Source organism: Paenibacillus hebaui, from assembly GCF_051934385.1.
Lineage (GTDB): Bacteria > Bacillota > Bacilli > Paenibacillales > Paenibacillaceae > Paenibacillus.
Genome location: NZ_CP196836.1, coordinates 519042 through 749727, shown reverse-complemented (window position 1 = coordinate 749727; position 230686 = coordinate 519042). Strand labels below are relative to the sequence as shown.

The 230686-nt window shown below is 46.8% G+C and carries 191 protein-coding genes, 5 pseudogenes and 2 riboswitches (2 of these 198 only partly in view); of the genes and pseudogenes, 60 read left to right on the top strand and 136 right to left on the bottom strand.

What is annotated here, in order from left to right; genetic code table 11:
• The 3 genes from ACR32F_RS03365 to ACR32F_RS03355 form a co-directional block, all read right to left on the bottom strand.
• Window positions 1–210, bottom strand: the 5' end (the start) of a protein-coding gene (locus tag ACR32F_RS03365; RefSeq protein ID WP_440116148.1) for an ABC transporter substrate-binding protein. 1074 nt of this gene lie to the left of the window's left edge; the window shows 210 of its 1284 coding nt (coding positions 1–210); it begins with the start codon at window positions 208–210; the stop codon falls past the left edge of the window.
• Window positions 211–431: 221 nt separating this feature from the next.
• On the bottom strand, window positions 432–1985 hold the full coding sequence (locus ACR32F_RS03360; protein ID WP_440116146.1) for a response regulator transcription factor: 1554 nt from the start codon (window positions 1983–1985) through the stop codon (window positions 432–434).
• A complete protein-coding gene (locus ACR32F_RS03355; protein WP_440116144.1) occupies window positions 1960–3747 on the bottom strand; it encodes a sensor histidine kinase in 1788 nt (595 codons plus the stop codon). The genes ACR32F_RS03360 and ACR32F_RS03355 overlap by 26 nt, the downstream gene beginning before the upstream one ends.
• Before the next feature lie 349 nt (window positions 3748–4096).
• On the opposite strand from ACR32F_RS03355, the gene ACR32F_RS03350 reads away from it, so the two are divergent.
• Window positions 4097–4249 carry a hypothetical protein gene (locus ACR32F_RS03350; RefSeq protein ID WP_440116142.1) on the top strand — a complete coding sequence of 51 codons (153 nt, stop codon included), beginning with the start codon at window positions 4097–4099 and terminating at the stop codon, window positions 4247–4249.
• A 187-nt stretch (window positions 4250–4436) separates the two neighbouring features.
• Window positions 4437–4715: a hypothetical protein gene (locus ACR32F_RS03345; protein WP_440116140.1), complete on the top strand. Its 279-nt coding sequence runs from the start codon at window positions 4437–4439 to the stop codon at window positions 4713–4715.
• Between the two features lie 398 nt (window positions 4716–5113).
• Here the strand turns inward: ACR32F_RS03345 and ACR32F_RS03340 are convergent, their stop codons facing one another.
• The 7 genes from ACR32F_RS03340 to ACR32F_RS03310 form a co-directional block, all read right to left on the bottom strand.
• A complete protein-coding gene (locus ACR32F_RS03340; protein ID WP_440116138.1) occupies window positions 5114–6436 on the bottom strand; it encodes a stalk domain-containing protein in 1323 nt (440 codons plus the stop codon).
• Window positions 6437–6643: 207 nt separating this feature from the next.
• Complete coding sequence (locus ACR32F_RS03335; RefSeq protein WP_440116136.1) at window positions 6644–6934, bottom strand: hypothetical protein; 291 nt, start codon at window positions 6932–6934, stop codon at window positions 6644–6646.
• A gap of 24 nt (window positions 6935–6958) precedes the next feature.
• Window positions 6959–7822: an inositol monophosphatase family protein gene (locus tag ACR32F_RS03330; RefSeq protein ID WP_440116134.1), complete on the bottom strand. Its 864-nt coding sequence runs from the start codon at window positions 7820–7822 to the stop codon at window positions 6959–6961.
• Window positions 7823–7929: 107 nt separating this feature from the next.
• Window positions 7930–8931: a UV DNA damage repair endonuclease UvsE gene (gene uvsE / locus ACR32F_RS03325; protein ID WP_440116132.1), complete on the bottom strand. Its 1002-nt coding sequence runs from the start codon at window positions 8929–8931 to the stop codon at window positions 7930–7932.
• 157 nt (window positions 8932–9088) lie between these two features.
• Window positions 9089–9412, bottom strand: a complete 324-nt coding sequence (locus ACR32F_RS03320) for a hypothetical protein (RefSeq protein ID WP_440116130.1) — start codon at window positions 9410–9412, stop codon at window positions 9089–9091.
• A 43-nt stretch (window positions 9413–9455) separates the two neighbouring features.
• Window positions 9456–10556: a D-alanine--D-alanine ligase gene (locus ACR32F_RS03315; RefSeq protein ID WP_440116128.1), complete on the bottom strand. Its 1101-nt coding sequence runs from the start codon at window positions 10554–10556 to the stop codon at window positions 9456–9458.
• 132 nt (window positions 10557–10688) lie between these two features.
• Window positions 10689–11708, bottom strand: coding sequence for an amidase domain-containing protein (locus ACR32F_RS03310; protein ID WP_440116126.1), 1020 nt, complete (start codon window positions 11706–11708; stop codon window positions 10689–10691).
• 359 nt (window positions 11709–12067) lie between these two features.
• On the opposite strand from ACR32F_RS03310, the gene acnA reads away from it, so the two are divergent.
• Window positions 12068–14782 (top strand): aconitate hydratase AcnA, encoded by a 2715-nt coding sequence (acnA, locus tag ACR32F_RS03305; protein WP_440116124.1) that lies wholly within the window; start codon window positions 12068–12070, stop codon window positions 14780–14782.
• Between the two features lie 109 nt (window positions 14783–14891).
• Here acnA and ACR32F_RS03300 read toward each other — a convergent pair whose 3' ends face one another.
• The 7 genes from ACR32F_RS03300 to ACR32F_RS03270 all read right to left on the bottom strand — a co-directional run bounded on the left by ACR32F_RS03300 (window position 14892) and on the right by ACR32F_RS03270 (window position 19292).
• Window positions 14892–15206, bottom strand: coding sequence for a hypothetical protein (locus ACR32F_RS03300; protein ID WP_440116122.1), 315 nt, complete (start codon window positions 15204–15206; stop codon window positions 14892–14894).
• A 35-nt stretch (window positions 15207–15241) separates the two neighbouring features.
• Window positions 15242–15640 (bottom strand): hypothetical protein, encoded by a 399-nt coding sequence (locus ACR32F_RS03295; RefSeq protein ID WP_440116120.1) that lies wholly within the window; start codon window positions 15638–15640, stop codon window positions 15242–15244.
• A gap of 114 nt (window positions 15641–15754) precedes the next feature.
• On the bottom strand, window positions 15755–15961 hold the full coding sequence (locus tag ACR32F_RS03290) for a hypothetical protein (RefSeq protein ID WP_440116118.1): 207 nt from the start codon (window positions 15959–15961) through the stop codon (window positions 15755–15757).
• Between the two features lie 34 nt (window positions 15962–15995).
• A complete protein-coding gene (locus ACR32F_RS03285) occupies window positions 15996–16526 on the bottom strand; it encodes a VanZ family protein (RefSeq protein WP_440116116.1) in 531 nt (176 codons plus the stop codon).
• A 25-nt stretch (window positions 16527–16551) separates the two neighbouring features.
• Complete coding sequence (locus ACR32F_RS03280) at window positions 16552–17415, bottom strand: M15 family metallopeptidase (RefSeq protein ID WP_440116114.1); 864 nt, start codon at window positions 17413–17415, stop codon at window positions 16552–16554.
• 100 nt (window positions 17416–17515) lie between these two features.
• Window positions 17516–18604 (bottom strand): ATP-binding protein, encoded by a 1089-nt coding sequence (locus tag ACR32F_RS03275; RefSeq protein ID WP_440116112.1) that lies wholly within the window; start codon window positions 18602–18604, stop codon window positions 17516–17518.
• Entirely contained in the window at window positions 18597–19292 is a 696-nt protein-coding gene (locus tag ACR32F_RS03270) for a response regulator transcription factor (RefSeq protein ID WP_440116110.1), read from the bottom strand. Before ACR32F_RS03270 ends, ACR32F_RS03275 begins: the two co-directional genes overlap by 8 nt.
• Before the next feature lie 143 nt (window positions 19293–19435).
• On the opposite strand from ACR32F_RS03270, the gene ACR32F_RS03265 reads away from it, so the two are divergent.
• From ACR32F_RS03265 to ACR32F_RS03250, 4 genes are all read left to right on the top strand, one after another.
• A complete protein-coding gene (locus ACR32F_RS03265; protein ID WP_440116108.1) occupies window positions 19436–20386 on the top strand; it encodes a helix-turn-helix transcriptional regulator in 951 nt (316 codons plus the stop codon).
• 73 nt (window positions 20387–20459) lie between these two features.
• Window positions 20460–21278, top strand: a complete 819-nt coding sequence (locus ACR32F_RS03260) for a zinc ribbon domain-containing protein (RefSeq protein ID WP_440116106.1) — start codon at window positions 20460–20462, stop codon at window positions 21276–21278.
• A gap of 614 nt (window positions 21279–21892) precedes the next feature.
• Window positions 21893–22060: a hypothetical protein gene (locus ACR32F_RS03255; RefSeq protein WP_440116104.1), complete on the top strand. Its 168-nt coding sequence runs from the start codon at window positions 21893–21895 to the stop codon at window positions 22058–22060.
• A 202-nt stretch (window positions 22061–22262) separates the two neighbouring features.
• The gene (locus tag ACR32F_RS03250; protein ID WP_440116102.1) at window positions 22263–22958 is read left to right on the top strand and encodes an aspartate/glutamate racemase family protein; all 696 of its coding nucleotides are present in this window, start codon (window positions 22263–22265) and stop codon (window positions 22956–22958) included.
• A 571-nt stretch (window positions 22959–23529) separates the two neighbouring features.
• On the opposite strand, the gene thiC is transcribed toward ACR32F_RS03250, so the two are convergent.
• Window positions 23530–25335, bottom strand: a complete 1806-nt coding sequence (gene thiC / locus ACR32F_RS03245; protein ID WP_440116100.1) for a phosphomethylpyrimidine synthase ThiC — start codon at window positions 25333–25335, stop codon at window positions 23530–23532.
• Between the two features lie 348 nt (window positions 25336–25683).
• Window positions 25684–25797, bottom strand: a riboswitch (TPP riboswitch).
• A 118-nt stretch (window positions 25798–25915) separates the two neighbouring features.
• Window positions 25916–26659, bottom strand: coding sequence for an IclR family transcriptional regulator (locus ACR32F_RS03240; protein WP_440116098.1), 744 nt, complete (start codon window positions 26657–26659; stop codon window positions 25916–25918).
• Between the two features lie 361 nt (window positions 26660–27020).
• Here ACR32F_RS03240 and ACR32F_RS03235 point away from each other — a divergent pair, with 361 nt between their 5' ends.
• From ACR32F_RS03235 to ACR32F_RS03225, 3 genes and pseudogenes are all read left to right on the top strand, one after another.
• The gene (locus ACR32F_RS03235; protein WP_440116096.1) at window positions 27021–28046 is read left to right on the top strand and encodes an alpha/beta hydrolase; all 1026 of its coding nucleotides are present in this window, start codon (window positions 27021–27023) and stop codon (window positions 28044–28046) included.
• Between the two features lie 190 nt (window positions 28047–28236).
• Entirely contained in the window at window positions 28237–29562 is a 1326-nt protein-coding gene (locus tag ACR32F_RS03230; RefSeq protein WP_440116094.1) for a Fe-Mn family superoxide dismutase, read from the top strand.
• A 17-nt stretch (window positions 29563–29579) separates the two neighbouring features.
• A pseudogene (locus tag ACR32F_RS03225) lies at window positions 29580–29732 on the top strand (hypothetical protein); the annotation flags it as partial.
• Between the two features lie 88 nt (window positions 29733–29820).
• Here the strand turns inward: ACR32F_RS03225 and ACR32F_RS03220 are convergent.
• From ACR32F_RS03220 to ACR32F_RS03180, 9 genes are all read right to left on the bottom strand, one after another.
• Entirely contained in the window at window positions 29821–30657 is an 837-nt protein-coding gene (locus ACR32F_RS03220; RefSeq protein ID WP_440116092.1) for an alpha/beta fold hydrolase, read from the bottom strand.
• Window positions 30658–30966: 309 nt separating this feature from the next.
• Complete coding sequence (locus ACR32F_RS03215) at window positions 30967–31191, bottom strand: hypothetical protein (RefSeq protein ID WP_440116090.1); 225 nt, start codon at window positions 31189–31191, stop codon at window positions 30967–30969.
• 70 nt (window positions 31192–31261) lie between these two features.
• Window positions 31262–32122 carry a lipoate--protein ligase family protein gene (locus ACR32F_RS03210; protein WP_440116088.1) on the bottom strand — a complete coding sequence of 287 codons (861 nt, stop codon included), beginning with the start codon at window positions 32120–32122 and terminating at the stop codon, window positions 31262–31264.
• Between the two features lie 195 nt (window positions 32123–32317).
• Window positions 32318–32911: a GTP cyclohydrolase I FolE gene (gene folE / locus ACR32F_RS03205; protein WP_440116086.1), complete on the bottom strand. Its 594-nt coding sequence runs from the start codon at window positions 32909–32911 to the stop codon at window positions 32318–32320.
• A 54-nt stretch (window positions 32912–32965) separates the two neighbouring features.
• Window positions 32966–33229 (bottom strand): YneF family protein, encoded by a 264-nt coding sequence (locus ACR32F_RS03200; RefSeq protein WP_440116084.1) that lies wholly within the window; start codon window positions 33227–33229, stop codon window positions 32966–32968.
• A 222-nt stretch (window positions 33230–33451) separates the two neighbouring features.
• Entirely contained in the window at window positions 33452–34483 is a 1032-nt protein-coding gene (locus ACR32F_RS03195; protein WP_440116082.1) for an HD domain-containing phosphohydrolase, read from the bottom strand.
• A 15-nt stretch (window positions 34484–34498) separates the two neighbouring features.
• A complete protein-coding gene (queG, locus tag ACR32F_RS03190; protein WP_440116080.1) occupies window positions 34499–36382 on the bottom strand; it encodes a tRNA epoxyqueuosine(34) reductase QueG in 1884 nt (627 codons plus the stop codon).
• A 174-nt stretch (window positions 36383–36556) separates the two neighbouring features.
• The gene (lepB, locus tag ACR32F_RS03185; protein ID WP_440116078.1) at window positions 36557–37162 is read right to left on the bottom strand and encodes a signal peptidase I; all 606 of its coding nucleotides are present in this window, start codon (window positions 37160–37162) and stop codon (window positions 36557–36559) included.
• Between the two features lie 319 nt (window positions 37163–37481).
• Window positions 37482–37907, bottom strand: coding sequence for a GNAT family N-acetyltransferase (locus ACR32F_RS03180; RefSeq protein ID WP_440116076.1), 426 nt, complete (start codon window positions 37905–37907; stop codon window positions 37482–37484).
• Between the two features lie 537 nt (window positions 37908–38444).
• Between ACR32F_RS03180 and ACR32F_RS03175 the strand changes: the two genes are divergently transcribed.
• Entirely contained in the window at window positions 38445–39056 is a 612-nt protein-coding gene (locus ACR32F_RS03175; protein WP_145326472.1) for a superoxide dismutase, read from the top strand.
• Window positions 39057–39161: 105 nt separating this feature from the next.
• Here the strand turns inward: ACR32F_RS03175 and mutY are convergent, their stop codons facing one another.
• A complete protein-coding gene (mutY, locus tag ACR32F_RS03170; RefSeq protein WP_440116073.1) occupies window positions 39162–40520 on the bottom strand; it encodes an A/G-specific adenine glycosylase in 1359 nt (452 codons plus the stop codon).
• Between the two features lie 51 nt (window positions 40521–40571).
• The gene (acpS, locus tag ACR32F_RS03165; RefSeq protein ID WP_440116071.1) at window positions 40572–40997 is read right to left on the bottom strand and encodes a holo-ACP synthase; all 426 of its coding nucleotides are present in this window, start codon (window positions 40995–40997) and stop codon (window positions 40572–40574) included.
• Between the two features lie 188 nt (window positions 40998–41185).
• Between acpS and ACR32F_RS03160 the strand changes: the two genes are divergently transcribed.
• Entirely contained in the window at window positions 41186–42001 is an 816-nt protein-coding gene (locus ACR32F_RS03160) for an alpha/beta hydrolase family protein (protein ID WP_440116069.1), read from the top strand.
• Window positions 42002–42103: 102 nt separating this feature from the next.
• Here ACR32F_RS03160 and nadE read toward each other — a convergent pair whose 3' ends face one another.
• From nadE to ACR32F_RS03145, 3 genes are all read right to left on the bottom strand, one after another.
• Window positions 42104–42913: an ammonia-dependent NAD(+) synthetase gene (nadE, locus tag ACR32F_RS03155; protein ID WP_440116067.1), complete on the bottom strand. Its 810-nt coding sequence runs from the start codon at window positions 42911–42913 to the stop codon at window positions 42104–42106.
• A gap of 136 nt (window positions 42914–43049) precedes the next feature.
• A complete protein-coding gene (locus tag ACR32F_RS03150; protein WP_440116065.1) occupies window positions 43050–43484 on the bottom strand; it encodes a BrxA/BrxB family bacilliredoxin in 435 nt (144 codons plus the stop codon).
• 168 nt (window positions 43485–43652) lie between these two features.
• A complete protein-coding gene (locus ACR32F_RS03145) occupies window positions 43653–45347 on the bottom strand; it encodes a two-component system sensor histidine kinase NtrB (protein ID WP_440116063.1) in 1695 nt (564 codons plus the stop codon).
• Window positions 45348–45647: 300 nt separating this feature from the next.
• On the opposite strand from ACR32F_RS03145, the gene ACR32F_RS03140 reads away from it, so the two are divergent.
• A complete protein-coding gene (locus ACR32F_RS03140; RefSeq protein ID WP_440116061.1) occupies window positions 45648–46925 on the top strand; it encodes an NAD(P)/FAD-dependent oxidoreductase in 1278 nt (425 codons plus the stop codon).
• A 107-nt stretch (window positions 46926–47032) separates the two neighbouring features.
• Here ACR32F_RS03140 and ACR32F_RS03135 read toward each other — a convergent pair whose 3' ends face one another.
• From ACR32F_RS03135 to ACR32F_RS03110, 6 genes are all read right to left on the bottom strand, one after another.
• A complete protein-coding gene (locus tag ACR32F_RS03135; protein WP_440116059.1) occupies window positions 47033–47416 on the bottom strand; it encodes a hypothetical protein in 384 nt (127 codons plus the stop codon).
• 114 nt (window positions 47417–47530) lie between these two features.
• On the bottom strand, window positions 47531–48781 hold the full coding sequence (locus ACR32F_RS03130; RefSeq protein ID WP_440116057.1) for an ABC transporter permease: 1251 nt from the start codon (window positions 48779–48781) through the stop codon (window positions 47531–47533).
• 23 nt (window positions 48782–48804) lie between these two features.
• Window positions 48805–49542, bottom strand: coding sequence for an ABC transporter ATP-binding protein (locus tag ACR32F_RS03125; RefSeq protein ID WP_440116055.1), 738 nt, complete (start codon window positions 49540–49542; stop codon window positions 48805–48807).
• Between the two features lie 153 nt (window positions 49543–49695).
• Window positions 49696–50112 carry a type II toxin-antitoxin system death-on-curing family toxin gene (locus ACR32F_RS03120; protein ID WP_440116053.1) on the bottom strand — a complete coding sequence of 139 codons (417 nt, stop codon included), beginning with the start codon at window positions 50110–50112 and terminating at the stop codon, window positions 49696–49698.
• Entirely contained in the window at window positions 50109–50372 is a 264-nt protein-coding gene (locus tag ACR32F_RS03115) for an AbrB/MazE/SpoVT family DNA-binding domain-containing protein (RefSeq protein ID WP_440116051.1), read from the bottom strand. Before ACR32F_RS03115 ends, ACR32F_RS03120 begins: the two co-directional genes overlap by 4 nt.
• 216 nt (window positions 50373–50588) lie before the next feature.
• The gene (locus tag ACR32F_RS03110; protein WP_440116049.1) at window positions 50589–51920 is read right to left on the bottom strand and encodes an MFS transporter; all 1332 of its coding nucleotides are present in this window, start codon (window positions 51918–51920) and stop codon (window positions 50589–50591) included.
• A 538-nt stretch (window positions 51921–52458) separates the two neighbouring features.
• Here ACR32F_RS03110 and ACR32F_RS03105 point away from each other — a divergent pair.
• Entirely contained in the window at window positions 52459–52920 is a 462-nt protein-coding gene (locus ACR32F_RS03105) for a MarR family winged helix-turn-helix transcriptional regulator (RefSeq protein ID WP_440116047.1), read from the top strand.
• 139 nt (window positions 52921–53059) lie between these two features.
• Here the strand turns inward: ACR32F_RS03105 and ACR32F_RS03100 are convergent, their stop codons facing one another.
• The 4 genes from ACR32F_RS03100 to ACR32F_RS03085 all read right to left on the bottom strand — a co-directional run bounded on the left by ACR32F_RS03100 (window position 53060) and on the right by ACR32F_RS03085 (window position 56511).
• A complete protein-coding gene (locus tag ACR32F_RS03100) occupies window positions 53060–53524 on the bottom strand; it encodes a hypothetical protein (RefSeq protein ID WP_440116045.1) in 465 nt (154 codons plus the stop codon).
• Between the two features lie 140 nt (window positions 53525–53664).
• Window positions 53665–55173 carry an MDR family MFS transporter gene (locus tag ACR32F_RS03095; RefSeq protein WP_440119664.1) on the bottom strand — a complete coding sequence of 503 codons (1509 nt, stop codon included), beginning with the start codon at window positions 55171–55173 and terminating at the stop codon, window positions 53665–53667.
• A gap of 272 nt (window positions 55174–55445) precedes the next feature.
• Entirely contained in the window at window positions 55446–55988 is a 543-nt protein-coding gene (locus ACR32F_RS03090; protein WP_440116043.1) for a GNAT family N-acetyltransferase, read from the bottom strand.
• A gap of 226 nt (window positions 55989–56214) precedes the next feature.
• A complete protein-coding gene (locus tag ACR32F_RS03085; RefSeq protein WP_440116041.1) occupies window positions 56215–56511 on the bottom strand; it encodes a hypothetical protein in 297 nt (98 codons plus the stop codon).
• A 186-nt stretch (window positions 56512–56697) separates the two neighbouring features.
• Between ACR32F_RS03085 and ACR32F_RS03080 the strand changes: the two genes are divergently transcribed.
• Complete coding sequence (locus ACR32F_RS03080) at window positions 56698–57177, top strand: GAF domain-containing protein (protein WP_440116039.1); 480 nt, start codon at window positions 56698–56700, stop codon at window positions 57175–57177.
• A 168-nt stretch (window positions 57178–57345) separates the two neighbouring features.
• Here ACR32F_RS03080 and ACR32F_RS03075 read toward each other — a convergent pair whose 3' ends face one another.
• From ACR32F_RS03075 to ACR32F_RS03045, 7 genes are all read right to left on the bottom strand, one after another.
• Window positions 57346–58164: a MerR family transcriptional regulator gene (locus tag ACR32F_RS03075; RefSeq protein WP_440116037.1), complete on the bottom strand. Its 819-nt coding sequence runs from the start codon at window positions 58162–58164 to the stop codon at window positions 57346–57348.
• Between the two features lie 590 nt (window positions 58165–58754).
• Window positions 58755–60179, bottom strand: a complete 1425-nt coding sequence (locus tag ACR32F_RS03070) for an aldehyde dehydrogenase family protein (protein ID WP_440116035.1) — start codon at window positions 60177–60179, stop codon at window positions 58755–58757.
• A 177-nt stretch (window positions 60180–60356) separates the two neighbouring features.
• Complete coding sequence (locus ACR32F_RS03065) at window positions 60357–60530, bottom strand: universal stress protein (RefSeq protein WP_440116033.1); 174 nt, start codon at window positions 60528–60530, stop codon at window positions 60357–60359.
• Between the two features lie 18 nt (window positions 60531–60548).
• Window positions 60549–61769: an MFS transporter gene (locus tag ACR32F_RS03060; protein WP_440116031.1), complete on the bottom strand. Its 1221-nt coding sequence runs from the start codon at window positions 61767–61769 to the stop codon at window positions 60549–60551.
• A gap of 183 nt (window positions 61770–61952) precedes the next feature.
• On the bottom strand, window positions 61953–62408 hold the full coding sequence (locus ACR32F_RS03055) for a MerR family transcriptional regulator (RefSeq protein WP_440116029.1): 456 nt from the start codon (window positions 62406–62408) through the stop codon (window positions 61953–61955).
• Window positions 62409–62608: 200 nt separating this feature from the next.
• Window positions 62609–62968 (bottom strand): SdpI family protein, encoded by a 360-nt coding sequence (locus ACR32F_RS03050; RefSeq protein ID WP_440116027.1) that lies wholly within the window; start codon window positions 62966–62968, stop codon window positions 62609–62611.
• A gap of 263 nt (window positions 62969–63231) precedes the next feature.
• On the bottom strand, window positions 63232–65631 hold the full coding sequence (locus tag ACR32F_RS03045; protein WP_440116025.1) for a heavy metal translocating P-type ATPase: 2400 nt from the start codon (window positions 65629–65631) through the stop codon (window positions 63232–63234).
• 261 nt (window positions 65632–65892) lie between these two features.
• On the opposite strand from ACR32F_RS03045, the gene ACR32F_RS03040 reads away from it, so the two are divergent.
• Window positions 65893–66264: an ArsR/SmtB family transcription factor gene (locus tag ACR32F_RS03040; RefSeq protein WP_440116023.1), complete on the top strand. Its 372-nt coding sequence runs from the start codon at window positions 65893–65895 to the stop codon at window positions 66262–66264.
• A gap of 137 nt (window positions 66265–66401) precedes the next feature.
• Here the strand turns inward: ACR32F_RS03040 and ACR32F_RS03035 are convergent, their stop codons facing one another.
• The 8 genes from ACR32F_RS03035 to ACR32F_RS03000 form a co-directional block, all read right to left on the bottom strand.
• On the bottom strand, window positions 66402–67562 hold the full coding sequence (locus ACR32F_RS03035; RefSeq protein WP_440116021.1) for an AI-2E family transporter: 1161 nt from the start codon (window positions 67560–67562) through the stop codon (window positions 66402–66404).
• Window positions 67563–67970: 408 nt separating this feature from the next.
• Complete coding sequence (locus ACR32F_RS03030; RefSeq protein ID WP_440116019.1) at window positions 67971–69005, bottom strand: LLM class flavin-dependent oxidoreductase; 1035 nt, start codon at window positions 69003–69005, stop codon at window positions 67971–67973.
• A 159-nt stretch (window positions 69006–69164) separates the two neighbouring features.
• Entirely contained in the window at window positions 69165–69476 is a 312-nt protein-coding gene (locus ACR32F_RS03025) for an ArsR/SmtB family transcription factor (RefSeq protein WP_440116017.1), read from the bottom strand.
• Window positions 69477–69624: 148 nt separating this feature from the next.
• Window positions 69625–70302 carry an NAD(P)H-dependent oxidoreductase gene (locus ACR32F_RS03020; RefSeq protein WP_440116015.1) on the bottom strand — a complete coding sequence of 226 codons (678 nt, stop codon included), beginning with the start codon at window positions 70300–70302 and terminating at the stop codon, window positions 69625–69627.
• A gap of 314 nt (window positions 70303–70616) precedes the next feature.
• Entirely contained in the window at window positions 70617–72362 is a 1746-nt protein-coding gene (locus tag ACR32F_RS03015; protein ID WP_440116013.1) for a methyl-accepting chemotaxis protein, read from the bottom strand.
• 422 nt (window positions 72363–72784) lie between these two features.
• The gene (locus tag ACR32F_RS03010) at window positions 72785–74041 is read right to left on the bottom strand and encodes a hypothetical protein (protein WP_440116011.1); all 1257 of its coding nucleotides are present in this window, start codon (window positions 74039–74041) and stop codon (window positions 72785–72787) included.
• On the bottom strand, window positions 74038–74619 hold the full coding sequence (locus ACR32F_RS03005) for an RNA polymerase sigma factor (protein ID WP_440116009.1): 582 nt from the start codon (window positions 74617–74619) through the stop codon (window positions 74038–74040). Before ACR32F_RS03005 ends, ACR32F_RS03010 begins: the two co-directional genes overlap by 4 nt.
• Before the next feature lie 167 nt (window positions 74620–74786).
• Entirely contained in the window at window positions 74787–75521 is a 735-nt protein-coding gene (locus tag ACR32F_RS03000) for a class I SAM-dependent methyltransferase (RefSeq protein ID WP_440116007.1), read from the bottom strand.
• A 162-nt stretch (window positions 75522–75683) separates the two neighbouring features.
• Between ACR32F_RS03000 and ACR32F_RS02995 the strand changes: the two genes are divergently transcribed.
• Both ACR32F_RS02995 and ACR32F_RS02990 read left to right on the top strand, forming a co-directional pair.
• Window positions 75684–77039, top strand: coding sequence for an MATE family efflux transporter (locus tag ACR32F_RS02995; protein WP_440116005.1), 1356 nt, complete (start codon window positions 75684–75686; stop codon window positions 77037–77039).
• 485 nt (window positions 77040–77524) lie between these two features.
• Window positions 77525–78016: a hypothetical protein gene (locus ACR32F_RS02990; RefSeq protein WP_440116003.1), complete on the top strand. Its 492-nt coding sequence runs from the start codon at window positions 77525–77527 to the stop codon at window positions 78014–78016.
• 39 nt (window positions 78017–78055) lie between these two features.
• Here the strand turns inward: ACR32F_RS02990 and ACR32F_RS02985 are convergent, their stop codons facing one another.
• The 3 genes from ACR32F_RS02985 to ACR32F_RS02975 form a co-directional block, all read right to left on the bottom strand.
• On the bottom strand, window positions 78056–79522 hold the full coding sequence (locus ACR32F_RS02985; protein WP_440116001.1) for a hypothetical protein: 1467 nt from the start codon (window positions 79520–79522) through the stop codon (window positions 78056–78058).
• A gap of 1 nt (window position 79523) precedes the next feature.
• Window positions 79524–81260, bottom strand: a complete 1737-nt coding sequence (locus ACR32F_RS02980; protein ID WP_440115999.1) for a DEAD/DEAH box helicase — start codon at window positions 81258–81260, stop codon at window positions 79524–79526.
• Between the two features lie 296 nt (window positions 81261–81556).
• On the bottom strand, window positions 81557–82762 hold the full coding sequence (locus ACR32F_RS02975) for a TraB/GumN family protein (RefSeq protein WP_440115998.1): 1206 nt from the start codon (window positions 82760–82762) through the stop codon (window positions 81557–81559).
• A gap of 1857 nt (window positions 82763–84619) precedes the next feature.
• Here ACR32F_RS02975 and ACR32F_RS02970 point away from each other — a divergent pair.
• Both ACR32F_RS02970 and ACR32F_RS02965 read left to right on the top strand, forming a co-directional pair.
• Entirely contained in the window at window positions 84620–85018 is a 399-nt protein-coding gene (locus ACR32F_RS02970; protein ID WP_076329996.1) for a CopG family transcriptional regulator, read from the top strand.
• Window positions 85019–85068: 50 nt separating this feature from the next.
• A complete protein-coding gene (locus ACR32F_RS02965) occupies window positions 85069–86784 on the top strand; it encodes an ABC transporter ATP-binding protein (RefSeq protein WP_440115996.1) in 1716 nt (571 codons plus the stop codon).
• A gap of 329 nt (window positions 86785–87113) precedes the next feature.
• Here ACR32F_RS02965 and ACR32F_RS02960 read toward each other — a convergent pair whose 3' ends face one another.
• Window positions 87114–92306 (bottom strand): amino acid adenylation domain-containing protein, encoded by a 5193-nt coding sequence (locus ACR32F_RS02960; RefSeq protein WP_440115994.1) that lies wholly within the window; start codon window positions 92304–92306, stop codon window positions 87114–87116.
• 54 nt (window positions 92307–92360) lie between these two features.
• On the opposite strand from ACR32F_RS02960, the pseudogene ACR32F_RS02955 reads away from it, so the two are divergent.
• A pseudogene (locus ACR32F_RS02955) lies at window positions 92361–92936 on the top strand (IS110 family transposase); the annotation flags it as partial.
• Window positions 92937–93407: 471 nt separating this feature from the next.
• Here ACR32F_RS02955 and ACR32F_RS02950 read toward each other — a convergent pair.
• The 5 genes from ACR32F_RS02950 to ACR32F_RS02930 form a co-directional block, all read right to left on the bottom strand.
• Window positions 93408–94706, bottom strand: coding sequence for an ABC transporter permease (locus tag ACR32F_RS02950; protein WP_440115992.1), 1299 nt, complete (start codon window positions 94704–94706; stop codon window positions 93408–93410).
• On the bottom strand, window positions 94699–95601 hold the full coding sequence (locus ACR32F_RS02945; protein WP_440119663.1) for an ABC transporter ATP-binding protein: 903 nt from the start codon (window positions 95599–95601) through the stop codon (window positions 94699–94701). The genes ACR32F_RS02950 and ACR32F_RS02945 overlap by 8 nt, the downstream gene beginning before the upstream one ends.
• A gap of 20 nt (window positions 95602–95621) precedes the next feature.
• On the bottom strand, window positions 95622–96518 hold the full coding sequence (locus ACR32F_RS02940; RefSeq protein WP_440115990.1) for an ATP-binding cassette domain-containing protein: 897 nt from the start codon (window positions 96516–96518) through the stop codon (window positions 95622–95624).
• A gap of 15 nt (window positions 96519–96533) precedes the next feature.
• Window positions 96534–96923, bottom strand: coding sequence for a GntR family transcriptional regulator (locus ACR32F_RS02935; protein ID WP_440115988.1), 390 nt, complete (start codon window positions 96921–96923; stop codon window positions 96534–96536).
• Window positions 96924–97019: 96 nt separating this feature from the next.
• On the bottom strand, window positions 97020–97733 hold the full coding sequence (locus ACR32F_RS02930; protein WP_440115986.1) for a hypothetical protein: 714 nt from the start codon (window positions 97731–97733) through the stop codon (window positions 97020–97022).
• Between the two features lie 458 nt (window positions 97734–98191).
• Here ACR32F_RS02930 and ACR32F_RS02925 point away from each other — a divergent pair, with 458 nt between their 5' ends.
• Complete coding sequence (locus ACR32F_RS02925) at window positions 98192–98512, top strand: hypothetical protein (protein ID WP_440115984.1); 321 nt, start codon at window positions 98192–98194, stop codon at window positions 98510–98512.
• 103 nt (window positions 98513–98615) lie between these two features.
• Here ACR32F_RS02925 and ACR32F_RS02920 read toward each other — a convergent pair whose 3' ends face one another.
• From ACR32F_RS02920 to ACR32F_RS02880, 9 genes are all read right to left on the bottom strand, one after another.
• Window positions 98616–98987: a hypothetical protein gene (locus ACR32F_RS02920; RefSeq protein ID WP_440115983.1), complete on the bottom strand. Its 372-nt coding sequence runs from the start codon at window positions 98985–98987 to the stop codon at window positions 98616–98618.
• A 15-nt stretch (window positions 98988–99002) separates the two neighbouring features.
• Window positions 99003–99467, bottom strand: a complete 465-nt coding sequence (locus ACR32F_RS02915; protein WP_440115981.1) for a DUF420 domain-containing protein — start codon at window positions 99465–99467, stop codon at window positions 99003–99005.
• A gap of 37 nt (window positions 99468–99504) precedes the next feature.
• Window positions 99505–100428, bottom strand: a complete 924-nt coding sequence (ctaG, locus tag ACR32F_RS02910; RefSeq protein WP_440115979.1) for a cytochrome c oxidase assembly factor CtaG — start codon at window positions 100426–100428, stop codon at window positions 99505–99507.
• Between the two features lie 106 nt (window positions 100429–100534).
• On the bottom strand, window positions 100535–100855 hold the full coding sequence (locus ACR32F_RS02905) for a cytochrome C oxidase subunit IV family protein (protein ID WP_440115977.1): 321 nt from the start codon (window positions 100853–100855) through the stop codon (window positions 100535–100537).
• Between the two features lie 3 nt (window positions 100856–100858).
• Window positions 100859–101485, bottom strand: a complete 627-nt coding sequence (locus ACR32F_RS02900; protein WP_440115975.1) for a cytochrome (ubi)quinol oxidase subunit III — start codon at window positions 101483–101485, stop codon at window positions 100859–100861.
• The gene (ctaD, locus tag ACR32F_RS02895) at window positions 101482–103332 is read right to left on the bottom strand and encodes a cytochrome c oxidase subunit I (RefSeq protein WP_440119662.1); all 1851 of its coding nucleotides are present in this window, start codon (window positions 103330–103332) and stop codon (window positions 101482–101484) included. The genes ACR32F_RS02900 and ctaD overlap by 4 nt, the downstream gene beginning before the upstream one ends.
• Before the next feature lie 71 nt (window positions 103333–103403).
• Window positions 103404–104456, bottom strand: coding sequence for a cytochrome c oxidase subunit II (gene coxB, locus ACR32F_RS02890; protein ID WP_440115973.1), 1053 nt, complete (start codon window positions 104454–104456; stop codon window positions 103404–103406).
• Between the two features lie 589 nt (window positions 104457–105045).
• Window positions 105046–105807, bottom strand: coding sequence for a type I methionyl aminopeptidase (gene map, locus ACR32F_RS02885; RefSeq protein ID WP_440115971.1), 762 nt, complete (start codon window positions 105805–105807; stop codon window positions 105046–105048).
• A 231-nt stretch (window positions 105808–106038) separates the two neighbouring features.
• Window positions 106039–106227 (bottom strand): hypothetical protein, encoded by a 189-nt coding sequence (locus ACR32F_RS02880; RefSeq protein ID WP_017690840.1) that lies wholly within the window; start codon window positions 106225–106227, stop codon window positions 106039–106041.
• A 398-nt stretch (window positions 106228–106625) separates the two neighbouring features.
• Here ACR32F_RS02880 and ACR32F_RS02875 point away from each other — a divergent pair, with 398 nt between their 5' ends.
• Both ACR32F_RS02875 and ACR32F_RS02870 read left to right on the top strand, forming a co-directional pair.
• The gene (locus ACR32F_RS02875; RefSeq protein ID WP_440115968.1) at window positions 106626–106901 is read left to right on the top strand and encodes a transposase; all 276 of its coding nucleotides are present in this window, start codon (window positions 106626–106628) and stop codon (window positions 106899–106901) included.
• Window positions 106902–107092: 191 nt separating this feature from the next.
• On the top strand, window positions 107093–107431 hold the full coding sequence (locus ACR32F_RS02870; RefSeq protein ID WP_440115966.1) for a DUF4870 domain-containing protein: 339 nt from the start codon (window positions 107093–107095) through the stop codon (window positions 107429–107431).
• Window positions 107432–107695: 264 nt separating this feature from the next.
• On the opposite strand, the gene ACR32F_RS02865 is transcribed toward ACR32F_RS02870, so the two are convergent.
• Window positions 107696–109057, bottom strand: a complete 1362-nt coding sequence (locus ACR32F_RS02865) for a nucleobase:cation symporter-2 family protein (RefSeq protein ID WP_440115964.1) — start codon at window positions 109055–109057, stop codon at window positions 107696–107698.
• A 1-nt stretch (window position 109058) separates the two neighbouring features.
• On the bottom strand, window positions 109059–109646 hold the full coding sequence (locus tag ACR32F_RS02860) for a xanthine phosphoribosyltransferase (RefSeq protein ID WP_440115962.1): 588 nt from the start codon (window positions 109644–109646) through the stop codon (window positions 109059–109061).
• 302 nt (window positions 109647–109948) lie between these two features.
• A riboswitch (purine riboswitch) is annotated at window positions 109949–110048 on the bottom strand.
• Window positions 110049–110324: 276 nt separating this feature from the next.
• Between ACR32F_RS02860 and mscL the strand changes: the two genes are divergently transcribed.
• Window positions 110325–110819: a large conductance mechanosensitive channel protein MscL gene (gene mscL / locus ACR32F_RS02855; RefSeq protein WP_440115960.1), complete on the top strand. Its 495-nt coding sequence runs from the start codon at window positions 110325–110327 to the stop codon at window positions 110817–110819.
• A gap of 224 nt (window positions 110820–111043) precedes the next feature.
• On the opposite strand, the gene ACR32F_RS02850 is transcribed toward mscL, so the two are convergent.
• Window positions 111044–111346 (bottom strand): hypothetical protein, encoded by a 303-nt coding sequence (locus tag ACR32F_RS02850; RefSeq protein WP_440115958.1) that lies wholly within the window; start codon window positions 111344–111346, stop codon window positions 111044–111046.
• Window positions 111347–111425: 79 nt separating this feature from the next.
• Between ACR32F_RS02850 and ACR32F_RS02845 the strand changes: the two genes are divergently transcribed.
• Window positions 111426–112151, top strand: coding sequence for an NUDIX hydrolase (locus tag ACR32F_RS02845; RefSeq protein WP_440115956.1), 726 nt, complete (start codon window positions 111426–111428; stop codon window positions 112149–112151).
• 210 nt (window positions 112152–112361) lie between these two features.
• Here ACR32F_RS02845 and ACR32F_RS02840 read toward each other — a convergent pair whose 3' ends face one another.
• Together ACR32F_RS02840 and ACR32F_RS02835 are read right to left on the bottom strand one after the other, a co-directional pair.
• Window positions 112362–113168, bottom strand: a complete 807-nt coding sequence (locus ACR32F_RS02840) for a TrmB family transcriptional regulator (protein WP_440115954.1) — start codon at window positions 113166–113168, stop codon at window positions 112362–112364.
• A 69-nt stretch (window positions 113169–113237) separates the two neighbouring features.
• Window positions 113238–114032 (bottom strand): zinc ribbon domain-containing protein, encoded by a 795-nt coding sequence (locus tag ACR32F_RS02835; RefSeq protein WP_440115952.1) that lies wholly within the window; start codon window positions 114030–114032, stop codon window positions 113238–113240.
• Window positions 114033–114484: 452 nt separating this feature from the next.
• Between ACR32F_RS02835 and ACR32F_RS02830 the strand changes: the two genes are divergently transcribed.
• Together ACR32F_RS02830 and ACR32F_RS02825 are read left to right on the top strand one after the other, a co-directional pair.
• Window positions 114485–117055, top strand: coding sequence for a UvrD-helicase domain-containing protein (locus ACR32F_RS02830; protein ID WP_440119660.1), 2571 nt, complete (start codon window positions 114485–114487; stop codon window positions 117053–117055).
• Window positions 117056–117495: 440 nt separating this feature from the next.
• Window positions 117496–117864, top strand: coding sequence for a hypothetical protein (locus ACR32F_RS02825; protein WP_440115950.1), 369 nt, complete (start codon window positions 117496–117498; stop codon window positions 117862–117864).
• A 99-nt stretch (window positions 117865–117963) separates the two neighbouring features.
• Here ACR32F_RS02825 and ACR32F_RS02820 read toward each other — a convergent pair whose 3' ends face one another.
• Both ACR32F_RS02820 and ACR32F_RS02815 read right to left on the bottom strand, forming a co-directional pair.
• Entirely contained in the window at window positions 117964–119034 is a 1071-nt protein-coding gene (locus ACR32F_RS02820; protein ID WP_440115948.1) for a Gfo/Idh/MocA family protein, read from the bottom strand.
• A gap of 38 nt (window positions 119035–119072) precedes the next feature.
• On the bottom strand, window positions 119073–119549 hold the full coding sequence (locus tag ACR32F_RS02815; RefSeq protein ID WP_440115946.1) for a GNAT family N-acetyltransferase: 477 nt from the start codon (window positions 119547–119549) through the stop codon (window positions 119073–119075).
• A gap of 294 nt (window positions 119550–119843) precedes the next feature.
• On the opposite strand from ACR32F_RS02815, the gene ACR32F_RS02810 reads away from it, so the two are divergent.
• Window positions 119844–120917: a copper amine oxidase N-terminal domain-containing protein gene (locus ACR32F_RS02810; RefSeq protein WP_440115944.1), complete on the top strand. Its 1074-nt coding sequence runs from the start codon at window positions 119844–119846 to the stop codon at window positions 120915–120917.
• Between the two features lie 210 nt (window positions 120918–121127).
• Here the strand turns inward: ACR32F_RS02810 and ACR32F_RS02805 are convergent, their stop codons facing one another.
• The 11 genes from ACR32F_RS02805 to ACR32F_RS02755 form a co-directional block, all read right to left on the bottom strand.
• On the bottom strand, window positions 121128–121538 hold the full coding sequence (locus tag ACR32F_RS02805) for a RidA family protein (protein WP_440115942.1): 411 nt from the start codon (window positions 121536–121538) through the stop codon (window positions 121128–121130).
• A gap of 217 nt (window positions 121539–121755) precedes the next feature.
• Window positions 121756–122724 carry a M15 family metallopeptidase gene (locus ACR32F_RS02800; protein WP_440115940.1) on the bottom strand — a complete coding sequence of 323 codons (969 nt, stop codon included), beginning with the start codon at window positions 122722–122724 and terminating at the stop codon, window positions 121756–121758.
• 528 nt (window positions 122725–123252) lie between these two features.
• Window positions 123253–124071, bottom strand: coding sequence for a hypothetical protein (locus ACR32F_RS02795; protein ID WP_440115938.1), 819 nt, complete (start codon window positions 124069–124071; stop codon window positions 123253–123255).
• A gap of 52 nt (window positions 124072–124123) precedes the next feature.
• A complete protein-coding gene (locus ACR32F_RS02790; RefSeq protein WP_440115936.1) occupies window positions 124124–127327 on the bottom strand; it encodes a DEAD/DEAH box helicase in 3204 nt (1067 codons plus the stop codon).
• 202 nt (window positions 127328–127529) lie between these two features.
• Entirely contained in the window at window positions 127530–127964 is a 435-nt protein-coding gene (locus ACR32F_RS02785) for a chemotaxis protein CheW (protein ID WP_440115934.1), read from the bottom strand.
• Window positions 127965–128474: 510 nt separating this feature from the next.
• Complete coding sequence (locus ACR32F_RS02780; protein ID WP_440115932.1) at window positions 128475–129422, bottom strand: aminopeptidase; 948 nt, start codon at window positions 129420–129422, stop codon at window positions 128475–128477.
• A gap of 102 nt (window positions 129423–129524) precedes the next feature.
• On the bottom strand, window positions 129525–131498 hold the full coding sequence (locus ACR32F_RS02775; RefSeq protein ID WP_440115930.1) for an alpha/beta fold hydrolase: 1974 nt from the start codon (window positions 131496–131498) through the stop codon (window positions 129525–129527).
• Window positions 131499–131558: 60 nt separating this feature from the next.
• Window positions 131559–132125 (bottom strand): TetR/AcrR family transcriptional regulator, encoded by a 567-nt coding sequence (locus ACR32F_RS02770; RefSeq protein WP_440115928.1) that lies wholly within the window; start codon window positions 132123–132125, stop codon window positions 131559–131561.
• 497 nt (window positions 132126–132622) lie between these two features.
• On the bottom strand, window positions 132623–133921 hold the full coding sequence (locus ACR32F_RS02765) for an ABC transporter substrate-binding protein (protein ID WP_440115926.1): 1299 nt from the start codon (window positions 133919–133921) through the stop codon (window positions 132623–132625).
• A 789-nt stretch (window positions 133922–134710) separates the two neighbouring features.
• Entirely contained in the window at window positions 134711–135547 is an 837-nt protein-coding gene (locus tag ACR32F_RS02760) for a carbohydrate ABC transporter permease (protein ID WP_440115924.1), read from the bottom strand.
• Window positions 135548–136429 carry a carbohydrate ABC transporter permease gene (locus ACR32F_RS02755; protein WP_440115922.1) on the bottom strand — a complete coding sequence of 294 codons (882 nt, stop codon included), beginning with the start codon at window positions 136427–136429 and terminating at the stop codon, window positions 135548–135550.
• A gap of 143 nt (window positions 136430–136572) precedes the next feature.
• On the opposite strand from ACR32F_RS02755, the gene ACR32F_RS02750 reads away from it, so the two are divergent.
• Together ACR32F_RS02750 and ACR32F_RS02745 are read left to right on the top strand one after the other, a co-directional pair.
• Entirely contained in the window at window positions 136573–138402 is a 1830-nt protein-coding gene (locus tag ACR32F_RS02750) for a histidine kinase (RefSeq protein ID WP_440115920.1), read from the top strand.
• A 5-nt stretch (window positions 138403–138407) separates the two neighbouring features.
• Window positions 138408–140060: a response regulator transcription factor gene (locus ACR32F_RS02745; RefSeq protein ID WP_440115918.1), complete on the top strand. Its 1653-nt coding sequence runs from the start codon at window positions 138408–138410 to the stop codon at window positions 140058–140060.
• 101 nt (window positions 140061–140161) lie between these two features.
• On the opposite strand, the gene ACR32F_RS02740 is transcribed toward ACR32F_RS02745, so the two are convergent.
• Together ACR32F_RS02740 and ACR32F_RS02735 are read right to left on the bottom strand one after the other, a co-directional pair.
• Entirely contained in the window at window positions 140162–140338 is a 177-nt protein-coding gene (locus ACR32F_RS02740) for a Spo0E family sporulation regulatory protein-aspartic acid phosphatase (protein WP_440115916.1), read from the bottom strand.
• A gap of 176 nt (window positions 140339–140514) precedes the next feature.
• Complete coding sequence (locus ACR32F_RS02735; protein ID WP_440115914.1) at window positions 140515–141888, bottom strand: transcriptional regulator; 1374 nt, start codon at window positions 141886–141888, stop codon at window positions 140515–140517.
• Window positions 141889–142145: 257 nt separating this feature from the next.
• Here ACR32F_RS02735 and ACR32F_RS02730 point away from each other — a divergent pair, with 257 nt between their 5' ends.
• Complete coding sequence (locus ACR32F_RS02730; RefSeq protein WP_440115912.1) at window positions 142146–142496, top strand: helix-turn-helix domain-containing protein; 351 nt, start codon at window positions 142146–142148, stop codon at window positions 142494–142496.
• Window positions 142497–142703: 207 nt separating this feature from the next.
• Here ACR32F_RS02730 and ACR32F_RS02725 read toward each other — a convergent pair whose 3' ends face one another.
• Window positions 142704–144026 carry an IS4 family transposase gene (locus tag ACR32F_RS02725; protein WP_440115910.1) on the bottom strand — a complete coding sequence of 441 codons (1323 nt, stop codon included), beginning with the start codon at window positions 144024–144026 and terminating at the stop codon, window positions 142704–142706.
• Window positions 144027–144235: 209 nt separating this feature from the next.
• Window positions 144236–144451, bottom strand: a complete 216-nt coding sequence (locus ACR32F_RS02720; protein WP_440115908.1) for a hypothetical protein — start codon at window positions 144449–144451, stop codon at window positions 144236–144238.
• A 408-nt stretch (window positions 144452–144859) separates the two neighbouring features.
• Between ACR32F_RS02720 and ACR32F_RS02715 the strand changes: the two are divergent.
• The 6 genes and pseudogenes from ACR32F_RS02715 to ACR32F_RS02690 form a co-directional block, all read left to right on the top strand.
• Window positions 144860–145764, top strand: a pseudogene (locus ACR32F_RS02715) (IS4 family transposase); the annotation flags it as partial.
• Window positions 145765–146277 (top strand): annotated as a pseudogene (locus ACR32F_RS02710) (tyrosine-type recombinase/integrase); the annotation flags it as partial.
• 34 nt (window positions 146278–146311) lie between these two features.
• Window positions 146312–146602: a hypothetical protein gene (locus ACR32F_RS02705; RefSeq protein ID WP_440115906.1), complete on the top strand. Its 291-nt coding sequence runs from the start codon at window positions 146312–146314 to the stop codon at window positions 146600–146602.
• Window positions 146603–146929: 327 nt separating this feature from the next.
• Window positions 146930–147298 (top strand): GntR family transcriptional regulator, encoded by a 369-nt coding sequence (locus ACR32F_RS02700; RefSeq protein ID WP_427052130.1) that lies wholly within the window; start codon window positions 146930–146932, stop codon window positions 147296–147298.
• Window positions 147299–147997: an ABC transporter ATP-binding protein gene (locus ACR32F_RS02695; protein WP_440115903.1), complete on the top strand. Its 699-nt coding sequence runs from the start codon at window positions 147299–147301 to the stop codon at window positions 147995–147997. It abuts the gene before it with no gap.
• Window positions 147994–148785, top strand: a complete 792-nt coding sequence (locus ACR32F_RS02690; RefSeq protein ID WP_440115901.1) for a hypothetical protein — start codon at window positions 147994–147996, stop codon at window positions 148783–148785. Before ACR32F_RS02695 ends, ACR32F_RS02690 begins: the two co-directional genes overlap by 4 nt.
• A gap of 192 nt (window positions 148786–148977) precedes the next feature.
• Here ACR32F_RS02690 and ACR32F_RS02685 read toward each other — a convergent pair whose 3' ends face one another.
• The 5 genes from ACR32F_RS02685 to ACR32F_RS02665 are packed head-to-tail and all read right to left on the bottom strand — an operon-like array spanning window position 148978 to window position 175287.
• Window positions 148978–150255, bottom strand: a complete 1278-nt coding sequence (locus ACR32F_RS02685) for an MFS transporter (protein ID WP_440115899.1) — start codon at window positions 150253–150255, stop codon at window positions 148978–148980.
• Window positions 150256–150291: 36 nt separating this feature from the next.
• A complete protein-coding gene (locus ACR32F_RS02680) occupies window positions 150292–157860 on the bottom strand; it encodes an amino acid adenylation domain-containing protein (protein ID WP_440115897.1) in 7569 nt (2522 codons plus the stop codon).
• Window positions 157861–157907: 47 nt separating this feature from the next.
• Window positions 157908–166970 carry an amino acid adenylation domain-containing protein gene (locus ACR32F_RS02675; protein WP_440115895.1) on the bottom strand — a complete coding sequence of 3021 codons (9063 nt, stop codon included), beginning with the start codon at window positions 166968–166970 and terminating at the stop codon, window positions 157908–157910.
• A 44-nt stretch (window positions 166971–167014) separates the two neighbouring features.
• On the bottom strand, window positions 167015–173941 hold the full coding sequence (locus tag ACR32F_RS02670) for an amino acid adenylation domain-containing protein (RefSeq protein WP_440115893.1): 6927 nt from the start codon (window positions 173939–173941) through the stop codon (window positions 167015–167017).
• Window positions 173942–173967: 26 nt separating this feature from the next.
• Entirely contained in the window at window positions 173968–175287 is a 1320-nt protein-coding gene (locus ACR32F_RS02665) for a cytochrome P450 (RefSeq protein WP_440115891.1), read from the bottom strand.
• Window positions 175288–175470: 183 nt separating this feature from the next.
• Between ACR32F_RS02665 and ACR32F_RS02660 the strand changes: the two genes are divergently transcribed.
• The 5 genes from ACR32F_RS02660 (at window position 175471) to ACR32F_RS02640 (ending at window position 178865) form a co-directional block, all read left to right on the top strand.
• Window positions 175471–175650: a hypothetical protein gene (locus tag ACR32F_RS02660; protein WP_440115889.1), complete on the top strand. Its 180-nt coding sequence runs from the start codon at window positions 175471–175473 to the stop codon at window positions 175648–175650.
• A gap of 189 nt (window positions 175651–175839) precedes the next feature.
• A complete protein-coding gene (locus ACR32F_RS02655; protein ID WP_440115887.1) occupies window positions 175840–176577 on the top strand; it encodes an ABC transporter ATP-binding protein in 738 nt (245 codons plus the stop codon).
• Complete coding sequence (locus ACR32F_RS02650; RefSeq protein WP_440115885.1) at window positions 176574–177248, top strand: ABC transporter permease; 675 nt, start codon at window positions 176574–176576, stop codon at window positions 177246–177248. Before ACR32F_RS02655 ends, ACR32F_RS02650 begins: the two co-directional genes overlap by 4 nt.
• A 29-nt stretch (window positions 177249–177277) precedes the next feature.
• Entirely contained in the window at window positions 177278–178168 is an 891-nt protein-coding gene (locus ACR32F_RS02645) for a DUF4097 family beta strand repeat-containing protein (protein ID WP_440115883.1), read from the top strand.
• 19 nt (window positions 178169–178187) lie between these two features.
• Entirely contained in the window at window positions 178188–178865 is a 678-nt protein-coding gene (locus ACR32F_RS02640) for an ABC transporter permease (RefSeq protein WP_440115881.1), read from the top strand.
• 140 nt (window positions 178866–179005) lie between these two features.
• On the opposite strand, the gene ACR32F_RS02635 is transcribed toward ACR32F_RS02640, so the two are convergent.
• Complete coding sequence (locus tag ACR32F_RS02635; protein ID WP_440115879.1) at window positions 179006–179449, bottom strand: zeta toxin family protein; 444 nt, start codon at window positions 179447–179449, stop codon at window positions 179006–179008.
• 151 nt (window positions 179450–179600) lie between these two features.
• A complete protein-coding gene (locus ACR32F_RS02630) occupies window positions 179601–179765 on the bottom strand; it encodes a hypothetical protein (RefSeq protein WP_440115877.1) in 165 nt (54 codons plus the stop codon).
• 497 nt (window positions 179766–180262) lie between these two features.
• Between ACR32F_RS02630 and ACR32F_RS02625 the strand changes: the two are divergent.
• Window positions 180263–180495 (top strand): annotated as a pseudogene (locus ACR32F_RS02625) (helix-turn-helix domain-containing protein); the annotation flags it as partial.
• Here the strand turns inward: ACR32F_RS02625 and ACR32F_RS02620 are convergent.
• The gene (locus ACR32F_RS02620; RefSeq protein WP_440119659.1) at window positions 180400–181278 is read right to left on the bottom strand and encodes an arsenic resistance protein; all 879 of its coding nucleotides are present in this window, start codon (window positions 181276–181278) and stop codon (window positions 180400–180402) included. The pseudogene ACR32F_RS02625 and the gene ACR32F_RS02620 sit on opposite strands and share 96 nt — an antisense overlap.
• 227 nt (window positions 181279–181505) lie before the next feature.
• On the opposite strand from ACR32F_RS02620, the gene ACR32F_RS02615 reads away from it, so the two are divergent.
• Window positions 181506–182264, top strand: a complete 759-nt coding sequence (locus ACR32F_RS02615) for a tryptophan-rich sensory protein (protein ID WP_440115875.1) — start codon at window positions 181506–181508, stop codon at window positions 182262–182264.
• Between the two features lie 103 nt (window positions 182265–182367).
• Here the strand turns inward: ACR32F_RS02615 and ACR32F_RS02610 are convergent, their stop codons facing one another.
• The 4 genes from ACR32F_RS02610 to ACR32F_RS02595 form a co-directional block, all read right to left on the bottom strand.
• Window positions 182368–182742 carry a RidA family protein gene (locus tag ACR32F_RS02610; protein ID WP_440115873.1) on the bottom strand — a complete coding sequence of 125 codons (375 nt, stop codon included), beginning with the start codon at window positions 182740–182742 and terminating at the stop codon, window positions 182368–182370.
• Between the two features lie 150 nt (window positions 182743–182892).
• On the bottom strand, window positions 182893–183573 hold the full coding sequence (locus ACR32F_RS02605) for an oxidoreductase (protein ID WP_440115871.1): 681 nt from the start codon (window positions 183571–183573) through the stop codon (window positions 182893–182895).
• 108 nt (window positions 183574–183681) lie between these two features.
• On the bottom strand, window positions 183682–184956 hold the full coding sequence (locus ACR32F_RS02600; RefSeq protein ID WP_440115869.1) for an MFS transporter: 1275 nt from the start codon (window positions 184954–184956) through the stop codon (window positions 183682–183684).
• A 91-nt stretch (window positions 184957–185047) separates the two neighbouring features.
• Window positions 185048–186463 carry a sensor histidine kinase gene (locus ACR32F_RS02595; protein WP_440115867.1) on the bottom strand — a complete coding sequence of 472 codons (1416 nt, stop codon included), beginning with the start codon at window positions 186461–186463 and terminating at the stop codon, window positions 185048–185050.
• Between the two features lie 429 nt (window positions 186464–186892).
• Here ACR32F_RS02595 and ACR32F_RS02590 point away from each other — a divergent pair, with 429 nt between their 5' ends.
• Window positions 186893–187546, top strand: a complete 654-nt coding sequence (locus tag ACR32F_RS02590) for a phosphatase PAP2 family protein (RefSeq protein ID WP_440115865.1) — start codon at window positions 186893–186895, stop codon at window positions 187544–187546.
• Here the strand turns inward: ACR32F_RS02590 and ACR32F_RS02585 are convergent.
• From ACR32F_RS02585 to ACR32F_RS02560, 6 genes are all read right to left on the bottom strand, one after another.
• Window positions 187539–189062, bottom strand: coding sequence for an HD-GYP domain-containing protein (locus ACR32F_RS02585; protein WP_440115863.1), 1524 nt, complete (start codon window positions 189060–189062; stop codon window positions 187539–187541). The two genes, ACR32F_RS02590 and ACR32F_RS02585, sit on opposite strands and share 8 nt — an antisense overlap.
• 236 nt (window positions 189063–189298) lie before the next feature.
• Window positions 189299–189925, bottom strand: coding sequence for an anti-sigma factor (locus ACR32F_RS02580; protein WP_440119657.1), 627 nt, complete (start codon window positions 189923–189925; stop codon window positions 189299–189301).
• Window positions 189926–189935: 10 nt separating this feature from the next.
• Window positions 189936–190103, bottom strand: coding sequence for a hypothetical protein (locus ACR32F_RS02575; protein ID WP_440120085.1), 168 nt, complete (start codon window positions 190101–190103; stop codon window positions 189936–189938).
• Window positions 190104–190196: 93 nt separating this feature from the next.
• Window positions 190197–190805, bottom strand: a complete 609-nt coding sequence (locus ACR32F_RS02570) for an RNA polymerase sigma factor (RefSeq protein WP_440115861.1) — start codon at window positions 190803–190805, stop codon at window positions 190197–190199.
• A 602-nt stretch (window positions 190806–191407) separates the two neighbouring features.
• Complete coding sequence (locus ACR32F_RS02565; protein ID WP_440115859.1) at window positions 191408–191725, bottom strand: hypothetical protein; 318 nt, start codon at window positions 191723–191725, stop codon at window positions 191408–191410.
• A gap of 210 nt (window positions 191726–191935) precedes the next feature.
• Window positions 191936–192040 carry a sporulation protein YjcZ gene (locus ACR32F_RS02560; RefSeq protein WP_192262833.1) on the bottom strand — a complete coding sequence of 35 codons (105 nt, stop codon included), beginning with the start codon at window positions 192038–192040 and terminating at the stop codon, window positions 191936–191938.
• A 404-nt stretch (window positions 192041–192444) separates the two neighbouring features.
• On the opposite strand from ACR32F_RS02560, the gene ACR32F_RS02555 reads away from it, so the two are divergent.
• From ACR32F_RS02555 to ACR32F_RS02545, 3 genes are all read left to right on the top strand, one after another.
• Window positions 192445–192819, top strand: coding sequence for a helix-turn-helix domain-containing protein (locus ACR32F_RS02555; protein ID WP_440115856.1), 375 nt, complete (start codon window positions 192445–192447; stop codon window positions 192817–192819).
• A 73-nt stretch (window positions 192820–192892) separates the two neighbouring features.
• A complete protein-coding gene (locus ACR32F_RS02550; protein WP_440115854.1) occupies window positions 192893–194017 on the top strand; it encodes a hypothetical protein in 1125 nt (374 codons plus the stop codon).
• A 343-nt stretch (window positions 194018–194360) separates the two neighbouring features.
• On the top strand, window positions 194361–194882 hold the full coding sequence (locus ACR32F_RS02545; protein WP_440119656.1) for a stalk domain-containing protein: 522 nt from the start codon (window positions 194361–194363) through the stop codon (window positions 194880–194882).
• Window positions 194883–194989: 107 nt separating this feature from the next.
• Here ACR32F_RS02545 and ACR32F_RS02540 read toward each other — a convergent pair whose 3' ends face one another.
• On the bottom strand, window positions 194990–195316 hold the full coding sequence (locus ACR32F_RS02540) for an MTH1187 family thiamine-binding protein (RefSeq protein WP_440115852.1): 327 nt from the start codon (window positions 195314–195316) through the stop codon (window positions 194990–194992).
• Between the two features lie 776 nt (window positions 195317–196092).
• Between ACR32F_RS02540 and ACR32F_RS02535 the strand changes: the two genes are divergently transcribed.
• The 4 genes from ACR32F_RS02535 to ACR32F_RS02520 all read left to right on the top strand — a co-directional run bounded on the left by ACR32F_RS02535 (window position 196093) and on the right by ACR32F_RS02520 (window position 201859).
• Window positions 196093–198426 carry a ribonucleoside-diphosphate reductase subunit alpha gene (locus tag ACR32F_RS02535; protein ID WP_440115850.1) on the top strand — a complete coding sequence of 778 codons (2334 nt, stop codon included), beginning with the start codon at window positions 196093–196095 and terminating at the stop codon, window positions 198424–198426.
• A 193-nt stretch (window positions 198427–198619) separates the two neighbouring features.
• Entirely contained in the window at window positions 198620–199651 is a 1032-nt protein-coding gene (locus ACR32F_RS02530; protein WP_440115848.1) for a ribonucleotide-diphosphate reductase subunit beta, read from the top strand.
• A 183-nt stretch (window positions 199652–199834) separates the two neighbouring features.
• Window positions 199835–200809 carry an SMI1/KNR4 family protein gene (locus ACR32F_RS02525; RefSeq protein WP_440115846.1) on the top strand — a complete coding sequence of 325 codons (975 nt, stop codon included), beginning with the start codon at window positions 199835–199837 and terminating at the stop codon, window positions 200807–200809.
• 15 nt (window positions 200810–200824) lie between these two features.
• Complete coding sequence (locus ACR32F_RS02520) at window positions 200825–201859, top strand: phosphotransferase family protein (RefSeq protein WP_440115844.1); 1035 nt, start codon at window positions 200825–200827, stop codon at window positions 201857–201859.
• Window positions 201860–201990: 131 nt separating this feature from the next.
• On the opposite strand, the gene ACR32F_RS02515 is transcribed toward ACR32F_RS02520, so the two are convergent.
• The 7 genes from ACR32F_RS02515 to fosB all read right to left on the bottom strand — a co-directional run bounded on the left by ACR32F_RS02515 (window position 201991) and on the right by fosB (window position 208766).
• Window positions 201991–203241 carry an MFS transporter gene (locus ACR32F_RS02515; protein ID WP_440115842.1) on the bottom strand — a complete coding sequence of 417 codons (1251 nt, stop codon included), beginning with the start codon at window positions 203239–203241 and terminating at the stop codon, window positions 201991–201993.
• Window positions 203219–203821 carry a non-canonical purine NTP pyrophosphatase gene (locus tag ACR32F_RS02510; RefSeq protein ID WP_440115840.1) on the bottom strand — a complete coding sequence of 201 codons (603 nt, stop codon included), beginning with the start codon at window positions 203819–203821 and terminating at the stop codon, window positions 203219–203221. The genes ACR32F_RS02515 and ACR32F_RS02510 overlap by 23 nt, the downstream gene beginning before the upstream one ends.
• Before the next feature lie 13 nt (window positions 203822–203834).
• Window positions 203835–204503 carry a ribulose-phosphate 3-epimerase gene (locus ACR32F_RS02505; protein ID WP_440115838.1) on the bottom strand — a complete coding sequence of 223 codons (669 nt, stop codon included), beginning with the start codon at window positions 204501–204503 and terminating at the stop codon, window positions 203835–203837.
• Entirely contained in the window at window positions 204500–205384 is an 885-nt protein-coding gene (locus ACR32F_RS02500; protein ID WP_440115836.1) for a ribose-phosphate diphosphokinase, read from the bottom strand. The genes ACR32F_RS02505 and ACR32F_RS02500 overlap by 4 nt, the downstream gene beginning before the upstream one ends.
• Window positions 205377–205883 (bottom strand): phosphoribosyltransferase family protein, encoded by a 507-nt coding sequence (locus ACR32F_RS02495; protein WP_440115834.1) that lies wholly within the window; start codon window positions 205881–205883, stop codon window positions 205377–205379. Before ACR32F_RS02495 ends, ACR32F_RS02500 begins: the two co-directional genes overlap by 8 nt.
• Window positions 205884–206403: 520 nt before the next feature.
• A complete protein-coding gene (locus tag ACR32F_RS02490; protein WP_440115832.1) occupies window positions 206404–208215 on the bottom strand; it encodes a S9 family peptidase in 1812 nt (603 codons plus the stop codon).
• Window positions 208216–208346: 131 nt separating this feature from the next.
• Window positions 208347–208766, bottom strand: coding sequence for a metallothiol transferase FosB (fosB, locus tag ACR32F_RS02485; RefSeq protein WP_440115830.1), 420 nt, complete (start codon window positions 208764–208766; stop codon window positions 208347–208349).
• 156 nt (window positions 208767–208922) lie between these two features.
• Between fosB and ACR32F_RS02480 the strand changes: the two genes are divergently transcribed.
• From ACR32F_RS02480 to ACR32F_RS02465, 4 genes are all read left to right on the top strand, one after another.
• Window positions 208923–209822 carry a glucose 1-dehydrogenase gene (locus ACR32F_RS02480; RefSeq protein ID WP_440115828.1) on the top strand — a complete coding sequence of 300 codons (900 nt, stop codon included), beginning with the start codon at window positions 208923–208925 and terminating at the stop codon, window positions 209820–209822.
• A gap of 245 nt (window positions 209823–210067) precedes the next feature.
• Window positions 210068–211678: a gamma-glutamyltransferase family protein gene (locus ACR32F_RS02475; RefSeq protein ID WP_440115826.1), complete on the top strand. Its 1611-nt coding sequence runs from the start codon at window positions 210068–210070 to the stop codon at window positions 211676–211678.
• A gap of 438 nt (window positions 211679–212116) precedes the next feature.
• Window positions 212117–213124 carry a BMP family lipoprotein gene (locus ACR32F_RS02470; RefSeq protein ID WP_440115824.1) on the top strand — a complete coding sequence of 336 codons (1008 nt, stop codon included), beginning with the start codon at window positions 212117–212119 and terminating at the stop codon, window positions 213122–213124.
• 26 nt (window positions 213125–213150) lie between these two features.
• Entirely contained in the window at window positions 213151–214803 is a 1653-nt protein-coding gene (locus ACR32F_RS02465) for a methyl-accepting chemotaxis protein (protein WP_440115822.1), read from the top strand.
• Between the two features lie 244 nt (window positions 214804–215047).
• On the opposite strand, the gene ACR32F_RS02460 is transcribed toward ACR32F_RS02465, so the two are convergent.
• The 4 genes from ACR32F_RS02460 to ACR32F_RS02445 form a co-directional block, all read right to left on the bottom strand.
• The gene (locus tag ACR32F_RS02460; RefSeq protein WP_440115820.1) at window positions 215048–216715 is read right to left on the bottom strand and encodes an NAD(P)H-hydrate dehydratase; all 1668 of its coding nucleotides are present in this window, start codon (window positions 216713–216715) and stop codon (window positions 215048–215050) included.
• A 138-nt stretch (window positions 216716–216853) separates the two neighbouring features.
• Complete coding sequence (locus tag ACR32F_RS02455) at window positions 216854–217486, bottom strand: NAD(P)-dependent oxidoreductase (RefSeq protein WP_440115818.1); 633 nt, start codon at window positions 217484–217486, stop codon at window positions 216854–216856.
• A gap of 156 nt (window positions 217487–217642) precedes the next feature.
• A complete protein-coding gene (locus tag ACR32F_RS02450; protein ID WP_440115816.1) occupies window positions 217643–218071 on the bottom strand; it encodes a GNAT family N-acetyltransferase in 429 nt (142 codons plus the stop codon).
• A 28-nt stretch (window positions 218072–218099) separates the two neighbouring features.
• On the bottom strand, window positions 218100–218918 hold the full coding sequence (locus ACR32F_RS02445; protein ID WP_440115814.1) for an imm11 family protein: 819 nt from the start codon (window positions 218916–218918) through the stop codon (window positions 218100–218102).
• Between the two features lie 442 nt (window positions 218919–219360).
• On the opposite strand from ACR32F_RS02445, the gene ACR32F_RS02440 reads away from it, so the two are divergent.
• The gene (locus ACR32F_RS02440) at window positions 219361–220260 is read left to right on the top strand and encodes a hypothetical protein (protein WP_440115812.1); all 900 of its coding nucleotides are present in this window, start codon (window positions 219361–219363) and stop codon (window positions 220258–220260) included.
• 223 nt (window positions 220261–220483) lie between these two features.
• On the opposite strand, the gene ACR32F_RS02435 is transcribed toward ACR32F_RS02440, so the two are convergent.
• The 6 genes from ACR32F_RS02435 to ACR32F_RS02410 all read right to left on the bottom strand — a co-directional run bounded on the left by ACR32F_RS02435 (window position 220484) and on the right by ACR32F_RS02410 (window position 227586).
• The gene (locus tag ACR32F_RS02435) at window positions 220484–220723 is read right to left on the bottom strand and encodes a YezD family protein (RefSeq protein WP_440115810.1); all 240 of its coding nucleotides are present in this window, start codon (window positions 220721–220723) and stop codon (window positions 220484–220486) included.
• A 223-nt stretch (window positions 220724–220946) separates the two neighbouring features.
• Window positions 220947–221822, bottom strand: a complete 876-nt coding sequence (gene cysW / locus ACR32F_RS02430) for a sulfate ABC transporter permease subunit CysW (RefSeq protein ID WP_440115808.1) — start codon at window positions 221820–221822, stop codon at window positions 220947–220949.
• Between the two features lie 126 nt (window positions 221823–221948).
• Window positions 221949–222785 carry a sulfate ABC transporter permease subunit CysT gene (cysT, locus tag ACR32F_RS02425; RefSeq protein WP_440115806.1) on the bottom strand — a complete coding sequence of 279 codons (837 nt, stop codon included), beginning with the start codon at window positions 222783–222785 and terminating at the stop codon, window positions 221949–221951.
• Between the two features lie 82 nt (window positions 222786–222867).
• Entirely contained in the window at window positions 222868–223947 is a 1080-nt protein-coding gene (locus tag ACR32F_RS02420; RefSeq protein ID WP_440115804.1) for a sulfate ABC transporter substrate-binding protein, read from the bottom strand.
• A gap of 444 nt (window positions 223948–224391) precedes the next feature.
• Entirely contained in the window at window positions 224392–226137 is a 1746-nt protein-coding gene (locus tag ACR32F_RS02415; RefSeq protein ID WP_440119655.1) for a rhamnogalacturonan lyase, read from the bottom strand.
• A gap of 393 nt (window positions 226138–226530) precedes the next feature.
• The gene (locus ACR32F_RS02410; protein WP_440115802.1) at window positions 226531–227586 is read right to left on the bottom strand and encodes a lactonase family protein; all 1056 of its coding nucleotides are present in this window, start codon (window positions 227584–227586) and stop codon (window positions 226531–226533) included.
• Window positions 227587–227821: 235 nt separating this feature from the next.
• On the opposite strand from ACR32F_RS02410, the gene ACR32F_RS02405 reads away from it, so the two are divergent.
• Together ACR32F_RS02405 and ACR32F_RS02400 are read left to right on the top strand one after the other, a co-directional pair.
• Window positions 227822–228679, top strand: coding sequence for an AraC family transcriptional regulator (locus ACR32F_RS02405; RefSeq protein ID WP_440115800.1), 858 nt, complete (start codon window positions 227822–227824; stop codon window positions 228677–228679).
• A 147-nt stretch (window positions 228680–228826) separates the two neighbouring features.
• The gene (locus ACR32F_RS02400; RefSeq protein WP_440115798.1) at window positions 228827–229510 is read left to right on the top strand and encodes an S-layer homology domain-containing protein; all 684 of its coding nucleotides are present in this window, start codon (window positions 228827–228829) and stop codon (window positions 229508–229510) included.
• A 178-nt stretch (window positions 229511–229688) separates the two neighbouring features.
• Here the strand turns inward: ACR32F_RS02400 and ACR32F_RS02395 are convergent, their stop codons facing one another.
• Together ACR32F_RS02395 and ACR32F_RS02390 are read right to left on the bottom strand one after the other, a co-directional pair.
• A complete protein-coding gene (locus ACR32F_RS02395; protein WP_440115796.1) occupies window positions 229689–230315 on the bottom strand; it encodes a nitroreductase family protein in 627 nt (208 codons plus the stop codon).
• Window positions 230316–230550: 235 nt separating this feature from the next.
• A protein-coding gene (locus ACR32F_RS02390) for an RrF2 family transcriptional regulator (protein WP_440115794.1) crosses the window boundary here: on the bottom strand, window positions 230551–230686 show its 3' end. Its footprint extends 362 nt past the window's final position; 136 of the gene's 498 nt are visible here — the last part of the coding sequence; its start codon lies off the right edge, out of view; the stop codon is at window positions 230551–230553.

Sequence of the window (230686 nt, the reverse complement as noted above, 5' to 3'; positions counted from 1 at the left end):
TTCCACATCAATTTTGACATTCGGGTTTTTCGTTTTGTACAGGTCGATAACCTTCTGTGTATATTCATGCCGTGCATCCGAGCCCCACCAAGCGATCCGCAGGGTAACCGATCCATCCGAAGACCCCTGTTCGCTTCCTCCACCTGAGCTACATGCCGCTGTAAAAACGAGCAATGCAGCCATCATCAGGAATATCGCCTTTTTCACCATGCCAATCTCCCCTTTTATCTTGATATGGTTGTGTGAACGAGTTATCTCCTCGTTTCTGATAACGCTTTCACAATCTTGTTAATGTCATTTTCGCAAATGTACGACCAGAGTTGAATACACAAAACCGTCTTGTTGGTTCAAAAAACAGAGGAGGACAACAGTACACCTCACGGCGCTGTTTGTCCTCCTCTTACATCAACCACAGGAGCGTTTGCCAATTGTTAGTTGCTTCTTTTTCGGAATTCCGTAGGTGTCATACCAGTCCACTTTTTGAATACCTGACTGAAATATTGCGAGTTACCTCCGAATCCGAACAATTCAGCCAGCTCAAATACTTTCACATCTCCACCTCTGCGAATATGATCACACGCTCGTTCAATGCGCAGACGATTCACATAGTTGGAGAAGTTCTCTCCAGTCACTTTTTTGAAAATTTTCCCTAGATAGTCCGGATTCATATACAACATCTGATAGGCGACCCCGTTGAGCGAAAGATCCGCTTCACCATAATTCTGATCCACAATATCCATCATCTTCTCCACGGCTGAGGACTGACGACTAATATGGTTTTTGTAATAACCGGAGGTCAACCGGGCTGCACTGCTTGCGACAAAAGATTTCAGACCGGACAGCGTATCAATATGGGATAATTCAGCCATACGTTGAGTAAACTCCGTCGCCTCTTCCGGCGGACAGACATGAATCATGGCAGAGTACAACTGCACCACATAGGAACGGGTAACCCCGATTTCCAGCTGCTGACCGGATAATACATCGAACAGGCGATCAATCTCTGCAGCGGCTTCCTCTGTATTGCCCGATTTGATCAACTGACATAGCCGCTCTGCATCCTGTTCCACATGCAACCCGTCGCATTCTCCGGCCAGAACCAGATCATTCTTGGTAATCAGCTTACCCTCACCGATAAAAAAGCGGTGGTTCAGATATTGCAGTGCCTCACGAAACAACCGCCGGGACTGGATCATTCGATCTGCATCACTCAGCGCAGCGGTCACTTCCAATTTATATAGTCTCGTAAACGCACCCCGGACTTCCTCAATGCTCTCCTTCAGTCCAGCAGGATCAGCAGAGTCCGCGAGCAAAATCAGAAGTTTACCTTCAATGGTTGTGCTTAACAGGACGTGAGGCAGCAGATCGCTGGCGATATTTTTGATCGCAAATAAATGACTGTAATCATGTTCATCCGCAATCCGGAACAACAGTAGCCGAACTTCGTTCTCCTCAAGCTCCAGTTCAAAAAGCTCCTGATAATACTCCAGATCAACTGGCCCATAGGTTCGGTTCGTCATAAACTCCAGCAGAAATTGCTCCTTCACATGGGGAAGAACCCGTTGCAGCCGCTGTTTCATCTCTCCAGCCACATGTTCCCTCACCTGGACATCCTGTTGCTCCTGAAGCAGTTCTGACAGCGCATCATGAATCTGGTTCTCATTGCAGGGCTTTAGCAAATAATGCTTCACTCCGTATTGCATGGCCCGCCGAGCATATTCGAACTCCTTGTACCCGGACAACATAATAAATTTCAGTCCAGGGTAAGCTTCAGATGCCTTTTCGATCAGTCCGAGACCATCCAGACCCGGCATGGAAATATCGGTAATGATGATATCCGGTCTCGATTGCCCGATTTTGTCCAATGCTTCAATCCCGTTCCTCGCCGTACCCACCAGTTCCGTTCCTGCTGCGGCCCAATCGACCACTTGCGAGATCCCCTCCAGAATCACACGTTCATCATCTACGAGCATCACTTTGTACATCGTCATCGTCCTCTCTGATCCAAGGTATTCTGATCGATACTACGGTTCCTGATCCGGGTTTGCTGCTCAGTATCATCTCCCCTTCGTCACCAAAGGTAAGTCTGATCCGTTCCTGAATGTTGGATAATCCAATTCCCTGTCCCCTTGTCTGCACGCGTCCTTCGTGCAATCGCTCCAGAAACTCAGGAGTCATACCCGGCCCATCATCCTCCACTTCAATGATCACCTGATCGCCATCCGCTCTCGCCCGAATTCGAATCCGGCAAGGATCAATACTGGGTTCAAGTGCATAATGGATGGCATTCTCAACTAGAGGCTGCAACGTCAATTTCGGAATTCGGGCAGTTCCTACCTCAGGGGCAATGTCCATGTCAAAATCAAGTCTTTCCTCAAAACGAGTGCGCTGAATCGTCACATAACTGCGAACAATATCCAGCTCCCTTTCCAACGTAATCCACTTCTCGGACATATTCACTGAGCTGCGCAGCAGAAACCCAAGAGCCTCCACCATTTCGGAGATCTGACGCTGCTTCTGCACTTTAGCCAGCCAGTTGATGGATTCGAGCGTATTATATAGAAAATGCGGGTTGATCTGCGCCTGAAGCGCTTTCAATTCCGTCTCGCGAATGACGAGTTGCTTCGCATAATTCTCATCGATCAATTCACGTATGCGTTGAAGCATCATCTTGAACGTGCGGTGCAGCAGCCCAACCTCATTCTGCGGAGACAGCGGGACATTGCCGAGTGCGGCTTCCTCCAGCTTGTCCAGATCCCCTTTTTCGATGTTACGCATTTTCTTGATCAACTGGGCGATCGGGTGTGTAATACTGCGGGAAAATTTCGCTCCAAAGATAAGCGCGGCTAGAAAAATCATAATGAAGATAACCGTTACCAACTGTTTGACAAACTGGATCTGTTTAAACATCTGGTCAAAGGGTGTCGTGTACAAATAGATCCAATCCGTATAGGAAGAATGGGCACGAGCGACAAAATGCCTGCCCTGCTCAAACATGGCAATCCCATAAGGCTGGGTTCGCTTCAGCTCAGACTCAATTTCGGACTTACTGACAGATGATGCTGTTGGATAGATCACTTCTTTTCCATCCGTAATCACTAATTGTGAGTCTTCTGCCGGATCTTGCATCTGATCCTGCACAATTCGATCCAGTCGCACACGGATAATCAGTGTCCCGAGCTTTTCCAGTGTGAACGCTCCGCCAGTGAATGATTTCACCTGTCTTACCGACAACAACCTTGCCTGACGATCCCCTCCTGAATACCATGCATTGGACCCCGAATAGTCCTGGCCTAGCGTGATCAGTTCCGATTGCATCGTTTGAGAGATACCCTCCCGGTTGCCGGCAGCCATAATATTATTATCATTATCAATGAACAGCATGGAATAGACGTATTTCTCCGATCCGGCATATGCGACAAGACGATTCGTAATTTTTTTACGAAGTCCATTTTTCGCGTAACCCGTATCAGCCTGTTCCAACTGAAGCAGGTATTGCTGTAGTGGCTCATCAGACATCACTTTGAAGGATAGATTGGAAATCTCCCGCAGTTGATTCTCGATGCCCACTGAAGACATATTCAGCACCTGCGAGGATTTCTCATAGATCTGACGGTCATAGATACTGAACACGTATCTCAGAACAGATACGTAGAACGTAAAGCTGATCAACATCAAAAGCCCGATAAGAAGAATGGTTTTATGATGAATCGGCAATGTCGTGAAAGCGCTCTTAATTTTACTCATCCAAAACGCTCCTTTGGCTTTCGAAGGGTGCTGTCATCCTATCTGTTTTTGCTCTACTGTAAGTTATTTTCATATTTACACATCCATGGGCAGATGACAAGTCATATTTATGCAACATTATAGGTCATTATCGATGGGTTTACACAATGCTCAGTTCCAAAACAGATAAAAAAGTTCTGTTTCGTCTAATACAGTTACTATAACTCCAACCGCTCTAAATAATGGTGATGTAGGAAGTCAAAATCTTATTTCAAATGTTATTAAAAAGGCAATCACTTCTGCTCATCGCTACGGTGGAGACTACCTAGGTAAATTACTCTCAAAACTTAGTCCTTGTGCAGGTAATTTTGTGATCAATTATTCCAGTAAAATTGCCGATGTACTCGATTCTATTACGAATTGGCAAGAAAATATTCTTGCTACTGCGCTGGTTAGTATCGGAATCCCGCCAGCAGAAGCTTATGAAATTGCAACATACATTGTTTGGTTAGCAGGGCTTTAAAATAAAAGTATTTTGAAAATACTTATACCTCAATCAGACTTTATTACTTGTATTTTATCAAAATCACATTTTTTGCATGAACTTGAGGTAGTTGATAAAATATACTTTACTTCTTAAGAAGTAAAGTATATTTTATTTTTATGGCAATTAAAGTAATTTAGACGCTAATAATCCCAAAGGAGGAATTATGAATTCTACCCATATACTTATTCTCGTTATTTTGCTACTTTTTCTTTTTGTATCACTAAATGAAATCATTAAGTTTATAGCTCGCAAAGATAATGAATCCCCCCCACCAGTAAACGTAAGACTTTGGCTTATCCCTTTGTTATCTCTATTGATCATTGTGCCTGTTGCTTTTTTCACAGCAATATACAGTTTGTTTTTTTATACTTTTGGTGGAATGAATAATTCGTTATATTTTGAACAGATTGGTGATGGGATTATATTTTCTGTATTATTTTAATTGGATTTATATTCTTCGAAACAATCATTCATCCTATTATCATTGCTGCCTTGAACTATGGTGTACAAAGACGGGTTTCAGTTTATACCAGAAATTCTGTCACAATAATAATAGACAGTATCATTATTTATTTTTTGGCCTCTATCTTTGAAGGGGTGTATATCCAGGATTTCTGGTCCGCTCTATCCATTTCAGTTTTATATCATATAATTGAATGGATCTTCATCTGGATTCACCATCTGTACAAAAAACGAAAAAGTAGTACGACATTGTAATTTCATTTAGTCAAATACGCAAGAATGCCAACACCTTCCTGCGAATAAAGGAAGGTGTTGGCATTCTAATTGTAACATCGTTTCGTATTTCCAAACCTTATTTAATAAATACGTATATACGTTTTACGGATTTACAAAAACAGTTTTTAGCTTGGCTACATATTGCACATCAAAGCCAAGACCTTCGGCTACCATGGCAAGAGGTACATACGTTTTGGACTCTTTGCCAACCTTGTTCAGGAATGCAGGTGTATCCACCGTTACGGATGCGCCGTTAACTTGGACAGCCTTGGCACCAATCTTCACGGCAACCTTCCGGTCTCCGTATGTAATGGTTGCGGTTGAGGTTTTGTTATCCCAAACGGTTGTTGCACCGACTGCGTTTACGATATCCTGGATCGCTACAAAGTTTTTGCCGCTACGGATAATCGGTTTGTACGGTGTATTCAGCGCTTTGCCGCTGACCATAATGTTCATCGGTTGTCCTGTCTCAGGAGCCGTGAGCTTGGTGTAATCGCCCCAGATCGTTTTTGCAAATACTTCGGCAATTGCTGCGTATCCGAGCTGATTCGGATGAAAGTCACGGTCTTTAATCATATGAGTCATTGTGCCTTCACCACCGATGAACTCCTTGGCTACATGAACCACTTGTACATCAATACCTTGGGCGGAGAATTTTGCAGCAATTGCATCAATGGTAGACGTAAATCCCTGAGATGCTTCCATGAGTTTGACATATAGAGCCTTGCCAGCCACTTCTGGCATCGGTTGGTATTGATCCGCGATGACAATCTTGGCTGTTGGGTTAATCTCATGAATGTCATTGATGACTGCGATAATATTCGTCGTATAGTTATCTAGCAATTCTTTCACTTTCTCTTGCAGCTGTTGGTCATTCAATTTATCCGCTGTACCGAGCAACTCGGCTACATCGTTACCACCGATGGTGATCGCAACGAAATTAGCGTCAGCCACACCTTCACGAATGGCAGTAATATTGGCTCCAATCTGTGCTGCTCTTGAATCAGGCAGACTCGGTTGAATGGCTTCGGAAGTGATTGTTTTGCCTTCTTTGATCGCCTCTGTGAAGTTTTTCAATCCACTACTCTTCAAGCCGCCTATCCCGTAGTTGTCTACCTGAGTGCGTCCATGAAGCAAACCCTGCTCCCTCAACCGTTCTACATAACCATACGGCAGTTCCTTCATGTTAGGCTCGTAACCTACAGTAATGGAATCCCCCAATGTGACAATACGGAATTCCTTAGTTACCGCTACCGTATCTTTCTGTGCAGGCAGCGATGCTTTGGTTGTACCCGTAGGCAATACGCTGGTGCTGTTATCCGCCGCGTGCGCAGGCAGTGCAGATGATGCAAAGAACAACATACCCGCAAGCATGCTGACTGTTAATCCTGCTGCTGTATTTTCCCATATCCGTTTACGCTTCATTCCTGGTAACACTCCTCTTCTCGAATCTATAAAATAAATGGTTGTATATTACACGGATCACACTGATGACAGAAGTTTGTGTTACTTTATTCTATCATTATTGAAGGGGCGCTGTCGCCCGTACCCCATGTGCACACTAAATAACAGACTCCCCGGCAGGGAAGTCTGCTATCCGTTTAACTCTGCGATGATGTTCACTAATTACGATTACGATTTCGGTTTCTCCGAATCTCCGGAATTCGAATCATTCGTATCACTGCCTGGTTTGTTCCCGACTGACCGCTCCAGATACCGATCATAGCGATCATCTACCTCGCGTGCCATGTCCCGGTACTTTAACGTTTCCTCAACAATCGGGTCACGTTCCGTCTGGATTCGCACCTCGTATTTGGGAGGAATCAGCTGACGTTCACGCTGATCAGCGTCGCCGGACTCCTCCATGTCCCCTTCAGTCAGCATATCGCTCAAACGTCGTTCCAGTTCTTTGGATTCATCCATTGTTGTTCGCTCCTTTAATTAAACTCACTCCATACCGGTTGCTTTCGCTTCCTTCAGCACACCCGTCAGTGCATCGTGGATCTTGCCGTTGCTGGCAACGATATGACTTACAGACAGTTGGTAAGGCGTTCCGATCGTATCGGTAACCTTGCCGCCGGATTCTTCAACCAGCAGTGCGCCTGCGGCCAGATCCCATGGTTTCAGTCCAATTTCGGTGTATGCGCTCAGACGGCCTGCGGCAACATACGCCAGATGCAGGGCAGCAGAACCACCTGCCCGCAGATTGCGTACTTGCGGTGCAAGTGCTTGAACAGCAGCCATGTTGATTGGCAGGGCAAAGGTCGTATCCGGCGGGAAGCCAACTGCGATCAGGCTCTCGGTCAAAATCTGCTCACCGGATACAACCATCCGGTTTCCGTGGACATAGGCGCCTTTTCCTTTTTCCGCAACAAACATCTCGTCCCGGGAAGGATCGTAGATCACACCCACAATCACTTCACCTTTATGAGCCAAAGCGATGGACACCGAATAAAACGGGAATCCGTGTACAAAGTTTGTCGTTCCGTCCACCGGGTCCACAATCCAGAGATACTCTTCATCCTGTGCCTCTTTCAGTGCCTTGGCTGAAGCTTCTGGTCCCGGTTCCACGCCTTCTTCACCCAGAATTGCATGTTGGGGAAAATGCGTGAGAATCAGGCGGCGGATCATCTGTTCCGCTCCTTTGTCCACTTCGGTCACGAGATCCTGGGGCGAATATTTGGTTCCAGGGTCACTCACAGTGCCAAGGCGGGTCTTAATCCACTCTCCAGCTTTGGACGCTGCATTAATGGCGACGGCAGTATAGCTTTTGCTTGTCACGACATAAGGTATCTTTTCCTTCTCATTCAAAGCGTTCACTCTACTTTCTATATCAATCTACGAAAAGTTGAAATACTTGTTAAAAGTATACGTCTCAAGGGCCTCAAAGTTTCTCACTGCCCAGGCCCCTTTTGACGCTACGAATGAATGATGACCGTCGACTCGTCCACCCACTCCACACCCTCTTCGTGATAGAAGGCCAGTTTCTGCATCAACTGCACTAATGCTTCATCCTTGCGCTTGGCCTCAATCATCACATCAAGGGCAGGCGTATATGCTGCAATATGGCGTAAAAATGTAAGCAACGGTTCCACTTCTACGCCGTCGGCATGACCGCGCAGGTCCTTCTCACTCTTGGGACTCGATACGTGAATTTTGGGCGGCAAAGGTTTGTCTGCCGGTGAATCCGCCTGAGCAAGCGAGGACTCCCATGTCTTCAAAATATCAGGCCACAGGTCCCACGGCTGCTCACCTTCATTGTTCACCCACTGATGATGGATATCCAACACCATCGGCAATCCCAAGCGCTGACATACCGCAAATGTCTCGGGCGCATTGAACGTTTTGTCATCATTTTCGAGCGTCAGACGTTCCTGAATATCCCGGTCCAGCTTCAGAAAGTTATCTTCAAAACGAAGTGCCGCCGAAGGCTTGTCCCCATATGCCCCACCAATATGTATATTGTTCTTGGCAGTGGCATTCAGACCCATCGCATCCAGCATCCGAACATGATGACGAAGGTCGCGCATCGAGTTGCGCAGTACTTCCTCACGAGGCGTACTGAGTACCGTAAAATGATCCGGGTGGAAAGAAACACGCATCTTGTCCTCTTTCACAAAATTCCCAATGGCGGCAAATTCCTGCTTGAGCGCAGGAAACGGGTCCCAATCACTTAGATCCTCATGTGTTGCCAGCGGAATTAACTTGGATGAGAAACGATATACATGAATATGGCTGCCTTTGTTGTGTCTGAGCAAACGTAATGTATTATGCAGATTCTCGGCCGCAATCCGTTCCAGCTTGCGAATCGCCGCTTCCCTGTCATCGATTTTCTTGAAACTGGACATAGTCATGGTCCGGGAAGGTGAAGCATTCTCCACAAGCACGGACATCGCCACGTAGCCAAAACGTACAAGCATGAATTTCTTCCTCTCTATTTAGGGCGGCATTCCTGCATGGCATGTAAAACCATCAGGTCTTACCGTCACTGTATATAACCAAGTTTTACCCTAAAAGAGTGACCATAATCGTTAATGGGACAAATCGGTACATCCGTTCCGGTTCATGTATAATACGTTACCCCTCTGCCTGTTCCCCAAAAAACATCTCGTCCGCAAGCAAGGTCTGAACGCGCGACTCTTCTTCGGTCAGCTTGCGAATCAATTGCATCTCCACCTCGGTTACTTCTTGACCCTGGAAGTTGATTTCCGCAATGGAAACCATGATCTTCACGATGGCTACCGCCACGTTATCTGGAGTATAAGCGATCACTTTCTGCCCCGTGGGAAATACCCGAAGGCCTTGTTTGACCATTTTGCCACGGCCGTATTCAAGCAGTTCGAACAGTTCTTGCTCGTTCTTGAATTTGCATACGGAATTGAATTCAGTCTGAAATCCCATGAATATCCCTCCTTTATATCGTCTATATTTTGCGTTTAGGCGTTTAGGCCTGTACGCCGTTCTCGTAGTTCAGTGCCTGCTTGCGGTTGTAACGTTCCAATGCCAGCTCAATCATGCGATCCAGCAGCTCGGCATACGATACGCCTGTCTCACGCCACAAGAGCGGATACATGCTGTATGGAGTGAAACCCGGCATAGTGTTTACCTCATTAATAAGCAGTGCACCATCCGACTTGCGGATGAAAAAATCTGCGCGGGAAATGCCATTGCCTTCAATCGCACGGAACGCCTGCAATGCTGCCTCACGAATTCGATCTGCCGCCTCTGGATCAAGCGGAGCAGGAATCAGCATCTGTGATTGCCCATCGATGTATTTGGCAGCATAGTCATAATAATCTCCGGAGGATACGATCTCGCCCGGTACGGAAGCCATCGGCTCATCATTTCCCAGTACACTGACTTCAACCTCACGTGCTTCAACGAACTCCTCAATGACCACTTTGGTATCATAGCGCAGTGCGAACTCTATGGCTGTCTTCAACTCATCACGGTTCCGCGCTTTGGAGATCCCTACACTGGAGCCTAGATTCGCCGGTTTGATAAAACAAGGGTAACCGAGCTGATCTTCCACCTGTACGATCATTTCGTGTTCGGACTGCTTCCACTGTGTAGCATTAAAATACGTAAAGGCACATTGGTCGATTCCAGCCTGTGCGAACAACTTCTTCATGACCACTTTGTCCATGCCACCTGCCGAAGCCAGTACACCTGCTCCAACGTAAGGCATATCTGCCATCTCAAACATGCCCTGAATCGTGCCATCCTCACCAAACGTACCGTGCAGCAGCGGGAACATAACGTCCATCGCTTCCGCCCCGCCGTATAAGCGGCCAAACAGCGCGTTCAGCGCATCCTGGGTACCGCCCGCCGACTGCTCCAATTTCAAATCTTCAATCTTCGCAAATGGCGCATGCATGACAGATCCTTTTTTCCACGTCCCCTGCTTGGAGATATAAAAAGGAACCAGTTCATACTTCTCATAATCAAATGCGTTTGTTACAGCAAACGCCGTTTGCAGCGACACCTCATGCTCGCCTGACTTCCCGCCGTAAACGACGCCTACTGTTAATTTATCCATACTCATGTGTAACCTCCGATTATCTGTGCATAGTGCTGTCATGTCTGCATGCTCAGCACCATTTTTATTCTGCTGTCTGAACTTATTTTACACGTAACTGGACGTCTACGTCACCGAATCCCGTAAAATTTCTCACCATCAAAATTCATCGGCAATGTGAAAAAGCCGGTACACCGTCTGCTCAGTCCAAGCGTAAGAATCCCGGTAATCCCAATAGCGATGACGGCTGCTGACCGTATGTGCGTTCACAAGCGGCATGCCTCCCGCATCAAATGCGGTCACAACAGTACTGTGCTGGAACCTGCCATCGCCATCCCAATCGTAGAGTATGACATCCCCAAGCATCAGCTGCTCAGGCCGATCCACTTCTATTGCAGTCAGCCCCCAGCTACTGCCGGATAAATAACGTTCCAGGCTATTGGAGACTGCCCAGCTGTAACTCCACATTTCGGAGCCATTCACATAGCCTTTGTACCACCAGCCTGCTTCTCTTCTACCAGTATAGTGGATGGGCGCTTCCCCTGCAAAGAGACATTGGGACACATAATTGGTGCAGTCCACCTCGAATTCCTCAAATGCCGGATTGCCCGCATTCCACCACCGGTCCGCGTAGGCAACAGCCAAATCCCTGCGATACAATTGCTGCCGTGAGCTTCTGCCCTGTCCCAGTACTTCACGGTTAAGCAAGGGCCGGTTAATCGCCTGTACAAAATCAGCATGTTGAAAAGGACGTCCTTCCCCTACTGGACGACGTTCTGGAACTTCACGTTCCACCCGCGCAATAGTCCAGACGCCACCCTGCCTAAGAAAGGTCAGGCGTTCCCGTTCTATCCGGTCTTCCCGATGGGTCAGGCCACTCTTCTCATAGAACAGCTTGCTGTACAATTGCACATCTACCACCGATTCTTCCGCCCCATCCAATAGTGTCCGTACAAGCTTGGCACTGGTCTCGCTGCGAAGAGGCACGGCACGCCGCTTACGGTACCATTCGTCCAATCTGGCCATCCGCTCTCCCCGTTCCAGCACAAATTCCGGATCGGTAACGATCCGTTCGCTTGTCTGTGGACGGTAGTCGATCTCACAGCGATTATACTGGTTCACGTAGGTATATAATGCACTCTTCCAATCGCGTTCCAAGCCTGTGTCCCCCTTTGGCATGAGTTCTGTCTGGAATAATCCATGCGTATAAACTCTTACTATTTATATGAGAGAATTTTCAGTTGTATGTGTCTGCTTCTGTTTTGAAGCGGCATAACCGGGGATAATGCCTACAGGTAAGGTCAAGGCTGTACCCTTTTCGAGAAAACGCCTTCATAGTGCCAATCGCTTGACTGGGCAGGCAAAAAGCCCTTTACGTACGGAGCCCAAAACGTTATACTTAATACTAAAGTTACGATTATGAAATTACGTTTCACCTAATGAAACCAACGAACGAGGACACGGAATGATGAAGGCTTGTTCTTCACCTAAATGAACGTTTTCTTCATCTCACCGACACATTTTAAGGAGGTACATGTATGTCAGCAAAGAACCATTTCTCCGCCGCCCGCACTCTTGAGGTCGGTGGCAAGTCTTACCGCTACTACAGTCTCGATGCTCTTCAGGAAGGCGGCTACGGCGACCTTTCCAAGCTTCCCTTCTCTATTAAAGTGCTGCTCGAAGCAGCCGTTCGTCAATTTGACGGACGCGCCATTACCGAAGAACATGTGAAACAACTGACCGGCTGGGCAGATGGCCGTGATAATAACAAGGAAATTCCATTCATTCCTGCACGTATCGTTCTGCAGGATTTCACGGGTGTGCCGGTTGTCGTTGACCTTGCAGCGATGCGTGATACTGTGAAAAAAGCGGGTGGCGATCCAAAACAGATCAATCCGCTCGTACCGGTCGATCTCGTTATTGACCACTCCGTTATGGTTGATGCATTCGGAACGAACGATGCACTCGATTACAATATCAAAGTTGAATTCGAACGTAACGAAGAGCGTTACCGCTTCTTGCGCTGGGCGCAAACGGCATTTAACAATTTCCGTGCAGTGCCTCCATCCACAGGGATCGTTCACCAGGTTAACCTGGAGTATCTGGCTTCCGTGGCTGCAACCAAAACCATTGACGGCGAAACCGTTGTATTCCCGGATTCCCTCGTAGGGACGGATTCCCACACGACCATGATCAACGGACTCGGTGTTGTTGGCTGGGGTGTTGGCGGAATCGAGGCCGAAGCAGGCATGCTGGGCCAACCGCTTTACTTTGTTACACCAGACGTTATTGGTTTCAAATTGACAGGCAGCCTGAGCGAAGGGGCAACAGCAACGGATCTTGCACTCACCGTTACCCAAATGCTGCGTAAAAAAGGCGTTGTCGGCAAATTTGTTGAGTTCTACGGACCAGGACTTTCTAATATCAGTCTGGCTGACCGTGCAACGGTAGCCAATATGGCACCGGAATACGGCGCAACGATTGGTTTCTTCCCTGTTGATAGTGAAACGTTGAACTATATGCGCAATACCGGCCGTTCGGACGAACAGGTAGATCTGGTTGAAGCTTATTACAAAGCTCAGAACATGTTCCGTACCGCCGATACGGTTGACCCTGAATTCACAGACCTGATTGAACTTGATCTGGCTTCCGTTGTACCAAGTCTTGCCGGACCAAAACGTCCACAGGATCGCATCGAGCTTACTCAAATGAAAGAAAGCTTCAACAGCATCATCCGTACACCTGTCGATAAAGGCGGATACGGACTGAGTGATGAGAAAATCGAAGAGATCGTACCTATCAAACACACTGACGGCTCCACCAGTGAACTAAAAGCAGGCGCGGTTGTCATTGCGGCTATTACAAGCTGCACAAATACATCCAACCCAAGTGTAATGCTCGGAGCGGGTCTGCTGGCGAAAAAAGCGGTTGAACGTGGTCTGACTAGACCAGGCTATGTAAAAAGCAGCTTGACTCCAGGCTCTCTCGTTGTTACCGAGTATCTGGAAAAATCGGGATTGAACGTATACCTCGACAAGCTCGGATTCAACGTTGCCGGATATGGTTGCGCCACTTGTATCGGCAACTCTGGTCCGTTGCCAGACGAAGTGAGCGAAGCGATTGCCGAGAACGATATGACGGTAGCCGCTGTACTGTCCGGTAACCGTAACTTTGAAGGCCGTGTGCATGCACAGGTCAAAGCAAACTACCTGGCTTCTCCACCACTCGTTGTGGCGTATGCACTCGCAGGTACAGTTAATATTGATTTTGCTACCGATCCAATCGGATATGATACAAACAATGAGCCTGTATTCCTGAAAGACCTCTGGCCTAGCTCCGAGGAAATCAAGGATGCCATCGCTCGCTCGTTGAATGCACAGATGTTCCGCAACAAATACGAGAACGTATTTACAGCTAACGAACGTTGGAATACGATTCCTGTACCTGAAGGTGAATTGTACGAGTGGGATCCGAACTCCACGTACATTCAGAATCCACCGTTCTTCCAGGAGCTTGGCGACAAGTTGACTGATATTGCAGATATTCGTTCTGCACGCGTAATGGCATTGCTTGCTGATTCCGTAACAACGGATCACATCTCGCCAGCGGGTAATATCGCACCTTCCAGCCCGGCTGGACTGTACCTGAAAGAACATGGCGTAGAACGCAAAGACTTCAACTCCTACGGCTCACGTCGTGGTAACCATGAAGTCATGATGCGTGGTACGTTTGCCAACATCCGTATTCGTAACCAAGTGGCTCCGGGCACCGAGGGTGGTATTACGAAATACCTGCCAACCGATGAAGAAATGTCCATCTACGATGCTTCCATGAAGTATCAAGATGAAGGACAGAACCTGATTGTTATCGCAGGTAAAGAATACGGTACAGGAAGCTCTCGTGACTGGGCGGCAAAAGGAACATTCCTGCTCGGCGTCAAAGCTGTTATCGCGGAAAGCTTCGAGCGGATTCACCGCAGTAACCTGGTAGGCATGGGCGTAATGCCATTGCAATTCCAGGAAGGTCACGGCTGGTCCAGCCTAGGTCTGAACGGACGCGAAACGTATGACATTACTGGTCTCAGCAATGACGTGAAGCCAGGACAAGAGTTGAAAGTAACGGTGACTCGTGAAGACGGTACACAGTTCGACTTCCCTGTCATCGCTCGTCTGGACAGCATGGTTGACGTGGACTACTACCATAACGGTGGTATCCTGCAAACCGTATTGCGTCAAATGATGAAAAAAGCTTAATTACATTCATATTTAATGTAATTAAGTTATACAGAAAAGCTCCCCATCACGTGTGCTTTGCACGGTGATGGGGAGCTTTTTGATTTTGCTTTTCATAATCGGGATACGTTTAAAAATCAATCTTCAATCCAACTTCCGAATCATCAGATGGTGAAGGAATGCGATATATACCCCTGCAGTTTAATTTCTCAACGTTAATCCAGTCCATAAAATCATCTCCCCCGTAACAACGAACAAAAACACCATATTCTGTATTGCCCTCATGATCAATAGACTCCATATATTGTGTGAACAGGTGTTTTCCCTCTATACTCTGCAAAAAATCAGAAAATTCAATTCTCCACTTTTCCATCTGATCTGCATATTGATCGGGGACATAATAATAGAACTCATCAATGCTATAGACAACTATTTTCATTATCATCTTGCAGACCCCCTACAGCTTAATTTGATCGCGGTTCAGAGTTTCAATATCTCCATACCTTCTTTCAGTTGTTCCGACACAGCCGTATAATATTCGATGCCGTCCACAAGTTCGCGTTCGGTCTTATGTATTAAATAGTAGGAATATTTCTGCATTAACTCATGCTCGTTCAACTCAATCGGTAGGTGAATGATTTCAATTTCATTCGAGTTAAAATGGAATCGATACCCTCTCTCCGATCTTCCAACATTCATTACCGTTTTGATGACCAGTAACTCATCACGGGTAAACGTTCTTATCCATTCAGATCTTTTCTGTTCTAAACTACGCACTACTTCTTCATCTTGGTGATCGCTCTCAGCTTCTGCAATTTCACTTTCAATTTCTATGATCGCTTTCATTCTTCCTGTGAGTTGTTTAGCCAATAGATACAATATATGTACTCCTTGTTAGGATGTGGGTTCATAGGGGCATCATCTCTACTCTACCTTATTAACAATCCCATTCGCAAACCTTACCACTCCTTGTTGCTTGAAACCAACTTCTTTCTAGTGTCCAACATGGTGTGAAGCCTGATCCAGCCATTGCAGTGTACCCAAGATCAGAAACAAACACGACATGATCATCAGCGAGTACCCAATCCATCTCGATATCGTCCGATCCGTCCCTCGATTATACGAAGAATGTGTTACATAGCGTGGACGAACAATAAATATAATACCTGTGCCAATCATTAAAGCAGCCAAGAAAATCAAATGCTCCCCTCCTTACACGCGAGTCTGATTTGAATTATACTCCTTTTTTCACAGTGCCAGCCGTTCCTCCAAGAATCATTCGCTTCATGCTCATAAGTATGGTATACAGAACATAACCGATCATGCCACCAAAGGTGTTCAGCATTAGGTCATCCACGTCAAATATGCCCATGCCCGTCAATAGCTGTGTCACTTCAAAAGCAAAACTCAAGAGCAAGGAAAGTACGAGTACTTTTGCCCCTGACAACAGCTTGTTTCCCATAAGCACTGGAATGAAGATGCCCAATGGGATAAAAGCCATGATATTGCCGAGCAGATGAATCGCGGTACCTGGATGATGTAACGACAGGCTATGCCAGTCTCTTGAAATTTCCTGAAAAGGCGTCAGGTTAACGGTACGTGTATGAATCAAATCCGGTTGTTGTACAAACGCCATGAGTTGAACCCTCACGATGTCCCACTCCATCATATGCCACTTGAACAAAATCAGCTTGGTTAACAGATACAGATAAACGCTCAATGCCGCGACCCATAACATCCTGATGTTATACTCCTTAGGTTTCATAATGACCTCCATTTATTTCTTGTTGTTATTCCTCCACCGTCACGATGACTCCCTTCATGTTGTCTCCCGATATCTCGTATCGGTCATGTTCAGGTATGTTAATGGTCTTATCTTTGGATGCATCATAATAGCGCACATCATAGTGCATGTCCCCGACTTCAGCGGATATACCCTTCTTATGTTGCAACAGTTCCAAATATTCCTCCAGCACCAGATCATTGTTATACATGACAGCACTATGCGGCAGTCCCACATATCGGAAATGCCATGGTTCGAATTGAATTCCAGTAATGTTCACTTTATCCTTCGGGTAACGCAAAATGAATCCGTATTTCCATGCATTCTTCTCCAACCAAGCTCCTTCTGGCGCTTCACTCATGGTAGTCAGGGTAGAGCCTACATCTATGGACAAGCCCAGATTATGTTCACTGTAACCCGCAGGAAGCGCATAATCCGAACCCATTTCCTCGTATAATTGTTGCTGTTTTTCAAAGTCCCGATAACCACTGCTAATGAGAAAATATCGCACATCATCTTCCCCGGCTGCTTCAATCATCTTCTGGAACTTTTCCCCTACCAACCGTGACAACAATATATTCTGATCCAGCAATCCGTATCCACGGGCCAGTTCATGTTGTTCAGCCAGATTCACAATATCGGTTTGAATCCCCTCCGGATGAACAGGATATTCCGAATTAACGAGCAATAAATTACCTTTATGTACTTGATTCTTCATATCCAAGCTGATTGTTTCGTTGTATCCCGCTGGAATTTCAACCGTATCCTGAATTTTCACATTCGCTTCTTTCTGCTGTTGAAGCCATGCAGGTGACTTAATCAAAAAATATCCCAATACAATGATACATATCAAAAATCCCCACTTTTTCATTCCATGTTCCTCCTAGTACCTCGTATGATTCAAGGATAGAGAAAACTAGTTAAAAAAAAGTAGGGCAATTCTAAAGTTTTTCTTAAGTTAACATATGACTTCATTCTAAAGCAGGCAGACGAACTTCAAAAACGGTCCGTACCACATCACTTTGGGCCGAAATAGACCCATCATGCTGCTCCACAATATTTTTGGCGATAAACAGGCCCAGACCTGTTCCACCTTCCTGAGGTGTCCTGGCACGATCCCCGGTATAGTACATATCGAAGATATGAGGCAGATCATCTGGATGAATATGTCCGCCATAGTTCATGACCTGAATGATAACCTCTCCTGCATCACAATGCCCGTTGATATCCACATAGAGACCATCCTTACCGTGACGGGCCGCATTGATTAACAGGTTCTCAAACACACGCGCAAGCAGCTCACCATCGCCAGAAATGGTTAGTTCGGAATCGACATCAAGGCGGGTGACAAGATGGTTCTTTTCAAAAACGGGGTACAACTCTTCGTTCATCTGCCTCAGCAGTTCACTAAGATCAAGTTTCTTTTTCTCAATCGGCAACATGCCATAGTTCATTCTGGTAATCTCAAACAAGTCATCAATCAGTTTCTCCAAACGCTGGGATTTGGTAAACGCAATGGATGTAAAGTGCCTGACCTGCTCCTCTGTGAGTTGATCATCTTTCATCAACAGATCCAGATAACCTAGGACGGAGGTTAAAGGGGTACGCAGATCATGCGCCAGGTTTACCACCAGCTGATCCTTGCTGTTTTCCGCAAAATCTCCTCGTTCTACCGCTTCCTTGAGCTTCAGATTGGCCAGATTGATATCCTCTGCAATCGCACCCAGCTCGTCCTTCGTCGAAATCTGTACACGATGCTGAAAGTCACCACTTGCGAGATGCCGGATACCGGTGGAGATATCTTTGAAATAGGTAACATAAGGCTTGGTAAACCAGAAGAAAAACAGGATGGCAAGTGGAATAAACAAGATGAGGAAAAAGTAGATATCTCCAATACTTCTCATTAAATGACGATATTGCACGATCGGATCTTCTGCACGCACACTCATGTAATAGTATTGCATCAGTTTATATACACCAAAGGTAATCGCGCCGGATGCAGACATACTTAAACCAAGCAACAGAATCATGGTCGTTCGAAAACTTCTACGTTTATTCATTAAACGTGTACCCCACACCCCAGATGGTTTTGATAAACTTGTTCTTGTCCACATCTTCCCCAAGCTTCTTGCGCAGGGTCCGAATATGAACCATAACGGTATTACCGCTCTCATAATAAGCCTCTCCCCACACCTGTTCGAAGAGACTCTCCGCACTGAACACTTGTTTGGGATGACTCGCGAGCAGATACAGGATGTCAAATTCCTTCGGTGTTAGTTCTACCGGCTTGCCGTATAGGGTGACGCTATGCTGATCTGGAGATATGATAAGCCCGCCTTTCTCCAGAATGGAGCGCTGGACCGATGCAGACTGGCTGAATTGAAGGGAACGGCGCAGTTGTGAATTCACCCGGGCAACCAGTTCCATCGGGTTAAATGGCTTGGTCATGTAATCGTCCGCGCCCATCACAAGCCCGGTGATTTTATCCATGTCCGAGGTTTTGGCACTCAGAAAAATGATAGGCAGATGGTATTGCTCCCGAATCTTGCGGGTCACCTCATACCCATCCATACCCGGCATCATAATATCCAGAATGGCCAAATCTATCGCTTGGGTCTGAACGGCTTGAACCGCCGCCTTCCCATCATATGCCTTGATGATGTGATATCCTTCTTTTTGCAAGTGCAACGCAACCAGATCAGCGATCTCAACTTCATCATCTGCGATCAAAATCGTAATACGCTTCATTGCTTATTCCTCTCCTATATGTGATGCTCAACAATATAACACATCTGAGTCCAATTTATAACTGAGCCATTTGCATAAATCCAAAGAGCGAATTTTTCCAATAAATAAGATATAGATCGAAATGATTGAAAGGAATCTAATATATGAAACTGGATCGTTTATTAGCCATCGTTGTACTGTTGATCAATCATGGCCGGATACAGGCCAAGGATCTGGCGGATACGTTTGAAGTATCCATCCGTACCATTTACCGGGATATAGACACGCTGGGACAAGCGGGTATTCCTGTCGTCACCTATCAGGGCGCAAGCGGTGGGATTGGCCTTGCAGAGGGCTATCGGCTTGACCGCAACATTCTGACCGACAAAGATCTGGCTTCCATTGTCACAGCGCTGCGCAGTGTCTCCACCTCCCATGCCAATGTGGCTCTTGATCTATTAATGGAGAAACTCAGCAGCATCGTTCCCAAAGCCAAGAATGGCGATTTCCAGGCCAATACCAACCGCTTCATTGTTGATTATTCGATGTGGATACATCCCGAATCTCTGCAAATTAAACTGCAAACCATCGAACAGGGGCTGGATCAGCTACGTCCAATCACGTTTACCTATTGCAATGCCGAGGGTACCCAGACCCATCGAACGACCGATCCGCACACCCTAGTACTCAAAAAACATTCCTGGTACCTGTACGCCTTCTGCCATGAACGCAATCAGTTCCGCATGTTCAAGCTCGTGCGCATGCAAGATGTCGCTCTTGCTCAAGGGAACTTCGAACGCAAGCCGATCACCGCACAGGATAGACCCTGGCAGCAGGAATGGGTGAGTCCAGACAATAAGGCTGCACTCACGCTGAGATTCCACCCACGTGTCCGTCATGTCGCGGAAGAGTGGTTCGGTGTCGAGAATGTCATCCCTGATGGGGTTGGATATTATATTAGCCAGGTTGCGTTTCCAGAGGACAACTGGTTGTACGGATTCATTCTGGGCTTTGGCGCGGATGCTGAAGTACTGGAACCTCTGCATATTCGTGAAGAAATTTGCCGTATTGCTGAACAAATTGTGCAAAATTATAAAGCTCCGCCTCAAACCTGACAGACAGTTGTCTAGTTCCCTTCGTTATACTTTAACTATATTCAAGCTGCACATAACGAGGAGGATTTTATTAATGAACGTCACTGTATGCCAAAGCTGCGGAATGCCGCTAACTGCCCCTGCCCAATTCGGAACGGAAGCAGATGGAAGTACAACTCGCGAATACTGTATCCATTGTTACCAAGAAGGCAAATTCGAGCAGCCCAATCTTACGTTGGAGGGCATGCTTGAAAAGTGCACTGCCATTCTCCACCAAGAAGGTATGGACGAGGAATCAGCAAGGGCGATGCTGCGCAACCAGCTTCCTTTTTTGAAAAGATGGCGCACGACTACAGCTGATCAAAATGCAGAGTCTCTGGCGGAGAGCTCAGCTTCTTTCGCTAATCCGGGTCAGGTAACTCAAGATAAAGCGTTCTCTGCCCAGCCCGTTCGGTATGTGACGCTTCCAGGAAAACGCCTTGCAGGTATTTCTGCAAGAACGACCAACGCCATGGAGATCAGCGGCAAAGGCTGCATTCAGGGCCTCTGGAACAGCTACTTCGCCTCGGATCACCTGCCAGCTCCCGAAGCCGTCCGTTATGGCTGTTACACGGATTATACAGATGGAATAAACGGCGAATACACCATACTGGTGGGCCATGAGGTGAGTCCGAACGAATCATTGCCTGCGGGTATCCATTCCGTTGAGCTGCCACCTGCAACGTATGCAGTATTCACCTCCAGAAAGGGGCCGATGGCCGAAGTCGTTGGCGAAGCCTGGGGTGTGGTTTGGGCCTGGAATAATCAGAGCGATCGTACATTTACCGGAGATTTCGAACTCTATGACGAGCGAAGCCTGGACCCTGAGAACGTACAAGTGGATCTGTATATCGCTGTTCGCCATGAAATATAAGAAAAAGTAATTATGATTCATTCATGCTGGTTCCCGCTTCCACTTTCCATATGCCCCGTTTTTTGCATGATTGCAATCTTGGACGCTTTTTGAGCAAGCTTTAGCCAAATTGGTCTGTTTTGATCTATATCTGGCTGATTGAAGATGTCTCCTTGACTTATGCAAAATAAGGTTAGGCTGCCAGGTTTTCTGGCGGCTTTTTGGCGTTTCTAATTGTTCCATTCGTCGAAAATTTCCCTGTTATGAACCCGACAACCCGACCATGGTACCAAGTTAGCTAGCATGTACCCTACCTATTCAACCATACAATATGTCTTATTTTCGGTACCATTGAATACCTTAAAATTAGGACTATTCACTTAATAACCGATTCCATCCTCCCACACCAAACCTCACATATGCAGTCCTTTACTCCTGAATTTCCCTAAAAACGTTTACATCTCCTGAAAACGGGGTAAAATCACTACAATCCAATTGGAATTACGCCATACCTTGCCTATTTCGTCTAACAAGTCACTTGTACCTATTTGCGTAACAAGGACGATGATCTGTCCAATACATATCATTCAAAAATCATATATGCATATCGAAAATGCATTAAAGGAGGAACCAAGATGATCCGCATGCCTATTCAGCAAATGATCCCGTACAATCACCAATATCCGCGCAACACGGCGACCACTGCTCCCAAAAAGGAGAATGAGAACACTCAAGGTCTATCCTTTCATGAAATTTTACAGCAAAAAATGGCGAAAAAGAATGCTTCCCCTGCGTTGCGATAAATGAAATGAGAAGCGAGTCCAGACCTGTTTGCGTGGTGTTCACCGTTCTTCCGCAATGATGTGGATGAGCGGTTATTCGCGTTTTTATTTTAATTCTTGTTACATCAGCATCTTACATATGTACAGTCTATTGTCATATCTCTATAATGGGTTAAATATCTACGGCACTGTATTGAGACATATTTCATTTCAGGAGGAAAGTATGATGATCACCATCGGCTGTTTTCACGCTCACTATTCCAACATTGCACTGATTGAAGAAGCACTTGCTCCTTATGAGGTTGAACTTGTACACTATGTCGATCCGGGTCTGGATCGCCTCAAACATGATGCTGATTTCACCGAGGAAGTTACGCATGAGAAAGTATCACAGACGTTACAATGGATCGCGCACTGTCATGCGGATGCCATCCTTGTCACCTGTACCCTGTTTGCAGCGGTACTTGAACAGGAATCACAGCAAGTTTCAATCCCTGTAATCGGCATTGATGATCCGTTGATGCAGGAGATGCGGCAGAATCCTGGTAAATACATACTGGCGTTTACGAACCCCGCAACCGTTGAAGGAACGATGGCGCGGGTGAATCAGGCTTTGCAGCAGCAAGATGAAGAGCCTGGACAGCAACCAGAGGCAGCAACCGCAGGGATCGAAGAGGTATTGATCCCAGGGACATTTGAGCTAATTATGCGAGGCGATAAGGAAGGCTATCTAGCGGCGGTGAGCGCAGGATTACAGCAGGTTGCTGGGCAGTTCCCTAATAAAACGGTAATAGCCGCTCAGTTATCTATGGCCCCAGCAGCGGCGCGTGTCACCGCAGACACAGGTATTGCGATTTATAGTCCGCTGACATCACTTGCGGCGTATTTGGAGAAGAATTTGGGCATAACTCGGCGGTAGTGGCGGCTTTGAAGAGATGCAGCACGATCACAAAATGCATATAGACAACACTAAATAGGTCCCCTTTTACAAAATAAAAATGCTCTCGAATAAGAGCATTTCAAATGGTATAATCGTTTTGTACTGCCAATTTGTGGTGGGAAATAGGCTTGCCTCCAGTGGGGGGGGGTGATCCTATGAACTTCTCTTTCAACGACGTAATCGTGTTCGCAATGTTAATTATTGCGCTCCTGACATACATCGATCGTAAAAAGAAGTGACCCGCCACAGGTTGACGGCCTGACGGGTCACTTCATCTGAACTTGCTGCACTCGGAGGAATACCTACCGCAAATGCTGTGCAGGAGTAGCCATTGGCCTGGCTACTCTTATTTGTTTTTTACTTATATTCATTTTATTAAACATCTGTGAGACATTCAACCTAAAGCTGATAAAAATATGTTGTATGGATACTTGTCTTTTAGATAAAGCACATACAATACACCACTAAGCAAAACGGTTCTTCTCCACGATCACAGAGAGGAACGGCTTTTGCACTATTTCAGGCAGCCCAGATTGCGCTTTAATAACGCTTACGATCGCGTCCGATATTCCTCGGCCTTTTCCTGCATGCCCGCAGTTACAGCCTCAGTCTCAGACAATCCTTTGTCCGCGGCAAAAGCACGTATATCCTGCGTAATCCGCATACTGCAGAACTTCGGCCCGCACATGGAGCAAAAATGGGCTTCTTTGGCCCCTTCTGCTGGCAACGTCTCATCATGGTAGGAAAGCGCACGTTCCGGGTCCAACGACAGGTTAAACTGGTCCCGCCAGCGGAACTCGAAGCGCGCTTTGGACAGGGCATCATCCCGGCGCTGCGCGCGTGGATGGCCTTTCGCCAGATCAGCGGCATGAGCAGCGATTTTGTAGGCGATGACGCCTTCGCGCACATCATCCTTGTTGGGCAGGCCCAGATGTTCTTTTGGCGTAACGTAACAAAGCATGGACGTACCGAACCAACCAATCATTGCCGCCCCAATGGCTGAGGTAATGTGATCGTATCCCGGTGCAATATCGGTTGTCAGCGGCCCCAGCGTATAGAACGGCGCCTCTTTGCAAATCTCCATTTGCAGATCGACATTCTCCTTAATCTTGTGCATCGGTACATGCCCAGGACCTTCGATCATGACCTGTACATCATGCTTCCACGCAATCTGCGTGAGTTCCCCGAGTGTAGCCAATTCTGCCATCTGAGCTTCGTCATTGGCATCGTAGATGCTCCCTGGACGCAGTCCATCTCCGAGAGAGAACGCTACGTCATACCTTTTCATAATCTCGCAGATTTCTTCAAAATGGGTGTACAAAAAATTCTCCTGATGATGCGCAAGGCACCATGCTGCCATAATGGACCCGCCGCGTGACACAATGCCCGTCATCCGTTTGGCTGTCATGGGGATGTAACGCAGTAGTACGCCTGCATGGATTGTAAAGTAGTCTACACCCTGCTCCGCCTGCTCAATGAGCGTATCACGATACAACTCCCAGGTCAGCGCCTCGGCTTCGCCATTCACCTTCTCCAGCGCCTGATAGAGCGGCACCGTGCCGATCGGTACAGGCGAATTGCGAATAATCCATTCTCGGGTGGTATGGATGTCCTTGCCTGTGGAAAGATCCATCACCGTATCCGACCCCCAGCGTACGGCCCAGGTCATCTTCTCCACCTCTTCCTCAATGGAGGAAGATACAGCAGAGTTACCGATGTTAGCGTTGATCTTTACGTGAAAATGACGCCCAATCAGCATCGGCTCACTCTCAGGGTGATTGATGTTTGACGGTAAGATCGCTCGACCACTTGCGATCTCCTGCCGCACAAATTCCGGTTCCACACTCTCGCGAATAGCGGCGAACTCCATCTCTGGCGTAATGATCCCCTGCCGGGCATAGTGCATCTGGGTTACACAGCGTCCTGCTTGTCCCCGTAACGGCTTGCCACGCAAGCCTGGATACTCCTCGGCTCCCGCTTTTCTTCCTCCCGGTTTCAGTCCGTTGTCTTCCGGTTTAACCGTTCGTCCCTGGTATGCTTCAACGTCTCCTCGCTCCGTAATCCAGCGGGTACGGAGCGCCGGCAACCCTACCCGAATATCGGCATGAAATTCGGGATCGGTCATCGGTCCGCTCGTATCGTAGACACGCAGCGGCGCATTATGCTCCACCCCTTGGGGAGTATTCGTGTCATGAAGGGCAATCTCACGCTCTGGTACAGCGATATCCGGTCGTGAGCCCTGAATGTATACTTTGCGGCTGCCCGGGAAGGGCTGAACCCGTCCGGCCGCCCCGGTTTCCTTTTCCAACTGCTGATCCTGCTTGTCTTGTCCTATGGTTTGTTCTCCTGTACTCATCGTTCTTTTCTCCTCCTCATTATTGATCGCTTGGTTTGGTTTGCTTGCTTACGCCCCGTCCCAAATCATGCACAACCCAGAAAAGAAAGAGCGATTATACGTCAGAAGATAAGGACATCTCATTACAGGTAACATCGGCAGTTGAGGCAAACTTTATCTATCCAGCTCTGGTAACTCCACCCGTCACTTTGTCCAAAAGCAAAGCAGCTGACATCCGCTTCCGCCTGTTTCCTGTATATAAAAAAGCCGGTTCCCGAAGGAACCGGCTTATGTCCATCACCACTAATGCACCTTATCCAGGCTCCATAGCGGAGTCCATTCATAAGTCACATTATGTGGTGTTCGTGGTCGTATCGCCGATTACTTCCCTACGCTGGTATGATCCAGATCAGGTGCAAAGGGTCCGGAATCTCATGCGATTCCGTCTCAGTCCGGACAATTCGGACTCCCCCAGTAACGTTAACAAGTTGCGACTTGTATGCCGCAGTTCATATTAGATTAAACTGGCCCCCCTGGGCCATCCATTACAGAGTAGCTCAACCGGACCAGAAAAACAACCTTTATATGCCAAATTTAAAGATTAGGATAACATAAGCCCCATTTGCGTGGCTGCTTCCTTCAGCACAGGTGCGTATTCATGCAACGTCTCCTGAGACAACCGGCTAACAGGGCCGGACACTGACAAGGCCGCAGCAATGTTGCCTTTTCGGTCCATGATGGGTACAGAAACCGCAGCAGCTCCCGGCTCACGCTCCTCATAACTTGTCGCATATCCATTCTCCCTAATGTCCTTCATCTGCGCCAAAAACATTTCGGGATCAATGAATACCGGCCACTCCGACCCATTCATCAGCTCTTCCCGATCCTCTTCGGTGGCAAATGCCATGAGCACCTTGCTCGATGCACCCACCGATAGTGGGAGTCGGACACCAACCGGAGCCACGCGGCGAATTGCCTGATCACTCTGCACCGCCTGAATCCGAATCCGCTCACCGCCATCACGCAGGTATAAACTCACCGTCTCGCCCAGTCGATCCCTCAACCGCTCCATCGCAGGAAGAAGCAGAATGGCCGGGTCATCGCTACGTGACATATGGGCAGACAGCTCCCAAATCCGTATGCCAAGTCGATACTTCTCGGTCGCTGCATCCCGGATGACAAATCCTCTATCCTCCAGTGTAGCCATCAGACGATGCACTGTACTTTTATGCAGACCGATCTGACTGGCGATTTCAGTCAGTCCCAGATCACTGCGTGTTGTAAAACATAATAATATATCCAGCGCCCGTTCTACAGCCCGGACGGTTAACTTACGGTCTTCCATGGCATAATGCCCTCCTCATGTTTCATCACATGAAACTTGGTTACATAAATTATATGAGAAACGGTCTCATCTGTAAACCAAAAAGCGCCAATAGGGAATATATGAATGTGTAATTATTTTTCTTTTTATAAGTCTAAATCCCCTGTAATTTGCACCCTTAGGAAATGTTAGCCATATATCTTTAGAACTATATAACAATTGCGTAACAAATGCCTCCAATCAATTGACTTTGATCATATTGGAACATACGATAAAGATATATTAAGTTAAGATTTTGCTCATGAGCCTTTTGCATATATACCTTTTATCCGCTCTGTGCGTCTCGTTGTTATCTTCATTGATTTTAAAAGGAGGGGCAATCATGTATCCGACATCCCAGAGCGAAGCCCCGCTGCAAACGAAATTGACCGATATGCCTTCTTCGTTATCACCGAGGCTGATCCGGTTCAAACATATTGTCGTGGCGTTGTTGCTCTCCGTTGTATTTTTTCTGCTCTTTTGTTTTATTGCACTACACGGTTATATTGCGTGGGTACTATCCAATCCAACCGTAGCGCCTGTCTTCTCCAACCCCATGCAGGCCAAGAACATCAAGTACGAAGACATCACGTTCCCGGCAGCAGATGGCAGCCGAACGATGCAGGGATGGTATATTCCAGCTGATAAGAATGCGAACAAAACGATCATCTTCAGTCATGGGTACGGCGCAAATCGCGAGGAAACATGGGTGCCGATGTATGATCTGGCGCACTACGCTCACCAGCAAGGCTTCAACGTGGTCATGTTTGATTACGGATTCGCCTCACAGGTGAACAAAGCTGTAGCTACAGGCGGAAAAGCAGAATCCCAGCAATTACTCGGAGCCATCCAACTGGCTAAACAGCGCGGAGCCGAGGAAATTGTGGTTTGGGGCTTCTCCATGGGGGCCGGAACGGCTTTACAGACTGGACTTGTGACCGAGGACGTGGACGCGATGATTCTGGACAGCTCATTCCTGCTCGAACCGGATACGCTGTACCACAACATTCATAATCAGATTGATCTCCCGCGTCAGCCCACACTGCAGATTATGAACCTGTTGTTCCCGATTCTGAATGGAACCGGATTACAGCAGATTCCTTATCAAGAGGTGAAAAAGAAAGATTATCCGTTCCCGATTTTCTTCATCCATGGTACCGAGGATGAAAAGGCCCCTTATCCGATTGCTGAACTACTCGCCGCCAACCAGACCAATCCTTACTCGGAAGAATGGATTGTGGAAGGTGCACATCATGAGCTGATCTTCAGGGAGCATCCGAAGGAATACCTGCGTCGTGTCTCACTGTTCCTCAGTCATGTGACGAAGACAAGCAGCGATGTTGTGGAAGATACCCCTACCGGAGAATAGTCATGCTCCGGCATTCAAGAGCCCCTTTGGGGCTCTTTTTTTGTGTACACATAGGACAACATGGCGGAAGAATATACTTTTGGGACGCAATCAAAGACTGCTTTAGCTTGTATATCTCATGTTGAGCGAACCCGGGCGACCTAAGGCTACCATTTGAATTGGAATTCATCTGAATGGAGGTTCACCTTATATGAACTGGTATGGATATGGACATCTGCTACCTCTGCGGATCCTGGAGGAGATACGCTTCTGGAAGGAGCAGGAGAAAGAACATACAATCGTCATTCGTGCACTGGTCCCTGATCTTGAGCCCTCTTATGTCAAGCTACTTGAGGAATGGGAGGCTACCTTTGAGCATAGTGAGAGAGTGGCGAATCAGCTACTGAAACAGCTACTGCCGGGAACCCACCCTCCTGCTCCCTATATGATCCGCTGTATTGAACAGCTGGTCTCTGCTGCATGCTCGCAATCGCGGGAGTTTATCAGACAGCTGTACGTCCTGCTGGAGCAAAGTGCTGCGGTGCAATCCCTGCCTCTGGCTGAAGTCGTCATTCTGCATTTCATACGCGAATCCGAATATTTCCTTGGTGTGCTCAATACCCTGTGTCAGCCTGGAGTGATGCGGGACTCGGCGTCTGATCAGCCTTTCTCACTGGAGAAGCTCCTTCAAACATCAGAACATATCGTCATCCCTAGCTCCAATGAATCCTCAAACTCTGTATTAGAATGGTCAGATCGCGAAGCTGTGGAAGGCCCTCCTCCCACTGTTGTAAAAGCGAACACGCCCTCTCCTTCGGCACAGATGCAGTCATCAGCCGCCGTTCAATCACCTTCTGCAGGCGTGACAGATGGTCCCTCAACCTCCGCTACAGCACCGATCAAGGAGAAACCTGTGCCCATTGGTGGACATACACTTCCGCCCCTACCCTATGCCTACAACGCGCTGGAACCACATATTGACGAGATGACGATGCGTATACACCATGACAAACACCATCAATCCTACGTGGATGGACTGAATATAGCGGAGAAAAAACTGGCGGAATCACGGAAAAAGAATAATTTCGAACTCGTCAAACATTGGGAACGGGAACTCGCCTTTAATGGTGCAGGCCATTACCTGCATACGATCTTCTGGACGATTATGAATCCCAAGGGTGGCGGCAAACCTTCGGGCATGCTCGCAGAACAGATCAAGCGAGATTTCGGAAGCTATGAAGCGTTCAAAAATCAATTCACCGAGGCCGCGAACAAAGTGGAAGGCAGTGGTTGGGCCATGCTTGTCTGGAGCCCTCGGGCGCATAGATTGGAAATTTTGCAGGCGGAGAAACACCAGAACCTGTCCCAATCCGATATCGTCCCACTTCTTCCACTCGATGTATGGGAGCATGCCTACTACCTGAAACACCAGAACGAACGCAAAAAATATATCGAGGACTGGTGGAATGTTCTGTACTGGCCTGCCGTTGCGGAACGCTATGAAACTGCACGCAAGCTGTTGTGGCCGCCCTATTGAGAATTGAACATTCGGATGCCTTGCGTGTACTTGATTCCAACCTGTTCTGGATTAACCCGGATTGCGGCCTGAAAACCCGTGGGCGTGAAGAAACGGTCGCCTCCTTGCGAAACATGGTAGATGCAACCAGGATTGCCCGTGAACAATATGATTCAGTCGAAGTTCTTTAATAGTTGAAAAAGCAGGACACCCTACTTCTGAAAGGTTGTCCTGCTTTTTTGCGTTTCATTTGGTTTTATAAGCAATCTTAATTAATGCTTAGTCCTGCAAAAACTCGATCAACGCTGCATTAAAGGCTTCAGGATGTGTCGCATTAAAGCCATGCGGTCCACCCTCTACAACAACAAGGCGACTGCCAGGGATGGCTTCATGTGTACGTTGTCCACTGACTTCAAGCGGCACAACGGCATCGGAATCACCATGAATAACCAGCGTCGGAATATCGAATTTCTCCAGGTCCTGACGGAAATCGGTAAGAGCAAAGGCAGCGATGCAATCCAGAGTACCCTTTGGTGATGCCAGAACAGCGATATCCCGGTTATATTGACGGAACGGTTCGCTCACCAGATCTGTACGATCTCCTGCTGCGAAAAAGTTAATCGTAAATCCATCCAAAAAGGCTATACGATCTCCCTTAACCCCATTTTGGAATTCTGCAATCGTTGCATCATCCAATCCTCCCTGTGGGTTGTCCTCGGACTTATACAGGTAAGGAGGCACAGCACCTGCAAATACAGCTTTGGAAACCCGTTCTGTTCCATATGTTCCGATATAGCGAGCCACTTCGCCGCCTCCCATGGAGAAACCGACCAGTGTGGCATCACGCAAATCGAGGTGTAAAATCAATTTATGTAAATCAGAAGCAAATGTATCATAGTCATAACCATTCCAAGGTTGGGAAGACTGACCAAAACCACGACGGTCATACGTGATAACGCGGTAGCCCGCTTCAATCAGGGCAGGTACTTGCTTCTCCCAGGATCGTCCACTCAATGGCCAGCCATGAATAAGGATGATGGGTTTCCCCTCGCCATGATCTTCGTAATACAGTTCAATGGGTTGAGCATTCTCTTCGCCTACGTTTACTTTAGCCATGGAAAATCCCTCCGTTAGTTATGTTGGTTGGTACTATTCAAATGCTACATATGCAATCTATTATTGTCAATCGCACCCAAGAATCAAATAAAATCGTTCAATGTTAATTGGAAGCATCGATTATTTTAAACAAAACATAATCTAACATCTATTCAGCAAAAAAATAGAGACTCATGAGCGCCTATCCTCCATTCAACTGAAACGCTAAATAACTGAAAGATATCTCTTTCAATTAAACTACAAAAAAAGCAAGCCTCTTGATTCAAGAAGACTTGCTTGTATTGAGATACTCTATGGGTACAACCACCACTAAGAAGCACAACCCTCACACGCAACATAATTGTCGCCAACCTGTTTGCTAATGGCGATCAAATCGCCCAGCTTGATATCGTTCTCCTCTGTAAACTCCAGATCGGCAATACGTGCAACGATAAGCGCTGCGGCCTCTTCCTTGCTTGTTGCCATTTGGCTGAACTCAGACTTTTCGCCTGTAGATACAACCTCATATACGTACGTATATCTCAATGTTTCCATCCTAACACTCTCCTTCCGAAATCACATCATATCATCTCTATTACCCAAATCCAAGTCCAAGCTTGTGATACTAATCGTAGCGCAGCTTCATCTGCTCGGCCGTTCGTCTGACGGCTTCCCGATCTACAGTCAACACTCGACTTGTCTCCGCCAGAGGATAGCGGTTACGCAGCGTGCGTACCCATGAAGCGGTATACGCTGCCGTAGAAGGGACCCCTGCCAGTTCCTGCAAGCTCGCCATCGTTCCGGGGCGAACATCGGGATACCCTTCACTGGTGCCGCCTGCTGCGTTCTGATAGAACTTGCTTACGTCTGCTGCGAGTTGATCTCCTTGTCCTTCCACGATGATAAAGGCAGTGATGATATACGCCTTGGCCTGTCTTCGCTGGGCAATACCACAGAATTTCAGTCCACGCACACTGACATCGTAATCTCCCGGACAGAATGCACCTTCAATCTCACCCGTCTGAGCCTGACTCGACCATGGCGTTAACGATTCAGCGATCAGTGAGGCCATCTCTCGAAAATCATCATGAATATTAATTGCACGTCCGGGATTGGGTAAAATCAACGACACATTGACTACCCCCGGATTCAGGGGAACAGCAGCACCACCAGAAGGTCGGACACAGACCGCTGTCCCTTGGCTTCTAATCTGTTCCATCGCTTCAACCGCCTGTGGCAGCTTCCGATCACGCAGACCCGCTACAAAGGCAGCTGGATGCCGCCAAATATGCGCGACAGGCAGATGCCCCTCCCCTACTCGGCGGCACATCACTTCTTCCCAGGCGAATGCTTCAAGCACACTGCTCCCGTGCTTCAGCAGCGGTGTTTCCCAGATCTGCAGGCGTAAAGAAAGATCATTCTTATTCTTTATCTGGCGTTGCTCTCCCGGAAGTTCGGGTTGATCTGAATTGGACGATACACTCATATAAGATAGCCTCCGACTGAACTAATCTGGATGATTTCATGTCGTTACAAAGTAGACATCATCAGGTATTGCATATGTATCATCTGGTGTAATTGAAAATGCGATATATAAATAAGCCGGTTCCCCAGGGAACACGGCTTATCTATAACAATTCCGAATGCGCCTGGCTTGTCCAACGAATGGACTTGTCAGATCTTAATCTTTCACGAGTGACAGGAACTCGGCACGTTGTGCCGGATTGTCACGGAAAGAACCACGTACAGCAGACGTTACCGTCTTACTGCCCGGTTTCTTCACGCCGCGGGAACACATGCACAAATGCTCGCCTTCCACAACGACCATGACACCATTCGGCTCTACTGCTTCAGTCAGAATATCGGCAATCTGTGAAGTAATGCGCTCCTGAACCTGTAGGCGGCGGGTAACCGCTTCAACAAGACGGGCCATTTTGCTCAAACCAACGATCTTGCCACTGGGGACATAACCGATGTGTACCTTGCCGAAGAAAGGCGCCATATGATGTTCACACTGGCTATAATAGACAATGTCTTTCACAATGACCAATTCTTCATGATTCTCGTTAAAAGTAACCCCGAGCACCTCGCGCGGGTCTACTTCATACCCACCAAAAATTTCTTCATACATCCGGGTTACGCGTGCAGGCGTTTCAAGCAGCCCTTCCCGCGTTGTATCCTCACCGATCAAGTTCAAGATCTGCCCAATGTGATACTCAATCTTCTCCCGATTGTCGGTTACTTTCGTATTAACATAATCTTTAACGCCAGCCACTGCCGAACGCCTCCTTTCGAACCACATGCTGTAAGCAGCTACCACACACTGCTATTATTTTCGGCGGCCCGAGTTTTTACGCGCAGGATGTTGTTGCGGCTGCGGCTGTTTCACGCCCGGCTGCTGGTTCTTCATCATCTGCTGAGCACGCTGCATTTGCTTGCCATTGAGGTTATAACCCATCTGCTTCGCCATTTTCTGAAGCATGTCCGGATTACTTTGCATTTTCTCGAGCTGTTTACGCAGGTAGAACACCCCGATGAAAAATCCTCCAACCAGACCAACAATTAATGTAATAATCGGTATTGCTATCTCCATCTCTTAGACACCTCTGTATGCAATCTAAAAAGCCTGATGTTCCGTGTCATCACATGAAGTTATACGTGCAGGATGTAAACATGCCACGGACCGGATTTCCTGAAAGTATCATAGCATTTCCGCACGCCTTGAGCAAACGGATTTTCCAGCTACTAGCTGAATTTGTTCTCCCGTAAACGGATAGAAAACGTTCAATAAACATTCTCGGAAGCATCCGTTTGGCTACATCAGGACCGCCTCTATGAAAACGGTTGTATGCTGAGCCAGATCGATTTCAACCACATCCAGAGAATAACGCGTACTGCCACGTGCCACCCTGATTACCGGTCTACCTGGCAAACCCCGATGCTGACGCACAATGACTCCAGTCTCTTTGGTAGACAATCGGACTGCAGTTCCATTCGGGTACACAGACACACTGCGATTGAATTCAATTAGAATATCACGGTCCAGCTTCGTGCCGGACATCGCCATCATCTCTTCGCAAGCTTCATGAGGCAGGAGACTTCGATCCGATAACCCATTGATCAGATTATCATACATGTTAGCCGCACCAACGATTCTGGCGAACAGATGGATGTCCTTTCCCTTCATCCCTCTGGGCAACCCGGTACCGTCCATATGCTCATGATGCTGCAGAGCCGTATGTGCAACGAGCAGATTGAACTCCCGTTTCGACTTGATCAGCTCGAATCCTTTCCACGTGTGGTGCAAGGAAGCATTCGCTGCCGAACCACTGCCGGGCGCTTCGCCAACTTTGCCGATATCATGCAGCAAAGCTCCGATTGCGAGATCCTTGAGCTGCACATAGTTAAGCCCCAGATTCAATCCAATAACCGACGAAAGTAAGCATACATTCATTGCATGAACATACTGAGCATTATCTTTTGTCCGAATATCGGTCAGCTGTACAAGCAGTTCACGCCCGTTCAACACATCGTTTAGCAGCTTGTCGATGCTGATTGCGACCTTCTTTGGGCTCCAATCCTTCCCGGAACGAACAGCTTCAAGCGTCATGCTCATTTCATTAATAACGGCCTTTTTTGTGGCTTCATCCAGAATATCTTCTGTATCCACATCTTTATACGCTTCATCCTGGATGTACAGCATGGTCACGCCAATACGCTTCAGCGTATTAACCATAAAGACGGTGAGCTGGACTCCGGCAGACAGCAATACCGTACCGTTACTGGAATATACTGTTTTGCCCAGAAGCTCCCCCGCTTCCACACTCTCCACGTTTACATACTTCATGAACGTCCCCCGCTCTTACGATTGCTGCTCCAATGTGAGCAATTGCTCTTTGGTTTGCAGACCGCCTACATAACCCACCAGGGTTCCGTCTTTACCGCTGATGCGGTGACAGGGAATAATGATCGGAATTGGATTCTTGCTAATGGCATCCAGAACTGCCCGAACTGCTTTGGGCCTGCCGATGATTTCCGCAACCTGTTGGTGTGATGAGACCTCTTCATAAGATATATCGGACAGGACTTGCCATACTTGTAGCTGGAATGGTGTTCCAAGCAAATCCAGCTTCAGTTCAAATGCTTTGCGTTCTCCTGCAAAATACTGCTTCAACTGCTGTGCAGCTTCACGCAGCTTCTCTTCATTTTTCTCATATCGATATTCGCCAATCCAGGTACGTGCCCATTGTTGCAGATGCGCTTCGCGCACATGAAACGCCCCAAAATCAATATGACAAAGCCCTTTATCCGTAGCACATAACGTAAGTGTACCGATCGGTGTTAGTACCTCATCATAATACACTGGCGTGCCATGAAGGCCGGTTACAGCCGAAGGTTTCCACGCTGCGGCTTCCAGTTTGGCAGGATGTGCTGACTGCTCACCACCCTGTTCAGACGCCATTTCCACTTTCAGATCCTGCTGTAAAGACTGTAATGAATTGTGCTGGTTATTTTGTTCCTCTGGCTGCTGATTGCTCACTTGTTGCCCAGTCTGTGGCTTATCGGGTAAGGTTTCGGAAGAACTCAGTTTTTCCTTGGCCTTCTGCAGCATGCTTAGTACGTTCCCATCTTGTTCGTTAGCGGCAGCTTCCCCAATTGCTCTCATTGCGTCTTCTCCTCCAATTCTGCTAAGCGCCCAGGCTGCGGTTCCCCGCAACTCGGGACGCGGATCACGCTTCAGTACCTCCGTCAGCTTCGGTACAGCGCTTTTGTCTTTGAAATTGCCCAGCCCAATTACGGCGTTGCGTTGAATCGGCTTCTTGCCCCGCCAGGCAGCGGAACTTTGGCCGAAACGCTCCTTGAATTCACGGTTACCAATATCCAGTAATGGCAGCAGTAAAGGCTTGACAATCTCAGGATCGGGATGAAATTCGGGATGATGATCCCAGTTTTTTCCTCGATTCTTCGGACAGACAATCTGACACGTATCACAACCGTACAGACGGTTTCCAATTTTCAGCATAAACTCTTCATCAACGAACCCTTTTGTCTGGGTCACAAACGAAATGCAGCGCTGTGCATTCAGTTGTCCCGGCCCCACCAGTGCTCCTGTCGGACAGGCATCAATACACTTCGTACATTCACCACAGTCCTCGGTCACCGGTGTATCCGGCTGAAACGGAATATTCGTCACCAGTTCGCCGAGAAAGATCCACGAACCGAATTTGGGCGATATAATGGCACAGTTCTTGGCGCTAAAACCAATCCCTGCGCGCTGGGAGACGGCACGATCCACCAATGCTCCCGTATCTACCATACTTTCGATCATGGCTTCAGGTACGCGTTCACGTATAAAATTCACCAGCTTGTCCATCGCTGTACGCAAAACCTGGTGATAATCCTGACCCCACGCGGAACGGGCAAAAATCCCCCGATAAGCCCCTGGCTCCGACTTCGGCGGGTTCACCATCTTCGATGGGTACGCCACAGCTATCGCAATAAGTGAAGCCGGTTCACCATCCTTCAACTCGGGACGAACCCTTTTCTCAAGATCAGACTCTTCAAATCCGGACTCATACCCGTTAGCCCGATGCTGTTCCAGTATGGATTTTAGCGTTACAAACGGCTCTGCCGAAGCAAATCCGATATCATCAATGCCCAGCCCGGGGCCCGCTGCCTTGATCTCCTGTTTTAGCTTTTCCCATACGGAGGCTGCCTGTACTGCACCGGTCTGTACGCTCGTCATGACTCTTCCCTCTCTTCTTCCAACTCATATTCCGCAAATAGTGAACGCCCGCCTCAACGGGGAGGACAGGCGCTGATATCGATATACCAACCTGGTATACCGTATTTAGGATGATACTGAGTTCTATATGGTTTAACGCAAAATGTAATGTGAAGTTGTTGTCCTGCAATAATTTTACAGTTTCTTAATCTCCGAGAAAGGCCAGAAAATAAATTCCGCTCTGCCTACAATTTCACTGGATGTGACACTTCCAAACACGCGGCTATCCTTGCTCTTGCCTTCATGACGGTTATCCCCCATCACGAAGTAATGATCAGGTTCCAGCGTAATCGGTCCAAAGTCAGGGTCCTGAACCTCGATGTCCGTATACGTCTCCGCTTGTTGCAATCCGTTCACATATAGATGGTGATCCCGTACTTCAATCGTATCTCCCGGAAGTCCCACAACTCGTTTGACCAGAAAATCCTTCTTCTCCACGCCTTCGCTTGGATCACGAAGCACGATGACATCCGATCGGGATGGAGTTCCAAAGTCATACACAATTTTATTCACAAACAGACGGTCCCGCTCGACCAGCGTCGGCTGCATGGACTGCCCCTTGACCATCGACAGATTGAATACAAACAAATTCAGCAACATCATAATCACAAAAGCGACAACAATGGTTTTCATCCAATCCCACAGCTCAGCCATCCAGGATTTCCCCGGATGATCAGGTACTGCTGGACCGTTTCGTTCCTCGGAAGTCACATGCTCCGTTGAAGGTATGTTGGAGTTCAAAGGGACACCTCATTTATCAATTTTGTACCAAAGAAGGCGGTCATACTCCCTTTAATTCTACTTCATTTGCAAGAGTGAAACAATTGGTTATGAGCACCAATACGTCTGGAAGGATGAACATCTCCAAGATCACTACAGTTAGCTGATAGATCAATGCGTTGCAGGATAGCTGTTCAAAGGATACGAAAATAACAGGGGAATAATCGTGGGTAGCATGCATATAAATAGAAAGGCACATCTCTCACGTTGTTACACGTTGAAGAGATATGCCTAATATGAAATGAACATCTTTTTTTTATTTCTTTTTTAAACACACAAACTAAGCTTTAGACAAAATACTAAGATTCTGGAAAGCGCTCATAATCTGATTGGCACCGTAACCCATAGCTTCATACAAAGGCATGGCTACTTTGTTGTGCTCATCACCCGCCACCCATACTTGGCTGACTTTACGCTGCTGGAAACGATGTCCCATGGCCTCGACAAGTTTTTTGCCGACTCCGCGGCGACGATAGTCTGGATGGATAGCGATACGGTAGATGCAACCCTGGTTGTGATCAATCGTACCGATCAAAGCGCCGACGAGGTCTCCCTCTTCTTCCGCAACCATGATCAGGTCAGAATCCCATGACAATTGACGGGCAAACGGGCCCATCGTGTTCTCATAACACTCTTCCGATAGTGCAACCTGGAGAAGCTCCGTCATCTGGCTTGCATCACTCAACTGAAAGGAACGAACGTGCATGTCTTAAATCTCCCTTTTCGTTAGCTTAGATGAGGTTTTACAAAAAGGATTTCCCTTTTTACCAAAAACCCAATGTTCATATAATGACAAAAAACGAGGAAATACTGCTTCTTCGTCAATTAAACCATACTTTTCTCCATAAAACACGCATTTTCTTTTGAAAGCGCTTAATTGTAACCGTTTACATTCCGAATATTAATCTTTTTCTCTATTAGTCGGTTTAAATCACATAAATATATTCAATATGGGTAAAATATGTTTGTTAACTCTAGCGCATGAAAGTATCAATGTCTCGGGGGACTTAATAAACAAAAATGTTGCTTAATTAGCCCGAATGCGGTTTAATAATAGTGACAAGGGTATTATTACATATGTACCTTTAGTAATTTGCATAATTCCTAAGAGCGACTTCCAATGAGCAAGATCTGGATCGAAATGATTCTACTCGACTGAATTTTGTACCCGGAAGCGATTCGATGCGAATGATGCAAAATGCTAATCTAAAAAAATTTAAAAAATCTCAGGAGGTATTTCACTATGGCTTTTCAATTACCGGCACTTCCTTACGCTAACGATGCACTGGAACCACATATCGATGCAAAAACGATGGAAATTCACCACGATCGCCATCACAATACTTATGTAACCAACTTGAACGCAGCTCTGGAAAGCGCTCCTGAACTGCAAGAAAAAAGCTTGGAAGACCTGATTGCTAACCTTGATAGCGTACCTGAAGGCATCCGCACAGCGGTTCGCAACAATGGTGGCGGACATGCTAACCACAGCTTGTTCTGGGAAATCATCGGACCTAACGGCGGCGGCGCTCCTACGGGCGACATCGCAGCAGCAATCGATAGCGAACTGGGTGGCTTCGACAAATTCAAAGAAGATTTTGCCAAAGCAGCTACAACTCGTTTCGGTTCTGGTTGGGCTTGGCTCGTAGTAGGTAAAGATGGTAAATTGTCCATCACTAGCACACCTAACCAAGACAGCCCTCTCTTCGAAGGTCTGACTCCGGTTCTGGGTCTGGATGTATGGGAGCACGCTTACTACCTGAACTACCAAAACAAACGTCCTGACTACATCGCCGCTTTCTGGAATGTAATCAACTGGGATGAAGTGAACAAACGCTACGCATCCGCGAAATAAGGCGGTTTGTATAAAAGAAGAGCCTAATTCGGTCATCGCGACCGGATCAGGCTCTTTTTGCTGTATCAAGCTTTATAGAGAGAGCAACTTCAAATAACATTACGCTCAATCCTTAACTTCGTCATAAGCGCCAGCAAAATAACTGCTGATCAGCTTCAGGAAGATATTTGGGAATGCCATTTTGTCCATATCTTCCGGTCCGATCCAGCGATATATCAGGCCATCGCCTTTACCTGTCAGCATGAGCGGTGTGCTTGAGTTATCCGCCTGTGCCGATTCACCCAGCAGGTTCATATCGTCCAGCTCGTTCGAAAGTTGGAGAGTACCCGAACTAGACTGCTCCGAGTGATTCGTTACCGACTCAGTTGTAGCTGGTGCTGAGGTGGATTTATCCTGTGCAGTCGCCTGTGCGTCGTAGGCGGCTCTGGCTTCCGCCGCGATCAGCGGAAGCTCAAGGCCCTGAGCCTGCTCGGTGCACTTGTACACCTGCAGGCTCCACACAATATGGCTGAACACATGCTCCGCATGAGTAGCCAGCCCTTCCGGGCGGGCAGCGAAGCCTTCCGCCCATAGACTGCCGGCCAGCAAAGCCATGGCCGGCTCATCCGCCAGGGGCCCCGCCGCCTTGCCTGCTGCGGCGGGCGCCCCCAGCACATGCGGCAGCTCCCACATGCGGGCCAACAGGCCCGTCGCTGGGCGCTGCCGCACAAGCACTTGGCCGCGATGAGCACCGCGGCCCTGCACAATCGCGACCAGCCGCTGCTCAGGGCGCGGCGGCTTCGCTTTGGTCTTGACCGGCAGCGTGAGCTCCCGTCCGGCGATGCGGCCGGAACATTGCTCCATGACCGGGCAAGTCAGGCAGTGCGGCGCTTTCGGCGTGCACACCAGCGCGCCAAGCTCCATCAGCGCCTGATTAAAATCACGCGCCCGCCCTTCCGGAATGAGCTCTCCTGCGAGCTCTTCCATCAACACACGGGTGCTGCCCTTCATAATGTCCTCATCGATGAGGAAGTATCGGGACAGGACCCGCATGACATTGCCATCCACCGCAGGCTGCGGCTGGTTGAAGGCAATGCTGAGAATGGCCCCGGCAGTATACGGGCCCACCCCTTTTAATGCAAAGACCGATGGCTTGTCCTGCGGCATCTCTCCTCCATGCAGTTCCATGACTTGTTTGGCAGCCGCCTGAAGGTTGCGAGCACGGGAATAATAACCAAGCCCCTCCCAATTTTTCAGGACATCTTCTTCCGGTGCTTCTGCCAGCGCCCGAACGGTTGGAAAATTCGCAATAAAGCGGTTGAAGTACGGGATCACCGTATCCACCCGGGTCTGCTGAAGCATAATTTCGGATACCCACGTAAAATAAGGATTATTATGGCGTCGCCATGGCAAATCCCTTCGATTAACCATATACCAATCCAGCAGATTCACACTGAAATGTCGTTTCTGTTCCATTAAACCCATATGTCCGTCCTCTCCTGTTACCTTGCTTGCGTTTTTGCTTACTGTTATTTCTTAATCCTGCCGTTCTGGCCCGTCGATCTGCTTCTCCATCTGCTCCACTATGGCAAAGGCCGCAGCCAGCTCCGTCTGATGCGTAATGCTCAAATGAATGTCATACTGCTTGTCGTACGGCAATCGAAGCCTTTCCCAAGCCTGGCTGGACAGTGTCGCTACAGGGCGTCCTTTGCCATCAGGCAGCACTTCAATATCCGTAAAACCGATAATTCCACCAATGCCGCAGCCAAACGCCTTCGACACCGCTTCCTTCGCTGCGAATCGCCCGGATACAAACTCCGTCATCCGCTTCCCCCGATGAATCGCAATCTCCCGCTCTGCAGGTGTTAAAATTCGGTTCATAAATGCTTCAACGTGGCGACCAGACAGCAGCTTGCGCATTCGTCCAATTTCCAGCACGTCGTTTCCGATTCCATATATCATCAACGCTTCACCCGCTTAACTTTTTATGCTGTAAACGATCTTTATCTGGTTCTATCATCCGTAACTCATCCGAACACGTATTCTATTGTAGCAGGAGGGGCGCACAGAAGCGAGTACCACCTATCCCTATACACAATCCCAATTATGGTAAACTGTTATATATCAATTCAGTAAAGGATGTGTCAACGATGTCCACAGCATTTGAACTGGCTACTGGCAGAGATGCCGTCATCCGCGGAGATATTTTCCCTGCACAGCAAACAGCTCAAGGAGTTATCATACTGGCTCACGGCTACAAGGGCTTCAAAGACTGGGGAATGTTCCCTTACGCTGCAACGCAGCTAAGCACGAATCATCACGTCCTGACTTTTAATTTTTCTCATAACGGCGTTGGAGAAGACCTAGAGCAATTTTCCGAACTCGAAAAATTCGCAGTGAACACGTACAGTCAGGAGCTGGCTGACTTGGTAAACGTGCTTGATTATGTGCCCACACAATCCGAACTCGGCGGACTACCTGTATATCTTATTGGACACAGCCGCGGTGCAGGTGTAAGTCTTGTCTATGCATTGGATCACTCCGATCAAATCTCTGGCGTAATATCCTGGAATGGTGTAACCAACCTGGATCTCTTCACCGCAGAACAAAAAGAAGAGATGCGTACGCATGGCCGCAGCCATGTAATTAATGGACGAACAGGACAGCAAATGCCGCTCGATGTGTGCATCATTGACGACCTGGAACAACATCGTGAACGTTATGCGATTATAGATCGGTTGTCCTCCTCTCCCCTGCGCGTTGCGCTCATTCAGGGAACAGAGGATGGCAAACGTCTGCGTGACGGTTCAGCTGCACTTGTACAGGCTCGTCCGGATATCCCGTGGCATCAGATCCCTGGAGGTAACCACACTTATAATACCGTTCACCCATTCACAGGTACGACTCCACAGCTGGAGCAGGTGATCACCGAAACACTTCGTCAGCTTGAGGCATGGAGCAAGTAACACGAAGCCATAAAGGTACAGCAAAAAGAGTCGCTGCCTGATGCAGTGACTCTTTACTGTTCACATGCTTAACTATTTTTCATAGCTTGCCTGCATTTCATATTAAATGCCAGGAATGGCATTACGTTTGTGATGTGTACGTTTATAGAACGCTTCGAGACGCTCTTGTGCAGCTGGGTCGATCTGTTTGCCTTCAAGGTAGTCGCTGTTCGCTTCATACGAAATGCCCAGTTCTTCCTCATCGGTCTGACCTTCCCACAATCCTGCGGATGGAGCTTTGTCCAAAATAGCCTGTGGCACCTTAAGATAGGCAGCAAGCTGGCGTACCTGACGTTTGTTCAGGGTGCTCAGTGGCGTGATATCAACAGCGCCATCGCCCCATTTGGTATAGAAGCCGGTGATCGCTTCGGACGCGTGATCCGTACCTACAACCAGCAGGTTTTCTTCAAAAGAAAGAGCATATTGCATCACCATGCGGGTTCTCGCTTTAACATTGCCTTTGCCTTGGTGAGTCATATGACGTGGGCTGCCCAAGGATTTGAAGCCTTGCTCCACTTCCAGTGCGATCTCGTTAACCGCATCTTCGATGTTCGTTTCCACGACATGCTTCAGGTCATATGCCTTCGCTACAGCGTAGCTGTGGTCGATATCCGATTGTTCACCATAAGGTTGGAACACGCCCAGCGTTTTGTACTCCTGCTTGTTCTCCGCTGTAAGCTCGTCCGTTGCTTGTTTGCAAAGGGCCGCAGCCACTGCACTGTCAATACCGCCACTGATCGCGATCAGCAAGCCTTTGGCACCAGCATTTTTCACATACGTCTTCAGAAAGTCAACGCGCTTGCGCACTTCCTCTGCTTCATTAATGCTTGGTTTAACCTTCAATTCAGCGATGATCTGTTGTTGCAAACTCATCGTTCACACACCCCGTTTCTAAATAAATGAGATTTGATGTCCATCTTGAAAGGTCCGAATGGTTCAATAACCTGATCTACCCAAAATGAAACGCCCCGGCATCGGTCATCCGAAGGGCGGGGCGCTCTTGAGCTAATTAACGGCAGTAACGGTCAAAAGCACTCGTGAGCTCAGCCGCAATTTCCTCTGCAGAACGGTCTTCCACTTGATGACGCTCGATAAAGTGAACGAGTTCTCCGTCTTTCATCAACGCGATAGACGGTGAAGATGGAGGATACGGTGCAAAGAATTCACGTGCTTTCGCTGTAGCTTCCTTGTCCTGACCGGCAAATACCGTGTACAGGTGATCCGGTGTAATGTCGTTCTGCAGCGCCTGGGATACACCCGGACGGCATTGACCTGCGGCACATCCGCAAACGGAGTTAATGACGACCAGAGCCGTTCCTTTTGCATCCGGCAGACTTGCTTCTACTTCTTCAGGGGTGCGCAATTCCTGTATTCCCAAACGAGTCAACTCATCCCGCATCGGTTGAACCATATCTTTCATGTATTGATCAAATGACATCGACATTCGGTTTCACTCCTTAAACATGTATGTTCTATTATTTCAAAAAATTAAGTCTTTTGTGCTATTCCTATTATACATCCCTAAGCAATGAAAGCAAGGATCAGACACCGCCTGCGGAAAGGCTTCTTCCTCTATATTATGTCTCATTCCTTGGCAAAACATGCTTAGGGCTCAACGCTGAAATGCCACTTTGAAAGTCGTTCCCTGACCCTCCTCCGATTCGACGGTGATGGTTCCATTATGTCGCTCCACAATGCTAAGGCACATGGATAATCCAAGCCCCGTCCCCTTTGCTTTGGTGGTATAAAACGGTTCAAAGAGCTTCTCCTTCTTCACTGACGGAATGCCTGAGCCAGTATCACGCACACACAATTCCACCTTATCATCTACCATACGGGTCTCCAGCGTAAGCACACCCTTCTCATTCATGGCTTCCATTCCGTTGCGGGCCAGATTAAGTACCACTTGCTTGATTTCTTTTGAGTTCAGATGCAACTTCGGCACATTATGCGCCAGCATGAGCTCAATGCTCTGACCACGCAGATTCGCATCAGCCCATAACAAGGGACTTAGTTCATGGATGATATCATGCAACTGGGATTCTTCTTTCTCGGCAATCCGATCCTGTGCGAGAGAAAGGAAATCATTAATTATGCTGTTGGCCCGATCTAGCTCTTCCAGAACGATCCGGTCATAGTGATCCAGGGACTCTGGACTCTTTTCCTGCATTAATTGAAGAAAACCACGCACAACTGCCATCGGATTCCGAACCTCATGCGTAATGCTTGCGGCCATCTGCCCTACCAGACTAAGACGATCCACATTGTCGAGCTCGCTTCGCAGCATCTCAAGTTCCGTGATATCCTGAATAATCAACATCGCTCCTGTGACCTCTCTCGGTAATTCCTTTGAAAAAGAATAGATAGGTATCGTCCGGGATTGAAATACGTGTGAACCATAACGTACCGTCAAACCGCTCACTTCCCCATGAACAGTAGCCCTTCGAATACTGCTCTCCATCTTGTCCGCCTGAGCTTGTTCCACAAACTGACTGGCAGGGTGTCCGATTAAATCAGGTGCTGTTGTGCAGGGCAGTTGATCCCGCGCCGTTTGCTCCATGGTATCGTTGACAAACTGCACTGTTCCTTGCTTATCTACGGTAGCGATGGATAAAGGAACCGCATTCAAAATTTGATTAAGTTTCTCCGTTTCAGCTATGTATCTGTGGTGAACTTCGGACAGGTGTTGCTCAAGGCCGCGGTGATGCTGCATCTGGTCAATCCAGAGCATACTAAGACTTCCGGCAATGACAGCACCAATGGTATATCCCGAGGCTATCAGTACCCACTGTACTATTGAGAACGTTGAATGAATTTCCATAGATGGCACGTACAGTACACTGGCCACAACCAGTTCAGCCGTGACCAAGGCGATAACCGTCACCATTTTTCGTGAGCGTGTATAATGCTTGAATCGTTGAGCCGACAACCATACAATAGGATAGAGAAGAATGCCTGTTTGAAGGAGAAAGCCGTACAGATTATAGGGATGCGCAACTAGAAAATAGAAGAGTACTTGGAGAAGAGACAGCGTTAGGGCTATACGGATCCTGCAATACAATATGACGAGTGTCAAAGGTACAATACCCAAAGAAATGGGGACAGTCTCCGGACTCGCATAGTGAGCAAAAAGCAAACACAGCAACATGCTTACCACACTCGTTGCGGCAAGACTGGTCTGCATTATTCCAGTACGTTCCATCTTGGAAAAAGCTTGCCTTGAGCGTCCCAGATGGAATAAAGGGATTAGAAATACCGCAACTCCTGCCAGCAGTACCTGTAAAAGAATGTCCTTCAACGCAACCACAATGCCATCTCCTCCTCTGCCTGCACATTCCCTCATGTATTTCTGATTAAAACATAGGCGACAGTATATTACAATATATCCCTCAAGCCAGCAGAATAGAACGAATGATTCAGCATAAATGGTCAAAAATATGTACCATTAAGCCATAATCCTGCATAATTCGATAAGAATTGCCTATGCGCACTATATATAGAATGATGAAGAGACTTGCATCTATATATGGTTATTTAAACATTAATGCTCGGGTTAAATACCCAAAAATGATACAGATCAAATCCATGAAAAAGAGGGTAATAATATATGTATGATGTCATTGTAATTGGCGGTGGATCAGCGGGACTGATGGCCTGTGTTGCTGCTGCTGAACATGGAGCCTCGGTGCTTCTGTTGGATAAAGGAGATCAACTCGGCCGCAAACTCGGGATTTCCGGCGGCGGTCGCTGCAACGTGACCAATGCGAAGGAAACGGATGAACTCATCCGACACATTCCGGGTAATGGACGCTTTTTATATAGTTCATTTCAGAATTTGGACAATCAGGGAATTATGCGTTTTTTTGAAAATCTCGGCATTGCCCTCAAAGAAGAAGATAACGGCAGAATGTTTCCGGTAACCGATAAAGCCAAAACGGTCGTTGATGCTTTGGTGGGCAAAATCGTCTCCCTTGGGGTCGAGATACGTACCAAAGAGCCCGTGAAGGAAATCATCCAGAATGGACAACAGGTGCAGGGCGTAAAGCTGGCTTCCGGCAAAACTGTGCTTGCACGCTCTATCATTATCGCTACCGGGGGCAAATCGGTACCCCAAACCGGATCAACCGGAGATGGCTATCCATGGGCTGAAGCAGCCGGACATACGATCACAGAGCTATATCCAACCGAAGTACCAATTGTATCTGGCGAGAGTTGGATTCAATCCAAAGAACTGCAAGGCTTGTCCTTGCGGGATGTCGGATTATCTGTGCTGGATGCCAAAGGCAAACCCGTTATCTCCCATCGCGGGGATATGATCTTCACCCATTTTGGTGTATCAGGACCCATTGCGCTGCGTTGCAGCCAGTTCATTCGCAAGGTCCAGATGAAATCCGGAAACCCACAGGTCATGATGAGTATTGATCTGTTCCCAAATCTGTCTGCTGGTGAACTGGAAACACAGGTTCAGCAGGTACTGGAGCAAGAATCCCGGAAGGCAGTCAAAAATATTCTGAAAACATGGGTTCCTGAGCGTATGATTCCATTGTTGATGAAGAGAGCGGAGATCAGCGAGGACCTCACGTTCCATCATTTTCCGAAAGGCATGTTAACTACATTAGTGGGATTGATGAAGGCCTTCACCTTCCGCGTAGACGGAACAAGATCCCTCAAGGAAGCCTTTGTAACTGGCGGAGGAATCCACTTAAAGGAGATATACCCAAAAACGATGGAATCCAAGCTACTGCCAGGATTATTCTTTTGCGGTGAAGTTCTGGACATTCATGGTTATACCGGAGGGTATAATATTACGGCTGCATTCTCCACGGGGTACACGGCTGGTATGCATGCGGCGGAGTACAAAAAAGGATTCATTAGACTGGAATAATACAAAAAGGGGTGTCCCACGTCATGCTCATGACGTATGGGACACTCCTTTTTGAGTTTCATGCAGTTTCTCTGTAACCTACAGCATAATGGTAACGTGTCTAGCTTCTATGCTTTGACACTACCGGAAAATCCATCGACCGAATCATCGAATGTCGGGTCTTCGTCCCGGTTATGCATTCCTTGCTCGGTATTGCCCTCCTGGCCTCCGCTCGCATAACCCTCATTCCAGTCTTCATTTACCATATGAGCCGGAATTGAGATATTCTGAAACTGATCCAGCCCTTCCATTGGAGATGCGAATAGCGCACTACCCCCGTGAGACTGTACAATTTCTACAGCCGACTGCGTGTCCTGACGATCTGTGGGAACGTACAATTCCAGTGGACCTGACTGATATGGCTTATAGCCCAATTCCTCCAAGGTTTCCTTTGCAGCTAACAGAGCAGTACCGTCTGAGAAATGCACCTGAAGTTCACTATTATCCATCATGGATCTCTTCCTCCTGTGCTAAAGCTAATTCCTTACCTTCAAATGATAAGAATCTCTTATATAGCATGGTCAGTTACATCGCCTGCTATGCTACTACGCAAGGAAGAATTTAGTTCAATTGGAGCGGAGCAGCCGAAACCAGCCTATGATAGACAGAATAATCAGCCCCGTGGCTACTACAGCTACAGCTGTAATCACGCCTTCAACCCAGCCCAGCCAGGCGACTCCCAATGAATAACCGATCAGAATGCCCAACGGAATGAACAGCATACGAACCATAGTCAGACTTGCACGATTCAATGCCTCTGCATCGTAAGATACAAGCTGAACGTAGTCCGAAGTTGCGAATACATCCCATGAACGATAGAACAGCACAGATAACATCATGATTAGCAGGCCACACACAATGACATTGACCGGAAAAGGCGGCAGTGCAACAGCAACAATGGAAAGTCCTCCAAGCTGCAAATACAATTTCAACGTGGATGAGTTACGAAAAAACGCTTTGAATGCCGTCTCTGCTGTTCGATTAGAGATGGAACGATTGCGCAGCAGTTTACGCGGTTTACGAAAGATCATTGTTCGTGTACGCGGCGCTTTTGGCTTGGTCACGACTCGACTCAGCAAAAGTGCTGTGAATTGTAACCTTGCTCGCAAATCCTCTCTCACATCCCCTTCAAAGGTTCCCTTCATCATCAGTCTCATCTGGCCGACTGTAATCAGCAGAATGATCGTGAATCCGATCCCTGCAAGCAGTGTCCAGATCTGTGCATGAATCCCTGACGTTACATGAATCGTATATATGCCCATTGCAACCACGAGAGGAATCATTCGAATCCAGCGTCTCCACCCGGTATACCGAACCTTTATCATATGCAGAACAAGGGCTTGAAATGAAGCAACTGCACCGAACCAGACAGCTAGTAGCGCAATATGAATGATCGACATTTCATAGACACGGAACCATAGTGGTGCAGTGAGTGCTATAATGGCAATCATTTTGCCCAGATGTTGCAAACAAGCCCGATAAATCCCCTGGCTCATCAATGTCCGCATCCACAGTGGCCGCGATTTGAGGAACAGCACATCTGCTTCCTCCACAAAGATCAGCACTCCGCCTGTAAGGATCACGAGATCGATTATGCCTGTCAGCGTGGACATTGATAATCCAGTCGCCCATAAGGGCAACGGTTTGGTCCACAAACTCGCATACCATCCGACCAGGTACAGCAGACCTGGAACAAGCAGATAGACCCAAACGGTCCAATCAACTACCAGTTTCAGGTTTTTCAGTTGCATATTGAAATGTTCCTTGCGCCTGCGTCTGTATAAGCCTTGAGGTGTATAGTGTCTGGAAGTTTCCATTTCTTTGCCTCCCTCCTCTCTGATCAGGATGTCAGTGTATCAAAGCAATCAAATAACGAGGCTTCCGGCATTTCCGCAGCTGCACGGATCTCATCCAATGTTCCTTCGGCCGTAGAACGCCCGGAATGGATGAGTATGAAACGATCACAGATTCGCTCAGCGGTATCCAATACGTGCGTAGACATCAGTACACCTGCACCACGTTGACGCTCCTCGTCCAGCAGTTTCAAGAAATCCTTGGTTGCACGCGGGTCCAGTCCGATGAAAGGCTCGTCCACAATATATACATCCGGTGAAGAGAGAAAACCGATCATGAGCATCATTTTCTGGCGCATGCCCTTCGAGAAGCTGGCTGGAAGATCATTGCGCACATGGCCCATGCCGAAACGAACCAACAGTTCCTCCGCTCGAACTACAAAAACCTCTTCTTCCATTTCATATGCAGCGGCTGCCAGATCAAGATGTTCCCACAACGTCATGTATTCGTAAAAGACGGGCTGCTCCGGGATATAGGCATATCGCCCATCTCCTCCAATGGTCACATCATACTTGGCATGCTCAAGCAGACCGAGCAGCGTTTTGATGGTAGTACTTTTGCCAGCCCCATTCGGTCCGATAATACCTACCAGTTCCCCCTGCGCCACATGAATTTGGATGTTACGTATCGTCGATTGTCCCACCTCGTAACCCGCCTCTGTGATATGTACATCCAATATGGACCCTTTCATGTCCGTGCTTTCACCTTCATGCTTCGTCTCCATGTATCTCACTCCTGTTCTGATCCGGTACTTGTTTGGTTGTATTTATTCATTGTAATCGAGTTGGTAATGAATTGTTTGATCATTTTGAGCATTTCTAAATTGGGTGGACAAAATAAAAAAAAGCAATAAATCATAGTAATTCATGACCTATTGCTAAGTTCTGTTCTCTTGGTTCTCAGAAACACAGTATGTACGAATAATTGAGACTAGTTCTTCAAATGTATATTTGTGATTCACCATATCAACAGTAAAATCCTCAGCGAAGGATTGCTCCATTTTTAGATAAAGATTGTTAAAACGCAGAAAGATAACTAATGCGGTGAAAGCAGTTCTTTTATTGGCGTTATGGAAAGGATAGTTCTGTCCCAGAGATTCAAATATAGCTGCAGACTTTTCATATATATATGGATAGGCATCCTCCCCAAAAGCAGATGATTGTGCTCTCAAAACAGCAGACTCAAGCAGACCAGAATCCTTTACTCCAATCTGCTCCCCAGGACTGTAGCGCTTGATCATAGCGACGTTGATCGCAATAACTTCTTGAATGCTCAAGTATCGAGTCTCTCTCATCTGTCTTTGAGACCTTTCAAGGTTTGATCATACTCATCTATGACATCAGCCAGTGTATCCATAAAATCACTACTGAGTCCGTTAGGCAAATTAACTTTTATCGACTTTTTAATAACAATCTCTCCATTGGACTGGTCTACCTCAATATGAACTATATCTCCTTGCTCAAGGCCAATTTGTTTGAAGGCGTCCGTCATTGTTAAACCAAGACTATTACCGAATTTGGTTACTTTTCGTTCCATTTCACTCACCCTATTCATTCATTATCCCTCCTTAATTATATTATTCAACTGTTATAACAATTATACTAGAACTTATGTTCAATGTATATCTAACTTATTGTCCCATTGAAACAAAAGCAGCAGGGGTTTCGGAGCCCCTGCTGCTTTATATTTACAGTGGAAAGCTCATATATAGTTGCTTCGTCCCCTGTCCGCTAATACGCTGGCGGGACAAGGCATATGTGTCTCCCCCTTTCAGTCGCCCGCAATCATTGTCTTGGCTGCCATTGCGGCATTCAGATCGGCTTTTTTCCCTTTGCGTTTCATCAAATAAATCAACCCAAGCAGGGTCAGCAAAATGCCTGAACAGACAAAAGCCGGGACTACACCGAATGAAGTAACCATAAATCCGCCTACCACCGGGCCCATGATATTACTGGCTGTCATCACGCTGCCTACCGTTCCAAATACCCTGCCTGTCATCGCCTCAGGTGTCTGTTCCTGCAACAGGATCTGGAAGGGCACCACTGCAAACCCGATTCCGACTCCCGCCAAGGCAAACGCGGATATAAGCAGCAGGTGCGCACCAAGCCCGGCAGACGGCCAGACCACAACAATCACTCCGGCTGCACCAATGACCAGACCCGTGAGCGTGGTTCCCAGACCCATTTTCAAAATATGCCCTGCCTTCTTCCACTTGCGCACACTCATCGCAGCAATTAATGTGCCTGCACCACTGGCCGCAACGCACCACCCCAGCAGATCACTTGAAATACCGGGAAGCTGTCTGAATAGCACCACGGTCTGTGAATCGGCAAATTGCAGAAAGAGTATTGCTGAAGCAAGCAAGATCAGAGACGTTCCTACGTGAGGGAGAGATGAGAGCATGCGGATGCCCTCCAGCGTTTCTTTCCAAAAAGAGTCTTTTGGTCGGGTGTGAACATCCCCAGCTGTCTCTTCCTCTTCTTCAGTACCGTTCTGAATCACGGATTGGATCACCCGAGTTCCAGGAATCCACAATAAAATGATGCCGGAGATCAGAAAAGACGCTGAGTCCAGAATAAAACACCAAGTGATACCAAAAGCAGCTACCAGCAGCCCGCCAAGAGCTGGTCCAATAATTTTGGACATCTGTTCAATCACTGAGCTGATGGATACAGCTTGCGCAAGCTGCTCATGGGGTACAAGCTCCTTCAGTTTTCCGTTCTTGGCAGGAGAGAACATCACATCGAACAAAGATTTGAGGACAAGCAGTACATAGACGTGCCAGATCTGGTCGGCAAAAATCAATGCACCAACGATGATGATCCGCGCACCATCAGCAGCAATCATTAGCCATTTGCGGTTCACCCGATCCGCGAGCGCTCCTGCAAACGGACCCGTCAACAGCATGGGTAGTGCTGCGGACAACATGACAAACGTAATCTCCCATGGCGTTGCATTCCAGCGAATACCTACGAGTGTCAGGATTGCCAGCAGATGCAGCCAGTCACCCAGATTGGAGATGGCCTGTGCCACCATCAGGGTTACAAAAGAGCGGTTATTCTTCAGCGGTCGTTGTGTCTCAAACGTTATTTCACTTGTCATCCTAATTCTCCTCCAGTGCCTTCCGAATTCATCATATGAACTCATTATAGAGAACAGGCCTTGATTCAACCTCCTGCCAGAGGAGGAGAAAAACGACATCTAAAGGATGAATTTCCTGCATGTATATTCCTGTATGCCTGTTTCCTGCGATTCAACGTTTAGCGTGGAAAGATCATATCCATTGCCGCTGTAGATTAATGATCAAATTTTAAATGCTAAAAATGCAGATCTTGTGACATATCGCATGTTTTTCAGTGAAACAGACGTTTACAATAAATACATGGCGACAACATGAATCGTCCAACATAACTAACCAACACATATAAGTTGAAATACTCTTTTACATGAACAGCATAACGGAGAGAACAGAAAAAACCTGAAAAAGCGAAGCGTTCACCTTTATCACCGGATTTTACCTTTGAAGAGTAATCAAAAAATCTGGGGATAACAGTGATTGGAAGGTTGTTCTGTCATCGTAGTGGTAGGTTGTAACTTTATCATTTCAACTTATAAACTAATCTGAAAAGGCGGGATCAGCATGCTGGAATTACAAGAAATCGGAACCGAACGTTCACTTCATCTGTACCGCACCTTGGCCCAGACATTCAAGAGCGTGAATGAACACGCTGTATCCGGAAGTAAAGTACATGGCTTCAACCCCACAGCATACGGGGTGCTCGAAGTGTTATATATGAAGGGAGCACAGCCCATTCAACAGGTTGGTGCACAGCTTCTGCTGCAAAGCGGTAATGTCACCTATGTGATTGACAAGCTGGAGCAAAAAGGGCTTTTACACCGGAAACATTGTCCTCAAGACAGACGCATTATCTTTGTAGAGCTGACTGAGGAAGGCCAACGTACCATGGATGATATCTACCCAGGCTATGCGCACAAAATTGATCGTGCGGTCAGCGGGCTAAGCGAGGATGACAAGCAACTTCTGTCTGATCTGTTGGAAAGGCTTGCACTCGGTGCAGATCGTTTATCATCTAACAGCTAAATCATGTTGCACGGAAGCTAAAACAAAAAAATAACCGGATTCGCCTGACAACGGCGATTCCGGTTAATTGTGTTCTTGTATATAGTCCCTCCATCCAGTATGAGTTAGCTATGTTTCCTCCATACGATCTGCTCCACTTTTATCCACGCCCCCTCCTCAATAGCCGGTTCAGCCCGAGTTGCCACAACAGAAAGACGAAAGCCGTTATAATCAGGTATGGATAAGGGCCTGTATACTCGAAAGCAGCCCACTTGAATACAAAGATGGAAAACAGCAGCCCACTACCTAATCCCAGAAGGAAATAAGTTACGATGACTAAGATTACCTTTGCTACTGGCCCATTTATTTTTTGGGAAGCAATCACCTTGTCCGCAAATATCGATAGAGGCAGGATGAGAAACAGAAGAACAGCCATGCTGATCAGAATGCTTATGCTCAATGTATACCCGAAGGGATAATAATATGTATGTTCAGCTCGTTCCTCCAAAGGAACATAATCCATGATGCCGACAATCAGGGAAAGCGAAATGCTGGTCAATAGGGCTGCCAGAAATTTGATTGAAAAAGGTACATACCAGAAGGATAATTTCGATAGCTCTTTCACCTCAAGTTGCCCCCCTTTGTAAGGAATTCCCTTTATATAATATATCAAAAAAAAGCAGCCGAGGAGCAGCTGCCTTGATTCAATTTTATTTTTCCACTTTCGTTACGATGTAAAATTCTCTCGTATACATTTGATTACGTCTACTTCCCCGCAGTTTGTACCTGCGGCGGAGCATCTGCGTTTTCTGGGACGATTAACCGTTTGCGTAAGGCCAGTGTGGTGATCCAGGAAATAATCGCAATAACAAACATAATGACGAATAAGGAGTGCAGGCTTCCCTCCAGCACGTTACGTAGAAGCGCCCATTTGTCATCCGATAGAGCAGCCTCCGTATGTGGAGCAAGCAGTTGGTTCAGATCGCCTTCCGAGATCCCTGCTTCCGCCAGATGCTGTTCCGTAGACAATGTCGATATTCGATAGTTCAACCATGTGCCGAAGGCTGCGGCACCAATCGTCTGTCCCAATGTACGCATGAAGGTGTGCAGTGCTGTAGAGGAACCGCGCTCCTTGTACCCGACTGACGACTGCGCAATAATGGTGAATATCGTAAAAGCAAACCCGAAGCCAAGACCGTAAATAAAGGTCAGTATATACAGCACAGCCTGCGGGGAGGTTCCACCAACCAGGAAGAGCCCGCCCGATCCAATCGCGATCCCGGTTAATCCGATAACCGCTGTTAAGCCTGACCCAATCTTCATTAACAGACGGCCGGCAAGAACACTGCCGATTAGCCAGCCAACCGACATCGGCGCAAGCAGCAATCCAGATTCAGTCGCATTACCGCCCCGAACCCCCTGCACCCAAAGTGGCAAATAACTGGTTAGGCCAATCATCAAAGTACTGGTCAGCAGTCCGGCGATATTCGCCACACGGATGTCCCGAATACGGAACAGATGGAGAGGTACCATCGGGGCCTGAGCACTTTTTTCGACCACAAAAAATAAAATCATAAACACTACAGCCACAATACTCAATCCCACAATAACAGGAGAACTCCACGCATAATATTGTCCACCTGCCGACAATACAAAGAGCAGTGCGGTAATGCCCACCGTAAAGGTCAATGCACCCATATAGTCAATTTTGGCGGTACGTGGAGACATCTCTTCCTTCAAATAACGAAATACAAACCACATCGCCAGCAATCCGAACGGTACATTGAATCCGAAGATCCACTGCCAGCCCAGATTGTCTACAAAATACCCGCCAAGCAGCGGTCCCACCAGAGATGAAATCCCCCACACCGAGCTGATCCAGCCCTGTATCTTACCCCGTTCTTCAATACTGTAGATATCACCGATTATGGTAAACGTAACAGGTACAACCGCACCTGCACCAATCCCCTGAATCGCACGAAAAATAATCAATTGTTCCATATTCTGCGACAAGCAGCACAGGAGTGAACCCAGCAAAAATAAGGCACAGCCAATCAGGAATACTGGTTTTCGCCCATACAAGTCACTGATTTTGCCAAAAATCGGTGTGCTCACAGCCATCGTCAGCAAATATGCAGTGAAGATCCAGCTGAGCAACTGTACGCTCCCCAGTTCACTGACAATGATCGGCCCCGCCGGGCCAATCACCGTACCCTCAATCGCTGACAAAAAAGTCGCCAGTAACAAACCCGCCAAGATGAAACTGCGTTTCAAACCTCCGGTTGTATTCACACGAACCCTTCTCTCTTTGTTCTCTATATAATTGGTACGTTAATCTACACCTCTACTACGAACAAGAACAAGCTTCCTATCGCTGTTATCCCCAGATTTTTTCTTCTCCTCTCTAAAGGAGAAATCCGGTGATAGCGTATGCTTCCGATGTAGCTTTCTTTTCAGAAAGCTTTGAGGTGAACGCTTCGCTTCTCCAGCTTTGTTCTTTTTCTTCGTTTAAGTGTACATTTAAAAACAATTATATATTGTCTCTTTTATTTACCTTTCTTGCGAAGAAACTCATCGTAGAGCAGCGAGTACATCACCATATCCTTATATCCGGTGGAGGTATGCTGGACCTGACGTAGCAGCCCTTCCCGCGTGAAACCGCGGTTCGTCAGAAACTCTCCAGAAGCCAGATTGCGCGGATCAACCAGTGCTTCGATCCGATTGAGCCCCATGGTCTCATACCCGAAGGGCAGCAATGCAGAGAAAGCCTCCGTCATATAACCATGTCGCCAATAGTCACGTCCCAGTTCATAACCGATCTCCCCCCGGAATGCACCTTCAAGCTGCCATGTGTTATACCCACAGCTGCCGATAAGCCGGCCTGTCTCTTTAAGTTCAATCCCCCAGCGAATCGCGTCCTCTTCTCCTGCCATATGATTGAGAAGTCCAATCATATCGGCGGCCTCGCTTGTCCCAATCATGGGCGCCAGATTCATATAACGGGTGACCTCGCGGTCTGACCAGCATGCGAACATCTGACCCGCATCCCGGCGGCGCATTTTGCGCAGACGAAGCCGCGCAGTCTCCATTTCGGGAATTCTCCCCTTGCATTTATACATGTAATGACACTCCGATCCGATCTATCTCCGCAGACCATAAGATTCATTAGTCATCTAATCATAACCTGCGCCGAATGGCAACTATTCAGTCACATTTACATATCAAAAAACCGGGCCACTTTCGCTCCCGGTCTTGTTGTACGTATGGATCCATTCAAGTTGAGTGAATTACACATCATGCCTGTCCGTATGACATTCATGCTGTGGACGTTTTCTTGCCCTTCGCCAGCAATTCCTCGCTAACCCGACCTAGTACTGTCGTGATTTCCTTGAATTCTTCAATGCCAGTCCCGGTTAGGCTCCATTGGTCACCGTGGGCGGTCAGGAAGTTCTCCTGCGTCAGGTGTTCAAGCTCCTGCTTGATCTCCCGCTCTCCAACACGATATCCTCGTTCTTCCAATAGGGGCAATGCCTCGCTAACGTCCAAATCCTGATTTTGCGCTAAATATAGAAGATGAATTCGTACAAAAAGATTCTGTACCTCTGCATGCATAAGCCAAGCTCCTTCCCGGGTTATAGCCCTCCGTGGTTGCTAAGTATTTACCCCATGCAAGAAGCTGAGAAACAGGAGGATTCTTCTGGCATTTCTTTTCCTTTCCAAAATCCTTCCCTTGACTAACCGCATACTCTGCACTATCTTGAAAATAAGTACCATTTTTGCTCGGGAGGGTGATTCACCATGTTTCAAGCTGTTTCCTATGAAGGAACACGAAGCGAGCAGCACACCGCCGTCCTGGGACAGTTAAGTGCTCTGATCCGCGATGAACCTAGCGCCATTGCCAATCTGGCAAACGCTGCGGCGCTGCTCAATGTATTTATGACCGACACCAATTGGGTCGGCTTCTATCTGTATGATGGAAAAGAACTGGTACTCGGACCATTCCAGGGACTGCCTGCCTGCATCCGTATTCCACTCGGACGTGGCGTATGCGGCACATCTGCTGCGGAAAGACGTACGATGGTTGTTGACGATGTGCATGCCTTCCCAGGCCATATTGCCTGTGATGCTGCATCCAATAGTGAAATCGTCGTACCGATTATCAAAAATGGAGAATTGTACGGGGTGCTCGACATCGACAGCCCGACCAAAAGCCGTTTTGACGATGAAGACCGCGTCTTCCTGGAAAAAGCGGTAAGCCTGCTCACAGAGCAGCTGTAACCGGCCATACTCCCTGAAGACACGAAAGATAAGGTGATTGAGAGTTCATCGACACATACAACGATGAATTCCCGATAACAAAGAGCGCAGGCCTCGATAGAGGTTTGCGCTCTTTGTTATGAACTTTTTTCACACCCATGTTCTGCTCGCCCATGATAATCTATGCAGCTAGGATAAATCCTGTTCCGCTTTGATCATCATCCCGTCACGCAGAAACTCGGCCAACTTCGGGTGATAACCATCATACATTTGGCGAAAATTTTTATGCTCCACATACAGATTGGCCAAATCCCGATAGATCTCAGCGGTGGGTGTATAGTATCCCTTGATCCATTCCAGATGTCTGCCAATAATCTGCTGCACTTCAGCGCTTGCCGGTTCTAATCCGTCCTCGATCGCCCGTTGCAGATCCAAATGAACATGATCAATCTTCTCCTGTGAATCGAGGAAATCTTCCTTCGATTTCAATTCCTGACCCTCAGACTGCTCAGTTTGCTGTGATGCGTCGGGATTCTCCTTCTTATCTAATCCTGCTTCTGTCTGAACCCCAACCGAATTATTCATTACAGCGTGGTCAGAGGCCGACTCGGGCAAAAGTTGGTGACGCCCCTTATTCACAAAACCGATATACAGCTCATGTTCTTCAAGTTCCTGCTCCCCCTGAAGATGAGAGATGGTTTTATCCAGCGTCCGAATCAATCCATGCAAATGGAGTGCCTTCTCCAACATCTCAATTCGATGCTGCTGCATGATCCGAATCATATCCCGTGGAGTATCCCTAAGCATCGGCGCGATCTCCGCCTCCTCCATGCCCACTTCCTTACAGAATAGAATCTGCTGCAGTCTAAGCAATTCTTCTTTCTCATAATAGACATCCTCGTCAAGACCTACGAAAGCCGGATTTAGCAGACCTGTCTCCGCATACTGGCCCAGCTCACTCAGACTTACGCCTGACATTCCAGATACGTCAGCCATTGAATATGCCATTTGAATACACCTCCTGCCTTGCCTTCAACTTCTGTGTTCAGGCTTATTTCATACTGCATTTTATTTATATAGGGAGAGATTATAAGACTTTGGGTACATCATCTTCGGTGATATGAACGACGTCTAGTTAGTAGATTTGCGGTATGTTAAGTATTTATACCCTTCTCATCAGATGTGAACCCCTAGTCAGCGAAGAATGGCTATGTATTTTTCAAACTCGTTTCTATGATCTCCTATAAGAAAAAGGGGGCTGTTCCATAAGTCATCAGCATGACGGGGAACAGCCCTTGTTGTTGGCAATTTAGTCTAATGTATTGAGCACACGCTATTCGCTCTAATTTGAATGGGTCTGAGTTTTAACGAATCACAGAGACATTATTTCGTCGGTTTGATCGATTTTCAGGTTCTGACGCCATTTTATGACAGAATAACGTGACTGAAGTTCGTTAAACGTTGCATTCCTTGAGTTTCCGCCATGTAAGACGCGGTAGATTCGTTAGTGCTTGGAGAGAGGAGAAATCCCTTTCGAGACAGCTCCTCCATTTGTTCTATGTTCATACGGAATATCAGATCATGAGAAGGGCTGGGGCTTAATTTTTATTAAACATGACAAACTTCAACTCCGTCATTTCCTCCACCGCATATTTAACACCTTCACGCCCGATACCGCTCTGTTTCACACCGCCATATGGCATATGATCCACACGGAACGTAGGGATATCGTTAATCATCACACCGCCTGCTTCGATATGATCAACTGCATGCAGAGCGGTATGAATATCGTTCGTAAACACACCGGCCTGAAGTCCATAGATGGAATCATTGACCTGTTCGATGCCCTCTTCCACAGAATCCACGATATGGATGACAACGATGGGGGCAAATACTTCCTGGCAGGATACTTTGGCATTACGCGGAACGTTAACCAGTACCGTTGGCCGCAGAACACCTCCCTCAGATTCACCGCCAACAGCGACTTCAGCTCCAGCCTGTTTGGCTTCTTCAATCCAGTCGAGCGTACGCTGAACATCTTTGGATGTAATGAGTGCAGATACCACTGTATCCGGGTTGAGCGGGTCTCCAACCACCACTTGGTTCGCCATTTCAGCGAAGCGTCGAATGAACTCATCCGCAATGGCGCTGTGTACATAGATCCGCTGCAGCGAAATACATACCTGTCCCTGATAGGTAAAAGCGCCGTTCACACATCTGGGAATCACTTTATCCAGATCTGCATCCTGATCCACAATCACCGCCGCATTCGATCCAAGCTCCAGCGTCACCCGTTTCAGTCCAGCTTTACTGCGAATGCTTGTGCCTACAGCCGGGCTGCCTGTAAATGTAATGTGGGCCACACGAGGGTGCTCCACAAGCACATCACCAATCGTTTTGCCATCACCGCTCACCACGTTGAGGGCACCATCCGGCAATCCGGCTTCCTTAAACAGATTAGCGATGTAATAGGAAGACAACGGTGTCTGCTCCGCGGGTTTGAGAACGATTGTATTGCCCGCTGCTATCGCTGGACCTACCTTGTGAGCCACCAGGTTCATTGGAAAATTAAACGGCGTAATTGCTCCGATCACACCCAAAGGTTGTCGCATCGTGTATCCTATGCGTCCTTCTCCCCCTTTGGCTGCATCCATAGGAACCGTCTCTCCTGTAAGTCTCTTCGCTTCCTCAGCGGCAAAACGATACGTTTCCACCGTACGGTCAACCTCTGCGAGCGCCGCAGTAATTGGCTTCGCTGCTTCAAGAGCTATAATTCGCGCTGCTTCTTCCTTCCGTTCTTCAAGCAATGAAGACAGCTTGTACAGAATATCTGCACGCTGATGTGCAGGCATCTGGCGCATCTCCTTGCCAGCCTGAACCGCAGCCGCAACGGCGGTGTTGGCTTCCTCTGCTGAAGCGGTAGATACTTCTGCCAGCGCCTCTCCGGAGTACGGGGCCTGAAGTACTTTATAGTCTACTGATTCAGTGGGCTTGCCACCGATAAACAGATGTTGTTTTTTCATATGCTGCATCCTCCATTCCATGATTACTGCAAATATATGATGGTATACTACCTTATCTATTTATACACTACTTTTACCCTATCAACCCATTAGAATAAGCGTGAGGCCCATCCTCAGGCGTACCTAATGGTCCTGTGGCTGTCTTTATCGGTTAGACTTCGTTCGGGTTTCACAGCTCTATTTCACTGTAAGGACAGGACATTCTGCATGTTTCAGCGAAACGAAAGGATTGACATGCACAATGATCAGGCTCGTGGGTTGTTTCAAACTTTCAGTCAACATCAGAGCTTGTTCCAAAGCCTTATGCGCGTGATCCGATCCATCAACAGCAACCAATATACGTTTCAGCATTACAATTCCTCCTGTTCATTAATGTTGTGTAATCGCAGCATCGATATCTCGCAGATGACTGCGGCGCACCTGCAGCACCACGACACCAATAAGAACCATCAATGCGCCAAAATAAAACGGAGTTTCTGGCAAAAACCACTCGGATAATTTACCTGCAAGCCATGGAGCAAGTGCACCCCCAAGGAAACGGACAAAGCTGTATGCAGCGGAAGCCACAGAACGTTCCACCGGTGCAGCTTCCATAACAGCCGTTGTAATCAATGTGTTATTAATACCAAGGAAGATCCCTGCCACAATGACAGCCACAATAACGGTAGTGGATGATCCCATGACGGTACCTACAGCCATCACAACGAGATCGATCGCGAACATGGTAAGCATGACACTCATGGACGGTACCGATCCGAATCGACGTTGCAGTCTTGGGGCTACAAATACGGACGTAATCGCCAGCATCAGGCCCCATCCGAAGAACACATAACCCAATCCGTGCTCATCCAGATTCATCACATAAGGTGAATACGCCATTAATGTAAAGAAACCAAAGTTATAGAGAAAGGCGGTGATCGCCAATGTTTTCAGTGATGGATAGCTCAGCGCCTTGAACGGATCGGACAAGGAACTGCGTGTTTTCGGTTTGGCTATTTTGGGCAGCATAAACGTGATACTGATAAAAGCAATCGTCATTAGAACAGCCACTCCATAGAATGGGCCACGCCATGAGATAGAACCAAGCTCACCACCAAGCAGTGGACCTACGGCAATACCAAGACCAAGCGCTGCTTCGTACAAAATAATGGCTTTGGCTGTCCCTGAAGTGGACAGACCTACAATTGCCGATAACGCGGTTGCGATGAACAGGGCATTGCCCAGTCCCCAACCGCCGCGGTAACCAACCAGTGCCCCTACCGTGTCCGAGGTTCCGCCCAGAAAGGAGAATATAATGATAAGCAAAATCCCGCTGAGTAGCGTCCACTTGACACCAATCCGGCTGGATACAACACCGGTGATCAGCATGGCAACCCCGGTTACAGCGTTATAACTGGTAAATAGCAGGGATACCTGGCTTTTGGATGCATGCAGTTGATCCGCTATCGCAGGCAAAATCGGGTCAACCAGACCCAGGCCCATAAAGGAAATGATACATGCAAAGGCTACAGCCCATACCGCTCTGGGTTGGGACAGCAGACCTCCACGTGATGATGGCAATTCGTCAGGTAATGAGGGTTCTCTTTTCATACGTAATACCTCCTGGTTGTTCATTGATCTGTGAAATATGTTGTGAAAATGATGAAAGTTTCATCTTACCTTTCAGAAATAAAGGGAACAAAACGGCACAAAATGACACCGCATTAACCGGTGCATGTACATTAACGTTGATATGTTTAGTTAAAGTGTGTTTCTATTAATCCGCCTGATCTTCTATCCATCTTCAGTATCCTGTGGAATCTCATGTCCCTGTAATCTCCGAATACCGCTCTGGACACGTTCGCGCAACTCCTCAAGTTCACGCTGTACGGCATGAATGCTCTGAAGCTTCTGCTCGATCAGTTGCAATTGACCGGCCAGCGTTATTTCTATCGTGCTTAGCTTCTCGATTCGATCTCTGACCTCCGTAGTCTGTTGATAGTCAAAACGCTGTTCGTTCAATGCATCCGCCGTTGCCACATACGTATGCAACTCCTGGAGGGAAAAACCAAGCACTTCCTTGGCACGAACCACCTTTTTCAGATAATCCATGTCTTCCCGAGTGTATAACCGCGTACCGCCATCCGTCCGCTGAGGTGAAGGCATGACACCAATCTCCTCGTAATACCGAATGGTACGCTTCGTTAATCCACATTCTTTGGCTACATCGTCAATTTTGTATAAGCTCATTTCCTTCACCTCACTTTAGGTTTTATATGCATATAATGTTATGTATATAATTGTATATATTTATAACGTTAACGTCAACGTTAGATTTTATACTTGAAGTCTTAGCGAGTTTAACATCCTCTTCGATTCTCTATCTTCAACAAAAAAAGACCCGCTTCACACGCGGGTCTTCCTCTCTACACCTATTCACTAATCTTACCTTAAGCGTTCCGCTCATTCTGTTGCTGCTGTGCACGCTGCATTTGCTTCAAACGGCCTTCGACCCTGGTAAACAGCCTGAACGTATAGAATCCTACAGCGACAAGACTTAGAACCAAAGCTCGTACATCCGTAAGCCAGAAACCAATAATGCCAAATATCGTGATAATCACACCAAACTGCATCATCAGATTGGCACTATAACGTTGCGCTTCGTCCCATAACTCGGGATTGCTCATTGCGCGCGGGGTACGATAACCATATATGCCATTAATCATTTTCGGCGGTTTTTTATACACCATTAATCCCAGAATGAAATAGCACACTCCGCATATGATCCCAACCACTGCTCCTGCCAACATGCTCTCCCCTTCTCCTCGGTCTTCCATAGACCTGCTTACACTGACACTCCGATGACAGAATAACCTTCCGATCACTGTTACCCCCAGATTTTTTGATTACCTGTAAAATGGTAAAATCCGGGGATAAAGGCGAACGCTTCGCTTCTTCAGGTTATTTCTGCCCTCTCCGTTCTCGTGTAAATGGTCTAGTTAGACTTATCTACGTAAAAATATAAAAACGGCTCTACGTATATACGAAGAGCCGTCTGGATCGTTTCGGAAACTTAGATTTCCTTCACTCGCAGTACACGCATGGCGTTCAGGACAGCCAGCACCGTGACACCCACATCAGAGAATACCGCTTCCCACATCGTTGCAATACCGAACACACCCAGCAGCAGGAAGATCGCTTTGACGCCCAGTGCAAACCCGATATTTTGCCATACAATCCTGCGTGTACGCTTCGCGATACGGATCGCACTTGCCAGTCTGGAAGGCTCATCCGTCATGATGACCACATCTGCCGCTTCGATGGCAGCATCCGAGCCGAGTCCCCCCATCGCTACACCTACATCCGCACGCGCCAGCACAGGTGTATCGTTGATGCCGTCACCAACAAACACCATTTTCTCCTTCGGCGACTTGGCCGCTTCCAGCTGCTCCAGCCGTTCGACTTTGTCCTGTGGCAGCAGTTCAGCATATACTTCATCCACACCAAGCTCGCGCCCTACCGCTTCACCAACTGCTTTGGCATCGCCTGTCAGCATGACTGTTTTGCGAATACCAAGCTTCTTGAGCGCCTGAATGGCTGCTGCTGCGTCATCCTTCACTTCATCGGCAATGATCAGATGACCGACATACGCGCCTGCTTCAGCAACATGCACTACGGTTCCCACGGTTTGTGGGGTTGTGTAGGAAATGTCTGCCTGCTCCATTAGTTTGGCATTACCGGCAAGCACTTCACGTCCATCCACGATGACCTTGATGCCATGTCCGGCAACTTCATCATAACCGTCCACACCCTGAGTACGGATATCCCGAGCCCAGGCTGCGCGAATCGATTCAGCAATGGGATGATTAGAATGGGCCTCGACAATTGCAGCAAGCTCCATCAATTCATCTTCTGTACGTCCGTTTTCTGGACGAATGGCTGTTACTTTAAATACACCTTTGGTTAGTGTACCCGTTTTGTCGAAAACAACGACTTTGACATCGTTTAATGCTTCCAGGTAGTTACTGCCTTTAATGAGAATACCGTTACGGGAAGCAGCACCGATGCCGCCGAAGAATCCAAGCGGGATGGATACCACTAGAGCACACGGACAAGAGATAACCAGGAATACCAGTGCACGATAGATCCAATCGGTGAAGGTTGCACCACTGAGCACCAGCGGTGGGACGAGCGCGATTAACGCGGCAAGAATTACAACAACCGGCGTGTAGTATCGGGCGAATTTACTAATAAAATGCTCCGTCTTGGCTTTGCGACTACTTGCATTCTGTACGAGGTCCAGAATTTTCGATACGGTCGATTCACCAAACGTTTTGGTTACTTCGATTGTCAGCATCCCGTTTTTGTTCACAAAACCACTCAGGACATCACTGCCGGGTTCCAGTTCACGAGGTACCGATTCACCGGTCAGAGCGGATGTATCCACCATCGAGCGACCTGCTTTGACGATTCCATCCAGCGGTACTCGCTCACCCGCTTTGACCACGATGCGATCACCGATCCGCACTTCTTCGGGAGAAACACGCTTGGTCTCTTCGCCAGAGCCGACAAGAATGTTGGCATAGTCTGGTCGGATATCCATAAGCGATTGAATCGATTTGCGTGAGCGATTAACCGCCATGCCTTGAAACAGCTCACCGAGCTGATAAAAGAGCATGACCGCGACTCCTTCCGGGTACTCACCGATGGCAAAAGCACCAATGGTCGCAACGGACATCAGGAAGTACTCATCAAATACTTGACCGCGAATAATGTTTTTAAACGCTTGGAGCACGATGTCTCCCCCGGCAATCAGATAAGCAACCACATACAGGGCAAGCTGCGCCCAACCTTCGAGTGGTGACCAGATGGCTGCTGCCATCAGAATGGAGCCTGCCGCCAGGCGTGCCAGTAACACTTTCGTCTGCCCAGCACCATGTTCATGCGAGTGTCCAGCATGTGCATCATGATCGTGTCCGTGTGAATCGCCGTGATCATGTCCTGTGTGACTTTCATGATCATGAGAGTGACCTTGGACGCCATGTTGATGACCGCGCTCGTGATCATGAGTTCCTTGCAAATGACCATGATCATGGGAGTGAGCAGCATGGTCGTGGCGTTGCCCACTTGTATCATGCCCATGCCCATCAGCCGTGCCGGCATGTGTGTGTGCATGGCTGTTCAAGTGGTTGCTCGACTCTGCCGAGGTACGGCTACCGAGTGAAGGTCTGCCTTTTTCCGAGATGCGAATATGTGGCTCCAGCCGAAGCACTTTGCGCTTTGCTTCTTCCACCACCTGCTCATCCATATCGGATGTGGTGTGCATCGATAAGGTTTTAGTTACAAAATTAACAGAGCAATCGCTAATGCCTTTAATCTTTTTGACGCCATTCTCAATCTTTAATGCGCAGTTCGCGCAGTCCAGTCCATCCAGCAGCAGTTCCCTTTTCACCTGTTCCTGTCCGGTTCCCATGTGAATTCTCCCCTTTGCAGTACGAAAAACGAAATGGTTATCCGTAATGATTCATATTAACAATCAATATATGAGCACTCATTCATATGTTTAGATACCCCTATTATATGCACGCTCAAACAGGAGTGTCAACAATTCCTGTTGATTTTTTATACAGAATATGCTAATAGTAATCATTTCGCTTTAGACGTTTTTTGGATATAATAGGCTTATCGAAGAATAATTAATCAAAGGTTCAGTTCATACAGGTGGTGATAGGAAATGGAACAACCGGTTAAAGCGCCAGCTGAATGCGACGCGGCTTGCTCCGGGACGGAGGCTGACGTACACTCGATTCGTACATCCCTCATGGATCGGGAGACTTCTTCCGAGATGGCGGACTGGTTCAAAGCATTCAGTGACCCGACACGGCTACGTATTATTGATGCACTGTTGCAGAAGGAATTATGTGTGCACGATCTGACGGTGCTGCTCGATATGGGACAGTCGGCCATTTCGCACCAGCTGCGGTCACTCCGCAACATGCGGATTGTCAAGCGGCGCAAAGAAGGCAAGACCGTTTATTATTCTCTGGATGATGCTCATATTGAGCAGATCTTCCTGCAAACGCTCCAGCATATTAAACACGGCTAGGCATCAGCCAAGCCTGTTCACGAAACAGAACCCCCGCCTCGCGGCTACTAGCCGATGGACGGGGGTTTCTGTTTGGGAAGGGCACCGTTTTGTCAGAAAGAAATCATCTTAGAGGGCCAGAGGCTTGCCCACTTTAGTTACAATAGATTGTTGTTCTTTGGATCATACAAACCGGATCTGTCCTTGAACCAGTTGAAAATATGCGACGCACATACTTTCAGCACCGCGTATCCCGGAACGGCCAGCAGAATACCCACTACACCGAACAGATTACCTGAAGTCAGAATGACAAAGATAATGGTGATTGGATGAATCTTAAGCGTTTTGCCCATGATCTGAGGTGAGATGAATTTACCCTCAATCAATTGCACGATCGTCCACACCGCTACCATTTTCAGCAGCATCACCGGAGAAGTGACCAGAGCCACAATCAACGCAGGTGTAATGGCAATCGCAGGCCCCAGATACGGTACAACGCTGGTGAACGACGCGATAATCGCGAGAATCAGTGCATAGTCCAGACCAATAATCATATAACCGATGTAGAGCAGAATGCCGATGCAGAAACTGACGATAATCTGCCCACGAATGAATGAACTGATCTGGTGATTGATATCCTCCAGCACATGCATTGCACCTGTACGGCTCTTGAGTGGCAGGAATGACAGAATTTTGGCCGGAAGTTTCTTGCCGTCTTTCAGCAGATAGAACAGAATGAACGGAACCGTTACAATGGACAGCACCGTCTCGGTGAAAGCTCCGAGAAATCCGCCGAGCTTGTTCCAGGTAGAGTTCAGAATTTCAGTAGCTTTCTGGGAGATTGTACCCCACCAGTCCTGTGCATTCATATTCATCGTTTCCTGGAACTGACCGAACAGCTTGCTGCCCGTAAGCTCCTCAAACTGCTGTTTTACTGTCTCACTGTACGTTGGGAAATTTTCAATCAGCCCCGTAATCTGGTTACGCACGACCGGAATGACCGCCAGCACTACGACTGTCAAAATGCCTCCGATGGCGAGGTATAAGATTAGAATGGACCAGCCACGTTTGATCTTCCACCGTCCCATTACATCGACAACCGGATTCAGCAGGTAATAAAGTATGCCTGACAGAATAATGGGGAGCACAATCGTCTTGATGAGGACCGCGAGCGGATGAAGAACAAAGGATACTTTGGTCAGAACCATCACGTTCAGTCCTACCAACAGCAGGATCAGCAGAAATAAGACAAACTTGTTGTTCAGAAAAAACCGCTTAAACCGATCCGGCCAAACGCGGGATTGCTCAGGTTGCTCCATAGGCGTGTCTTCCTCTCTTATGTATCTAAAGTTCCTTGTACAAGCCAACATATGTATAACACTCTGGGTTTATACGTATGTTGTTATTTAACCGTTTCAATATAGACCGGTAAATTCATTTTACCCCAAAAAGAGATTTCTGCCCCATACGCAAAAATTGCAAAATATCCCTATAAAAACGACCGACATCAGACGTGATTTAATTGCTGATCTTATTAGGGATCATGGAGATCATGGCGAACCCAAGAATATCCTGTTTTGGTCATTACCCGCGTTACGCGCTTCCTAGTGTAATCCCCCCTTTTGTTAGCATTATACCAAAAAAAAAGACCGCCTCATCGGAGACGATCCTTAATATAAACAATCGGTTATATATCAGCTATCGCTTATATTACTTTTTAATTCTGGTTAGGCTCTGCCTGCCAGTTTTGCAATCAGTTCGTAAGAATGCAGACGTGCCTGGTGATCATAGATCATGGACGTAATAATAAGCTCATCAGCTTGCGTCTGAGCAATAAACGATTCCAGTTGACCACGCACGGTCTCAGGAGAACCGTTCACTGCCGCTTTCAGCGTCTGCTCGACACCCGCTTTCTCGCGGTCAGTCCATTTACCTTCCATCTCGGCAGGTGGCTGTACCAGTCCTGTGGTCCCACGAATAATGTTCAGGAACTGCTGCTGCATCGTAGTACCGAGCCACGCCGCTTCTTCATCGGTGTCCGCGACAACAGCATTCACCCCCACGATGACATGAGGCTCCTTCAAATGATCGGATGGTTGGAAGCTGCTCCGATACGTTTCCAGTGCAATTCTGGTGTAATCCGGTGAGAAGTGACTGGCAAAAGCAAACGGCAATCCCAGCTGCCCAGCTAGACGGGCACTGAAATCACTGGAACCGAGCAGATAAATCGGGATGTTCAAGCCTTCACCCGGTACAGCACGAACGGGTGCATGATACGATGTAGCAGAAGCATCGAAGTATGCTCTAAGCTCAGCCAGCAATTCCGGGAAATCTTCGCCACTGTTCAGATCTTTGCGTAGCGCCAGAGCTGTACGGCGGTCACTGCCCGGCGCCCGGCCCAATCCCAGATCAATACGGCCTGGATACAGGGATTCCAACGTACCGAATTGCTCGGCAATGACGAGTGGTGCATGGTTAGGCAGCATGATACCCCCTGAACCGAGTCGAATGGTCTTGGTTCCACCTGCAAGGTAACCGATGACAACCGATGTAGCAGAAGAAGCAATACCCGGCATATTATGGTGCTCAGCTACCCAGTAACGGTGATATCCCCAGCGCTCCGCATGTTGTGCCAGATCCAAACTGTTGCGCAGTGCAATGGCAGGTGTAGCACCTACAACGACAGGAGCCAGATCCAGAATGGAAAGCTTAACGTCGTTAATATGTTGTTTATGAGATGAAGCATTATTTTCAGTAGTCATTATGGGTAGATATCTCCTCTATAAATTATATTTTTGTATATCCAGATATATAGATGTAAAATGGCGAAGAATGGATGTGATACAGCATCGTTTAGCCGTTTACATCCGGACGGAATACCCGCGTGCACTTGCATTCTTGCTTCCGTCCCGGCGTCCGGCTTATAATTCGTGCTGCACGTACTCGGCAAACTGACGAATGGTTTCTTCGTTGCGGCGATAATACGTCCACTGTCCCCTGCGCTCAGAGAGCAGCAGCCCGGCTTTGAGCATAGTCAACAGATAGCTGGATATGACGGACTGAGCCAGTCCGGCTTTCAACTGAATCGTGCCAACACAGATTCCGCTCTTTCCTGCATCCGGATGCTGGGATAGTTCCAGCGGTGGAAAGTGTTGCTCCGGGTTTTTGAGCCACAACAGAATTTGTCTACGTGTCTCGTTAGATAATGCTTTGAATATGAGTATAGGTTCCATGGGTAAGATTATACCCCCTTTCTCCTATTTTGCAAACCAAACAGACTGATTCAACGGTAGAATCGGCCTGCCAAATTATACGCATTTATAAAACAAACCCCTGAGACCTCCTTGACAGGAGATACCAGAGGCTCATTAGGATCATTTTTTACTCAATCCACTGTGTAATTTTCTCTATAGGCTGACGGGATTTCTCACGTTGCGGATCTTCTGCGCGGTAACCAAAGGCTGCCATGACGGAAATATCCCATGCTCCATCCTCCAGCAAACCTTCCTCTTCCAGAATACGATGTACAGCCTCATAGCTGAATCCTTCAATCGGGCAGGAATCAATACCAATCAGCGCTGCCGCGGTCATCATGTTGCCGAGAGCGATATAGGTCTGCTTGGATGCCCAGTCGAACAATGTTCGCGGGTTCTCAAGCATGCGTTGGTTCTTTTGAAAATTCCCATAAGCCGCACTTGTCAACTCAAATACGTCATCCGGCATTCCCTTAATCTCCTTCAGCATATATTCCGCATGGGGGGAATTAAAACTGGCATCCGACCGCGCCAGGATGATAACAAAATGGCTAGCTGTCGCCAATTGTTTTTGTGCCCCGGAAGACACTTCGGACAGACGCGTGCGGAAGTCCGGGTTCTGCACAATCAAAAATTTCCATGGTTCCAATCCGATCGAACTTGGGGATAACCTTCCTGTTTCCAAAATAAATTTGAAATCCTCATCTGTAATTTTGCGTGAGTCATCAAATATCTTTGTCGCATGCCGGAAACGAAAGGCATTTAAAATATCTTCTTTTTTCATTACCTGTGTTGGAACTCCCATGGTTCTCCACGTCCTTCTTATTTGTATTTGTATTGTATTATTGTATGTTGAATCCTCTGATGTCTAAAGTGTTTTCTTCTGACTAAGTATTATATTAGAGTCTATACTCCCAAATTAAAAGTACGCACATTTTTGTTTCTTAATTTGTAAAAGTAAGTAATGTGTTGGAACAGGGAAAAAGCCGCCCAGGGACCGAATCCCTTAAGCGGCCTAATTATGGACCATTGAATATTAGCTGTACCTGTTCCCTAATTCATTTTCACAAATGATCTGATATCTTCTTTATCTATCCGGGATTTGTCTCTCCCGAACTTTTACACTTTGAAATCCTGAACCAGTTTATCTAAGCTTACTGCGCTCTTCTTCACCTGATCAGACTGTTGAACTACTTCCATAGATTGTGCAGTGGAGGCGACCATATGACCTGCTATATCCTGGCTGGATGCTGCAGATTGTTCACTCGCTGAAGCAATTTCATGGATGGACCCCACAATGGTCTTAATATTAGCTGTTACTTGTTGTGAGGTTGCATTGAGATCTTTAACTGCATTGGCATGTTCAAGAGAATCCATATAATATTGCTCTGCTGTGTTTTCCAATAATTTATAATCTCTGCCTACCTGGTCAAACATAAAGGATAGCAGCTCCTTGGAGTTGGAAGACAGATGGGTTACAGACTGCGTGACCTCCTCGGTCACACGCTGGATCTGATCGGCCGCCTGTCTCGAATCATCTGCCAACTTGCGTATTTCGCTCGCCACAACAGCGAATCCTCTGCCTGCTTCACCGGCCCGAGCAGCCTCAATGGATGCATTTAAAGCAAGTAAATTGGTCTGTGCGGTAACATCCAAAATGGACTGGGAAAGGATACCGATCTGATCCACAGCAGTTGCCCGCTCCAGTGCTTCAGTCATCTTTTTACTCGTACTCTGATACATGTCCATAGCTGCCTGACTCGACTCTTGGGCCTCTTGCTTCAATTTCTCTGCCTTGTTGCTGGTCACATAGGCAGACTCCGCCTGTTTAAACGTTTGTGCCGAAATGTATTCAGCACCCTCCTGCATCTCACTCGCCGACTGGTTCATATTTTCGGTATGGGCTGATGCCTCTTCCATCGCGGCTGAGAGCTCTTCAACCGTCGCAGATACTTCCCGAATCCGTTCGTTCAGACCTGCCATATTCTGATTCGTCAGATCGCTAATCTGGTTGATATGTCGAGATTCCTGAATGACACCCCTAATCACGTTGGAAGTGGAGTCGGTCATGTTGCGGATCGCTCGTGCGATGACACTGATCTCATTGTTCCCCTGTATTAGAGATGGATCTATGGATGCCGTTAAATTACCTTTCGTTACCTCTTCGCAATAAAGGGTTATGGCTTTCATTCGTTGACGGATGCTGCGAATCATTACATACGATATAACAATAAGAGCGGCGAGTGACAGAAGGAGGACTGTACCCAGTATCATTGCTCTTTGCATAATCACTTCCTGCGTATGAGCATAAAGTTTGGCTGACTCTTCTTCGTTGTAATCACTCAACAAGCTCACCGTTTCAACAATGGCTGTGCTGCTCTTGTTAATCCGTCCCCTCTCATCGCTGTCATAGGTTCCCGTCGTCTTTTTGACATCCATGATCTGTTCAATATCCTGATAATATGTATCCATCTTGGCTGTTAAATCTACGAGTATTTCTTTCTCTCTTGTATCCAGCGTTCTAGCGGCAAACTCATCCAGACCGTCTGTAACACTCTTCTTGCCTTTTTGAACCTGCTCATACTGCTTTTCTGTGAATTCTGCGTTATCGAGGACCTTGGTGTAATTGGCACGCATATTATAGAAATTGCTCTTCACTTCAAGAACGTTGGTTTGATGCTGAAAGCGGTCATTATAGAGAACGCCTTGTCCCAACTTGGCCTCATTCATGCTGAATATTCCGATCAGAAAGACTGTCACTAAGCCAATCAGACTAATGCTAATCATCATAATCATCGTTGTTGTCAGCTTCAGATTCTTCAATGTGTTTCCTTTCCGATATTTTTGCTTAGGCTCGCTTCTCATTCTAATTCCCCCGGTTTTCATGTTAGATTAAGCATTCTGGTTCTTAGTGGATCTGTATATTTATATATCGTACGTGGTCATACTATTTGTTAGCGTTCCAGAAAGATTCCCTCAACTCTATTGAACTCCTAAAAGCAGCTCTGATCATTCACCATTCTTGAAAACAAATAACGTGTTCAAAGGAGTTCCTTCATCCACTGGAAAAAGGCGAAAAAAGCCGCTTCGGGAACAAATCCCTTAAGCAGCTTATCGGCAAACCGTTGATTATAGCTCCACTAGCCCTGAATCTTCTCATCCAGACTCGCTGTTCCGTTATAGCGGCAGGCCACCCACACAAGACGTGAACTCACCAAATATTTCATCGTTATGCTCCTTATGCTCATTCCATCTATTAAGAAGATTATAACCTATGGAATCAAGTCTTAAAGATCACCTATCGCAACCCTATTAATTCTAACAGCTTCGTCATATTGAATCTCGATAACACCATTTCCATTCCCCAATTCAAAAGTAACAACTCCCGGTTTATTCGGATTTCGATGTAGCTTGTATTCTTGCAGATTAATTTGAAACATTTGCTCGATGATAGGTTCAACTTTTTTTCGAAGAGTGGATTCCTCGATGTCTAGCAGTTTATCAGAGTAATCCTGAAAGTCCTCACCATCTTTAGGCCCTGTCATGTCTGATGTGAAGTTTCGTACCGAATACTTACTCCTGAACATACCCCCAATGCTTGTAACAAGATATTGATCCCCAAACGTCAAATCCGTTCTCTCCTCCAGATGTTTGTCATCCCTGGTAACATTGATCCCTGTCAAAGCAGGTGCTGGTTCGCCTGATAATGCCCCTATCGATTCTTTTGCGTCAGCTAGTAATTCCTTGGATATTCTCTCAGGTTCGACATAACCCGAAATCAAAACAGCCTTGTCTCGCGTCCATTCAATATTGCCACTGCCCTTTTCATTCTGCAACGTCAAGGTCGTAAACCATACCGGTTTCTCTTGACTCTGCTTCATTTTCACATATCGTCTGGCTGAGATCGGCTTCAGTGTAGGATCACTGCCGATGCTTTGCAGAAGTGTCGGAACCTGACGAAGGAACCGATGCTCCAGCTCATTAGCTTTCATCTCCCGCCTCATCTCCACCTCTCGCAGATTACCCGTCGCTGCATCAAGCCATATTTTCGCGTATTCACCTTCCATTTCATTCCCGGCTTCCACATAAATTCTGTCTGAGATTGGCAAGTTCTGCACTTTGGTTATGAGCAGCTGTTTGCCAAGATAATCCCTCATGGTGACTGCAACTGTTTTCTTCATCTGGTTCGACAGAAGCTTCATACCGACATCATCTGAAGTTTGGAGCACTGCTGCCGGATATACCCTCTCGAGCACAGATTCCGCAATCTGTCCGTTCCAGAGAAGTACCGCTGATGCGATGGCTGCAACAGCCGTGCCAGCAATAACGGTTCGTCGTGAAGAGAACCCTCCTCTGCGCTGCCCCCTATAGATATGTTGATTGGAATTTTTATTATAAGTCTCTTCTTTCTCCTCCTGCCCAGCCCCCGACTTGATCCACGCTACCTGACGAAGTACATTCTGCTTATGCTCTTCCGTAAAAGGAGACGCCGCAAACGGCTCCAGTCGAACTGCCTTTTCCCAGTCATCATCGTTATGTTTCATTCGCTTTGCGCCTCCCATTGTTTTCGTACTTTTGCTTTCGCCCGAGACAATCTGGACTTGACCGTGCCTGTGCTGATGCCCAGCATCTCCGCTATTTCACTCGTCGTAAGCTCATACTTCAGATGTAGCAACAGCAACTCGCGGAATTTATCCGGCAAGCCCATGATAATATCCCAGATCTCATGGACGTGCTCCCGGCTAATCACCTCAGTCTCGGCTGACGGGTGAACGTAATTTCCTGAAGCTACATTTTTTTCACCAGAGGGCTCTTGGTCCGAAGTTTTGAAAGACAAGGTCTCTCCCCACAGACTGCTGCGAAAAAATCTGGATTTTCGATATGTAAATGTCGTGTTCCTTGTAATGGTCAGCAACCATGTCTTCAATGAGCACTCCCCGCGAAAGTGAGAGATCCCGGAGTACGCCCGAATAAACACTTCCTGCGATAGTTCATCTGCCTGTTCGGCACTTTTGGTCAGAAAATAAGCGTAATTCCATACATCGTTACCGTAGTCATCCATTATGCTACTCAGTGTGTAATTGTCGATGGTCTGAGCACTTTTCAGATATTGATAGTCCAACTGATGTTCACCTCATTTAATAAGACTAAATCTGTTGTGGTTTGGTTCCCTTACTGCTAACTTTCTCTCCTACTCCTGCAAAATAAAATAAACCAGCAGGTTCAGAAGAACTGAACGTACTGGTCTATCCAGGGTGTACTTTCTCCCTGCTCATTGGTTTATTGTACTCATATCTTCACCGCAGCAATCATCAGAAACATCGGCCGACGATTCTCGTCTCGCATACCGGGAACCTGCTCAATCATCTCCAGGGAGGGTTTGGACTCTGCCACCTGTTGAATCGTAAATTCGGCCGTAATGAGTTCATTCAAATGTGTCGCCAGTGTTCGATGGTATTTGACTACATCCTGATTCAGAAAGTTCGCCACACGCTGTCCTTCATCATGATATTGATCCACGGGCCAGTGCATGATCTCACCCTCCAGTCCATAATGCCAATCCTGTGCAGCACGCGCGGTGAAGATCGGATGTTCAGATGACAATACAAATGTGCCGCCTGTAGCAAGACAGGCATTGATTTTGGCATATACTTGATCCAATCGTTTAATATAATGCATAGCCAGTGAACTGATCACCACATCGAATTGTCCCGCTGCAAATTCAATATCCTCAATCGCCATACGCTTGTACTCTATCTGTGAATCGTCCGTCATCTCTCGTGCACGCTGCAGCATATTTTCAGACAAATCCACGCCGACTACATGATTTGCCTGTTGCTCACGCGCATAACGACAGTGCCAACCAAAGCCACATCCAAGGTCCAGTACATTCTTATCCTTTAGTCCAGGCAGCATCGTTTGCAGCTCATGCCACTCTCCGGCTGCCTTCAGCCCATGAACGGAACGAGCCATCTGACTGTAACTGCCGAAAAATTCAGCTTCATCGTATTTGTTTTGTTTCATACATCGCTTCCTCCCGCATCAAAGAATATCCATTAACTCTACCACATAAACGATAATCCATTGAAAAAGTTGCCAACCAAATTCTCGGTATGGTATTATACAGAACGAACGTTCAGTATAAATAAATGCAGAACGAACATTCAGTTATTAACGGAGGTCATCATGAACACAACTTGGACGCACCCACTGGAAAGGCAATCTGTAGGTAAGGCATTTGTACGCTATCTCGTGCCTTCTGTATTAGGGATGCTGGTTATCGCTTTTAATTTTATTATTGACGGCATCATGGTTGGACACAAGCTTGGATCTACAGCTCTGGCCGGGATCGGGATTGCCTCTCCTGTCTACACGCTTTTTGTTGCCATGTCCCTATGGATTGGCATGGGCGGTGCAACCTTGTATTCAACCTATATGGGTAAAAAAGATATCACAACCGCCAAACAAATTTTCACCAAATCGGTTACAATCATTATGCTAATTACGATCGCAATCGGATATACTGCGTTTACTTTCAAAGATAAGCTGGTCTACGCTCTCGGTGCCAATGCCGAAACGTTCCCTTTTGCTGCCGATTATATGAATATCTTCTTGTTGTTCGGGTTTGTCTTCACCATCGAGAATGCACTCAGTATTTTTGTTCGTAACGATGGAGATCCCAACACATCCATGTACGCTCAGATCACATTTGCGGTAGCCAATATCGTGCTTAATTATGTGACACTGTATGTGCTCGAATGGGGTGTGCGAGGCGTTGCGATCGGTACAATCGTATCGGCATCTCTGGCACTTCTTGTCCTGCTAACTCATTTTTTTAAGAAAACAAATCAGCTCACTTTCACCCGTTTCAAATGGAATACCAAACTGCTGGCCTCCATTGTACTCATTGGTTTTCCCAGCTTTCTGGCCGAGTTGGGCATGTCTGTCTTCTCGATCTCTCACAACGTCTCACTGGACCGGATTGCGGGCACGGATGGCGTGGCGTCTTTCACAGTACTGAACTATATTCATGGCGTTGTGCTGTTGGCCTTCCTCGGTCTGGCATCTGCTGCACAACCTCTGGTCAGCTATTATCACGGATCCAAACAGATGGAGCGGGAAAAACAGACCATTCGAATAGCCTCCAGAACTGCTCTGGCGTGTGGTGTCCTGCTGCTGATTGTTGTGCAATGGGGAGCGCCTTATTTTGTGCAAATCTTCGGGAACTTCAGTGACAGCGTCACGGGTAACGCCGTGTATGGTTTGCGAATATTTACTTTTGCATACTTGTTCATGGGTATTAACTTTGTCATGAGCACCTACTTCCAATCGGTCGGTAATGCCAAAATGGCCATCTGGATTACAGTTGCACGTGAAATGATTATCATGATTGCGTTGATTGCTGTCCTCCCTTCATTCTTGGGTGTTACTGGCGTATGGCTTGCTGTACCGCTATCCGAGATGCTGGTGCTGTTGACCATTGGTATGTACTATAAAAAGCGATCCATCTCTGAACGGATAAACGGTTTAAGCATCGAATAAAAATAGGTAAACAAGCAAAAGACCTGCTTGATCCATAAGGATCAGGCAGGTCTTCTATGTGTGCCAAATGATATTCGAATATCCAACCGGCCATTACTGTCCGTGGTTGCGTCCCCATTTCTTTTGGAGTAGCCCCCTGTCATCCCATCCAGATGATACGAACGATAAATTCAACTGAGAGTTTACTGAAATTGTGTTCTTCCACTTTAATCAGTCTGATATTTATCTAACCTAGACCATTGTTTAAACTCCACACGACTAATTTTCTTTACAGGCTTCACTTTTTTGCTCACTGTGTTGTATCTGTACAATATCATTTGATCCGATGGATACTCACTTATATAATCTACTATTTTACCGCTTTTCTACCACAAGACTAGGTAAGTAGTTTTTTTCCTTTCAGTTAACTTGAATGTAACATTACCCATGCTGGTACGTTATTTACTTATATATTCAATTTCAATATGAGATAAGGAGGATATAACTTGAAAAAGATCTGCAACACATTATTTATGTTGATGCTTGTCGTGCCAATCCTTGCTTCCTGTACTCCCCGCACTACATCGGATTCTTCTTCGGAGCATTCTGTATCAACGAACTCTACAGAAACGAAAACAGATCAGAGTTTTCAAAAGGGAGTATTTATTGATTGGGAAAAAGAATATGATCCCCTGTTAAACGATCAGATTATAACGATTCTGAAACGTAATCTTGATGCTACCGTTAGTTTAGATGAACCTGCATTCCGAAGTACATTTCCAGATTCGCAAACGGCTGACCATTATACGGAAGTGGCGTTCGGAGCGGAATGTAATTTCACAGAGATATTTAACATTTCAGAAGATAAAACTAAACATCATATTCTTGTAAATGTATTAGGTAATGTACGAAGAGATAACACGGTAGAGCAAAGCGCTATCACTTATTATTTCGCTGCCAATGGCCAAGGAGAATGGAGTTTGGTGGCATTGGATTAGGAGTTGTGAACAGTTACGAGAGTCGTTATAACATATTACTTACTTCTTTTTATTAAACATTCCGAATTCTTGTATTTCCACAATCCGCTCCTCTACCTTGTCATATATAACGAAAAACTCTTTGAAAAAGAGCCCTTTGCCTAGTAGAGCAATTCTGTTTCCCTTTTCGGCATATTCAAATTTTTTTGATTTCGTTGGATTAGGAATAACCTTCAAAATCCTTTGAACAGTAGGAGTTATCCCGCTAATGGGGGCTATAGAGTTACATAATGGGCAGAGGCTACCTGGATTGCAATTACGACAATAAAACTGACTACAATTTGTGCAACAATGCTGCTCTTCTTCAGCACAAGCCTGCAAGCATGTATGGCAATTGATAGAGTGAGTGTTACATAATGGATGCTTTGATACACTGGATAACGTCATACATGACGGGCAGATAGGATCAGCACATACATTGCATTTATTCAACTTCCGATTATCCAAAAGCTTGTTACAATTCGTACATATAAACGTATGTTTATTCTGTACTATGACATGATCACTAGTGATTGTAAAAGGACCTTCAGTAGAGTTACTGATAGGACAATGAATACTTATCGATTTTTCACCAGAAATCTCCAAAAGGATCTTCCCATACTTACTATGGATTTGTACTGTGCCATATTCGACAATATTCCTTGCCACTAGTATGGCTACCGGCTCAATCTTTATTTCACTTTCTGATATAGAGAACTTTAACTGTTGTTGATGAATTAGTGCCTCACGCTCTCTGATTAGTAAATCTATTTCCGTTTTGGGATCATTACCTTTTGAAGTTTCACCAGCTTGATTATCTGCAATAAGGGTATCATAATATTCGTTTATCCGATTAATCTCATTTGAGAGTTGATTATTCGTTTGCTTCATAAGTTTATCAACAAAATGTTCCGCATCTTTAGAAGCTTCAGTTAAAACTTTAGAGATGGAAGAGTCTAACTTTTCTCTAGAAAGTCCAATTACAGGTCCACTTGTACTTTCAGTTATAATCTGATCCAATCTCCCAAGTAAAGGAATGATATCCCCTGTCTCAATATCAACCTGAAAGCCCTTAAGATATTCCTCAATTAGTTGACCGTGAACCGTTGTTTTACACCAAACATATAGCTGGTCCGTCTTATTTTCTTGCTTATTTACTAATTCTATTTCACAGTTTGGAAACTTCCTGATCATTTCATTTACTAATTGATTGATGGGGTGCTGCAATAGGATATGTCCAATACCGTGATTTTGCTCAGCAATTAGCTTAGCTAACTTTTGTGTGAAAAATGATTCGAATGTAATATACGTTTGCTTAGGATCAGAGGTTCTAATAAAACTTATTTGATATTCGCTGACACCTGAGAACTCATCCTTAAGATGTTTGGGAATAGTGATGTGCATCAAATGTTCTGATATAGTTACTACTTCTATTCCCAAAAACGCGCAGCCTTCTTTTATATAATCTTTAAGTTGAAAGAATTCCAATTTAGGCACCTACTCCGATATGATTCAATATTTTTGTTGTCTGATCAATATCCGCATTCAATTCTTGTTGGGCTTTTAACATTTCTTCACCGATAGCGCGCAGTTTGTTTTCAATCTCGGATGCATGAATAGATTCTAGAATAATCTTGCCAATTCTAACCTCAAGCGAATCGTCCTCAACTTTCATATAGGAGAGTATCGTATCTAATTCCCCAATGACTATCTCAAATAAATTAACCTTTGAGGTCAAAATGTACAGTAGATACTCATCAATTGTCCCTTTAGTTGGCATCGTAAATATTTCCACATCATTTACTTGTCCAAAACGATGTACTCTTCCGATCCGTTGTTCAATTCTCATTGGATTCCAAGGTAGATCATAATTTATTAATCGGTGGCAAAACTGCAAATTAAGTCCCTGACCGCCTGACTCTGTTGATATAAAAACTTGACACTCTCCATTTTTAAATCGTTCGATAGCTATTTGTTTTTCATTCGAAGAAAGACTTCCATGGTAAGTGGTGAACGTCACTCCATGGTTGGTGAACACAGATTTTAACATTTCAATGGTTGCAAGATATTCAGAATATATGATGACCTGATTATTATTCGCTTTAATGATTTTTAGAATTTCTAATGTTTTGGTCGGAACAGCAATAGATTCACCAAAATTAATGAGATTCTCACATGTTTTTTGATCATCAAGTCCTGATAACCGCGGCAGCATGCGGTTCTTGAGTGTCCTCAAAGTTGAATGCGGACTACTACAATTCTGCTTTAGAAGCATCATTAGAATGAGAACAATTAAATTAATTTCCGTCTTATCCCACCCGATAGCGATTTGACCATCAACATACTTACGATAAATATCACGACAGAAATCAATAACCTGATTATGGAAGTCTCTCTCAACGCCAGAAAGCTCGATTTCCACACTGTATACTTTCCGTCTAGGTAGTTCTACCAATGTATTGGCTCTTCGATTTCTGATCATGACTTTATTAAGAAGATCTTTAAGGTTTTGAACATTTTTGGGTGTGTATCGGTTAACAATATACTCTTCTCGGAATAGTTTCCGACTACGTAAATACCCTGGTTTTAGTATATTCACAAGGTTATATAATTCTCTAATGTCATTTTGAATAGGTGTAGCAGACATAAGCAACGTGTTTATCTTACTTATACTGTAAATGAACTTATACGTAGCTGTATTATGATTTTTAAGGCAATGCGCTTCATCTACTATAAGGAGATCGAATGTACGTTCACTGATTTTCCGTTTTCTCTCCTCAGATCGTACGAGCCCAGGAATGGAAGAAATAATAAAGTTTGCTGTCTCCCAACCTGATTCTCTGATATCCTTTAGCTCAATATGAAACTTCTCGTTTATTTCTTCTTTCCATTGTTCAACGAGTGGAGCTGGTACAAGGACTAATACAGATTTGATGAGTCCTCTGGTGCTGAGTTCTTTAATAATCAACCCTGCTTCTATTGTTTTACCCAGGCCAACCTCGTCGGCTAATATTGCACTTCCTTGCATATCACGTAACACTTTCAATGCAGCTTCTGCCTGCCATGGACGCGGTTCTATTTCTATCTCCGAGAGACAGACTAAACGATCAAATCCCTTTTGGAGACGTATTGTCTGTGACTGAAGTTCCAGCTTAACGTTCAAACTGGAAGAGGAACCTGATAATAAAGCTTGCATTTGAGCTTCTGTAGGCATAGCTACTTCCAAGTAAAGTCCTCCCTAAGTAGAAATATAGTACTATTGTATCAGAGATTGTCTGTATTTAACTGTCGATATCAGTCGATAAATATCATATTTTCTAATATATAGGAAGGGAAAATAGCATTCTCTTCGAAAGAGTAACCATCTTGGAGAGCAAAACCAAATATCATACTCTTACAAATGAAGTTCTCCTTTATAAGGGATAATGTTGTTGTATAAAATGAGATTTGAGTGTACTTCTATGGATAAATACATAAAAGACAAGCCATTAGGCTTGCCTTTGTTAAACCACTTCAGTTATTTTATTTACGCTCAACGGTATAACCTTTATCCTTCAACAACTGGATGACCCCATCCTTACCCAGGAAGTGACCTGCGCCAACCACGATAAAGTACTCCTCTTTTTTATCACTTTTCAGGTATCCATCGATTTTGTCTGCCATCCCGATATTTCGATCGATTAACATCGCTTTGTTATATTCTGGATCGCCAGCGATGCTATTAGTGAATTCAAGCAATCCCTGGTCATCCCCGGTTTTCCACATTTCAGCCATCTGGTTGACAGTGTCATCCAGGGTACCAAAATTGTCGAGTGCAGTATTCAAATTCTTCTCTTGCAGGTCCTTGGAGAACCCATTGAACATTCCTAACTGGGATTCATAGGATTCCAGCTCCAGCACGGGTATTTTGCGTTCAACAGCTTTCTGGATGAAATACAGATCAATCCCCGCAGCTGCTTCGTATCCGGCTTTCCCTGATTTCAGACTACTGATGGTCGTTTCCGCCACCCATGGTTTGAATGCATCAAGCGCATTGGCTTCCAGGCCACTTTGTTTTAAAATATTACCGAGCTTAGCATATGTTTCCTTGGACACATGATCCTTCAGTGTTGTTCCGTCCTGATACGTCCCCATATCCATAATCAGTTTCTGCTGGGCTTCATCGGCTGCTTTGCTGATATCGATCTCCACACCGAGATAATCGGCCTCTACAAAAGCCTTCTCAAATTCCTGACGCAATGGGTAGAAGCTATCGTCTGCAATATGCATGGACCCTACCAGATACACCGTATTTCCATTATGCTCGACTTCCCACATGAAACCACGGGCACCTTCCCCCGTTGCTTTGGACACCAAAAGCACGGTGCGGGATTGCTGATCCCAGCGAACTTCGTAGCCTGCTGCCTCACCCACGACCCGGATGGGAGCATACGTCACGCCGTTAATCAGCTTCGTTTTGCTTTTCAGCGTGATCTCCTTGCCATCCACAATCAGATGAAGTGTGCCATGCTCAACATCTCTCAGTTTGATATTCATCGCTTGAAGTGTTGTTCTCAACGGAACCAGGGTTGAACCCTGATCCACGATAGGCGAGTGTATGGTATAGTCTATCGTTTGATCATTGACCTTTAATCCCGTCTGCTGCGGAGCAGCCATAGCCGGGGCCGCTGTTGCCAGCAACCCTGCAGAAATGATAAGCGATAAGAGTGATTTTCTCCAATTTTTCATATCAAATATGTTCTCCCTTAAAATTCAGAATGAAGTGCATGGATCGTCGTCATTTTGAACCTAATATGCACATGTGTGTTGGCCTTCTGCTATTAGTCATCGTTGTCATACATATCCATCATCATCAACTCAACAACAACTATCACACACACATGTGCGTTGTCATAATTAATGAGAATAAATCAGCAAAAAGGGCCTATGTAAAAACAAATATTTTCATAATTAATAAGAAAACTTTATTATAACTTTTGAATTCATCAGTGATTTTCAAAATTAGTGAGAAAAAACACAAACCTCACTTTGTATCTTTATGCATGATAATGGATACTGATTTTAACCTTATAATTTATTTTAATTGTAACACAAAAAAAAGACTGCTCTATGTATTAGATAACAGTATTGGTTAAAACAATATATTCATTTTTAGTTAAATTACTCTTACATCGTTACTACAATATAATAGAGTTTAACACTCATACTTGTTATATATCATTTTTTGGATGTTGCTATATCTTGCAACATGTGATGAAAAGAATATCATCGCAAAAAATTTCTACTCCCTCTCTTTAAGAGCAGTGTATTAAATATTTAAATACTGGAAAGTTTAACTTACTAGATTTTATTCCTGGGTGCCATATATTACGAGGAGGTTAAATGCAAATTAGAATGCAGACTATCTAAATATTCCAGTAATTCAGAAATTGTTCTATCGATAAGGGAACATCAAATCACAGAAGGATACTTCGTAGTGTATTTTGAGGAGATTTAAAATCTACAAAATGGTCTCATATAAATTACTCGATTTATCATTACAATACTTCTTCATTGATTAGGTTTCTAAAAAGGTTTTATTTCTATCTTAAATGATTAAAAAGAGACGTTTTTTTCATAATTTACGTTCTTCACTGCCCATATCCCATATTTTCTTTCTTATTAGAAGTATCGCCATAAAATTTAACATCTATACATATCTCTCTGGAACTGCTTAACCTCCTTTGTCCATTTACCATGGTATGGGTTTATTTCATTTTTCTCCCTCGCCCCCTCAACGGTTAACAACTCATAGTAAACTCAGTTAGTCCGGTGCTCCCCGCTTCCGTGTTCATTAATTCATGCTCTAGTAAGCCACTAATTGTTCTCTCTGCATGAATTCCGACGAAAATCCCCAATGAATGCCTTTAGCAGACGTTACTGCTTTAGTTGCACTTAAACAGCAACTTTATTTTCCAATATGATTAATTCACATATTTCTTAGTCCTATTTGTCTGAATTTATATACTCATCGTACCCTGGAGGCAATAGTATAATCGATCTTTTTATGATAGTACTAAATATTAAAAGTCCACTGATAGCCGGGGCTCTTAGATATTTCGTATACAGCTACTTCAGGCCGCATATTTGATTAACGCTCGTTCCAATCTTAATGGCCAAATCGGTGAATGACATTTACAAAGAATGAAATCCTTTGAATTCATGATTTAAAGTGAGAAAAGTAACTCATATGGACTGAATTTATTGAAAAGGCATCATACCCGATTAACTATTTTTTCTAATCTACATTGAAACAATGTTCTTGTCTGTCTCGGAACCAAGTTCCTAATCCCGGGATTCCATGTTTTGTTCTTTAATTGAAGATAATCAACTATACAAAATTAATATTCCTACACTTCTAAAGAACATAGTTTTATTGAACTTGAATTTTAACCCTCTCTAACATATAATCTATATAGATGGTGTATGGATGGTGTATGGATGGTGTATGGATGGTGTATGGATGGTTATTGCCTTTTTACACTTCCGTAGATCGATTTCAATTATATTTAACCATACTAATAGTGCTGAGGAGTTGAATCTAAAATGGACAATATTGATAAAACAGAGAAAATAACCATTAATATTGGTGTTGTTGATCTCGGTCACATTGATCTTCTAGTTGAACAAGGATTTTATTCGAATCGAACCGATTTCATTAAAACTTCGGTGCGAAATCAAATTTCAACGCATCAACAATACATACAACACGAGATATCCAGCAAGGTGCTAGCTGCGGGCGTAGTTCACTATAACCAATCTGATCTAGTTGAGCTGTATAACAAAAATCAAAGTCTGGAGATCAGATTAATTGGTATGCTCATCTTGGATCCAGATGTTACTCCAGAAGCGATATACAAAACAGTAAAAGTAGCAAAAATTTTTGGTGTTATCAAAGCTAGCCCGCAAGTAAAAGCTGCATTGGAAGCGATAAAAAAGAAATAGTTTTTTAAACTATTCAGAAACTTAATGAATTTTCATAAGAGGTGGAACGCATGAAGTTTATAGGACCGTACTTAAAACAATACTGGTATCTCTATGTACCCTTAGCCTTTACGACACTTATTGGTATTGCACTAAATTTATCCCTTGCTTGGTTTATCTCAAGAATAACTGATGTAGCCGTAATACAAGACTCCTCGCAATGGATGTTTATGATTTATGCAGGATGTATTATCGTAGGTGTACTCGGTTTCAATGCTTACACTGATACATATTTAAAAGCTAAAGTGGCCAGTATGATTCGTAATGATCTCAAGAAGAAAACAATGAGCACACTCCTTCAATTAAAACAATCCTTCTACGATAAGAATCATTCTGGACAATTGGTTACCCGACTGACTAATGACAATTCAATGGTAGGTGATGCGCTCGGGAATACACTAATAGAGCTAATTAAAAACCCTCTTCTCGCTATTTTTTCCTTCATCTATTTAGTTTCGATAAACTGGAAACTGGCAATTATATGCTTGTTAATTGGACCAATTACCTTAGCCGTTGCAGCCTTGTTTGGTAAAGCTATGAGAAGACTCTCAAACGATTTACAAAATCAAAATGGACAGACTTCCAGTTATTTACAAGATGTTCTGGGATCAAGTATTATCTTCAAAACTTTTGCACTAGAAAACATTTTCCATAAAAAATTCGTGAAACAAGCAGAAAAAATTTTAAAATTGGAACTTAAAAACGGTAGAATGAACGGCGCATTAGATTCTACTACACAAGTTGTTGCAAACATTGCATTCATTATTGCATTCATTCTTGGCGCATATTTCGTTTCTCAAGGCGATATGACTATAGGAAGCTTACTTGCTTTTATCCAACTTATGAATTACTTAATTATGCCGTTCACAGCATTCTCAGGTATATGGGGACATTTTCAGTACTCTATGGGTGCCGCAGACCGGATCTCTGAAATTTTGGACGTTTCGCAAGAACCATCAACCGTACCACACGATGCAAAACCAGTTAAAACTTCGTTTAACAATTTGAGCTTGAAACAAGTTCACTTTGAATACGAGAATGAATCTGTAATAAATGACTTATCCGTTAATATTAGCAGGGGTGAGTTTATCGCTATTGTTGGGCCAAGTGGTAGCGGAAAATCAACCTTATTTAAACTATTACTGAGTCTATATCCTAGTTCAAAAGGAAGCATTTCAGTCGATGGCCAGTCTTATGAAAGCTTGAGTGAAGAAGATGTCAGAAGATACTTCTCTATGGTACCCCAGGAGCCTTATCTCTTTTCCGGAACTATTCTTGAAAACATCAAGTACGGAAATCCGGATGCAACAGAGGAAGAAGTCATTCAGGCAGCAATTCACGCGAATGCTTATGAATTCATTACTGGCTTGACAGATGGATTTCAAACTGAAGTTGGCGAAAGAGGCTCAAACCTTTCTGGTGGCCAGAAGCAACGCATCGCTATAGCACGAGCAATTCTCCGTAACGCACCGATCTTACTTTTAGATGAAGCTACGGCATCCTTAGACAACGAGTCAGAACGCCTTGTTCAGGAAGCTTTGAATAAAATGATGATTGGGAAGACAACTTTAGTCATTGCACACCGTTTATCAACCATTCAAAGTGCAGACCGAATTCTTGTAATGAAAGACGGACAAATCGTTGAGAGTGGTAATCATGATGAACTGTTGAAAAGACAGGCACATTACTTCAACTTGTACAACAAAAACTTAGCTTCAGCAAACTAATTTCATAAATGCTTAGGCGGGCAGTACTCAAGTCGTTTCTCTACTTGGCACTGCCCTTAACTTTGAGTTGTTTTTATTTTTTGAGTCTTAACTCCTGAAACCATAGCTTAATTCCCCTTCCTTTCTTAATAGAAACAACTCACCTTTGTCTATTCCTGCAAAATAACAATATTGTTGTATCAAAGAATTATTACTTCTACACAAACGAGAAGTTCATAAATAGAAACATGGGGTGCTCCTCGTAATCTTGATGACTATGGAGACGCCCCATGCTTTATCTACCTTATTCCCGCTTTAAATTGTCTGAAAGAATGCCACTTACTTTAATCTTATAGCTTTTCTAAAGTTTTGAGACTTACATTTTCAGCAATCTTGCGTACAGAAGGATACTTGAAAACCATCGAATCCTCTATTGTAATATTTTGTTGTTCCAATTTAATCTCAACATGAATAGCGTTAATGGAGTTCCCGCCAATTTCAAAGAAATCATCTTCTACTCCAAAATCAGATCTCCCTAAAACTTCAGTCCATATGTCATAAACCAACGTTTCCAACTTACCTAAAGGTTCAGACGACTTCTGGTCGGGATGCAACTGACCTTCAAACGGAACTTCCTTAAGTTTTCTTCGATCAATCTTTCCATTCGCATTTAATGGCATCGCTTCGACCACAACATATTGGGTAGGAATCATGTAAGTAGGAAGAATGTTTTGAAGATATTTCTGGATTTCTTTAGCAGAAATGTCTTGCTTAATAACCAAATAAGCAACCAACATCTCCATACCTTCTCCGCTAGGATCTGTATTTACTATTACTGCAGTATTTATAATCGATTCATGACGCAACAGAACCGCTTCAATCTCTGACAGTTCAATTCGATAACCCCTAATTTTCACTTGATTATCGGCACGTCCAATGTAATCAAGATTTCCGTCGGGTAGCCAACGTGCTAAATCACCCGTTTTGTACATCCGAGCGCCAGGGTTAAAAGGATTTTGAACAAACGCCTTTGCGGTAAGGTCCTCACGGTTCCAATACCCCCTTGCTATACCGGCCCCAGCTATGCACAACTCCCCAACAATCCCTATTGGCTGCAGCCTCTCTTCTTCATTCAGAATATAAATCTGAGAATTGATAATTGGTTTGCCTATGGATATGTGACTTCCATCTGTCAATTCTTGCACAGTTGACCAAACTGTGGTTTCAGTCGGTCCATACATATTGTAGATTCTAGCCGAAGTTACTTGAGACAAACGGTTCAAAAGCGTTGGAGGTAGTGCTTCCCCACCAAGCAATATGGCCGATAAATTGCTAAAGCAATGACCAACTCCTGCATCCAATAGTAGTCTTAGGCGCGACGGAGTTAGTTGGATGATGTCAGCGTATTGCGACGAAACTAGTTCACTTAATACCTTTGGACTTTGGATTTCGTCTTCCGTCGCCAGTACTACTGTTGCCCCCAACATCAGTGGAAGTAGACTTTCTAAAACAAAAATATCAAAGGAAACAGTGGTTAAGCTTAATACAGTACTTTCCGAAGAAATTGGTAAGCGATCTCTCATTCCTTCACAGAAGTTCTTCAGACCTCGATGTTCAAGCATGACTCCTTTGGGACGACCAGTTGACCCTGATGTATAAATCACATAAGCTAGATCGCCTGCTTCAGGATAATTGGAAAGTTCAATGTTGTCTTCCCGTAAATCTTCATCATAATGTACAGCAATTTCTATTTGGTGAATTGACTCACTGATATAACCTGAAAGACTACCATCAGTCACTATGAAACGAGCATTACAATCTTCCAACATGTATTGAATCCGATCCTCTGGATGTTCCGGATCAATCGGAACATAGGCTGCACCTGCCTTCAGAATCCCCAACATGCCAGAAAGCAATTCAATAGATCGTTTGGAAACTAAACCAACTAAGGATTGTTTCTCTAGTCCCTGTTCCAAAAGCAATCTTGCAATTCGATTCGCATGTTGATTCACTTCTCGATAAGTCCAGGAAGTTTTACCACATATGATGGCTGTCTTATCCGGGGTCAATTCAACGTACTTTTCAAACTGTACCAGGATAGTTTCATCTTTTTCAAAATAAACTTCAGTATTATTGAAAGTCTCCAATAACTGTCTGCGCTCATTTGAACTAACTAAGTCCACATCAGCCAATTTAATAGATGGATTTGATGCAATCTGAATTAAGAGTAATCGCCAATGTTCCGCGAATCGTTCCATTGTAGCCCGCTCAAATAATCTACTTGCATATTCAACACCAACTTCAATGCCATCCTTGATCTCTGTCACTTGCATTGAAAGATCTAACTTCGCTACACTTTCTGGCAAAGGAAGCATTTCGTATTCCAAATTTCCTATTAAGTTAGTTGAGACTTCCAAGTTCTGCATAGAGAACAAAACATCGAACAACGGATTTCGGCTTAAATCCCTTTTTAGATCTAATTGCTCAACTAATCTTTCAAACGGATAGTCTTGGTGTTCAAATGCTTTTATGGTGTCACTTTTAACTTCACTTAAGAAGTCGAGGAACGATTTCTCCTTATTCGGACGTCCTCGTAACGCTAGGGTGTTGATGAAAACCCCAAACATATCATGAACATCAGCATGATTTCGCCCAGCAATTGGAGTCCCTACAATAATGTCATCTTGACCGCTATATTTCCCTAACAACACCTGGAAAGCGGCAAGTAATACCATATATAGTGTACTTCCAGTCTCTGTAGCAAGCTTGTTAAGTCCATCAGATAATTCCTTGTTCAGATGAAATACTAAACTATCACCTTCGAAGCTCTGTTTGGCAGTTCTAGGATAATCAGTAGGAAAACTTAATACAGGTAATTCTCCACTAAAGGTATCCAGCCAGAAAGTCTCTTGGTGCTGTATACGCTTAGTGGATAGTTGCTTTTGTTCCCACACTGCATAATCCTTATAACCTATCTCCAGTGTTTCCAATGCGGATCCCTCATAGTATCTAGAAAGATCTTTCCAGAATATCTGCATAGAAGTACCGTCTGAAATGATATGGTGCATATCTATGAGAAGAACAAATTCCGCTTCTTTGCATTGAAGTAGTCTCGCTCTAATTAACGGAGCCTCATTCAGTTCAAATGGATGGATGAAGCCAAGCATACTATCATATATTTGTTTCTCCAGTGTCTGATTGTCCCCTTGGAAACGAAGATCTCTTTTTTCCAAGTAGAATGGTACTTTTTCATGAATTCGTTGTACAGGCTGATCGTCCAACCATTCAAATGACGTTCGTAAAATTTCATGGCGTTCAATAACCCGGAGTATAGCTTGTTCCAATTGGTCAGGCTTCAACTCCCCATAGAGCCTCACAGCCACAGGCATGTTGTAGGTTGTTTGCTTGCCCTCCATCTTATTTAAAACGAGCATCCTTTTTTGAGTTGAAGAAACCGGGTACACTTCTTTAGGCTCACTACGAGAGATTGGTTCGTAAGCAACTTCTATCGAATGGCTAGCAATATCCGCCAAGGTCTCTAATACAGGATTTTTAAAAATCACTTGAAGTGTTAATTCGACCTTTAGTTTAGCACGAACAAGTTGAATTAAATTCATTGCCTTCAGTGAATGTCCACCAAGCTCAAAGAAGTGATCGTCGATGCTGACTTGGCTGACTCCCAGCACTTCCTGCCAAATTTCCGCCATGTCTTCTTCCATTTGAGTTCTTGGTGCCACATAAGATGTTCTCGCTGCCTTCGCCTCTTCCGGCTCCGGCAGTGCATTTTTATCTACCTTCCCATTCGACGTCAGCGGTAGCTGGCTCATAATGACGATTCGGCTAGGCACCATATATTCAGGCAGGATTCTCAGTAAACCACTTCTCAGTTGTGATCCGGTTGTTCCCTCTTCTACGGGTACGCAGTAAGCACACAGGTATACTTGCTCCTCCTGATCTTTCCGTGGCACAACCACGGCCTCACGCACACCATCCATCTGGTCCAGCGCAGCTTCGATTTCACCCATTTCAATACGGTACCCTCGAATTTTTAACTGCTCATCTTTCCGACCAAGGTACTCCAGTGTTCCATCCGGCAACCAACGTGCCAAGTCTCCGGTCTTATACATTCGTTCCCCAGGTTTATCTGGGTGAGCTACAAATTTCTCCGCCGTGAGCTCTGCTCGATTTAGATACCCGCGAGCAAGACCCATCCCAGCTATACACAGTTCCCCGGCAACGCCAATGGGTTGCATCCGTCCGGCCTCATCCATGATATAAATTTCCGTATTATCGATGGGACCACCAATCGGTACAGATCCTTGCGTTTGACCAGCCGGTCTCTGCCACATGGTTGCACATACTGTACTTTCGGTAGGTCCATAGGCATTAATATAAGTGATTCCTTTGGTGTGCTCCAATAAGCTTTCGGTCGCAGCGGATCCCGCTGTAATCAGCATCCGCAGTTTAGGTAGGAGTTGAACATCAACATACAGTGCAAATCCTGGTGGTAATGTCGCTATCGTCACCTGTTTCTCCGCCATCCACTGTGTCAGTTCCCATGCATCCCGTACCGTTTCACGGTCTGGCATACATAACACAGCGCCTAATAGCACGCTTTGGGTGATCTCCCACACCGATGCATCAAAGGAAATGCTCGCGAATTGAAGGATATGATCTGAAGAAGTGATATTCATTCGATTACAGAACATTTGTCTTAAGTTCGCAACACCTCGATGCTCTACCATCACACCTTTTGGCTTTCCAGTCGATCCTGATGTATAGATGACATAAGCGATATCTCCAGCTGCATTCGTTCGCATCGGATTGACTACTTCTTCCGCTTCTTCGGCCAATGCTTCCATACAAACGCTGCTCACACCATGCTGAGTGACCCGTTCTTCAAGATGGCTTTGCGTTAACACCACGTCCACGCCACTATCCATCAGCATATAGGCAATGCGTTCTTCTGGATAATCAGGATCCAGCGGAACGTAAGCCCCTCCTGCTTTCCAAACCCCTAGAATTCCTGCAATCAACTCGACCGACCGATCTGCCATAATGCCGACGAGACGTCCTGCGCCAATGCCCGTTGCTTGCAAATGCCAAGCCACTCGATTCGCCAACCGATTCAATTCATCATACGTCCAACAAGTTTCATTGAAGATCAGTGCGGTTGCTTCCGGTCTTTCTGCCACCTGTTCTTCAAACCAGTCTGCTGCCGTTTTCTCGATATCTAACGGAACTTCCGTGCGATTAAATCGATGTAGCTCTTCCCGTTCAGGCTCGGATATCATTTCGATGGCTCCGATAGTTAGCTCCATTTCAGATGCAATCTCCTGAAGGAGTTTTAACCAATGATCCCCCATCCGCTGTACGGTCGTACGATCAAACAGCTGACTTGCATATTCTAAGCCAAAGACAATACCCACATCGGTTTCCCAGGCTTCTAAAGTTAAATCAAACTTAGAAATACTCCATTCAATCTCTAATGGATCCAGTTTTAATTCAGACAAACCCCAATCATCTATAGCTGTGTTTTGCATCGAAAATAAAGCATCAAACAGAGGGTTTCGGCTCGCATCCCGTCTAACTTCGGGCGTTCAGAGGGCTGGATTAACCAACGGATTCAGCGGTTGCTAGACGCGGCAAAGCAAAACCCATTTCAGCAAACCATGTATGCGAGCCACTTAATCAATTTGAAAGTTCTTATTACCCTTATTCTTCAGTACCAAGAGCACCTTGCTGAACTGGAACAGAACATGGATGCTCTGGCTGAAGAAATTGAAGAGTATGAATTAATTCAGTCGATTCCCGGTATTGGGCATAAAATTGCTGCAACAATTTTATCTGAAATTGGAGAAGTCGACCGATTTGATCATCCTAAAAGGCTAGTCGCCTTTGCAGGCATTGATCCGAGCGTCTTTGCTTCCGGTAAATTTACAGCAACTCGAAACCGAATCACGAAACGCGGTTCCAGGCAGTTGCGTTACGCACTGGTAATGGCTGTTCAGTGTGGGCTTATACGCTCTGGAAATATGCGAATCAAAGCGTTCTATGATCGCAAGAGAGCAGAAGGAAAACCACATAAAGTAGCTCTAATCGCATGTGCAAATAAGCTCGTCCATTGGCTCTATGCAATCCTGAAAAATAAAAAGGAGTTTCGTCCAATTTAAAAGATTCCATTGGCATAACCTTCCAAGAAACAACGGAATTGGAGGGTTATTTGGCATGCTCATTTTAACTATACCACATGATTTAGAATCCCTTTACTGGTAATCTTGACAAGCTATTAGCTGGTATAGCTTAATGAAATAGATCTCATATTCTAATCGACAATGACACAAAGTTCTTGTCCTTTTCGGCAAAGGAACCAAGTTCTTGTCCTCAGCATGGGACAAGAACTTGGTTCCTTAAAACAAAAAAGTCGCTATATTAGCGACTTTTAATGGAACAATGTTCTTGTCCTGCGACATTTTTTTTACAATTGTAGTGGATAAGTGTAAGAAACCTACGTTTTCGTCAAAATCAACGCATACTAATGCATAAAAATACATTTCTCATTAATTATGAAAAAGTTTTCTCATAAATTATGAAAATATTATCACTAATTATGACAACGCACACATCATCAGTCACAAATTTAATCAGATCTTATACGCCTTCATCGCCTTGAACAATTCCTTGAACGTTGGGCGTTTGCCATACATCAGCACACCTGTACGATAGATTTTGGCTGCGAGCCAGCCGAAGATGACAATGGATACCACGAGAATGGCCAAGGAGGTCAGGATCTCCCACGTTGGTGCAACTCCTGCCCCGATCCGTACCAAAATTGCTGTTGGTGATGTGAACGGAATGAAGCTTGCTACTTTCAACAACAGGATGTTCGGTGACGCAATACTGAAGATGGCGATATAGAAGGAAACCAGGGACAACATTGTGATTGGCAGCACGGCCTGACCCAGTTCCTCTGTCCGACTCACCATGGAGCCGATTGCCGCAAACATTACTGCATACAGGAAGTAACCCAGAATGTAGAAGATAAGTCCATATACAATGACTGCAACGTTCACATCACTGAGGTTCATGTTGAAATCGCTCAATACATCACGGTTATGCGGTAACAGCATATTCCCGGCAACCACCGCACCGAAAATACCGATTTGCAGCAAACCTACCATGAAAATACCGATAATTTTACCAAACATCTGACTGAGCGGAGACACACTCGTAATCAGAATTTCCATAATACGCGAGCTCTTCTCGGCTGTAATTTCAGAAGCAATCATGTTGCCTGTCATCATCGTTGAAGTGAACAACAGGATAATTAACAGATAAACAACGATGTAGTTGATGCCGCTCATGCTACCTTCCGACTCCGCAGCAGCTCCGTTTTGATCAGAATCCAGACTTTGCTCTGTCAGTTTCACCGGCGTACTAATAAGCTCTTTTTGCTCCACTGTAAGTGTATCCTTCACCACCACATCGAGCTTCACAATCTGCAATGCAGCTTCGATGGGAGCTACAACCTGCGGAGAGATATCTTCGCTTGAGTACAGGACAGGCTGTGGAAAATCTTGCCCCGCAACAGGCTCAAATTTCAGGTAGCCATCCAGAAGCTCCGACTCCACATCGGCTTTGAGTGCCGCTTCATCTTTACTCGCATCGTTAACGAAGTGATATGTCTCGTTGCCTTGCGCGGATGAGTACGCCTCCAGCTTCTCGGCTACCTCCGTTTGCCCCGCGCTCAGAAGACCGATATTCACAAGTTGACTTCCGCTTGCACCTCCGCCAATGGGACCACCGTTAAATAAGGTAATGAAATATGGAACATTAAGTCCAATCGTAATTAAAAGTGCAAGTACAATGGTTGTCACCATGAAAGACTTCGTTTTCACTTTGTTTTTGAATGTAAATCCGGTAATCGTCCCCATTTTATTCATTAGACTCACCTACCTCACGAATAAAGATTTGGTTAAGCGTTGGTTCCTTGATTTCAAAATGCTCAACTGTCGTTTGAGCCATCGCTGCTCTCAGAATTTCTTGAGCGGCTTCCATCTGACCGATATGGATCAGGTATCCGCGCTCATTTTTCTCCACCTTTTTCACTCCAGGCAGCAGTTCCAGACCATCCACATTGCCCGTTGTGCTCAGGAATACCTGCTCACGTGGATAACGACTCTTGATCTCCTTGATCTCTCCCTGCACAACCGTATTGGAGCGATGCAATATGGTTATCTGACGGCATAATTCTTCGACATGCTCCATGCGGTGTGTCGAGAACAGAATGGCTGTGCCTTCGTCACGCAATTCCTTGACCGTGGACTTGAGTAATTCCACGTTCACCGGATCAAGCCCGCTGAAGGCTTCATCCAGAATCAAAATTTGCGGTCTGTGCACAACTGCAGCAATAAAGCCCATTTTTTGTTGATTCCCTTTGGATAGCTCCTCAATCTTTTTGTCGTAATACTCAGGTACTTCGAATCGATCCAACCAATATTTCAGGCTCTGATCCGCATCCTTACCATTCATGCCGCGCAGCCGGGCCAGATAGTTGATTTGATCACTGACCTTCACCTTGGGATACAGACCACGCTCTTCCGGAAGATAACCCATAATCTGCTGTAATTCCGTGCTGTAAGGTTTGCCGTTGTACTGGATGCTTCCTCCGTCTGGGTGAATCAGCCCAAGCACCATACGCATCGTTGTTGTTTTGCCTGCGCCATTGGCTCCAAGCAGTCCGTAAATCTCCCCTTCTTTTACATTAAGCGTCACACCGTTAACTGCCGTTTTGTCTGCATATTGCTTGACTACCTGCTTTAATTCCAATCGGTTCATCATGTATCGTCTCCCTTCGATTATCTCCACTGTGCCGGTGCATACCCGGCAACCCAGAATGCCAGCACTTCATCCAGTTCCAGGTTTCGTATCTTCATGACCCGAATTCCTGCAAGCTCCAACCGTTCCTGTGCTTCACTCACCCGGGTTGTAATGACCCGGATCAGCCCGTTCTCTTCCTGCACCGATTCAACAACACCAGGGATGCTCTCGGGCCGCAGTTCACCTTCATACCAGATTTCCTTCCATTGATCGAGTACGACATCTTTCTCCGCCATCCCCAGAGACTGTCCGCGGTGCATCAGCACGATGTAGTCCGCAAGCCGTTTTACTTCATCCGCAATATGTGTGGCAATCAGAATGGTGGTGTCTCCCTCCGCCATGAAGGTACGGAACTGCTCAACCATCACTTTCCAGGCAAAGGGGTCCAGTCCTGATGAAGGCTCATCCAGCAGCAACAGTTTTGGTCTGGCTGCGAGAGCAGCGGCGATCTCGAATTTGCGTCGCTCCCCTTTGGACATTTTGATTAGCTTCACATCACCCGGGACATCCATCTCATTCATTAGTTGGTTAAACAGCTTCATATCCCAGCGTGGATACCAGTAGGCCCGAAAATCGGCTGCTTCATGTGCAGTAATCCGGTTCTCTTCGAGCCCACTGTTGTCGGCCACAAAACCGATCTGCTGTCTCAGTTCAATGGGAAGCGGTCCCTCATGCTGCTTGCCAAACCATATAATCTGGCCGCTATCTGGCAGCACCACTTGTTGCAGCATGTTAAGAAGTGTGCTTTTGCCTGAACCGTTATGTCCCAGAATTGCAACTACGTACCCTTCCGGAATAGCCAGATCGATAGGGCCAATAACTCTGCGTTTTCGCATTTTGGATACACCGTTCAACTGAACTGCTATGGGTTCCATGAATCAATCACTTCCTTACTTCCTATAGATGTCCTTCAGGACTTCCCGGAACAGAGTCTCCATTTCTTCTTCCGTGCACCCTACCGATTTTCCGGACTGCACCGCAGCCTGCATCGCTTCCTGTGCGGCCTTCAATCTATAATTTTCTCTATCGCCGGCTTCTACATGAGCCACAAATGTACCCGTCCCCTGCTTCGTGCGAAGCAAGCCTTCGTTCTCCAGATCCTGATAGACCCGTCTAACGGTTATAACACTGCAATTCAGTGATCCAGCGAATTCACGAATGGACGGCAAATGTGTTCCCTCCCCCAATTGACCTGTTATGATTAAAGATCTTAACTGATTTTCAATTTGGTGGTATAAAGGTTCAGCGCTATTTTCATTAATTTGAATGGGTATATTCACATCTTGCACCTCGCCCTCCGGTACACTTCAGTCAGTCTGTGACATAACAGCGCCGGTTTCATCCTGTATTCGTACATACGCTCATATCTCATACATTTAACTCAAATCCCGATAGGCCAGCTTCTTCAGTGTCAATCGACTGAATAACCATAATCCCGCCAAGCCGACTACCAAAGTGATCCACATGATCGGAGACAACAAACTCCATGATTGGCTCATATCTATTACAAGCTGCAATCCATGGCTTCCTGTCATTCGAATTAGCATGGAGATTACCACGGTGAACGGAATGAACAGTATACTGAGAAGCAAATATTTTTTGCCACTGTGCAAAAACTCTCCATAAATATAGAAGCCTGTCATGAAAAGTCCGTATCCTGTCCAAGTTACGCAAAAGGCCAGATATTGATCCCATCGGAACCCTTCGGAATAAAGTCCAACCACATATAATGATCCGTAGAAGAAGATACCATTGTACGCAAACGCCATCAGAGACTGCTGGAGTCTGGACCACATCACGGTCTGTTCAGGAATAGGAAGTCTGCGATAATAGGCCAGCATCTGTGTATAGGAATCATCCTGTATGTAACGAAAGGATCGTCTGCTGAATAAGAACCCTTGGAAGGGCACCATGATTAAAAAATAGGCATCTGCAAAAGGATTCAAAAAATCCGTCTGTTGTTGTCCCATTAACATCACACCACCCATACCGCCGGAGTATATCATGAAGATTACGGTCCACAGCCATTGGAGCCTATCCTTGTTCATTTCACTGCGGGTCAGCCACCAAGCCTGCTTCCATGCGTTCATATCATTGCCTGCCTTTCCATCTGTCATTGGAACACGTTGCTCACTGTGTTTACTGTATATATCAATATACATAGTATACAGACCACTCACTTATCCCGTCAACCCCTTATTTTCCTGAATCAGGAAAGCAGGATGGGATTCATCGCAGATTTACGTTAAAATAAAAATGATTCTTAACATACCGTGGTTCATTGTAATATCATTCATTTAACTAAACATTTACACGATAACGGAGAGGTCAGAAATAACCTGAAGAAACGAAGCGTTCGCCTAAAAGCTTTCTGAAAGAAAGCTACATCGTAAGCATAAGCTTATCCCCGGATTTCTCCTTGTCAGTCACAAAGGAATCAAAAAATCTGGGGAAAACAGCGATCGGAAGGTTGTTCTGTCATCGGAGTGTCAGTGTAAATATTCATTAGTTGAACTTATATAGGTACATAGAAAGGATTGATTCGTCTATGGATTCGCTGATTGAGATTGGGTTTGTGTTCCTTTTCCTTATCGTGGTCATCTGGCTAATCGTTCGCGATGAACCCCAACGACATTCTGCCAAAAAAGGCAAACATCGTATGCGGCGTAACAACAGCTATACGGATTCTTCTTCGGCATACCCGTTCATTACCAATGAAGAATCCCATACTCATCATTCCAAACACACTCACAACCACAAGCACCATGAAGGTGATTCTTCTTCAGGACATCATCACCATCACAGCAGTGATAGCGGGGGCAGTAATGACAGTGGTGGGGATAGTGGTGGTGGGGGTGGCGGAGATTAAGATATCTCCACAAAAAAAAGAGCTGTACCCGATATTGTGTGAACACAATTCGGAACAGCTCTTTCCTGTTTCCAAGCAACTGATTACAGAAGAGGTCTTACGATTAAACGAGGTTGTAGCCACTAGGCAGACTGCGATTACTGCGGATTGCGCGAATCTCAGCCAGCGTTAACCGTTGATTGGTGGAGATCAGGGATTCCACATCATTGCCACGGATCAGATCATCCAAATCTCTCAAGTTGGTGTTGCCTCGGAAGACACGGAATCCACCTTGAAAGTTAGGGCGCGTAAACACAACCAGCGTTGCATTCGAACTTGTTGAGAAGAAGCGCAGACTCTCCACCCCATCTAATATATTATCCAGGTTGCGAAGGCCCCTGTTGCCACGATAAATGTGGCTTCTCCCTCTGTAGTTCTCTTCTGAATACACCGTGAGACGCGGATACGTTTGACTGATGTTGACTGTTTTTTTCACCTGTTGCTCATATCTTTACGCCCCGAGGATAACTTCCCATACCGGACGTGTATGCCCTCCAGGATACAATAAATATAACAAAACATATACGATGACGCCTGTTATGGCACTGCTAAACCAAATCATCGAAGTGAATCGTCCCCAGCGTCGATGCGTCTTGAATCTCTTTTTGAAGCCCAGCACCAGTGTGGAAATTCCAAAAACCGCCGCAACAGTAGCGAGAATAATATGGAAGATCAGAAATATACGATAGTATATCTCCATCTCCGGGTCCCCGCCCCAAGCCGTATTTCCAACAAAGATGGTACGGGACATATATATGACAAAAAACAGCAAAGCAGCAACGGCCCCAGCAACCATCGCGGTTTGATGCGCCTCCCGTTTGCCACGAATAATCAGTACCCAACCGACTCCCACTAGAATGGCACTAATCAGAATGAAAGAAGTACTGATTGTGGGTAGCCAAAAATATATATCCATCGTGTGTTTCCCCCTCTTGTCCAAAACATGACTTATGTTATTTCGCTGCAGGATTAAGCGGTCCTCCTGTTTTCTCTACGGGATAAGGATCGTCGTCATCTTCCTTATTTTCTTTCTTATACCAATGGAAAAAGACGTAGGCCAGCATCGAGGCAAAGATGCCCTCCTGAATAAATTTCATCACAATGCCTCCCACCTGCTGGTCTTCTTTGGCTGAGGATAAGAAGTTAAAGAAGGCGGGTCCACCGAACGATCGCAGCAATGCCGAAGAATCTCCAGACACACAATACCGCATCGCTTCAGCCCATACCGCAGGATTACTGTATGTCTGATACAACGGCTCAGATGCAAAAATAATCAATCCACATGCAGGTGTAAGCAACACCATGTTTAGAAAAATAAATCCAATCTTCGACAAACCTGATGCCTGTCTGCCCTCTGGTAGCGGATTCAGCAGTGTCCACCACATGAGCATGGAAGTGACGAAAAGTGCGATGTAATACAATCGATGAACCGTAAAGTTCAGCATCACATAATCATGTACAACCGGCAGATGATATAACGAGAACAACCCGTTAAATACAACAGCAGCCACAATAGGATGCGCCAAAAAGGATAACTGCCGTGTAGGCAGCCAACGGATAATTCTGCGCCACACCCAGAGCGGCAACCCCTTCATCAGTAGTGGTGGTGCCACAAGATAGGACAACGCCATACTCACCATATGGAAGCTGAACATCACATGACCCAGCAGGTTGAATGGCCCGGCTTGGGCCAGATACAGAACTGCCAGACCTGTGATAAACATGATTTTCTGAGTAACGCTGGCGGGTTCTGCTTCCTTAATTCGCTCACTGAGCGGACCTACGAGCACCAAATACGCTGCTACAATAAGCAGATACAAGGACAGAACAAGCGGACTCCATAGATCGTTAAAACTGAAATATTGCAACCCGAGCATACGGGAGACCTCCCCGTGACCTGTTTTGGTTGTTGCCTGAATCCTTTACGAGATGGATACGCCTAAAAGGGGAAAAGACGGCGACAATGCCCCGCCGCCATCTCTTTTACCACCAAACCCAATAGAGTGCCATAATGATGCATGTAAAAGCTACGAAGAATCCGAAGGCCATGAACAGGATCGGCATCAAATGTCCTTTGTCCTTCATGTGCATCCAGTAACCGAGTTGTACAAACACCTGAAGGATCGCCATGACCAATAATATAATGATCGTAAAGGTTGTATTGACTCCTCCCGCAGAAGCAGCCGCGAACGCAATCAGCGTTAGGATGATCGAGAAAATAAACACAACGACGTGTTTCTGTGGTCCTTCCGTCCGGTGACGGTGCTTCACAGGTTGCTGATCTGACTTATCCTGTACAGACATGTGTTACCCCACCTTTCCGAGCAGGTACACGACCGTAAAGATAAACACCCAGACCACGTCAATAAAGTGCCAGTACATTGCGGAGACGTATACTTTAGGTGCAGTTACGACCGTCAACCCTTTTCTGAACAATTGCCCGATAATGAGTCCGATCCACACAATACCAAATGCAACGTGAGCTCCATGGAAACCTACCAGTGTATAGAAGGCTGAACTGAATGCACTCGTGGTCATGCCAAACTCTTTATGTTTCACATATTCATAGAACTCGTAAATTTCCAGACCGAGAAATCCAAGACCAAGTACAACGGTAATCCCAAGCCACAACGCGAGCGCATTACGCTTGCCCTTGTGCATGGCCTGAATGGCGAACACACTCGTCAGACTGCTGACCAGGAGAATAAAAGTGGCTGCTGCCACCAGTGGCAGATGAAACAGTTCATTCGCCGACGGTCCATCATTGGTTTGGCCACGGAGAGCGAGAAAGGTTGCGAAGAGTGTTCCGAACAACACCGTCTCGCCGCCAAGGAACAGCCAGAAGGCGATAAGCTTATTACGTCCCTCTAGCGTTGCTTTCTCCGGTTCATGCGGCAAATTGTCGTTCACCGGTTCGGCATGTGAGGTTGTCATGTTCTAGCCCCCTTCTCATCCTGATCCTCCGGTTCAATATGCCAACCATGATCATCATAAAGTGAACGCAGTGCCATCGCTCCAAATGTAATCACGAGACCGATAATAACTACAATATAATTGTTGAACAGCCCGTTCATGAATGCATTACCGAAATCATCCTTACTGAACATAAAACCAAGTCCAGCAATAAAGATCCCCACGGACATCACAAACGGCAGCGGAGTTGCTGACGGCATATGAATCGAACCTACCGGCTCGGCCGGTGTCATCTCCGTATGTCCCGCCATCTTTTCCTTCCAGTACGCATCAATTCCACGTACCAGTGGAGTCTGCTTGAAGTTGTATTCCGGTGGTGGAGAAGGGATCGACCATTCCAGTGTACGGCCATCTTCCCACGGATCATTCGGCGCATCAGCCGGTTTTCTCATCGTGATTACAATGTTCACGAGGAACATGATAACCCCAACACCCATCAGAAATGCACCGATGGAGCTCACCAGATTCAACAGGTCAAAATCCTGATTCGGCAAGTATGTAACGATCCGGCGCTGCATTCCCATCAGACCGAGGAAATGCTGTACAAAGAACGTTAATTGGAAACCGATCATAAATGTCCAGAATGTCCATTTGCCGAGCGTTTCACTCAGAATACGTCCGAACATCTTCGGCCACCAGTAATGCAGTCCCGAGAACAACCCAAGCACCAGTCCCCCTACAATAACGTAGTGAAAGTGAGCCACAACAAAGTACGTATCATGGAACTGGAAATCCGCCGGAGCAGATGCCAGCATGACACCGGTAACGCCGCCCATAACAAAGGTTGGGACAAACCCTACGGCAAAGAGGTTCGCCGCAGTAAAGCGGATCTGACCGCCCCACATCGTAAAGAGCCAGTTAAATATTTTGATCCCTGTTGGTACAGCAATCAGCATGGTCGAGATAGAGAAGAGTGCATTGGCTACATTCCCCAGACCCGTTGTAAACATGTGATGTGCCCATACCATGAAGCCCAGAAAGGCAATCAGGATGGTCGCAAACACCATGGAGCTGTAACCAAACAATCTTTTGCGCGCAAAGGTTGGAATAACTTCCGAGATAATACCAAATGCTGGCAAGATGAGAATGTATACTTCCGGGTGCCCGAAGATCCAGAAGATATGTTGCCAGAGTACCGGGTTACCGCCACCTGCAACATCGAAGAAATTCGCTCCCAGTATACGGTCAAACGTTAACAATACAAGTCCTACCGTAACGGCAGGGAATGCAAAAAGGATAATGGCTGATGTAATAAATGTCGTCCAGGTAAACATCGGCATCCGCATATAGGACATTCCCGGTGCACGCATCGTAATGATGGTAGCGAGAAAGTTAATGCCCCCGATGAGTGTTCCCAGACCTGCGATCTGAAGACCGATCGTGTAGAAATCCACACCGTGCGTCCCACTGTACTCGCTGCCAGAGAGTGGCGTATACGAAGTCCAGCCCGCATCCGGCGCCCCTCCCATAACCCAGCTCAGGTTCAGCAATAGTCCACCAAACAGGAACGTCCAGAAACCCAGCGCGTTAAGAAAAGGAAATGCAACGTCCCGTGCCCCGATCTGCAAAGGCACCACGGCATTCATCACCGCAAATATAAGCGGCATGACACCCAGGAAAATCATCGTTGTTCCGTGCATTGTAATCAATTCGTTAAAGACCTGTGCCGATACAAAGTTATTCATCGGCTCCATCAGCTGAATCCGAATCAAAATGGCTTCAATACCGCCGATTCCGAAGAAAAATCCACCCGCAACCAAATAGAGAATGGCGATTTTCTTGTGATCGACGGTGGTGATCCAATCCATCAAGCCCCTGTACCGCTTGACGCTATGAGCATGAGCCAAGGTTGTGTACCCCCTTCATCGTCCTTGCTGTTCTATTCATAGTCCAATTTGTAGTTGGCCAGATATTCGGCAATTCCGTCGATTTCTGCATCCGTGAGTCCAAGATCCTTCGGATTTGGCATCGTATTGCCTGGCTTCACAGATTGTGGATCATGGAGCCATTCTTTCATGTTGTCCAGCACCGGTTTACCGTCTTCCTGACCTTCGCCCTGATTCAGCAAAATGCCTGCAACGGATTGTTTACCACCGATTCCTGTCAGGTTAGGCGCAACCGGTCCACCCTGATCGCCAACGGCGTGGCAAGAAAGACAATTGGTTTTGAATTTTTCTGCCAATTGAGTATCTTCTGGCAGCACTGCCGGTGCTTTCATCTCATTGACCCATTTGTCAAAAGATTCCTGACTCACTGCTTTTACCTTAAACTCCATAAAAGCATGGGATCTGCCGCATAATTCAGCACACTTTCCTCGGTAAACGCCTTCATTAGGCGCTGAGAAGCTGAACTTGTTAATGGTTCCATCCGGGTTTGTGTCCATTTTGCCCGCAAGTGACGGCACCCAGAAGGAGTGAAGCACGTCAGCGGTTTTTAATTCGAATGCAATTTTCTTGCCGGTCGGGATGATAAGATCTTGAGCGGTGGTTACATCATATTGAGGATAAGTGAATTCCCACCAGTACTGATGTGAGGTGACTTTGACCTGAATTGCGTTTTTGTCTTTGGACAGATCTTCACCTTGGGCAAAAATCGTTTGTACCGTCGGTACTGCCAGAACAATAACCAGCAATAACGGAATGGCTGTCCATATTACTTCCAGCTTGAAATTGCCTTCAACCTGTTCGGGCATCTCATTCTGCCCTGCTCGTCTGCGAAACCGGATCAAGACATAGGCAGCAATGGCAAATACAATGATGAGCACCACGATCATAATCGCAATGGACAGCTTCATCAGATCATATTGGCCTTGCGCCACAGGACCCTGAGGTTTCATTACCGACAAGTCTTCCCGCCCGCATGCGGATAGCAGCAAAGAGAGTACCGCCAGCAAGGGGAGAATTCGCTTTGTAACCTGCCACTGTTTCATCATTGATCTACCCCACTTTTTTACGTTTTCGTAGATTACCGTTGTCGCCCGGAACAAACTCACTTTAAGCCAGTTTCATCACGATACGCATAATCCTGTCCTTCATATAGAATTCTTACAAAAATAACGCTTCCAGCACTCCCGTCATTTCCTGCTCAGGGCATGTCTGCGCATTCTTCCAATTCATTCTATATGGTTCAATCACTTATTAAATATAAGTTGAGGGTATGATTTTGTCAATCTTTGGACACATGTTCACAAATTGTTCACTTTATGTAAAAAACCGCACTACAACTTGATTTGCAAACGATTTCAATTAAAAATATTACACTCTACATTTGAAAATTTTTGCCAAATTTCGGTGATAAGACTTATTTTTTTAGCGATTTTTCTCACAATGGAAACATGCGGTATTATGCAAAAAAAAGAATACCCCTGCATCGGGTTATCCATCATACTAACGCTTGGAAGAAGCAAGACAGCTCCACACCGCTTTATTTACGCTCAAACGGCATGGAGCACTCTCTCTGATCTCGAATTTGAGGCACCTCACTTGCAGAATCATTTTTGGATCTACGTCATTCCCCGAAGCTCAAGTTCCATCCGTCAGAATAAGAGGACCATCTCCCGTTATAGCTACCGTATGTTCGTACTGGACACCCCAGCTTCCGTCAACCGTTCTAACCGTCCAGCCATCTTCATCCCAGACTACGGCGCCAGAGCTGCCTCTCGTGAAGATCGGTTCGATCGTAATCACCATGCCCTCGGTGAGCAGCATGCCCGTTCGGCGTTTGCCATAAGGAAGTACATTGGGTGGCTCGTGAATATATTGACCTATCCCATGACCAATAAGTGGCTTCACGATCCCATAGCGGTATAGCCTCGCTGTCCGTTCAATGGCGTTCCCGATATCCCCCAGCGTATTTCCTGGCACTGCCTGTGCAATCGCCTTATAAAGGGCCTTTTCCGTACGTTTCATCAGCTTGTGAATGGACCTGCGTTGTTCTCCAATGCCATATGTCCAAGCCGAGTCGGCAAGCCATCCATCTTTGTTTACCACCATATCAATCGTGACGACATCCCCTTTAGCAAGCTCCCGCCCACTAGGAAAACCGTGACAGACCACCTCATTAACGGAGGCACATGTGGCGTAAGGGTAACCCTTGTATCCCTTTTGCTCAGGTGTTGCTCCCTTCGTGGCCAGAAACTCTTCCACACGCTCATTGATCTCTTGCGTCGTAACACCTGGGATCATCCATTGTTCAATATGCTGGTGACAGCCTCGTAGGATTCTTCCTGCGTCCCGCATGTAGCCAATCTCTTCTTTTGTTTTCAATATAGGGTCCACATGCACTCATCCTTCCTGCCATATGTGTACTTCCATGTATATGCAGCAGAAACGAAACAAAGCCCCAAAAAGTGAAGCCAGGTCCTGTGTAGCTTATTCCGATCATTTAAGAAAGTACTCCGCTACCCACTAGAAATTCATTCCTTTTATTTTCAAACAAAAAAAACCGTCTGCCGGAGCTTGTGCCCGGGAGACGGTTCTATTCATATCGGAACAGTATAATAAGAGTTGTGTGTTTCAGGACACGGAAGAATCCATCTTGACAAGCTCGTGCTCGACCACAGAAGTCAATTCTTCCTCATATCCACCCGTAATCCGGTATTTTCTCACGTACTCCTTCACGAATTTTTTTGGATCTTTAGGACGGAAAATTCGAGTCATTTCCCTCAAACTTTCTTTGACCTCATTGTGACCTTTCGTTGCCATTGTAATTCCCTCCCAAAACGTTGAAAGTGAATGCTCCGTTTAGAGAATGCCGAATAAGTCTTAAATGCCATCCATGAAGTTGTTTGCGCGGCTTAAAGCAAGCTTTAGGTCGGGAACCTCGCTGAAAGCAAGTACCTGACACTATAAATACCCGATATGATTCGGTGTGAATCATAATCATATTGTAGCATATTCGGAAGTATCTTACGACTTGACGATTTTCCTTATTATTTATAACGGTTTTTCTGCCCAAAAAGTTTAATTCCGAATCATATCTTATGATTACGACCATTCTATACGGAATTAATATATCCAGCATAACAGACAAGTATTCGGGGGATATTATCATAGACATCCCATACAGTAAAATTACTGGTATCCAGAGGAGGCACTGTTTTATGGACCGCAAAGAACAGGATATGCTGCCCCTTTCGCATGAAAAGGTGGAAGTAGACGGCGTCTACATCAACGAAGCCGGACGCGAGGAACATTTGCACCGGGGGCAACATTTCCCGGCTGATCCCGTCCTCGGTAAGTCGGAATGGAAACTGACCGAATACGCATTTGATAATCATCATGAAGGTCGCACCGATGAACGCTTGGTTCCCAAAGAGGATGATGCCGACAAAAAGGGGAAAATCACCAGCCCTCGTAGGCAGTTTCAGGGTGGGTAACCATTCGTTCGTTTAACTGTACAGAGTCATAATCGAAACAGGGGCGGATCAAGCTGTAAATCAGCTGACACTGCCCCTGTTTCCTGTTTCATATTTTCTCCCCTACCCTATCCTCGCAAATAAATTCATCGGTTCAGTTCCGTCCATCTCCCTCATAGCCTATATAAAAAGGACAAAGGAGGCTGGACCGGATGTCCCCCATGAAATCATCTAGCGGTCTGAATGAAAATATTGCCGGAATGTTATGTTATCTGTTTACCTTTGTAGGCGGTATTGTGTTTCTCGCTGTGGAAAAGCGCAGTCGGTTCGTGCTCTTTCATGCGCTGCAATCCGTAACGGTCTTTGGCATCATTATGGTTGGGCATATATTATCGGCCTTTCTTCCGTTGTTTGGGCCACTGGTGGCATCCCTGTTATCACTGCTCGGTGTGGTGGTCTGGCTCATCATGGTCGTCACCAGCCTGCAGGGGAAATGGCTGAAGCTGCCGTGGGTTGGAGATTTTGCGGAGAAACAGATGCGACATCTCTAATGCATTTTTTTCTATAAAGTCTATACAAAAGCGCACCACACAAAAACACCGAGATACGACTCTGCTGAGCCCGTGTCTTCGGTGTTTTGCGATTTAGGTATTTCGTTTATGAGATAGAACGTTCATAGCATAAAAGATGTATGTCATAAACCATTAATGATGTATATAGCATTGATTAACCTGATTGAATGTTCAGCCTGTTAAACTTCTATTCAGAAGAGTTAACATAACAATCGTGCTGGATGATAACCGAAATTCCGCTGATTAAGCTGATTTTCCAGACTCCCCAAGGATTGCATCAGCCTGTTGTTCTGCCATCTTGGCAGCCGTTGCTTTGGTTCCAAGACCATTAAACAGCAAGTTCATGAAGATCGCGGTGAAGCTACCCGCTATGATGCCGTTACCGAGCATAATCTGAGCCCAATCGGGTGCACCTGCGAACAATTGAGGCACAACCGTTACACCCAGCCCCATGCCTACAGAACAAGCGATGACAAACAGATTCTCATGGCGGTTCAGATCGACCTGAGTGCCAATGATCCGAATACCAGATGATACAACCATCCCGAACAAAGCCACCATAGCCCCGCCAAGAACTGCACCTGGAACAAGCTGTGCGAGCGCCGCAATCTTCGGTACAAACCCGATAACGACCAGCAGTCCGCCAGCTACAACAATGACATCACGCGTTTTGACGCGAGTCATCTGTACAAGCCCTACATTTTGCGAATAGGTTGTATAGGGGAACGAGTTGAAAATACCACCAAGCACAATCGCCAGCCCTTCCGCACGATAACCACGGGCTAGATCCTTGGAGGACAGGTCCTTGTCCATGATTTTGCCGAGAGCCATAAATACACCTGTGGACTCTGCCACGCTGACAATCGCCACCAGAATCATCGTCAGAATGGGAACAATCTCAAACGTAGGCTTACCGAAGTAAAACGGCTGTACGACATGGAACCAGCTTGCATCACGAATAGGAGCAAAGTTAACTTCACCCATGAACCCCGCTGCCACCGTACCCACCAGCAGACCGATCAGAACCGAAATGGAACGGATAAATCCGGTTGTAAATCGAGTCATCAAAATGATAAATAATAACACACCAAAGCCGAGCATAAGATTAACCCCGCTGCCAAAATCTTCAGCCCCCTGACCGCCGCCCAAATCGTGGAAAGCCACGGGAATCAGAGTCAGACCAATAATGGTCACGACCGAACCAGTCACCACCGGAGGAAAGAGTCGAATGAGCTTCCCGAAGAGACCGGAGAAGATCAATACGAACAGCCCTGAGGCAATAATCGCACCATAAATGGCGGATACCCCGCTGTTCATCCCGATCAGGATCATCGGAGATACGGCCTGGAATGCACAGCCGAGCATAACCGGCAGTCCGACGCCAAAATATTTATTCCCCCAGACCTGGAGTAGTGTAGCTACACCACAGGCGAGCAGGTCAATGGCAATGAGATAGGTTAGTTGTTCCTGTGTAAAGCCCAGGGCGTTACTGACGATCAGTGGAACGACGACGGCTCCTGCATACATTGCAAGGACGTGCTGAAGCCCGAGTGAGAAGGTTTTGATCGGATGCCGATGCCGCTGAAAAATACGTTCGCGTGCCATATTAGTTCGTTCCCTCCTCGTCCGCAAATGTAACCTCTCCATCCGACAGTGCCCCAATGCGAACCAGCGATTCCACGCGGTATCCCGCTTCTTTCAACAAGCGACCTCCCGGCTGGAACGCTTTTTCAATAACGATCCCGATGCCCACAACTTCAGCACCGACCTGCTCCACAATGCGTGCCAGACCAAATGCCGCTTCACCATTCGCTAGAAAATCATCAATGATCAGCACGCGGTCCCCAGGCTTCATGAATTTCTTGGCAACTGTAATTTCATTTGTCTCCTGCTTTGTGAAGGAGTATACCTTCTCCACCAGGATGTCTTCCGTAAGTGTAAGGGACTTCTGCTTCCGTGCAAAAATAAGCGGTACGTTCAGTTCCAGCGCGGTCATGATGCCTGGTGCAATCCCAGACGACTCAATCGTTAACACACGTGTGATGTTCTCTCCATCAAAGCGGCGGATGAACTCCTTGCCCACTTCCTTCATCAAAACCGGGTCCATCTGGTGATTCAGGAATGAATCCACTTTGAGTACCTGCTCGGACAGGACAATCCCTTCTTGTCTTACCTTGTCTTTTAACAATTGCATTGAAATTCTTCCCCCTGTATGCCCTCCTGTGCAAAAGCCTGCATGACCTCGATCCCCTGTGTAAAAAAACAAAAAGCCCGCCTTTTCACACGCTGCGGAAGAACCGGAGACGGGGAAAGACGGGCTTGTACGTATATGGACAAGCCGCTTGGATGCTGCAAGTGTAATGGGAGGACAGGAAGACAGGATAACACGCCTGACACGAGAAACTCCAAACCATCTATTCAGGAACAGATGTGAAGCTCCCTGAACATGCTTTTCAGTCAACCTGTTTGAGAATGATCTCATTCCAATCACACAAAACGTTGCAGCATCTTTCCCGTAGTCCGATCATTCCGGTGATCAGGTAGAGACATGCAGGCCTATTCCTGCACATATACGAGTAACGGCATATTTAATTTTTTTGGCTCCATGATTCGTTACAATGTATGATCGCGAACCTGAATATAAAAGGTTTAACATAACTGACAATGTTAGAAGTATACCGAATCAGCGGCGTGAAATAAAGAAGTATTTTCATGGAAATTGCGGAAACTTGTCTTAATTTGCATTCAGGGGATGATTGCAGCGTGTTTTTTAGGTACAATATGAGAACGGAAGCGCGTGTTCGAACGGAGAATGGTTAGACACGCGGCCTGTACACGAATGAATTTATGGATCAAAGGAGATTGTGCAGACATGAAAGGCGTACTCAACGAATTTAAGGAATTTGCCGTACGCGGCAACGTCATCGACCTGGCAGTCGGTGTCATTATCGGGGCTGCTTTTGGTAAAATCGTCACGTCCCTCGTGAATGATATCATCATGCCACCGGTTGGTAAACTGCTTGGAGGGGTTGATTTCAGTCAGAAAATTATCAATCTGGATTTGGATATGAAAACCGCCAGTGGGCAGGAAATCAACACATTAGCACAAGCCAACGAAGCTGGCGCAACCGTAATTGCTTACGGGCAGTTCATCAACGTAATGATTGATTTCATTATCGTTGCTTTCTGTATTTTCATGCTTGTCAAAGGGATCAACTACATCAAAAGCAAAGAACACAAAAAGCCCGAGCCGGAAAAAACGACCAAGGCTTGCAAGTACTGCTTATCCGAAATTCCGGCTGCAGCTACCCGCTGCTCGCACTGTACTTCAGAGCTGGTAGCAGAAGGAAGCGGCTCCCCCGCATAAACAGGAATCAGAAGTTCAATACCAGCATACCGAAATTGAACTCCTGATCTAAACCCTGATGCAGGACAACCTGTTTCATGCTAAGGTTTATGTACGAAAAACTAGCCCTATGGGCTGGTACAACCATTCGCTGCAAGCTGAAAGGTTCCACCGAAAGGTGGGGCCTTTTTTTACTACGACCAGAACGTATGTCCCAATCGTTCTTACTCAAACATGTTCACCAACTAGAAACGGCGTGGCAACAAATGCTCCAAAATCGACTTCAGATCCCTATCTTCCTTGTATACTTCTTCCCCGGTATCGAGTTCGGTTACGCGAATGTATTCAAAGGTTGCCGAAGCATCCACAGGTTTGAACAACAACTGGGCTTCATCTTCCAAACGTACGTTAAATCCCATATCCTTAAACATTGTCGTTAACTGACTGTTAGCCGGTTCCTGACCTTGCCCAACAAATATAAGCCCTCTAAGACTTTTACGCTCCTGAGGTTGCGGATAAATCACCTGAAAGTGTACAATGCATTCCATACGATCGTTCCCCTTTCCTTTAAAACATACTTTGTGAAATTTTGAACTTTAAAAACTGCTATATAAGGAGATACGTTTCATGACCCCAGAACGTTTCGATATTTATGACAATCAGCAAAATTGGATAGGTACAGAGCTGCGCAGTGAGGTTCATGCCAAAGGATATTGGCACCGTTCATTCCATTGCTGGATCGTGCGTGACGAAGGCGAGCAACGACTGGTTCTTTTTCAGCGGCGGCGTGATATTAAGGATACCTTTCCAGGATGTTATGACATTACAGCAGCAGGCCATCTCACGGCTGGTGAACAGCTGCAGCACGCAAGTCGTGAACTGGAAGAAGAACTGGGTGTGCATACGCCCTTTGAAGCACTAACCTATCTGTTGACTGCAACGCAGCAGCTTCACGGAGAGGTACGTGGTGTGCCATTTGTGGATCGAGAATTCAGTTCGGTCTATGGACTGTGTTTGAATCAGCCACTCGAAGCCTACATTCTACAGTCCAGCGAAGTCGACAGTTTATATGAAGTGCCACTGGCTGATCTGCTCGCCTTGTTCCGTGGTGAGATCGATGTTATTCAAGCTGCCGGGGTTCCGGCTGGACCAACATTACTACCGGATTCAGGGGAACAGATGGATCAGTTCGGTGATCAATCATCTCATGCCCCAGAACGTCTGGTTCGTCAGATCCGTAGAACGGAATTCGTACCTCATGGAACGGTTTATTATACCGACGTACTTGAAGCTCTGTATCATGTGCCCAAAAACGGATCGCATTCTGTCCAAGATCAAGCAAAACGTGCATAGCCTCATTTTCTCAAAAATAGCATGAATTCATACATTAACTATTAGCTCAACGGGGAACATTTGCTGTGAGGAACATCACTGCTTCGTTTCAGGCTAACATAAACAGGCGTCTGCTTGAAGGCAGCGCCTGCTTCGTTTACACCTGTAATGAAGTCCTCAGAAATAATTCTTCTGTTTCCATTTGTCCAGCAGGCAGAGATGTCCAGTCCATTAATCAGGCTTGATCTCTCCCGATGGGAATGACCAGTAGCGTGCAGAGAGGTTTTGGTACCGTCGCCCGTAACGAGAGGCCAGTTCTTCACCCATATCCTGCTCCAGTTCATACAATACCAGCTCTTGGGCAAAATGATTCAACAGTAATCCGGTCATGACCGGATGTTCTGTCACCACCGCCTGAGTTGCGCATGATTCCCCACGCATTCCCAACATACACCAGCGACGGTCCACCACCAGGGAGAACTTCCGGCCAATGCCGGTACCGTTCAGAGGCAAACCCGGCCAAGGGGCAGGCTGATCCATAATGCCTTCGCCACCATCACATGACCATAATAGACGCACACCACGGTCCTCAGCACGCTGCAAGTCATCACGCAGCAGCTCTGCTTCCTCACGCCACACATCCACCACAATCTCATGTTTCGCCTCAGCCAGTTCACGGCTCAGATTTTCAAATACATTTTTGTCGCCTTCGATGTTGTAAAAGACGGGCTTCTCCGGTTCATGCTTCGGCATGCTGCTCTGCACGTAGTCAAGAGATGTGCGCATCTGATCGGAGATCATGCGTGTCATCTCCTCAGGCTTCAGCACACTGTACTTTGCGGGCTCCCCCGCGCTGCAACGCAGGAATCCCCGCTGTTCCAGCCGTTGCAGGGTCGCATATACATTGGAGCGGGACACGCCCAGTCGTTTCGCAACCTCATACCCCGAGGCTGATCCCTGACGGGCGAGTTCCATCATAATTTTAGATTCCATCTCGGTAAAGCCAAGGTGACGCAAATGATGCAGCAGTTGGTCCATATTTCCGCCCCCCCCATGCTGTCAGCAACCAATCCTGCCTCATAATGCTGCGGCAGAGCTTCTACTGCATCAGATCTGTTCTGCACCGCAGCGTGGGCACCATTTCGAACCTTTGGGCAGCTCGGCCGCACAAATCTGACAATTCACCATTTCGCGTGACACTTCTGTCTGCACGTCCACCGTGTTCACGATTGGGTTGTTTTCTTTCCAATAACGAATGCGTTCATCCAGCTCCTGCTGACGCTCACGCTCCCGTTGCATCTCTTCATCACGGCGACGTTCCCACTCTGCATCAAAGGCTTCCTTTTCTTCCAGGGTAAACTCTGTGCTGTTATACTCGGATTCGGTATCCAGGTCCGCAATGGACGGAATCACCGTGTGATATGGCTCAGCTTCCTCCAACTCCTCCTCAGCAGGCTCGTCGTAGACGGGTTGCTCCGGGCTTTGAGCCACAGCGGCTTCCTGTTTTGCTGTGGTAGCCGCTGCTGCTACCGGTGATGCTGCAGGCTTCGATTCGCCCAACTTGCGTCCGCATTTCGGGCAGAAGTTGGCATCCAGTGAAGCGACATGCCCACACTCGCATAACCGTTCATTTTTGAGCTGTGCAATTCTGTTGCGCAGACCATCAATCTCGTCCTGCAATTCATCGCACAGCTGCGACAGATCGACCATCCCTTTTTCCGCATGCGTCATGTCCTGTGCACGATAACCCTCATAGAAGATACGACCCATATCTGTAAAATGGACTTCCTGTTCCTGTTGCAAGCCCACAATCTGGTTGTTCAGTTTCCCAATCTCAACGGCGTGCTGGGCACGCTCTGTTGCTTTGTTCGCTCCGTCTTTGATGCGCTGAAGCAGTTTCATGACCATTCCTCCTCTGTCCCGTCAAAACCAGTATCATTTCATTTTTTCATAAGTCAGCATTTTACATCATTCGATTCAGTTCGCTCCCGGGTACAAAATATAGACGAATAGAAGCATTTCGATCTTTATCTTGCTGATTGAAAGACGCTCTTTGGATTTATGCAAAATGCTCAGGTATATAACTTATACGATATCATGCCAAAAAGTTGCGCAATCTCACGCGAGTGCCCGTTTTCTGCCGATCCTGGACGAATTCGGGGGCTTTCGTCAGGACCATATGTTCGGGTATAATGAAGCCTTGGCCCTGCTTATCCGTCTACTTAGGCGGTTAACTCTATCATACCAATTTACAATGCGATTGTGAAAAGGGCAAATGGATTACTTTTGAATCGGGATAACTTTTTGAACCGGGATAGTTCTTATCCCTGAATGCATACAGAGGTGGATGAATGATGTTAAGTCCGAACTCAACGTTTTACCCCCGTCCGCTCGGGGTTACCCCGGCGGCATCACTGCCCCAGTCGCCTTCTGCTCCACTGGAGACCAGCAGGCAACTCGTGAACAGTGATGAACGGGACGCACCCTATTTCCGCTCTCTGGAGGAGGTAGGCATCCGACTGAACGGACCCCAAATCTCAGCGGTTCGCCATGGCAAGGGACCCTTGCTGACACTCGCAGGAGCCGGCTGCGGCAAAACAACCGTGCTCGCTGCACGAGCAGGCTACCTGATGGAGGTAAGTGGCGCTCATGCCGGAAGTATCCTGCTCGTGACGTTTACGAACAAGGCTGCCACCGAGATGAAAGACCGGATCGCTGCGCTGCCTGGCATCCGTCCCGCCGCTGCACGAGCGGTCCAGGCACGTACGTTCCACTCCTTCGCCTTAACCTTGCTCCGTCATTATGGCGTACAGGAAGAAATTTTTGGCGAATCCCGGGCCCAGCATACCGTGCTCAAGATGCTCCTGCGCCAGAATGGCATGAGTGAGGCATTTCAGCCGGAGAGTCTGCTGGCCATGTTATCTGCATGGAAGATGCAAGGATCGGAAACGACCGATCTGCCCGAGAAATCACAGGAGGAACGTGATGCCAAGCGTGTTCTGCTCGGTTACGAGGCCTGGAAGCAGGATCGGGGCAAAATGGATTTTGACGATATTTTGCTGCGTGCGGCCACTCTGCTCCGTGATCCTGCTGTACTGGGGCCGCTTCAGAAGCGTTTTCAGTACATCATGGTCGATGAGTTCCAGGATACCAACCGTCTGCAATATGAGATTGTACAAAAACTGGCTGCCGCCCATCGCAACCTGATGGTTGTGGGTGACGATGACCAGACGATCTATACGTTTAATGGAGCAAGGCAAGAATCCATTTTGGAATTCGATAAAGTTTACCCTGGTGCGCGCATTGTGACGCTGGATATAAACTACCGCAGCGATGCGCGTATTCTGGGACTCGGCAGCGAGCTGGTCGCCCGAAACAAACAAAGACGTGACAAACGGCTGCGTGCAGCCGGACACCGCGGAGATGCGCCTCGCTTCGCCACCCCTTCCAATGCAGAGGAAGAAGCGGCGTGGGTCGTGAACCAGTTGTGTCAGCAGGTCGAGGAAGGGCTGCATACGTATCGCGATATAGCGATTCTGCACCGGACAGCCAGCAGCAGCCGGGCTATATTTGAGCAGCTTGTATTGAAAGATGTGCCGTTTGTTCAACATGGTGCCTCTCCAGTCTTCTATGACCAATCGCTGATCCGACCGCTGATGGATCATATGCGTTTGTCCTTGAATCCTCGTTCAATGGATGCTATGCCAAGTGCCCTGGGACCGCTCTACGTATCCCGCGATGCCGGGCTGGAATGGATTCAGCGCAGCGAACAGCAGCAGGCCAAGAAATATCCGCTGATTCATCTGGCGAAATGGGACAAGCTGAAACCATTCCAACAGGAACAGGTAAAAGAACGCATCAAGCTGATCAAATCGCTGCAAAAGCTGAAACCGGTCTTTGCAATCCAGGAGATGCGCCGTCTGTTCTACGACAAATACATGGAAAGCGGCGATCCCAGCATCTTCACCCACTATAAGGAAACGATGCTGGAGACACTGGACGAATTCGAGGCTGCTGCCAAAAAATTCGAAACCGTGGAAGAGTTCATCCAATTCGCGGATGAGCTCTCCCGCAGACACCGTGAGATGGAATCGCTGCGCCGTGCTCAGGACAGCGATGCGGTACAGCTGATGACGATCCATCGTGCCAAGGGACTTGAATTCCCGTGTGTGTACTGGATCGGGGCAAGTGAAGGTATTGTGCCACACAGCACAGCACTGCGGCAGGACATCCCTGAGGATCAGAAAGCTGCTCTCACCGTACAACAGACGGATGCCGAGCTGGATATGGCTTTGGAAGAAGAACGGCGTCTGGCCTATGTAGCCATAACGAGAGCCAAGCAGTACTTATATATCACTTCTCCAGCCAGTCATCATGGAAAACCGGCTGACATCTCCCGTTTCCTGCTTGAAGCCTTCGGCATGGAAGTTCCGGACAAACGCAAAAAACACGATGAGGGCCGCTCGGGCCAACAGATGACATATGGTAAAGGAAATGGGCAGTATGCACGCTCTGGTGCACGCTCCGAAGGTCGGGATGTTGTACAGCGTCGTGCAATCAGCCAAAGTGACCGTCGTGACTTCGAAGTGCACAATGAACGTGACGATGATCGGCTCAGTGAACGGCGTGGCAGTGGAGAAGTCCGTAACCACAAGGCGTTCAGCACCACGGGTGTGAGTCAGGCAACCTTGTCCTCGAACAGTTCAGGGTCACATTCTTCAGAGAATGCAGAACGCACAGAAACCGTGGCGATCTGGAAGTGCAGTTCCTCTACCTGCAAGGCGTGGTTAAGGCAGAAACCAGCTGTGCCTTCTGCAAAGGCATCCCAAAAGGCGACGTCTGGTCCTCCGGCTTGTCCTCTTTGTTCAGGATCAATGGAGGCCAGTACCCGTAAGGTTCCCGTCACCGGGCGGTTTGGAAGATAAAAGCAGCGCAATTAGAAGAGGTGACTTATGGAATTGGAAGCTGTAATTAAAGAGCGGATATAAGAAAGATTCTATATATTACAAGAGCTATATGATACATGGTTCACGGAAAACCCGGCTCTTATCGTACCTAAAGAAAGATTATACCCGGAAGCACACATAGAGAGACAGAGAACCATCACTTATTTGTTGGACAAAGGGTTCATTGTTGTACATCCAGTAGAAGATCAACCCGAAATGGAAGCCGTCAGTATCACGGTAGATGGGATTGATTTTTTTGAACAAGGTCGTTTGAATGGGATAGGTACTGGATGGTCCGTGGTCACAGAACACATTGATGAATAGGTGGAGGGTAACGGCTTCCCTTCGTTTCAGGACGCTTGCTGCTGTTTATTAACAGTAGAAGCGTCTTTTTTCCATTTTAGAATGGAGGTTGGATTATGCAGGACGGCAAAAAACATTACTATTTATCAGTAACTCATAATCTTATTGAACAGACCAAGAACGAATCTACACCATTTGAAGTGATCCTGGATGACGATCAGTTAGACCGGTTGAAGGATCTGATGAAAGTGCTGGATGACGACGATGCGTATACGCTGAAACGGGCACCGGTACCCTACAAATCAGCAGATCATGATGAAGCGACGGAACAATTTTCAGATGGCATGACCTTGCTGTACACCTTTCTCTATGATCATGGCACCCCTGATACCCAGCAGGCCATTGAGAGCATGAATGTGCTTCCCCGGCTTCAAGATACGGATTACGATGACCCTGGGTATGAGAACTCACCGCTGAATAAATGAAGCAGCCCAAAAAAGCATGCGCAGCCGCACTTCACGCGGATCGCATGCTTTTTGCGTATGAGGGGATCGAACAGACTCCCTAATGTAATGTAATGCAATTCAGTCCAGACGAATTTCCTGACCTTTCTCGGCCGACTCATAGATTCCGCACAACATCTTTGTCGAAGCCACACCGTCCGCTATTGGGCTGATGGGCTCGGTTCCATTCAGGCAGCAATCTACAAAATGATCGATCTGATTCTGGAATGCACTGTGAATATCGAGACCGGTATTGTCCGTCTGGGGTTGTATATTCAGAATGATGTTGTTTTTCTCCGTAACGATCAGAGTCTCCGGCTCCAGTTCGAATCCTCCGCGTTCACCGTACAGCTTAACGGATGATTCATCCTCGCGTGCATGCAAGGTAAAGCTCGCATCTACCGCCAAAGAAGCTCCGTTCTCAAAGCGAATCAGCGCATTTGCCATATCCTCGACGTTGTTCACAGCAGAGCTATAATCGGCAGCTTTGTAAAAAGAAAGATGTTCGATATGGGCACGATTGCCCAGTTTCCGATACGTATTACCACTGACCGAAACAGGCTTCGGTCTGCCCATCAGATACCAGCATTGGTCGATAATATGTACGCCCAGATCAATGAGCGGGCCGCCGCCGGAACGGTTTTTGTCCGCAAACCAGCCCCCGGGATTCCCCAATCGCCGCAGGATAGAGGCCTTGGCATAATACAATTCACCAAACTCACCCGCATCAATGAAACTGCGCAGCATCTGCATGTTGTTATCGTAACGACGCACAAAACCAACGACGAATGTACAGCCACTCTTCTTCACGGCCTCTTCTATCCGAAGTGCATCTTCTATATTGGTAGCCACCGGTTTTTCCAGCAGCACATGTTTGCCTGCCTCCAGAGCAGCAATTGCAAAATCGGCATGGGTATTGTTCCACGTACAGATGCTCACGGCATCCACATGCGGGTCTTGCAACATTTCCTTATAATCCGTGTATACCGACTGTGCATCATATTTCTGTGCCGCTGCCGTTGCACGCTGTTCGTTTAGATCGCAGATGGCGTAAATGACGGCATTCTCGTTTTTGGCGTAACATCTCATATGAAGATCCGAGATAGAACCTGTGCCGATCATGCCGATATGCAGCATTTTACTCGTGGTCATCTTCGTCCTCCCTTCCTTTTCCAGAACATGATTATCGTCTAGTCTGCCCGGAGCATGCCTTTGTAAATCCCTGGTGTTGAATTTTCGATCTTTATGGCCCCAAGTGTTCGAGCATAAAAATCCACAGGCCCAGCCGATCCAATGATTGCGTAAGCGTAACCATCCGCCTTCATGGCGTGCATACAAGCCAGCAGCAAAGCAGTACCGACTCCTTTACCCCGTGCCTCCGGACCAACACCTGTCGGGCCAAAGAAATTGCGACATGTCGCCTCGTAGCAGGCAAACCCGATCATTTTGCCATGCTCAAGCGCAATATAACATGACACAGGTTGACGTGCAAAAGCCACATCACATTCATCCACCCAAGGCTGGCTAAAATGGGATCTCACCCAATCCAGCACAAGCTGCTTCTCTGGCGCAATGGCTCTTCGAATAATGATCGAGGAATCCTCCAGCTTTCTCAGTCCACTCTCTTGCTCCGGCAAATGATAAAGCGCCACCAACATATCACTCATCTGGCCTATTCCTCCCTGTATTGAATGTGATCAACCACGTATGAATTCAATCCAAATCAAGACGATCAGGAAAGCGAATCACAGGTTTTACCACTCACCTAAAATTTAACCGTATCCTGATACCTGTAACCTGCAATATGGCCGATATTGTAAATAATGAACTGACATACTGCTTCCATTCATTGCATTCATATGAAACATTTGATCAAGTTGTCCCGTCTATAGGAATGAAGCGCGGCCCTAAATAGGAGTTTACCGCGATATAACTTAGATTAGAAGGGATGAAAATCAACGATGAACAACAACATGAAAAAAGTAAGCGCCCTGATGGTTCTCTCCTTGGCCCTGAGTGGCGGAGCGGCATATGCAGCTACCCTGGACAGTACACAACCCGTTCATTCAACTTCCGTATCAGCCGATAGCAAAGGGACTGAAGCTATAAAAGTATCCGTGAACGGCGCGCCAATGGCTGACGGTTATTGGAACCAAGATGGTCAAGTACCGATGATCGCGCTGCGTGATCTCACCGAAGCACTTGGCATTGAACTAAAATGGAACAAGGAGAACAAATCCGCCGAGTTGTCCAAAGGCACCCTCTGGACACTTGTCATTGCAGATAAAGACCAATATTCAGTCAATAAAATGCTGCTCACGCTGGGAACAGCACCCGAAATCACGAACGGCATACTGTTCGTACCCGCTTCTTTTGCAGAAAAGGTACTGCATAGTCAAGTGAAAACAACAGGAAACCAGGTAAACATCTCTCTTGAAGAGGACGTGAAAACCGTTACTGAGCGTGGTGTCATTACAGGAATCAACAACGAAGGCAAATATCAATCCATCCATATCGGCGGTGCGGGTACAGACGGTATCGTGCTGAATGTTGGTGAGGATACCGTGTTCAAATCCGCGGATGGCAAAGAAATTAAACTCACAGATCTGACGATTGGCATGAACGTGGAAGCGGAGCATTCCGAGATTGCAACCTTCAGTTTACCGCCGCAAACACCTACCTATAAGGTCACTGTACTGGATACCGCAGCTTCGGAATCTGAAGCACAACCAAAAGAGGTTCTGGGTACCGCAGGCACGATTGAAAATGTAATAAAAAAAGAAGATAACATCACTCAGATCGAGATCTCCGGCTCCCGTCTGACAGAGACAGCTCCTGACCACGTGATCCTTAACATTAGCAAGGATACACAGCTGGTGAACCACCAAGGGGAAACGATCAAACCGGAAGAGCTGACCAAAGGGGCAAAAGTGATTGGATTCTACAGCCCGGTCCTGACTCGCAGTCTGCCGCCAATCGGAACGGCTTGGAAAGTGGTCATCGAGACACCCGAGGTAAAACCTGAAGCGAAATAAGCTGTGAAGGAACGTACGGTGTAAGCTGCTTCGCACATTGTGTGCCGCAGTTCTTAAAAATAACATCATGCAGAAATAACCTTATCCATCCTGCGCTCTAATATGACAGGGTTGGGTAGGGTTATTTCTCTTTTCTGCATTTTGCAGAATTTGACCTTCAGCTTGCGGGTCGAAAAGTCACTTTCGTAATTTATGCAATATACGCTAACTCTATTTCGTTACTTCCGTATCCGCTTCCGCTTCGACAATCGCTTCCACTTCAATTTCGACCATCAACAAGGGATCGATGAGTGCACGAACCTCCACCATCGTAGCTACAGGCTGGATTTGTCCAAAAAATTCTCCGTGAGCCCTGCCCACTTCCTCCCACCTCGAGATATCAGTCACAAACATCCGGGTTCTCACGACATGAGACATGTCTGCTCCCAATTCTTTCAGCGCATTCTCAATCGTCTGCAAAACAAATCTCGTCTGTGCGTAAGGATCTCCTGCTCCGACAACAACACCATCCTGCATAGCCGTTGTACCTGCAACTTCAATCCTGTTTCCTACACGGATGGCTCGGCAATATCCCACAAGTGGTTCCCAGGGGGAACCGGTAAATACCTGCTGTCTGGTCATTCTGCTGTCCCTCGCTTTATATGTAATTTGATGTCCTGATTAAACTTGAATTATATCAGTCTGTCGTCCTGCTGAACAAGCAAATAAAATAAGACTTTAGCTTAATTTAGTACAAACCAAAAATCCCCTAAATGAACACCCGTTGTCTTGGTCAAGGGTGAATCATTCAGGGGACTTCTGAAATTAGAATCCTAGCTCTAAGGATGAAGCGCCTGGATTACAGTTTGATATTAGCCTCGTCAAAGTATTCTTCAAGTGTCAGTCCACTTTTCACAACATCCGGTGCCAGATCAGTGCCGATATAACGAATGTGCCATGGCTCATAGACGTAACCCGTCATATTTTCCTCACCTTTCGGATAACGGATGATGTACCCATACTCCGCAGCATGTTCGTCCAGCCACTGGCCTTCTTTGGAAGAACCAAATACCTCTTCGAGCGCATTGCCCACACTTGGACTGGATACGTCAATCGCAAGCCCGGTCTGATGTTCGCTTCGGCCTGGAACTGCGCTTACCCGAGAAGCGTATTCTTCGCCTTTGGTTTTGACATTGTTGTTGTAGATGGATACCTGCCGTTGATATGAACGGTAACCGGACACCGCACGAAGCTCAATGCCGTCAGCCTTCGCTCCTGCAAACAGCTTCTCCAGCGCTTCCGCCGCTTCCTTGCGCATGTGACGTTTCTCATGCGGGCCATCAAAAGAGAACGGTACGTTAGGTTCCACCAGATCATCCGGCTCGTAACCTTCAGGCAAGCTACGCTGTTTGTTCACGATGACCGTCATCGTCTGTGCGTTGGTCACAACCGATTCTGCATCAACCGTCGTTTGAAGTGCGCTGACGCTGCGTTTCTCCATCAACGGACCTTCCGATGTTGCTCCCTTGTCACCTTCAGAAGAACTCTGTTCTTCACCCGTTGAAGCATTGCCTGACTCGCTGTTCGTGCCTTCACCGCTGTTGCCTGGCGAAGACGTTTTATCCCCGCCTGTGTTACCTTCATTGCCGTCCTCGGTAAAATGAACCGTTGTTCCATCTGACTCTTGTTGTGCGTTTCCTGCTGCGTTCGGATTCTGGTTCTCCTCGGAGCCCGAACCGTCCTGGCAAGCAGAGAGCAAGGCTCCGCATATCATAAGCGAGGACAGCATTACCACAATACGGCGCTGTCTTCCTGTACGTGATTTCATGTAAAAACTCCTATCGCAATTGGTCTTGAACATAGCTGAATTCGTGTTGGGGCTTGTCTTCCCCTGCGACAGTATACCTTATATTGCAGCGAAGCTCCACCAGTAAAGACCTCCTTGAGAGGAGATCATCCTAAAGATATACCGGTTGTACAGCTTGTACGGTCGTTTTTTGGACTTTTAGGGCTGTATGCCAAGGTTCTAAACCGATCTCACCACAAACAAGGAGCAATCTCGAAAGTGATTTTCCCCTCGCTCCAAACGCTAAAGAACCCACCGCATCTTAAAAGGTGGATAATCAAGGAATACAAAGTTTAACAAACCTCAGTAACGTTATTCCGTCACAAAACGGCGTCCAAACCTAAAAAATCGACCAAAATGAACGAAACAACAACGCTGTGATTTGTTAACTCCCTACCTGTGCAAATGGGAGCGAATAGCGTGTGCTCGATTCATTAGAATTAAAAAAACGCTATTAGCGGGGTCCCCGTCATGCTCATGACTTATGGGACATCCCCTTCGAATAGCGCATCACTTTCTTGCCGGGCTGTCCTTCTTCTTCTGGACAGCCTGCCACATCCGCGCAGCTACGCGTTCGCGGATCAATGTAAGCCCCGCGGTAGCAGGCACGCCTGGCGGCAGCAACGCCGCGATTTCCGGCGTTGCCGGGGGCTTGCCCGGCTTCGCCAGCCGCACCTCAACAGCGCCAAAGCCGGGCCCCGGCTGGTGCATGGCGCCATCTGCGGCTGCCTCGGCGATCCACTCGCCGACGGCTGCGCCGCCTTCGCCGCCCCGCGCCTGCGGGCGGCCCGCCGTTTCGGCTGCGCGGCCAGGGCTGCTGGGGGCATGGGCGAGTTCTTCCGCCCATGCCCCCAGCACGCCGGCGAGCAGCGCTTCGCGCGGCAGGCCGGCGTGCGCCAGCTGCAGCAGCGGCTCGGCCGCGAAGCGCGCGGCAAAGGCGTGCTCCGCAGCCGCAGCATGCGCGCAGCCCGGGCGGCCGCAGGTGCACACCGCTGCGCCCGCGCTGAGCGGGGCCTCAGCGGCTGTGCCTGGCGCGCCCCCCGGCACAGCGGGCAGCAGCTCGGCGAGCTCCGCCGGGGCGGGACCGCCGCGCAGCAGCGCGTACAGCGTAAGAGGCCGCTCGCGCAGTTGTACCAGCACCGCCTCGCGTGCGGCTTCACTGAGCTGTGGCAACGTGCCGGTTACCGTGAACAGGCCGCCTGCGCCTGAAACGGTCTTGCCTGCATTAGCTGAAGCGGAATCATTATGGCCCGCATCAGCTGCTGTATTCACTTCTGCTGTCCATCTACCGGGGGACATATGCAGCTCCACATTCCATTTTTCGCTCACAACAATCCCCCTTCCTGTCTTCACATTGGGCATTCACTTTATATTTCCAAACTTACAGCCATGTCTCGCCCTGAAGCGAGATCAGACCGCGCAGCTCATCATCCGACATCTCGGTCAACCAGTTCTCACCAGAACCAACGACCTGCTCGGAAAGCGCTTTTTTGCTCTCAATCAGCTCATCAATTCGTTCCTCCAGCGTACCCTGACAGATCAGCTTATGCACTTGCACGTTGCGATTCTGCCCGATTCGGAACACCCGGTCGGTTGCCTGATTCTCCACCGCAGGATTCCACCACCGATCGTAGTGAACGACATGGCTGGCACGGGTCAGATTCAGACCGACCCCACCGGCGCGAAGAGACAGGACAAACAGGGACGGACCTTCGCCTTTTTGGAAGGTGTCCACCATATCATCCCTTTGCGACTTCGAGACCCCTCCATGCAGGAAATAAGGCTCTTCCTCGTACCGCTGACTGAGTCGGGATACCAGCAATTCACCCATCGCCACATATTGAGTAAAGATCAGCGCTGACTCCCCGTTGTCACGGATGGCATCCAGTAACTCCAGCAATCGTTCCATTTTGCCGGAAGCCTCGGCCTTGCCATGATCCTTGCGACTGTTATCGGCCAGCGCCGGATGGTCACAAATCTGCTTCAGCTTCGTCAGTGATGACAGCACAATGCCCTTACGGGCAATTCCATTCCTGCCATCCAGTCCACCCATCAGATCATCCACCACACGCTGATACAGAACCGTCTGCTCTGGTGTCAGGGAACAGTAGGATTTCAGCTCCAGTTTCTCCGGCAGATCCTTTCGGATATCCGGATCACTTTTTAGCCTGCGCAGCATAAAGGGGGATACCAATCGATGAAGCTCACGCAACGAGGCAGCATTTTCTTCGGACGGGCCCAATCCTGTATACCGCTGACGGAATGAGGAAGCTGTACCCAGATACCCCGGATTGAGGAATTGGAAAATGGACCAAAGTTCGCTCAGTCGGTTCTCCACAGGCGTCCCTGTCATCGCAATCCGATGGTTTGTAGACAGACGCATCACGCTCTGCGCCTGTTTGGTACGGTAGTTCTTGATATATTGCGCTTCATCCAGCACAACGGTAGACCACTGCAACGAAGCCAGATCCGGGCCGTCTCTGCCCGCCAGATGATATGTCGTCAGCACAATATCATGAGACTGCGCTTCGGCCTGGAAAGCATTGCCGTGCAACCGTTGTCCGCCATGATGAATATATAGCGTCAAATCCGGGGCAAACCGCTTCAGCTCACGCTGCCAGTTCCCGAGCAAGGAAGTTGGGCACACAATGAGAGCAGGCAGATGAACATCCTGCATATAACTGTGCTCACCTGTTACGAAGGATTCATCGGTCCCCATATGCATTTCATTCTCGCGCGCTTCATCAGCTGCCGCTTGCATTTCCTCGTGTTTGCGATCCAGCAGGCAGGTAATGACCTGGATCGTCTTCCCGAGTCCCATATCATCGGCGAGACATACACCGAACCCAAGTTCACGCATCGCAGATAACCATTGATATCCTCGCTCTTGATAAGGTCTTAGTTGGCCATGCAGTTCTCCAGGAACCTGTCTTGGCTCAATACTCCGAAGCACCTGTCCGTCCAACAGGAAAGAGAGCAGCCCTTCCGATTCCGCACCAAAGACGGAGAGGCCCTTCCACGCTGCATCCTTGCCTTCGTCTGCAGCCAAATGCAGCCATTCGGAAAGAGGCATATATTGTTCTTCTTCTTTTTTCATGTAACGTAGAACCTGACGAATCTCCTTGGTATCCACTTCAATCCATTCACCGCGGAACATAACGTAAGGTACCGTTGCTTCAGCAAGTGCAGCCAGCTCCTCTGCCGTGACCGGTTTACCGTCCAGCATCGGTTCAGCCTTGAAAGCGACCAATTGCTCCATACCCAGCGCAGATGAAGCCCCAAGGGGCATCTCAGTGCCTCGATTGAGCATCTGCAAGCGTAATCCGGCACGGCGCTTCCCGGCACGACTCCAGCGGGAAGGCATCAGCACGGTCACGCCTGCTTTCTGTAGACGGGGCACTGCATAGGTCAAAAATTCAAAAAAGGCCTGTTGCTCCAGCTTCATCCCTTCCGGACGTGGATGAAGCAGCGCTGGTTCAAGTTCAGGTGCCAGTTCGGTCGCATGGCCCAGCGCCATCAGCAGCTGTTCTGCAGCTGAAATATAACGCACTTTTCCCCGGTCCAGATCCCTTTCCGGATGTGCCCAGATCGTGCGTGCCGGTAATCTTAGACCCGATTCCTGCACACTATCTACCCAGAAGGTAATACCCCACACCGATTCATGATCCCCAAGCGGCGGTTCGAGTCGCAGTACCAGCTTCAGCTCACCCTCCGTGGGTGCCATCTCTTCACTGCCCACTACTGGCATCGCTGTTCCACCAGCTTCCTGCAGCGTTCCAATGAGTTCTTTCATTTCCTCTGTAGGGCCCTGCACCGTTACTGGACGGAACATCGAAATCAGGCTATTCCACCACAGCTCGGCTATCGGAGAAGATCCACGCCGGAAGGGAGTGCGGTAACGGGACAGTTCACTATCCATACCTTCCAGTTCACCCGTTACAACCGCATGGACCATTCCACTCATAAATGAAAATAACACCGTTGCTCCCGCTTCTTCCCGTGATTCCGGCTCAGAAGCAGCGTATGCTCCAGGAGCAGACAATCCGATCGGTGGCATCGCTTCCGCCAATTCACGGAAACGTTCTATATCCGCTTCTTGCAATAGACGCGGGCGCCATACCCCGGTCAGCGTTTCCTGCCCGGTTCGGCGGCGGGCGCCTGTCTTGGCCGCAAATTCAGCGGACGGAGCAATCTCTCCGCGCAGCAACAGTTCCTGTGTAAACTGTGCTGCCTTCACCCAATAGCGAATTTCTTCCCCTGCCTGAATTCCAGCCGCATTTAATATGCTGTCGTCCCATTGGAGCAACAGTCTAAATGTATCTTTAGGCGAGATCGCCAGTCCTTCGAGCGTCCGTCCGAGCAATTGACGCCGCTTCGTACCCTTTGCTTCCGCCGCATTACGCATTAGATTGGGCCAACGCAGCTCCGCCAGACGCAGCGCGGCAGGCTGAAACAGACGACCCCCGTCGCCAAAATTCAGCTTCCTCACCACGTTGCTCCACGCATCCACACGCGGTTCCGATGTTTCACCGGAAAAACAAAAAAATACGTCACCAAGCCATACTCCATACAGCGATTGCATCATTACAGTCTCCCGTCATCCCTTCGCATTGTTACTCTCCATCATATACGAAAATGATCGGTTTTAAAAACCTTTACGCACAAAAAGTGGTTATTTCGATATTTAGCCACACCAAAAAACGCCCCTTATCCCAGAAAGCGGATGAGGAACATTTGGGTCGTACTACAGATATATACTGAAAATGAATGAAATACAGACCGTTAATTTACGAGGATCTAATCAAGCTACCCAGCAATACATCAAGTTTCAAGATCCCTGCGCTATGATCCTTGCAGTACCCAATTTTTTCAAAAACGCCAGTCATGAAACGCAGATGTTCTTCAGCAGGTTCTTCGAAACGATCATAAGTCACTACTGAATCAACCATATCTACGATTAGAGGGATAAATCCTCCCTTATACGGTACAACAATAATACGTGTAGAAGCGGTATCCTCCTGATCCGGCATGCCTAACAACACACGAAGACTCACAACCGAAACCACCTTACCATACAAAGAAGCAAAACCTCTGATTTCAGGACTTCCAAATGGAACCGTGGTCACCGGCAACATTCTAATGATTTCATGAACTTCATCAATTCGAACTGCAAAGAACTGGTCTCCTACCGAAAAATTAATATATTGCATTCCCTCATCCATAATTGTCCCCATACCTCTCATTTTCGTAAAATCAGATCATTGTAAAATGATAAAATAAAACCACAAGAGGAGCACTTTATTTGGCAAAGTGACCTGCTTGTGGTTCGCATTCACCAAGTCACCACAGGCTCTTTCGTCCCAGTAGATGTTACTTTGGTGTATCGGTTATTTTCAATCAAATGTTTAGGCTTCAGATCAATTTTGCCAACTTCAACAGACGTTGCATCACGGTTGCTGTCTCCGCTCTGCTCATTTGCTGTGGATAACTTGTGATTCCATTCAAAAACAGCAAATATTTATGGCGAAAAGGCGAGTTATACCTGATTTGTGGATAAGTTGTGCACATATTGCACACATGTTGTGTATAACTTTAACTTCCCATGTGGATATTCATTATTTTTTTGTGGACATGTTGTGTATTTGTTTGTAAATCTGACGTGAACTCAAAATTTACTATCCAGTTATCCATCACTGTGGACATACTGTGGAAAACGCTTAATTCCACTAAAGTTATTCCACCAACTCGCCCTGACGCATGATCAGCTTGTCATCAATGTATACATCCGGCTTTTGCACAACCGCATCGATATGTACGCCCGCAGCAATCGTTCCACCGAATGTATTATTGCTGCCAAAGGCCACATGAATGGTTCCATACACTTTCTCATCTTCCAGAACTACACCGGTGATCCGCGCCTTATTGTTGGTGCCAATCCCGAATTCACCGAGAAAGCGGCCGTCACCCTCTCCAAGCGTTGTCAGCAATGTCTGCCCATCTGGGCCTTCAGCCGAGACCAGACGTCCTTCTTTTACTGTCAATATCATAGGTTCGCGAAGTGCGCCAATACCGGCAACAGATCCATCCACCACAATACTGCCCTCTCCCTGACCTTCAACCGGAGCAATATAGGCTTCCCCTGACGGCAAGTTACCCGATTCACCGGGATTCAAATACATTCCTGTACTGGGTACGCCATTACGATCCTGTATAGAAAAAGAAAGACTGTGCCCTTCCTTCTCAATCCGTACATGATTACCTGCACTTAATAGAGCGGTCACCTTCTCCGTTAACGCCTTCACTTGTGGATATTCTGCTGTAATGGCGCCATTCATAAACATATCCTCTGTCATGCCGGGCATTGTGGCTACCCGTGTCCCTGACGCGGCGGCTTGTTTGCGTGCCTGAGTATGGGTTAATGAATATCTCGTTACACACACAGCTACATCTGCCTGAATCATGGCTTGTGCAATAGGCGCAGGCGGCTCTTGGCCGGATCTGCTGCGTTCCTCCATAATTAATAGAACCGATTCTGCTCCAAGTGCTTTTCCTGCCTCATAGATGGATTCGGCCAATTCCCGTTTTGCATCGTCCGCAACAACCACCAGATTCTCCCCGCTACGCAGCGCCAGACACTCTACGAGTACATTTTTGCTAATGTCCACACGTTGTTGACTCATTTCTTATATCTCTCCTATCTATCGTTGATCTGCTTAATAATCGAACTTGACCCTTTCGACAGTATTCGCGGGATTCCTGCACAGCAGAGAACGGAACTCATCTCATCTCTTGGTATTGGACCACTCTACAAGAATCGCAGCCGTATCGCGGGGCTGAAATACCGGAAAATAATGACCATAGGGTACATCTACGCGTTTAACCTGTGGATCGATTTCCTCGGGGTAGTGGTAATCCTCATCTTCCTTGCCCCAGACCACTAATGTGCTCTTCGCCTGATCAGCTTTACTCCACGTCCCCAGCGATAACTTGTCTTGGACTCCTTTGCCCTTCCCGGTATGAATCCAGCGTAACAAATCGGTATGCGCACCCGCAATGCGTGGAGATTGCATACTGGACCTCACCTTTTCTGCAAACCTACGAATTGCACGGTGATCCGTGTCATGATTTGCTTGAAGTATGCGGCTCCACCCCGCTTCGGATCGCCCAGCCAGAAGGGTGCGCACGAATCCTCTTGGCATACGGGAAGCCATACGCAGAGCTGTCTGATTGGAGTTATGGCCCGCGGGCTGTAATAAACCCAGTTGAATATCGGTGCGCCCGCTCCTGAGTGCCGCCACAGCTGCAATTGCGCCCCCAACAGAGTGACCTACCAGTTTCATCGGGCCTTCAAACTCACGAAGTGCCGTGAACAGTTCATGCACCTGTCCTTCAAACGCTTCACTCTTCTGATGCACAGGTGACCGACCGAATCCGGCCAGATCGACAAGCCATACCGGGTTTCCTGTCAGTTCCCGAAGCCGTTCTCCCAGAGGTAACATCTCATCGGCACAACTAAGCAAACCATGTACGATGATCCACGGCTCTCCTTCACCTTCCCAACCAAGTGCAGCCAAATTCCCGATCCGTGATCGAGTACAACCGGCTGGCAAAGGCACAGATGATGCATGACGGAGACGATAATCCAAGTCGGCTGTCACAAATGGAAGCTGTTCCCTGATATCAGGCCAAGATTGTCCCATACGTGTGAACAGTGCCTCCGTCTCTTCCACAGGAAATGTTCTATTGGTAATAAAAGAAACCGACTCTGTCGGAACACCGCTGATTCGTGTACCGCCTGATTTCATCGCCCATTGAACCCACGTCAGTGGTACAGCCCATTTGGGCTTTGGAACATCCAGTTGCTGTGACAGAAGATGCAGTAGTTCCTTCATGTTTGGACTATCTTCTTTGCGCGCCAAAAGTGGATACGTTCCTCCCACTGGAGCGGTTTCCTTGGATAAAAAGACAAGGGTCTGCGCAACCACATCATTCTCCACGAGCGGCAACCAATACGATGAACCTCCCGGTACAACAGGCATGAGTCGTTTCTGAATCGCCTGAATGAGCAGTCCGATACCACCCGTTTGCTCGGTTTCACCAGTGGGTCGCGGTCCCACGACTGTACTTGGATTGACAACAGACAACGGATATTGATTCGCCTCTGCATGCTCACGGATATACAAATCAGCGTGAAATTTCATTTCTTCATATGCACTTTCATGATTTTCTGGTTCGTTGACCTGAATGTATTCCCCCTTTTCGTTCCGCTGTCCATAAGGGCTCATAAATCCAACGACATGGATAAAGTGTCTCAGTCTGCGTGTACGATGGATCTCGCCAGCCAGTTCAGCCACTTCCTTCGCTCCGTTCATAAAAATCTGCTCTGCTACTTTACGTTCCAGAGTAACGTCCATCGTGCCGCCGGCATGAATGATGACGTCCGCTCCGAGAGCACGCTGCCGATCAGTCGCCACAAGGCCGAGACCTGGTGTGGACAAATCGCCTTGGATAAATGTAATCCGATCGAAATCCTTCACTCCGTAAGCATGCAACACAGCTCTGGCTCTTTGTTCGGAACGAACAAGCAACAACAATTTTGCGTCCCCAGCCACGAGTTGTTTTACTGTTTCCTTACCGATAAAGCCTGTACTGCCTGTCATGAAAATGATTGCTGGTTCAGCTGCCCTCTTGTTAATAACCTGCTTTATGTCCCTAGTGTTCTCCGTATATGCTTCACGAGTAGTATGCACATTCATTGTGTTTTCGCCCCTTGTAGTACTATATAGTACTAATTATATTCAAAAAAAGAGCTTCGTTTACCGAAGCATCTGACAAAAAGTACGTGCCGATTGTTCAATAATTCCTGTATCACGCGCGGTCTCCGCAAGCACAAGGGAACCTTCCATTGCTGCAATAAATAATGCAGCTGCTGGACCCGGCTCGATCCCTTTACGAAACTCCCCGCCATCCAGCCCCTGTTGGAACAATTTCTCCATCATCGGCTGCAACTCACGAAAGAAACGGGATATGCTTTCTTTTACTTCGGGTGCACTGGCTGGTGTCTGCATATACAGTGTAATAAACGGACAACTTCCTTCATAATCCCGACCCTCTATGCCTGCGGACAGTAACGCCATAAACGAATAGATGCGTTCCGTTACCTCTCGTTCACGCTGACTGAGCAGCAGGTAAAGCTCTGATTCATACTGGGCAATCCAGTACTGCACCACGGCCTGGAGTAATTCCTCCTTGTTTTTAAAATGGTAATAAATATTCGACTTGGATACTCCGCTAACCCGTACTACCTCATCCATACTTACGTAGCTGTACCCCTTACGCAGAAATAACTGTGCAGCCACTTCAACTGCCTTGGTCCGGTTCACCGGATTGGAACTCTTGGATTTAGCAGATCCAGTGTTCAATTTTTGATTTGTCATAAATAGAACTATATAGTACTAGTCAGATAAAAACAAGTTTTTTGTTAACAAAAGATCCTCTTTCACCTCAATCTCCTCCTACTTGTCCACATTTAGAATGATCTACACACAGGATATCCACATATAGTATTAACGCTGTGTTAAATACGTCATGGAATCATTAAACCGCTTCAGGTTATCCACATTTCAGGGATATTAACGTCTTTTATTTTTCCAGCGAGCACGATTTGCTTCTCCGAACAAACAAAAAACAGGCCAACCAGAATGACATTTCTGGCTAACCTGTTTAAACTGACTGACTTATTTATCCGAGGGCTTCTGAACGACGATCGGTAGCCTGTGGATACTATTTTCTGTGGATAAACATCCTAGGTTATAGGATCTGATCGGCAGGATCATCCTCTTTAATTAAAAGCGACTAGACATACTGTCCATGATCCGGTTTACTTTTTCAGACTATCCCAGTTCTGCTGCAATGCATCAAGCAAGGCTTTTTTGTCCGATTTGCCTGCTACATAAGCTTGAATGGTGCTGCCAAATTCCTGTGGAACACCTTCCGGGAAGCGATTGAAGTTCCAGCTTAATGTTTTGTTCTCTTGGCTGTACTTCATAATATCAGTTGCGAGGTCACCCAAATCTTCTTCCGATGCCTGAATCGTACTAAACGCCGGGATGAATTTGAATTCTTTTGTCATATATTGTTTGCCGATATCAGAAGTTACGAGCCACTCCAGAAACTCCTTCGCTTCCGGTTTCACTTGGGAATTCTTGTTCACAACCCAGAAGTTCGGCACACCAACAAACAATTTGTCATTCGGTTCATTGGTAATTGGCATCGGCAGGATACCCAGATTCAGATCCGGATTGATTCCATCAATTTGTACCTGAGTCCAGTTCCCCTGCTGCATCATCGCCGCTTCGCCACTGGCAAACAGGGTGACCTGTGTGTTGTAGTCGGTTGTCAGCGGGTTTTTGTTGCTGTATTTTAGCGTTAAGTCTAGCAGGTTCATCCAGTCTGTGAACACTTGGTTGCCCGGGATTTTCTCTGTACCTTCGTTGAGTCCTTGAATGAATTTCACCGGATCTGCCTGATTCGCAAATGCCACGTTTACGTTATGGTTACCGAGCACCCACCATTCCTGATAACCGTTCGAAAACGGGGTAATGCCTGCAGCCTGAAGTTTCTGTGCGGCCTGATCCAGTGCTTCCAGTGTTGTTGGAATTTCAGTAATGCCTGCTTTTTGGAAGAGGTCTTTGTTGTAAATGAAACCATAACCCTCCAGTGCGAGGGGCTGTCCATAGAGCTTACCGTCTTTCATCATCGGCTCTTTGGCTACTTCGAGCGCATCCTTGGCCCATGATTCACCGGAGAGATCCTCCAAATATTCAAGCCAGGTGTCCAGTTCACGATAACCACCAACGTTGAAAATGTCCGGTTGTTCGCCAGCCGCGAACTTGGCTTTCAATGCAGCGCCGTAGTCACTGCCGCCGCCCACCGTTTGAATATCCAGTTTGACGCCTGGATGGGACGATTCATATTCTGCTTTGAGACGGTTAAGCGCTTCTGCAATTTCGACTTTGAATTGAAAAATTTTAATAGTTTTGTCCCCGGCAACAGCCTCCCCGCCACCTTGAGCATCCGTATTGACCGGACTTCCACTTTTATCTCCGTTGCCACAACCCGCGAGCATTACGGAAAAAGCAATCAGCATGAGCAACGTCAACTTCGTCATTTTTTTCATACATACACTCTCCCTATAGTAGTTTCAGTATAACAGTTCCACTAATGAATATTTACACTGGCACTCCGATGACAGAATAACCTTCCGATCGCTGTTATCCCCAGATTTTTTTGATCCATTATTAATGGGAAAAATCCCGGGATAGCGTATGCTTCCGAAGCAGCTTTCTTCCAGAAAGCTTTTAGGCGAACGCTTCGCTTCTTCAAGTTATTTCTGCCCTCTCCGTTATCGTTGTAAATGTTTAGTTGAACTCATCTAGCCCTTATCAAGAGAAGGAGCCCAATCTATCTGGGCCTCCTTCTCCCCTTTGCACACCTCCGTGCGAGATGGGAGCAAAGGGATCAGGATGTGTTGGAGGAGTGGAGCGTTCGCCTTTGAACCTCGGTGGCTTCCTTACCTTCATTCATTCAGGCCACCGAGGAGCAACAGCGACCGAAAGCGCAACTTGAGCCCGCAGCGATCTTACCCTCGCACAATCCCCCTCTGCCTTACCGAATCTGGCTTTAAATCTTTTCTTTCTTGGTCTTTTGTTTCTTAGTCTTTTCTCCTTAGGAGTCATGCCCAAGCTATGCGGGCATGACTCCCCTTTGCACACCTCCGTGCGAGGAAGGAGCAAAGGGATCATGATGCGCTGGAGAAGCGAAGCGTTCGCCTTTGGTACCCGGTGGCTTCCTTGCATTCATCATTCAGGCCACCGGGGAACAACAGCGATCGGAATGCGCACATGATCCCGCAGCGACCTGCCCTCGCACTCCCCCACATGATCCCGTAGCGACCCTCCCCTCGCACCTACCCTTTAACTGACCCCGCGGTAATCCCCTGAATGATGTATTTCTGCATCAGCAGGAAGAATATAATGATCGGCATGATGCCGAGCACCAGTGCGGGCAGTGCCAGATCCCATTGCTTCGTATATTGCCCGAAGAGCGCAAAGGTCGCAATCGGGATCGTACGCAGGTTCGAGCTTTGCAGAATCAGGGATGGCAGCAGATAGTCATTCCAGATCCAGAGAGTGTTCAGGATAATGACGGTAACATACATCGGCTTCATGAGCGGAAATACAATCCGGAAGAACACCCCGTAGACGGAACTTCCGTCCACCCGTGCCGCTTCCTCAATCTCCAGCGGAACCGACTTGACGAATCCGTGGAACAGGAAGACAGACATCGGTACGCCAAAACCGAGATAACAGATGATAAGTCCGCCCAGGCTGTCGATAAGTCCAAGATTACTGGTTACGGTAACGAGTGGAATCATGATAGACTGGAACGGAATCACCATGGCGGCAATGAACATGCCGAACAAAATCCGGTTGAACCGGGTATTGCTGCGGACCATTCGGTAAGCGGCCATGGAGCTGATCAGAACAAGCAGCAGATTGCTGACTACCGTAACGATAAGCGAGTTCATCAGCGCTGATGGGAAATTGATTTTCTCCCAGGCGTTAGCATAGTTACTCCACTGGAATGCTTCCGGCCATGCAGCCGAATTGGTGAGCAGGTCACCGAATGTTTTGACTGAATTGACAAACAGGAAGTAAAACGGAACCAGGAACAATAGTCCAAGGAGCACCATAACGATCTCGGTTAGAATGGTACTGAAGCGGTAATTTTTCGTCGTTTCCATCTATGCCTCCACCTCCTTGCTCTTCGTCACACGTACCTGAATCATGGTAATAATGGCAACGATCACGAAGAACACAAGTGCTTTGGCTGTACCGATGCCGTACCGATTATTCACAAAAGCTTCGTTGTAAATATTCAGAGCTACCGACTCTGTTGATCCAAACGGTCCGCCTTTGGTCAGCGACAGATTGAGATCGAACATTTTGAAAGACCAGGAGATTGCCAGGAACAGACAGATAGTCACACCCGGCATAATGAGCGGAAGAATGATGCTCCGCAGTACCTGCCAGCGGCTTGCTCCATCAATCTCGGCGGCTTCCAGCAGATCAGGTGACACGTTGGTCAGCGATGAGATGTAGATGACCATCAGATATCCTGCGGTCTGCCATACAAATACGATCACGATTCCCCAGAAGGCAGTCGGTTCGTCTCCCAGCCAAGGAAGATTGAAGAAGGACCAACCGGTTACATCACCTACTGCTGAAAACCCTTTCACAAATATGAACTGCCAGATAAAGCCGAGCAACAACCCACCGATCACGTTCGGCATAAAAAAGATCGTGCGCAGAATGTTTCTCGTCTTAAGTGGTTTGGTCAGGAAATACGCCAGAAAAAACCCAATCACATTGGTCAGTACTACACCAACCACAGTGAAGCGCACCGTAAACCAAAACGCCGTTTGGAACTTGGGGTCATTTGTAATAATATGAATAAAATTGTCAAATCCAACCCAGTTAATGTTCTCCGACACGCCGTTCCAGTCGGTAAAGGAATATACCATGCCAAGCAGGAAAGGGACCACGATGATGAGAATAAAAAACACGATGGAGGGACCCACGAACACAAGCTGCTGTAACAGCTGTGAAGATTTGCGATGCTTCATATCGTTCTCCCCTTCTATAGATGGATGAAATTAGTCTGTTTTTCTATTAAACCCCAATGTCGCTCAAGGAAACACCGACCCTTGTGAACAGTTGGGTGTAAAATATTGTCCTCTCTTAACCTGCAATCAGAAGGGGTGTCCCCATGTCAAAATACTACAGCATACGCACCAAGCTGATCGCTTTTATGCTGATTGCCACAACGCTTCCCCTGCTGGCTTCGATCAGCATGACGTTTATCCAGACCAAGACGGCCCTACGGGAACAGGCCGTTGCAGAGAATAAACGCCTGATCTACCAAGCCTCCACCAATCTCAACAACTATGTGGATAACGTGGCAAGGGCTTCGCTTGCTGTGTACAATGATCCGAATTTTCTGCGGAATCTGGCGAAAATCCCTGGTGATTATCGCGCGGTTGCAGAGGTTTACACCACCTTGCAGACGATACGTGCGGCTGTGCCCGATGTATTCCAGCTGTATTTGCACTCCTTTACCGCCAATCAATCGACATTAATCGCAAATCCTTTTCCGAAAAGAGAAGAACGCAAACAGGCTTACTCTGACTCGCTTCATGGAAAAACAAGCGGGGAAAGCCCAGATATCTGGGTCGAATCGGCGCATCCGAGTCACTCCTACGGCTTCAAAGCTGCCTCCGCAGATGATCCTTCAAAAACGGTAATTACCTTGCATCGTGCAATTAAGGATATTCCGTCACCCAGACGCCTGGGTGTTCTCGCTATTGATCTGAATATGGATACCATTGCAGCCATCTGCGGCAGACTGTATGATCCAGCGAAGGAACAAATCTACGTTGTTGATGGCCGGAACCAGATCATTTACCAAGGACAGTCGGAAGTCAGTGGAACGGATGCATTACGACAGGAATCTGCTACCCGGCTGAATATAGCACGTTCTAATGCGGGTACGACGCAGACTGCCGAAGGACATTTTGAACAAGATCATTCCATGTATGTGTACCAACAACTGGGAAGCTCGTTCGCCGATTGGACCATTGTTAAACAGATCCCTAATGAGACGTTGTACGCCAGAGCTAACACATTAACATGGAATAACGCCATGATCGCGATTGCTGCGCTGTTATTGGTCATTGTGGCAACACTGTTCATCTCCATCCGTATCACCGGACCGATTAAGCATTTGATGCGATATATGAATCAGATTCAGGCTGGACGCCTGCATGTGGATATCCGGCTAACAAGTCGTGATGAGATCGGGGTGCTTGCACGCCATTTCCGAGATATGATGGATACAGTGAATAATCTGATTTTGCGGGAATATCGACTGGAAATTGCCAATAAAACAAATCAGCTCAAAGCATTGCAAGCCCAGATTCATCCCCATTTTCTGTATAACACATTACAATCCATAGGAACCCTTGCCCTTCAACACCAAGGACAACGGGCGTATGGATTACTCTCTTCCCTGTCCAAAATGCTGCGGTACAGCATGCGGGATCAGACCTGTGTGACTTTGCGTGAAGAAGCTGAGCATGCCCGGTTATATCTGGAACTGCAACAGGAGCGGTTCGGTGACCGCCTGGAAGTCGAGTTGGATTTTGCCGAAGATACCCTGCGAGCCGAAATGCCCAGAATGACTCTGCAGCCTTTGATTGAGAATTATTTCAAGCATGGAGCGGATGTTCAGCCTGGTAAAGGACACATACGTATATCCAGCCGCCGGACGGCTGACAATTGGATGGAGATTCATCTTAAAAATAACGGCCCTTCCATCCCGACGGATAAGTTGTTAGAAATCCAGGAATGGCTGCGACGGGAACCTGTATCATCCGCCCCCACTAATCAGGACTCGGACGGAACAGAGTCTATCGGACTGCGGAACGTCATACGCAGGCTTCAATTAAATTCCCCTGCTGGCTACGCTGCAAGTCTGGAAATTAGCAATCTGGAGCCGAACGGTGTGGAGGTTCTGGTCAAAATATACGCGGGAGAGTGAACAACATGAAAGCGTTGATTGTAGATGATGAAAAACACGTCCGCGATGCCATAAGACTGCTCGGTCAATGGGAAGTGGCAGGCATAGATACCTTGTTTGAAGCGGCAGATGGTCATGAAGCAGTAGCATCCATCACAGCTCATCAACCGCAGATTATCCTCAGCGATATGCGTATGCCGGGCAAGGATGGCATGGAACTGCTGGAATGGATATCGGTTCATGCCCCGCATAGCAAAGTGCTGGTCATCAGCGGATATGATGATTTTGAACTGGTTAGACACGCGATTCGATATGGGGGCATGGACTACCTGCTGAAACCCGTTGAAGCAGATGAACTGAATATATCCTTGTTGAAGGCAGTTGACGCCTGGAAAGAAGCGGATGCATTACGCATGCAGTCTACCAAACAGTCCATGGTAGTAAACCAAATGCGTCCTCACTACCATGATCGCCTACTCACTGAGCTTGTTGTTGGGCGAGGTAACATCAATACCCAAATGCAGCGGTTGTGGGATGAATTGGATCTGCCTAAACAGATCGACCGTTGCAGCGTAGCGGTCACTAGCCTGTCCCATCTAGATGCGGATTGTTTGGCGAAGTATCGGAGTCAGCCCGACCTGCTTATCTTCTCCGTATTAAATATCTGTGCGGAGATGTTATCCACCCCTGCCGAAGGTGTTGTGTTCCGCCAGCTTGATCAACCAGATGAAGTCGTTCTTTTGTATTGGGGTCATTACTCCTCCCTGCAATCTATTCTGGAGAAAGTGAATGATGGACTGGAGCAAACCATCCAGCGCAGACTTCATTTCGCGATCTCCACCTGTGAGGTTTACCCTACCGGAGTCTCTGGAGCATATCAGGAAGCCAGTTTGCGATTGTGGCGACGCAATGTATTGCAGACGAAGCAACGTATTCACAATTCAGTCGAGTCATCGAACGGGAAAAAGGGCCTGCGGTTAACCGCTTTTGAAGAGCCGATGCGAATGGCAGCCATGAGTTGCCGTACTTCCAGTGTGTCCACTGCTGTTGCAGAATGGATTGATCCGATTACTCGGCTTGATATCGTAAGCGCCGAACAGATTCAGCAATGGGTGGATGAGATGGATTGGATGCTTGGCCGCTGGCTAGACGATACAGCCGATACGCCTTCCAAACAGGAGGATGAGGTGACGGAAGAACAATCGATTCCTTTTGCCGAGTTACCTTTTGACCATGAGGGGCTGTTATCCCTGCCTCTGCTTCGTTCGCTACTGGAACAACGTTTGCTCGCAGCCGGAAAGGCGCTGACCGCGCATCATCCCTCCAACCCTGACCCGATGAGTGACATTGCACGTTATATGGAGGCCCATTATCAGGAGGATCTGTCCCTGCAACAGATTGCCGCACGCTTCTACTTAAGTCGTGAATATATTTCGCGCAAATTCAAGCAACAGTTCGGTCTGAATTGGTCTGAATATTTGGGCAAACTGCGGATCAACAACGCCAAACTGCTACTTCAGAATCCTTCCCTGCGAATCGCCAAAATCTCGGAGATGGTGGGATACCAGGATGAAAAGTATTTTAGCAAAGTGTTCAAAAAAATGGAGGGCATTACGCCCGGGGAGTACCGTAAAACATTATCGGCAGCTGAGGTAAACATGTTAGATAATAATAGATAAACGATAAAAAACGCTCCATAATAAAGGACTCCTTCGAGGGAGTCCTTTCATGCAATCTATGATGGATCGACTGCAAGCCTTATATAGTCAACTATTCGAGATTAAATATAATAAAGATAATCATTAGATCGTGAATTTTTCTCGTAGAAGTAATAATTAATGAGAGCATCCAATTCCTCAGATATCGCTAGTACATTGGGATCAAGCAGACCATATTGGGCAGCCCGTTGATTCATTTCTTCCCGTTTGTCTTCAATCTGTTGACAGATCTCCTTCATAAGCTATCCTCCCAGCCCTTACTAATATCTTATGTAATATTCTAGAACTATCTGTCATATTGTAGTTTTCAAAATTAAAATTGCGCATAAAAAAAGAGTAGTGCACAGAGCAATACTCTTTAATAAAGCTCTACGAATTAACCTCCACCATGGATCATGAGGCTTTTATATTTGGGCTAACTACTTGTTGACTCAGGACAGTTCCAGTTGTGATGATCATAGCTGTACACAGTATGCTTTGTCTCCGTTCGAGCGAATTCCCGAAACCGTTCAAATAATCTCATACACCGAAGTGTAGCCCTTTCATCATTCGTTAGTGAGGACTGCTTCAGAGCGTACATTAAATGTTGAAATCCATGTTCATGCTGCCCACGATGTAAATAGTACACAGCTAAACCAAATTGTAATCCTATGAATTGGTCATTCATATTTTGTTGGTTATAAATATCGTTACCCGTTTGGCTGTTGATGTGTGACAATTCAGTCGAAAATTGATCCAAAATATGATCTACATCAATATTATGCTTATTGGCCATAAGTATAATGTTCCAAAGGCCTCGAATGACTTCAATTTCTTTTGATCTGATAAAGGAAACATACTCCTTTAATACAGACACATCTCCGGACATCAATCTGGCCAGATATCGATTTGCCACAGCCCATTCCTTGAACAAGTTCTTCCAATGCAATGTTTCATTATCCGTTTCCTTTACCCAATTCAAATGGGCATAGTCATCAATTTTTTTCAGTGCCAGCTCGTATTCACCTTGATCATGGTATACTCCTGCGATAAGCAGATCACTATAAGCAATATAAAAGAACATAGGCCTTAATGGACGATTGGAGAATTCATTCGATGGGAAGCCTGATATGTTGTAGTAAGCTTGTCCTAATCTTCTCAGCTTCTCCGCTATACTCAGAACTTTATCCCAACGATGCAACGAGCGGTATGTATTAGCCAGATCCTTTAGTCCGTCTAGCTGGTCTATCTCTTCAAGTCTTTTGACAAAAGGTTCAAACCGCAGGGCTGCCTTCAAATTATGCTCGTGATTATCGCTTAATCCAAGAGTAAATAACCGATACTGACACATTGCAAGACGTTCAGAATGCTGGAACCTTTCACTGTCAGCTACAATCTCATACAACAATTTAGCTGCGGCATACCGATTCATGAAAAACAATTCCTCCACCGTATCGAATAACATAGATGAATATGCTAATTTATCTATAATATGTTCTATGACACGCTGAATTTCATCCAGCTTTTCGAGCTCGGCACATCGCAGTATCAACGGACCGATTCGTCTCCAATTAGGTGAATGATCAATAATATATTGATCAATGTACAGATCGTATAATATGCCTTCTTCCAGCGCCATCCCCTTTGTAATTCTATCCAGTTGTTGAACAGCTAAAGGCCGATGTCCCTGTATTAAATTACTCAATGTGCCTGAATGAATTCCCGACCTATCTGCGAACTGAGTAATGGTTATCTCTTCATCTCGGAGGTATTTCTCCAACACTGTTACAATCGTAGGTGTAGATTCCAAATCATGACCACCCTTCACACTAAGAACATTCGATTAGTTTGAACCATTGATTCCGTCGATCACCTTATACCCTACATCAATTATATAAAAACCTCTTTTATACTCATTCTCCTATCTTTTTACTGTAAAATTATACCACCACGTTTCAGAAAAATCAAATCTAAAACGACAATTGAATTGCCAAAAAGTCGCAATTGTATTCTCCACCCTCTTTTATCCTTCCGCTAAACTTTAAGAGAGAGGTTGTGGTACATGATATGGCAACAACATTCGCAGAACAAATAGGTGCAAAAATTAGAATTCATCGCGTTTCACGAAACTGGACTCAAGAACAACTTGCGGAGCTCAGTAGCATGAGTGCATCCTATATCGGGCAGCTGGAACGAGGCGAAAAAGACGTTCGCATACAGACTATTGAGAAAATAGCTACAGCACTCGACATTAGCGTATTTGGTCTGTTCACAGATGAACAGGAACTTTATCTTCAAAACAAGAAATGGGTATGGGAGAGCATTTTGCTAATGCTTCGTCATAACCATAGGGAACAGCATCACGCCTATCGCATATTGAAAGAATTGTTGGAGCCTTCCAATTTGGAACAAGATTAAAATTATATATTTCTTGCATAACAAAGAAGCAGCCTAATGAACAATGTCATTAAGATAAGTTCAATGGACAAAACAAAGTTAATAATGGAATTCGAAACGGCATGGGAAAACGACCTGTGCCGTTTTTTTTGAGTGCAAGCAAGAAAAAAGCGTATAGCAAACAAAACGGAGAAAAAATCCGCTCAAAAAATATTCAAGTGCAATAATTTATGCTACTCTGTAGACGAAGCTAACCGCTGGTTTCCAACGTGTTTTGCGCGTATTCTGCTGTCCTGGTCGGATGGATCGAATCGGTAAAATGTTTTTGCGAATCAGAGCTTCAATATCAGACGAGGGTTCATCGTCCCGTGAGCGCAGAATATGTCTACACACGTAAATGGCATCCGTGAAGTTGACTTGGTATCGGTGCCTTTTATCCATTTCCGAAACGATGACGTGCGAGGTCACCATTTCAGCGAAATTGTACATGATCATTCTGGCGAAAATCTCTTGGGTGATGGACTCTCGTCTCTTTGCATGAAAATGCGTTAGACCCACGGTATACTTTAATGCCCGGAATGAGGTTTCGATGCCCCAACGCATGTGGTATAGGGATTTAATTTCATCCGGCGGGAAATCAGCGGCAGAAAGATTGGTCAGAATCGTTTCATAGGCTCCGCTTGGCAGGATGAAACGAACCACTCGAAATGAAATCGGATAAAACAAGTTTTCGTGCAAATCCAAAAAATCAAAGGTTGACGTGGAAGGAACGAACTTGTACTTCTCTGGCTGAGCCTTGATTTCTTTGGTTTGTTTTTTGGTGAGTGTCAGATGGACGTTCCGATCAAACTCTCCACCCGAGGGCAAATAAAGGCCCGAAAGAATCCCATTCGATTTCAAATCCTTTACTCGTATGACATAGTTCCACCCTTTACGCTCGATATGCGCAAAATTATTGTAGCTTTCGTAACCTCGGTCAGCAATAACAATGGTTTTGCCCTTGATGGAAGAACGATCGATCATCGTAGCCATGGCCTTTCTCTCGTTGGACCATCTTCTTGGCTGAATCAGAGCATCCACATATAGTCTGTTGCAGAGATCATAAACTGCGTTCAAATGCAGAAGGTTATAGCCTTTCTTGTTTGGCTCGTTTTGAAAATAAGTGTCCGTGTCCGCAGGGTCCATAGCGATATGCAAATCCGAACCGTCAACGGCAAGCAATCGATATCCGTGATCGTCTTTGAACTCCGTAACCGACGCTGTAAACTCATGAAACAAGAATTCTAACGCAGAGGGTAGAATTTTATTGCGTTGCTGGACAAAAGCAGAAGTCGTCGCGGTGTGCACGTCGTAGCCTTGTGATTCTAAAAGTTCCTTATATAAACTGTTGCCTCCCATGGAAATCAAGAGTTGCATTACCGTTTCAAAGGGTAGTTTTTTCTTTCGAGTATAATCTTTACCAGGTTTTTTGACATAAGGTGCTGGTCTGGCTGACATTTCTTTGATGAGAGATGTCAGTGTTCTTTTTAATGAGTTCGCATACTCATCCATTGACGTAACCTCCTTCTTTTTAAGAGGCTTCGCCAACCATTGCCATCTACCTGCTAAATTCCGTTACTCTTTTTGAACAAAAAAAGAGCAAGCTATCTTTTCGATAACCTGCTCTTGTTCTTATTTTGGGCTTCACATCTAAACTTAATGACATTCCCCCTAACGGAGTCCTTTTTACACTTTATCTGGAACACGAAAAATAGCATAGGTCATGACGACTTTTTGGCTCTTTCTTTTCTAAGATAGGATACGATCCGAAAGATTGCACCTATAGCTACAACCAAGTAGAGATAATAAATGTTATTTCCCGTTGTATAAGCTGCTATGGGGAAAAAGACAACGATGAACGGTACAAGTGCAATATCCAGGGAGAACATGATCTTCCGATAATTAGGGATACTCTGGTGGTCCAGTAAGATCAGCAATCGGATTTGGTCTCCTATTTTTAATTATTGGTGCAATACCAGGGAGCATAGTCACAGGCGATGACGCAAGCTTTGGAATCATTACTGGTATTGTAGGCTGCATAGTGGGAGCAATAAAAGGGCTGCGACAAGTAGAACGGACTAGAAATATACTAACTATATACTATAATTCGATTAACAATACTGAATCTGAAATCCATCTACTGTCTTTCCACAAAACTGATACAAGAACTTTAATAGAAATGCTCAAATCTATTAATGACAAAGTTGGATACACAATTTCTATTTCAAAATCTACGAGCACAGAACCCTATGAAATAGAGAGCCATCTGATGTGTTAATTTCATTAAGGAATGCATCCCACTGCAAATGCCAATGGTTTATTCTTGTACTGAGGCATTTCCGCCCTTAGGCTGGTCGGATGGTTTTAGCTTTGCTCCACTTGATTTTGTCATGCTTTCTTCCGCCAAAATAACCAATCGGTTGTGTGAAATGTCTTCGATTCTCTCTAAACGCAGTCACGGCTACAAACGCCGGTTGGAAGCCTTTTCCCGGAAGCCGGATGCTGTCGTCGCTTTACTGGAGCGGGCTTTACGTGCAGGGTTCACCGCCGATTACGTGCTGATGGATAGCTGGTTTACACAAGCTCCACTCCTTCGTGAGCTTGCGGCCAAAGGGCTTTCCGTGATTGGCATGGTGAAAGGAATGAAACAACGCTATCTCGTGCAAGGCCAGCGAATGACACTGCGTGAGGTATTTCAAAATCTTTCTACTTCGAAGGAAAAAGACATGAAAGGCTCTGTCATCATACAAACGGCTTGTGGGCTATCCGTGAAGCTTGTTTTTGTCCGCAACCGGAATAAAAAAGAGAGTGGCTTCCGATTTTGAGTAGGGATGTGACGCTGGATGCAGCTGAAATCGTACGAATTTACGGTATGCGCTGGAGTATAGAGACCTTTTTTAAAGTCACCAAAAGCTATTTGAAACTGGGTACTGAGTTTCAGAGTCGTTCCTTTGATGCCCTCATTAGCCACACTACGATTGTATTCAGCCGATATTTGGCGATGAAATACGAACGGCGTCAATCAAGTGATGATCGAATATTGGGAGAACTCTTCTTTATCTTTGCCGACGAGGTTCGTGATCTGGATTACCAGACTGCACTTCAGCAACTCATGAGTTTATTCCTTGAAATGTCCTGTGCGAAAACAAAGAAGGACAAAACCGCTGTTTTTTGACAACTACAGGAATGGATCTCGAGTTTACCCAGCTATATCAAGGGTTTATTTGGAGATTTGAGCTGCGAAAGTTGAGTAAGTTTAATATTACATTCAGGACTACGAGTTTCTGAAATTGTAAACTTAGATTTAATTGATTTAGATATGACCATAAATACTGTATATGTCTTCCGGAAAGGAACTTCAGATGAAACATTTAAGTCACCAGTTAAATTTAGAAAAGAAGTTAATCCTACATTAAAAAATTATCTGGATTTAAGAGCACATCAATATAAAAAACAAGAAAGATAAAGCACTTTACCGAATGGGAAATCACAGGGTAAAAGAATAACGAAAAGAGCTATTCAAGACATGATTATAAAATATGCTAAGGCTTTTGGAAAACCTTTTTTGACTGTTCACAAATTAAGGCATACTTTCGCAACCGATTACTACCTTTCAAACGATCTATATAAAACACAAACTCAGTTAGGACATGCCTCACCAAATACTACACAGATATATGCTCATCTAACAGATAAAACGATGGCAGAAGCTATTGATAATAAGGAACCGATAGATTTTAAATCATTATATGTAATAACATAGCAAGATTAACTCCGCTGGCTGGAGCTTGGCCAGCATGACACACTCCATGCTGCGCTGCTGGCCGCCCAGCCGCAGCAGGTGCCGGACCTGTTCGAAGCCGATATTCGCTATATCCGAGATGAACGGTGGAGAGTCGGACTCTACATCGAGAGCACACAGCCTGCAGATCTGGAGCTACCGATGGGCTCCTATCTGTCCATCCAGTTTGATCCAGAATTATGCCGCCGAGCATGCATTGGACGCTTGGGAGCCGCTAGTCGTGGTGGAGAAGTCGTATCTCTCCCTGGGTCTCCATCATATTGCGCCTTCAGCATCGTTGTGTTAACGTATACTTAATAGACATGTCTTGCACTCCAACATGAGGCAGGTCAGTCTCTTTTTTAAATAGTAACTGTACTTGCCAATAATCACATCAAATATTAGTAAGTCCAAAAAGCTGACAGTGTCCCTACGCTACTTAGGCGCGTTTTAATTTGGTCTAATGTCGCCCCGCACTGAGCTTGGTTATAATATATTGATTAAGCTTGCCCTCAAGCGATTATGGAACTAATTTTGGGCAAGTAAAGATAGTAATTTCATAACGTAAACTTTTCACTAATCAGTAAACAAGGTATAACCATGAATAGTGAGTTCAGGATCGTGAGGAAGAACAATGAAATTCTCCAATGACCACCCTATTTATTTACAAATAAAGAAAGAATTTTATCGGCGTATCTGTGCGGGAATTTTAAAGCCTGGCGAGAAATTAACTTCGGTTAGAGAAACTGCCATTGAAATCGGCGTTAACGCCAATACCGTCCAGCGTTCTTACAGCGATATGGAACGAGATGGTATCATCGAGAAAAGAAGAGGCCAAGGTTCTTATGTAACTGAAAATCAACAGGTGATTCAGCAGCTTCGTGACCAGATTGCACAAGAGCAAGTCTTCCTTTTTTATAACAACATGAGACAGATTGGATTTTCAAATGAAGAAATCAGTAACAAGCTTCTCGAAACTGTTAAGAAGGAAGGAAAAACTTAAATGCAACCCATGGTTGAATTAACAGGTGTAACCAAGCGTTACGGCAGCCATATTGTGATCGATAATCTATCCCTTTCTCTGCCTTCTGGCTTGATTGGTCTCATAGGACCCAATGGCAGTGGCAAGACTACGCTGCTCAACATGCTTGCAGGGCTTCAGCGTCCCACCAAAGGAGTTATCTCCGTAGCCCAGCAGCGTGTTTCACGCTTGAGCGCAAGCCACATTGCTTATATAGCGGACAGGCAAATGCTCTATGGATTCTATACCGTTGAGGAAACAATTGCATATGCTTCAAACATCTATCCCGACTTTAACAACCAGCAAGTAGCGGACATCATCGCACGAATTTTTCAGTTCGACCCCAAAAAGAAGGTATCCCAGTTGTCCAAAGGGAATCAGCTGCGCCTGCAAATTGCAATTGCCTTGGCACGCAAAGTACCGCTCATCCTGATGGATGAACCACTCTCCGGTTTAGATCCACTCATTCGTCAGGATGTCCTCAAGTTGTTCGTAGCCTGTACCGAGCTGGAGCAGCAGACAATCATCATTTCTTCTCATGAAGTTGCCGAAATCGAGCCTTATCTCGACTATGTCATTTTCCTTAACGAAGGCCAATTAAAATTGTTTGCCTCTACGGAGACATTGAGAGCAGAACGCGAGCTAAGCATGCTGGATATGATGAAGGAGAATTGTTTATGATTTCTTGGAAAATGTTGTTTTTAAAGGAAATTTACGGATCTAAACAATGGATTCAACTGAATATCCTTCTTTTAATCCTGTTGATTGTATACTCTTTAATCAGCAATACTACCGACACACGGCTTTTCATTTTATTGGGAATTATTCTGTTCCATGTTGCCTATCTGCCCTGTTGGGCCTTCTATTCCATCTTTAAAGAATTGAAAGAGCATACCTTTACTCATTGGCTCAATCTTCCCCATAGTGGATTAGTTCTTTTGTCAGCCAAATTTCTGTCAGGTCTTTCTCTAATGGCTGTCTCGCTCGCCATCAGTATGCTTACGGCCATACTCCCTGCTCTGTTTGGTTTGAATGCTCCACACGGGCTAGATTACGCTCTTGCCCTATGGGCAAGCCATAAAGTTGGATTATTTTTTCTTATAACAACCATATCGTCTATATTTGCAGGAGCACAAGTTATTCTTGCCTTCATGCTTGCTAAATCACTCCATACCTTCCGTATGCTCGCCGCATTCGGATTTCTAGCTTTGCTCAGCTTGCTTCAGAAAGTGATCAGCAGCTCTCCTTTATTGTTGAAATTGACTCAGTGGGGACCACTTTTCTCATCTCCCGCTGCAGATTGGTGGGGGCAGATGGCAGATCAACATTATGATATATATGTATTACTACAAGCTGTATCTAATATTATGAATTTGATGTACGTTGGCGTGCTGGTCATTGGACTCATTACTTCGATTCTGTTCTTATGGCTGAGCAGCAAACTGCTGGATAAATACGTTCATGTATAGGGGCTTCTCCTTCAACCAGCAGCTGACCAGAACGTTCATTTCCAAGTAAATCCAATCAAAGTAAAAGATAAACCCCCAAGAATGATATAATATCATCCTTGGGGGTTTATCTTTTGGGTTATATCTGACTGAAATAAGAGAGCCTTGTTAATTCACCGGCTTTGCCTTCGCCACGCTCATTCAGGAACTTGGTCAACCAGAAATACTTGTAGATCTGTTCCGGATCGTTTTTACACTGAAAAGAACCGTTGTAAGAATACAGCCAGCGATTGCACCACTAAATACAAGAAGTGTGGAGATTGAAACCCCGATGGACAGCAGCAGTGGTACAAGACCCGCTGAAAGCGGGTAGAGTCCCATTGAAGCTATCGTAAACAGACTCATTCCCCTCCCCAATTTGTCTTGCTCCAGGCTTAACTGAAACACGGTCAGTAACACCATATTGGCAATGGCTGATAACAGCCCCGTAAAAATGCTAATAACAATGGAGTAATTCAACTCCTTGGATAACCCTAAAGTCATAATTCCCACGCACAAGAGAATGAATGCTCCGTAAGCCCATACTGCCATATTCCCTTTCGGCTTGAGAACCCCGATGAGTACCCCGCCCAAAACACTACCGATCGCGAAGGATGTCTGAAGATACGTTAAATCAACTGTCGTGCCTTCAAAGACCGTCTTAACCAGTGTTGGAAAAGCAACCGATACCGGACCAGATACAAAAAAACTAGCAATACTAACAGTCAGAATGATCGATACTTTAAAGGAATCTTTCTTGATGTAAAGGAACCCTTCTTTAACTTCTCGAAACATAGAAGGCTTCCTCTCCTCTACCCTTGCAACGGCCACAGGTACACGCACCAAGATCAAACACAGTGCTCCTAACAGCAACAATACACCAATCACGGTGAAAGCGACCTCAAAAGATCCAAAAGCGAGCAGCAAACCCGCTATAACCGGTCCGAGCATCATTCCAAGCTGCTGAATAACCATGCCGATGCTGTTAGCGGTCCTGAGACTTTCCGTAGGGACAATGGAAGGAATGATCGAAGTAGAAGCCGGCCAGTAGAAGGCCTCCAGAACGCCGAACAATGCTGCGAATGTTAAGAGCATCCAAAAATTTAGTAGGTCGAAGACCACTAGGCCAGCCATTCCGAACAGTAATCCCGCACGTGTAAAGTCAGAGAAAAACATAATCTTAGATTTAGATATACGATCAGATAGTACGCCACCAAACAGCATAAATAGGACTCGAGGAATCGCGGTAACCATCAGCACAAGACCGAGCAAAGCCGGTTGATTTAGATGATCTACCACGTACCAGCCTTCAACGAGCATATACATTGGACTCGTAAAACTGGTAAATATGATTGAATACAGATAGAAGACAAACGTTTTGTTGCGCAAAACACTCCATCCTCCAGAATTCACCGTCTCCTCTAGTTTCTTTTCTGATTTTTCAGTGTCCATCCTCCGACTCCTTTGTAATTAGCCATATTATATTGCCTATCTCAACACACCGCCGGCTACTGATTCTTCTAATATTTGACTGTATTTTGTGACTAGCTGCTCTATCGTCTCTCTGTGGAACAAATTTTGATTGTAGCCGAACCTAATATGCAGCCGGCCCTGAAGTACGATGATATTCACATATAGCGAGAAAGGTACCGAAAATTGGGAATTGAACGAATTGCCAATCGTCTCTACGCATTGTATAATTCCCTCTTTCACTCCTTCATTCACCTTGCCATGATAATTAAAGCTGATCTCCGGCTGCTGATGTATTAAGCCACGCTTAAGCTCTGGCGAAGTGAGATATTTGAGTATACTGTGTCCAATGCCTTTATTAGGAACGGCAGCGATGTCCTTTTTGACTCGCTGCAGAGTTTGCTGCCAGTCGGCATTGGCTACTGGAATAGCGAATGGCGAATGGGCATTGAACCATCCGACCGTTCTCGTCACGTCAAGACCATCCAATATATCTTCGCGACCGTGCCTCTCTAGATTGACAAGAACATGCTCTGCTCCGTTCCACGATCGTACAGCGAGCCCTAATGCGCACAGCATAACTTGAAAAGCATCCGCTCGGCTATCTCGATCTATGTAACTGAATAAGCGATTTGAATCCTCCAGGGACCAAGCGTGAAGAACAACATCCATATCCTGTAGACTACAGAGAGCGTTCCCTTTTTTATCTTTGGGCAGAGGCTTGATCTTTGTCTGTTCAAGATTCAACCAGTAAGGCAATTGGTAGAGAAATGCCTCGGAATTGGCATATTCCGTTAACCCCCGGCTCCACTGCTGATAAGATGCCGTCTTCGGAGGAAGTTTCAGCTCCTCGCCAGACTTTGCCTGATCGTAGGCAACTATAAAATCCTCCATCAAGATATTGGCTGAGATATCATCCATCACAAGATGATGAATAGAAAGAACTACATATTCCGTTTCATCCGTTAGAAACATCGCTGCCTTGAGCAATGGCCCTTGTGTAAGATCGGTCTCAGCATTAACCCGGTGGACGTGTTCAGTCATTTTAGATATGGCATCCTTCGTCCGGGTCAAGTCTACAGTTTGGAAAGAAAACAGTCCCTCTTCCGCGATCTCACGATTACACTGGCATATACGTTGCTCTTGTCTGAAAACGATTCGCAATGCATCATGATGCTCCACGATTTTCCTCACAGCCCGCTGCACGGCTTCCGTTTCCCAGCCCGATTTATTTTCTAGAACAATATTAATATGCATGTCATGAATGACGTCAAATGCAGTCTCAAACAACCAGTGCTGAATCGGGGTCAACGGAATCTCTCCGGCTACTGTATGTGAGATGCTACTCGGCAATACTTCCAAACATAATGAAAGCTGACTAATCGTTGGGTACAAATATAATTGTTTCATTGATAATTTCCATTGATTATGAGCTAGCTTAGCAATGACCTGCATTCCTTTGATCGAATCACCACCAATTTCAAAGAAATGATCATGAGCCCCAACCTGATCTAGTTGCAGAACCTCTTGCCATACACGGGCCAATTCCTTCTCCAGTGGCGTAGATGGTGCCTCGTATCCACTGCGCTCCTGCATCATCTCGGAAGGAGCTGGCAGTGCCCTGCGGTCCACCTTGCCGTTCGCATTTAATGGAAAAGCAGGCAGTTCTATGATTGCCGATGGAATCATATACGATGGCAGTTGCTCCTTCATCGCTCCCCTTACCTTCACTGCGACTCCATCCACTTCGTGCTCCACCACAATGTATGCCACCAGCCTGCGGTCTTCGGTCACATGCACGATGACTTCCTTCACCTCTGGATGACTGCTAATTGCAGCCTCCACCTCTCCCAGTTCAATTCGGAATCCACGGATTTTCACCTGATTGTCCAGTCGGTCGATGAATTCCAGATGACCCTCTGGCAGCCAACGCACCAGGTCTCCTGTACGGTACAGGCGCTCCCCGCTTCGGAATGGACTCTCCACATATCGCTCCGACGTCAGTTCGGGACGATTCAGATACGCTTGTGACACGCCCTCACCACCGATATACAGTTCTCCTGGCACTCCCTTGGGTACCAGTTTCATCTCGGCATTCAGCACATACGTCGTCGTATTCCCGATTGGACGACCAATCGGCACACTTCCTCCCCGCAACGCTGCCTCGTCTACCTCATAGGAGGTCGCAAACACCGTCGTCTCTGTGGGACCGTATACATGCAGGAGCTTGCCCTCTCCCAGTTGCTCCACAGCTTTCCTCACATGTTTAATCGATGCCTTCTCGCCCCCAAACAGGATCTTCCGCAACTGCTTCAGGCATGACAGCTCTGACTCCACCAGCGCATTGAACAGGGCCGTTGTCATGAATGTCACCGTGATGCCTTCCTCCCGGATGACTGATGACAATTCACGAGCATCCAGCACAGTTTCCTGCGGGATCACTACCAATCTGGCACCATGGAGGAGCGCCCCGTATATCTCAAAGGTTGATCCGTCAAACGCTGGATTGGACAACTGCAGCAATCTGTCCTCGGGATAAATGCTCAAATACCCGTTATTTACGATAGTTCGCACCACATTGCGATGCGTCGTCAGTATCCCTTTCGGTTGCCCTGTCGAACCTGAGGTGTACATGACATAGGCTATGTCCTCTGAGGTGCCTCGCGGAGTCAGATTCGTTCCATCCAGCCCCTTGATCTTCTCTTCCTCCGCGTTCACACATTCAATTCCCGTCATATACGCATGCATGCGCCGCCCAAGCTCCTCTGTCGTCAGCAGTGTCCGAACGTCGCTGTCCTTCAGCATATATGAGATTCGCTCCGCCGGATATTCCGGATCGATCGGCACATACGCTGCTCCCACCTTCAGTACAGCCAGCAGACTGGAGTACAGAACCGTTGCACGTTCCAGACATACCCCAACCCGATCTCCAGGCTTCACCCCCGCTTCCTCCAGGCGGCGTGCCAGTCTGTTCGCGTGGGTATTCAGTTCTTCGTAGCTAATCTTCTTTTCTCCTTGCACGAGCGCCGTCTGCTCTGGCCACAATGCGGCCTGCTGCTCGAACAGCTCGTGCAGCATACTGTTCCGAGGATATTCACATTCCGTGCGATTCAGTACCTCCAGTAATTCCTCCCTTTCCTCAGCAGACAGGATAGACAGTTCCCCCAACAGACGATTAGGATTAGATGTGATTTGCTCCAGCAAGTGGATGAACTTCTGTATCATACGAGATACAGTGCCCTGTTTGAATAACCCAGTACAGTACTCCACCATAATGTGCAACTGCAATCCGTCTGTCACTGTCCAACTCATATCCACCTTGGAACTTTGCCATTTGTACGGCTCTTGAGTGATGGTCAATCCAGGAATTGCAAATTCAGACATATCCATATTTTGCAATACAAACATGGTGTCAAAGAGAGGATTGCGGCTTATGTCTCTTCGTTCACCCAGACTCTCGATTAACTGATCAAGCGGATAATCATCATTCTCATAGACATCTAACATATGCTGATGTACCGCCAACAGGAAGTGTTCAAACGTTTCATGTGGTGACGTCGATGTACGAATGGCTAGGGTACGCACAAACATTCCGATTACCGGCTCCAGTTCAGCGGACGAACGTCCTGCAACGGTTGTGCCAACTACAATGTCTGATTCGCCGCTATAATGGTACAACAGTGTATAATAGGCTGCGAGCAAGGTCGTAAACAGAGTGACACCTTTCTCTGACGCTAGTGCACGAAGCTTTTGACTAAGCTCTGTGCTAAGCATGTGTTCATGCAATTCTCCCTCAAATGATTGGATCGCAGGCCGAACGAAATCCGTTGGCAGCTCTAATCGAGGAATCTCCCTGTTGAACTGGTTTAGCCAATAGATTTTCTGAGTATGGAACGCTTCCGATTGGCGGAAGCGTTCTTCCCAAACTGCATAATCCTTGACCTGCAGCAGCAATGCTGGCAGCTCCCTCCCCTGATAAAGCTCTGAAAGCTCCTGGATCATCACCCCCATCGAAACACCATCTGAAATAATATGGTGCATATCAATTAACAACAGCTGTTCCTCTACCCCAGCAAAAACGAGAGTGGAACGAAATAGCGGGGCTTGAGCCAAATCAAACGGTTGGACGAACTTTGCAGCGACGCTCTCCCCCCCTTGATGATTCTCGGCTTCAAGAAGCTCCAATTGAAAAGCTACTGTCTCTTCAATATGCTGCATAAGTTCTCCCTCCACCAGCCGGAAGGATGTCCGCAACGATTCATGCCGCTGGATCAGAGCTTTAAACGCTTCTTCTAGTCGGATAACATCCAGCTTGCCTTTGATTCGAAGCATAAGAGGAATGTTATATGCAGTATGAACGCCATCCAGTAATTGGAGAGCATATAATCGCTTTTGAACAGAAGTAACAGGGTAGTAGGGGCGCGGAGCAACCCGCTCAATGAACTTCTCCTGCCCGCTTGAAGCCACCTTCTCTAAATGTGATGCCATCTCTCCAAGAATAGGATTTGCAAACACAGTTCTCACCGAAATCTGTAGTTGGAGCTGCTTCATGATGCGGGAGACAAGCATCATGGCCTTCAACGAATGTCCTCCCCGCTCAAAGAAATGATCATGAATCCCAACCTGATCTAGTTGCAGAACCTCTTGCCATACACGGGCCAATTCCTTCTCCAGTGGCGTAGATGGTGCCTCGTATCCACTGCGCTCCTGCATCATCTCGGAAGGAGCTGGCAGTGCCCTGCGGTCCACCTTGCCGTTCGCATTTAATGGAAAAGCAGGCAGTTCTATGATTGCCGATGGAATCATATACGATGGCAGTTGCTCCTTCATCGCTCCCCTTACCTTCACTGCGACTCCATCCACTTCGTGCTCCACCACAATGTATGCCACCAGCCTGCGGTCTTCGGTCACATGCACGATGACTTCCTTCACCTCTGGATGACTGCTAATTGCAGCCTCCACCTCTCCCAGTTCAATTCGGAATCCACGGATTTTCACCTGATTGTCCAGTCGGTCGATGAATTCCAGATGACCCTCTGGCAGCCAACGCACCAGGTCTCCTGTACGGTACAGGCGCTCCCCGCTTCGGAATGGACTCTCCACATATCGCTCCGACGTCAGTTCGGGACGATTCAGATACGCTTGTGACACGCCCTCACCACCGATATACAGTTCTCCTGGCACTCCCTTGGGTACCAGTTTCATCTCGGCATTCAGCACATACGTCGTCGTATTCCCGATTGGACGACCAATCGGCACACTTCCTCCCCGCAACGCTGCCTCGTCTACCTCATAGGAGGTCGCAAACACCGTCGTCTCTGTGGGACCGTATACATGCAGGAGCTTGCCCTCTCCCAGTTGCTCCACAGCTTTCCTCACATGTTTAATCGATGCCTTCTCGCCCCCAAACAGGATCTTCCGCAACTGCTTCAGGCATGACAGCTCTGACTCCACCAGCGCATTGAACAGGGCCGTTGTCATGAATGTCACCGTGATGCCTTCCTCCCGGATGACTGATGACAATTCACGAGCATCCAGCACAGTTTCCTGCGGGATCACTACCAATCTGGCACCATGGAGGAGCGCCCCGTATATCTCAAAGGTTGATCCGTCAAACGCTGGATTGGACAACTGCAGCAATCTGTCCTCGGGATAAATGCTCAAATACCCGTTATTTACGATAGTTCGCACCACATTGCGATGCGTCGTCAGTATCCCTTTCGGTTGCCCTGTCGAACCTGAGGTGTACATGACATAGGCTATGTCCTCTGAGGTGCCTCGCGGAGTCAGATTCGTTCCATCCAGCCCCTTGATCTTCTCTTCCTCCGCGTTCACACATTCAATTCCCGTCATATACGCATGCATGCGCCGCCCAAGCTCCTCTGTCGTCAGCAGTGTCCGAACGTCGCTGTCCTTCAGCATATATGAGATTCGCTCCGCCGGATATTCCGGATCGATCGGCACATACGCTGCTCCCACCTTCAGTACAGCCAGCAGACTGGAGTACAGAACCGTTGCACGTTCCAGACATACCCCAACCCGATCTCCAGGCTTCACCCCCGCTTCCTCCAGGCGGCGTGCCAGTCTGTTCGCGTGGGTATTCAGTTCTTCGTAGCTAATCTTCTTTTCTCCTTGCACGAGCGCCGTCTGCTCCGGCCACAATGCGACCTGCTGCTCGAACAGCTCGTGCAGCATACTGTTCCGAGGATATTCACATTCCGTGCGATTCAGTACCTCCAGTAATTCCTCCCTTTCCTTCACTGGGAGATCCAGCATTCCAATGGCTTGCTCCGGCTGGTCGATTACCTGCTCTAAAATCGAGACGAACTGTTTCAACACGGTTTCAATATGTTCATAATCAAAAGCAACTGCATTGAAGGTGCACTTTAACACGATGTCACGACCAGGCAGCACAAGTAAGTTGAAGTCATAATTTGTCTGCTCGAAGGTGTGGGCATCCACGATGGTAAAACCATCATCTTCCTCCTGCCCCTTAGCCGAATCAGGTTCGAACGGGTAATTCTCAAAAGCCAACAGATGACTGAATAATGCCTTAGAACAGGAAGTGCCTGATTGAATGTCCGCCAACGACATGTAGCTGAAAGACTCAGATTCTACTGCTGCGAGTTGAAGCTTCTCAAGCAACGCGGCGAAGTTATCATTCGGAGAGCATTGTACCCGCACAGGCACTGTATTAATAAATAAACCTACAATTTGTTCAACGTTTGGAATAGCAGCCGGTCTGCCCGAGACAATAGTACCAAATACGGCATCACTGGTATTATTATAACGTTGCAAGAGAACACCCCACGCGGCCTGAATCACCGTATTCAGTGTCACCTGATAACGCTTTGCCAGCTCACTCAGCCCAGTGGAGATATTAAGGCCGAGATGACGCACCATATCCTGCATCTTATAACCAGTTCGTGCATCTGTTGGCCGCTTCAGCGGAAGCTCCGATGGCTGTTCAAACCCCGACAGATAAGAATGCCAGTAATCCTGGGCCGTGACCGGGTTCTGTTTTGCCAGCCAACGGATGTACTCACTATATGGGGGAGCTGTCCCTTTCACCTCATATAACTGCCCTTTTACCCGTTTCCTGTACATGGCGAAGAAATCGTTTAACACGATACCCAGACACCAACCGTCCATAATAATATGGTGGAAGCTCCAAATCAGACGGTAACGTCTTTCTCCTGTTTTATACAAGACAAAGCGAATCGGCAACTCGCTCGCCAGATCAAACCCTCTCAAGCGCTCCTGCTGTTTGAATTGTTCAATCTTCATTTCGATATCCCGTTCGCCAGTCAGGTCTACAAAAGGAATGCCTGCTGTTCTCTCCTTTAATACAACCTGAACAGGTTGTTTAACCTTTTCATAGACGAATACGGTACGGAACACCTCATACTTCTGAATCAACTGCCGGAAGCTTCCCTCCAATTCTGCATGCTGCACGACTCCTTCAAGAGAAAAATCAATCTGTTCAAAATAGGACTGACTTCCTTCATCATGTAAATAATGAAACAGCATACCTTGCTGTAGCGGGGATAGCTCATATACATCTTGAATATCCTGCTTTTTAAACATTCCTATCACCCCAAGACTTATTGTTTTGACGGTACAGTGAACGAATACTAGACTTTTTCTCTTAAAACATCAAATATATCATCCAATTCCTCAAACGAAAGCGAGTTAGCCGAATAATCGCTCGGTGTCAACTCCGTCACCTTTTGTTGGATGCAATACTCAATAATTACGCGAAGATAGTAAGCATATCTCTCAGCCAACAGCTTGATCGTTGATTCATGATGCCGATTGCGATTATATCCAAACGTCAGGAGCAACTTGCCCTGTTTAACCATGCCGTTGATAAGAAGAGCATAAGAACATGTAGTCGTTGGACTTGCAGCTTCCCCCGTCAATGCAGACGTGCCCAAGCCTTCATCCTGGCCTTTTGAAAATTGCCCCAAATAGTTAAAGCTAATCTCTGGCGTTTGTTGTAGGTGTAACCCTTCCGTCTTTTTCTCAGAAGTTAAATACTTCAATACACCAAATCCGATTCCCTTATTCGGAATCTGCCGCAGTGTCTCTTTAACCTGCTTGATCGCTTGTGATAAATCCTCCTTGTTGGAAGGAAGATGCAGAACAACAGGATATACGGATGTAAACCATCCAATTGTGCGAGTAATGTCAATATCGTCAAACAATTCCTCTCGTCCATGCGCCTCCAAATCCAGGGCTATCTTGTTCTGTCCGACCCATTCGCCGATAGTAAGTGCCAGAGCGGTTAATAACAAATCGTTAATCTCTGTCTTATAAGCATGATGGGCTTCAGTTAGCAGCAACGTCGTTTCCCTTATCGTGAGCTCCAACGTAACCATCCCACTGTCTGCTGCATGATATGTCCTCGAACCCTCTGTATCTGCCGGAAGCAAAGGGTAAGATTGGCCGATTACCTCAGACCAGTAAGGGATATCCCTCAGCAGCTCCTCGCTGTTTGCGTAGTTGGTCAGCCTTGTTGCCCATTCACGATAAGAGGTTGTTTTCGTCGGAAGCGATGGTGATTGCCCAGCAATTAGTTCATCATACACACGTTCAAAATCATCAATTAGAATTCGCCATGACAGCGCGTCAACAACGAGATGATGAATAATGATGAGCAGATAATCACCCTCTGATGTACGGAATAGACCAAGTCTGACAAGAGGCCCCTGTTGAAGATCAAGGGATCGGTGCAGACGATTGGACTCCTCCTGCATAATGGAACGCTCATCTCCCCGCTGTGCCAGTTCGAAAATTTCGAGCTCTAGCACCGCCTTGGATAGCCCTTTATTAACCTGCTTGACCTCTTCGGCCGTTTGTATATAACTCATCCGAAGAGCATCATGATGAGCCATGAGATACTCAAAGGTAGACTGAACAGCCTCGGGATGGTATCCTTCCGGACGATGCAGTATCATTTCTTGGTTCCAGTGATTCGGCTGTGCAAACTGCTGTTCGAAGAACCAATGCTGAATTGGGGTCAGACATACCTCTCCCTCCACCGTTCCTTGCTCTGCTGTAATGTGCAGGGGCTTGATATACGGAGCTACTTGGCGAATGGTCGGATGACGGAACAACTGCCCCACCTCAAGCTTCAGCTCATCATTAAGCAGCCTTGCTGAAACCTGAATCGCTTTAATCGAATCTCCCCCTAATTCGAAGAAATGATCATGTACACTAATCTCTTCACGATCAAGTACATCCTTCCAAACGCTGACTAGTATACGTTCAACCTTCGTTTCAGGTAGAGCGTAATTGTCTGTGTTGGTCAGTTCCGGTGCAGGTAGTGCCTTACGATCCAACTTACCGTTAGCTGTCATAGGCAATACATCCAACCTAATGAATTGGGCTGGAATCATAAAACTGGGTAGACTGGCTTCAATCGACGTTCTAACTGCTGACATATCCAGCTCTGTCCCAGCAACGATATAAGCGTACAACGCGGAATGACCTCTTTGATCAGCTTGAGCGATGACTGCTGCTTCTCTTACACCTTTCAATTGAATGAGCTGATGCTCGATCTCTCCCAATTCAATTCGATGCCCCCTGATTTTCACTTGATGATCAATTCGGCCGATGTAATCGATTGCTCCATCTGCCCGCCAACAAGCAAGATCGCCCGTTCTGTACATCCGCTCACCCTGTTCCGCCAGATCTTGAACGAAACTGTCCCGGGTGCGTTCAGGCTGGTTCAGATATCCACGTGCCAGACTTTCTCCAGCAATACATAATTCCCCTGGAACGCCTATCGGTTGCAACTGATTATGATGGTCTACAATATAGATCCGATTATTAGCAATCGGTTTACCGATCGGTGGACTTTCATCAAATCTTTCAATGCTATGACTTGTTGCAACGACTGTATTCTCAGTCGGACCATAATTATTGACAATACGATAACCCCTGTTGCGAACACGATGCGCACGATCACCACCAATGAGCAACAGACGCAGTGAACGGTTGTCTAGTTCCATAAATTGCTCGGCAAGCTGTGTAGGCAGAAAGCTAATTGTAATCATATGTTCTTCATAGTAACGATTCAGCTCCACGATATCGTAGCGAATTTCATCCGGGATAATATATAACGCTGCTCCGGCAATAAGATAAGGGAATATTTCCCATACAGAAGCATCGAATCCAAAACCCGCATATTTTGTGCTCCTGTCTTCTTGGGTTACTTCAAAAGCGCGATTATGCCAAGTTGCCAGATTTACAAGGGAACGGTGTTCAACCATGACCCCCTTAGGACGACCTGTGGAACCTGATGTATAGATGATATAGGCCAAATCATTCGATTCAGCCGGAGCTTGTGGAGATAAACTGCTCTCATCTTCGAATGTATCTTCCCAGTCTAATACTATAACTTCGTCAGTGTAGCCTGATGGAACTTCTAATTCGGATTGCACAAGAAGGACCCGTGTGCCGCTATCTTCCAACATGTACGCAATGCGATCTGGAGGATAAGAAGGATCGATAGGCAGAAATGATCCTGAAGCCTTGAGTACACCTAGAACACCGACAATCATATCCACTCCAGGCTTTGCGATAATACCCACAATATCCGAGCAAGCCACTCCCTTTTGAAGCAACAGATGTGCTAGTCGGTTGGCACGCTCATCCAGTTGTTGATACGTTATAACATTGCTGTTGCAGACAATAGCAGGACGGTTCGGCACAAGTACAACCTGTTCTTCAAATAATTGATGAATTGCCTTATCTCGAGGATAAGGCTCCGAAGGCGGGTTGAAGTCCTCCAGCAGTTGTCGCTTCTCCTCCAAAGTTACAAGTGCAAACTGGCTAATAGGCAATTCCGGTTGAGCTGCTGCCTGGTAAAAAAGTGTCTGTAGATGTTGTAATAACTGGCCTACCCAGGTCTCGGTGAAAACGGACTTGTTAAAGCTTACTTTCACAGTTAATTCATCACCAGGTAATACCAGCACATTCAAATCATAGTTTGTCTGGCTGAACGTGCTCGAATCTGTGATTACAAAGCCAAGTCCTCTGCTGTGCGCTTCAATTGAGGCCTTGTCCAGCGGATAATTCTCAAATGCAACGATATGATCAAACAATCCGCCTGGCAGCAACGATATTGCCTGAATTTCGGATAAACTCAGATGCGTGTAAGGTTCAGCGGAGGCGCCCGTCTCCTGTACCCTGCGAATCAGTTCACTAAATGTGTCATTCCCCCTGCTTTGAATACGGACAGGAACTGTGTTGATGAACAGTCCTACCATGGATTCTACTCCAGCCAGGGTGGGTGGTCTGCCAGACACAACACTACCAAATACTACATCCTCCGTGCGATTGTATTTTTGAAGCAAGATTCCCCAAACTGTACGAAGCACAGTATTCAGAGTGACCTTGTTGCTCCTCGCCAAAGCAGCGAGGTCGGCAGTTAATTTTGAGTCCAGTCTCCATTCGACCTCAGCTGGCTCGAAAGGAGCCTCGTCTGCCTGTAACCCTTGTTGGGGAATACTGGTCATTTGCTCAATACCTTGCAGATAACTTTGCCAGAATTGTTGTGCTTCAGCACTGTCTTGCTGCTCCAGCCAGCTTAGATACTGCCCATACGACGGAACATGCTCCATAACAAGTGCCTGAGACCTTTTCCGCTGTTGATACAACTCAAATAACTTGTTGAGTACGATGCCAAGACACCAGCCATCCATTAAGATGTGGTGGAAGCTCCAGATGAGGCGGTATTGATTCGCCCGCTGCTTAACCAGCGTGAATCGAAGAAGCACATCACGTGATAGATCAAAGCCTAGTAACCGATCCTCTGCTTTCAAATGCTCGATAAATTCCTCTTGCTCGTGTTCGTCAAATCTTGTACTATCTATAATCTTGAGCACTGAACGGCGTTCCTTCAATACTACTTGCACCGGCCGTGACAATCTCTCATATAAAAATACAGTGCGGAATATATCATATTGAGCAATAAGTCCATTCACACTTTCTTCTAGATAGATAGGATTAATTTCGCCCTCCAGTGCAAAATCAATCTGTTCAAAGTAAGCTTGACTATCCTTATTCCTCAATTGATGAAAAAGCATGCCCTCCTGCATAGGAGACAGATAACGAAGTGCGGTAATCTCTGGTTGCGAGTATGAAGAGGAAATAATAGCAAGTTCATTTAAGGCTAAATGTTTTAGCCCATAATCACTCGGTGTCCACGTCTCCTTCGCAGATTTGCAATGATCCACGCATAATTGCAGCTGATTCATATAACACTCTACAAGACTATTAATTGTATCGTTATGAAAACGTTGGCTGTTATATCCAAACTGAATTTCAAATCGTCCATCTATAACCATTGCATTGATTTCCAATTGATGTGACATCCGAGAAAGGGGACTAACCAAATCCCCGAGCGGTAGCTCGGCATGAACAAAACCTGATGCTTGCTCCGAATTAAATTTCCCTAGATAGTTAAAACTGATCTCAGGCATAAAGTCAGGCAACTCTTGTCCCGCTACCGACAAGTAACGAAGAATACCATATCCGATCCCTTTGTAGGGGATACGTCTAACAATTTCCTTCACCGATTGGATGGCTTCAGCCATCCCTTGATCCGGTTCATTGGCTAAGATCACGGGATACATGGATGTAAACCAACCTACAGTACGACTTAGATCAACCCCATCCATCACTGTTTCCCGTCCATGTCCTTCCATATGTAGCGCTAGTCTATCCTGACCTATCCATTCTTTGAGTGCCAGCGACAGGGCTGCGAGCAGAATATCATTGATCTCCGTATGATAGGTGTGATGTACCTCGGTGAGCAAAGAATTTGTCAGGCTGGAGTCAAGATTGGCAGTCACTAGAGCATAATCACGGTAAAGACAGTCTGTTGTCCCTTCAAAATCCGCAGGGAGCGGCTGGATGACAGTGCTGCAGACCTCCTGCCAGTAAGCTAGCTCTTGCTTGGCTGAATTACTTTCGGCATAAGCATGCAGTTTGTCAGACCACACTTGATAGGAAGTCGTTTTGGGTGGCAGAGTCAACACCCTGTTGGCAATCGCCTGATCATAGACAGTCTCGAAGTCCTCTAGCAGGATCCGCCAGGATACCCCGTCCACTACCAAATGATGAATCACAAGCAGAAGGAAACTAGCCGAATACGTATCAAAAAGTGCTGCACCTACAAGCCGTCCGTCTGCGAGATTTAGATTTCGCTGCAAACGATTTGCTTCAGCTTCCATTCGTTCAAGAACGAGCGAATCATCCTTCTCCTCTATCAGATCGATATGTCTCAGATAAGGTTTTACATCCTTGATTGCCCGATTAATCTGTCTCCTCGCTACCTGCCCGTCGTTTATCTCTACCACGAATTCCATACGCAGGGCATCATGGTGAACCAGAAGCTTCTCTAAGCTTTTATGCACTGCCTCCAGGTTCCAACCTTCCTTCCTAGGGAGCAGCATCGCCTGGTTCCAATGGTCCGGGGACTCCATATTTTGCTCGAAAAACCAATGCTGGATCGGAGTGCATTCAACCTCACCCGTAACCTCCGCCTGACTCTCTTCTGATTGTGACATTTCAATATGCGGAGCCAGACCAGCGATGGTGGGGTTTTGAAATAAGTCTTGCATATGAAGCTTATACTTCTTTCGGTTAAGTCTGGCGGCGATCTGAATCGCCATAATCGAATCGCCCCCCAATTCGAAGAAGTTATCATGAACACTCAGCCGTTCAAGACCAAGCACTTCTTTCCACAAAGCGACCAATTGCTCCTCCACCTCCGACAGTAACTCTACAGCTTCATTATCGTTTACTGCTGGCTGGATTGGCTCAGGCAAGCTTTTCCGATCTACTTTACCGTTCGGATTAAGTGGTAATGAGTCCATCATTACAAAAATTGAAGGGACCATATACTCAGGGAGCATGTCTTGCAAGTAGCGGCGCCACTCTGTTGCATCCTGATGAGCAAGCTTATGTTCTGGTACAATATAAGCGGCCAACTGCTTGCTGTCAGTCACATGAATGACCGCTTCCTTAACGGATGGGTTCTGACTCAGTACTGTCTCAATCTCACCAGGTTCGATACGATAACCACGAATTTTCACCTGATTATCCAGTCGACCCATAAAGATGAGGTTTCCGTCAGGCAAGAAGCGAACCAGATCGCCGGTCCGATAAAGTCGTGAATCTCCTATTCTCTCCGGAGCGGTTACGAACCGTTCCTCCGTTAAATCCGCAAGGCCGTAATATCCTTGGGCAAGTCCGTCCCCACCGATGTATAACTCACCAGGAATCCCCGGAGGTACCGCCTTCATCCGGGAATCAAGCACATAAACATTCGTATTCATAATGGGACGACCAATCGGGATATTTGTTCCCTCCCAATCGGGCGGGATGCTATAACAGCACGTAAAGGTTGTGTTCTCAGTTGGACCGTACCCGTTAATAACTTCAATATCACCCAACTCTAGCACCTTACGGACATGCGGCACGGACAAGACATCACCGCCCACCAGTAATTGCTGGACGCCGCACAGTGCCTCCAACTGATGATCTACAACAATGTTGAACAGTCCAGATGTAAGCCATAGAGTGGTTACCTGGTAATCTCTTATAGCTTGAGCAATCTGTTCTACTGTTGGGGTTCCCGGCGGCATAATCGCAAGACGGCCTCCGTTAAGCAGACTGCCCCAGATCTCGAAAGTGGATGCATCAAACGCAACCGGTGCCAACTGCAAAAATACCCGACTTTCATCAAATGTCGCATAGTCATTTTTGTGGACGAGCCGGACGACCCCGCGATGCGTGACACTCACCCCTTTCGGCATGCCTGTAGACCCGGACGTATACATCACATAAGCTATATCCTGCGCACTACATGCGTGCAGAGGAGTAAAGCTTTCTTCAGCTTCAATCCCTTCTCGCTCGCCATCAACACAAAGGATACTCTGCCCCCGCACGGGTAGCATCCCAGTGGTATCCCGATGTGTGAGTATATGCGATAAGCCCGCATCGTCCAGCATGTATGCGATCCGTTCTTGGGGATAGCTGGCATCGATAGGGACATACGTTGCCCCCGTCTTCAAAATAGCAAGTAGGCCAACATAGAGATCAACGGAGCGTTCCATCGCGATGCCAATAAGGCTTGATCGTTGAACCCCTCGCTTTAACATGTAGTTCGCCAATTGATTGGCCCGCTCGTTCAACTGGCGATAGGTAAGATGCTCATTCCCGCAACACAACGCCGTATTCTCAGGGGTGCGATCTGCCTGTTGTTCAAACAGTTCCTGAATGGTGCTTTCCCTAGGATATTCAGTAATCCGACTCCCCAATGCCAAAAGCTGCTTTTGCTCTAATGCAGTTATAATCTCTAGCTCTTCAACATGAATATCCGGACATTCGACAACCTGTTCCATTAGATGAGTAAGATGACGGCTCAGATTATTCATTGCCTCCTGCTCATATACAGCCGGGTCGTACGCAAGCTTCACAGTCATTTCTCGACCCGGCATCACAAGAACATGTAGCGGATAATTAGTTTGCTCATAAACATCTAGCTCGTTAATAACAAATCCCAGTTGTTTCGTTCTATCCATCATTAGCTCATCAAGTGGATAATTCTCGAACACGACCACATGATCGAACAAAAGACCGGACACACTTGCTTGCTTCTGAATACTAGATAGAGATAGATAACCGTATCTACCCGAATCCATCGCATCCCGCTGTACTCCTACCACCAAATCTTCAAAAGTTCTATCCTTAGAGCCAATTCGAACCGGAATAGAATTGATGAATAACCCAACCATCGTCTCAATTCCCTGTATCGCTGCCGGTCTGCCTGAAACCACTGTACCGAACACCGCTTCATCGCTATTGTTATATCGCATCAGCAGTATTCCCCATAAGGCTTGGAAAACACTATTTAGTGTTACGTTAAGACGACTAGCGAGACGGCTTAATGAGAGAGTCGCCTCGGCATTCCAAGTGAAGGAAAGCTGCCCTTGACTTGTATGCACTCCGCCTTCTTTGCCTACGTATGCAAGTCGATCTGGGATTCCTGTCATCTGGTCGAAGCCTGTTAAATAGTTAGCCCAGAATGCAGCAGCCTCCTCCTCCTCCTGACTGGCAAGCCACTCAATATAGCGACTATATGGAACCTCCATCCCAATCCTCAAGGGCTGCCCAAGCAATCTTTGCTGGTAGAATTCCAGCAAATCCTGAAATAATATGCCAAAGCACCATCCATCCATCAAAATATGGTGATGACTCCAGATAAGCACCATCTTGTTCGCAGCTGTCTTTAGCAACGAAAAACGAATGAGCAAGTCGCGTGACAGATCGAAGCCTGTTTGACGATCCCGTAGCTGGAAGTTCTTTATATAATGTTGTTGATCCTCTGTTGTTAGATAAACAATATCCTCACAATGAATACTAGCCGTCCGTTGTTTCCACACCAATTGCATCTGTTCAGCCGATTGCCTGTAGATGAAATTGGTTCGCAGGCTGTCATATTTTTGAATCAAACCATTGAGGCTTTCCTCCAGGCAAGTCGCATCAATTGCTCCGTCAATGAACAGGGTCATTTGTTCAAAATAAGCACCGCTTCCTTCATCTTTTATGTAATGAAACAGCATCCCTTTTTGTAGAGGAGACAATTCATACATATTCTTTATGTTTTTCTGGTTCAGCACGTAAGCACACCTCTTTCACAATATTGGAAATGATCTCTCCTAGCCTAGGTCAAATTGTTCAATTCCAACAGAATATCGTCCAGGCCTTCGGTAGTTAACTTAGTGGCGCTAAAATCACTTAGTGTATGCTCTTGTTCCTTCTGCGCCATGCAATGAGAGATGATAGAGATCAGATATGCCTGATAGCGGTTTAGAATAGTTTCAATTTTGGACGAATCATAGCTGTGCCTGCAGTATCCTATACTCAGATGAAGTTGCCCCGCAAGCACGATGCAGTTCACTTCCAGCACATAATTAATCGGTGTAGAAGGGCTGAACAGCTCTCCAAGTGGAACACTAGAGCTGCCAAATCCGTGCCCCCCCTCTTGATCAAATACACCCAGATAATTAAAGCTGATTGAAGGCTTCAGTTTGAATGACATCGCTTCCTTATGCTGGGCGGCTGTTAAATACTTCAGAATGCCGTAGCCTACACCTTTGTTAGGAATGCCACGCATCATTTCCTTGATGGATTTCACAGCCTCCCCTAACTCGCTAGATTGGAGATAAAATACAGCTGGAAAAATGGATGTAAACCAACCAAGCGTCCGCCCCAGATTACTGCCATCGATAATGGATTCCCGGCCATGACCTTCCAGACTGACAGCGATCCGCTCCTCACCGCTCCATTCACGGATGGCCAACATTAGAGCAGCAAGCAGAAGGTGTACAGGCTCCGACCGATAAGGTCGATTTGTTTCTGTTAGCAGCAATTCTGTATGTTCATGTGTTAACGTCATATTCGCCTCAAGCGCATCACGGCGCATATAGGGGAGCATTGGTTTCAGGTCTACGGGGAGCGGATTAACAGCTTGGCAATCTACTTCATTCCAGTACAGCGCTTCTTTGCGCATCGCTTTGCTGTTTGCATAATCTTGAAGTTCCCTGCTCCAAGCCTGATACGACATCGTCTTCAAAGGAAACCGAATGGGCTCGCATCGTAATGCTTGTCTATAACCATTCTCCAAATCTTCAAGTAAAACTCTCCAAGAAACGCCGTCGATAATTAGATGGTGAACAATAATAAGCAAATAATCTCCCTGACTCGTCTGAAATATTGCTGGGATTACAAGTGGGCCGTTCTCCAGGTCTATGCTGCGCTGAAGCCGATTAGCTTCCGTTTCTATTTCCTCCAAAAAACGTGTAGATGATCGGTAGTCGTACTTATAAACCGGGCATTCTACCCCAACTCCCCTCACCACTTGCACTATCGACTGTCCATCCTGTAAAAAAGCCATTCTGAGCGCATCATGATGAATAAGCAGTGCCGCAAAGACCTCTCTGACTGCCTCAAATAACCAGCCCTCCGAACGAAACAGCATCATCGCTTGATTCCAATGATGGGCATCAGGAATCTGCTGCTCCAAAAACCAGTGCTGAATTGGGAGAAATGGAACCTCGCCCTCTACGACTCCCTGTTCAATCTGCGTTGCATCCGCCTTCAAATGAGGGGCAAGTTCAGCAATAGTGGAATAACGTAACAGATCGCTTACTTCCATCCGCAGTTGTCTTTGATGTACTCGTGCTGATACCTGAATAGCTTTGATAGAATCGCCGCCAAGCTCTATAAAACGGTCGTGAATACCGACTTGTTCCACCTGCAGCACCTGCTGCCAGATTTCAGCAAGCGCCCGCTCCACTTCATTCGTCGGCGCTACGTAGTCCGCTTCCACTTGTCTGCCCATGTCGGGCTCCGGCAGTGCTTTCTTGTCCACTTTGCCGTTAGGTGTAAGCGGTATTTGCTTCACCTCCATAAAGGAGGACGGCACCATATAGTCCGGCAGCCTGCTGCGAATATGCTCCCGCAGCTCATGCGCCGTCCATTCCCGCCGGGGTACTACGTAGGCGCACAGGATGCTTCGTCCCTCCCCGTCCGTATAGGCTACTACGGTCGATTCGCTTACCGCTCCATGCTCCAGCAGCACTCGTGCTACTTCCCCCGGTTCAATCCGGTGGCCCCGGATTTTCACCTGATCGTCTATTCGTCCGATATATTCTATCGTCCCATCAGGCAACCAGCAGGCCAAATCTCCGGTTCGGTACATTCGTTCTCCTTGCGCATATGGGTTGGGTACGAACTTCTCCAGCGTCAGTTCTTCCTTCCCCCAATACCCTCGGGCTAGGCCGTCTCCTCCGATGCACAGTTCTCCCGGCACCCTGATCGGCTGCAGCTTTCCTTGTCCATTCACAATATAGATTTTTTTGTTCGCAATCGGCCTGCCAATCGGCGGCTTCTCCATCTCCTCCGTGCAGACCCCCACCGTGCTGCCTACTGTTGCCTCTGTTGGTCCATACGCATTCAGGAAGGTTCGGCCTCGTCCCCACATCCGAACCAAATCCGGTGAGCACGCTTCCCCTGCCGTAATAATCGTTGTTAAATCCGGAAGTTCCTCATAGGGTAGTGCGCGCAGAACGGATGGCGGGAAAACCACTGAGGCAATTTGATTCGCCTTCAGCCATGCCGTAAAGCCCGCTCCGCTCAGCAACAGCTCTTTCCTTGCCATGTATAAAGTGGCTCCGTTCAACAGCGTTGGGAAGATTTCGCCTACCGATGAATCGAAGCTGAAGGACGAGAACTGCAGCACATGACTCTCTGGCACAATACCATATGTCGGGGCAATGAGACAGAAGTTGCTAACTCCCCGATGTTCTATCATTACTCCTTTGGGCTGACCTGTAGAGCCTGACGTGTAGATCATATAGGCCAAATCCTCCGCCCCATTTACTTGCACGGGGTTGCTTCGCTCCTCTTCCTTCCACTCTCCTTCATCCAGTGGAATGACCCTTCCTCTATAGGCTACTGGCGGCTTCAACCCTTGCTGCACGAGCATATATGCCGATCCGCTGTCCTCCAGCATGTAGGCAATTCGCTCCTCGGGATAGGAGGGATCAAGCGGCACGTACGCCCCCCCTGCCTTCAACACACCAAACACACCAATGACCATCGCCACCGAGCGATCAGCCAGAATACCTACAAAAGTCTCTCGCCCTACTCCACAGGACCGCAGATAATGCGCGAATTGATTGGCTCGCTCATTGAGCTCTTTATAGGTCAGCTCTGTGTCCTCAAACACCAGCGCTTTCCTTCCAGGATGCTCGCTTGCCCGCCGCTCGAATTGCTGCTGCAGCGTGTCCTCCCTGAAGTAGCTTTGATCCGTCCGATTAAACTCCTCCAGCAATTGCTTCTTTTCTTCTTCCGTGACCAGTTCAATCTCTCCCAGACATATCTCTTGCTGCCCACTGATTTGCTTTAAAACATGCTCAAAATGCCGACACATCCGCTCAATTGTTGTCTTTTTGTATAGAACCGTATTATATTCAACCGTAAACTGCAGCGCCTCTCCATCCAATGCTTCCCATGTCATATCGAACAGGGATGCAGTCCAGCTAATTGGATAGGGGCTTGTATCGAGATTCGGTAATTCAATAGTAAACAGATCAAAATTTTGCATGGCAAACATGGTATCAAATATCGGATTGCGATCTGGATTCCGATGGTAACCAAGGCGACCGATAATCTCTTCAAGCGGGAAGTCGCCATGCTCGTAACCATCAAGCACGCTCGTTTTTACATCCTGCAAAAATTGTGTGAATGAGAGTTCCTTGCTCGTTCTCCCACGCATGACTAACGTATTGACGAACATTCCACAAACGCTCTCAAACTCGATGCGTGGTCTCCTCATTACAGGGGCTCCAACGATAATATCTTCTTGTCCAGTATAGCGGGACAACATGATCTGATAACAAGCAAGCAGCAGCATGTATAGTGTAGCGCCTTCTTCTGAGGCGAGTTGTTTCAACCTAACCGTCAGATCTGGGCTGATCTTGAAAAGAAGCTTGTCCCCTTTGAATTGCTGAATGGAAGGTCGAGGGTAATCTGTGGCAAGCTCAAGTACGGTAAGCTCTCGATCAAGTTGCCCGAGCCAGTATTCCTCCTGATTACGCCATCTTTTTTGTCCTCTACTCTTGCTCTCCCAGATCGCATAATCCTTATATTGCACGGCTGGGAGACTCAGATGCTTACCTTGATAGAGCAGGCTCAACTCCTCATTCAGAATATGTTGAGTCGTGCCGTCACCTATGATGTGATGCATGTCAGTAATCAGAATATGACGCTCCATCAACTCATTAGGTGTATTGAGCAGCCGGATCAGCCCAACTCGGAATAACGGTGCTTCTCCAAGATCGAATGGAGCAATAAATAGCTGAATCAGTCTGTCTGCTTCCTTTTCATCCTCTGCATCCCAACAGATTAATGGCAGTTCTGTGAGGTCATGCACTTTTTGGACAAGCTGTCCGTCTATAAAATGGAATGAAGTGTGCAGACTCTCATGCCTCATCAGCAATGCATTAATCGCTTTTTGCAGGGTTTCCTTATCAAGTTGTCCTGTTATTTCCGTCGCCGCTGGCAGATGATAAGCTGCGCCAACATTCTGTGTCTGCTCAATGGCATACAACCTTGTCTGCATAGATGAAGCAGGGTAATGAGGCTGTTCTCCTACCGCCTTGAGCAACGTAGGTACAGTATAGTTTAAACAGCCGATATGTAGAGCCATGGCTTCAACTGTCGGCAACTCAAATAAGACTCTAAACGAAATTTCTACACCAAATTCCTGCTGCAACCGAGTAAGCAGCATGGACGCTTTCAAAGAATCGCCGCCAAGCTCTATAAAACGGTCGTGAATACCGACTTGTTCCACCTGCAGCACCTGCTGCCAGATTTCAGCAAGCGCCCGCTCCACTTCATTCGTCGGCGCTACGTAGTCCGCTTCCACTTGTCTGCCCATGTCGGGCTCCGGCAGTGCTTTCTTGTCCACTTTGCCGTTAGGTGTAAGCGGTATTTGCTTCACCTCCATAAAGGAGGACGGCACCATATAGTCCGGCAGCCTGCTGCGAATATGCTCCCGCAGCTCATGCGCCGTCCATTCCCGCCGGGGTACTACGTAGGCGCACAGGATGCTTCGTCCCTCCCCGTCCGTATAGGCTACTACGGTCGATTCGCTTACCGCTCCATGCTCCAGCAGCACTCGTGCTACTTCCCCCGGTTCAATCCGGTGGCCCCGGATTTTCACCTGATCGTCTATTCGTCCGATATATTCTATCGTCCCATCAGGCAACCAGCAGGCCAAATCTCCGGTTCGGTACATTCGTTCTCCTTGCGCATATGGGTTGGGTACGAACTTCTCCAGCGTCAGTTCTTCCTTCCCCCAATACCCTCGGGCTAGGCCGTCTCCTCCGATGCACAGTTCTCCCGGCACCCTGATCGGCTGCAGCTTTCCTTGTCCATTCACAATATAGATTTTTTTGTTCGCAATCGGCCTGCCAATCGGCGGCTTCTCCATCTCCTCCGTGCAGACCCCCACCGTGCTGCCTACTGTTGCCTCTGTTGGTCCATACGCATTCAGGAAGGTTCGGCCTCGTCCCCACATCCGAACCAAATCCGGTGAGCACGCTTCCCCTGCCGTAATAATCGTTGTTAAATCCGGAAGTTCCTCATAGGGTAGTGCGCGCAGAACGGATGGCGGGAAAACCACTGAGGCAATTTGATTCGCCTTCAGCCATGCCGTAAAGCCCGCTCCGCTCAGCAACAGCTCTTTCCTTGCCATGTATAAAGTGGCTCCGTTCAACAGCGTTGGGAAGATTTCGCCTACCGATGAATCGAAGCTGAAGGACGAGAACTGCAGCACATGACTCTCTGGCACAATACCATATGTCGGGGCAATGAGACAGAAGTTGCTAACTCCCCGATGTTCTATCATTACTCCTTTGGGCTGACCTGTAGAGCCTGACGTGTAGATCATATAGGCCAAATCCTCCGCCCCATTTACTTGCACGGGGTTGCTTCGCTCCTCTTCCTTCCACTCTCCTTCATCCAGTGGAATGACCCTTCCTCTATAGGCTACTGGCGGCTTCAACCCTTGCTGCACGAGCATATATGCCGATCCGCTGTCCTCCAGCATGTAGGCAATTCGCTCCTCGGGATAGGAGGGATCAAGCGGCACGTACGCCCCCCCTGCCTTCAACACACCAAACACACCAATGACCATCGCCACCGAGCGATCAGCCAGAATACCTACAAAAGTCTCTCGCCCTACTCCACAGGACCGCAGATAATGCGCGAATTGATTGGCTCGCTCATTGAGCTCTTTATAGGTCAGCTCTGTGTCCTCAAACACCAGCGCTTTCCTTCCAGGATGCTCGCTTGCCCGCCGCTCGAATTGCTGCTGCAGCGTGTCCTCCCTGAAGTAGCTTTGATCCGTCCGATTAAACTCCTCCAGCAATTGCTTCTTTTCTTCTTCCGTGACCAGTTCAATCTCTCCCAGACATATTTCTTGCTGCTCACTGATCTGTTCAACTATCGCTATAAAGTGATGCATCATACGGGTAATAAATTCAGCTTGAAATCGCGCTTTCTTGAATATCATCATGAGCTGCCCGCTATGCTCATTCATTCTAAATACAAAATCATAATGATCGCTGACGACTTCATCATCAAATATAACCACATGATCAAAGCGTGTAGACCAATGCTCCTCCACGGAGCGCTCTCCCTCCTGAGAGCCTATACTTTCCAAGGCAGCAAGATACGCTGTATTGGTATGTATGATAAGATCAGCCACCCTATGCTCCGAGTTAACGGTAACTGCTATCGGTAGGATGTTTCCATTCAATGATGTGCCGAACAGCACCTCGTCAACATGGTTATAGGCGCTTAACAATATTCCCCATGCAGCAAGCAATACAGACGAAGGCTCCGTGTAGAGTTGATTAGCCGCAGCTTGCAGACGCGTGATAACAACGAATTCCAAATCTCCACGACAACTTTTAAATACGCCCGGAGTATGTGATTCTGAGGTGAATACTGGAATTTGTGTCGCTTCCCAATGAACTTCCTTAAGCATCTTTTGCTCCTTTCTGTTCCCTTGTATCATCCTGTCCTCCTGTTTGCTGCAAGCGACTAACGCTCAGTGATTTTCATCATAATCGGATGTTGATTGTTTAAAGTTGTTAACGTAACCGGAGCTGCCTCACAATCCCCAATACTTGTGAAATTATATCGCTGACCGATTGCTGCCATAATCATCACCAACATATTGAGTGAAAGACCTTTGCCAATACAGATACGATTGCCTATTCCAAATGGAAAAAATGCGTATTTATCCAATTCTTTCAGAAAAGTGTCAGAAAAACGCTCAGGAATAAACTGTTCTGGCTGAGAAAAAAAATGAGGGTGACGATGCATCACATATTGGCTGAACATCACAACAGCATTTTCAGGAATCACAGTGTCACCCAAAGTTATACTTTCTTTTACAACACGTCCTATCTGATACGACGGTGGATAAAGTCGAAGTGACTCCAGAATGATATGGTTGGTATATGCCAAATCAGTTACATCCTCAATTCCAGGTGCTCTACCCCCAAGAACCTGATCAAGTTCCTCCTGCATGCGCAGCTGCACCTCGGGATGGCGTGTCAGGAGATGCAGTGTCCAGGTCAAAGCAGTTGCGGTTGCTTCGTATCCAGCCAAAAATAAGGTGCCCACATTATTTCTTATTTCCACGTTTGCTTCCTCAATGCTGTCATCAGACTTCCTGGCTTGGACTAGCATATTCAAAAGGTCGTTGTAGTGCTCAGGCCTCTCCCTCCTCTCCCTGATTTCCTCAAAGATTACAGTATCCAGACAGGTAATAAGCCTCTCAGCTTCTTCATCCTCCTGCTCTGTCAACGGGCGCTGCGTCATAAAGATTGCAAGCAGGCTGTTCAAGGTCTGACTTACAAGTTCCAATTGCTCGGCTCTCCCTTGATCTCCGAGGATGTTCCGGCCAATGATCCGAATTGTCAATTCCAGCATGGCTTCAAACACATTAACAGATTGGCCGGTTTCCCAACTCGAAACGTACTGCTGAACCTCATCCCTGATACTATCTGACAAAGACTCAAGTTGTTTCTTTTGGAAGACGGGGCTCATCCAACGCCGTTGATTTCTGTGCTCTTCTCCGTTACTAACAAAGACGGAGTTGCCAATGAATCGCTCAAGTATCTTATTGCCATGCGGAACCTTAATAAGTTTTGATGCATTCTGTATGAGGAGCTCTCCAATCAGCTCCGTATTCAATATGTAGTACATCTCACCAAAATGTTCACTTTTCACCTGCACCAAATCATAAGAAAGATGGTTTTGCAGTATCTGTTGAAAGAGGGCTACAAAATTTCCATTCATTTCAATCTCCGATAAATCAAGCTGGCTTATTCTCAACTTAGACAGCGATTTCATGTACACTTTCCCCCAATTCTTATTCAGGTAAATTCAGACACGATGCCCATTTCTTTAACTTCTTATTGCAAAGCATAAATTATTAGTGTACTATTCAAGTAGTTCAATAATACACAGCAAGGCTACTTTCTCACTCCTCTCTATGGCTTTTTATTTTAATTTAAGACAAAGGAGTCGATTAGCTTGATGATTACAAATCAGATTACAAAATGGATATTTATTTTGTGTGCGGCTACATTGGTGATTAATGGATTTCTCTACTGGGGTTTCCAAAAGAATGAACTTCTTTATGGAATCTATGGTGCACTTGGACTTAGCACAGTTACAGGGGTTTATTTACTTTTAAATCTAATAAAGAAATAGAAGTAATTTTATTTTAAGGATTTTATTCCCTTATCGTACTCATGCTAACATCTTTTATAATATTTTGGCAATATTTTTAAAAAGTTTTTTATTTGAAAGTGAAATCACTGTGAACAACAGGGGAATCATTAACACGATTTCGGGTAACACCATGTTTTTATTTCAACATTAATAGTTTCGGGGTGAATTATGTCAAGCATTCCTGTACTACAACTGAAGCGTTTAATGAAAAAGTCACAAGACCGCACTATCGTAGATGACCTTTCGCTTGACATTTACCCCGGTGAGGTGTTCGGACTCCTCGGACCGAACGGTGCAGGCAAAACAACTACGATACGAATGATCGTCGGATTATCGACTTATAGCACAGGCGAGATCATTATTCGGGGATTTAATCTGAAAAAGCAATTTGTCTCAGCAATTTCGCACGTCGGGGCAGTGATAGAGAATCCTGAATTCTATAAATTTCTTTCCGGTTATAAAAATCTGAAACTATTTGCACGCTTACACCACAGGGTGGATGATGCACGGATTATGGAAATCGTTAGAATGACTGGATTGGAGCAGCGCATTCATGAAAAGGTGGAAACCTACTCACTAGGTATGAAACAAAGACTTGGATTGGCTCAGGCGCTTTTACATTCCCCATCTGTTCTTATTCTGGACGAACCAACCAATGGATTGGACCCGGAAGGAATTCGAGAACTAAGAGATTACCTTACATATCTTGCGCATGAGCAAGGAATTGCTGTCTTCCTGTCTTCCCATATCCTCGCTGAAATGGAGTTGCTCTGTGACCGTGTCGGAATTGTACAGCATGGCAAACTGCTAGAGGTTGTAAAACTCAAGGAGTTAAGAGATGAATCAACAGTGGTTCAATCGCTGGAGGAAAAATTTCTAGAGTTGACCCGAGGAAATCAGATATGATCGTTATCTCGGCGATACGTAATGAAGTAACTAAGCTTGCAGGACAGCGATCCACATGGATTATCTATTCCTGTACCCTTCTTATCATGATCTCTACCGCTATTCTGCAGCACATCGCAGGAAAGATCGAAATATCCTCATACTGGGATTACGCCGTCTCGTTGTCTCAAACCAGTATTCAGCTCTACTCTTTATTTGCTGTTCTGTTATCCATTCAATTGATTCAGGTGGAGCTTTCAACGGGTTCAATCCGTTTACTCCTCGTTCATCCCTGCACTCGATCAAAGATTTGGTTTGCAAAATTTATAGCAGCACTTCTGTTTTCCCTTGGTGGTTATGCAGCCATCGTGATGCTTGCACCACTACTTGCATTACTCCTGTCCAGTTCCGAAGGAATTGCAAAGTTCGATCAAATGATCCGCTTCTTTACTGTCTCTGCCTCCAGATTACCAGATTATCCAATAGCAATTGCTAGTGCGTTCACAATGATCATGCTAACCAGAAATATGGGGTTTGCCCTCATATTCAGCCTGATTGTTACGATAACAAGTGCTAACATTTTACTTTTTATAAGCGAATTTAGCAGCTGGATGGCTGCCGGATTCTGGCTGATTTTCTTAGCAGTCATCACCATACCAGGGTGGAAGGATTTTATAAGGCAGGAGTTTTAATTCATTATATCTGTGAGGAGTATATACCCATGCGCGCTGTTCCAAAATATACGAAGCGTAACCGGATATACATTGTACTAATTGTCATTCTCTTAATAAGCGGGGGAGTTATCTTCAACAATTTGTTTACCAATAAAATAAACAAAGTAGTCAAGGCTTCAGCCACGGGAATACAGCATCTACTGATCTATAGCCCCATGGTGGAGGTACGTCTCCATCATTCAAGCAATCGTTCAGAGATACAGGCAGAATTATCCGGCATAGCGCCTGCCATGAGCGATTTTGATTTGATTTTGGAAACACGAGATAAAACCATTGAATTGCGAACGGTCGGAAATAATAACGGATTGGCTGTCCTCAGTACGAGCACCCAGGTTTTTGTTGATGTATATCTGCCCGATATTCGTTATGAAACGATTACTCTATCCACTCAATTCAGCAGCATCTTCAGCGACTACAGCATACGTGCACGCCAACTTAACTTCACCAGTACATTAGGCGGCCTTTCACTCCACAGCTTCGAAGGTGAACAGTTGCATGGCCGCACTACGCTTGGTTCTCTGCGAATAGAGCAGCTGGATGGTAAAGCTGCGTTGCAAACTAGTGCCGGCTCGATCGTCATTGATCGCTGGAATAACTCACTGACTGACAGCTTCATTCATTCCGACAGGGGGAATATATATATAGGAATGTCTGACCCAGAAGACATAAATCCGCTGTACATCAACCTGCGTTCCAACGGGAGGGTCCAAACCAATCTGGAATACTCCTCGACCGCCCCCCCCGGTGACTGGAGAACGATTGGTATGAATAAAATCTCGGGACATATCGGTAGACCGGGCAAAGCCTTATCCGAAGTATCCGTTAGCAGCAATACCGGACGCATTACACTATTAAATCTAAAGCAGTCGAATCTGTAAGAGGAGTTGTTCAATCCGAATGCACTATTGGTCTGCAATAAAAAATGAACATATCAAGCTGTATAGTAAACGTTCTACATGGATTACGCTCGGCATCGCATTTGCCTCCACACTGATCATACTGCTATTGTTTCAGTTAAGCGGACGACCCTCCATGAGCAGAGCGGAACGAATTCAGTTTTTTATACAAACCGAGAATCAGATAATATATCTTCTATTAATCACTGCGGTATCACAAAGCGTTTGCGGCGAACTTTCCTCAGGTACGGCTAGGATGCTCTTTATCCACCCACTCTCCCGAGTGCTTGTCATACTCTCCAAATTGGCGACATCTTTGATCTATGCCGCCAATCTATTTCTGATGAGTATGATGTCCTGTATCGTTATTGCATATCTGGTGCCAGCAACTATGGAACTTACAATGGATGATCTTTTGGAAATCATGTTTGTAACAAGTGTAAAGCTTGTCTCTATTCTGCTGTATACTTGTTTGTTTTTTTCCATCTCATTGCTTGCTAGAAACATGACCATCTCCATTGTAGTCGGAATTATATTTATGAGTTCTATTCAAGCCCTACCAAGCATGATGATATTCCCTGAAACTAGCTTCCTTATGTCATTTGTAATGTGGCTCTCACTTTGCATTGTCTTATTCATTGGCGCTGTAATTCACTTCTCCACAAGCGATATACCTTAATATATCTGCGCTGTCGTTGCTAGGTTCGACATGGATCAAGCACCTGCTTCATCCATGTGCAGTTTACGTTGGGCACTCGAAAGCTCCCTAGAAAGTGATTGATTCTCTTGTTGAAGCTCTTTCTTAATTTCCTGCTGGGTTTACGTCCAGTTCTTCAGGGCCTGGTTTACCCCGGGCTGCATGGGTTCCCTTTGAAATCGTGTAAGACCACGGTACACTTCAGCTTGGACCTGATACACTTCACTATTGTCATAAATGATCATCCGATCCGCTAGCGCATCGCTCTTGGCAAGTTCTCCATGGAGGTAGCGCCAGCGGATATCCTCTTCCGGGATATGATGGCCACCCTGAGCGACACGCTGCGCCACCCGATTGATATGTAAGTCTACTGAATTCAATCCAACATAGTACATATTGATGCTAAAACCTGCAGCTTTGGCCATCTCCATTTGTCTGAGAACGTTCTGGCCACCAAGCGTGGTCTCAATAGAAAAGTCAACGCCTTGTTTGATGCAATCGCGTACCTGTTTCACCGCTTCCCGTTCGGCTGCAAAGTTAGCTTGATTCTCAGGCAAATGTTTCATCGTTTTTGCGATCGCGTCCGCATCGATAACTTTGACATTCGGGTTCTAATGCTGCAAAATGCTGGTCAACTGGGACTTCCGATCCCCATTGGTTCCAGCAAAAACAGTCATAGACGGACTACTTTCCGGCGTAGTCCACTTCTTTAAATCCTCAATCATAACTCACCTCGGTCATATGTCCATCAGCATATTTCCGGATCACTTTACCATCCTTCGAAAAAGAGACAAATGTATTGGAATCTTTGGCATTATGAGCTGCGTTCTCCGCTGCTTGCTTTCCGATTCCCTCTAATTGTTTGATATCCAAAGGTTTCATCTCGTCACTTCTCTTCACTTAAGTATCAACGGGGATTCTTGCCTACAATTAAACCACAAGCCGGACACTCGTTCCCATGTATTGAGGGGAATTGCGCATCCGGCATGCGGACTCTTTCTGCTTCTTCAACCCAAAGCGGCCTTCTTGGATCAGCTTTTTACGGATCGTACTGAACCCGATGCCTTTCCATGGGTGATTCACATATTCTTCGGTTTCGCACCACTTATCCAGTTTATCCGGATGATACTCCCCTAGTGTTTCAATTTCTCGGATAGATGCAAACGGGCAATCCGCACAAGCGCAACGCTTCACGAAATGATAAACAAAAAAGCGATTAACCGTTTACCCCATGATTGAGCGTTCCAATTGTATTAGGTGGAACGGGAACAATGATAGACGGTTTGTAATATGAAGTGCTACACCTACTGGAAATAAATAAAAAAGGCCCCTGGCCGAATTCGTGTAGTATGAAAGTTCTCACACAAGGAGAATCCACCATGGGTTACACACATCTTAGCATAATCGAACGTAGCAAGCTAGAAATCCTCCATCAGCAAGGTCATGGTTCACGAGCCATTGCAAAAGAGCTGGGTAGGCATCCGTCAACGATTTGCCGTAATTGAAGCCCGCCGGTTCATCGCAATCCTATCATGCAGAACAAGCCCAGAATGCTTACCAGGAGCGCTGTAAAGTCTCCGTTTCTCTTGGGGAATGGTCCAGTGAACTGAGTCACAATGACAGCAGCAGCTACGGTTGCCCACTCCTGTGGCAGTGCAAGTGCCAGCGGCAGAACGACGAGTGAATTCCATGTTGCTGAACTGAAAATGAGTGCCCTCCCTGCGCCTACATTCAATCGAAATAGAATAGCAATCGTTCGTGATACAAGGGGCATAATCACCATAAATGCAACGTAGATCGGAACGGGCAGCCAGGCCGTTACATTCATCACCCGCTCTCCAGTTACTTTTCCTCTCGAAAAGACCTGTGTCATGATAGCCAGCAGGAGCGGAATAACGATCAGGAACAGGAAAGCCTCCACGAACGGCCCTATCCGCATCACCTGTGCCACCTTCTCCCCCACCAACAACCACAAATAAACCGGCAACAATATCATCTGTATGACAAACAGGATAGGCGTTGCAGCAAGTATTAGCTTCTCATTGCCCCGACCAAGCTGAGTAAAAACAATAACGTAATCAATGCAGGGAGTTAATAGTACCAGATAAACTCCAATTAGAACGGCAGGGGATTGTGGAAAAAGTAGTGTTAACAACCATACAACCACAGGTACAACGATAAAATTAGCTACCAGCAGAGCACCCATAAATCTCAGGTTAGACCCGGATTCTTTTAGCTGTAAAAAAGGAATCTGTGCAAACATGCTATATAGTAGAATCGCAAGCACCGGAGATACTGTATCGTGCAGAGCTGTTCCCCAATCAGAGTTCCCCAGGCCAATGGCTAACCCTAGGAATAGCGCAGCTACATAAAACCAGGTCTGCTGTTTCTCCATCGTTTCTCTCGTAATCAATCCTCATCCTCCTCTATTAGACATATTCCTGCTTCATTCAGCGTACATTGGGACAGAGTACGAAACAGTGAGCGGCAGACCATAGGAAATCGGAAGACCATCCTGTGAATTTTTTTGCGGCTGCTTATTAGAATGTGGGAGAACTGGGTATATTCATTATAGACTGACCCGTGGTTCATTCATTTTCGTTAACCCAAGGAGGAAACACAATGTCACGTAATAATCCGTACAAGTGGTTAAACGCCATTGGTTTTATCGCTGTTATTGTTGTGAATTACCTTTCCAACGCTCTGCCAATCGGAGGCAGAACCAACAAGGAAGTATCGGATATGTACCCTGTGCTACTCACACCTGCGGGATACGCCTTCTCCATATGGGGTCTGATTTATCTGCTGCTCGCAGGTTTTGTGATCTATCAGTTTGTTCCTGCTTCGTGGAAAAGGGACTCCATTACCCGTCTCGGTTATTGGTTTCTGGCAAGCTGTGCCTTCAATGTAGCGTGGATCTTCGCATTTCAAAATCTCAAGATCGGTCTCGCCTTACTCATCATCGTACTGCTTCTACTGTCACTAATCATGCTCTATGTAAAAACACGTGCGATTACCCCACCAACCACTGCGGAAATCTGGCTTGTGAAGCTGCCTTTCAGCATTTATCTGGGATGGGTTAGCGTAGCAACCATTATCAATGCAGCTGTTCTATTATACAAAATCGGCTGGGATGGCTTCGGAATCAGTGAGCCCACCTGGACTATCATTATGTTAATTGTAGGACTGGTGCTGGCTGTACTGGTAAGCTTCCCTTATCGAGACAGCATCTACCCCCTGGTCTTTACATGGGCATACATTGCCATTGCGCTCAAACAGAAAGACATCGTTTCTGTATATTATACGGCAATCATCATTGCGATCGTACTGGCGATCTATGCGGTATGGCTGTTCTTCGCACGCAATCAGGATCGGGATTAAGCGAACTCTAGCGCACTCTAATTATCATAAACTCAAAAAGCCGATTTCAGTCATCAGACCAGAAATCGGCTTTTATGTACTTTGATATGAATCCAAGATCATCCTATTTCAGGGCAATGACCTCAATCTCTACAAGGGCATCCTTCGGCAGACGAGCGACTTCAACCGCACTGCGTGCCGGATAAGGTTGTTCAAAGAAGGTACTATACACTTCGTTAACAGGAACAAAATCGTTCATGTCTTTCAGGAAAACCGTCGTTTTTACTATTTTATCCATACTCGTACCTGCTGCTTCAAGAATTGCTTTTACATTGCTCAAAGACAAACGAGTCTGCTCCTGTACATCTGCGCCGAATTCTCCCGTTTGAGGGTTCAGACCAAGCTGACCAGAAGTATAGATGAAATTGCCTGCATCGACTGCCTGGCTGTATGGACCGATGGCGCCTGGCGCCTGATCGGTAGAAATTGGTTTTTTCATGGACGAGTTCTCCTTCATGTTCGCTCGCTATCCTGCCGCCGCATGGAGACAGGCCTCGAACTCTTTTTTTGAAGCTTATTATACCACGGATCCCGTCCAGGCACGAAACGTCACTTGTTAACCGCTTTCAAACTGGAAGATCAGAAGTCATTAGGACTCATCCAATCCCAGTGCATGAATGACGTCATTGGAATACACATGATTCCCCTTTGTTCGAACAAGTGCAATGTTAATCATGGCCCGGGCTATGGTTGAGGCGTGAATCGCCCGGTATTTATCCACTCGACCTTTCATCCAGCGATCCAGAAACTTCATGGTACGAGCCGCCAACTGCTCACCCAACCGTTTCTCTTTGCGATCTCCGAGAATTAACGAAGGACGGAACACATGCAATGAACGAAAACCGACTGCTGACAATGCCTCTTCCATCTCTCCCTTGGTTCGGCTGTAGAACACACGAGACCCGGCAGCTGCTCCCATGGAAGAAATCACAAGCATCTGGGATACCCCTTGCTCCTTGGCAAGCTTAGCTGCCTGTACAGGGTAGTGGTAATCCACTTGACGAAAATTCTCCTGACTGCCTGCTTTCTTAATGGTTGTACCCAAGCAGCAATACAGATCGTCGATCCCACGAAACAGATGCCCCTGGTCCTCAAGATGCTCCCAGTCCACTACGTGTTGCTCCAGCTTGGGATGCTCCAGTTCCAGCGGCCGCCTAACCAGCACAAGAATTCGGCTATATGCCGGATTCTGAAGCAGGCTGCGAACGAGTAGGTCGCCCACAAGCCCAGTGGCTCCAATCACAATGGCTTTCCGTTCGAGACTATTCAAGTACATCCCTCCACTTCGCCAACCTTTATCTAACAGCCTATTACATTATTCGATTTTAATCGCTCCGAGTACAGATTGGAAGTTGCTCTCTGGAGGTACACCAAATGCTCATTTCAGCAATACACGACGGCCCAGTGTAAACGTAAGTACCAGCATCGCTGCACCAACAACCACCTGAAATCCATAGCTGGATATCCATGTCATCGCATCCGGCAAGGTGTCCATCCTTTCATACAACCAACCGCCAATAAGTGGTCCAAGAAACGAAGTTACCCCTGTCAGAGCCGAATACACAGCAACAAACATCGGTCTTTCACTTTTGGGTGTATCTCCGATCGTAAAGTTGAAGGCTAACTGGTTGAATCCGCCTACACCGATTCCGAGGAAGATATGAGATAAAAAAAGCGCTATCAAAACAGGCATAAACGACATCAATCCCCACGACAAACAGGAGAGTGCAATGATCGGCAATGTCCAGAATAATAAGGTTTTGTTGCTGAATCTCGCGTTTAGATTACCCCAGATATAGAATCCGGCCATCATGACGAGAGTCTGCACTACTGTAATAAGCGATACCATCTGATAATTAATATGAAGCAGATCGAGCATTACGTAAGAAAAGAGCGGAACAATCAACGTCTGGATCAGTAACCAGATAGCCAAAAACAGGGCAGCCTTCAGGAAGGAACGATCCTGAAACGGCTTTTTGAACATCAGCCAGAAAACCTTCTCGGTAGAACGCTCGAAAGGCACATCCGGGTAAAAGAAATAGATCACTGTATTGGCGATCGCGCAGATCCATACCGGAATAAACAGAATCAAAAAGCCCATTTCCCCAGGGAAACGGTCTAGAATGATACCTCCCACGAATAAGCATACGCTTCCAAGCGCATTCAGAATTGTGTTCCGAATTCCGAAATAACGTCCTCTTACCTTGGCAGGTACGATGTCTCCAATCAATGAAGTCCAGATCATACCACCAATCGTATTGGCTATAAAAGCAACCGTATACACTCCGATATAAATGCCTACCCACCACTCCTTCGGAAATAGAAACGGGATCAGTCCCGTTGCACTCCACAGGATGCGATGTGTTCCCACGAACAACAGCAGCATGCGTTTGCGGCTGCGAATCCGCTGCATCCAGTAAGCTGCTCCAATCTGGGCGATGTTTACAAACGTTGTAATGGCTAACACAAAACCAATATGTCTTGACCCGGCCCCAAGGTACAGCAGAAATCCGGTTAAAAACGGGCCTCCCAGCAAAGTCTGCAAAATGATGGCTGGTATGCCCTCCCATGTTGCAATCGATAAATTTCTGCGTTGTGTCGAACCCTTGCGTCGTGGTTTGCCTGCAAACGAGGGAGGGTTAACGTTGACCATCTTCTGTATGAGGATACACTCCTTAGACCGGGTTTCCAGTGCCGGCCGATGCTAGTTGTCATCCCAAATTCTACTCACAGCTTGAAGGTTGTCAACTCATTTTTCCGCGGTTCAACGGGAGATAGAGACAGAAGGTGCTTCCCTTCCCCTCAGCGCTCTCAAGTTCGATCGATCCACCCAGCAATCTCGCCAAATCCCGACTGATCGACAGACCAAGTCCTGTTCCCCCGAATTTCCGACTAATGGACCCATCAGCCTGTTGAAAAGCCTCAAAAATGGTGTGATGTTTGTCTTCAGAAATACCTATTCCCGTATCTTGCACGGTGAAAACAATCCATCGACTCTGATTGCCGGACTTCTTGGTCTGCTTGGTGCTCACGGTCAGCGTGACTTTCCCCTGATGCGTAAACTTAATGGCGTTGGACATCAAATTCCGCAAAATCTGCTGTACCCGCTGGGGATCAGACCACAGGGTCTCTGGCAACCCTGACTTCTTGTCCAAGAGTAACTGAATTCCCTTTTTCTCGGCAACCAGTTGGAAGTGACTCATGGCATCTTCAATCAGCTGTGTAAGACTGATATCCTCCAATACGATATCCAACCTGCCTGCTTCCACTTTGGACAGATCGAGAATGTCGTTGATTAACGTAAGCAGCTCCTGACCAGAATGGTCAATCATTGTTGCAAAGCGTACGATATCCTCCTGCTCCATCGTATCGCTGTTCTCGCTGATCATCTGGGCAAAGTTTATGACACTGTTCAGCGGTGTACGCAACTCATGCGACATATTCGCAAGGAATTCTGATTTGTATTGCGAAGCAATCATCAGTTGCTTGGCGCGGTCTTCCAACACAATCTGGGCTCTCTGTAATTCTTCCTTCTGCACAGACAATAACCGGTTTGTGCTCTGAATGAGCAAAATTCGATTCTGTTCGTTCTGAAAATCACGCAAAATAAAAGCAAAAATAAGACTGAGCAAAATACCTGCGGGAAGAGTATACGGCATAATATGGGAGAAAAAGTATGTAGCCGGGATGACGCCAAAGATCGCGATGTTGACACTATTGACCACATTTACAATGACAATAACCAGTACACCTTTCACAATCAGCCTGTAGTCACTGCGTCTCATCCATATATTTAAACTTGCGCACAGCACTCCAAGAACGGACATATTGATCACTGCCGCCACCGTAGCATCCGTGATGCCAAAGGTCAGCCTCGTCAGTCCTATTCCAACGCCCACAATGATAACACTATAGGGTTGTCTATACGACAGAACAGCAACAATTAAAGGTACGTAACGAAGATCGAAGATCACTTCATCAGTGAGTTGAAACCCAAACACCGTACTGATCCATCCTGCAGCGATAAAAACAAGTATTGAACTAACCTGCTTCACTTTGGAAGAGGAACGTATTACGATGTATTTATAGAACACACTAGCAAGATAAGCAACGGTTATGAGCATCCCCATATTCAATACGAACATTTTTGAAAATTGCATTTACTCACTCCTGTTGTCCGACTTCATTGAAGGAAATGCCTTAGTTCATATATATCTATCATATCATGCCCATTCACACTTCGACATTCCTTCCTCGTCAAAATAATGCACAAATATACACAAATTAGCATTCAATTTGTGCGATGGACGTAGTAAAATATATTGTTGTTTAAATTTGAACTATATAAGTTGAACTAAAGATTATTTACACAGACACTACGATGACAGAACAACCTTCCAATCGCTGTTATCCCCAGATTTTATGGATTCCCTTTTCTGAAAGGGGAAAATCCGTGGATAAAGGCGACCGCTTTGCTTTTTCAGGTTTTTTCTGTCCTCTCCGTTACGTGTAAATGCTTAGTTCAATTTATATATGTAATTGCTGTGGTCATGTTCCTATTGAACATGAATGAAAGGAGAACAGATGTTGTGCAACCGTTAAAAAATAAATCCTATTGGCTGTCGCTAAGTTTGATGCTTTCCTTGGCCGTCATGGGGGTGTTCTATGATATTCTGAACAGTCCAGAACGCGGATTCGCTGTACTTGATTCCCCACTTGATCGGATCATTCCTTATGTGCCCGCCATGACCATTCCCTATCTGGGCTGGTATCCGTTTGTATTCGGTGTATTGGCTTATCTATGCGCCAAGGATCGGCTCACTTATTATCGTGTCCTGTTATCCATGAATATCTGTGTCTGGATCTGTTACCTGATCTATTTTAATTTCCAGACCATGGTACCTCGCCCCGAGTTAACAGGTACAGGTCTCGGTGCATCAGTTCTTGGATGGCTGTACAGCCAGGATCGTCCATATAATTGTTTTCCCAGCATTCATGCTCTTCATTCGTATCTGGTTATGCGTGCAGTTCTCTCGGTTCAGACCATCCGCCGGCAAGTCAAACTGCTTATTGCTGCAGGTGCAGCCCTGATTATACTGTCCACACTAATGATCAAACAGCATGTCATCTATGACGCCTTGGGCGCAGTTATACTGGGCGAATGCGTTTTCACGATTATATCGGGCCTTGCACTACATCGTAGACGCAGAAAAGAATCGAAATGGACCGAAGGGATCAGCTGACCCCTCGCTCCGATGGCTTCCAAAGATTTTGCTGCCGTCTCCACTCATCAATAAATAAACCTGCGAAATAGGGATCCCACTGGGTCCCTTTTCCTTCTTCCAAAATAGCTAATGCTTTCTCATGACTCATCCCAGTTCGATATGTACGATCGGACGTCATCGCATCAAATGCATCGGCTACAGCAATAATACGGCCAAACAGTGGAATCTCTTCCCCTGCCATACCATCCGGATACCCTTTGCCGTCATATCTCTCATGGTGAGATCGTACACCCGGCAGAAAATCTGCCATGGCATCGATGGGTTCAATCTGTAACAGGATGCTCTCTCCAAGTACGGGATGTGTGCGAATGACGGCGAATTCCTCATCGCTGAGTTTTCCATCCTTCAACAAGACCTCATCGGGTATTCCGATTTTCCCGATATCATGGAGCAGTGCTGATTTGTACAACAGATCGGCTTGTTCTTCGGTCATGCCGCTAAGCTTGCCAATCATAAGCGAATATTCTGCCACACGCATGGAATGACCGGCCGTGTATTTATCTCGGGCATCCAATGCGGCGGCAAGCATAGAGAAATAACTTTGCAACAGCTGCCGATTGCGCTCCTGTCTCATTTCAAGCCGGTTATTCATCATATTGAACCCGGAGATCAGCGCAGAGAATTCATCCGCATACAGATCCGGTGTTCTTCTGCAAAGGGCTCCCTCCTGAATTCGGTTCATCTCTTCCGTCAGCTCAACGACCGGACCCCGAACATCTCGAATCAGCAGACAACTGCCCACCATGGCAAACCCCGCACCCAAAACTACAATGAGAATCCCCCATCGGATATACTCTTTCGCAAATTCGCTATCCATATACTGAAACCGGATAAATGTAGCCAGGAAGAACAGAAACAACGGGAACAATCCAATCAACGCTGTACTTAGCTGAAATTTGCGCTGAATAGATACCAGGATGCGTCCTCCCAGAGAAGGTTCCATACTGTACTGGACCTTGCCTCGACGACGAACCTCCAGCAGCAGGGGCCTAATGGCACTCACAGTCAGGAAATACTCAACCAGAGCGTGCATCATGGCGATCAAAATCGCACACGCGGCTGCCACTCCAACATATCCATAAGGAAATTCCAGCCATCCTGTAGATATCATCCATAACGTTAATCCGACTGCAGGCAGTGAAAAACCAAGCATATGCGGACCCAAAATACGATAGATGGTCTGTCCGGGCAATCGATGAATATGCTCATACATTCGGGTCAATTCATCCTTCTCGTGATGCTCTGATGCAAAGAAATGCCGAAGGGGTCCAAGCTGTGTCCGTAAAGTAATCCCTTCAGCAACCAGCATAAACAAAAGTGAAACCAATACTATGATGATGAGTCTTACGTATTGAACATTCGATATTTGTAGGGTAGACGCCATAACCACTGTACCCACAACAAAAACAGCCGTCAGTGAACCGATAAGATAATTACGCACCAGACGAAAGATAAATGAACGGTATACTTCCACCCAAACCCCTCACTCTCTACATACAATCAGTTCTCCCCATTGAGGAAAGAGGGAAATTAAGGGTATTGCTTACTAATTGTTTATCGGCTATTTGCGCCAAAAAATTAATTAAAGTAGCGGATGGGATACTGCCCTTCTGAATGACATAAAAATCCTCGTCTGACTTATCTATACTCCAAAAACATCATAAAAAGACTGTTCCCCGCAGGGAACAGCCTGATATGGCAAGATATCTCTTATCCTTCAATCTTGGCTGCCAGAACCATTGAACCGCGTGGCTGGTCACCCATCGCGTCGGGCTCCAGCGTGATCGCAACCGTATCGTATCCGCTGGATTCCAGCGTGTAATATACAGCCCCCGTTCCGTCATGGGTCAGGAAGGTACCGGCATTCTGTGCAGAATCCCCCTTGATCAGCCAAACCTGGAATGCCTCATTGCCCTGGAGCTGTGGCAACTTCTCGGCCTGTACGACAAGGTGTGTACCTTTGTCGTCAATGACAATGGTCGCCAGTCCTTCAGCGACGATATCCTGGGTGGCCGGGCTTAGCTTCACAGCCTCGCCCATGCGCACAGAGCGCGCTGGCTGTTGCAAAGCGGCCAACTGATTTGCCAGCTGCTCATTCTGTGCCTGCACCTGAGCGAGCTGGTCTTGCGTTGCCGTCAGCGAACTTACCTGGCCCTGCAGCTGCCCAGCGTACACGCCGAGCACCAGCGCCGCCGCCGCGAGGCCGGCACTCACCACGCGCCAAGCGCGGCTGCTGCGCGCACGCGCGCGCCCTTGAGGCTGCCACGGCTGTGCCTGTGCAGCCTCTTCCACCCGGGCCGCACGTTCGTGCCGCGGCGCAAGGTCCGACTGAAGCACCACGGGTGCTTCAGTCTCCGCAGGAGCAGCCGCCGGCTTCGTCCCGGCGCTCTCCTGCACGTGTCCGAGCACGTTGCCCAGCACACGTGCTCGCATGCCAGGCGGCGGTGCAACAGGTTCCGCCGCGAGTGGCAGGAAGCCAGTTACTTCCTGCAATTCCTTTACCTCCTGGCGACATGACTCACAATTCGCCATATGAGCTTCAAATGCTTCTACTTCCTCTGCTTCCAGTCCGCCCAGCACATACATCGGTGCCAGATCAGACCATTCCTCATGTCGTTCCATCATGGATGTATGCCTCCCTTCCCGCGTCCGGATGCAATTCTGTATCCGCAAGCAGCTTCTGAAGCTGCCGCATTGCAAGCCTGACACGGCTCTTTACCGTACCCAGCGGAATCCCGAATCTGCTGGATACTTCCTGCTGCGTTAAGCCCGCATAATAGATCGACTCAATGACCTGTTGCTGGTCACCATTCAACTGGGATAGAGCCTCCTTGATGCGGACACCCTCCAACTTACGCTGTACTTCTTCTTCCGTATTTGTATGTTCATCGGCATATGCCGCCATTGTCTCATTTTCTACCGAACTTGCGGCTGCACCTTTGGATTTGCGCCTCAGCATGTCCACTGCAATATTTCGCGTAATCGCAAACATCCACGTGGTCAGCTTCCCCTGTGAGGGCTCATATCGTTCAGCGTTGTTCCAGACCCGCAGGAACAGTTCCTGGACAGTCTCTTCTGCCGTCATTGGATCGCCAACAATCCGGTAGGCAAAAGAATACACCGCCCGCTCATAGCGGTCATATAAAAGCTCCAGTGCGGAAGCATCACGTTCCGCAATCTGCCGCATTAACCTGCTGTCCTCCATTGTTTCAGTCATGCGAGGGCCCCTTTCTGTATCTTCCCTCTTATTATAACCTACGCATAAACATTTGAAGAAGATTACCTTATTGAAGAAAAATGGTTGAAATATTATCGCATTGGTTTTCAAACAAAGCTTCACCTTTTCTTTATATTGCAAAAAAATACAACCTGTGGTATGATATAAGAGTTGTTATTTAAACAACCTCATATGATTTTCTGTCTTCTTTAAACCCCGGAATATTTTCTTCATGCTGCGACCGCAGTAAATTAAGTACAACTAACCTATGAAGATTGAAGAACCTGAATCACAATAACCCGGTATTACAGAGTTTCACAAGATGTTCCCATTCACACTGGCGCGGTCATCGGAGCCGCAAGGACAAAAGAGAGGTAGGGCTTTTGTTGTTTTGGATGTCACTTATTCTTGAGAAGATTGAAAACATACACAAAGCACCCGGAATTGGGTTCCGGGTGTTTTTTCTATGTCTAGTTACTGTCAGTTACTATTCCGCTCCTATTGGAAATCCCTCCAGACACGCAAAAAGCACCGATATAACATCGGCGCCTTTCACGGGAGTCACACTAATCCACTTCTTGTTAGATTTGCTGCTGCAACAATTAGATAAACATCGTTTTGGAGATGATCACCAGCAGGATGAACAGTACGAGAATGGTTCCCATCGAACCCCAGCTGCTTCCCCCATACCCATAGGAAGTTCCACAACCTTTTTGATAACCGTGCATCACTGGAGCCTTATTGGCATGGTGTCCATACCCATAGCCATATCCCATTGGCATTGTTCCACAGCCATATCCATATCCATACCCATGCATTTCATGACCTGTGTATTGGTATCCTTGCATATGATCATAACCTCCCATATGTCCGTATACGTGTCCCTGTCCGTTCGGTGAATTCGGTTTTACTTCACTCATTGTTCATTCCTCCTTAACATTTGCCTACACCCCTAACCTATGTATCCTGCCTACCTCTGGACCGGGCTATTGCCCTCCTTTTGACAAAATAGGCACTTATCCCGTTCGATTACAACTTCATTTTCTCAACAGTAAAACCAGGAATCCTGGACTGTTCTGCTTGTCCCAACCTAAAAAAACCCTACCGGTTACCCGGCAGAGTTCACCATGTTATACCCAGAAAGATTTAGTGATGATAACGAGAAGTATGAACAAAACCAAAATAGCACCAGTCGATGTCCATGCGCCGCCGTATCCACCTACAACTCCACTCATGCAAATCCCTCCTTTTATTTGAGGTACAGTTCACTATATGCAGAAGTCATACGCTAGACCGGGCTATGCTGAAAAATGGGCTGTTCTTTATCTGGATTATAATCTCAGTGGACAGATATAAGGTATCAAATAGAACATCATTAAGGGGATTGAAAAGTAGAAGTGCACATATATACAGATGATGGTTCTATAGTCTTACTACGATGTTGAACCACTTTCTGACATATTCAATCATGTTTAAATCCCTTAATTTAATACATTATATTCAATTCAAATTACCATTACGGTATATTTAACTTGATTTATAGTTACCAAATACAGTTGAATTACCTTTTCGGTAAATATCACTATTCATATCTTTTAGTAATGCTATTATTTTACTAATAAAGTAGAAAGGAGTGTCTATGCCCACTCTTGGCGAACGCATTAAATATTTAAGAGAAATTAAGGGTTTTTCACAGAATGAACTATCCCAAAAAACCAACCTTACCGTAGTGCAATTGTCCCGGTACGAAACCAATCATAGGAAGCCCGATCCAGATGCTTTAGGCCGTCTAGTGGATGTTCTGGGAACAAGCGCTGATTATCTAATTGGACTTACTAAAAAACCCTTTCCCAATTTCAACAAAGATTTGGATTTAACCATTTTGTCTTATCTGGACCATCCTGTACACGGGGCCTTTCTTAGGGAATATCTTAATGCTCCTGATCAGTTAAAGGATCAAACCAGGCAATTTTTAAAATTTATCATTGAACAATCACGTACCCCAAAAGCTTGATTATTCCAAACAAAATGATGACCTTAGAAAAAATCCCAACCGATGGGAAGCACATTAGGAGAAATTAGACATTATGAAAAAGCTTATTAAAATTTTGGCATTAACCGCATTTCTTAGTGCTTGTGGTAATTCAGAAACAACAAAAACAGCTGACACCCCAACTCCGGAAGCAACCAATACAACCGAAGCTGTCTCAGCTGAAGCTAAAGGAACTAAATATACTACATATAGTGGAGAAGGCTTCTCATTTTCGTATCCAGATCATTGGAAAAGTGTAGATACAAGTCAATTGAATACGCCAGCAATTAAAGCTGCTTTCTCGGACCAATCCTCATCAGCTACTTTTGCAGATAATATTAACTTTATTATTGAACCCAGTCCGTCAGGCTCAACTGATCCTGAAGAATTCGCCAATAGCAATGTCAACTATTATAAACAAAACGGTGCTACTATCGGTATCTCCGATTACAAAAAAACGAGCTACACCAATAAACCCTACAAGGATTATAGTGCCGGTGTATTGGAAGGGTCCTATAAGCACTCCTCCGGCACAGATGTTATTCTTGTCCAGTATATAATTCCAACAAATACGGAACTTTACAGCATGACGTTAACCTACGCCAAAGATACTTATAATCAAGATGAAGTTAATGAAATCCTTGACTCCTTGAGCATTACTGCTCCTCTAGAGCAAACAGCACCAACTGCAACGACTGGAAATTCATCTGCTGCTGCAACAGCTGGCGATTTCTTTAATGATTTAACACCGCTTGTCACTTCTAATGCAGCCGTATTAGAACAAGCTTCTTATGATTTCTTTGCCGAACAAAGCGATTTATTTCCTGCCAGTACCGCAGAGCTTCGCAAAAAGGCAAAAGGCCTGGTTAACTCCAAAGTGACGACCCGTCATCTGAATAAAAATGTGGCCAACTATTATGAGGCTTTTGTAAAAGTGAGTGGGCAGGTCATTCAGATCGAAGAAGATAACTCTCTCGGATCAACCTTTTCCATTGTTCTCCTTATGGATGATAACGGCAATTATGTTACTGCGATCTACCCTGCGTCGACTGGAGATCTGCTTGACGGCGATTACGCTACTATTATCGGTGCGCCGATTGCCAACTTCTCTTTCGAAAATGTTAGTGGCGGTTATACCAATTCCACTTTGATTGGCGCAGCCCTAGTAGCAGCAGATTAAAAGTGTAATGGTTAACAGGTGCCCAGCTCTAAAAAGCTGGGTTTCTTGGCGTTCTTGAAACCAATGATCCTTATTAATTTGCACGAAATTATTCGCACGAAAACGAAACCCTCTAGCCCTCTTGTCATACTACTCTTATTAAAATGAACATCTTTAGAACTATTTTAATCAATCATTTCTAAAATTCATGAGCATATTAAAATAACATCCTTTCATTGGTCAGTCCAAAATTGATTCATAAGAATTAAAAATATAAATACTTTCTCCCGTGTCAATCCTCCCTAATTGGGGTATTATTCCTAGGTATGACATACTTACATTGGAGATGATGATGCACGTGAAAATGAAAAAGGTTATTATTGCTTTATCCATTGGGATGTTGATTGGTTCCTCATCCATGGCTGTTGCAGCGACCTCCAAAAAGGTACAGGCCACTTTAGCCAACTTTAAAGTTATCGTAAACGGCCAATCCAAGTCTGTAACATCCGATCAATTGCTCTATAAAGGTAATACATATCTTCAACTACGCGAGGCTGCTAAAATCCTCGGTTATGAAGTAAAGTATGCAAGTGCAACTCGTTCTATTGAATTTTCTGCAAAAAGTCAATCTCAGGCAGAATGGATCACTTTGATTGATTTGTCTGCATCCAATGGATACCAGGTTAGTCTCAAGGGAGATTCAGCCGATGTATATAACATTTCAAAAAAATCAAAAACGATCCTCAGCGTCAACGCTAACGGTCTTAAAGAGAATGAAGAAAAAGTGGTAACCGATCCTTCTGGAAAAACAGTTCGTGTAAAGAAACTCCAAGGGTCCTTGGTATTAAACAGAGCTGACCTCAAAAAAGCAGGTTTAATTTTATAATTTCCTGTAAACCTAAAAAGCTTCGCAAGGAGAATTTCCTGCGAAGCTTTTTTCTTTATGAATTAGGCCATAAAAAGGTTAGCCCTATAGGTTGTGAAAGAATCCCCTTAATTCGGACGTACCTGACGCGATGTCAGTTTGTCTTGAACCGATTGCAACTTCTGTATGCTTGAGGCATCCGGCTTATCACGACGGTCGTCGATCTTGACGGATGTGGAAACACGCTGAGCTCCTGACAGAAACGGTGCTTCATGAAGAGCTGCAATTGCTGTAAAGACCTCGTTAAGCGGGCCTTCAATAATGGTGCTCATTGAAGTTAACTGGTATGTAATGCCCCGTTGGTGTTCCAACACCTTCTGCATGTCCGCCACATAACTGCTCAGACTGGTCGTCCCCGTTCCGATTGGAATTACAGTCACTTCTGCTATTGCCATTTTCGCTCCGCCTCCTCTGGGCCCCGTGAACAACCGTTGCCGCTTAATTTCAATCGATTTTGATTGTTTTTATTCTACCAGTTGGATACGTAACAATTCAATCTGACGTGAAGACGTCATCCGAATTGACCAAAAAATTTTTTTGAACCATCTTCAAATCTTCCAGTCCTTTTCCTTTGCGGAATCTCGGGATTTTTGGTATACTCGGAATTACGTTTCAGTGTACTGACCCACTTTACAAACACAATATGTTGGGTTAAAGTGTGTTCACAGGCACAAAATGTAGTAACACTAGAATTCTCCACTTCTAAAAGTCAACTTCTGCATTCTCGTGAAAAACAGGATGAAATCACCTCCAAAGGCACGTCCCTGTAGGTGTAAATCGCTTTCTCGAAACAGAATTGACAGGGAGGTTAACGGGGCTATTTGGACTGTACCCGGTATCCTCAAACTACAGACACGTCCGCACTAGACAAAAACTTACATAAGCACCCTTTTCTGTCATTATTGCGAACCAATATGACCGTAAGGAAGCCAGAGCATCCATGGGCATTTTCAGCCGCGAGGCAGGGAGAATGCTTTTTATATGAGCAAGTTCTGTGTTGTGCTGGTTTTTGTTCCTCTGTTAAACGATTTAAGACGTGACCTGTCACCGCCGTTTCAGTCCGCAATACGCAACCTATATCTTTTTTCTCACCGTAAGAAGACACTCAATTCTTTATATACAAAGAATTTCTCCAATTTATCTCTTTAACATGCGAAAGCGAGGAATATTCATGCCACAAGTTGTGACCAAGCCGAACAACCGCCAGCTTGCCTTTGATGATATGCGCATATCTGTATATGCCGACCGTATTCTGGAAGGGCTGGACATGCTCGACAAGGAACGTCTGGTACGCGGTGTAAACAGCAAGCTCCGTCGTGATGAAGTTACCGGAGACGAGATCAGCAACGCTTTTATGATGAGCGCGCTGGAACTGGTAACCAAAGAGGAGCCTAACTGGAAATTTGCAGCGGCACGCTCCCTGCTTACATCCCTATACAAAAAAGCGGCCACCAACCGCAGATACAAGTCGTACCCGGACGAGCCTTATGGCGCATTCCATCCTCTTCTGGTAGATCTCGTGAAGAAAGGCATCTACCGCGAAGAATTGCTGGAATGTTACACCAAAGAACAGATCGACGAACTTGCAGAGTGCATTGACTACCGCAACGATCTGCTCTTCGATTACATCGGCTTGCTCACACTGGCAGAACGTTACCTCGCTCACGATTTTGACGGAAAAGTCATGGAATTGCCTCAAGAGCGTTACATGGTTATCTCGATGTTCCTGATGCATCAGGAGCCTGCTGAGAAACGTATGGATCTCGTCAAGGAAGCTTACTGGGCAATGAGCAACATGTATATGACAGCAGCTACACCTACGATGTCCAACGCGGGCAAGAAAGTGGCCGGACAACTCTCCAGCTGCTTCATTGATACCGTGGACGACTCACTCGAAGGTATCTTCGATTCCAATACAGATGTAGCACGTCTGAGTAAAATGGGCGGCGGCATCGGCGTTTACCTTGGTAAAGTCAGAGCCCGGGGTTCGGATATCCGTGGTCACAAAAATACAAGCTCAGGCGTTATCCCTTGGATTCGCCAACTGAACAACACAGCGGTCAGCGTAGACCAGCTCGGTACACGTAAAGGTGCGATTGCCGTATACCTGGACGTCTTCCACAAAGACATTCTCGCCTTCCTCGATCTGAAACTCAACAACGGTGACGAGCGGATGCGTGCGCATGACGTGTTCCACGGCATCTGTCTGCCTGACCTGTTCATGGAGCGGGTAGCGAGCCGCGGCGAATGGAGCCTGTTCTGCCCGCATGAAACAAAGAAAGTGATGGGCTGGACAGACGAGAATGGTCGTCCACTCGGGCTGGAAGATTTCTACGATGAGTCCTTTGGCGAAGGTGCGTTCCGTGATAAATACGAAGAAGCGGTCAACCACCCGCTGTTGTCCCGCATCACCGTTCAGGCGATTGATATTATGAAACGTGTGATGAAATCCCAGCTGGAGACAGGTACGCCGTACATGTTCTACCGGGATACCGTCAACCGTGCGAATCCGAACCGTGCACACGGGATGGTCTACTCTTCCAACCTTTGTACCGAGATTATGCAGAACCAATCTGCCACTGTGGTAGAAAAGGAAGAACTCGTAACCAAGGATGGTCAAACACGCATCGTGATTTCCAAAGTGCCTGGCGACTTCGTTGTCTGCAACCTGAACTCCATTCATCTGGCACGTGCCGTGCCTCATAATGTACTGGAGCGTCTGGTACCGATTCAGGTGCGCATGCTGGACAACGTGATCGACATTAACAACATTGAAGTGCTGCAAGCCCAATATACCAATAGCCAATATCGTGCAGTCGGCCTGGGTACGTTCGGACTCCACCACCTGCTTGCTCTCGAAGGCATTCGCTGGGAATCGGATGAAGCTGTTACGTATAACGATAATCTGTACGAAAAAATTAACTACCTGCTCGTGAAAGCCAGCATGGAGCTGTCCAAGGAAAAAGGACATTATCCGAAATTCAAAGGTTCCGATTGGGAAAGTGGTCACTACTTCGACCAACGCGAGTACACGTCAGGTGAGCGCGCAGGCGAATTCGTGACTACGGAACAGTGGAAAGAACTGCAAGCCGAAGTACGACAAAACGGTGTACGTAATGCCTGGTTGTTCGCTATTGCACCAAACGGTTCCACGTCCATCATTGCCGGTTCTACAGCCAGCATTGATCCGCTCTATGAGCTGTTGTCTTATGAAGAGAAAACGACATACAAGATTGCCAATCCGGCACCTGATCTGTCCGAAAAAACGATCTGGTATTACAAAACAGCGTTCATGGTCGATCAACATGCTTCCATCAATATGGCTGCTGCCCGTCAACGCCACGTAGATCAGGGACAGAGCTTCAACCTGTACGTTCGTCCCGATATCAAAGCAACAGAATTCCTGGAACTGCACCTGCACGCATGGAGAGCCGGCATGAAATCGACTTATTATGTTCGTAGCCGGGCATTAACCATTGAAGAATGCGATTCTTGCGCAAGCTAATTTTTATCCGTGATAGAGAAGATTTACTAGATCCACGATGACCACCAGGGCATCCTGTTTTGATTGCAAAATGGCGTTGCCCTGGTTCTTTTTTGCCTAAAACACGATCACAGCATCGCAAGATGTTGATATAGATGCTTTTTCCAAAGTTCTGTCGGCAGAACATTATGAAATTTCAAGGAGTGAACGGAACATGCAATTACAGAAAATTTTCAATACCGAAGCGCCCAACCAGTCTACCCGTATCATTGAAGGTGAATGCTCCGGTATTCTGAACTGGAACGATATTCGTATGCCTCACATGTACAAGCTGTACAAAGTACTACTGCTCAACCACTGGATCGCGGATGAAATTCCAATGTCCAAGGACGCTTCCCAATTTGCCCAATTGGACCCGGAAGAACAGCGTACATTCAAAGTGAACATCTCTCTGCTTGCGGTACTGGACTCCATGCAGACCATGTTTGTCGGAGACGTGAAACGCTATTTCACTGATTCCTCGCTGGAAGCGATCTCGGCGATCATCGGACAACAGGAAGTTATACACAACCAATCGTATTCCTATGTCCTATCCTCCATCGTAGGCGACCAGGAGCAGAAGGAAATTTTTGAATACTGGAAACATGATCCGGTACTGCTTGACCGTAACCGGTTCATCGCAGACATCTACCAAACCTTCCGGGATACCCCGACTCCACAGACGTTCTTCCAGGCCATGGTAGCCGATCTGGTACTCGAAGGTATCTTCTTCTATAGTACATTTGCTTTCTTCTACAATCTGGCCCGTGACCAGAAAATGATGGCAACCAGCCAAATGATCTCTTATATTCAGCGCGATGAGAACCAACACTGCTACTTCTTCGCTGAAGTGTACAAACAGTTGCTGGTTGACTTCCCTGAACTGAACACACCGGAGAACATGGATTATGTATACAAAACGATCAACCGCGCCGTTGAACTCGAAACGAACTGGGCACACTACACACTCAGCAACGTACGCGGCATTGACCTGAACGAGTTGGAGGATTACATCAAGTACATCGCCAACAAACGTCTGCGTTTGATGGGCATGGACAAAGCGTACGAAGGCGTAGATGTGAACTGTATGCCTTGGATCAAACCTTTCTCAGACGAAGCATTAAACTCAACTAAAACCGACTTCTTCGAAGCCAAGTCCCGTAACTACGGCAAAGTCGGCGACGATAACGGATTTGATGATCTGTAAGGTCGGATAAATAACTGCATCTAAATACATCAATATACATCACTCCCTATGTTGGAACGCCTCAATGGCTTCTGCACGCGGGAGTGTTTTTTTGTATTTCATCTCTACTTTCCCATCCATCCCTCAAGCTTGTGAGATATAATAAAGGAGGCTTACATTCCCCTATTGAAATGAGGCATAGTGATGGAAAGAGAACTGCTGGAACAACTCAACTCTTGGCATGAGCAGGACGAATTCAGTCTCATTATTGAACGTATTGAACACATCCCTGAATCTGAGCGGGATTATGACCTGATCGGTCAACTTGCGAGAGCGTATAACAATACAGAACGTTACCGAGAAGCTGTGCAACAGTTGCTGTCTATCAATGAGCAAGGAGCAACAGATCCCCTCTGGCAGTACCGCTTGGGTTACGCTTATTATCATATGGCCATGTATGATCGGGCACTCCTCGCTTTGGAGAGGGCAGACGAGCTCCTGCCTCATGACGACTCGACCATTGAATTCCTGGGATGGACACGACCCAAAGCTGAGAAATTGCGCCGGGATCGACAACGCCACGAAGAGAAAATCACAGCATTGGAGCAGAGCGGTACACTGAACCATCTAAGAGCCGCATCAGGGACTTACACACCCGCAACGTTCTGGGCGCAGAGCGATTATGCGCAGGAAAATCATGTATCAGAACCTTTTGACGAAGAGCAGATTGTGTCCATTGAGCAAGAATTAGGTTACAAGCTGCCCGCTTCCTATATTCAGCTAATGAATACCCAAAACGGCGGTATCCCCACTCTCACTGTATTTCCCACCGAAGAAGCGACTTCCTGGGCTGAGAATCACATTGCCATTTCAAGCATTATGGGGATCGGAAGAGATAAAATATACTCCCTTGGCGGAGAGCTGGGAAGCCGGTTCATGATCGAAGATTGGGGTTATCCTGATCTGGGTATCGTCATCTGTGATTGTCCATCAGCGGGTCATGATGTTGTTATGCTGGATTATCGATTCTGTGGCTCGGAAGGTGAACCCTCTGTGGTTCATGTGGATCAGGAAAACGATTATGAGATTACATATCTTGCACCTAATTTTGAAGCATTTGTCCGCGGACTGGTTGATGAGGATACGTTTGACCTGTCCGACGAAGAGGATGCGGACTAAACTCTAGGAGGCCATATGACAACCCGTATTTATTTTGGCTCCAATACACTTGGTGATGTATCCGCCGCTTCATTGCAGAATGCACTGAATCCGTTTAATCTGGGAACCCTCGTAGATTATCAACAAACGGATGAAGGCGTGATGGGTCAGACGTTACTCGTACGCACTTCCCGTGGAGAGTATATTCTGAAAGGAAACCCGTTATATCCAGGACAGCTGCAGGAAGAGCAATTTTTCGTAGAACAACTGGGAAAGCACACCTCCATTCCTGTGCCTGATCCATACCTCATAAATGAAGACATGAATACGCTGGGCTGGAGTTATGCCATTATGCCGCGGTTACCCGGGAATCACCTGCATGATCCATCGTTCCAGGCTTCACTGTCACAAAAAGATCATGAAGAGATCGCCCGCATGCTTGCCCATACTTTGGCAGAACTGCACCGGTGGAAGGTACCTAACGCTGGGGAATACGATCCTGTAGCCAAACAGATCGTTTCCTTTGCGGGGAACTATCTGGACTGGTTGTATGGAACCATCCACTACTGGTTACAAGATGCGGCACAGTACTCTGTCATTACGGATGAAGATATTCAGTGGGTGGACGAACAGTTAACGAATGCTGAAGTGGCATTTCAATCCAAGGCCGTCCCCGGATTTGTCATGGGGGATTTCAAGGTAGAGAACTTTGTGATTCAGAAACATGGCGACCTATCTCCGGAATGGCAGATTAGTGGTCTGTTCGATTTTACAACCGCCTACTTTGGCGACGGAACAGCAGACTTGACCAAAATGACCGCCAGGTATTTGCACGAAGGCCAAGCTGATCTCGCCAAGCAATTTCTGTGCTGTTATCGGGATCTGGTCTTCGCAGCGAACGCAGAACGAGGCCAACACTTCACCACACGTCTCAGGGTTCATCTGCTCTACCAGCGCATTTTATTGTGGGGTGAAGCCAAAGCAACAGGCCGAGTGACCTGGGCAGAAGAAATGCCTTTTGCACAGTGGGCGAAGCAGTATATCGATTCCGTTGTTGCTTTGCTGGATTAGTAGATTTGCTGTCCGTAGGTTACAAAAAAAGAATCGTGTACCCAAATGCCTTTTGGTGTACACGATCCTTTTTCCCATTCATGTATTTGACCTCCTGATCTTGGCCACGACTACGGACTTATGTGAATACATCACTCTTTATTTGCCGTATGTGCAGTTGAATCAGCAGAGGAATGATGTGAGAATGGATTGGATCTCATAAATATAAACCATACAAGTGAAATGACAAGTAAAAGGCCTCCTGCGATAAAATAAACAACAGAAACTTCATATATACTCATAATAATATATGATAGTAATGGGCCTAAAGCTGCACCAACATCAACAAAAATAGTATATAATGTCATTGCTCTAACTCGATCTGTCTGTGCAGCTGCATTAGCAGCAAAGGTATCCGTTGCAGTTACCAATAAAGTAGAACTTATTTGGAAAATCAACAAAAATATAAAGAGAAGACCAATGGATTGGAGATTACCCAAGACCATAAATAGACACCCTGCTATAAACAAAGGAATTAGCAGAAAGGGATACTTGGAATGATTGGAATCGATTTTCTTCCCGTAGAATGGTGCAACAAAAGGCTCCCATCCCCATCTTATTGCTTGAATCAGCCCAGTAAGGGTTGCCGCCCCAATAACCAGTGTGAGGAAGCTCCAGTCACCTGTATAAATACGTCCAATCAACGGGCTTAAAGTGGATGAGAATAGGCCAAAAATAACTAACCCTACACTGCCTCCGGTTAACAAAATAAGAAGAAAATAAGGTGATCGTACGCGAATACCTGCTAATTGAGTATTAACCTCTTCCTGATGGCGGTCCTGTGGAGGAATGATCATCCAAATGAATGGAAAAAAGCACAATCCAATGACTGAGAATAATGTAGTTACAAATAAAACGGATGTCTGGTCTACAAGTATTCCCCCACTTAACATACCTGCAAGAGAACCGAGCCCCCACAAACCATTATAAAGACCGATATACCTGCCTCTGTTAGTATCATCCGTTATATTTACAATACTTAGGAAACCTCCAAGACGAAGGAGTGACCATCCAACTCCCCAGCAAGCACGCATAATCAACAGGCTCCAAAACTCCTGTAACAAGCCATAGGACGCTGTTGTGACTACAGCAATACCTAAAGCCAACAGCACTCCAGTCCTCAGCTGAAAGTGCTTATAAAACAACCCTACAAGAGGATTCACGGGAAGTCGAATTAGGCGGTTAATTGAAAGCAGAAGACCAATCTGCCATAAAGCACTTAATCCAAATTCTCTCCAATAAATAGGAAGAACAACAAAGAGCATCGCATCTCCCAACACGGCGACTCCAGTCAGGATCGCAATTCCTCTTACTTTGTTACTAATATTCAGATTTGGCTGCATACGCATTCCCTTCTATCATTGCTTTCAGCTTCTCAATAGCCATTCGCCTGTGGTCATTTTGTTCAAACTCACCAGGTTCCATTTCGGCTATGGTTCTCCCACTGGAGAGTTCGAAAATTTGAGAATATCCTAAATCTTTATCTCCTCTTTTTTCAGTTGTTATCTCTCCATACAGTTTAGCCTCCACTACAACAGATTGACCGTTGGGAAAAATCGCAGCAATTGCACTTTGAAAATACGCCTCTCTATTGCTTTCATTATTCATTTTCGTTATGATTTGCTCTGCTCTGTCATCATCCGTACCTTCCATCCATCTTGCAGTTTTAACACCAGGAAAACCATCCAACGCATTCACAAAGAGTCCCGAGTCTTCACCAATAATGATTGATTCACCATCGTTAGGGATCGCCCGGGCTTTCAATAAAGCATTGTCCTCACACGTATCCCCGGTTTCCTCAACATCACTAATATTCGTATGATGATAATTCTCTAAGGTAAAGACGGGAAACTTTAATGAATGCAGCCCTTCACTTAACCACTGCTTTTTCGACTTGTTCCATGTTGCTAGTACGATTTTCATTTCCCTTCTCCTTTTAAGTTAAGGTCTTATGTAGATTTCTAGTTGTTTGTTTGAAATGTTTAAGGGCCTCTTCTGTTCCCCCACTATGATGAAAAATACCTGTTCCAACAACAATCCCGTTAATGTGACTCTCATAAATTTCCTGAAGGTTGTCAAACTTTACTCCACCATCCAGTATAATCTCTTGATTTAAATTCTGATGTTTAAGAAGGTTAGATAAATGTAATGCTTTTGTCAATGAAGGCTTTAATAATTGTTGGCCAATGAAACCTGGATTTACTCCCATAATAATAAACTGGTCCACTTCTCCAATTAACTCACTCAAGTTATGAAGAGATAAACTTGGGTTAATGGCAATTCCTGCCTTTATTCCAGCATTCTTTATCTTATAAATAACTCTTAGTGGATCATGGATCGCCTCGGGATGAATAGTGATCATGTTAGGTGCTAGTCTCATAAAGATATCTACGTGTTCTAATAGCTTAGCGCTCATTAGATGGATCTCACATTCCAACGGAGTGTAATTCATAATTCTTTGAGTTGCCTCTATACCAAAGGTGAAATTAGGAACAAAGTGGCCGTCCATAATATCGATATGCAACCAGTCTGCTCCTGTTACACTATCCAATTCGTCTTGAAGTTTTAGTAAATCTGCACACATTATTGAAGGTCCGATTTTCATGAAATACTCCTTCTTTCAAGTGTTATAAATGTGTAAATCAAGGATTCAATGCTAACGGAGCTCTCTTTAGAAGGAATTGTATCCGTGCAGTATACGCTGAAATCGGTATCCACCTTTTCCCGAATGTACGAAGAATCTGCAAAAAAATGAGTAACTCCATATCGAATACGGGATACGCCGTTTCTCTTTAAATGATGACATAAGGGAATGAGGGTTGAGCCAGAGGAACACAGATCATCTATGATAATTGCTGTAGCTCCTTCTACCTCCACCTCGTTTTCATACCACGTCTCCCCGCTCAGGTTTTTATACTTGTGTAAAGCAAGAAATGGGATATCTAAAATTTGTGCGATTTTCTCAATACGCTTCTGGCTTCCTTTATCTGGACAAATCAAAATCGGTTGCTCTTCCCTTATTCCACGAATCCAATCTACGAACAAATCGTCTGTACTGATATTTATAATTTCTATATGCGTTTCAACATTAACATTTGAATTATGAAGCTCAAAAGTGACCAATGTGTTTACTCCTAACAGCTCCAATATCTTTACTACTATTTCCAAAGAGAAAGGCTCGCCCGGATGAGTTCTTCTGTCTTGTCTAGAGTAGGCCAGATAAGGAACGATGCAAGTAATGGTCCTTGCTCTATTAAACTTTAGGACGTCAACCATCTGAAACAAGTGGCGAAGATTCTCATCTTGAGGTGGACTGGTATTCTGAATGATAACAACATCTTCATTTGTTATATCTTCCTCAAGCTTGATGCAAGATTCACCATCAGGGAAAAAACGGATACTACTTTTTAATTGATGAATATCTGGATATTGGTTCAATTTATCTGCGAGATGAATAGACGCCGGGCCTAGCCACACTCTATGCATCACTCACACCTTCTCTTTCCCATGGGAATTCTACCCATACTAATTTATTATCAATAGGATTTGGAGAAAACATACGACTTACTATTTCACTGTATTCGCCTTGCTTAATTTGATCGAAATCTGCAAACAATGAGACAAACCGGATATTGATTTTATCCCCATACTTATGAATATGAAGTTTTTCAACTAACGAAAATCCATCACCTAATGCCACAATATCATCAACGATAAGAACATTGTAAACGTTCTTTAATTCAGGAAGAGATGGCTCTCCAAGTACTCTCATCGTTGGATTCACATCAAAAGCATCCTCACTATTAGTTTTGCTTGCAACAACCACTCCGAAATTTTTGCATTTAAAACCATGTGATAAAGAGACAGCCAGCGGCAATCCGCCTCTTGCAACCCCTACTATCAAGTCCCATTCTATGTTTCCTAGATTTTGAATGATGAGACCGATATCTTTTTGAAAGGTATCCCACTTGTATTTTTTTATCATCTTGATATTTCAACACCACTTCCCCTCGATGTCTGCCAGTGTCACGGCATTTACGCTTGTTGTTCTCCTTGGCCGCATGACCTAGCTTTTCTTGGAGTTGTTGAACTTTTTCCTTAGGTGTTGTTAGCCGATTGGCATTCACTCACTCGTACCTCCTCCAAAAGCATAAACAAAGCAGGGCTCCTTCCCACAGACGGCTCACTTCGTCTTTTGGACTTATAGAGTGCCTCTTTACGGGTTCCTCAAAAAAATCCCGTGTGGGGGAGGGTCTCGTAAGTATCATTGCATGATCTTTCAAGCCATGTCGTTCCCATTACGCCGGAAGGTTCTTCACTGTTGTTCCAAGTTCTACACAGCTTCCTTGGCCTTTTGTCTATATGAGCAAGACTTGGCCCCTCCTTGGGTTGGACTTTCACCTACTAGATCATGCGTGCCTCTGGGCACGCCGTATAAAAAAAGAGCCGTTAACATCTAACGGCTCGGTACTTACTATACGTATTTTAGAGCTATAAACCACCAATCAAACTTGCAGGGCCGGTTTCTCCTGATGTTTCTGCAAAAATTCCAGCATCCGGCGGTAAACGAGAATTTCATTCGCTTTTCTGGAGAAACCATGACCTTCATCATCCAGAACAATGTATTCCACGTCCAGCCCTTTCCCCTGCAACGCCGCCACGATCTGATCGGATTCGGCTTTCACGACTCTTGGATCATTGGCACCCTGAATGACCAGCATCGGGTTGACCATCTGATCGAGATACGTAATCGGAGAATCCTTTGTTAAGCGTTCGCGGTCACGAACCGGATCACCCAGCCAATTGTCCATCATCGGCTTCCAGTCTTCCGGAACGGATTCCAGAAAGGTGAACAGGTTACTCGGCCCAAAAATATCGACCGCAGCCCGGAATAATTCCGGATGACGTCCTGCCAGCAGCAGAGTCATATAACCACCGTAACTGCCTCCTACCACGAACAAGCGATCTGGCGAAGAAATATCCTGGTCAAACAACCATTGAATACCTGCCACACAATCGAGCCTCGGGCCCTCGCCCCAATCCCTCTCGACCATTTTGACGAATTCGGCGCCATATCCGGTACTGCCCCTAAAGTTCGGTGCAAAGATATGATAGCCCTGAGCCAGCATCATTTGGAACATCGGCCGGAAAAACTTCGCTTCCGATCCTTGTGGTCCGCCATGGGGCCAAAAAACCGTGTACCCATTGGCCTGCTCTGGCTTCGCCTTGAACAATAGCGCTTCGATCTCCAATCCATCATAGGAGTTATATCGAATAACGTCAGGGTAGACAAGATCACTTGGGTCGAGCCCTGTTACCCGATTAGCAGTCAAGGGTTCCCACGACTCACTGCCTGCCATCAACCGATAAATGTTGTGCGGTTGGATCGCTCCACGCCCCAGGATATACACATTTCCTGCCTTCGTAACGGTCACCTGTTCTACCGTGTCCAGTGGCATGTCGACAAGTCTAGGCTGCTCGGAGTCCTTATCCAGCGCATACATCCGATTCTCTGTGCCTGTCAGCGTCCAGAAATACAGCCTCTCTGAAGCCTTGTGCCACCGGATCATCTCAACGTCTTCTCCCTCGATTTTGCACAAAGGACGGAATTCACGGGTATCCAGATGATATTCAGCCACATAGGAATAGGCTTGTTCATCATTCGTAATCAGCAGAATGCGATTTTCATCTGCAAAAATCAGATCCGAAACCTGACTATGGCGATCGGAGGCTGGTAGGATCGCCTGTTCTTCACCGTCACGATGCAGATGAGCTGTCTGATACGTATTCGAATACATTTTCACAATGATATAACTCTTCTCACCAGGGCTTACGGCAGTCAGGCTACTCGTAACCTCTTCACCGCTGTATAACAGCTCATCTTCGCCCGTCTCCAGATCGATGCGGCGTGAATTCAGATAGCTCGGATTACCCGCGCTGGTGACATAATAGAGGCGTTGTCCATCTTCGGACAGCTCAGAGAAATAGCAACGGTCATTCGGCTCCGCAGGTACAATCGGAAACGGAACACCGCCTTCCGGCTTAAGTGCATATAGATGATAATTCTCGTCACCATCCCGGTCAAACGCCGTGAGAATATGACGTCCTTGCGGGTCAGCTTTGATAAATGGACTGCTCTGATTCAAATACGTCAAGGGATACGGGTATCCACCCGGCAGATCCATCGCCCAGATATTGGGCTGGCCATTCAGATTGCTGTCAAAATACAAACGTTTCTCGTCGGCAGATACGGCAAAATGGGAAATCCGATACGTCTGGAAGTACTGTTCCACATCCGGTTTGGGAAACTGAATCATGACAAACCTCCTAAAGTATGAACTAAAGTATACAACAATGGTAAATTAAGGTTCTATTTGTCCATATTATAGGTAATTCCATTGTTTACACAATAGTTTTGTAAGATTTTTCTCAATTTCTTCTCATCGGATTATGGATAGAAAGTCATATGAGGTTTGTCTTCGCGATAATAATCCAGCCTTTGCTTTAGGGTGCCTGTGTGCAGTTCAAACAGATGACCATCCGGATCGGTAAAATAAATGGACAATGCATCCTTCCGATCACGCGGCCTTCCGGGAAGAATGTCTGCTCCGGCTGCCCGCAATTGCTGCACAGACGCATCGAACTCCTCTTCTTTTACGGTAAATGCAATATGTGTATAGGTTCGTTCCGTATAATTGCGAATGACATCTTCCTGATTCAAGGCGATCCATAGACCGGCAAGTTCAAAATAAGCCAGCTTGCGGCCTTTTACCTGAATTCGGGCACCGAGAGCCTGCTCATAAAAAGTTATGGATTGCTCCAGATTGGATACGGAAAAGCACAGATGATTGATTCCCTGAATATTCATGCGGCTCCTAACACCTCCATCAATTTATTTACCTTTATCCTTATTATGGTATATTTTATCCAAAAAACAAATGCCCGTTTCCTTCCGTCGCACCTTCTTCTGGGCGAATGCATAGTGTATCCGTATCAATGAACGTTCGAGGAGGATGAAACACGAATGAATCCTGTCTATCCTTTTTATGGTGAGAAAACGGTATGCAAAGAACAAAAACTGGCCTTCCCGCCCCAGCATCAGGATCAGCAGCCGGGTCTGGAAACCCTGATGGTACCTGAACCGATCAGTGAAGATCCAGCCTATATTGGCAGCTGCAAATTGGAAGGTAAGGTTGCCATTATCACTGGCGGTGACAGCGGAATCGGCAGAGCAGCAGCGATTGCTTTTGCCAAGGAAGGTGCAGATATCGTCATTGCATATTTATATGAACGGACCGATGCAGAGAGGACTCGTGATCGGATTGAAGAGCTGGGCCAACGGTGTGTACTAATCGAAACCGATCTACGGCTGAAGAAAAACTGCGAGGCTGTCATTCGTACAACCATGGAAACCTTCGGAAAGATCGATATTCTCGTCAACAATCATGGTGTGCAGTATGTGCAGCCCAGCATTGTCGATATCACGGAAGAACAGCTGTACCATACGTTCCAGACGAATGTGTTTGCCTACTTTTTTCTAATCCAAGCATCTCTCCCGCATATGTGCAAAGGAGCGTCCATCATCAATACGGCCTCCATTACGGCCTATAAAGGTGAAGTCAAGCTGATTGATTACTCCTCCACCAAAGGGGCTGTGGTCTCTCTGACGCGTGTACTTGCCAAGTCGCTCGCCTCCGATGGAATTCGGGTCAATTGTGTGGCCCCTGGACCGATCTGGACGCCGCTCATCCCTTCCAGCTTCTCCGCAGAAGATGTACAGGTATTCGGAACCCATACGCCAATGGGCCGGGCAGGCCAACCCTATGAACTTGCGGCAGCCTACGTCTATCTTGCCTCCCGCGACTCTTCCTACGTAACAGGGGAATGCATTCATGTAAATGGCGGCGATATGGTAACCACCTAGTCCCTGTGGGTCATATTCGTGCTGGGTGGTTTTGCAGCCATTTCTCCATTCAAGGAAATTCACATTGACGTGGATGTCGCGGTAACACCTCTGTATATCAGGCATGTCAGGTTGGATTACTGACGGCAGCAGGAGAACGACGGTCTTGTTCCGAAAAGGGTTAGGAGTACATTTTAGGAGTACATCCGTAAATCGATCCGGCCAGCCGGAACCTGACATCTTGTGACAAGGAGCTGAGCAACCTGATGAACTATGATCCACTCTATCAGCCGTACCCGTCTTACCGTGTGCCTGTTTATGCCAAGCAAGGCATGGTCGCTACTTCACAGCCTTTGGCTGCTCAAGCAGGGCTGGATATATTAAAAAAAGGTGGTAACGCCATGGATGCGGCCATTGCAACGGCGGCGGCACTGACCGTTCTGGAGCCAACGTCCAATGGCATTGGAGGCGATGCCTTTGCCCTCATCTGGACCGAGGGCAAGCTGCACGGCCTGAATGCCAGCGGTCCGGCGCCTCAGGGCATATCCATTGAGGCGCTCAAGGCGGACGGCCATACGGAGATGCCGAAGCTGGGGGTCGTTCCGGTGACGGTGCCTGGCGCACCGGCGGGTTGGGCTGAGCTGAGCCGCCGTTTCGGGCGGCTCACGCTGGCGGAAGCACTGGAACCGGCTGTCCGCTACGCGGAAGAAGGTTACCCGCTTGCGCCGGGGCTGGCCCGCCACTGGGCACGGGCAACCGAGGTGTATGCACGCCAGGGCAATGCGGAAGCCGGGCGGGCATGGTTTGAGACCTTCGCCCCCGGCGGGCGTGTTCCCGCTGTGGGCGAGATGTGGCGTTCGCCGGATCATGCGGCGACGCTGCGCCGAATTGGCGAGAGCGGAGCGCGAGACTTCTACGAAGGTGAACTTGCGGAGCGTATTCATTCTTTTATGGCAGAGCACGGCGGTTACTTGACCAAAGACGACTTAATAGCATTCCAGCCCGAGTGGGTTGATCCAATCTCCGTCTCCTATCGCGGATATGATGTATGGGAAATTCCACCGAACGGTCAGGGACTAATTGCCTTGGCGGCGCTTAATCTGCTGAAGGGTTTTGATTTTAACGAGAAAGAATCCGTTCAGGCATACCATCAGCAGTTGGAAGCCATGAAGCTGGCGTTTGCCGATGGTGAGAAATATATTACCGAGGAACGCAGGATGGGCGTGACTGTGGAGGAACTTCTATCCGAGGCATATGCAGAAGAACGACGTAAGCTCATCGGAGATACTGCACGCTCACCTGAAGCAGGCGATCCGCGGGCAAGTGGAACGGTCTACCTCGCTACAGCAGATGGTGAAGGCAACATGGTTTCCTTCATTCAGAGCAATTATATGGGATTTGGCTCCGGGCTGGTCGTTCCGGGAACAGGCATTGCCCTGCAAAACCGGGGGCATAACTTCTCGCTTGATCCGGATCATGCCAATGCACTGGAGCCGGGCAAACGGACGTATCACACGATTATTCCCGGTTTTCTCACACGCGGCGATGAAGCGGTTGGGCCCTTCGGTGTGATGGGCGGTTTCATGCAGCCACAAGGCCATGTGCAGGTGGTCATGAATACGATTGATTTCCACCTGAATCCACAGGCCGCACTAGATTCTCCGCGCTGGCAGTGGACGAAGGGCAGAACGATTCTCGTGGAGCCGAGCTTTCCTCAGCATATTGCACAGGCACTCGCCCGCAAAGGACATGATATTCAAATAGCGCTTGATCCGTCCATGTTTGGACGCGGCCAGATTATCTGGCGCGATTCGAACAGCGCTGTATTGTGTGGCGGCACGGAAAGCCGGGCAGATGGCTCCATAGCAGCATGGTAACCCGCAGGAAACCCGGAAGCCACTTTGTATCGTTATCACAGCGTTTTTTATACATTTTGATCGGGCGATGAACACCAACAGCAGGAAAAACACATGAGGTGAAATTTTTGTACGCAACCGACTTAATCTAAAGGCAAAGAAGAGATGGCTTATCTAATCTCTCCTTTGCTTTTTTTCATTTTTCACATCTGCAAACAACCCATTGTAGTTGCATCTACTTTCATTTGACCAATAAATGTAAATGCAATGTATAATTCATGAATTTAATATCATTTTTCGTAAATTTTCATCATTTGCCATAATATATAGCCTCCCCCTGTCCGATATAAATATGATGAAATACTCACTGCACGTGTCATCCATCGTGTGCGCAATTCCCCAAAACCGGGAGAACAGTTCAATCAGCAAAATGCTATTACAGAAATGAGGGTTTAACACATGAAAACAAACAAGTACATCCGCGCAGGACTCACCATGATTCTGATCCTAATGGTACTGAGCCTGGGAGCTTGTTCAGCCAATAATACAACAACGGCTACAGACACAAGAACAAAAGTAGGTATAGTTCTTACTGAAGTTGGCTTGGGTGATCGCTCGTTCAATGACGCCGCTTTTGATGGGCTGGTTCAGGCCAGAAACGAGAAGAGCATTATATTTGACTACCGTGAGCCCAGCAAGGATTTAACCGCTGAAGCTGCATTTGAGCAATTGGTAGAAGCCAAATCCGACTTGATTATCGGTCTGAGCGATGTGGTCCAATCGGATATGGAGAAGGTTGCTACCAAATATCCCGATCAGCAATTTTTAATGATTGACAGTCAGTCCGAGCTGTCCAATATTGCTTCTATTTCATTCCGAGCCGAAGAAGGAAGCTATCTTGCAGGCATTATTGCCGGTTTTGCCACAAAGGAAGATCATGTAGGATTTTTGGGTGGAATAGATATTCCGGTCCTTCGCAATTTCGAGCAGGGCTTCGAACAAGGTGTCAAGGCCGTCAAACCGGATGCCAAGGTTGATGTTGTCTATGCTGGAGACTTCGGGAATGCCGATCTGGGGAAACAGATTGCAGTGGAGATGATCCAGAAACAGGGTGCTGACGTTATTTACGTGGCTGCTGGACTCACAGGCGTTGGTGCGCTTACAGAGATTCAGGAATTAGGAAAATACGCCATCGGTGTAGATACCGATCAATTCTTTTTGGCGGAAAAGGCGATCCTCACGTCCATGCTGAAAAATGTGGATGTCTCCATCTATAACGCCGTTAACACGTTCATTAAGAACAATCATACGTTCCCTCAAAAGGAAATTGTCGAAGGTCTGGCTGAGAACTCCGTAGGCTTGACTGCTCTACATAACATCACGCTCAGTGATGAACAACAGCAAACCTTCGAGGATCTGAAAACACAGATCTCATCCGGCAAAATCAAAATTACACTTAATCCATAAACTATCGGGTTCGAGGAGGTACGCTTATGAAACTACAGGGGAAATTGATACTCAACGCTTTGATCTCACTACTTCTATGCCTTGCATTAGTAGCTTATATCATTACGGAATTACTCGGCATGAATGCCAAGAATCAAAACCTGGTACCTGCCATGCTCAAGGTTAGTGAGCTGAATGCCAATCAGATTCAGACACAACAAGCTCTCGATGTATTTTCATTCTCCATGACAGCCGGGAATCAGGACGCCGTAATCCGCTTGCTGGACGGAGGCCAATCGATGATTCAGGAGCTTACGGGCGGATTGCTCGAAACGGATCAGCAGCTTCAGCTCATTCAGGCCATCCAGACGAAACTGACTGCTCTTCATCAGGGAGCCACCGAAGCCATGACAGCGATGGAAAGTGCAGAAGCAAAACGATATAGCACACGGGTTCGAGGCATACAGAATGATATCTATACGTTGGATGAGATCACCCGAGATCGGTATGATCAATATACGGTCGATCTGGAGCGTAACATCCAGCAGACGTGGCAAGTCGCTCTGGGTGGAGCAATCGTATTGCTCGTCGCCGTTATGTTGTTCAATACGTATACTTCACGTCAGATCGCACGGCGTATTCGCACGCTGAAAGAAGCCGCAGGAAAAATCGCAGATGGTGATCTAACCCAGCAGCTTCCGGATACCCGGGGAAAAGATGAGCTGGATGATCTGAATCGTTCATTCCGCATCATGACGGACAACATACGAACGATCATTCAATCCATTGGCGCGGCAGGAAATCGTGTCGATGTCATGGCACAGGATATTGATCGCGGCAACGATACGATGCAAGCCATTGTACAGCAAGTGTCCCGCACCACCGAGGAGCTATCCATCGGCAGTCAGAAAATCGCTGAGGATCTGAGCGAAACAGTGATGGTCGTGGACAAGATGCAGCTCACCTTCAATAATAATCTTCAGGCAACCTCCCAATCGGCAATCGATGGCAGCGCAGTGTTGAGTACGGTTGAAGAAGGAAACAAAGCCGTACAGGAACAACTTCGCCTGGCGGAAGTGAATCGTATGGCGATGTCTGAAGTGGAACAAACGGTACTGGAACTGGAAGAAAGTGCAGCAAGAATTACAACGATGACAGGATATGTGTCGGAGATTGCCAAACAGACGACCCTTCTGTCGTTAAATGCCTCCATTGAGGCTGCTCGTGCGGGAGAAGCCGGACGTGGCTTCGCTGTTGTTGCGGGTGAGGTGAACAAGCTCGCTGAACAGTCCGCGCAATCCGTAAAGCATATCTACGCAGCTGTTGGTGAGATTGCAGCTTCCATGGATAAGGTGAAGAACTCTGTGGCACAGAGCAAACAGCTCTTTGGCGAACAGGAGCAAGCCACCGGGCAAACCCGTGAATCTTTCTCTGCCATTCGCGAGAGTGTGGAGCGGATTAGCACAGGCATCCACCAGCTTGCAGATGATATGCAGCAATCGAGCGAACTTAGTGCACAGGTACAGCAGGCCATCGAAAATATAAGTGCCATTACCGAGCAGTCGGCCGCCAGCAGTGAAGAGATTACAGCTTCCACAGCGGAACAACAACGTTCCTTTGCAGAAGCAAGTATTAAGGTCAAGTCTTTACGAGACATCAGTACGGAAATGCATGAGGAGCTTCAGCGCTTCCGTCTGTAGCTGGACCCTATACCTCCCGTTTGCGTTCGTCGTCACAGTCTTCATTCAGGGATCAGAACATCGGACGTTTTTATACCGATAGAAAAAAATAAAACAACAACAAGCACAAGACCTCGTTTCCCCCGGTTGGGAGAAACGCAGGTCTTGTGCTTGTTGTTCGGTGAAGTATGATGTGCCGTTTGATGCGCATACAGATGAACAGGTGCAGAACTAAGCAAACAAAGAAGGCTACTCTGTCGTCAGATCACAGCACGTCGATGATATCCCCTGCCAGTAGTGAAGCTGGGTCTCCGCGCAGCAACGCGGCTCGCTCGGCAGCTTGTCCATGGAGATATACGCCGAACGCGGCGGCTTGCTCCGCGCTGAGCCCTTGGGCGAGCAGACCGGCGATGATGCCGGTCAATACGTCTCCGGCACCGCCAGTCGCCATGCCGGCGTGCCCCGTGGTGTTGATGTACGCCTCGCCGGAAGGCGTTGCGATGACCGTTCGTGCTCCCTTGAGCACAAGGGTCACGCCCTGCTCGCGGGCGTACCTGGCAGCGTGTCCAATGCGGTCACGCTGCACTTCCGGGGTCGACATGCCCAGCAGTCGGCCCATCTCCCCGGGGTGCGGCGTGAGGATGGTCGCCGCACTTCGCTGGCCCCAGTCGCGGGGCCCATGTGGGCCGACGTCTGCGAGCATGTTGAGGGCGTCCGCGTCGATGACAAGCGGGCGATCCGTGTGTTGCCACAGACGGCGCAGCCAGTCTGTGTCGCCCTTGAAGCGGCCGAGGCCCGGGCCGGTCGCGAGCACGTCGCGGCTCTCCGCGAGACGCAGCACGGCGTCTGCGGAAGCCGCGTTCCATTCGCCGCTGTCGCCATCGGCGGCAGCGAGCATGAGCTCGGGCACGCTGCCGATGACATGCGGCAGCAGTGCCGCGGGCAGCGCCCATGTGGCGAGCCCGCAGCCTGCGCGCAGCGCGGCCTTGGCCGAGAGCAAGCCTGCGCCGCTCATCGGCAGACTGCCTGCGGCCAACAATACGTGGCCGTAGGTGCCTTTATGGCCGTCCGGTGCCCGGAGGCGGCTCGTGTCCACGCGCAGCGCACTGCGCAGCACCTCTTCCGTCAGCAGACGGACAGAGGGGCCATGCTCTGGCGCAAGCCGCGTGGGAATGCCGATGGCTCGCACCACAATGCGCCCCGCGGCGGAAGCCCCCGGGTACTGCACAAGCCCGCGCTTGAGCAGCGCGAGGCATACGGTCACCCGGGCCTGAATGCAGGACGTGTATATCTCCCCGGTGTCGGCATCCAGCCCACTCGGCACATCGGCGGACACGACCGGCTTGCCGCTGTCGTTCGCCGCCTCAATCAGCGCCGCGTAAGCTCCCCGCGGCGCTCCCCGCGAGCCGGTGCCCAGCAGCGCATCCACGATGCCTGTGCACCGGCTGAAGTCCACGGCTTCGCGTCCGTGGACAAGAGCAGGGATGCCGAGCTTCGCGGCGGCATCCCGCTGCACTGCGGCTTCGCCCTGCAGTGACTCAGGGGCATCGGCGTAAACCAATGTCACGCCAAGCCCCGCTTCAAGCAGATGACGCGCCGCAACCAGCCCGTCGCCGCCATTATTGCCCTTACCGATCAGCATGTACCACTGCTGATTGCTGGGCTGCTCCATCACCAGCGCCGGATCGGCGGTGATGGAGCCACCCCGTTCAGGCCAATCCCCGGGCCCGGTGTGCGCCCGGGAATCAGCACCATTTTCCCAACGCCTCGGTTGTTCCACTCTGTCCCTCATTCCAACTTCCCGGCACAGCCGAATGACTTCCTCAGCAATCACTCTGCCTGCATTCTCCATCAGACTGGCCGCAGGAATGCCCAGCTTGTGAATAGTATGCTCGTCTACAGCTCTCATCTGTTCAGCGGTTACGATAAACAACGTTCATCCCTCCCCGGTGACATCCACCATTCGCCAGTCGTATAGTTTACCTACTTCTTTTACTTCGCAGCCAGATTGCGATCTCTTCCGAACCTGTTATCCTCTGCCTGTGTTGCCTTGCTTCTTGCCTGACGAGTCTTAATAACCCACTGTAAACCGGGATTGAATAAACTGCGGATCATCCAGTTCATCCACTAAAGCCGCTGCAAAATCACCAACAGAAACCGAACTCTCCCCAAGATCATCAGTGATTACACGACTCATGCCAACCCGGAACAGGCCTGTCCGTCTTCCGGTTGTAATCGTAGCTGCAGGGCTCATGTAGGTCCAATGAATATCCGATGCTGCAATCAGCTCATACGCGTCTGCATGAGCCTTCGCCAGTGGCTTGACTTCTTCCGGGAACCCTGGCGTGTCCATCAGCATCTCACCGGAATCAGTCAGCAAGCTTCCCGCTCCGCCAACCACGACCAGACGTCCTGCTTTTGCACGACGCACACCCTCAATTAATGAGCGTGTCACTTCCAGCATTTCTTCTTCTGCACCGAACTTCGGTCCATACGCACTCACAACTGCTTCCTGGCCTGCTGCAAAATCAGCCACCTGATCCGGGTTAAGCAGATCTCCCTGTTCCACACGCAAGCGTTCATGCACCATCTCAATCTTCGACGGGTCACGCACCACCGCTGTTACTTCATGCCCACGATCCATCAACTCCCACAATATCGTCTTGCCAATGGCTCCGGTTGCTCCAAAAATAGCAACTTTCATATCAAATCCCTCTTTCCTTTATATTCGTCCATTACTCCAATGCAAACAAACGTACCGTTATTGTAATACTTAATCCCTTTAATATAACCTTAAACGGCTCACGCCATCTTAAACCGTCTGTTCACACTTGTAAACCATGCCTTGTAACTCTGTACGTTATGCATTCGGTCCGTCTTTTCCCTGCCTCCACCACATGCCCTCCGATTTCGGGCTGGTATATTCAAATCCAAATTGAGCATACAGGCGATCAGCCGGAACATCCGCGAGCAGACTGACCAAACTACGAGCAGGCACAGCTTCACGCAGATAATTCATAATTTCACCCATGATTAGTTTGCCATAACCGATCCCCTGAACATCCGGGTGTACAGCAATATCGACGACCTGAAAGAAACAACCGCCATCCCCTATAACTCGCCCCATACCTACCAGCACATCCTCTTCACGCAGACATACGGCAAACAGACTGTTCGGTAGTCCAATCTCCGCCCCTTCCCTGCTCATCGGACTAAGGCCGGCAATCTGCCGCAGGGCTAGATACTCCACTGCTGCGGGTAGTGTGTGTTCAATATTCACATGATCCATGAAATAATCCCCTCTCCATTAAACTAAATTATTCTTTTAATCTGTTAACCTTATGCCAAAACTTTAACAGAAGCACAGGGGGGATATATATAGGTCTTAACCATTGATAAGACAGATCTTTAAGCAACTGACCGTGCCATAGCCGTCCCTGATCATCCAATTGCATCTTCCATGGGCCGCTGGCCATGGTTTCTCCCTGATCTACAAGTTCACGGGCATCATCATAGGAATACTCTTCTCCCTTATTTCGTTCAATCTCTTCAAGAGCTGCATCATATAAATGCTGCTGTTCTGCTTCCATTTCCTCTGTAAAATCAGAATCATATATCACGGAAAAGTTAAGCCCTTTGAACTTATGCTCCTCAATCCACTCTTTGAATTTATCCGTAATAAAGACCTGCACACCAGGAGTTTCATTAATCTTGAACATACACGTCCCATCCGGTATTTTGGCAGGATCGAATACAAGCTTGTTAAAACGAAACCAAGATCCGTCTTTGAATCGATCTATACCGGAACGGTTATAATCAACACAGTCCAATATATTAGTAACATTTAGTATGAACAATTCCATATTATCATTCGTTATTGGCAAAAATTCTACTTCGCTCGTTAATAAACTCTCTTTCTCCATCATCTCTTTAACTCTTTTTGAGACCACAGGTTTACCGATATGGTATTTCGGAAAATCCTTGTATGATTTTTTATAAAGGGTTTCTAAACTTATTGTTGTCCATCCTTTTATTTTGGATTGACCGTGGAAATCACTATTAATTGGGTGATGATCATCTTCCACTCCTGCTAGTACCTTAGCTTTTACATCATGTTGAAACTTATATACTTTCATTTCCCCACCCTCGCTAGTTAATCCAGATTAGTCAATTCTAGTCTTCCTTCTAATATTCTTAACGTAGAAACTCATTTACTCCAATTACTTTGGCTTCGTCCTTTTGGACAAATAGAATTAAATTTCTGATCTCGTAGCCTTATGCCAAGATCTCAACATTAACACGGGGGAATATAAGCTGTTGTTCAACTAACTTTTTAAAACTATCGGTTATATATATTTAGTGAGATACCCTCTCTTTAATCTTAACTTGGTCACTAACTAATAACTCATCTTCTGATATCCATCCACCAATTTTTGATGCAATATCTATGATTACCTGTTGTTCTGGACTTTGTACCCCTTTCTGCTTGAATTCATCTACTTCCTGTGTAATAGTGAGAGATAGCTTACGTAAAGCGTGTTTCATGATACGTTAAGTTGATGCAAAGGAGGATGAAGTGTGTTTCAACGTTGGATTGAAGATCTAACATCGCGCTCAGGTGCTGTGGCTGTGCTGTTTGGGATCATGGCTCTGCTTCTGGGGATATACATATGGTCTGCCACTGAAGTTCGCCGTAGCCGTGACAGGCGAATGCGAAGGATACGAGATACATTATACATAAGTACAGCCCTCTTGGGACAACTCACCATCCAGGAAAATCGGAAATACGAACGGACGGAACATGAACATAATGATCTGTTAACTGCAATGTTAGCCTGCAAGGCTGCATCTTGCCTCTCCCCCCAGCTACAGGACCAGATCCGTGAATGTATCAAGGAACATGATCCTGCCAGGCTCGGGCTGATGCACAAAGCACTGGAACGAGAGTGTACAGCGTTATCGGATGAACTCAGCCGTGACTCTCATGCGGATCACTGGGGCAAAGCGGTCTGGACTGTCCTTCGACCTTTAGCCGAACCAGCAGCGCTGGTTGCCACAGGGGTTCTGGCGGCAGACTTGGTGTTCCGTCAGCGTATCTTGGACGTGTCTGTGGATTCATGGCAGAGCGTCTTACCGTGGATTCGCATGGTTTCACTGATGATCACCATACTCTATGCTTATCTTCTCTGGGCCAGTCCACGTCAGAGTAACCCGGGTGCGACGATAACCAAAACGCTCTCCTTGCTGATTGCGCTATGCTCCTTGCTTCATCTGGTTGGACTCGTGACTGCTCCCTATGCCCTTGGATTACAGCTGATTTTATTCACCTCGGGTTTTGGACTTACCGGAACCCGTTCTCGCAGTGATCGCCCGTACGCAGGGCATACCGAAGCGGACGAGGACATGAACCGTAGAAGCGATACGCATGTGGAGGAACAAACTGACGCGGGACTAAACCACCATACACCTCGCAGATAGGAGCATAATCAGAAAAGTGAATCTTCTGACCACAGTTGTATGCCGTAGGTTGTTGTTTTACGTCATGCTACAGCTTTCACGTCATGCATCAAAAAGAAGCCGGCATCCTGTGCCGGCTTCTCTCTGTATCTGTAATTTACGAATTGTTCATCATGCCAACCTTATGATTCTATCTATGCCCTGTGTGACAAGCGCAATACAGACTGATATTGGTTTCCTGATTCTATCCCTTCACACTCGCATTCGATCCGCGCAATGAGCGAGCTGAACTGCTTCGTGCAGTGCTGCCGGATTTGGAGGCGCTGCCTGAGGGCGTATTTTCAAAGCGCTTGCGTTCCGTACGCTCCATCTGCACAATCTGACCTTCGTGTACTACGATGTGCAGTGAGCCAAACTCCATGTCATTCAGCTGTCCGGCAATTCGGTCCATCCATACCTCATCCACTTTTAACGGCTTAGCCATAGAGCCGCCTCCTCTTCTCGGGCTGCTGCCCGCTATAATCCTAGATGCGCTGTCATCCAACCGATTTATAAATCATTCTTATCCAACCTATATACTTGGTTTATACATTATCAGGGCTTCCAGTAGCTGTCAATCCGAATTTTTATGTTTATGAGACATCACCCATCTTTATTCCAAACCATCACCGATACCCTATATTGAGCACGGACTTTGAAGCCTCGCATCACGTTTCAGAAATGGCTTTGTGTCCAAGCCAGCTCTTAAGCAGCAACGTGGCGAGAGCCAATATGAGTAACAGCGAAGCTACGGCAAACGAAGCTGAGAATTGATATTCGTTATACAAAATCTCGACATGCAGTGGCAGCGTATTCGTCTCCCCACGGATATGACCCGACACCACAGATACCGCTCCGAACTCACCCATAGCACGGGCATTACACAGAATAATACCGTACAGCAGTCCCCACTTGATGTTGGGCAGTGTTACATCCCAGAAGATTCTCCATCCGGAAGCACCCAGCGTAACGGCCGCTTCTTCTTCCCGGGTTCCCTGATCCTCCATCAGTGGAATGAGTTCCCTCGCCACAAAGGGGAAAGTAATAAACAACGTTGCAATCACAATGCCTGGTAGCGCAAAAATGATTTTGAACTCATGCTCTGCCAGACATGGCCCAAACCACCCGTTCGAACCAAAGACCAATACAAAGATCAACCCGCCCACCACAGGCGAGATCGAAAAGGGAAGATCAATCAGTGTGATCATTAATCCCTTGCCCTTGAACTGGAACTTGGTAATAACCCATGCAGCTGCCACACCAAATATCGTATTAAGCGGTACCGTTATCGCCGCAACCAATAATGTGAGCTTCAGTGCAGACATGGCGTCCGGCTCAGTCAGGGCCGCAATATAGACACCCCAGCCCTGCTTCAGCGCCTCCATGAGCACAATCACCAACGGTAAAATAAGCAGCCACAATAACACCAGGCTTGCCAATCCAATCAACAGCCATTTGACCCATGGAGCTTCCGACGTTGCACGGTTAGATCCGGGGCCGGTTCGTACGGGTGGAACAGGGCTCAGTGGAATGGAACCCGCCATACACTGCACCTCCTTCGGTTTGGGTAATTGACGTCGCACCCTTAATCCATCATGTGGCTAACCACCGTTGACATGCAGCGGGGCACCGCCCGCTGAGAGCTGCAAGCGGTGCGAAATGCTCCATGATCATGCTCTGCCCGCCTTTCGGCTCCAGCGTTGCAAGGAATTAATGATCAGAAGTAGGATGAAAGAGACCAGAAGCAGCAGCAAAGCTACAGCTGTAGCACCCGCATAATCGAACTGCTCCAGCTTGGCCATGATCAGTAAGGGCGCAATCTCCGTTTTCATCGGCATATTGCCTGAGATAAATACAACGGAGCCATATTCACCGATGCCCCGGGCAAAAGCCAGAGCGAACCCGGTCAGCAGGGGTGGAATCAGATCCGGCAGCAGAATCGTACGGAATATCCGCCATCTTCCTGCGCCCAGCGTGGCTGCGGCTTCTTCCACCTCAGCCTCCAGTTCCTCCAGCACCGGCTGTACCGTACGCACCACAAACGGAATGCCGATAAACATCAGCGCGAGGGTAATGCCAGCCTGGGAATAAGCCAGCTTGATGCCCAAAGGCTCTACAAACTGCCCAATCCAACCATTTCCGGCATATATCGCAGTAAGGGCAACCCCGGCCACCGCAGTCGGTAAGGCAAAAGGCAGATCAATGACCGCATCAAACAACCTTTTGCCAGGGAACTCATACCGGACCAGCACCCATGCCAAAAGTAGCCCGAGCACCAGATCAATCAGGGCCGCTGCACCTGCGGTCAGAAAGCTGACCCGGAAGGAAGCCAGCACCCTCGGATTGGTCGCAACCTCAATCATGGTTGCCCATGTCAGTCCTGTAGAGTTAAACAACAGTGCAGTCAGTGGAATAAGTACAACCAGGCTCAGGTAGAGCACACTGTAACCCATCGTTAATCCGAATCCCGGCAGTGTACGACTCCGGGCCACCATCACCTTGCTCATGCACGTTCATCCTCTCTGCCTTCAGCCGGTAAGGCTGGTTGGCCGCTTACCTGTTCACACGATGCTCTCCCCATCCAAACCATTAGCTGCCTGGAACATAGATCTGGTCGAAGATACCGCCATCATTGAAATGTTTGGCCTGGGTATCCCGCCATGTCCCAAATACATCGTTCAATGTGAACAGCTCAAGCTCAGGAAACTGATCCTTGAACTTTTCCTTCACGCTGTCCAGTGTTGGACGGTAATAATTTTCAGCCGCAATCGTCTGTCCCTCTTCACTGTACAAGTATTTTAGGTAAGCGTCCGCCACTTCACGACTACCTTTTTTGTCTGCATTTTTATCTACGATCGCTACAGGTGGTTCAGCCAGGATACTGATCGAAGGCACAACAATATCGAATTGGTCTGGCCCCAGCTCTTTTACCGATAAGAAAGCTTCATTCTCCCAGGCAAGCAGTACATCACCGATACCACGCTCTACAAACGTTGTGGTAGATCCGCGAGCACCCGAGTCCAATACAGGCGCATGTTTGAACAATTCTCCAACGAACGCTTTCGCCTTCTCTTCATCATTGTTGTTATGTTTGAGCGCATATCCCCATGCCGCCAGATAGTTCCAACGCGCACCGCCGGACGTTTTCGGATTCGGTGTAATCACCTGGGTGTCCCCTTTGATGAGATCATCCCAGTCCTTGATGCCTTTCGGATTGCCTTTGCGTACCAAAAATACAATCGTAGATGTGTATGGGGAGCTGTTATGCTCGTATTTGCCCTGCCACCCCGTATTGATCAGACCTTTATCTTCTATTGCATCGATATCATATCCCAATGCCAGCGTAACAACATCCGCATCCAAACCATCTATGACGGAGCGACTTTGCTTGCCTGAACCGCCGTGAGACTGCTTGATTGTCACTTCCTGGCCTTTGTCTTTCAGCCAATGCGCCGCAAACGCTTTGTTATATTGCTCGTAGAGTTCCCGCGTTGGATCATAGGAAACATTCAGCAGCTCGATGGCCTTGGCCCCTTCCGTACCACCTTCCGCTCCCCCCGATGTTCCTGCTGCACTGGGCCCGCCGTTTTCCGAGCCGCATGCTACCAATACCCCTGTTAACACCAGTGCCAGACCAACCAGAATACCTTTATGAATTCTCTTTTTCATAGATAACACTCCCCCCGAATGGATCTGCATGACTACCTTAACAGGCTGAACAGCATGGAACGCACCGAAAAAAAAACAAAAAGACGGAGGAACCCCCGCGCACTCCTCCCTCATAAAGTCATGCCGACCCAAGGCCGTGTATGCTTCATTCAAAAACGATGCGCTGCGGTGTTCCTCCGTCTATACGGTGAGAACGTTATTCTGTTTAGTTTAATTTATTATTCCTACCTGTTTAGTAAGTTATATACGTATAATAAAGGCAGCACATATACCTGTCAAACGTTTTTTCCGATTTTTACCGAGTTTCTTTATCATAGTCAAAAAAATAGGAACAACCGAACGAACGTCCGTTGTTCCTCTTCAGCGAATCCAACATTCACTGTGTATCTGAAAGATGAATTGGATGGGATTGTAGTCCCTTACCCATCCCCTTATCCGTTTCCTTTATCTGCCCGCATACCGGATATTCGGTACCGGAGGTGTGTTCATGCCTTCTCCCAGATAAAATCCGGTGTGCGGCGGTTGATTGTAGGCTACATTTTGCCAAGCGATACCAAGACGGTACACCGGATCATGCATCAGCGTGTATATGCGTTTGTCCGTAACCGCTGTTGTGGTATAGATCCGCAACGCCGAACTGTCATTTGTCCGCCATACCACTTCCTCTCTCCAGTCCCCGAACAGGTCGGCCTGCAGATTCGGTGTGGACTTCGTTCCGTTATTGGAAGAAACGCCGGATGCGGTGAGCAGGTTCACAGTTGTGCTGTTGGCATAATCCCACTTATCGATCCGGTTGCTATCCAATAATTCTCGCAGAAGATCCCCATCCCACCAGATGCCAAAATTCGTAGAGGAAGGCAGGGTTGTCCCGAGTTTCTGTCCTTTGGCTGTATACAGACTGCCGTCTGCCCACACTTCAGCGCCTTTATATCGTGGATCGATATCCGCTGCCATGCCGCGTCCGATATCCTTCGTTGTTTTAACTCCCCAGATTAACTGTCCTGTACGCGCATCGCGGAACTCCACCCCGGCATTGGAAGGTGTCTCATGGACCTGGAATACCTCAAGCCCGGCGCGGTCCGGGTCCAGATCACTCAGATGCATCGCATCGCCATGGTTCAGCCTTGTCGTGTATAAACCATTTCCGTTGTCATCCACCGCCATGGCACCATAGATGATCTCATCTTTGCCATCTCCATCTACATCTGCCACGCTCAGATTATGATTACCCTGCCCAGCATAACCCGAATTGCCGGATGTATTCGAATCAAAAGTCCATTGTTTAGTCAACTGTCCATTCCGCCAGTTATAAGCCACCAACACGGTACGCGTATAGTACCCACGTGCCATGACCAGACTTGGGCGTTCCCCATCCAGATAAGCAATGGCTGCAAGGAAACGATCCACTCGGTTGCCATAGTTGTCTCCCCAATCCGATACATTGCCACGCGCCGGTTCATAGTTCACCGTAGAGAGCGCCTTGCCGTTCTGCCCATTGAAAACCGTCAGGAATTCCGGTCCAGACAATACATAGCCGCTGGAATTGCGGTAATCCTTGCTTGCATCACCAATGACTACGCCCGTGCCATCCCGTGTGCCATCGGCTGTTTTCATCGCCACCTCGGCTTTGCCGTCACCGTCGAGATCGTACACCATGAACTGGGTGTAGTGAGCACCCGCGCGAATATTTTTGCCCAGACTAATCCGCCACAGGCGTGTTCCGTTTAATTTGTAGGCATCGATGAACACTTCCCCGGTATAACCGCTTTGAGAGTTATCTTTGGAGTTGGAGGGGTCCCACTTCACGATCAGTTCATACTGCCCGTCACCATCCAGATCCCCTGCGCTGGCATCATTGGCACTGTACGTATAAGCGACACCATCCGGCGTTGTACCGCCCGCGGGTACACTCAGCGGCACAGACAGATAGTTGTTACCCCATACGCTCGTTGCTGCGGAAGCGGTCTGCTCCGTTCCACTGACTACAGCGCGAACCGTGTATTTGGAACTGCTTGTCCCGCTTGCATCCTGAAGGTTGGTGCTGTTGGTTATAGGTGAAGCGTTCACCTTAGTTCCATCCCGATAGACATTAAACGATACATTCGAACCTTCCGTACCCAAGAGCCGCCAACTGACAAACACTCCTGTCCCGGTCTTCACAGCTACCACACCGCGGTCCAGAAATTCCATCTGCCTTGCACCCGCTGCGTGTGTTACCGGCGTGTTACCCAAGCCAAGCGAAGTAACCAACAACGCGGCGCTTAGCAGCGATACTCCGGCTGTCCGCCATGTACGCTTCCACAATGATCGATTTCCCATAAACCATTGCCTCCCCAATTGAATTGGTAAGCCCGATGCCCTTGTAGCGCCATCTTTTATGTAAGCGCTTTAATATATCCATTTTAAATTAAACATTATATTCCATCTATAGGTCTAAATTAGTAATCTTCTTATAAATCTTTACATCTGATTAGTTAAGTCGTGTTCTTCTTGTGCATTAAACATACCTGACAATAAAAAAGTTGTGACAGCACATAGTTACACATGCCATCACAACTGTTCGTACTACATATACCAAGTTTCTTACAATACTGGAGCAATGCACACCGGGCGAGACATCTCCAATTTGAATCCATTATGCGTCAGACGTCCGTCCTCTCCATTGATCTGAAAAGCAACGAGGTTGTTGCTGTCCTGATTCGCCACCAGCAGAATACCACCTGGCAGCAGATTGAAGTTGCGCGGTGTTTGACCCATCGTCGATGTCCACTCTACCGCTTCCAGTTCACCGGATTCCTGATCGATGTGATACAGAACAATACTGTCATCGCCACGGTTGGATGCGTATAAGAAACGTCCGCAAGGGGATACGCGAATATCTGCCGCCGTCCCTTCTCCGGTATGTCCTTCTGGAAGTGTGGAACTATGCTGCAATGTATTAAACTCTCCTCTGCGCTCATCATATGTGAATGTCGTAACGGTGTTGTTCAATTCATTGATCACATAAGCCCATTTCGAGTTCGGGTGAAACACCAAATGTCTTGGGCCAGAGCCTGGAGGCAGATCTGTCTCCCGATGTGTAACCAGACGACCTTCCTCCATACGGTATACAATAATCTGATCCAGACCAAGATCACATACAACGGCATATTGTCCGGACGGATCTGGCTGAATGGAGTGTGCGTGTGGCCCTTCCTGCCGATCATCGTTCAACCCTCTTCCCGTGTGTTCAACCAGCGCGCTCATCTCTCCGAGCGTCCCCTGATCTCCTACAGGAAATACGTTGACACTGCCGCTGCTATAGTTGGATGCGAGCACCCATTTGCCGTCCTTTGTAACAGACACATAACAAGGCGAAGCGCCCTTGGTTGACTTTCGATCCATCAAGTGCAGCTCACTCGTTGCCGCATCTCTGCGATAGACCAGCAGCTCTCCCTCATCCTTCTCACTCGCCACATATAGATGGTTTTCACCGGGGCATAAAGCCAGATAAGATGGGTTGTCCACACCGTCCGTATGATTAACAATACGCATCTCGCCTGTATCCGCATTCAATACACACAGATAAACACCCGGTTGATCCGCTGAAGCATACGTACCTGTATAGAAAAAAGACTCATTGGTTACTGTCGGTTCCATATCTCTACTCTCTCCTTCTCCATTGAAATTCTTTGATATCATTCTTATCATTGTTATGTATTTACCCAATTCACGGGCTTCTGCTTCACATCGCATAACCCGAACTTCTGAATCCGATCTAGCCCTGTTAACGCTTGCAGATATCGCATTGACTCCCCTATCTTCTCTGACCATAATACAAAGTATGAGACCTTACAACAGACCACCCACACGGCGTAAATCCGACGGATTTTGTATGCAAAAACTCATTGTACTTCCTGATCCGCTGCTGCAAGAGACCGCAGCCTATCCTGTCACGTCCGGATTATACGTTACCGATATCGGGTACTTTCATGAAGCCGAACATCATTACCGCGATCGCCCCGAAGGTTGTGCGTCACACATTCTGATGTACTGCGCCCAAGGGACTGGCTGGTATACGATGGATGGCGGCAAACGACATGATGTCCGTCCAGGAAATCTGGTCATACTTCCTGCACATGTCACCCATGTCTATGGAGCCAACGCAGCAGAACCCTGGAGCATCTATTGGATTCATCTGCGCGGAGAACATGCCTTTTCATATATCGAACCACTGCTTGCCCATAGCACCTCCACCATGCCACCCGCCAAAGCCCAAAAATGGCTTGAGCTTTTTCATGAATGTTATAGCGCGCTGGAGACCGGTTATTCCATGCAGACCATGATGTACACCTCCCAGATTATCGGTTATATGCTTGGCATGCTCGCTTACGCACCTGAAGCTGGGACAGATGGTGGAATCGTAAGCAGTAAACGGGCGGCTGAACAGTCCGTGCAATATATGCTGAAGCATCTTGAGCACGGGGTCACTCTCAAGGAACTGGCGGCACATGCCCGCTTGTCTGCACCCCATTACTCGCAGTTGTTCAAGCAGGCCACCGGACATTCACCTATCGATTACTTCCTGCGGCTGAAAATCCAGCATTCCTGCCGATATCTTGATTTTACCGATTGGACCGTGAAACAGATCAGCTCCGAGCTTGGATTCAAGGACCCTTACTACTTCTCACGTCTGTTTAGCAAAATGATGGGACGTTCTCCCACGGATTATCGCAATAAATCAAAAGGATAGATCATCAGCATATTAAACCTTCTGATATGAACATGTTCGAATAGACCTTGGAAAATTCAAGCAACCTTTTGAACAGAAGGGTCGTCTATAGGGGCAAATAGCTTTTATATAAAGGGATGATCCCTGGAAAAGTGAGGCGAACCTACAATGAAAAAAAATATTTTGGCTACATTGACTGCTGGAGCTTTACTCACACTCTCTCTAAGCGCTGGTCCAATTCACGCGGCTCAAGCCGAGTTCACCGATATTAAAGGTATTGCCGGAGCAGATAAAATTGAAGCCCTTCATCAGGATGAATTAATTAAAGGCGTGAGTGACAGCTTATTCAAGCCAGAACAGGAATTAAACACTGCTCAAGGCATACAACTCATAGCGGATGGTCTCGATCTGAATCTGGACACCATTCGTTTTGTCAAACAACCACTGCCAAGTGACTCCTTCTCTCACGTGAAAGATGGCGTATGGTACAGTGATGCTTTTATTCGCGCCAAATACAATGGAATCAAAATGTCCGATGATATTGACCCGTCCAAGGCACTCACTCGGGAACAATACACCCTTTTCTTGATGCAGGGGATTGAAGCCAAGGGCGGTCTGCCGATGATTAACATCAAACCGGTAGATATCACGGATGAACAGGAGCTTACTCCCGAATATCAAGGCGCTATCCAGCGTTCACTGGTATTAAAAATTAATACGCTTGATGCCAATGGCAACTTCAATCCAAAGGAAACCATTACACGTGCTGAAGCTGCCGTTATGATGTATAACGCGATTGAGCACATGGAAAATTTCAACGCACCCAAAATCCCGGAAACGCCTGAGAAGTAAGGATTAGGCGGGACTTATGACTTGAAAGGCTGAATCACAAGCTGTGCAGTCCAAGTAAAAGGCTTCTTCCATATCTATTTTCGAATGCAAATGAATGCAAAATAGCCGCATGTCCCATCAAGAGGGACATGCGGCTATTTCCGTTATACCTATATAGCTGATCGAATCACAATCAGACTTAGAAAGAACCTTTAACCACAACTTCAGACAGAGGGAAACGTCCTGACGGGTGAGCTGGCTGTGCAGCTTTACCTACAGTAATCAACAACGTTGGCAAGTAACGTGCAGGAATGTTGAATGTTTCGATCAGTTTTTGTGGGTTGTATCCACCGATTGGGCAAGTGTCGTAACCCAGGGAGCGTGCAGCAAGCATAATATTTTGGGAAGCAAAGGATGCGTTGCGAATTGCTTCATCACGAGCCGTTTGCGGGCTTTGGTAAGCCCCGTTGATCTGTCCGACCAATGCGTCACGAACTTCGGCAGTCATCGCTCCACCTTCAACAGCGTGATCGTAGATCAAGGTGTTGCGATTCGCTTCCAGATCTCCAAGAACAGCAATCGTAACAGAACTATCCGTGATTTGACTTTGGCCGTACGCAACTGGCAGTAACTTGGCTTTGTCGGCTTCGGATTCAATTACGAGGAATTTCCAATGTTGCAGATTCCATGAAGACGGTGCTTGTGAAGCCGCAGTCAGAATCGCGTTCAGATCAGCTTCTGGCATTACAACATTTGTTTCATACTTTTTCACAGCGTGTCGTTCGCTAATTACGCGAAGTGTTTCATTGTTTTCAACACTGGACATGTGTTCCACTCCCTAAATTCTATTTTTATAATGTAGTTCAATATGTTCGCAAGGCGAAATGAGATCAACTCTACGGAGTACTCACCTTCCGAAAATAACATCAGCGCAGACGATCGCTTCCATCTGTGTTCACGTTATGCCCGGAATCGCCTGAAATCATCAACGGATCTCTCACCGGAGCAAACGTCCAATCCATATAACCTGTCTACCCTGCCTGACACTCCCAAAGGCCAAATCATGAAGGATCATTGGTTGCAGAATTTGATCTGTCAGGCTTCTCCTGTGTCGACATTTCGTTCATCGAAAAGGTACATGCTTCCCCATTGCTTATACGCTGCTTCACATCCTGAATGGATATACGATCAAAATAA

What these genes read in the sequence shown, in the direction of transcription:
- ACR32F_RS03360 (WP_440116146.1), bottom strand. Translation starts at nt 1,985, where the DNA reads ATGTACAAAGTGATGCTCGTAGATGATGAACGTGTGATTCTGGAGGGG.
- ACR32F_RS03355 (WP_440116144.1), bottom strand. Translation starts at nt 3,747, where the DNA reads ATGAGTAAAATTAAGAGCGCTTTCACGACATTGCCGATTCATCATAAA.
- ACR32F_RS03345 (WP_440116140.1), top strand. Translation starts at nt 4,437, where the DNA reads ATGAATTCTACCCATATACTTATTCTCGTTATTTTGCTACTTTTTCTT.
- ACR32F_RS03340 (WP_440116138.1), bottom strand. Translation starts at nt 6,436, where the DNA reads ATGAAGCGTAAACGGATATGGGAAAATACAGCAGCAGGATTAACAGTC.
- ACR32F_RS03335 (WP_440116136.1), bottom strand. Translation starts at nt 6,934, where the DNA reads ATGGATGAATCCAAAGAACTGGAACGACGTTTGAGCGATATGCTGACT.
- uvsE (WP_440116132.1), bottom strand. Translation starts at nt 8,931, where the DNA reads ATGCTTGTACGTTTTGGCTACGTGGCGATGTCCGTGCTTGTGGAGAAT.
- ACR32F_RS03320 (WP_440116130.1), bottom strand. Translation starts at nt 9,412, where the DNA reads ATGGGATTTCAGACTGAATTCAATTCCGTATGCAAATTCAAGAACGAG.
- ACR32F_RS03315 (WP_440116128.1), bottom strand. Translation starts at nt 10,556, where the DNA reads ATGAGTATGGATAAATTAACAGTAGGCGTCGTTTACGGCGGGAAGTCA.
- ACR32F_RS03310 (WP_440116126.1), bottom strand. Translation starts at nt 11,708, where the DNA reads ATGCCAAAGGGGGACACAGGCTTGGAACGCGATTGGAAGAGTGCATTA.
- acnA (WP_440116124.1), top strand. Translation starts at nt 12,068, where the DNA reads ATGTCAGCAAAGAACCATTTCTCCGCCGCCCGCACTCTTGAGGTCGGT.
- ACR32F_RS03300 (WP_440116122.1), bottom strand. Translation starts at nt 15,206, where the DNA reads ATGATAATGAAAATAGTTGTCTATAGCATTGATGAGTTCTATTATTAT.
- ACR32F_RS03285 (WP_440116116.1), bottom strand. Translation starts at nt 16,526, where the DNA reads ATGAAACCTAAGGAGTATAACATCAGGATGTTATGGGTCGCGGCATTG.
- ACR32F_RS03280 (WP_440116114.1), bottom strand. Translation starts at nt 17,415, where the DNA reads ATGAAAAAGTGGGGATTTTTGATATGTATCATTGTATTGGGATATTTT.
- ACR32F_RS03275 (WP_440116112.1), bottom strand. Translation starts at nt 18,604, where the DNA reads ATGAATAAACGTAGAAGTTTTCGAACGACCATGATTCTGTTGCTTGGT.
- ACR32F_RS03270 (WP_440116110.1), bottom strand. Translation starts at nt 19,292, where the DNA reads ATGAAGCGTATTACGATTTTGATCGCAGATGATGAAGTTGAGATCGCT.
- ACR32F_RS03265 (WP_440116108.1), top strand. Translation starts at nt 19,436, where the DNA reads ATGAAACTGGATCGTTTATTAGCCATCGTTGTACTGTTGATCAATCAT.
- ACR32F_RS03260 (WP_440116106.1), top strand. Translation starts at nt 20,460, where the DNA reads ATGAACGTCACTGTATGCCAAAGCTGCGGAATGCCGCTAACTGCCCCT.
- ACR32F_RS03255 (WP_440116104.1), top strand. Translation starts at nt 21,893, where the DNA reads ATGATCCGCATGCCTATTCAGCAAATGATCCCGTACAATCACCAATAT.
- ACR32F_RS03250 (WP_440116102.1), top strand. Translation starts at nt 22,263, where the DNA reads ATGATGATCACCATCGGCTGTTTTCACGCTCACTATTCCAACATTGCA.
- thiC (WP_440116100.1), bottom strand. Translation starts at nt 25,335, where the DNA reads ATGAGTACAGGAGAACAAACCATAGGACAAGACAAGCAGGATCAGCAG.
- ACR32F_RS03240 (WP_440116098.1), bottom strand. Translation starts at nt 26,659, where the DNA reads ATGGAAGACCGTAAGTTAACCGTCCGGGCTGTAGAACGGGCGCTGGAT.
- ACR32F_RS03235 (WP_440116096.1), top strand. Translation starts at nt 27,021, where the DNA reads ATGTATCCGACATCCCAGAGCGAAGCCCCGCTGCAAACGAAATTGACC.
- ACR32F_RS03230 (WP_440116094.1), top strand. Translation starts at nt 28,237, where the DNA reads ATGAACTGGTATGGATATGGACATCTGCTACCTCTGCGGATCCTGGAG.
- ACR32F_RS03220 (WP_440116092.1), bottom strand. Translation starts at nt 30,657, where the DNA reads ATGGCTAAAGTAAACGTAGGCGAAGAGAATGCTCAACCCATTGAACTG.
- ACR32F_RS03215 (WP_440116090.1), bottom strand. Translation starts at nt 31,191, where the DNA reads ATGGAAACATTGAGATATACGTACGTATATGAGGTTGTATCTACAGGC.
- ACR32F_RS03210 (WP_440116088.1), bottom strand. Translation starts at nt 32,122, where the DNA reads ATGAGTGTATCGTCCAATTCAGATCAACCCGAACTTCCGGGAGAGCAA.
- ACR32F_RS03200 (WP_440116084.1), bottom strand. Translation starts at nt 33,229, where the DNA reads ATGGAGATAGCAATACCGATTATTACATTAATTGTTGGTCTGGTTGGA.
- ACR32F_RS03195 (WP_440116082.1), bottom strand. Translation starts at nt 34,483, where the DNA reads ATGAAGTATGTAAACGTGGAGAGTGTGGAAGCGGGGGAGCTTCTGGGC.
- queG (WP_440116080.1), bottom strand. Translation starts at nt 36,382, where the DNA reads ATGACGAGCGTACAGACCGGTGCAGTACAGGCAGCCTCCGTATGGGAA.
- ACR32F_RS03180 (WP_440116076.1), bottom strand. Translation starts at nt 37,907, where the DNA reads ATGCACGTTCGTTCCTTTCAGTTGAGTGATGCAAGCCAGATGACGGAG.
- ACR32F_RS03175 (WP_145326472.1), top strand. Translation starts at nt 38,445, where the DNA reads ATGGCTTTTCAATTACCGGCACTTCCTTACGCTAACGATGCACTGGAA.
- mutY (WP_440116073.1), bottom strand. Translation starts at nt 40,520, where the DNA reads ATGGGTTTAATGGAACAGAAACGACATTTCAGTGTGAATCTGCTGGAT.
- acpS (WP_440116071.1), bottom strand. Translation starts at nt 40,997, where the DNA reads ATGATATATGGAATCGGAAACGACGTGCTGGAAATTGGACGAATGCGC.
- ACR32F_RS03160 (WP_440116069.1), top strand. Translation starts at nt 41,186, where the DNA reads ATGTCCACAGCATTTGAACTGGCTACTGGCAGAGATGCCGTCATCCGC.
- nadE (WP_440116067.1), bottom strand. Translation starts at nt 42,913, where the DNA reads ATGAGTTTGCAACAACAGATCATCGCTGAATTGAAGGTTAAACCAAGC.
- ACR32F_RS03150 (WP_440116065.1), bottom strand. Translation starts at nt 43,484, where the DNA reads ATGTCGATGTCATTTGATCAATACATGAAAGATATGGTTCAACCGATG.
- ACR32F_RS03140 (WP_440116061.1), top strand. Translation starts at nt 45,648, where the DNA reads ATGTATGATGTCATTGTAATTGGCGGTGGATCAGCGGGACTGATGGCC.
- ACR32F_RS03135 (WP_440116059.1), bottom strand. Translation starts at nt 47,416, where the DNA reads ATGATGGATAATAGTGAACTTCAGGTGCATTTCTCAGACGGTACTGCT.
- ACR32F_RS03130 (WP_440116057.1), bottom strand. Translation starts at nt 48,781, where the DNA reads ATGGAAACTTCCAGACACTATACACCTCAAGGCTTATACAGACGCAGG.
- ACR32F_RS03125 (WP_440116055.1), bottom strand. Translation starts at nt 49,542, where the DNA reads ATGGAGACGAAGCATGAAGGTGAAAGCACGGACATGAAAGGGTCCATA.
- ACR32F_RS03120 (WP_440116053.1), bottom strand. Translation starts at nt 50,112, where the DNA reads ATGAGAGAGACTCGATACTTGAGCATTCAAGAAGTTATTGCGATCAAC.
- ACR32F_RS03115 (WP_440116051.1), bottom strand. Translation starts at nt 50,372, where the DNA reads ATGAATAGGGTGAGTGAAATGGAACGAAAAGTAACCAAATTCGGTAAT.
- ACR32F_RS03110 (WP_440116049.1), bottom strand. Translation starts at nt 51,920, where the DNA reads ATGACAAGTGAAATAACGTTTGAGACACAACGACCGCTGAAGAATAAC.
- ACR32F_RS03105 (WP_440116047.1), top strand. Translation starts at nt 52,459, where the DNA reads ATGCTGGAATTACAAGAAATCGGAACCGAACGTTCACTTCATCTGTAC.
- ACR32F_RS03090 (WP_440116043.1), bottom strand. Translation starts at nt 55,988, where the DNA reads ATGGAGACTGCGCGGCTTCGTCTGCGCAAAATGCGCCGCCGGGATGCG.
- ACR32F_RS03085 (WP_440116041.1), bottom strand. Translation starts at nt 56,511, where the DNA reads ATGCATGCAGAGGTACAGAATCTTTTTGTACGAATTCATCTTCTATAT.
- ACR32F_RS03080 (WP_440116039.1), top strand. Translation starts at nt 56,698, where the DNA reads ATGTTTCAAGCTGTTTCCTATGAAGGAACACGAAGCGAGCAGCACACC.
- ACR32F_RS03075 (WP_440116037.1), bottom strand. Translation starts at nt 58,164, where the DNA reads ATGGCATATTCAATGGCTGACGTATCTGGAATGTCAGGCGTAAGTCTG.
- ACR32F_RS03070 (WP_440116035.1), bottom strand. Translation starts at nt 60,179, where the DNA reads ATGAAAAAACAACATCTGTTTATCGGTGGCAAGCCCACTGAATCAGTA.
- ACR32F_RS03065 (WP_440116033.1), bottom strand. Translation starts at nt 60,530, where the DNA reads ATGCTGAAACGTATATTGGTTGCTGTTGATGGATCGGATCACGCGCAT.
- ACR32F_RS03060 (WP_440116031.1), bottom strand. Translation starts at nt 61,769, where the DNA reads ATGAAAAGAGAACCCTCATTACCTGACGAATTGCCATCATCACGTGGA.
- ACR32F_RS03055 (WP_440116029.1), bottom strand. Translation starts at nt 62,408, where the DNA reads ATGAGCTTATACAAAATTGACGATGTAGCCAAAGAATGTGGATTAACG.
- ACR32F_RS03050 (WP_440116027.1), bottom strand. Translation starts at nt 62,968, where the DNA reads ATGTTGGCAGGAGCAGTGGTTGGGATCATATGCGGAGTGTGCTATTTC.
- ACR32F_RS03045 (WP_440116025.1), bottom strand. Translation starts at nt 65,631, where the DNA reads ATGGGAACCGGACAGGAACAGGTGAAAAGGGAACTGCTGCTGGATGGA.
- ACR32F_RS03040 (WP_440116023.1), top strand. Translation starts at nt 65,893, where the DNA reads ATGGAACAACCGGTTAAAGCGCCAGCTGAATGCGACGCGGCTTGCTCC.
- ACR32F_RS03035 (WP_440116021.1), bottom strand. Translation starts at nt 67,562, where the DNA reads ATGGAGCAACCTGAGCAATCCCGCGTTTGGCCGGATCGGTTTAAGCGG.
- ACR32F_RS03030 (WP_440116019.1), bottom strand. Translation starts at nt 69,005, where the DNA reads ATGACTACTGAAAATAATGCTTCATCTCATAAACAACATATTAACGAC.
- ACR32F_RS03025 (WP_440116017.1), bottom strand. Translation starts at nt 69,476, where the DNA reads ATGGAACCTATACTCATATTCAAAGCATTATCTAACGAGACACGTAGA.
- ACR32F_RS03020 (WP_440116015.1), bottom strand. Translation starts at nt 70,302, where the DNA reads ATGGGAGTTCCAACACAGGTAATGAAAAAAGAAGATATTTTAAATGCC.
- ACR32F_RS03015 (WP_440116013.1), bottom strand. Translation starts at nt 72,362, where the DNA reads ATGAGAAGCGAGCCTAAGCAAAAATATCGGAAAGGAAACACATTGAAG.
- ACR32F_RS03010 (WP_440116011.1), bottom strand. Translation starts at nt 74,041, where the DNA reads ATGAAACATAACGATGATGACTGGGAAAAGGCAGTTCGACTGGAGCCG.
- ACR32F_RS03000 (WP_440116007.1), bottom strand. Translation starts at nt 75,521, where the DNA reads ATGAAACAAAACAAATACGATGAAGCTGAATTTTTCGGCAGTTACAGT.
- ACR32F_RS02995 (WP_440116005.1), top strand. Translation starts at nt 75,684, where the DNA reads ATGAACACAACTTGGACGCACCCACTGGAAAGGCAATCTGTAGGTAAG.
- ACR32F_RS02975 (WP_440115998.1), bottom strand. Translation starts at nt 82,762, where the DNA reads ATGAAAAATTGGAGAAAATCACTCTTATCGCTTATCATTTCTGCAGGG.
- ACR32F_RS02970 (WP_076329996.1), top strand. Translation starts at nt 84,620, where the DNA reads ATGGACAATATTGATAAAACAGAGAAAATAACCATTAATATTGGTGTT.
- ACR32F_RS02965 (WP_440115996.1), top strand. Translation starts at nt 85,069, where the DNA reads ATGAAGTTTATAGGACCGTACTTAAAACAATACTGGTATCTCTATGTA.
- ACR32F_RS02960 (WP_440115994.1), bottom strand. Translation starts at nt 92,306, where the DNA reads ATGCAAAACACAGCTATAGATGATTGGGGTTTGTCTGAATTAAAACTG.
- ACR32F_RS02950 (WP_440115992.1), bottom strand. Translation starts at nt 94,706, where the DNA reads ATGAATAAAATGGGGACGATTACCGGATTTACATTCAAAAACAAAGTG.
- ACR32F_RS02945 (WP_440119663.1), bottom strand. Translation starts at nt 95,601, where the DNA reads ATGAACCGATTGGAATTAAAGCAGGTAGTCAAGCAATATGCAGACAAA.
- ACR32F_RS02940 (WP_440115990.1), bottom strand. Translation starts at nt 96,518, where the DNA reads ATGGAACCCATAGCAGTTCAGTTGAACGGTGTATCCAAAATGCGAAAA.
- ACR32F_RS02930 (WP_440115986.1), bottom strand. Translation starts at nt 97,733, where the DNA reads ATGAACGCATGGAAGCAGGCTTGGTGGCTGACCCGCAGTGAAATGAAC.
- ACR32F_RS02925 (WP_440115984.1), top strand. Translation starts at nt 98,192, where the DNA reads ATGGATTCGCTGATTGAGATTGGGTTTGTGTTCCTTTTCCTTATCGTG.
- ACR32F_RS02915 (WP_440115981.1), bottom strand. Translation starts at nt 99,467, where the DNA reads ATGGATATATATTTTTGGCTACCCACAATCAGTACTTCTTTCATTCTG.
- ctaG (WP_440115979.1), bottom strand. Translation starts at nt 100,428, where the DNA reads ATGCTCGGGTTGCAATATTTCAGTTTTAACGATCTATGGAGTCCGCTT.
- ACR32F_RS02905 (WP_440115977.1), bottom strand. Translation starts at nt 100,855, where the DNA reads ATGTCTGTACAGGATAAGTCAGATCAGCAACCTGTGAAGCACCGTCAC.
- ACR32F_RS02900 (WP_440115975.1), bottom strand. Translation starts at nt 101,485, where the DNA reads ATGACAACCTCACATGCCGAACCGGTGAACGACAATTTGCCGCATGAA.
- ctaD (WP_440119662.1), bottom strand. Translation starts at nt 103,332, where the DNA reads ATGGATTGGATCACCACCGTCGATCACAAGAAAATCGCCATTCTCTAT.
- coxB (WP_440115973.1), bottom strand. Translation starts at nt 104,456, where the DNA reads ATGATGAAACAGTGGCAGGTTACAAAGCGAATTCTCCCCTTGCTGGCG.
- ACR32F_RS02880 (WP_017690840.1), bottom strand. Translation starts at nt 106,227, where the DNA reads ATGGCAACGAAAGGTCACAATGAGGTCAAAGAAAGTTTGAGGGAAATG.
- ACR32F_RS02875 (WP_440115968.1), top strand. Translation starts at nt 106,626, where the DNA reads ATGGACCGCAAAGAACAGGATATGCTGCCCCTTTCGCATGAAAAGGTG.
- ACR32F_RS02870 (WP_440115966.1), top strand. Translation starts at nt 107,093, where the DNA reads ATGTCCCCCATGAAATCATCTAGCGGTCTGAATGAAAATATTGCCGGA.
- ACR32F_RS02865 (WP_440115964.1), bottom strand. Translation starts at nt 109,057, where the DNA reads ATGGCACGCGAACGTATTTTTCAGCGGCATCGGCATCCGATCAAAACC.
- ACR32F_RS02860 (WP_440115962.1), bottom strand. Translation starts at nt 109,646, where the DNA reads ATGCAATTGTTAAAAGACAAGGTAAGACAAGAAGGGATTGTCCTGTCC.
- mscL (WP_440115960.1), top strand. Translation starts at nt 110,325, where the DNA reads ATGAAAGGCGTACTCAACGAATTTAAGGAATTTGCCGTACGCGGCAAC.
- ACR32F_RS02850 (WP_440115958.1), bottom strand. Translation starts at nt 111,346, where the DNA reads ATGGAATGCATTGTACACTTTCAGGTGATTTATCCGCAACCTCAGGAG.
- ACR32F_RS02845 (WP_440115956.1), top strand. Translation starts at nt 111,426, where the DNA reads ATGACCCCAGAACGTTTCGATATTTATGACAATCAGCAAAATTGGATA.
- ACR32F_RS02840 (WP_440115954.1), bottom strand. Translation starts at nt 113,168, where the DNA reads ATGGACCAACTGCTGCATCATTTGCGTCACCTTGGCTTTACCGAGATG.
- ACR32F_RS02835 (WP_440115952.1), bottom strand. Translation starts at nt 114,032, where the DNA reads ATGAAACTGCTTCAGCGCATCAAAGACGGAGCGAACAAAGCAACAGAG.
- ACR32F_RS02830 (WP_440119660.1), top strand. Translation starts at nt 114,485, where the DNA reads ATGTTAAGTCCGAACTCAACGTTTTACCCCCGTCCGCTCGGGGTTACC.
- ACR32F_RS02825 (WP_440115950.1), top strand. Translation starts at nt 117,496, where the DNA reads ATGCAGGACGGCAAAAAACATTACTATTTATCAGTAACTCATAATCTT.
- ACR32F_RS02820 (WP_440115948.1), bottom strand. Translation starts at nt 119,034, where the DNA reads ATGACCACGAGTAAAATGCTGCATATCGGCATGATCGGCACAGGTTCT.
- ACR32F_RS02815 (WP_440115946.1), bottom strand. Translation starts at nt 119,549, where the DNA reads ATGAGTGATATGTTGGTGGCGCTTTATCATTTGCCGGAGCAAGAGAGT.
- ACR32F_RS02810 (WP_440115944.1), top strand. Translation starts at nt 119,844, where the DNA reads ATGAACAACAACATGAAAAAAGTAAGCGCCCTGATGGTTCTCTCCTTG.
- ACR32F_RS02805 (WP_440115942.1), bottom strand. Translation starts at nt 121,538, where the DNA reads ATGACCAGACAGCAGGTATTTACCGGTTCCCCCTGGGAACCACTTGTG.
- ACR32F_RS02800 (WP_440115940.1), bottom strand. Translation starts at nt 122,724, where the DNA reads ATGAAATCACGTACAGGAAGACAGCGCCGTATTGTGGTAATGCTGTCC.
- ACR32F_RS02790 (WP_440115936.1), bottom strand. Translation starts at nt 127,327, where the DNA reads ATGATGCAATCGCTGTATGGAGTATGGCTTGGTGACGTATTTTTTTGT.
- ACR32F_RS02785 (WP_440115934.1), bottom strand. Translation starts at nt 127,964, where the DNA reads ATGGATGAGGGAATGCAATATATTAATTTTTCGGTAGGAGACCAGTTC.
- ACR32F_RS02780 (WP_440115932.1), bottom strand. Translation starts at nt 129,422, where the DNA reads ATGAGTCAACAACGTGTGGACATTAGCAAAAATGTACTCGTAGAGTGT.
- ACR32F_RS02775 (WP_440115930.1), bottom strand. Translation starts at nt 131,498, where the DNA reads ATGAATGTGCATACTACTCGTGAAGCATATACGGAGAACACTAGGGAC.
- ACR32F_RS02765 (WP_440115926.1), bottom strand. Translation starts at nt 133,921, where the DNA reads ATGAAAAAAATGACGAAGTTGACGTTGCTCATGCTGATTGCTTTTTCC.
- ACR32F_RS02760 (WP_440115924.1), bottom strand. Translation starts at nt 135,547, where the DNA reads ATGGAAACGACGAAAAATTACCGCTTCAGTACCATTCTAACCGAGATC.
- ACR32F_RS02755 (WP_440115922.1), bottom strand. Translation starts at nt 136,429, where the DNA reads ATGAAGCATCGCAAATCTTCACAGCTGTTACAGCAGCTTGTGTTCGTG.
- ACR32F_RS02750 (WP_440115920.1), top strand. Translation starts at nt 136,573, where the DNA reads ATGTCAAAATACTACAGCATACGCACCAAGCTGATCGCTTTTATGCTG.
- ACR32F_RS02745 (WP_440115918.1), top strand. Translation starts at nt 138,408, where the DNA reads ATGAAAGCGTTGATTGTAGATGATGAAAAACACGTCCGCGATGCCATA.
- ACR32F_RS02740 (WP_440115916.1), bottom strand. Translation starts at nt 140,338, where the DNA reads ATGAAGGAGATCTGTCAACAGATTGAAGACAAACGGGAAGAAATGAAT.
- ACR32F_RS02730 (WP_440115912.1), top strand. Translation starts at nt 142,146, where the DNA reads ATGGCAACAACATTCGCAGAACAAATAGGTGCAAAAATTAGAATTCAT.
- ACR32F_RS02725 (WP_440115910.1), bottom strand. Translation starts at nt 144,026, where the DNA reads ATGGATGAGTATGCGAACTCATTAAAAAGAACACTGACATCTCTCATC.
- ACR32F_RS02705 (WP_440115906.1), top strand. Translation starts at nt 146,312, where the DNA reads ATGACACACTCCATGCTGCGCTGCTGGCCGCCCAGCCGCAGCAGGTGC.
- ACR32F_RS02700 (WP_427052130.1), top strand. Translation starts at nt 146,930, where the DNA reads ATGAAATTCTCCAATGACCACCCTATTTATTTACAAATAAAGAAAGAA.
- ACR32F_RS02695 (WP_440115903.1), top strand. Translation starts at nt 147,299, where the DNA reads ATGCAACCCATGGTTGAATTAACAGGTGTAACCAAGCGTTACGGCAGC.
- ACR32F_RS02690 (WP_440115901.1), top strand. Translation starts at nt 147,994, where the DNA reads ATGATTTCTTGGAAAATGTTGTTTTTAAAGGAAATTTACGGATCTAAA.
- ACR32F_RS02685 (WP_440115899.1), bottom strand. Translation starts at nt 150,255, where the DNA reads ATGGACACTGAAAAATCAGAAAAGAAACTAGAGGAGACGGTGAATTCT.
- ACR32F_RS02680 (WP_440115897.1), bottom strand. Translation starts at nt 157,860, where the DNA reads ATGTTTAAAAAGCAGGATATTCAAGATGTATATGAGCTATCCCCGCTA.
- ACR32F_RS02670 (WP_440115893.1), bottom strand. Translation starts at nt 173,941, where the DNA reads ATGATACAAGGGAACAGAAAGGAGCAAAAGATGCTTAAGGAAGTTCAT.
- ACR32F_RS02665 (WP_440115891.1), bottom strand. Translation starts at nt 175,287, where the DNA reads ATGAAATCGCTGTCTAAGTTGAGAATAAGCCAGCTTGATTTATCGGAG.
- ACR32F_RS02655 (WP_440115887.1), top strand. Translation starts at nt 175,840, where the DNA reads ATGTCAAGCATTCCTGTACTACAACTGAAGCGTTTAATGAAAAAGTCA.
- ACR32F_RS02650 (WP_440115885.1), top strand. Translation starts at nt 176,574, where the DNA reads ATGATCGTTATCTCGGCGATACGTAATGAAGTAACTAAGCTTGCAGGA.
- ACR32F_RS02645 (WP_440115883.1), top strand. Translation starts at nt 177,278, where the DNA reads ATGCGCGCTGTTCCAAAATATACGAAGCGTAACCGGATATACATTGTA.
- ACR32F_RS02640 (WP_440115881.1), top strand. Translation starts at nt 178,188, where the DNA reads ATGCACTATTGGTCTGCAATAAAAAATGAACATATCAAGCTGTATAGT.
- ACR32F_RS02635 (WP_440115879.1), bottom strand. Translation starts at nt 179,449, where the DNA reads ATGAAACATTTGCCTGAGAATCAAGCTAACTTTGCAGCCGAACGGGAA.
- ACR32F_RS02630 (WP_440115877.1), bottom strand. Translation starts at nt 179,765, where the DNA reads ATGAAACCTTTGGATATCAAACAATTAGAGGGAATCGGAAAGCAAGCA.
- ACR32F_RS02620 (WP_440119659.1), bottom strand. Translation starts at nt 181,278, where the DNA reads ATGGAGAAACAGCAGACCTGGTTTTATGTAGCTGCGCTATTCCTAGGG.
- ACR32F_RS02615 (WP_440115875.1), top strand. Translation starts at nt 181,506, where the DNA reads ATGTCACGTAATAATCCGTACAAGTGGTTAAACGCCATTGGTTTTATC.
- ACR32F_RS02610 (WP_440115873.1), bottom strand. Translation starts at nt 182,742, where the DNA reads ATGAAAAAACCAATTTCTACCGATCAGGCGCCAGGCGCCATCGGTCCA.
- ACR32F_RS02600 (WP_440115869.1), bottom strand. Translation starts at nt 184,956, where the DNA reads ATGGTCAACGTTAACCCTCCCTCGTTTGCAGGCAAACCACGACGCAAG.
- ACR32F_RS02595 (WP_440115867.1), bottom strand. Translation starts at nt 186,463, where the DNA reads ATGCAATTTTCAAAAATGTTCGTATTGAATATGGGGATGCTCATAACC.
- ACR32F_RS02575 (WP_440120085.1), bottom strand. Translation starts at nt 190,103, where the DNA reads ATGTCGCCAGGAGGTAAAGGAATTGCAGGAAGTAACTGGCTTCCTGCC.
- ACR32F_RS02570 (WP_440115861.1), bottom strand. Translation starts at nt 190,805, where the DNA reads ATGACTGAAACAATGGAGGACAGCAGGTTAATGCGGCAGATTGCGGAA.
- ACR32F_RS02565 (WP_440115859.1), bottom strand. Translation starts at nt 191,725, where the DNA reads ATGAGTGAAGTAAAACCGAATTCACCGAACGGACAGGGACACGTATAC.
- ACR32F_RS02560 (WP_192262833.1), bottom strand. Translation starts at nt 192,040, where the DNA reads ATGAGTGGAGTTGTAGGTGGATACGGCGGCGCATGGACATCGACTGGT.
- ACR32F_RS02555 (WP_440115856.1), top strand. Translation starts at nt 192,445, where the DNA reads ATGCCCACTCTTGGCGAACGCATTAAATATTTAAGAGAAATTAAGGGT.
- ACR32F_RS02550 (WP_440115854.1), top strand. Translation starts at nt 192,893, where the DNA reads ATGAAAAAGCTTATTAAAATTTTGGCATTAACCGCATTTCTTAGTGCT.
- ACR32F_RS02545 (WP_440119656.1), top strand. Translation starts at nt 194,361, where the DNA reads ATGAAAAAGGTTATTATTGCTTTATCCATTGGGATGTTGATTGGTTCC.
- ACR32F_RS02540 (WP_440115852.1), bottom strand. Translation starts at nt 195,316, where the DNA reads ATGGCAATAGCAGAAGTGACTGTAATTCCAATCGGAACGGGGACGACC.
- ACR32F_RS02535 (WP_440115850.1), top strand. Translation starts at nt 196,093, where the DNA reads ATGCCACAAGTTGTGACCAAGCCGAACAACCGCCAGCTTGCCTTTGAT.
- ACR32F_RS02530 (WP_440115848.1), top strand. Translation starts at nt 198,620, where the DNA reads ATGCAATTACAGAAAATTTTCAATACCGAAGCGCCCAACCAGTCTACC.
- ACR32F_RS02525 (WP_440115846.1), top strand. Translation starts at nt 199,835, where the DNA reads ATGGAAAGAGAACTGCTGGAACAACTCAACTCTTGGCATGAGCAGGAC.
- ACR32F_RS02520 (WP_440115844.1), top strand. Translation starts at nt 200,825, where the DNA reads ATGACAACCCGTATTTATTTTGGCTCCAATACACTTGGTGATGTATCC.
- ACR32F_RS02515 (WP_440115842.1), bottom strand. Translation starts at nt 203,241, where the DNA reads ATGCAGCCAAATCTGAATATTAGTAACAAAGTAAGAGGAATTGCGATC.
- ACR32F_RS02510 (WP_440115840.1), bottom strand. Translation starts at nt 203,821, where the DNA reads ATGAAAATCGTACTAGCAACATGGAACAAGTCGAAAAAGCAGTGGTTA.
- ACR32F_RS02505 (WP_440115838.1), bottom strand. Translation starts at nt 204,503, where the DNA reads ATGAAAATCGGACCTTCAATAATGTGTGCAGATTTACTAAAACTTCAA.
- ACR32F_RS02500 (WP_440115836.1), bottom strand. Translation starts at nt 205,384, where the DNA reads ATGCATAGAGTGTGGCTAGGCCCGGCGTCTATTCATCTCGCAGATAAA.
- ACR32F_RS02495 (WP_440115834.1), bottom strand. Translation starts at nt 205,883, where the DNA reads ATGATAAAAAAATACAAGTGGGATACCTTTCAAAAAGATATCGGTCTC.
- ACR32F_RS02490 (WP_440115832.1), bottom strand. Translation starts at nt 208,215, where the DNA reads ATGATTCAGTTTCCCAAACCGGATGTGGAACAGTACTTCCAGACGTAT.
- fosB (WP_440115830.1), bottom strand. Translation starts at nt 208,766, where the DNA reads ATGAATATTCAGGGAATCAATCATCTGTGCTTTTCCGTATCCAATCTG.
- ACR32F_RS02480 (WP_440115828.1), top strand. Translation starts at nt 208,923, where the DNA reads ATGAATCCTGTCTATCCTTTTTATGGTGAGAAAACGGTATGCAAAGAA.
- ACR32F_RS02475 (WP_440115826.1), top strand. Translation starts at nt 210,068, where the DNA reads ATGAACTATGATCCACTCTATCAGCCGTACCCGTCTTACCGTGTGCCT.
- ACR32F_RS02470 (WP_440115824.1), top strand. Translation starts at nt 212,117, where the DNA reads ATGAAAACAAACAAGTACATCCGCGCAGGACTCACCATGATTCTGATC.
- ACR32F_RS02465 (WP_440115822.1), top strand. Translation starts at nt 213,151, where the DNA reads ATGAAACTACAGGGGAAATTGATACTCAACGCTTTGATCTCACTACTT.
- ACR32F_RS02455 (WP_440115818.1), bottom strand. Translation starts at nt 217,486, where the DNA reads ATGAAAGTTGCTATTTTTGGAGCAACCGGAGCCATTGGCAAGACGATA.
- ACR32F_RS02450 (WP_440115816.1), bottom strand. Translation starts at nt 218,071, where the DNA reads ATGGATCATGTGAATATTGAACACACACTACCCGCAGCAGTGGAGTAT.
- ACR32F_RS02445 (WP_440115814.1), bottom strand. Translation starts at nt 218,918, where the DNA reads ATGAAAGTATATAAGTTTCAACATGATGTAAAAGCTAAGGTACTAGCA.
- ACR32F_RS02435 (WP_440115810.1), bottom strand. Translation starts at nt 220,723, where the DNA reads ATGGCTAAGCCGTTAAAAGTGGATGAGGTATGGATGGACCGAATTGCC.
- cysW (WP_440115808.1), bottom strand. Translation starts at nt 221,822, where the DNA reads ATGGCGGGTTCCATTCCACTGAGCCCTGTTCCACCCGTACGAACCGGC.
- cysT (WP_440115806.1), bottom strand. Translation starts at nt 222,785, where the DNA reads ATGAGCAAGGTGATGGTGGCCCGGAGTCGTACACTGCCGGGATTCGGA.
- ACR32F_RS02420 (WP_440115804.1), bottom strand. Translation starts at nt 223,947, where the DNA reads ATGAAAAAGAGAATTCATAAAGGTATTCTGGTTGGTCTGGCACTGGTG.
- ACR32F_RS02415 (WP_440119655.1), bottom strand. Translation starts at nt 226,137, where the DNA reads ATGGAATTTCTGGACCGCGGTGTGGTAGCTGTGAAGACCGGGACAGGA.
- ACR32F_RS02410 (WP_440115802.1), bottom strand. Translation starts at nt 227,586, where the DNA reads ATGGAACCGACAGTAACCAATGAGTCTTTTTTCTATACAGGTACGTAT.
- ACR32F_RS02405 (WP_440115800.1), top strand. Translation starts at nt 227,822, where the DNA reads ATGCAAAAACTCATTGTACTTCCTGATCCGCTGCTGCAAGAGACCGCA.
- ACR32F_RS02400 (WP_440115798.1), top strand. Translation starts at nt 228,827, where the DNA reads ATGAAAAAAAATATTTTGGCTACATTGACTGCTGGAGCTTTACTCACA.
- ACR32F_RS02395 (WP_440115796.1), bottom strand. Translation starts at nt 230,315, where the DNA reads ATGTCCAGTGTTGAAAACAATGAAACACTTCGCGTAATTAGCGAACGA.